The organism is Stenotrophomonas maltophilia group sp. LNF247 (assembly GCF_054083135.1).
This window is the reverse complement of record NZ_JBSRQL010000001.1, coordinates 282,462-456,719: the sequence shown is the minus strand read 5'-3', so window position 1 is coordinate 456,719 and position 174,258 is coordinate 282,462. Positions and strand designations below refer to the sequence as shown.

The 174,258-nt window shown below is 66.2% G+C and carries 182 protein-coding genes and 1 pseudogene (1 of these 183 cut by a window edge); 52 read left to right on the top strand and 131 right to left on the bottom strand.

All coding sequences use genetic code 11. The features are described from left to right. From ACTXG9_RS02155 to ACTXG9_RS01885, 55 genes are all read right to left on the bottom strand, one after another. A partial coding sequence (locus ACTXG9_RS02155) for a methyl-accepting chemotaxis protein (RefSeq protein ID WP_456115639.1) occupies positions 1-1,666 on the bottom strand: 1,666 nt, incomplete at its 3' end. Positions 1,667-2,054: 388 nt separating this feature from the next. Continuing rightward, entirely contained in the window at positions 2,055-4,043 is a 1,989-nt protein-coding gene (locus tag ACTXG9_RS02150; RefSeq protein WP_206621987.1) for a chemotaxis protein CheA, read from the bottom strand. A gap of 45 nt (positions 4,044-4,088) precedes the next feature. After that, the gene (locus ACTXG9_RS02145) at positions 4,089-4,454 is read right to left on the bottom strand and encodes a response regulator (RefSeq protein ID WP_005409521.1); all 366 of its coding nucleotides are present in this window, start codon (positions 4,452-4,454) and stop codon (positions 4,089-4,091) included. Next, on the bottom strand, positions 4,451-4,759 hold the full coding sequence (locus ACTXG9_RS02140; protein ID WP_019659587.1) for an STAS domain-containing protein: 309 nt from the start codon (positions 4,757-4,759) through the stop codon (positions 4,451-4,453). The genes ACTXG9_RS02145 and ACTXG9_RS02140 overlap by 4 nt, the downstream gene beginning before the upstream one ends. 169 nt (positions 4,760-4,928) lie before the next feature. Continuing rightward, positions 4,929-6,020 (bottom strand): chemotaxis protein CheW, encoded by a 1,092-nt coding sequence (locus ACTXG9_RS02135; protein WP_456115638.1) that lies wholly within the window; start codon positions 6,018-6,020, stop codon positions 4,929-4,931. Continuing rightward, positions 6,017-6,799: a ParA family protein gene (locus tag ACTXG9_RS02130; protein WP_019659589.1), complete on the bottom strand. Its 783-nt coding sequence runs from the start codon at positions 6,797-6,799 to the stop codon at positions 6,017-6,019. The genes ACTXG9_RS02135 and ACTXG9_RS02130 overlap by 4 nt, the downstream gene beginning before the upstream one ends. 4 nt (positions 6,800-6,803) lie before the next feature. Then, on the bottom strand, positions 6,804-7,820 hold the full coding sequence (gene motD / locus ACTXG9_RS02125; RefSeq protein ID WP_111104217.1) for a flagellar motor protein MotD: 1,017 nt from the start codon (positions 7,818-7,820) through the stop codon (positions 6,804-6,806). 1 nt (position 7,821) lies between these two features. Then, a complete protein-coding gene (locus ACTXG9_RS02120; protein WP_010482457.1) occupies positions 7,822-8,562 on the bottom strand; it encodes a flagellar motor protein in 741 nt (246 codons plus the stop codon). A gap of 103 nt (positions 8,563-8,665) precedes the next feature. Then, positions 8,666-10,495: a chemotaxis protein CheA gene (locus ACTXG9_RS02115; protein WP_031270466.1), complete on the bottom strand. Its 1,830-nt coding sequence runs from the start codon at positions 10,493-10,495 to the stop codon at positions 8,666-8,668. A gap of 2 nt (positions 10,496-10,497) precedes the next feature. Then, the gene (locus tag ACTXG9_RS02110; RefSeq protein ID WP_019659591.1) at positions 10,498-11,103 is read right to left on the bottom strand and encodes a protein phosphatase CheZ; all 606 of its coding nucleotides are present in this window, start codon (positions 11,101-11,103) and stop codon (positions 10,498-10,500) included. After that, the gene (gene cheY / locus ACTXG9_RS02105) at positions 11,103-11,495 is read right to left on the bottom strand and encodes a chemotaxis response regulator CheY (protein ID WP_019659592.1); all 393 of its coding nucleotides are present in this window, start codon (positions 11,493-11,495) and stop codon (positions 11,103-11,105) included. The genes ACTXG9_RS02110 and cheY overlap by 1 nt, the downstream gene beginning before the upstream one ends. 57 nt (positions 11,496-11,552) lie before the next feature. Further along, positions 11,553-12,296, bottom strand: coding sequence for an RNA polymerase sigma factor FliA (locus tag ACTXG9_RS02100; protein WP_019659593.1), 744 nt, complete (start codon positions 12,294-12,296; stop codon positions 11,553-11,555). Next, positions 12,293-13,180, bottom strand: a complete 888-nt coding sequence (locus tag ACTXG9_RS02095; protein WP_005409532.1) for a MinD/ParA family ATP-binding protein — start codon at positions 13,178-13,180, stop codon at positions 12,293-12,295. The genes ACTXG9_RS02100 and ACTXG9_RS02095 overlap by 4 nt, the downstream gene beginning before the upstream one ends. After that, positions 13,167-14,783: a flagellar biosynthesis protein FlhF gene (flhF, locus tag ACTXG9_RS02090; protein WP_456115637.1), complete on the bottom strand. Its 1,617-nt coding sequence runs from the start codon at positions 14,781-14,783 to the stop codon at positions 13,167-13,169. Before flhF ends, ACTXG9_RS02095 begins: the two co-directional genes overlap by 14 nt. A 145-nt stretch (positions 14,784-14,928) precedes the next feature. Then, positions 14,929-16,989: a flagellar biosynthesis protein FlhA gene (gene flhA / locus ACTXG9_RS02085; RefSeq protein ID WP_180832666.1), complete on the bottom strand. Its 2,061-nt coding sequence runs from the start codon at positions 16,987-16,989 to the stop codon at positions 14,929-14,931. Positions 16,990-17,033: 44 nt separating this feature from the next. Continuing rightward, a complete protein-coding gene (gene flhB / locus ACTXG9_RS02080; protein ID WP_021203856.1) occupies positions 17,034-18,164 on the bottom strand; it encodes a flagellar biosynthesis protein FlhB in 1,131 nt (376 codons plus the stop codon). Between the two features lie 158 nt (positions 18,165-18,322). Continuing rightward, on the bottom strand, positions 18,323-20,458 hold the full coding sequence (locus ACTXG9_RS02075) for a putative bifunctional diguanylate cyclase/phosphodiesterase (protein ID WP_456115636.1): 2,136 nt from the start codon (positions 20,456-20,458) through the stop codon (positions 18,323-18,325). A gap of 274 nt (positions 20,459-20,732) precedes the next feature. After that, the gene (gene fliR / locus ACTXG9_RS02070; protein WP_049397365.1) at positions 20,733-21,524 is read right to left on the bottom strand and encodes a flagellar biosynthetic protein FliR; all 792 of its coding nucleotides are present in this window, start codon (positions 21,522-21,524) and stop codon (positions 20,733-20,735) included. Between the two features lie 13 nt (positions 21,525-21,537). Further along, complete coding sequence (locus tag ACTXG9_RS02065) at positions 21,538-21,807, bottom strand: flagellar biosynthetic protein FliQ (RefSeq protein WP_005413254.1); 270 nt, start codon at positions 21,805-21,807, stop codon at positions 21,538-21,540. Between the two features lie 60 nt (positions 21,808-21,867). Further along, positions 21,868-22,647 (bottom strand): flagellar type III secretion system pore protein FliP, encoded by a 780-nt coding sequence (gene fliP / locus ACTXG9_RS02060; RefSeq protein WP_019659599.1) that lies wholly within the window; start codon positions 22,645-22,647, stop codon positions 21,868-21,870. A gap of 1 nt (position 22,648) precedes the next feature. Next, on the bottom strand, positions 22,649-23,068 hold the full coding sequence (fliO, locus tag ACTXG9_RS02055; RefSeq protein WP_014037105.1) for a flagellar biosynthetic protein FliO: 420 nt from the start codon (positions 23,066-23,068) through the stop codon (positions 22,649-22,651). After that, complete coding sequence (gene fliN, locus ACTXG9_RS02050; RefSeq protein ID WP_005409543.1) at positions 23,065-23,400, bottom strand: flagellar motor switch protein FliN; 336 nt, start codon at positions 23,398-23,400, stop codon at positions 23,065-23,067. The genes fliO and fliN overlap by 4 nt, the downstream gene beginning before the upstream one ends. Next, the gene (gene fliM, locus ACTXG9_RS02045; protein WP_021203860.1) at positions 23,397-24,401 is read right to left on the bottom strand and encodes a flagellar motor switch protein FliM; all 1,005 of its coding nucleotides are present in this window, start codon (positions 24,399-24,401) and stop codon (positions 23,397-23,399) included. Before fliM ends, fliN begins: the two co-directional genes overlap by 4 nt. A 10-nt stretch (positions 24,402-24,411) precedes the next feature. Then, positions 24,412-24,927 carry a flagellar basal body-associated FliL family protein gene (locus ACTXG9_RS02040; protein ID WP_019659602.1) on the bottom strand — a complete coding sequence of 172 codons (516 nt, stop codon included), beginning with the start codon at positions 24,925-24,927 and terminating at the stop codon, positions 24,412-24,414. Positions 24,928-25,064: 137 nt separating this feature from the next. Then, a complete protein-coding gene (locus tag ACTXG9_RS02035; RefSeq protein ID WP_111098345.1) occupies positions 25,065-26,210 on the bottom strand; it encodes a flagellar hook-length control protein FliK in 1,146 nt (381 codons plus the stop codon). Beyond that, entirely contained in the window at positions 26,210-26,677 is a 468-nt protein-coding gene (gene fliJ / locus ACTXG9_RS02030) for a flagellar export protein FliJ (protein ID WP_021203862.1), read from the bottom strand. The genes ACTXG9_RS02035 and fliJ overlap by 1 nt, the downstream gene beginning before the upstream one ends. Before the next feature lie 3 nt (positions 26,678-26,680). Next, entirely contained in the window at positions 26,681-28,066 is a 1,386-nt protein-coding gene (locus ACTXG9_RS02025) for a FliI/YscN family ATPase (RefSeq protein ID WP_049412701.1), read from the bottom strand. Next, complete coding sequence (locus ACTXG9_RS02020) at positions 28,063-28,704, bottom strand: FliH/SctL family protein (RefSeq protein ID WP_111098338.1); 642 nt, start codon at positions 28,702-28,704, stop codon at positions 28,063-28,065. The genes ACTXG9_RS02025 and ACTXG9_RS02020 overlap by 4 nt, the downstream gene beginning before the upstream one ends. Further along, complete coding sequence (gene fliG, locus ACTXG9_RS02015) at positions 28,701-29,687, bottom strand: flagellar motor switch protein FliG (RefSeq protein ID WP_024958226.1); 987 nt, start codon at positions 29,685-29,687, stop codon at positions 28,701-28,703. The genes ACTXG9_RS02020 and fliG overlap by 4 nt, the downstream gene beginning before the upstream one ends. A gap of 7 nt (positions 29,688-29,694) precedes the next feature. After that, positions 29,695-31,341, bottom strand: a complete 1,647-nt coding sequence (fliF, locus tag ACTXG9_RS02010; RefSeq protein WP_021203865.1) for a flagellar basal-body MS-ring/collar protein FliF — start codon at positions 31,339-31,341, stop codon at positions 29,695-29,697. Positions 31,342-31,354: 13 nt separating this feature from the next. After that, positions 31,355-31,720, bottom strand: a complete 366-nt coding sequence (gene fliE / locus ACTXG9_RS02005; RefSeq protein WP_005409552.1) for a flagellar hook-basal body complex protein FliE — start codon at positions 31,718-31,720, stop codon at positions 31,355-31,357. Positions 31,721-32,313: 593 nt separating this feature from the next. Next, positions 32,314-32,862, bottom strand: a complete 549-nt coding sequence (locus tag ACTXG9_RS02000) for an SUKH-4 family immunity protein (protein WP_111098337.1) — start codon at positions 32,860-32,862, stop codon at positions 32,314-32,316. A gap of 180 nt (positions 32,863-33,042) precedes the next feature. Continuing rightward, on the bottom strand, positions 33,043-34,548 hold the full coding sequence (locus ACTXG9_RS01995; RefSeq protein WP_111098336.1) for a sigma-54 dependent transcriptional regulator: 1,506 nt from the start codon (positions 34,546-34,548) through the stop codon (positions 33,043-33,045). Then, positions 34,545-34,922, bottom strand: a complete 378-nt coding sequence (locus ACTXG9_RS01990) for a response regulator (RefSeq protein WP_005409556.1) — start codon at positions 34,920-34,922, stop codon at positions 34,545-34,547. Before ACTXG9_RS01990 ends, ACTXG9_RS01995 begins: the two co-directional genes overlap by 4 nt. Positions 34,923-34,936: 14 nt before the next feature. Continuing rightward, positions 34,937-36,346 (bottom strand): RNA polymerase factor sigma-54, encoded by a 1,410-nt coding sequence (rpoN, locus tag ACTXG9_RS01985; protein WP_111098335.1) that lies wholly within the window; start codon positions 36,344-36,346, stop codon positions 34,937-34,939. A 438-nt stretch (positions 36,347-36,784) separates the two neighbouring features. Further along, a complete protein-coding gene (locus ACTXG9_RS01980) occupies positions 36,785-37,417 on the bottom strand; it encodes a response regulator (protein ID WP_005413261.1) in 633 nt (210 codons plus the stop codon). 92 nt (positions 37,418-37,509) lie between these two features. Then, positions 37,510-38,088, bottom strand: a complete 579-nt coding sequence (locus ACTXG9_RS01975; protein WP_019659609.1) for a PilZ domain-containing protein — start codon at positions 38,086-38,088, stop codon at positions 37,510-37,512. Beyond that, the gene (locus ACTXG9_RS01970) at positions 38,085-38,378 is read right to left on the bottom strand and encodes a hypothetical protein (protein ID WP_021201752.1); all 294 of its coding nucleotides are present in this window, start codon (positions 38,376-38,378) and stop codon (positions 38,085-38,087) included. The genes ACTXG9_RS01975 and ACTXG9_RS01970 overlap by 4 nt, the downstream gene beginning before the upstream one ends. After that, on the bottom strand, positions 38,375-38,791 hold the full coding sequence (gene fliS, locus ACTXG9_RS01965) for a flagellar export chaperone FliS (RefSeq protein WP_019336597.1): 417 nt from the start codon (positions 38,789-38,791) through the stop codon (positions 38,375-38,377). Before fliS ends, ACTXG9_RS01970 begins: the two co-directional genes overlap by 4 nt. Positions 38,792-38,919: 128 nt before the next feature. Beyond that, complete coding sequence (fliD, locus tag ACTXG9_RS01960; protein WP_111098334.1) at positions 38,920-40,338, bottom strand: flagellar filament capping protein FliD; 1,419 nt, start codon at positions 40,336-40,338, stop codon at positions 38,920-38,922. Positions 40,339-40,779: 441 nt separating this feature from the next. After that, positions 40,780-41,958, bottom strand: coding sequence for a flagellin (locus ACTXG9_RS01955; protein WP_057501107.1), 1,179 nt, complete (start codon positions 41,956-41,958; stop codon positions 40,780-40,782). A gap of 86 nt (positions 41,959-42,044) precedes the next feature. Then, a complete protein-coding gene (locus ACTXG9_RS01950) occupies positions 42,045-43,235 on the bottom strand; it encodes a flagellin (RefSeq protein ID WP_111098333.1) in 1,191 nt (396 codons plus the stop codon). 72 nt (positions 43,236-43,307) lie between these two features. Then, positions 43,308-44,525: a flagellin gene (locus ACTXG9_RS01945; RefSeq protein ID WP_111098332.1), complete on the bottom strand. Its 1,218-nt coding sequence runs from the start codon at positions 44,523-44,525 to the stop codon at positions 43,308-43,310. 395 nt (positions 44,526-44,920) lie between these two features. Next, on the bottom strand, positions 44,921-46,123 hold the full coding sequence (flgL, locus tag ACTXG9_RS01940; protein ID WP_111104201.1) for a flagellar hook-associated protein FlgL: 1,203 nt from the start codon (positions 46,121-46,123) through the stop codon (positions 44,921-44,923). After that, complete coding sequence (gene flgK, locus ACTXG9_RS01935; RefSeq protein ID WP_021201758.1) at positions 46,120-48,000, bottom strand: flagellar hook-associated protein FlgK; 1,881 nt, start codon at positions 47,998-48,000, stop codon at positions 46,120-46,122. Before flgK ends, flgL begins: the two co-directional genes overlap by 4 nt. Positions 48,001-48,008: 8 nt before the next feature. Beyond that, positions 48,009-49,208 carry a flagellar assembly peptidoglycan hydrolase FlgJ gene (flgJ, locus tag ACTXG9_RS01930; RefSeq protein WP_111104199.1) on the bottom strand — a complete coding sequence of 400 codons (1,200 nt, stop codon included), beginning with the start codon at positions 49,206-49,208 and terminating at the stop codon, positions 48,009-48,011. A 1-nt stretch (position 49,209) separates the two neighbouring features. Then, positions 49,210-50,346: a flagellar basal body P-ring protein FlgI gene (locus ACTXG9_RS01925; RefSeq protein ID WP_019659617.1), complete on the bottom strand. Its 1,137-nt coding sequence runs from the start codon at positions 50,344-50,346 to the stop codon at positions 49,210-49,212. 2 nt (positions 50,347-50,348) lie between these two features. Continuing rightward, a complete protein-coding gene (gene flgH, locus ACTXG9_RS01920; protein ID WP_019659618.1) occupies positions 50,349-51,041 on the bottom strand; it encodes a flagellar basal body L-ring protein FlgH in 693 nt (230 codons plus the stop codon). A 22-nt stretch (positions 51,042-51,063) separates the two neighbouring features. Then, positions 51,064-51,849, bottom strand: a complete 786-nt coding sequence (gene flgG, locus ACTXG9_RS01915; protein ID WP_101765416.1) for a flagellar basal-body rod protein FlgG — start codon at positions 51,847-51,849, stop codon at positions 51,064-51,066. 102 nt (positions 51,850-51,951) lie between these two features. Next, a complete protein-coding gene (locus tag ACTXG9_RS01910; protein ID WP_019659619.1) occupies positions 51,952-52,701 on the bottom strand; it encodes a flagellar basal body rod protein FlgF in 750 nt (249 codons plus the stop codon). Positions 52,702-52,733: 32 nt separating this feature from the next. Then, positions 52,734-53,957 carry a flagellar hook protein FlgE gene (gene flgE, locus ACTXG9_RS01905; RefSeq protein ID WP_019659620.1) on the bottom strand — a complete coding sequence of 408 codons (1,224 nt, stop codon included), beginning with the start codon at positions 53,955-53,957 and terminating at the stop codon, positions 52,734-52,736. A 32-nt stretch (positions 53,958-53,989) separates the two neighbouring features. Further along, positions 53,990-54,673, bottom strand: a complete 684-nt coding sequence (locus tag ACTXG9_RS01900; RefSeq protein WP_019659621.1) for a flagellar hook assembly protein FlgD — start codon at positions 54,671-54,673, stop codon at positions 53,990-53,992. 23 nt (positions 54,674-54,696) lie between these two features. Next, positions 54,697-55,104, bottom strand: a complete 408-nt coding sequence (flgC, locus tag ACTXG9_RS01895) for a flagellar basal body rod protein FlgC (protein WP_005409575.1) — start codon at positions 55,102-55,104, stop codon at positions 54,697-54,699. A gap of 3 nt (positions 55,105-55,107) precedes the next feature. Continuing rightward, complete coding sequence (flgB, locus tag ACTXG9_RS01890; RefSeq protein ID WP_206621685.1) at positions 55,108-55,503, bottom strand: flagellar basal body rod protein FlgB; 396 nt, start codon at positions 55,501-55,503, stop codon at positions 55,108-55,110. A gap of 156 nt (positions 55,504-55,659) precedes the next feature. After that, entirely contained in the window at positions 55,660-56,604 is a 945-nt protein-coding gene (locus ACTXG9_RS01885; protein WP_019659622.1) for a chemotaxis protein, read from the bottom strand. Positions 56,605-56,864: 260 nt separating this feature from the next. Here ACTXG9_RS01885 and flgA point away from each other — a divergent pair, with 260 nt between their 5' ends. The 4 genes from flgA (at position 56,865) to ACTXG9_RS01865 (ending at position 59,547) form a co-directional block, all read left to right on the top strand. Continuing rightward, complete coding sequence (gene flgA / locus ACTXG9_RS01880) at positions 56,865-57,521, top strand: flagellar basal body P-ring formation chaperone FlgA (RefSeq protein WP_019659623.1); 657 nt, start codon at positions 56,865-56,867, stop codon at positions 57,519-57,521. A 75-nt stretch (positions 57,522-57,596) separates the two neighbouring features. Beyond that, the gene (gene flgM / locus ACTXG9_RS01875; RefSeq protein ID WP_019659624.1) at positions 57,597-57,902 is read left to right on the top strand and encodes a flagellar biosynthesis anti-sigma factor FlgM; all 306 of its coding nucleotides are present in this window, start codon (positions 57,597-57,599) and stop codon (positions 57,900-57,902) included. After that, positions 57,899-58,237 carry a flagella protein gene (locus tag ACTXG9_RS01870; protein ID WP_010485882.1) on the top strand — a complete coding sequence of 113 codons (339 nt, stop codon included), beginning with the start codon at positions 57,899-57,901 and terminating at the stop codon, positions 58,235-58,237. The genes flgM and ACTXG9_RS01870 overlap by 4 nt, the downstream gene beginning before the upstream one ends. 89 nt (positions 58,238-58,326) lie before the next feature. Then, positions 58,327-59,547 (top strand): ATP-binding protein, encoded by a 1,221-nt coding sequence (locus tag ACTXG9_RS01865; protein WP_019659625.1) that lies wholly within the window; start codon positions 58,327-58,329, stop codon positions 59,545-59,547. A 230-nt stretch (positions 59,548-59,777) separates the two neighbouring features. Here ACTXG9_RS01865 and ACTXG9_RS01860 read toward each other — a convergent pair whose 3' ends face one another. Both ACTXG9_RS01860 and ACTXG9_RS01855 read right to left on the bottom strand, forming a co-directional pair. Continuing rightward, positions 59,778-61,550 (bottom strand): EAL domain-containing protein, encoded by a 1,773-nt coding sequence (locus ACTXG9_RS01860; RefSeq protein ID WP_019659626.1) that lies wholly within the window; start codon positions 61,548-61,550, stop codon positions 59,778-59,780. 4 nt (positions 61,551-61,554) lie between these two features. Further along, a complete protein-coding gene (locus ACTXG9_RS01855) occupies positions 61,555-63,657 on the bottom strand; it encodes a sensor histidine kinase (protein ID WP_021201762.1) in 2,103 nt (700 codons plus the stop codon). Positions 63,658-63,787: 130 nt separating this feature from the next. On the opposite strand from ACTXG9_RS01855, the gene ACTXG9_RS01850 reads away from it, so the two are divergent. After that, positions 63,788-66,547: a bifunctional diguanylate cyclase/phosphodiesterase gene (locus tag ACTXG9_RS01850; RefSeq protein WP_111104354.1), complete on the top strand. Its 2,760-nt coding sequence runs from the start codon at positions 63,788-63,790 to the stop codon at positions 66,545-66,547. A 78-nt stretch (positions 66,548-66,625) separates the two neighbouring features. Here ACTXG9_RS01850 and ACTXG9_RS01845 read toward each other — a convergent pair whose 3' ends face one another. From ACTXG9_RS01845 to ACTXG9_RS01810, 8 genes are all read right to left on the bottom strand, one after another. Continuing rightward, positions 66,626-67,801, bottom strand: a complete 1,176-nt coding sequence (locus ACTXG9_RS01845) for a GAD-like domain-containing protein (RefSeq protein WP_111098327.1) — start codon at positions 67,799-67,801, stop codon at positions 66,626-66,628. Between the two features lie 54 nt (positions 67,802-67,855). Then, on the bottom strand, positions 67,856-68,362 hold the full coding sequence (locus ACTXG9_RS01840; protein WP_111104361.1) for a hypothetical protein: 507 nt from the start codon (positions 68,360-68,362) through the stop codon (positions 67,856-67,858). A 67-nt stretch (positions 68,363-68,429) separates the two neighbouring features. After that, positions 68,430-68,645: a hypothetical protein gene (locus tag ACTXG9_RS01835; RefSeq protein ID WP_005416471.1), complete on the bottom strand. Its 216-nt coding sequence runs from the start codon at positions 68,643-68,645 to the stop codon at positions 68,430-68,432. 98 nt (positions 68,646-68,743) lie between these two features. Then, a complete protein-coding gene (locus ACTXG9_RS01830; RefSeq protein ID WP_005416472.1) occupies positions 68,744-69,934 on the bottom strand; it encodes a methyl-accepting chemotaxis protein in 1,191 nt (396 codons plus the stop codon). Positions 69,935-70,097: 163 nt separating this feature from the next. After that, a complete protein-coding gene (gene hflD / locus ACTXG9_RS01825) occupies positions 70,098-70,712 on the bottom strand; it encodes a high frequency lysogenization protein HflD (protein ID WP_021201771.1) in 615 nt (204 codons plus the stop codon). Next, a complete protein-coding gene (gene mnmA, locus ACTXG9_RS01820) occupies positions 70,709-71,851 on the bottom strand; it encodes a tRNA 2-thiouridine(34) synthase MnmA (RefSeq protein WP_021201772.1) in 1,143 nt (380 codons plus the stop codon). The genes hflD and mnmA overlap by 4 nt, the downstream gene beginning before the upstream one ends. After that, positions 71,848-72,309 (bottom strand): NUDIX hydrolase, encoded by a 462-nt coding sequence (locus ACTXG9_RS01815; protein WP_021201773.1) that lies wholly within the window; start codon positions 72,307-72,309, stop codon positions 71,848-71,850. Before ACTXG9_RS01815 ends, mnmA begins: the two co-directional genes overlap by 4 nt. 1 nt (position 72,310) lies before the next feature. Continuing rightward, on the bottom strand, positions 72,311-72,784 hold the full coding sequence (locus ACTXG9_RS01810; RefSeq protein WP_021201774.1) for a hypothetical protein: 474 nt from the start codon (positions 72,782-72,784) through the stop codon (positions 72,311-72,313). A gap of 112 nt (positions 72,785-72,896) precedes the next feature. On the opposite strand from ACTXG9_RS01810, the gene clpS reads away from it, so the two are divergent. Beyond that, on the top strand, positions 72,897-73,223 hold the full coding sequence (gene clpS, locus ACTXG9_RS01805) for an ATP-dependent Clp protease adapter ClpS (RefSeq protein ID WP_019659637.1): 327 nt from the start codon (positions 72,897-72,899) through the stop codon (positions 73,221-73,223). Positions 73,224-73,323: 100 nt separating this feature from the next. On the opposite strand, the gene ACTXG9_RS01800 is transcribed toward clpS, so the two are convergent. Next, on the bottom strand, positions 73,324-74,136 hold the full coding sequence (locus tag ACTXG9_RS01800; protein ID WP_456115635.1) for an APH(6) family putative aminoglycoside O-phosphotransferase: 813 nt from the start codon (positions 74,134-74,136) through the stop codon (positions 73,324-73,326). A 138-nt stretch (positions 74,137-74,274) separates the two neighbouring features. Here ACTXG9_RS01800 and clpA point away from each other — a divergent pair, with 138 nt between their 5' ends. The 3 genes from clpA to ACTXG9_RS01785 all read left to right on the top strand — a co-directional run bounded on the left by clpA (position 74,275) and on the right by ACTXG9_RS01785 (position 77,312). Then, the gene (gene clpA, locus ACTXG9_RS01795; RefSeq protein WP_456115634.1) at positions 74,275-76,560 is read left to right on the top strand and encodes an ATP-dependent Clp protease ATP-binding subunit ClpA; all 2,286 of its coding nucleotides are present in this window, start codon (positions 74,275-74,277) and stop codon (positions 76,558-76,560) included. 177 nt (positions 76,561-76,737) lie between these two features. Further along, positions 76,738-77,016, top strand: coding sequence for a type II toxin-antitoxin system RelE/ParE family toxin (locus ACTXG9_RS01790; protein ID WP_197575713.1), 279 nt, complete (start codon positions 76,738-76,740; stop codon positions 77,014-77,016). Between the two features lie 8 nt (positions 77,017-77,024). Continuing rightward, positions 77,025-77,312, top strand: coding sequence for a HigA family addiction module antitoxin (locus ACTXG9_RS01785; RefSeq protein ID WP_019659640.1), 288 nt, complete (start codon positions 77,025-77,027; stop codon positions 77,310-77,312). 48 nt (positions 77,313-77,360) lie between these two features. Here ACTXG9_RS01785 and ACTXG9_RS01780 read toward each other — a convergent pair whose 3' ends face one another. From ACTXG9_RS01780 to trxB, 6 genes are all read right to left on the bottom strand, one after another. Next, entirely contained in the window at positions 77,361-77,735 is a 375-nt protein-coding gene (locus tag ACTXG9_RS01780) for a hypothetical protein (RefSeq protein WP_111104376.1), read from the bottom strand. Positions 77,736-77,863: 128 nt separating this feature from the next. Beyond that, positions 77,864-78,136 carry a hypothetical protein gene (locus ACTXG9_RS01775; RefSeq protein WP_019659642.1) on the bottom strand — a complete coding sequence of 91 codons (273 nt, stop codon included), beginning with the start codon at positions 78,134-78,136 and terminating at the stop codon, positions 77,864-77,866. Positions 78,137-78,307: 171 nt separating this feature from the next. After that, positions 78,308-78,526, bottom strand: coding sequence for a translation initiation factor IF-1 (infA, locus tag ACTXG9_RS01770; protein ID WP_005409596.1), 219 nt, complete (start codon positions 78,524-78,526; stop codon positions 78,308-78,310). 86 nt (positions 78,527-78,612) lie between these two features. Beyond that, entirely contained in the window at positions 78,613-79,353 is a 741-nt protein-coding gene (gene aat, locus ACTXG9_RS01765; RefSeq protein WP_134731970.1) for a leucyl/phenylalanyl-tRNA--protein transferase, read from the bottom strand. 102 nt (positions 79,354-79,455) lie between these two features. Then, entirely contained in the window at positions 79,456-80,580 is a 1,125-nt protein-coding gene (locus tag ACTXG9_RS01760; protein ID WP_111104378.1) for a GNAT family N-acetyltransferase, read from the bottom strand. Between the two features lie 102 nt (positions 80,581-80,682). Then, entirely contained in the window at positions 80,683-81,654 is a 972-nt protein-coding gene (gene trxB, locus ACTXG9_RS01755) for a thioredoxin-disulfide reductase (RefSeq protein ID WP_019659647.1), read from the bottom strand. Between the two features lie 233 nt (positions 81,655-81,887). On the opposite strand from trxB, the gene ACTXG9_RS01750 reads away from it, so the two are divergent. From ACTXG9_RS01750 to lolA, 3 genes are all read left to right on the top strand, one after another. Beyond that, positions 81,888-84,248 (top strand): DNA translocase FtsK, encoded by a 2,361-nt coding sequence (locus ACTXG9_RS01750; protein WP_019659648.1) that lies wholly within the window; start codon positions 81,888-81,890, stop codon positions 84,246-84,248. Positions 84,249-84,287: 39 nt separating this feature from the next. Then, positions 84,288-86,231 carry a DUF3857 domain-containing protein gene (locus ACTXG9_RS01745; RefSeq protein WP_021201783.1) on the top strand — a complete coding sequence of 648 codons (1,944 nt, stop codon included), beginning with the start codon at positions 84,288-84,290 and terminating at the stop codon, positions 86,229-86,231. Between the two features lie 111 nt (positions 86,232-86,342). After that, positions 86,343-86,981, top strand: coding sequence for an outer membrane lipoprotein chaperone LolA (gene lolA / locus ACTXG9_RS01740; RefSeq protein ID WP_111098319.1), 639 nt, complete (start codon positions 86,343-86,345; stop codon positions 86,979-86,981). A 180-nt stretch (positions 86,982-87,161) separates the two neighbouring features. On the opposite strand, the gene ACTXG9_RS01735 is transcribed toward lolA, so the two are convergent. Next, positions 87,162-88,331 (bottom strand): hypothetical protein, encoded by a 1,170-nt coding sequence (locus ACTXG9_RS01735; RefSeq protein WP_456115633.1) that lies wholly within the window; start codon positions 88,329-88,331, stop codon positions 87,162-87,164. Between the two features lie 279 nt (positions 88,332-88,610). Next, positions 88,611-89,783, bottom strand: coding sequence for a hypothetical protein (locus tag ACTXG9_RS01730; RefSeq protein ID WP_456115632.1), 1,173 nt, complete (start codon positions 89,781-89,783; stop codon positions 88,611-88,613). A gap of 321 nt (positions 89,784-90,104) precedes the next feature. Between ACTXG9_RS01730 and ACTXG9_RS01725 the strand changes: the two genes are divergently transcribed. Together ACTXG9_RS01725 and ACTXG9_RS01720 are read left to right on the top strand one after the other, a co-directional pair. Then, positions 90,105-91,382 (top strand): replication-associated recombination protein A, encoded by a 1,278-nt coding sequence (locus ACTXG9_RS01725; RefSeq protein WP_238378447.1) that lies wholly within the window; start codon positions 90,105-90,107, stop codon positions 91,380-91,382. Between the two features lie 188 nt (positions 91,383-91,570). Then, positions 91,571-91,942, top strand: coding sequence for a DUF805 domain-containing protein (locus ACTXG9_RS01720; protein ID WP_456115631.1), 372 nt, complete (start codon positions 91,571-91,573; stop codon positions 91,940-91,942). A gap of 73 nt (positions 91,943-92,015) precedes the next feature. Here the strand turns inward: ACTXG9_RS01720 and ACTXG9_RS01715 are convergent, their stop codons facing one another. After that, positions 92,016-92,390 (bottom strand): hypothetical protein, encoded by a 375-nt coding sequence (locus ACTXG9_RS01715; RefSeq protein ID WP_111102775.1) that lies wholly within the window; start codon positions 92,388-92,390, stop codon positions 92,016-92,018. Between the two features lie 321 nt (positions 92,391-92,711). On the opposite strand from ACTXG9_RS01715, the gene ACTXG9_RS01710 reads away from it, so the two are divergent. The 9 genes from ACTXG9_RS01710 to ACTXG9_RS01670 all read left to right on the top strand — a co-directional run bounded on the left by ACTXG9_RS01710 (position 92,712) and on the right by ACTXG9_RS01670 (position 102,775). Next, the gene (locus ACTXG9_RS01710) at positions 92,712-93,740 is read left to right on the top strand and encodes an alpha/beta hydrolase-fold protein (RefSeq protein WP_206621440.1); all 1,029 of its coding nucleotides are present in this window, start codon (positions 92,712-92,714) and stop codon (positions 93,738-93,740) included. Between the two features lie 122 nt (positions 93,741-93,862). Then, on the top strand, positions 93,863-95,239 hold the full coding sequence (locus ACTXG9_RS01705) for a YncE family protein (RefSeq protein WP_329858930.1): 1,377 nt from the start codon (positions 93,863-93,865) through the stop codon (positions 95,237-95,239). 51 nt (positions 95,240-95,290) lie between these two features. Next, the gene (locus ACTXG9_RS01700) at positions 95,291-96,340 is read left to right on the top strand and encodes a heme/hemin ABC transporter substrate-binding protein (protein ID WP_111102764.1); all 1,050 of its coding nucleotides are present in this window, start codon (positions 95,291-95,293) and stop codon (positions 96,338-96,340) included. Continuing rightward, positions 96,337-97,380 (top strand): FecCD family ABC transporter permease, encoded by a 1,044-nt coding sequence (locus tag ACTXG9_RS01695; protein ID WP_019337457.1) that lies wholly within the window; start codon positions 96,337-96,339, stop codon positions 97,378-97,380. The genes ACTXG9_RS01700 and ACTXG9_RS01695 overlap by 4 nt, the downstream gene beginning before the upstream one ends. After that, complete coding sequence (locus ACTXG9_RS01690) at positions 97,377-98,138, top strand: heme ABC transporter ATP-binding protein (protein WP_111102758.1); 762 nt, start codon at positions 97,377-97,379, stop codon at positions 98,136-98,138. The genes ACTXG9_RS01695 and ACTXG9_RS01690 overlap by 4 nt, the downstream gene beginning before the upstream one ends. 63 nt (positions 98,139-98,201) lie before the next feature. Beyond that, positions 98,202-98,951, top strand: coding sequence for a hypothetical protein (locus tag ACTXG9_RS01685; RefSeq protein ID WP_456115630.1), 750 nt, complete (start codon positions 98,202-98,204; stop codon positions 98,949-98,951). 401 nt (positions 98,952-99,352) lie between these two features. Next, the gene (gene fusA, locus ACTXG9_RS01680; RefSeq protein WP_456115629.1) at positions 99,353-101,386 is read left to right on the top strand and encodes an elongation factor G; all 2,034 of its coding nucleotides are present in this window, start codon (positions 99,353-99,355) and stop codon (positions 101,384-101,386) included. A gap of 250 nt (positions 101,387-101,636) precedes the next feature. Next, on the top strand, positions 101,637-101,909 hold the full coding sequence (locus tag ACTXG9_RS01675) for a hypothetical protein (RefSeq protein WP_005409616.1): 273 nt from the start codon (positions 101,637-101,639) through the stop codon (positions 101,907-101,909). Between the two features lie 110 nt (positions 101,910-102,019). Continuing rightward, positions 102,020-102,775 (top strand): SapC family protein, encoded by a 756-nt coding sequence (locus ACTXG9_RS01670; protein WP_019659662.1) that lies wholly within the window; start codon positions 102,020-102,022, stop codon positions 102,773-102,775. Here the strand turns inward: ACTXG9_RS01670 and ACTXG9_RS01665 are convergent, their stop codons facing one another. The 11 genes from ACTXG9_RS01665 to ACTXG9_RS01615 form a co-directional block, all read right to left on the bottom strand. Continuing rightward, on the bottom strand, positions 102,776-105,100 hold the full coding sequence (locus ACTXG9_RS01665) for an ATP-binding protein (protein ID WP_111098312.1): 2,325 nt from the start codon (positions 105,098-105,100) through the stop codon (positions 102,776-102,778). After that, positions 105,097-105,765 (bottom strand): response regulator transcription factor, encoded by a 669-nt coding sequence (locus tag ACTXG9_RS01660; RefSeq protein WP_227844946.1) that lies wholly within the window; start codon positions 105,763-105,765, stop codon positions 105,097-105,099. Before ACTXG9_RS01660 ends, ACTXG9_RS01665 begins: the two co-directional genes overlap by 4 nt. A gap of 180 nt (positions 105,766-105,945) precedes the next feature. After that, positions 105,946-106,479 (bottom strand): lipocalin family protein, encoded by a 534-nt coding sequence (locus ACTXG9_RS01655; RefSeq protein WP_111098311.1) that lies wholly within the window; start codon positions 106,477-106,479, stop codon positions 105,946-105,948. A gap of 8 nt (positions 106,480-106,487) precedes the next feature. After that, complete coding sequence (locus ACTXG9_RS01650; RefSeq protein ID WP_021201796.1) at positions 106,488-107,561, bottom strand: SAM-dependent methyltransferase; 1,074 nt, start codon at positions 107,559-107,561, stop codon at positions 106,488-106,490. Beyond that, positions 107,558-108,343 carry a DUF1295 domain-containing protein gene (locus tag ACTXG9_RS01645; RefSeq protein ID WP_021201797.1) on the bottom strand — a complete coding sequence of 262 codons (786 nt, stop codon included), beginning with the start codon at positions 108,341-108,343 and terminating at the stop codon, positions 107,558-107,560. The genes ACTXG9_RS01650 and ACTXG9_RS01645 overlap by 4 nt, the downstream gene beginning before the upstream one ends. Continuing rightward, positions 108,340-108,885 carry a DUF2878 domain-containing protein gene (locus ACTXG9_RS01640; RefSeq protein ID WP_019659667.1) on the bottom strand — a complete coding sequence of 182 codons (546 nt, stop codon included), beginning with the start codon at positions 108,883-108,885 and terminating at the stop codon, positions 108,340-108,342. Before ACTXG9_RS01640 ends, ACTXG9_RS01645 begins: the two co-directional genes overlap by 4 nt. Before the next feature lies 1 nt (position 108,886). Next, positions 108,887-110,146 carry a class I SAM-dependent methyltransferase gene (locus tag ACTXG9_RS01635; RefSeq protein WP_456115628.1) on the bottom strand — a complete coding sequence of 420 codons (1,260 nt, stop codon included), beginning with the start codon at positions 110,144-110,146 and terminating at the stop codon, positions 108,887-108,889. Continuing rightward, a complete protein-coding gene (locus tag ACTXG9_RS01630; RefSeq protein ID WP_010485792.1) occupies positions 110,143-110,910 on the bottom strand; it encodes a DUF1365 domain-containing protein in 768 nt (255 codons plus the stop codon). The genes ACTXG9_RS01635 and ACTXG9_RS01630 overlap by 4 nt, the downstream gene beginning before the upstream one ends. Continuing rightward, positions 110,907-112,184, bottom strand: coding sequence for an NAD(P)/FAD-dependent oxidoreductase (locus tag ACTXG9_RS01625; protein ID WP_111098309.1), 1,278 nt, complete (start codon positions 112,182-112,184; stop codon positions 110,907-110,909). Before ACTXG9_RS01625 ends, ACTXG9_RS01630 begins: the two co-directional genes overlap by 4 nt. 1 nt (position 112,185) lies before the next feature. Then, on the bottom strand, positions 112,186-113,136 hold the full coding sequence (locus ACTXG9_RS01620; RefSeq protein WP_053496655.1) for an acyl-CoA desaturase: 951 nt from the start codon (positions 113,134-113,136) through the stop codon (positions 112,186-112,188). Between the two features lie 81 nt (positions 113,137-113,217). Then, positions 113,218-113,985: a hypothetical protein gene (locus tag ACTXG9_RS01615; protein ID WP_111098342.1), complete on the bottom strand. Its 768-nt coding sequence runs from the start codon at positions 113,983-113,985 to the stop codon at positions 113,218-113,220. 131 nt (positions 113,986-114,116) lie between these two features. Between ACTXG9_RS01615 and ACTXG9_RS01610 the strand changes: the two genes are divergently transcribed. From ACTXG9_RS01610 to ACTXG9_RS01600, 3 genes are read left to right on the top strand one after another with little or no spacing between them, the layout of a single operon-like run. Beyond that, positions 114,117-114,740 carry a sigma-70 family RNA polymerase sigma factor gene (locus ACTXG9_RS01610; protein ID WP_021201802.1) on the top strand — a complete coding sequence of 208 codons (624 nt, stop codon included), beginning with the start codon at positions 114,117-114,119 and terminating at the stop codon, positions 114,738-114,740. After that, entirely contained in the window at positions 114,737-115,411 is a 675-nt protein-coding gene (locus ACTXG9_RS01605; RefSeq protein ID WP_111098308.1) for a ChrR family anti-sigma-E factor, read from the top strand. The genes ACTXG9_RS01610 and ACTXG9_RS01605 overlap by 4 nt, the downstream gene beginning before the upstream one ends. A gap of 11 nt (positions 115,412-115,422) precedes the next feature. Further along, positions 115,423-116,115, top strand: a complete 693-nt coding sequence (locus ACTXG9_RS01600) for a Rossmann-fold NAD(P)-binding domain-containing protein (RefSeq protein ID WP_031269078.1) — start codon at positions 115,423-115,425, stop codon at positions 116,113-116,115. A 2-nt stretch (positions 116,116-116,117) separates the two neighbouring features. Here the strand turns inward: ACTXG9_RS01600 and ACTXG9_RS01595 are convergent, their stop codons facing one another. The 3 genes from ACTXG9_RS01595 to ACTXG9_RS01585 are packed head-to-tail and all read right to left on the bottom strand — an operon-like array spanning position 116,118 to position 121,211. Further along, entirely contained in the window at positions 116,118-118,517 is a 2,400-nt protein-coding gene (locus tag ACTXG9_RS01595; RefSeq protein ID WP_021201805.1) for a hybrid sensor histidine kinase/response regulator, read from the bottom strand. Next, positions 118,510-118,977, bottom strand: coding sequence for a response regulator (locus ACTXG9_RS01590; protein WP_019659676.1), 468 nt, complete (start codon positions 118,975-118,977; stop codon positions 118,510-118,512). Before ACTXG9_RS01590 ends, ACTXG9_RS01595 begins: the two co-directional genes overlap by 8 nt. Beyond that, the gene (locus ACTXG9_RS01585; protein WP_134734871.1) at positions 118,974-121,211 is read right to left on the bottom strand and encodes an ATP-binding protein; all 2,238 of its coding nucleotides are present in this window, start codon (positions 121,209-121,211) and stop codon (positions 118,974-118,976) included. The genes ACTXG9_RS01590 and ACTXG9_RS01585 overlap by 4 nt, the downstream gene beginning before the upstream one ends. Positions 121,212-121,460: 249 nt before the next feature. Between ACTXG9_RS01585 and ACTXG9_RS01580 the strand changes: the two genes are divergently transcribed. Then, positions 121,461-121,754, top strand: coding sequence for a hypothetical protein (locus ACTXG9_RS01580; RefSeq protein ID WP_031269080.1), 294 nt, complete (start codon positions 121,461-121,463; stop codon positions 121,752-121,754). 10 nt (positions 121,755-121,764) lie between these two features. On the opposite strand, the gene ACTXG9_RS01575 is transcribed toward ACTXG9_RS01580, so the two are convergent. Both ACTXG9_RS01575 and ACTXG9_RS01570 read right to left on the bottom strand, forming a co-directional pair. Continuing rightward, complete coding sequence (locus tag ACTXG9_RS01575) at positions 121,765-122,250, bottom strand: TspO/MBR family protein (protein WP_111102699.1); 486 nt, start codon at positions 122,248-122,250, stop codon at positions 121,765-121,767. Positions 122,251-122,322: 72 nt separating this feature from the next. After that, positions 122,323-124,518: an AsmA family protein gene (locus ACTXG9_RS01570; RefSeq protein WP_197575726.1), complete on the bottom strand. Its 2,196-nt coding sequence runs from the start codon at positions 124,516-124,518 to the stop codon at positions 122,323-122,325. A 133-nt stretch (positions 124,519-124,651) separates the two neighbouring features. On the opposite strand from ACTXG9_RS01570, the gene ACTXG9_RS01565 reads away from it, so the two are divergent. Then, entirely contained in the window at positions 124,652-125,131 is a 480-nt protein-coding gene (locus ACTXG9_RS01565) for a GNAT family N-acetyltransferase (RefSeq protein ID WP_180832630.1), read from the top strand. 595 nt (positions 125,132-125,726) lie between these two features. Then, the gene (locus tag ACTXG9_RS01560; RefSeq protein ID WP_456115627.1) at positions 125,727-126,107 is read left to right on the top strand and encodes a DUF3653 domain-containing protein; all 381 of its coding nucleotides are present in this window, start codon (positions 125,727-125,729) and stop codon (positions 126,105-126,107) included. Positions 126,108-126,144: 37 nt separating this feature from the next. On the opposite strand, the gene ACTXG9_RS01555 is transcribed toward ACTXG9_RS01560, so the two are convergent. Next, a complete protein-coding gene (locus ACTXG9_RS01555; protein WP_197575727.1) occupies positions 126,145-126,771 on the bottom strand; it encodes a hypothetical protein in 627 nt (208 codons plus the stop codon). 160 nt (positions 126,772-126,931) lie between these two features. Here ACTXG9_RS01555 and ACTXG9_RS01550 point away from each other — a divergent pair, with 160 nt between their 5' ends. After that, entirely contained in the window at positions 126,932-127,306 is a 375-nt protein-coding gene (locus ACTXG9_RS01550; RefSeq protein ID WP_141653549.1) for a hypothetical protein, read from the top strand. A gap of 141 nt (positions 127,307-127,447) precedes the next feature. Here ACTXG9_RS01550 and ACTXG9_RS01545 read toward each other — a convergent pair whose 3' ends face one another. The 4 genes and pseudogenes from ACTXG9_RS01545 to ACTXG9_RS01530 form a co-directional block, all read right to left on the bottom strand. Beyond that, positions 127,448-127,624 carry a DUF3606 domain-containing protein gene (locus ACTXG9_RS01545; RefSeq protein ID WP_065426569.1) on the bottom strand — a complete coding sequence of 59 codons (177 nt, stop codon included), beginning with the start codon at positions 127,622-127,624 and terminating at the stop codon, positions 127,448-127,450. An 18-nt stretch (positions 127,625-127,642) separates the two neighbouring features. Continuing rightward, positions 127,643-128,515 (bottom strand): annotated as a pseudogene (gene ku, locus ACTXG9_RS01540) (non-homologous end joining protein Ku); the annotation flags it as partial. A 50-nt stretch (positions 128,516-128,565) separates the two neighbouring features. Then, positions 128,566-129,075 carry a ferritin-like domain-containing protein gene (locus ACTXG9_RS01535; RefSeq protein ID WP_049417379.1) on the bottom strand — a complete coding sequence of 170 codons (510 nt, stop codon included), beginning with the start codon at positions 129,073-129,075 and terminating at the stop codon, positions 128,566-128,568. A 96-nt stretch (positions 129,076-129,171) separates the two neighbouring features. Next, entirely contained in the window at positions 129,172-130,089 is a 918-nt protein-coding gene (locus ACTXG9_RS01530) for an NAD(P)/FAD-dependent oxidoreductase (protein ID WP_072167142.1), read from the bottom strand. 262 nt (positions 130,090-130,351) lie between these two features. On the opposite strand from ACTXG9_RS01530, the gene ACTXG9_RS01525 reads away from it, so the two are divergent. From ACTXG9_RS01525 to ACTXG9_RS01515, 3 genes are all read left to right on the top strand, one after another. Then, positions 130,352-130,588: a hypothetical protein gene (locus tag ACTXG9_RS01525; protein ID WP_049417377.1), complete on the top strand. Its 237-nt coding sequence runs from the start codon at positions 130,352-130,354 to the stop codon at positions 130,586-130,588. Positions 130,589-130,878: 290 nt separating this feature from the next. Then, positions 130,879-132,021 carry a two-component system sensor histidine kinase NtrB gene (locus tag ACTXG9_RS01520; protein ID WP_072167028.1) on the top strand — a complete coding sequence of 381 codons (1,143 nt, stop codon included), beginning with the start codon at positions 130,879-130,881 and terminating at the stop codon, positions 132,019-132,021. Position 132,022: 1 nt separating this feature from the next. Further along, positions 132,023-132,394 carry a response regulator gene (locus ACTXG9_RS01515; RefSeq protein ID WP_072167029.1) on the top strand — a complete coding sequence of 124 codons (372 nt, stop codon included), beginning with the start codon at positions 132,023-132,025 and terminating at the stop codon, positions 132,392-132,394. On the opposite strand, the gene ACTXG9_RS01510 is transcribed toward ACTXG9_RS01515, so the two are convergent. The 3 genes from ACTXG9_RS01510 to ACTXG9_RS01500 form a co-directional block, all read right to left on the bottom strand. Then, positions 132,391-132,867 (bottom strand): BLUF domain-containing protein, encoded by a 477-nt coding sequence (locus tag ACTXG9_RS01510; RefSeq protein ID WP_072167143.1) that lies wholly within the window; start codon positions 132,865-132,867, stop codon positions 132,391-132,393. The genes ACTXG9_RS01515 and ACTXG9_RS01510 overlap by 4 nt on opposite strands. Before the next feature lie 118 nt (positions 132,868-132,985). After that, entirely contained in the window at positions 132,986-133,282 is a 297-nt protein-coding gene (locus ACTXG9_RS01505; RefSeq protein ID WP_176698766.1) for a hypothetical protein, read from the bottom strand. Positions 133,283-133,378: 96 nt separating this feature from the next. Next, entirely contained in the window at positions 133,379-134,095 is a 717-nt protein-coding gene (locus ACTXG9_RS01500; RefSeq protein WP_288040855.1) for a hypothetical protein, read from the bottom strand. A gap of 167 nt (positions 134,096-134,262) precedes the next feature. Between ACTXG9_RS01500 and ACTXG9_RS01495 the strand changes: the two genes are divergently transcribed. Next, positions 134,263-135,018 carry a tetratricopeptide repeat protein gene (locus tag ACTXG9_RS01495; protein ID WP_456115626.1) on the top strand — a complete coding sequence of 252 codons (756 nt, stop codon included), beginning with the start codon at positions 134,263-134,265 and terminating at the stop codon, positions 135,016-135,018. Positions 135,019-135,078: 60 nt separating this feature from the next. Here ACTXG9_RS01495 and ACTXG9_RS01490 read toward each other — a convergent pair whose 3' ends face one another. After that, positions 135,079-135,603: a transporter gene (locus tag ACTXG9_RS01490; RefSeq protein WP_262221737.1), complete on the bottom strand. Its 525-nt coding sequence runs from the start codon at positions 135,601-135,603 to the stop codon at positions 135,079-135,081. Between the two features lie 591 nt (positions 135,604-136,194). On the opposite strand from ACTXG9_RS01490, the gene ACTXG9_RS01485 reads away from it, so the two are divergent. Continuing rightward, entirely contained in the window at positions 136,195-136,551 is a 357-nt protein-coding gene (locus ACTXG9_RS01485) for a hypothetical protein (protein WP_005416543.1), read from the top strand. Beyond that, positions 136,552-137,022: a hypothetical protein gene (locus ACTXG9_RS01480; protein WP_375367882.1), complete on the top strand. Its 471-nt coding sequence runs from the start codon at positions 136,552-136,554 to the stop codon at positions 137,020-137,022. It begins immediately after the preceding gene. 30 nt (positions 137,023-137,052) lie between these two features. On the opposite strand, the gene ACTXG9_RS01475 is transcribed toward ACTXG9_RS01480, so the two are convergent. The 9 genes from ACTXG9_RS01475 to ACTXG9_RS01435 form a co-directional block, all read right to left on the bottom strand. Beyond that, entirely contained in the window at positions 137,053-137,688 is a 636-nt protein-coding gene (locus ACTXG9_RS01475; protein WP_456115625.1) for a nucleotidyltransferase family protein, read from the bottom strand. Next, complete coding sequence (locus ACTXG9_RS01470) at positions 137,664-138,725, bottom strand: XdhC family protein (RefSeq protein ID WP_456115624.1); 1,062 nt, start codon at positions 138,723-138,725, stop codon at positions 137,664-137,666. The genes ACTXG9_RS01475 and ACTXG9_RS01470 overlap by 25 nt, the downstream gene beginning before the upstream one ends. A 9-nt stretch (positions 138,726-138,734) precedes the next feature. Next, positions 138,735-140,939, bottom strand: coding sequence for an aldehyde oxidoreductase molybdenum-binding subunit PaoC (paoC, locus tag ACTXG9_RS01465; protein WP_456115623.1), 2,205 nt, complete (start codon positions 140,937-140,939; stop codon positions 138,735-138,737). Continuing rightward, complete coding sequence (locus tag ACTXG9_RS01460) at positions 140,939-141,889, bottom strand: FAD binding domain-containing protein (RefSeq protein ID WP_111128484.1); 951 nt, start codon at positions 141,887-141,889, stop codon at positions 140,939-140,941. The genes paoC and ACTXG9_RS01460 overlap by 1 nt, the downstream gene beginning before the upstream one ends. After that, positions 141,886-142,533: an aldehyde dehydrogenase iron-sulfur subunit PaoA gene (gene paoA, locus ACTXG9_RS01455; protein WP_019336581.1), complete on the bottom strand. Its 648-nt coding sequence runs from the start codon at positions 142,531-142,533 to the stop codon at positions 141,886-141,888. Before paoA ends, ACTXG9_RS01460 begins: the two co-directional genes overlap by 4 nt. A gap of 309 nt (positions 142,534-142,842) precedes the next feature. Continuing rightward, on the bottom strand, positions 142,843-143,358 hold the full coding sequence (locus ACTXG9_RS01450; protein WP_111128481.1) for an Ohr family peroxiredoxin: 516 nt from the start codon (positions 143,356-143,358) through the stop codon (positions 142,843-142,845). Between the two features lie 47 nt (positions 143,359-143,405). Then, on the bottom strand, positions 143,406-144,173 hold the full coding sequence (locus ACTXG9_RS01445) for an SDR family oxidoreductase (RefSeq protein ID WP_456115622.1): 768 nt from the start codon (positions 144,171-144,173) through the stop codon (positions 143,406-143,408). 126 nt (positions 144,174-144,299) lie between these two features. After that, positions 144,300-145,331: a LysR family transcriptional regulator gene (locus tag ACTXG9_RS01440; RefSeq protein WP_134729277.1), complete on the bottom strand. Its 1,032-nt coding sequence runs from the start codon at positions 145,329-145,331 to the stop codon at positions 144,300-144,302. Continuing rightward, positions 145,328-145,636, bottom strand: a complete 309-nt coding sequence (locus tag ACTXG9_RS01435) for a sigma factor-like helix-turn-helix DNA-binding protein (protein WP_456115621.1) — start codon at positions 145,634-145,636, stop codon at positions 145,328-145,330. The genes ACTXG9_RS01440 and ACTXG9_RS01435 overlap by 4 nt, the downstream gene beginning before the upstream one ends. Positions 145,637-145,725: 89 nt before the next feature. Between ACTXG9_RS01435 and ACTXG9_RS01430 the strand changes: the two genes are divergently transcribed. The 4 genes from ACTXG9_RS01430 to ACTXG9_RS01415 all read left to right on the top strand — a co-directional run bounded on the left by ACTXG9_RS01430 (position 145,726) and on the right by ACTXG9_RS01415 (position 147,620). Then, positions 145,726-146,205 carry a carboxymuconolactone decarboxylase family protein gene (locus tag ACTXG9_RS01430; protein ID WP_134729273.1) on the top strand — a complete coding sequence of 160 codons (480 nt, stop codon included), beginning with the start codon at positions 145,726-145,728 and terminating at the stop codon, positions 146,203-146,205. Between the two features lie 55 nt (positions 146,206-146,260). Next, the gene (locus ACTXG9_RS01425) at positions 146,261-146,665 is read left to right on the top strand and encodes a cupin domain-containing protein (protein WP_125436986.1); all 405 of its coding nucleotides are present in this window, start codon (positions 146,261-146,263) and stop codon (positions 146,663-146,665) included. 75 nt (positions 146,666-146,740) lie between these two features. After that, a complete protein-coding gene (locus ACTXG9_RS01420; RefSeq protein WP_456115620.1) occupies positions 146,741-147,007 on the top strand; it encodes a sigma factor in 267 nt (88 codons plus the stop codon). Continuing rightward, positions 146,976-147,620, top strand: coding sequence for a sigma factor-like helix-turn-helix DNA-binding protein (locus ACTXG9_RS01415; protein ID WP_456115619.1), 645 nt, complete (start codon positions 146,976-146,978; stop codon positions 147,618-147,620). The genes ACTXG9_RS01420 and ACTXG9_RS01415 overlap by 32 nt, the downstream gene beginning before the upstream one ends. Before the next feature lie 114 nt (positions 147,621-147,734). Here ACTXG9_RS01415 and ACTXG9_RS01410 read toward each other — a convergent pair whose 3' ends face one another. Beyond that, entirely contained in the window at positions 147,735-148,655 is a 921-nt protein-coding gene (locus tag ACTXG9_RS01410) for an MBL fold metallo-hydrolase (protein WP_164230081.1), read from the bottom strand. A 481-nt stretch (positions 148,656-149,136) separates the two neighbouring features. Here ACTXG9_RS01410 and ACTXG9_RS01405 point away from each other — a divergent pair, with 481 nt between their 5' ends. Both ACTXG9_RS01405 and ACTXG9_RS01400 read left to right on the top strand, forming a co-directional pair. Then, positions 149,137-150,090, top strand: a complete 954-nt coding sequence (locus tag ACTXG9_RS01405) for an alpha/beta fold hydrolase (RefSeq protein WP_005416558.1) — start codon at positions 149,137-149,139, stop codon at positions 150,088-150,090. Between the two features lie 237 nt (positions 150,091-150,327). Next, positions 150,328-150,639 carry a hypothetical protein gene (locus ACTXG9_RS01400; protein WP_005416559.1) on the top strand — a complete coding sequence of 104 codons (312 nt, stop codon included), beginning with the start codon at positions 150,328-150,330 and terminating at the stop codon, positions 150,637-150,639. Between the two features lie 43 nt (positions 150,640-150,682). On the opposite strand, the gene ACTXG9_RS01395 is transcribed toward ACTXG9_RS01400, so the two are convergent. From ACTXG9_RS01395 to ACTXG9_RS01380, 4 genes are all read right to left on the bottom strand, one after another. Then, positions 150,683-150,964: a hypothetical protein gene (locus ACTXG9_RS01395; RefSeq protein WP_005416560.1), complete on the bottom strand. Its 282-nt coding sequence runs from the start codon at positions 150,962-150,964 to the stop codon at positions 150,683-150,685. 281 nt (positions 150,965-151,245) lie between these two features. After that, the gene (locus ACTXG9_RS01390) at positions 151,246-151,515 is read right to left on the bottom strand and encodes a hypothetical protein (protein ID WP_065196287.1); all 270 of its coding nucleotides are present in this window, start codon (positions 151,513-151,515) and stop codon (positions 151,246-151,248) included. 56 nt (positions 151,516-151,571) lie between these two features. Then, positions 151,572-151,787 carry a hypothetical protein gene (locus ACTXG9_RS01385; RefSeq protein WP_134955596.1) on the bottom strand — a complete coding sequence of 72 codons (216 nt, stop codon included), beginning with the start codon at positions 151,785-151,787 and terminating at the stop codon, positions 151,572-151,574. Positions 151,788-152,219: 432 nt separating this feature from the next. Beyond that, on the bottom strand, positions 152,220-154,901 hold the full coding sequence (locus ACTXG9_RS01380) for an excinuclease ABC subunit A (RefSeq protein ID WP_456115618.1): 2,682 nt from the start codon (positions 154,899-154,901) through the stop codon (positions 152,220-152,222). Between the two features lie 177 nt (positions 154,902-155,078). Between ACTXG9_RS01380 and ACTXG9_RS01375 the strand changes: the two genes are divergently transcribed. The 3 genes from ACTXG9_RS01375 to ACTXG9_RS01365 all read left to right on the top strand — a co-directional run bounded on the left by ACTXG9_RS01375 (position 155,079) and on the right by ACTXG9_RS01365 (position 156,154). Next, on the top strand, positions 155,079-155,357 hold the full coding sequence (locus ACTXG9_RS01375) for a hypothetical protein (protein WP_021202427.1): 279 nt from the start codon (positions 155,079-155,081) through the stop codon (positions 155,355-155,357). A 123-nt stretch (positions 155,358-155,480) separates the two neighbouring features. Further along, positions 155,481-155,735, top strand: coding sequence for a hypothetical protein (locus tag ACTXG9_RS01370; protein ID WP_111101965.1), 255 nt, complete (start codon positions 155,481-155,483; stop codon positions 155,733-155,735). After that, entirely contained in the window at positions 155,732-156,154 is a 423-nt protein-coding gene (locus ACTXG9_RS01365; RefSeq protein ID WP_021202425.1) for a low affinity iron permease family protein, read from the top strand. The genes ACTXG9_RS01370 and ACTXG9_RS01365 overlap by 4 nt, the downstream gene beginning before the upstream one ends. 30 nt (positions 156,155-156,184) lie before the next feature. Here the strand turns inward: ACTXG9_RS01365 and ACTXG9_RS01360 are convergent, their stop codons facing one another. Beyond that, a complete protein-coding gene (locus tag ACTXG9_RS01360; protein ID WP_456115640.1) occupies positions 156,185-157,675 on the bottom strand; it encodes an FAD-dependent oxidoreductase in 1,491 nt (496 codons plus the stop codon). A gap of 224 nt (positions 157,676-157,899) precedes the next feature. Between ACTXG9_RS01360 and ACTXG9_RS01355 the strand changes: the two genes are divergently transcribed. Then, complete coding sequence (locus ACTXG9_RS01355; protein WP_021202423.1) at positions 157,900-158,148, top strand: hypothetical protein; 249 nt, start codon at positions 157,900-157,902, stop codon at positions 158,146-158,148. On the opposite strand, the gene ligD is transcribed toward ACTXG9_RS01355, so the two are convergent. Beyond that, positions 158,137-160,686 (bottom strand): DNA ligase D, encoded by a 2,550-nt coding sequence (ligD, locus tag ACTXG9_RS01350; RefSeq protein ID WP_456115617.1) that lies wholly within the window; start codon positions 160,684-160,686, stop codon positions 158,137-158,139. The two genes, ACTXG9_RS01355 and ligD, sit on opposite strands and share 12 nt — an antisense overlap. Before the next feature lie 13 nt (positions 160,687-160,699). Next, positions 160,700-160,876: a DUF3606 domain-containing protein gene (locus tag ACTXG9_RS01345; protein ID WP_456115616.1), complete on the bottom strand. Its 177-nt coding sequence runs from the start codon at positions 160,874-160,876 to the stop codon at positions 160,700-160,702. A 247-nt stretch (positions 160,877-161,123) separates the two neighbouring features. Between ACTXG9_RS01345 and ACTXG9_RS01340 the strand changes: the two genes are divergently transcribed. Then, positions 161,124-161,621: a YciE/YciF ferroxidase family protein gene (locus tag ACTXG9_RS01340; protein WP_456115615.1), complete on the top strand. Its 498-nt coding sequence runs from the start codon at positions 161,124-161,126 to the stop codon at positions 161,619-161,621. A gap of 39 nt (positions 161,622-161,660) precedes the next feature. On the opposite strand, the gene ACTXG9_RS01335 is transcribed toward ACTXG9_RS01340, so the two are convergent. The 3 genes from ACTXG9_RS01335 to ACTXG9_RS01325 are packed head-to-tail and all read right to left on the bottom strand — an operon-like array spanning position 161,661 to position 163,619. After that, positions 161,661-162,395: a DNA-formamidopyrimidine glycosylase family protein gene (locus ACTXG9_RS01335; protein ID WP_456115614.1), complete on the bottom strand. Its 735-nt coding sequence runs from the start codon at positions 162,393-162,395 to the stop codon at positions 161,661-161,663. After that, a complete protein-coding gene (locus ACTXG9_RS01330) occupies positions 162,388-163,155 on the bottom strand; it encodes a DUF72 domain-containing protein (RefSeq protein WP_456115613.1) in 768 nt (255 codons plus the stop codon). Before ACTXG9_RS01330 ends, ACTXG9_RS01335 begins: the two co-directional genes overlap by 8 nt. Next, positions 163,152-163,619 carry a BLUF domain-containing protein gene (locus tag ACTXG9_RS01325; RefSeq protein WP_227852901.1) on the bottom strand — a complete coding sequence of 156 codons (468 nt, stop codon included), beginning with the start codon at positions 163,617-163,619 and terminating at the stop codon, positions 163,152-163,154. Before ACTXG9_RS01325 ends, ACTXG9_RS01330 begins: the two co-directional genes overlap by 4 nt. Positions 163,620-163,922: 303 nt before the next feature. On the opposite strand from ACTXG9_RS01325, the gene ACTXG9_RS01320 reads away from it, so the two are divergent. Then, the gene (locus ACTXG9_RS01320; RefSeq protein WP_058982980.1) at positions 163,923-164,246 is read left to right on the top strand and encodes a KGG domain-containing protein; all 324 of its coding nucleotides are present in this window, start codon (positions 163,923-163,925) and stop codon (positions 164,244-164,246) included. Between the two features lie 121 nt (positions 164,247-164,367). Here the strand turns inward: ACTXG9_RS01320 and ACTXG9_RS01315 are convergent, their stop codons facing one another. The 3 genes from ACTXG9_RS01315 to ACTXG9_RS01305 all read right to left on the bottom strand — a co-directional run bounded on the left by ACTXG9_RS01315 (position 164,368) and on the right by ACTXG9_RS01305 (position 166,410). Then, positions 164,368-165,276, bottom strand: a complete 909-nt coding sequence (locus ACTXG9_RS01315) for a manganese catalase family protein (RefSeq protein ID WP_111101958.1) — start codon at positions 165,274-165,276, stop codon at positions 164,368-164,370. A gap of 39 nt (positions 165,277-165,315) precedes the next feature. Then, positions 165,316-165,837, bottom strand: a complete 522-nt coding sequence (locus tag ACTXG9_RS01310; protein ID WP_111098445.1) for a ferritin-like domain-containing protein — start codon at positions 165,835-165,837, stop codon at positions 165,316-165,318. Between the two features lie 156 nt (positions 165,838-165,993). Next, entirely contained in the window at positions 165,994-166,410 is a 417-nt protein-coding gene (locus ACTXG9_RS01305; RefSeq protein ID WP_227844341.1) for a hypothetical protein, read from the bottom strand. A gap of 132 nt (positions 166,411-166,542) precedes the next feature. Between ACTXG9_RS01305 and ACTXG9_RS01300 the strand changes: the two genes are divergently transcribed. Further along, complete coding sequence (locus ACTXG9_RS01300; RefSeq protein ID WP_111101957.1) at positions 166,543-166,935, top strand: response regulator; 393 nt, start codon at positions 166,543-166,545, stop codon at positions 166,933-166,935. Positions 166,936-166,948: 13 nt separating this feature from the next. Here the strand turns inward: ACTXG9_RS01300 and ACTXG9_RS01295 are convergent, their stop codons facing one another. The 3 genes from ACTXG9_RS01295 to ACTXG9_RS01285 all read right to left on the bottom strand — a co-directional run bounded on the left by ACTXG9_RS01295 (position 166,949) and on the right by ACTXG9_RS01285 (position 169,301). Further along, positions 166,949-167,347 (bottom strand): BLUF domain-containing protein, encoded by a 399-nt coding sequence (locus ACTXG9_RS01295; protein ID WP_111098447.1) that lies wholly within the window; start codon positions 167,345-167,347, stop codon positions 166,949-166,951. A gap of 282 nt (positions 167,348-167,629) precedes the next feature. After that, a complete protein-coding gene (locus tag ACTXG9_RS01290) occupies positions 167,630-168,127 on the bottom strand; it encodes a hypothetical protein (RefSeq protein WP_111101956.1) in 498 nt (165 codons plus the stop codon). Between the two features lie 10 nt (positions 168,128-168,137). Continuing rightward, positions 168,138-169,301 (bottom strand): zinc-dependent alcohol dehydrogenase, encoded by a 1,164-nt coding sequence (locus ACTXG9_RS01285; protein WP_111101955.1) that lies wholly within the window; start codon positions 169,299-169,301, stop codon positions 168,138-168,140. Positions 169,302-169,450: 149 nt separating this feature from the next. Here ACTXG9_RS01285 and ACTXG9_RS01280 point away from each other — a divergent pair, with 149 nt between their 5' ends. The 3 genes from ACTXG9_RS01280 (at position 169,451) to ACTXG9_RS01270 (ending at position 170,931) form a co-directional block, all read left to right on the top strand. Further along, positions 169,451-169,639 carry a hypothetical protein gene (locus tag ACTXG9_RS01280; protein ID WP_019337695.1) on the top strand — a complete coding sequence of 63 codons (189 nt, stop codon included), beginning with the start codon at positions 169,451-169,453 and terminating at the stop codon, positions 169,637-169,639. Between the two features lie 98 nt (positions 169,640-169,737). Continuing rightward, positions 169,738-170,376, top strand: a complete 639-nt coding sequence (locus tag ACTXG9_RS01275; protein ID WP_021202411.1) for a DUF6766 family protein — start codon at positions 169,738-169,740, stop codon at positions 170,374-170,376. Between the two features lie 3 nt (positions 170,377-170,379). Then, a complete protein-coding gene (locus tag ACTXG9_RS01270; protein WP_021202410.1) occupies positions 170,380-170,931 on the top strand; it encodes a cysteine hydrolase family protein in 552 nt (183 codons plus the stop codon). A gap of 25 nt (positions 170,932-170,956) precedes the next feature. Here the strand turns inward: ACTXG9_RS01270 and ACTXG9_RS01265 are convergent, their stop codons facing one another. The 5 genes from ACTXG9_RS01265 to ACTXG9_RS01245 all read right to left on the bottom strand — a co-directional run. Further along, entirely contained in the window at positions 170,957-171,190 is a 234-nt protein-coding gene (locus ACTXG9_RS01265; protein WP_155029555.1) for a hypothetical protein, read from the bottom strand. A gap of 260 nt (positions 171,191-171,450) precedes the next feature. Continuing rightward, on the bottom strand, positions 171,451-171,900 hold the full coding sequence (locus ACTXG9_RS01260) for a BLUF domain-containing protein (RefSeq protein WP_111101980.1): 450 nt from the start codon (positions 171,898-171,900) through the stop codon (positions 171,451-171,453). A gap of 210 nt (positions 171,901-172,110) precedes the next feature. Continuing rightward, positions 172,111-172,956, bottom strand: a complete 846-nt coding sequence (locus ACTXG9_RS01255) for an aldose epimerase family protein (protein ID WP_188249897.1) — start codon at positions 172,954-172,956, stop codon at positions 172,111-172,113. Continuing rightward, positions 172,946-173,983: a glycoside hydrolase family 43 protein gene (locus ACTXG9_RS01250; protein WP_021202407.1), complete on the bottom strand. Its 1,038-nt coding sequence runs from the start codon at positions 173,981-173,983 to the stop codon at positions 172,946-172,948. Before ACTXG9_RS01250 ends, ACTXG9_RS01255 begins: the two co-directional genes overlap by 11 nt. 16 nt (positions 173,984-173,999) lie before the next feature. Beyond that, on the bottom strand, positions 174,000-174,258 hold the final stretch of the coding sequence (locus ACTXG9_RS01245; RefSeq protein WP_456115489.1) for an MFS transporter. It continues 1,226 nt past the right edge of the window; 259 of the gene's 1,485 nt are visible here — the last part of the coding sequence; its start codon lies beyond the right edge, outside the window; its stop codon occupies positions 174,000-174,002.

The following is a 174,258-nucleotide window of genomic DNA, read 5'->3' as shown; positions in this document are numbered from 1 at the left end:
GGATGTTGGTCTGGAACGCGATGCCGTCGATGACGCTGATGATCTCGGCGATTTTCTTCGACGAGGCTTCGATGGCCGACATGGTGGTAACCACCTGGCCGACCACCTCACCGCCCTGCGAGGCGACGCCATGGGCGCCGATGGCGAGCTGGTTGGCCTGGCGGGCGTGTTCGGCGTTCTGGCGCACGGTGGAGGTCAGTTCCTCCATCGAGGCGGCGGTTTCCTCCAGGTTGGCGGCCTGCTGCTCGGTACGGCGCGACAGGTCGCTGTTGCCGGACGCGATCTCGCCAGCGGCGAGGGTGATGCTGGAGGCACTGGCCTGGATCTGGCTGACGATCTGGGTCAGCTGTGCGACGGTGGTGTTGGCGTCGTCACGCATGCGCGCGAACACGCCGTTGAACTGGCCGTCCATGCGTGCGGTCAGGTCGCCGGCAGCGATCGACTGCAGCAGCTGCGAGAGCTGGCCGAGGTTGCCGTCGGCGACCTGCATCATGCTGTTGAGCTGCTCGATCATCACGCGGAAATCGTGATCGAAGCGCTGCGCGTCACCGCGCTGGCTGAAGTCGCCCGCAGCGGCGGCCGAGGCCAGATGCTGGATCTGCGTGTTGATGGCCAGCAGGCTGGCCTTGGCGGCGTCCATCGATTCGTGCAGGATCGCGCGGCTGCCTGGCAGGCGGCGGGCGTCCGGAGCAAGGTTGCCGATGGCGTACTGGTTGAGCACTTCAATGGCATCGACGATCGCATCGAGGTGTTCGAAGATCACCGTGTTGATGCCGCTGGCCAGCTGGCCGTAGACACCCGGGAAGTCTTCCGGAATACGGTGGCTGATGTCCGGGCCGGCATGCATCTGTGCCATCAGCTGCGTCTGCTCGCTGAAACGGCGCAGCATTGCGGTCATTTCGGCCGTGGCCGTAAGCATCCTGCCGGCTTCGTCCCTGCTGGTGGCCTGGGTGCTGACGCTGAGATCGCCGCGGGCGACCGCCTGAATGGCATGCACGGCCTTGCCCAGCGGGCCGGTGACCGCGCGCGAGATGACGATGGCCAGCGCGGCGGCCACCAGCGACAGCAGGATGATGCAGCCGATGATGGCGATCATGCTGTTGCGATGGGTGGCGTTGGCGTCGGCGATCTTGCCGTCCATCTGCCCGGCGATATGGGCGCCCAGTGCCTTCATCGCAGCGAACAGGTCGCGGCGCGCCGGGCGTGACTGCTCGTCGGAGATCTGCCGCGCCAGGACGCCGTCACCGGCGGTCACGGCGTCGCGCATCGCCTTGTTGGCGGCGAAGTAGCGATCCAGTTGCGCGCTGGCTGCGCGATACAGTTCACGCTCCTTGTCCAGCGCCGGCAGCGCCGCGTACGCCGCCAGTTCGTCATGCACGGCCTTGGCGGTGTCGTCCATGCGCTTGTTGTAGTCGGCCACCTTTTCCGGCTGGTCGAGCATGCTCAGCTGGGCCAGTTCGTAGGTGCGGAACTCCCCGAGCTGCGAGCGCGCCTCGCCCAGGTGCTGGACCGAGGGGATATCGTTGCCAGCCATGTCGCGTAGCTGCGCGTTGGCTTCGCTCAGTCGCAGCAGGGCGAACGCGCCGAGGATCAGGGTCATCAACGTGGTGAGGGTGAACCCCACAGCCAGCTTGCGGGCGATGGGCAGATCTTGGAACCACTTCATGCAGGGTGCTCCAGGTGGGCAGAGTGCCGGCGTCTGTGCGCCGGTTTGGGGGTGGTTGCAGAGCGAACGGTGGTTCCCGGTGGGGTTCGGTGACGGCCGTCAATGCGAAATAGCGGCGCAGTCTCGATGGACTTTATGGACGCAGATCACATTCGGATGCGTAGGGAGGGCAGCATGGAAGCGTTGCAGCGACGCGGTTTTCGATTGGATGAAGTGGTTGCGACAGCAACTATCGTGCCGACGGAGTTCACGATTTGGTTTCGGGGTGCCGTCCCGCAGTCAGATTCCGTTCCTGCGGAAGGGAATCTGACCCCCCCCTGGCAGACCGAACACAAACGAAAACCGCCGCCCCGAGGGGCGGCGGTCCATGGTTCGCATGCAGCGTGGATCAGGCCGCCTGCGGCATCCGCAGCGAGCGCACCAACCCACCGATGTCGACGATCAGCGCGACCCGGCCGTCGCCGAGGATGGTGGCGCCGGATACTCCGCCGATGCGGCGGTAGTTGTTCTCGATGTTCTTCACCACGACCTGCTGCTGGCCGACCAGTTCGTCCACCTCCAGCGCGATCTTCTGGCCATCACCTTCGACCACCACCACCAGCGATTCGCTGCCGGGTGCGCGGTTGCCGTAGCCGTAGTACTCGCTCAGCGAGAGGATCGGCAGGTACTCGCCACGCACGCGCAGCACGCGGCCCTCGCCGGCCATGCTGCGGATGTCCTCGGCCTGCGGCTGCAGCGCCTCCAGCACGTACGCCAGGGGCAGGATCAGGGTTTCGCCGGCCACTGCTACGGTCATGCCGTCGAGGATGGCCAGGGTCAGCGGCAGGCGGATCAGCGTGCGGGTGCCGGTACCGAGGCTGCTTTCGATCTGCACCTCGCCGCCCAGTGCCTGGATGTTGCGGCGGACCACGTCCATGCCGACACCACGCCCGGACAGGTCGGTGACCGCATCGGCCGTGGAGAAGCCTGGCTGGAAGATCAGGTCCCAGACCTGCGAATCGGTCGGGTTGTCCGGCACGGCCAGGCCGCGTTCGTGAGCCTTGGCCAGGATCTTGGCGCGGTCCAGGCCACGGCCATCGTCGCTGACTTCGATGACGATATGGCCGCCCTGATGCGAGGCCGCCAGGGTGATCGTGCCGGTCTCGTCCTTGCCTGCACCGCGGCGCACGTCGGGCATTTCCAGGCCGTGGTCGATCGAGTTGCGCACCAGGTGCACCAGCGGATCGGCGATCTTCTCGATCAGGCCCTTGTCCAGCTCGGTACCTTCGCCGACGGTGCGCAGGCGCACCTGCTTGCCGAGGCGGCTGGACAGGTCGCGGACCAGGCGCGGGAAGCGACGGAACACCGCATCGACCGGCAGCATTCGCACGCCGATCACCGCTTCCTGCAGGTCGCGTGTGTTGCGTTCAAGCTGGTCCAGGCCGGCGAACAGGCTCTCGGCGTGGACCGGGTCCAGCGCGTGCGAGACCTGCTTGAGCATGGCCTGGGTGATGACCAGTTCGCCGACCAGGTTGATCAGCGCATCGACCTTGTCGACGCTGACGCGGATCGAGGTTTCCGCTTCCTGGTTGGCGCCGCCACTGGCGGCTGGCGCGGCAGGTGCCGACGGCGCCGCTGCCACCGGAGCGGGGGGCGCTGCGGCCGGGGCCTGGGTGGCCAGGCTTGGCGGCGCGGCCGGACGGATGTCCAGTTCGCAGTCGTCCAGCACCCAGGCGAAGGTGTCTTCGATCTTGCTGCGCGGCACCTTGCCGACCAGGCCCAGATCCCACGCCAGGTGGGCCTCCAGCGGGTCGAGCTGGGCGAAGCCGGGCAGGCGTTCCATGCGCGCGGCGACCTGCAGCGAGCCGAGGTGTTCCAGTTCGCGGATGATGCGCAGCGGATCGTTGCCACTCATGAACAGCGACGGCGCTGGAGTGAAACCGATCTGCCAGGCTTCAGGGGTATCGTCCACCTTGGCCGCTGCCGCGACCGGAGCGCTCGATGCGGCCTGGCCGGAGAGAACGGCTTCCAGGCGCGCCTTCACTGCGGCGACAGCGGCGGGGTCGGCAGCCTGGCCGTGTTCGGCTTCGCGCAGCAGGGCGCGAAGCACGTCCACCGAAGACAGCATGGCGTCGACGGCATGGCCTTCCAGCGCCCGCTTGCCGGCACGCAGCTCATCGAGCAGCGTTTCCAGCACGTGGGTCAGGCCGGCGATGGCATCGAAGCCGAAGGTGCCGGCGCCGCCCTTGATCGAATGGGCGGCGCGGAACACCGAATTGATGATCTCCGCGTCCTGCTGCCCCGATTCCAGGGCCAGCAGGCCAGCCTCCATCGCGTCGAGGCCTTCGCGGCTCTCCTCGAAGAAGGTGGCGTGGAAGCGTTGCAGGTCCATGCTCATGGCAGTGGCGGTCCGGAAGCGAAGAAGGGGAGCGGTGCGGGGCGATCAGCCCAGCACTTTCTGCACGGTGGCGACCAGCTGTTCCGGATTGAACGGCTTGACCAGCCAGCCGGTGGCACCGGCGGCCTTGCCTTCGGACTTCTTGTCGGCAGCCGATTCGGTGGTCAGCATCAGCAGCGGGGTGAACTTGTAGTCCGGCAGCTGGCGCAGTTCGCGGATCAGCGCGATGCCGTCCATGTTCGGCATGTTGACGTCGGTGACCACCGCGTTGAAGCGCTGGCCCTTGGCGCGACCGAGCGCGACCGCGCCGTCTTCGGCTTCTTCGACGGCAAAACCGGCCGAGGTGAGGGCGAAGGAAACCATCTGGCGCATCGACGCCGAATCGTCCACCACCAAGATACGTGCGCTCATGCAGCGTTCTCCACAGATTTCAGGTTGTCATGGGTTGCGTCCAGGCCCAGGGCCTGGGTGACGCCCAGCAGGCGCGCGGCGTCACGGAAGGTTGCGGTGCAACCGTGGAAGCCGGTGCCCAGGCCTGCCTCGCGGCGGGCCTGCACGAATGCACACAGCACCTGCACGGCGGCCGTGTGGATGCGGGCGACCTGGCTTGCATCCAGGGTCAGCTCGCCTGCCTGCGCCACCAGCGGGGCGAGGCGGTTCTTGAGCTCGGTGCTGCTCTCGATGCCGAGATCCCCACCCAGTTCGACAGTGCTCATCGTTGCTCCGGACAAACGGTTCCGTGATCCATAACGGCACCCCGGCAGGGTTCTTTAGGGGAATCGACGCGGTGCGCCGATGCGGTGTTGTTCGGGGACGGGAGATGCCAATGCTGCGCATCGGCACCTGCAGTCCCCGACAGGCACCGCGTCGGCGCAAAGCGCCGACTCAACTCAACAGCCGTGTGGCGTCGAGCAGGATCATCGGACGCTGGCTGACCCGGGCGACGCCACGGAACAGGTCGTTGGAAATCTGGCAGATGCGCGCGGTATCAGGCGGCTCGATCTGCGAGTCGGTAAGGTTGGCGACATCTTCCACCGCCGACACGCGCAGGCCGATGGTTTCGCCGTCTTCCTCCAGCACCACGATGCGGGTCTGCGAATCGTCTTCGGCAGCGGCCGCACCCAGGTGCAGGCCGAGATCCATCACCGGTACCACCTGGCCCCGAAGGTTCATGATGCCGAGCATCGCTGGTGCGGTGCCGCGCAATGGCAGCAGGGGAACTGGCAGCACCACTTCCTGCACCTTCAGCAGTTCCAGCGCATAAGCCTGGGTGCCGCAACGCAGGCGCAGCCAGCGCGAGGTGCGCTCGCCTGCGCGGCGGTTCTGCGGATGCGGGCTGCTGGCGGGCTGGAGAGCCTGTGCCTGCAGTTCCTGCCAGGTGCCGGGACGGTTGGTGGCCGGGGCATCCACGGCAACGCGGGGCGGCGGCGCGACGGCAGCGGGCGCAGCCGGGGCAGGCGCGGGTGCAGGGCGCGGCGCTGGGGGCGCTACCACGGCCGGGGGCGGCGTGGGGACATCCGCGCCGCCGGCAGCGGCCTCGAACGCAGCCTGCAGGCCGGGGCTGTCAGTGTGGGCGAGGTGATGGCTGTCGGCCGCGTCGGTCTCGTAGATCACTTCGTCGGGCAGGTCGTCCCAGGTGGGCTCCGGGCCGGCCTTGGCCGGGGCCGTCTCGTGGATCACCTCGTCAGGCAGATCATCCCAGGTCGGTTCCCGCTCGGGAGCGGCGACCGGCATTGCGGCGGCCTCGAAGGCGGCTTCGAGCGCGGCGTTGTCCGCGGCAGGCGCCGCGGCGACGGTGTCGGTCTCGTAGATCACCTCGGCCGGCAGGTCATCCCAGGTCGGCTCATGTTCCGGTTGCGATATGCTGGCCGGGGCCGGGGCGACGCTGTCCGGCGTTGGAAGCACGACGGCCGCCGGAGCGATCGCTTCGCCCAGCAGTTCGTCCAGATAGTCGTCCAGTACGCCGGTGCTGTTCATGCGGCCTGCTCCAGGGCGCGGGCATCCTCACCGAGGATCCAGTTCAGTGCGCGGCGATAGGCGGCCAGGCCGCGGCCCGGGTACTCCTCACCAACGCTGGGCAGGGTCAGGCCTGCGGCATTGCTGATGCGGGTGTCGATCGGAATGGCGTCTTCCCACACGCGGGTGCCATGACGATCCTGCATGGTGCGCAGCGACTCGTTGCCGGCGCGGGTGCGGCGGTCGAACAGGGTCGGCAGGATCGAGATCGGCAGCGGGCGGCGGCGCGAGCGCTCGACCATCTCGCCGGTGCGGACCATGCCGTCCAGGCCATGCAGGGCCAGCGGCTCGGCCTGGGTGGGGATGATCAGGCGGTCGGCAGCGGCCAGCGCGTTGATCATCAACAGGCCAAGGGTGGGGGCACAGTCCAGCAGGATGTAGTCGTGCTGGCCCTGGTGGCGCGCCAGTGCGTTCTGCAGGGCCAGGCCGAGGCCGGGCTGGTTGGCGCTGCGGCGCTCCAGCGTGGCCAGCGCCGACTGCGCGCAGACATAGTCCAGGCCTTGGATGCTGCTGGCATGGCACAGGCTGGAAAGATCGGCCGGCGGAGCGCCGAACAGTTCCAGCACACCGGCCGGCGGCGGATCCACCGGTACGCCGAAGGCGCGGCTGAGCGAGGCGTGCGGATCGAGATCGATCAGCAGCACGCGATGGCCGAGCGCGGCCAGGCCGCGGCCGAGGGCGAGGGTGGTGGTGGTCTTGCCGACTCCGCCCTTCTGGTTGGCGATTGCCCAGATGCGCATCGGTTTACTCCTTCATTGCCGGGGGAACGGCGGCGCCGACGCGGCTGCCAGCCGGCACCGGCGGCAACTTCACCGGTGCGATGGGGGAGGTGGGGGCGCTGGCCGGAGTTGCGGCGGCTTGTTCGGTGGTGCTGTTGTCGACGGCGCCGGTGGCCGCATTGAGGCGCTGGCCGAGCGGATCCACCGAATGCGAGGTGTCGGCCAGGATGATGACCATCACCCGGCGGTTGCGGTTGCGCCCCTGCGCGCTGTCGTTCTCTTCGCGCGGACGGAACTGGCCATAGCCGACCATCGCCAGCCGCGACGGCTGCAGGCCCTGGTCGGCGAACAGATGCACCACGCTGGCGGCGCGTCCGGCCGACAGTTCCCAGTTCGAAGGGAAGGTGGCGGTGGCGATCGGCACGTTGTCGGTGTGGCCTTCCACGCGCACGCTGTTGGGCACGTCACGCAGCACCTCGGCGAGGCTGGCCAGCGTCTGCCGTGCATGCACGTCCAGCGCGGCCGAGCCGGTGGGGAACAGGATGTCGCTGTTGATCTCCACTTCAATCCACAACTCGGTGCGGCGCACGCTGATCATGCCGCGGTCGATCAGCGGCGCCAATGCAGCGGTGAGGCGGTCGGCGATGCTGTTGAGCTGGCGCTCGGCACGGGCGATCTGTTCCTGGTTGTGCACGGAGACCGGCATGCGCATCTGCGAGGCCATCGACGGCAGCAGGGTCGGGTCGTGCGACGGCGCCGGCGCGGAGGGGCCGATCTTGGTGCCGGACTTGATCACCGAAGGGCTGTCCCAGCCGCCACCCTGCACCTGCTTGTTCCCCACCTGCACCGGGTTGATCGTGCGCGGTGCGCCACCGAAGGCATCGGTGAGCGCGTCGGCCATGATCCGGTACTTGCCCTCGTTGACCGAGGAGATCGCGTACATGACCACGAAAAAGGCGAGCAGCAGCGTCATCAGGTCGGCATAGGGGATCGCCCATGCTTCATGGTTGGCGTGCTCTTCGTGGTGCTTGCGGCGGGCCATGTCAGTGCAGGAAGCCGGAAAGGTTGGTTTCGATGTTGCGCGGGTTCTCGCCCTGGGCGATCGAAATCAGGCCTTCAATGACCATTTCGCGGTCGCGGGTGTTGTGCGAGATCACACTCTTGAGCTTGGCAGCCACCGGCAGGAACAGCAGGTTGGCCGAGGCGATGCCGTAGATGGTGGCGGTGAATGCTGCGGCGATGCCGTGGCCGAGCTTGCTCGGGTCGGCCAGGTTCTTCATCACCGCGATCAGGCCGAGCACGGCTCCGATGATGCCGAGGGTCGGGGCGTAGATGCCCATCGCTTCGAAGACCTTGGCGCCGGCCTGGTCCTGGTGTTCCTGGCTGCCCAGTTCGATTTCCAGCATGTGCCGCATCGATTCGGGCTCGACGCCGTCCACCAGCAGCTGCAGGCCCTTGCGCAGGAACGGGTCCTGCTGCGCTTCCACCTGCGATTCCAGGCCCAGCAGGCCCTGGCGGCGGGCGATGTTGCTCCACTCGACGATCTGCTGGATCAGTTCGCGGCGATCACTGTGTGGCGGGCGCACGACCCAGCGCACGATCTTGAACGCATGCTTGAACACCGCCGGCGAGGTATGCAGCAGGATCGCGGCGACGGTGCCGACGATGACGATCACGAACGCCGCAGGCGACCACAACGACGCCAGGCCGGCGCCCTTGAGGATGCTGCCGCCGACCAGCGAGGCCAGGGCGAGAAAGAGTCCAATGAGGCTGAGTCTATCCATGGTTCCGGTATCGGCGTGTATGAATGGGACTTGAGACACCGGTAGATCGCGTACAGACGGTAGTCACAGTTTTTCGGGTTGCCGGGCATGGCCCTGGCGGGGTTCAACGCAGCCCGTCCACGTCCAGGATCAGGGCCATGCGACCATCGCCGATCAAGGTTGCACCGGCATAACCGCGCAGGCCTCGCAGGGCCTTCGGCAGTGGCTTGATGACCACTTCCTCACGCCCGCGCACCTGGTCCACGACCAGCCCGAAGCGGGCTTCGCCGGCCTGCAGCACCACGATGGTCAGCAGGGTTGACGCGGCCGGTGTCACATCCAGCCACTGGCGCAGGTCGACCAGCGGCAGGGTGTGCGAGCGGCGATCAAGCACGGCGCGGCCATCGAACCAGCCCAGCGAGGTGCGCGGCGCGTGCAGCACTTCCATCACGCGTGCCAGGGGTAGTGCGTAGACGTCCTCGCCGGCCTGCACCAGCAGGGTCGGCAGGATCGCCAGGGTGAGCGGCACGCGGATCAGGAAGCGGCTGCCACGACCCAGTTCCGACTGGATCTGGATCTGGCCGCTCAGTTCGCGGATGCGCGACTGCACCACGTCCATGCCGACGCCACGGCCGGAGATATCGGTGACCTGCTGCTTGGTCGAGAAGCCCGGCAGGAACACCAGGTGCAGGCACTCCTCGCTGCTCAGGCGGGCAGCGGCCTCCGGATCGATCAGGCCTTTCTCACGCGCCTTCGCGCGCAGCTTCTCCGGATCGATGCCGGCGCCATCGTCCTGCACCTCGATGCTGACGTAGTCGCCTTCCTGCTGCGCCGACAGGCGTACATGGCCCATCCGCGGCTTGCCTTGTGCTTCGCGCAGGTCGGGCATTTCCACGCCATGGTCGATGGCGTTGCGGACCAGGTGCACCAGCGGGTCGGCCAGGGCCTCGACCAGGTTGCGGTCGAGCTCGGTCTCGGCACCGATCAGCTCCAGGTCCACTTCCTTCTTCAGCGAGCGGGCAACGTCGCGGGCGACCTTGGGGAACCGCGAGAACACCTTGCCCACCGGCTGCATGCGGGTGCGCATCACCGCCGATTGCAGGCGCGCGGTGGCGATATCCAGCGTCGACACGGCGCGGTCCAGCTCTTCATCGCGCAGGCGTGCACGCAGGGTCTTGAGCCGATTGCGCGACAGCACCAGTTCGCCGATCAGGTTGACGATCGCGTCCAGGCGTTTGGTATCAACGCGCACCGTGTGTTCGGCCTCGGCCAGCGGCTTGGCCGCCGGCTTGGCCACGGGTGCCGGTGCAGCGACCGGACGCGGCGCGGGCGCCGGCGCCGGTGCCAGGACTGCAGCAGGCTTGGCACCCGGTGCGGCGCCACCGTGCAACTGGTCGAGCAGGGCTTCGAACTCGTCCTCGCTGATCAGGCCGTCGTCGGCCTTCGTGGCCGGCGCGACCGCGGTCGGTGCGTTGCCGCCATGCAGCTGGTCGAGCAGGGCCTCGAATTCGTCGTCGGTGATCAGGTCGCTGCCAGCTGCCGCAGGCGCGGCCGCAGCGACCGGCGCGGCAGTGCCACCGTTCATGTCGAACTGGGCGATCAGGTCCGGCGGCGCATAGCCCGGCTCGGTGCCGGACGACACGGCGTCCAGCATCGACTGCAGGTAATCCAGTGATTGCTGGGCCGCGTCGAAGTGGTGGGCCTGCAGCACCGCCTGCCCGGCACGCGCGATGCCCAGGGCCTCTTCAGCGGCGTGGCACAGTTCGACCATCGCCGTGACGCCGAGGAAGCCGGCGCCGCCCTTGAGCGTGTGGTAGCCGCGGAACACCGCATTGAGCTGGTCGCTGTCCTGCGGTGCCTGCTCCAGCGACACCAGCTGTTCGCCGAGGCGGTCCAGGATCTCCTGCGCCTCGATGATGAAATCGGCAGTGATGTCGTCGGATACCGCGCTCATGCTTACAGCCCCAGATCCGACAACAGGTCGTCGGCGTCGTTCTGCGAGACCGCGTGGCGGTCCAGTCCCTTCAGTGCCGGCCCGGCCAGTGCCGGGTCGGTGCGATGCTGTTCCGGCGGCAGGCCGAGTGCGCCGAAGCCTTCGTGGACGCGGCGGACAATGCCGACCACGCGGCGGATGATCTGCCCGGTCAGGTCCTGGTAGCTCTGGGTCAGGGCGATCTCGGTCAGGTTGTGGCGGATGCGCTCGAGCTGCGCGTCCTGGCCTGGCTGCAGGCCTTCGGCACGCAGCTGTTCGGTCAGGCTGCGGCATTCCTCGGCCAGGTCCAGGGTACGGTGGGTGGCCTGTTCGGTCATCGCCACCACGTGGTCCAGGCGCGCGCAGGCGTCATCCAGCTCACCGGCCTCGCTGGGCACGGTCGGCAGTTCACCCAGCGCCTGTCCCAGCTCGCGGGCCAGCCGCGACAGGCCGCTCATCATCGGCTGCGTGCGCAGCGCGACCAGTCCGTCGATGCGTTGCCGCCAGGCAGCTTCGTCACCGGACTCCAGTGCGTCCAGGGCTTCCTGCAGGCGCAGGGCCAGGGCGTTCTTGTCGACCGTGGTATCCATCAGGCGCTGGCCGCCAGGCGTTCGAAGATCTTGCCGAGCTTCTCTTCCAGCGTCTGCGCGGTGAAGGGCTTGATGATGTAGCCGTTCACGCCGTTCTGGGCGGCTTCGATGATCTGTTCGCGCTTGGCTTCGGCAGTGACCATCAGCACTGGCAGGGTCTTCAGCTTGGCATCGGCGCGGATCGCCTTGAGCAGCTCAATGCCGGTCATCACCGGCATGTTCCAGTCGGTGACGACGAAATCGAACGACTGGCTCTGCAGCAGCGACAGCGCGGCATGCCCGTCCTCGGCTTCGGCGGTATTGGTGAAGCCAAGATCGCCCAGCAGGTTCTTGACGATGCGACGCATGGTCGAGAAGTCGTCGACGATCAGGATGCGCATGTTCTTGTTCAAAGCAGAGTTCCTTTGTTGTTCATTCCGGGTGGCCGGGGGCAGCCGCCTCGGGCATGTTCACTCTTCCAGGCCGGCGTCGGCCGCCTCGAAAATCTTCAATCGTCCACGCAGGCGCAGCACGGCCTGGCCGTGGATCTGGCAGACCCGCGACTCGCTCACGCCGAGCACCGCGCCGATCTCCTTCAGGTTCAGTTCCTGCTCGTAATAGAGCGAGAGCACCAGCTGTTCGCGCTCGGGCAGGTGGCCGATGGCCTTGCCCAGCTCGCGGCCGAACTCGCCGCGCTCCAGCACCTGCTGCGGGGTCGGGCCGCCCTGGGCGACGGTATCCAGCTCGCCCTGGTCCTCGATGCGTGACTCCAGGCTCAGCACCTGGCCACGCGCGGCGTCTTCCATCAGCCGCAGGTATTCGGGCAGCGGCATCTCCATCGCGGCGGCCACTTCGGTGGCGCTGGCGGCACGGCCGGTGCTCTGTTCCAGGCGGCGGATGGTGGCAGCGGCGTCGCGTGCGCGGCGATGCACCGAGCGCGGCACCCAGTCGCCACGGCGGATCTCGTCGATCATCGAACCGCGGATGCGGATCGAGGCGTAGGTCTCGAACGAGGCGCCCTGGTCGGCGTCGTAGCTGCGCGACGCTTCGATCAGCCCCATCATGCCGGCCTGGATCAGGTCGTCCACCTCCACGCTCGCCGGCAGGCGTGCGGCCAGGTGGTGGGCGATGCGCCGCACCAGGTCCGAGTGCTGGGAGATGACCTCGTTGGCCGCCGAGCGCTGGACCTCCCGGTACTGGGCTGCGCCTTTCATGCGGCCACCCCGCGCTGCTTGAGAATGCGCTCGAGGAAGAACTCGACGCCGCCACGCGGTTCGGTCGGCGCCTGCCAGCGTGCGGTGCGGCGCGCGATCTCGGTGATCGCCAGCGCGGCCGGGCTGGACGGGTAGGCCTTCACCACCGGTTGCTGGCGCTGCACCGACAGGCGCAGCCAGTCGTCCTGCGGCACGCAGCCCAGGTAGTTCAGCGAGACATCGGCGAGGAACTTCTCGCACACGCGGGTCAGCTTTTCGTACAGCACGCGGCCCTCGTTGGGGTCGCGCACCATGTTGGCCACCACCTGGATGCGGTCCACGCCGCGCTCGCGCGACAGCACCTTGATCAGTGCGTAGGCGTCGGTGATCGAGGCCGGTTCGTCACAGACCACCACCACGGTGTCCTGCGCGGCCTGGCAGAAGGTCAGCACGCCGTCGGTGATGCCGGCGGCGGTATCGACCACCATGATGTCCAGCTCGCGTTCCAGTTCGGAGAACACGTTGACCAGGCCGACATGCTCGGCCGGGGCCAGCTCGGCCATGTGGCGGCGGCCGGAAGCGGCCGGGACCACCAGCACGCCGTTCGGGCCTTCGACGATGACGTCGTCCAGCGAGCAGCGGCCGGCCACCAGGTCGGCCAGCGTAAAGGTGGGGTTCAAGCCCAGGATCACGTCGATGTTGGCCAGGCCCAGGTCGGCGTCCAGCAGCAGCGTGCGCTTGCCCATGCCCGCCAGCGCCACAGCCAGGTTGGCCGAGACGTTGGTCTTGCCCACGCCGCCCTTGCCGCCGGTCACCGCGATGGTGCGCACAGGGCCGAGCGGCTCGCTGCGGGTGGCCGACAGTGGGAAGGTCTTGGTCAGCTTGGCGTACTCACGCGACGGCATGGTTCAACTCCGGGTTGCAGGGCATATCGGCCGCTCGGCGCAAATCTTCAAGGCGAAGTACGAGATTGGCTGCACTGGCCCGGTGCAGGTCCTCCGGGACGTCCTGGCCATCGGTCACCCAGGTGATCGGCAGGGCATGGTCCACGGCCACAGACAGGGCGTTGCCGAAGCGGCCGGTCTCGTCCAGCTTGCTCAGCACCAGACCCTGCAGGTTGGCGGCGCCGAAGCGGCGGACCACATCGTCCATGTCGCCGAAGCTGGTATTGGCCGGCAGCACCAGCAGGGTGCGCACCTGGCGGGCGGCACGCAGCCACTGCAGCTGGGCGGCCAGCGCGCGGTCGCGCGGGCCCAGCCCGGCGGTGTCGATCAGCACCAGCTTGTAGTCCTTCAGGCGTTCCAGCAGCTGGTCCAGGTCGGTGCCGCTGTTGGCCTCGTGCACCGCGATGCCGAGCTGGCGGCCGTAGCCGTACAGCTGCTCGCGGGCGCCGATGCGGGCGGTATCGGTGGTGACCAGGGCGACGTCACGCGGCGCGTGCTTCTCGGCGAATCGCGAGGCCAGCTTGGCGATGGTGGTGGTCTTGCCGGCGCCGGTCGGGCCGACCAGGGCGATCACGCCGCCTTCTTCCAGCGGGTCGACCGGGGCGATCGGCAGCTTGCGCGAGATCAGCCCCAGCATCAGGCCGCGGCCACGATGGGCTTCGGTCTCCAGCGGGATCTGCATGGCCACGTCGCGGGCCAGGCCGGCATCGAAGCCATATTCGTCCATCAGGTCCAACGCGGTGGCGCGCACCGGGCAGCCGCGCAGGCGCTCGTCGGTGAAGCGGTTCATCTCGCGCTCGATCACCTGGCGCATGCCGGCCACTTCCTGGCGCAACTGGCGGATCTCGGCGTCGTCCTGGGCGACCACCGTCAGCACCGGAGCCGGAGCCAGGGTGGGGGCCGGCGCGGTTTCGACAATGGCATCGGCCAACGCCGGTTCGCTGGCGGCGCTGGCCGGCTGCGCGTCGGCGACGGTAGCGGTCGGCAGCGGCGGCGGCTGCACGGCCGGCGCCACGCTTTCGTGATGCGCCTCGTGCGGCGGATCGATCTGGAAGCGGGCGCGGTTGGCCGGCACGGCGGCGGCCGGTGCAACGATGGCCTCGGCGAACGGCGCGAAGATCTGTTCCGGCAGCGCCGGTTCGTTGACGGCGGCACGCGCGAGGGTGGCCGCAAAGCCTGTGCTGCCGCGGGTCGGCACGATCTCGTCGGCGCTGTCCAGGGTGCGGCCGGTGGCGCCGACCGCGGCGCGGGCGAGGGCGGCCACCGCCGAGGTGGTGGCGGCGACCGGCTCCGGTGCCGGGGTGGCGCTGCGACGGCGGGTGACGGCGGCGATCACCGCATCGGCGGCGGTGCGCGGTTTGGGCGCCGGCGGCGGCGCCACGTCGCGGCGCGAGGCTTCCAGCGCACGCTGCACGGCGCTTTCATCGTAGTTGGCGGCGGCGACGATCTCGATGCCTTCCTCGATCCGGCGGTTGGACAGGATCACGGCATCAGGACCATGTTCCTTGCGCACCAGGTTCATGGCCGAACGCATGTCGGCGGCGACGAATCGTTTGATTTTCATGCTGTGGTCACGAGGCGAAGACGGCGGAGTGGCGGCCGGGGAACTCGGGTGGTCGGTGGTCTGCACGGTGCGGGTTCCCCTTGGTATCTGTCTGTTGCGTTGGTTCGAAGGTGGTGTCTGTTTTCTGGCGCGTCGGCGGGCGGCGTCAGCTGATCGTTCCGACCAGCTTCAGGCGCTTGTCCTCCGGCACCTCGCTGTAGGCCAGGACCGACAGCGACGGAACGCTGTGGCGGACCAGGCGTGCCAGCGCGGCGCGCACCGGGCCAGGTACCAGCACGACCGCGGGCTCGTTGCGGGCTTCCTGCTTGCTGACACATTCGGCCAGGCTCTGGTGCAGTCGCTCAGCGAGTCCGGGTTCCAGCGCGGCGCCGTTGCCCTGCGTGGACTCCTGCAAGACACGTTCCAATTGCGGGTTGAGGGTGAACACCGGCAGCTCCGCCGACATTCCGGCGATCTCCTGCACGATGAAGCGGCCCAGGGCGGTGCGCACGGCGGCGGTCAGCACGGCCGGGTCCTGGCTGCTGGGCGCATGTTCGACCAGTGCCTCGGCGATCTTGCGCAGCTGGCGGATCGGAATGCGCTCGACCAGCAGGTTCTGCAGCACGCGCACCACCGCCGACAGCGGCAGCGCCTTCGGCGTCAGATCTTCGACGAGCTTGGGCGCGCTCTTGGCCAGGTTGGCCAGCAGGTGTTGCACTTCCTCATGGCCGAGCAACTCAGGTGCGTGCTCGCGGATCAGGTGCGAAAGGTGGGTGGCGACCACGGTGGCCGGGTCGACCACCGTGTAGCCCAGCGTTTCGGCCTGGGCACGCTGGTGCGGTTGGATCCAGGTGGCATCGAGGCCGAACGCGGGGTCCTTGCCGGCGATGCCTTCCAGCGTGCCCAGCGCGCTGCCCGGGTCCAGCGCGAGCTCGCGGTCGGGGTGGATCTCGGCGGTGGCCACCGGCACGCCGTGCACCAGCACGCGGTAGCCGTTGGCGGGCAGTTCCAGGTTGTCGCGGATGTGTACCGATGGAATCAGGAAGCCGACATCCTGGGTCAGCTTGCGGCGCACGCCCTTGATGCGCGCCATCAGTTCGCCGCCCTGGTTGCTGTCCACCAGCGGAATCAGCCGGTAGCCGACCTCCAGGCCCAGCGGATCGACCGGGCGCAGTTCGTCCCAGCTCAGTTCGGCGGTGGGCGCCGGCGCGGCCGGGCGGCCGAGGGCGCTGAGCGCCGCCGGGTCCTTGCCCGTTGCGGCGGCATCGGCGGCCGGGGCCTGGGTCTTGCGGTACAGCTTCCAGGCAATGAAGCCGAGGATCGACGCCAGCGTCAGGAAAGCGACGTTGGGCATGCCCGGCACCAGGCCCACCAGGCCGATGATGCCGGCGGTGATCGCCAGCGCCCGGTACTGGCCGAACACCTGGCCGGTCATGGCCTGGGCCATGTCCTGCGAGCGCGAGGCGCGGGTGACCAGCATCGCCACCGCACTGGAGACCAGCAGCGCCGGCAGCTGGGCCACCAGGCCGTCACCGATCGACAACAGGGTGTAGGTGGCAGCGGCTTCGCCGAAGGGCATGCCATGCTGCAGCACACCCACGGCCAGGCCGCCGAGCATGTTGATGAACAGGATCAGGATGCCGGCGATGGCGTCGCCGCGGATGAACTTGCTGGCACCGTCCATCGCACCGTAGAAGTCGGCTTCCTCGCGGACTTCTTCGCGGCGCAGCTTGGCTTCTTCACGCGTCAGCAAACCGGCGTTGAGGTCGGCGTCGATCGCCATCTGCTTGCCGGGCATCGCGTCGAGGATGAAGCGCGCGGTCACTTCCGAGACCCGGCCGGCGCCCTTGGTGATCACCACGAAGTTGATGATGGTGAGGATCGCGAACACCACGATGCCCACCGCGTAGTTGCCGCCGATCACGAATTCGCCGAAGGCGGCGATGACCTTGCCCGCGGCATCGTGGCCGTTCTGGCCGTTGAGCAGGATCACGCGGGTGGAGGCCACGTTCAGCGCCAGCCGCAGCATGGTGGTGATCAGCAGCACGATCGGGAAGATGGTGAAGTCCAGCGGGCGCTTCACGTAGACCACCGCCAGCAGCACCATCAGCGAGATGGCAATGTTGAAGGTGAACAGCGCATCGAGCACCGGCGCGGCCAGCGGCACCACGACCATGGCCAGCAGGGCCAGCACGATCAGCGGCGCGCCAAGACCCTGGCGGATCATTTCCAGGGCGCGGCGGGTGTTGAAGCCGGTGGAGGGCTGGGCGCTCACGGGCGGCCTCCCTTGCCGAATTCATCCACCTGGATGTGCGGGGCGTCCGGCATCGGGCCAGTGCGCCACGCGCGCAGCTGGTAGACGTAGGACAGGACCTGGGCGACGGCCGAATACAGTCTCACGGGGATTTCCTTTCCGAGTTGGCCCTCCCGATACAAGGCGCGTGCCAAAGGTGGGGCAGAGACGATCGCGACCTTGTTGCCGTCGGCCACTTCACGGATGCGCAGGGCGGTCTCGTCCACGCCCAGGGCGACCACGGTGGGGGCGTTCATGGCGCCGCCCTCGTACTTCAGGGCCACCGCGTAGTGGGTGGGGTTGACCACCACCACGTCGGCGGTGGGTACCGCTTCCATCATCCGGCGGTTGGCCATCTGCTGCTGCAGCTGGCGGATGCGGCCCTTGACCTCGGGGCTGCCCTCGCTTTCCTTCATTTCCCGGCGCAGCTCTTCCCGGGTCATCTTCAGCTTGCGCGTCCAGTTCCAGCGCTGGTACGGCGCGTCGATGGCGGCCAGCACCAGCATCGCGCCGGCGGTGGCCAGCAGCAGGCGCAGGGTGAAGCCGAGGCCGTCGGTGATGGCCGTCTCCAGCGGGTGGTGGATCAGGCCGCGCAGGGTGTCAAAGCCGGTCCAGACCACCAGCCCGGCGGCGACGCCGACGAAGGCCACGCGCAGCAGCGATTTGGTGAACTCGGCAATGGCCTCCGGGCCGTACAGGCGCTTGAGCCCGCTCATCGGGTTCATGCGGTTGATGTCGGGCATCAACGCCTTCTGCGACCAGCGCAGGCCGCCCATCACCAGCGGGGCGACGAAGCTGGCCAGCAGGCAGACCAGCACCAGCGGTGCGATCACCAGCATGAACTGCAGCAGCAGGTCGCCGAAGTGGCCGAACAGTTCCTTCGGGTTCTGCCGCAGGCTCTGTTCCGGGCTCAGCGCCTGCTTCATCCAGGCCGTGGCGCCGCGGCCGATCGAGCCGCTCATGGCCATCACCGCCAGCACGCCGGCGCCGAACACGGCGGCCGTGCCGAGCTCGCGCGAGCGCGGCAGGTTGCCCTGTTCGCGGGCGTCGCGCAGGCGTTTTTCGGTCGGTTGTTCGGTCTTTTCGCCGGCGGATTCGTTCTCGGACATCACGGGCACTGCGGCAGGGGTTGCCGGAGGGCGTGCAAGAACCGTGCCGTGATGGGGTGTTGCCTATCCACGCGCGGCGCGGATCTATTTGTAGAGCCGAGCCCATGCTCGGCTATGTTTGGATCGGGCGCGAAGAGCAGCCGAGCGCAGGCTCGGCTCTACAGGGGAGAGTTGTCGCTGGATGGTGGGCTCTGCGCCAGCTCCACCCGCGGCCGCGGCAGGTCGTGCAGCTGCATGAAGCGCGCCGCGTCGACCGGGCGGCCGAGCAGGTAGCCCTGCAGGTAGTCGCAGCCCAGGCGCTCCAGGTAGGCGCGCTGGGCGGTGGTTTCCACGCCTTCGGCGACGATGTCCATGTCCAGCGCATGGCCCAGCGCCACGATCGCCGAGACGATCACCACGTCCTCTGCACTGTGTTCCAGGTCGCGCACGAACGCATGGTCGATCTTGATCTCGGTGGCCGGCAGCCGCTTCAGGTACAGCAGGCTGGAATAGCCAGTGCCGAAGTCATCGATGGATATGCCTACGCCCAGCGCCGACAGCGCCTGCAGCAGGCGCAAGCTGGTGTCGGTATCGCGCATCACCGTGCTTTCGGTGATTTCCAGCACCAGGTGGCGCGGAGCGATGTTGTGGCGTTCGATCATCGCGCGCACATCCTGCAGCAGTTGCGGCGAACTGAACTGCACCGGCGACAGGTTCACCGACATCGACCAGCCTTCGTGACCGGCATCGTGCCAGCGCCGCAGTTGCAGGCAGGCCTGGTCCAGCGCCCAGCGCCCGATCTCGTTGATCGCGCCGCTGCGCTCGGCCAGGCGGATGAACCGATCGGGCGGAATCAGGCCATGCTCCGGATGGTGCCAGCGGATCAACGCTTCGGCACCGGCCACCTTCTGCGTGGCCACGCGGATCTTGGGCTGGTAGTGCAGGAACAGCTGCTCGCTGCCAATGGCCCGGCGCAGGTCGGCCAGCAGCCGGAACTGTTGTTCGGCGCTGTCATTCATCCAGTCGGCGAACAGCACGAAGGCGTTGCGTCCGGATTCCTTGGCCTGGTACATCGCCGCATCGGCAAACGCCATCAGCTGCCGTTCGCTGGCAGCGTGGTCGGGGCAGATTGCCACGCCGATGCTGGCGGTTACCTGCAGTTCGTTGTCCGGCAGCAACGGGCCGCTGCCCACCGCCTGCAGGATGCGCCGGGCGAGGGTGGGCAGGTCCTCGTCGTGTTCGATGCGTACCACCAGCACGAACTCGTCACCGCCCAGTCGTGCCAGCATATCGTTGGGCCGCAGCAGCTGGCGGGTGCGCTCGGCCACCGCCACCAGCAGTGCATCGCCGGCCTGGTGGCCGTAGGCATCGTTGACCTGCTTGAAGCCGTCCAGGTCCATGAACATCACGGCGAAACGGCTGCCGCCCTGCTCGGCCTCGGCCAGTGCCTGCACGATGCGACGCTGCAGCAGCAGGCGGTTGGGCAGGCGGGTGAGCGGATCATGCAGTGCGGCCTGGGTCAGTTCCTGCTGCGCATCGGTCAACGAGGTGCTCAGCATGGAGTTGCGCAGTCGCAGCAGCTGCGCCTCCACCCGCTGGTCCAGCCAGGACACCACCAGCACCACCGCGAGGATCGCCACGGACAGCACCACCACCAGCATGGCCAGCCATTCGCTCTGCAAGCCGTCGCCGACGGCTGCGCCGCAGATGCTGCCCTCCGGAAAGCGAGAAGCGGCCATGCCCGTGTAGTGCATGCCGACGATCGCCAGGCCGAGCAGCCCCGCCGCGGCCAAGCGGTCGCCGATACGGGTGCGCTGCCCACGCAGGCGGAACGCAACATACAGGGCTGTCCACGAGGCGGCGACCGCCACCATCAGTGATAGCAGCAGCCAGCCCGGGTCGTAGTCGATGCCTGGCTGCATGCGCATTGCGGCCATGCCGACGTAGTGCATTCCGGCGATGCCGGTGCCCATCAGCAGGGCACCGCCGGCCAGCCGTGGATGCGGCAGAGTACGCAGCGAGACCAGCCACAGTGCGAATACCGACGAAGCGATCGCCAAGGCCAGCGAGAGCAGGGTGATCGGCAGGTCGTAGCCGAGCGGAATGGGCAGATCGAAGGCGAGCATGCCGATGAAGTGCATCGACCAGATGCCCAGGCCCATGGCGAAGCCACCACCGAGACGCCACCACCAGGCCGCGGCCTTGCCGGGCGCGGTAATCGTGCGCCCGGCCATTGCCAGTGCAGTGTAGGAAGCCATCACGGCTACCAGCAGCGAGATTGCGACCAGCCACGGGTTGTACGTGCCTACCAGCATTCGTCAGTCTCCCGGACCTGCCTGTCGACGGAAACCACGGTGGGGCATGCATGAGGCAGGCCGACGCAGGGCGGCGGCCACGTGCGGCATCCCCCCGGTTGCCGCGCATTCACTCTAACGCGCAGACCCGGGGGAAGGGCAAGCAGTAAAACGTGAAATTGCGCCCCGTAGAGCCGAGCCCATGCTCGGCTGCCGCTCCTGCCGAAGACAGCCGAGCATGGGCTCGGCTCTACAGAAACAAAGGCATGGCAAGCAGTAAAACGTGATGATCAGGTCAGTGTGTGACCGCGTCCGCAGCCTGGAAGGCGGCATCGAACAGGCGCTGTACCGGCGGGCCCATTTCCCCGGCCAGCAGCGCCAGCAGGAACAGACCCAGCAGCAACGAGACCGGCAGGCCCAGCTGGATCGGATTCAGCGCCGGAGCGGCCCGGGCCAGCACGCCGAACGCCAGATTCACTGCCAGCATCGCCACCGTCAGCGGAATCGCCAGGGTCAGCGCGCCGCGTAGCACGGTCAGCAGGAAAGTCGGGGCGATGCTGAAGAACGCGTGCGGGTCCGGCAGCGGAGCGCCGATCGGCAGTGCGCGATAGCTGTCCACCAGCAGCGAGATCAGCGCCAGGTGCCCGTTGGCGGTGAAGAACAGCAGGCCGAACAGCAGATAGAACCACTGGCCGATCACGCCCGAGGTGCCGCCACGCAGTGGGTCACTCATCTGCGCGAAGGCCAGGCCGGTGCCCTGGGCAATCAGTTCGCCGGCCATCGCCCCGGCCTCGAACACCAGCCGTAGCAGGAAGCCGATGGACACGCCGATGGCCAGTTCGCGGGCGATGGTCAGGACCGTGGCGGCATCGAAGCCAGTCCAGTCCGGTACTGGCGGCAGCAGCGGCGCCAGTGCGATGGCCAGGGTGCCAGCCAGCACCACGCGCACCCGTGACGGGACGGCGCGGGTCCCGACCATCGGCATGGCCATGGCCACAGCGCCGATGCGCAGCATGGTCCACAGTACGGTGCCGATCATGCCGAAGGCCTGAAGGCCGTCGGCAGCCATCTGGGTGGCGGCGTCCATCGAAGCGCGTGTCCTAGCCGATCAGGTGTGGAATGCGCTGGAACAGCAGCGTGGTGAATTCAACCAGGTGGCCGATCAGCAGGCTGCCCAGCGCGAACAGCACCGCGGTCAGTGCCGCCGCCTTGGCGACGAAGGCGATGGTCGGTTCGTTGAGCTGGGTCGCGGCCTGCACCACGCCCACCACCACGCCCACCACCAGCACGGTGAGCAGCAGCGGGCCAGCCACCCACAACACGGTGATCAGGCCGCCACGCAGTTCAGTCAGGGCAAGTTCGGGAGACATTCGGGGGTCCATCTGCTCTTGTAGAGTCGAGCCATGCTCGACTGCGCTTTGCGCGGGATATCAAGCCGGATTGAAGCTGGCTGCCAACGTACCCACGGTCAGCACCCAGCCATCCACCAGCACGAACAGCAGGATCTTGAACGGTGCCGACACCAGCATCGGCGACAGCATCATCATGCCCATCGACATCAGCACGCTGGCCACGACCAGGTCGATGATCACGAACGGGATGAAGATCAGGAAGCCGATCTCGAAAGCGGTCTTCAGTTCGCTGGTGACGAACGATGCGACCAGTACCGGGAACGGGATCGCATCGGGGCTGGCGTAGGTGCCGTGCCCGGCGATGCCGGCGAAGGTCATCAGGTCGGTCTCGCGGATCTGCGCCAGCATGAAGGCGCGCAACGGCGTGGTGGTCAGCGTCCAGGCGGTCTGGAAGTCGATCTCGCCATTGAGGTACGGCGCCATGCCGGCGCTCCAGGCCTTGTCCCAGGTCGGCATCATTACCATCGCGGTGAGGAAGAGGGCCAGGCCCAGCAGCACCTGGTTGGACGGGGTCTGCCCGGTACCCAGCGCCTGGCGCAGCAGGCCCAGCACGATGATGATGCGGGTGAACGAGGTCAGCACCAGCAGCATCGACGGGATCAGGGTGATCGCCGTCATCAGCAGCAGGGTCTGCAGCGGCAGGCTGACCGGTGCACCGCCGATCTTGCCGACGTTGATGTCCGGCAGCGGCGTGTTCGGGGCGCCGGGCGCGGCGAACGCCAGTGCCGGCAACAGGCACAGGGCAAGCAACAGCAGCCACGGCATCAGGGTGGCAAGACGGGTACGGGTGACACGCATGTCAGGGATCCTTGCGCAGCCGCTGCTGCAGCAGCTGGGCGAAATTCGGAAGATTCTTGAAGTCCGGCACGCGCACCGGCGCCGGGGGCGGCAACGGTTCGGGCAGGGTATGCAGGGTGTTGATGCCACCGGCGGTGACGCCCAGCAGCAGTTGCTGGCCGTTGACCTCGACCACCACCACGCGCTCCTTGGCGCCCACGCTCAGGCTGGCCACCAGCTTCATGCCTTCGGCCGGGCGGAAGCCGCTGCCGGGCATGCGCTTGAGCAGCCAGCCGAGGCCGATGACCAGCGCGAGCACCGCCAGCAGCGCCAGCACCGCGCCGAACAGGCTGGGTGCGGCGGCCGCATGCTGGCCGACCTGGGGCCCGATGGGCGCGGCGGTCTTGCCGACCGCCAGCAGGGTGGAGGCCAGCAGGCTCAACGCAGTCTCCGGATCCGCTCGCTCGGGCTGACCACGTCGGTCAGGCGCACGCCGAAGCGGTCGTTGATCACCACAACCTCGCCGTGGGCGATCAGGGTACCGTTGACGAACACGTCCAGCGACTCGCCGGCACCCCGTTCCAGTTCCACCACCGAGCCCTGGTTGAGCTGCAGCAGGTTGCGGATCGGCAGGCGCGCGCGACCGACTTCCAGCGACAGGGTCACCGGTACGTCCAGGATCACGTCCAGGTTCAGGTCCGGGCCGTTCGCCTCATCGGCCTGCAGGCTGCTGAACTGGGCCGGGGTGGGTTCGAGGGCGTCGATATCGTTCATTGCGGGTCTTCCTGGATGACGGGTACGCGCGGGCGGGTGCCCGGCGGATGGGTAGCGGTGATCTTCACGGCGTTCATGCCGTTGGCGATGCCGAACTCGCCGGTGAACACCGGGATGTTCTCCACGCACAGCGGCACCTGCGGGCTGAGTTCGATCGGCAGGATGTCGCCGACCTTCAGCTGGGTCAGGTCGCGCAGGGTCATGCGCTTGCTGGCCAGTACGCTGGACAGGGTGACTTCGGCGATGTTGAGCTGCTCACGCAGGGTCTGGCCCCAGCTTTCGTCGCGATCGTTGCGGTCGCTCTGGATGCCGGCGTCGAGCAGCTCGCGGATCGGCTCCAGCATCGAATACGGCAGGGTGACGTGGATGTCGCCACCGCCGCCATCGAGTTCGACGTGCAGGCGGCACACCACCACGTATTCGCGTGGCGTCACGATGTTGGCGAAGTGCGGGTTGATCTCCGAGTTGATGTACTCGAAGTCCACGTCCATCACCGGCGCCCAGGCCTCGCGCAGGTCGGCGAAGGTCTGCTTCAGCAGCAGGTGGATCACCCGCATTTCAGTGGCGGTGAACTCGCGGCCTTCGATGCGGGTCGGGTAGCGCCCGTCGCCACCGAAGAAGTTGTCGACGATGGCGAACACCAGGGTCGGCTCGAACACGATCAGGCCGGTGCCGCGCAGCGGCTTGAAGCGGATCAGGTTCAGGTTGGTCGGTACATACAGCGAGTGCATGTAGTCGTTGAACTTGATCAGTTCGATGCCGCGCACCGACAGCTCGGCCGAGCGGCGGATCAGGTTGAACAGGCCGATCCGCCACAGGCGGGCGAAACGCTCGTGGACCATTTCCAGGGTCGGCATGCGACCGCGGATGATGCGGTCCTGGCTCGCGAAGTCGTACGAGCGCGCTTCGCCTGACGGCGGTTCCGGATCGGTTTCGACCGCGCCAGTGTCCACGCCGTGGAGCAGGGCATCGATCTCGTCCTGGGACAACAGATCATTCATCGGTGGGCCCTTACTGGGTCACGAAGCTGGTGAACAGCAGGTCGTCGGCACCATTGCTGCCGGTCTCGGCCTTGAGCACTTTCTGCACTTCGGCCAGCGACGCAGCCTGCAGCTTCTGCTTGCCGGCGACATCGGCGATCTGGTCCGGGCTGACCTGCGAGAACAGCATCAGCAGGCGTGCGCGGATGGCGGGTGCATGGGTCTTGATCGCTTCCAGCGCAGCCGGGTCACGGGTCATCAGCTGCACTTCCAGCTGCAGGTAGCGCGGACCATCGACCGGGCCATTGAGATTGACCACGAACGCCGGGTCCAGCGCGAAGTACTGCGCGGGGGCCGGGGTGGCGCTCTTCTTCGGCGCCTGCGCAGTCTTGTCTTCGTGCTTGGACTGGGTGAAGAACCATACGCCGCCACCGGCGGCAGCGGCGGCCAGCACGGCCACCAGTGCGGTGATCAGGATCGGACTGCGCGGCTTGGCGGCCTTGTCCTTCTCGGCGGTCTTCTTGGTTTTGTCAGCGGCTGCGGCCACGGGGTGAAGCTCCTGAGGGTTGCTTCACCGGGATATGCAAGGGGTGTGCCGGAGCCGGGGCAGCGGGGGGCGACGGAATTCCGTCGGGATGCCAGCCGCATCGCTCTGGTGGCTGCCAACCTTGGTTGGCACGCCTGTCAGGCGTAAGCGTCCAGCAATCCGCGCTGGCGGATCAGCTGCGCCGACGACACGCTGCCATCGCCCGGCGTCGGTTCTCCGTCGCCGGGCAGACCGCCGCCACCGGCCTGGCCCGACGCATTGCCGTCACCACCGGGCGCCTGGTGGCCGACATCGGCATGAGCCAGCTGGAAGCCCTGTTCGCCCAGCAGTTCGCGCAGGCGCGGCAGGCTGCTTTCCAGTGCCTGGCGCACGTCCACATGCGGGCTGCTGAAACTGGCATGCACCTTGTCGCCGTTCAGTTGCAGGCGCACATCCACCGGGCCCATGTCGTCCGGGCTCAGGCGGATGTGGGCGTGACCGATCTTCTGGTCGGCCAGCCAGCCCAGGCGCGCGCCGACGGCCTGGTCGAAACCATCGTCGCCGAACACGGGCCTGGGCGTCGGTTCGCCGTTGAAGACCGCAGTGCCGGTGGCGAGCGCAGCCTTGAGGTCCTGCAGGGCCGCCGGGGCCGGGGCGTGCAGGAATGGGGCAGCGCTACGGTCGCCGATCGCGGTCACGTCGTTGCTGTCGCGGTCGCCATGCTTGCTGCCCGGCAGGACCGTCTCCGGTAGTGGCAGGGTCGTGGCATCGCTGGCGCTGGCGGCCGGCGGCGTGCTGTCAGTTATGGATGCGACGGCTGCGCCCGGCGCCTGGGTCGGCGTCGGGGCAGGCAGTCCCGGTCCGGCAGTGGCCGGCAGCGCCGCGCCCGCACCCGTTGCAGCAGGAGCAGTGGCGGCAGGATCGGAGGAGGCCGGCATCGCCAGGACCAGGCCGGCCAGGCCCAGCGGCGGCCACGGCGCGTCCTCGGTGGCCACCGGCGTGTCCTTGTCCGTCGCCCGATCACCCGCAGGCGGAGTTTGCGGCGGCAAGGGCGACGTCTCGTTTCCCGTCGCCGCCGCATCCATGCTGCGTTCCTCCGGCGCCTGGCCATTTCCATCGGCGCTCGTCTGCGGCTTCGGTGCCGAGGTGGGCGGTGACGTGGCGGCGCCGGCGGGCGCGTCCGGCGCGCCGCCCTGCAACAGCTGGCTGAAATCCTTGCTGGCCTCGCTGCGTGGCGCGCGCGCTGCAGCGCCGCCGGCAGTCTGTGCCTGCGCGTTGGCGCTGCTGGCGAGCGGGGCGGGTATCACGGGCGGCCTCCCTGCTCGGTGCCATCCTGGTCTTCGGCCTGCACCAGACGCGCACGGCGCGCACCGATGTCGTCCATCTCGCGCTGGTCGCGGCGGTCGGTGACCACTTTCTCCTGCGCCCGGTAGCTGGCCGCCAGCTGTTCCAGCACGGCCTTGTCACGGCTGGCCAGGATCAGGCGGGCGCGCTCGGCCTCCACCTTCTCGCGGTTGCCATTGACCGTGGCCTGCTGCTGCTCGACCGCACTGTCGAGGCGGTCGAGAAATGCACGCCGGTTGAGCAGCTGCGCCGGGCTGGTCGCCGCCATCTGCGCGTTGGCGTACTCCTCGGCATAACGGCGCAGTTCGTCCAGTCGCGATAGATGGGTGTCGAGCACGCGCTGGCGTTCGGCCAGGTCGCGGGCGACCGCGTCCTCGTGTTCCTGGGCCCGCTTGAGCAGGGGATCGATGCGCTTGGACTGGTTCATGGCTTAACTCTCTTGTTCCACCAGGCGCTGCAGCGCCGCCTGGCTGTGCGGGAGATCTGCGGCCTTGGCAACGTCCTGGCCGAGGAACTCCATGATTTCCGGCCAGCGTTCCAGGGCTTCGTCGGTGGCCGCGTCGTTGCCGCGCTGGTAAGCGCCGATGGCGATCAGGTCACGGTTGGCCGAATACGCCGAGACCAGTCGTTTCAGTTTGCGGATGCGCAGGCGCCACGGTTCGTCGGCGATTTCCGTGACCACGCGGCTGACCGACGATTCGACGTCGATGGCCGGGTAGAGGCCACTGTCGGCCACGCGCCGCGACAGCAGGATGTGGCCGTCGAGGATCGCGCGCGCTGCATCGGCAATCGGATCCTGCGGATCATCGCCTTCGGTCAGCACCGTGTAGAACGCGGTGATCGAGCCACGTCCCTTGGCGCCGTTGCCGGCGCGTTCGACCAGTGCCGGCAGCTTGGCGAACACCGACGGCGGGTAGCCGCGGGTGGTCGGCGGCTCGCCGACCGACAGGCCGATTTCTCGCTGCGCCTGAGCGAAGCGGGTCAGCGAGTCCATCAGCAGCAGCACGTTCAGTCCCTGGTCGCGGAACCATTCGGCGATGGCGGTAGCGCGGTAGGCACCGTGCAGGCGCGCCAGCGGCGGCCGGTCGGCGGGACTGGCCACCACCACGGCGCGGCGCAGGCCTTCCTCGCCCAGCGTGGTCTCGACGAAATCGCGGACTTCGCGGCCACGTTCACCGATCAGGCCGACCACGATCACGTCGGCGGCGGTGTAGCGGGTCATCATGCCCAGCAGCGTCGACTTGCCGACGCCAGAACCAGCGAACAGGCCGACACGCTGGCCGCGGCCGATCGGCAGCAGCGCGTTGATCGCACGCACGCCCACGTCCAGCGGCTGGGTGATCGGTTCACGTGCCAGCGGATTGATCGACACGCCGGCCATGCCGACATGGCCCTCGGCGCGGATCGGGCCCTTGCCGTCCAGCGGCACGCCGTCGCTGTCGATGACGCGGCCGAGCAGGCCTTCGCCCACTTCAACGCCGCCGCGGCGTGCGGACGGCACCACCCGCGCATTGGGCAGCAGGCCGTGCAGTTCCGCGCTCGGCATCAGGTACGTGCGCTCGCCGGCGAAGCCGACCACTTCGGCATCGACCCAGCCACCATCGACCACTTCCACCTTGCAGCTGGCACCCAGCGGCGCTTCGCAGCCGACCGCTTCCAGGGTCAGTCCGACCGCGCGGCGCAGCACGCCTTCGCGGATCAGGCCACGGCCATGGGCGGTATCCACGCGCAGGCCATCGAGCCGACGCGCCAGGCGCAGGTTGCGGGCGATGGCCCAGTCGGCCGGTGGCAGCGTCGGCTGCGGATCGGGGGTCATGCATTGGCTCCGGTCTGGCGGATCACCGCGTCCAGCGCGCCGCGCAGGCGCGCTTCCAGGGTGCCGTCGATGCGCACCGCTTCGGCGTGCACGCGAAGATCGCCGCGGCTGAGACTGGTATCCGGCACCAGGCGTTGCTGTGGCGGCAGGCTCAACAGCGGGGCGAGCGCGGCGATGTCGTCCGGGTGCAGCCGCACTTCGACCTCGCGGGTGCTGCCACCCACCGCGTCGATCGCCTCACCGACCAGCTGTGCCAGCAGTGCCGGCTCAGCTTCGTAGGCACGGCCGACCAGCGCACCGGCGATGCGTACGGCCAGCTCGCCGAGCGCGCCGACCACTTCGTTTTCCAGCCGCACCAGCGGCCGGCTGAAGTTGTCGAGGATCCCTTCGATCTGCGCGGCGAGGCGGCGCACTTCGGCCTGCCCCTGGCCGTAGCCTTCGGCATGGCCGTGCTGGAAGCCTTCCTTCTCGGCGCTGTCCTGTATTGCCTGGATTTCCTCCAGCGTCGGCAGCTGCAGCGGTGGCTCGGGTTCATGCTCCGGGTCCGGCTCGGTGAGTTCGAATGCATCCTCCTGCTCCAGCACCGGTTCGGGCTGGGCCAGCAGGTCCGGGGCAAGCCAGCGCACGACGTTGCTCACAGCATGGCCTCCGCGCTGCCGCCGATGGTGACGGTGCCTTCATCGGCCATGCGCTTGACGATGGCCAGGATCTCGCGCTGTGCGCCTTCCACGTCGGACAGGCGCACCGGGCCACGAGCTTCCATGTCTTCCAGCAGGATTTCGGCCGCGCGCTGCGACATGTTGCGGGTGATCTTGTCGCGCACCTTGATGTCGGCACCGCGCAGGGCCAGGCCCAGGCGCTCGCCGCTCACTTCGCGCAGCACCAGCTGCATCTCGCGGTCATCCAGGTCGACCAGATCGTCGAACACGAACATCAGGTCCTGGATGCGGTTGCTCAGCGGCGCATCGATGCGGGCGATTTCGCCCAGGATCGCCTGGTCCTGGCCGCTGTCCATGAAGTTCAGGATGTTGGCCGCGCACTGCACGCCACCGATGTTCGACGACTTCAGGTTCTGGTTGCCGGCGAACTGGCGCTCCATGATCTCGTTGAGTTCATTGAGTGCGTTCGGCGGAATGCCGTCGAGGGTGGCGATGCGCAGCAGCACGTCCACGCGGGTACGGTCCGGCAGCAGCTTCAGCGCGTCGGCGGCCTGGTCGGTTTCCAGGTGCGCCATCACGATGGCGATGATCTGCGGGTGCTCGTTGCGCACCAGGTCGGCCACCGCACGCGGGTCCATCCATTTCAGCGCGTCCAGGCCGGTGGTGTTGCGGCCCAGCAGGATGCGGTCGATCAGGTTGCCGGCCTTCTCGCTGCCCAGCGCCTGCACCAGCATGTTGCGGATGTAGTCGTCCGAACCCACGCCCAGCGAGGTCTTCGAGCCCAGCTCCTGGCCGAACTGGTCCATTACCCGTTCCACCTGCTCGCGGGTGATGTCGGTCATGGTGGCCATGGCGATGCCGATCTTCTGCACTTCCTTGGGTTCCATGTGGCGCAGCACTTCGGCCGCGTCCAGCTCACCCAGGGACAGCAGCAGCACGGCCGCGCGCTGTACGCCGGTCAGTTGTGCCTCAGTCATTGGCCACCCATCCCTTGACCACTTGGGCCACGCGCTTGGAGTCGGTCTTTACGGCTTCACGCGCCATCCGCAGTCGTTCCTCATATGAATCCACCGGCAGGGCCAGGGCCTCCGGCCCGGCCAGGCTCGCCCGGTCGGCGCCCAGCGCCGGCAGCGGCATGCCATCGTCATCCACCAGCTGCACGTCCGCGGTGTGCGGCTCCAGTGCCTGCGGGTCGTCCTTCCTGTTCTGGCCGGTGATCGCGCGCAGCGCCGGGCGCAGTACGCCGAACAACAACGCCAGCACCACCACCGCGCCGAGCAGCATGCGGCCGGCATCGTGCACCCATGGCAGTTCCCACCAGGCCGGCCCTTCGACCGGCGTGGTGTCACGCACGAACGGGGCATTCATCACCGACACGGTGTCGCCACGCTCGGCGTTGAAGCCGACGGCCTGCTTCACCAGCGCCTCGACGCGGGTCAGTTCCGCGGCCGACAGCGGCTGCGGGCTGACCTTGCCGTTGGCACCGGCGCGCGGCACGTTGTCCACCAGTACCGCCACCGACACGCGCTTGATGCGGCCGGCCGGCTGGCGGGTGTGCTGCAGGGTGCGGTCCAGCTCGTAGTTGCGGGTGGCGTTCTTGCTGCTTTCGGTCGGGGCCTGCGCGGTGGCCGGCGTGGCCTGCTGGCCCGGCGGGCTGTTGCTGGTGGCACCCGGCACGCCCTGCGGGCCCGGGGTGCTGGTGGTGTTCTCGCTCATCTGCTCGCTGCGCAGCTTCTGCGGTTCACCGTTGTAGAGCTCACGGGCTTCCTCGGTCACCGAGAAATCCATGTCCACGCTCACTTCCGGGTTGACCCGGCCGGGGCCGGTCATCGGTTCCAGCAGCTCGCGGATGCGCTGGTTGAACGAGGTTTCCTGGCGGCGCACCTGTTCGAACTGGGCAGCGTTGACCGCCGCCTCACTGTTCGGGTCGCTGACGCTGAGCATGCGCCCGCTCTGGTCAACCACGGTCACCCGTTCCGGGGCGAGATCCGGGATGCTGGCCGCGACCATGTGCACGATGGCGTCCACTTGGCTGCGTTCCAGCTGCTGGCCGCCACGCAGTTCCAGGGTCACCGAGGCGCTGGCCACGTCACGCTGGCGGGTGAAGGCGCTGGGCTTGGGAATGGCCAGGTGCACGCGCGAATCGCGCACCGGGCGCAGCGTGTTGATGGTGCGCGACAGCTCGGTTTCCAGCGCATGCTGGTAGCGCGCGCTTTCCACGAACTGGCTGACGCCGAAGCCCGGGTCGCGCTCCATCAGCTCGAAGCCGAGCTTGCCGCTGTCGGTCAGGCCGGAGCCGGCCAGCTTCAGGCGCGCGTCGTGCAGGTTCTTTTCCGGCACGGTGATGCCACCGGTGGCCGGGTCGAGTGCGAACGGAATCTGTGCGGCGCGCAGCAGGTCGGTCGCTTCAGCGGTCGCCTTCTGGTCCAGGCCGGTGTACAGCGGGACCATGCCCGGCTTCTGCGACCAGAAGAACACGGACAGGCCTGCCGCCACCGCCACCGCGATCATCGCCATCAGGCCCAGCCGACGGGTGATCTGCAGACTCTGCAGGCGGTCGAACCATTGCCCGGCCTTTTCGGCGTTCAGGCTGTCCTTGGAGAGCGTCAGTGCCATGCGTCTCTATTCCTTACAGCGGCATGTTCATCACGTCCTGGTAAGCCTGGACGAGACGGTTGCGGACTTCCACGGTGGCGCGGAAGGCGATCTGGGACTGCTGCGAGGCGACCATCACCTTGGCCAGGTCGGCGCTTGGGTCGCCCATTTCGAAGGCCTTGGCGAGGGCGCCGGACTTCTGTTGCGCATCGTTGACGCCGGCAATCGCACCACGCAGGGTTTCGGTGAAGCTGGCCGGCTGGGCCTGCGGTGCATCGAGCACCGTGCCCGGCAGGGCGTTGCTGCGCGGCGTTTCGCCCAGCGGGTTGAGCGCCGGCTGTCCCATCTGGGTCTGATAGGAGCGGATCTGCGAAAGGATCGAAGTGACGGAGTGGGACATCTGCAACGGTTCCAGAAACAGGGATGGGGTTGTCTGCTGGAGCCAGTGCAAGTGCCGTGCCGAAACCGGTTTTCGATTCAGTGAAGTGAGGAGGTTGGGTGTGCGTGCGGGGTTGCACCCCGCTCCCCGCGGTAGTGCCGGCCGCTGGCCGGCAACCTCAGTGGCAATGACCGAAGCCGGAGCCGGAGCAACAGCAGAAGCGGGTCTACTGAGGGATGGCGGGGCGGGTCCGGTTGCGGGGGACGCTGCAAGTACGTCCATGTAAGCTCGGTCGCCGCATCCATGCGGCTCACGCCCCCACAACCGGACCCACCCCGCCTCCGACAGTTTCCTGCGATCTGATGGACGGGTATGGACTGCCCTTGGTGGGTGTCGACCTTGGTCGACACATTCTGGTCGGCACGGGGTCGGATCCCGTTGCCGTGCATCGGGCGCTGATCCCATTGGCGGCGCCATTTATCCGGCGTCGGTTTTCTGGCCTGGGGCTGCAGAGTCCAGCGGCCGGAGTTCTGGCGCTGCAAATGCGCAGCGGTCGGATCCCTTTCCGGTGGAAAGGGCTCCGACCCCTCTTGGGATCTGACCCCTGGCGCTAGCTACCAGGGATAGTGGAGATCGATCCCGAGCGAACGGTGCAGTTCCACCTTTTCGGATGAGAGAGGGAAGAACCCCTCAGAAAGCTCGTAAAGGCACGTGGGCCAGAAGTTGCTCTCGTCCAGCATTGAGCTGGGATCGGACTTGCGGAAGTCAGTCTCAAGCTCCAGGAGCGTGAACATTGACACGTCCCTGTGGGAGTTGATCGCAGCTTGAATCGCTTCCATCAACGCGGTGTGGAAGATTGCGAAACTGCGCAGGTCTGAATTGCAGTATTGGAGCGGTGTTCCATCGTCGATTGGAAGTAGCCCTACCGAGCCATTCATGAGATCGACGAAAAAGAGTCCGCCCAGTACACGTCCAAAGATCGCCAGGTTGCGATCGTCAGTCTGGTACTTCTGCAGACGTGGATGGAACATCGTGCTGTTGTTGGGATATGGCGCAAGACGGTCAGACAGCTGCCGCGCCTCACGCAGCAGGGCAGAGTTATCAATCTCTTCCTGGCGGATTGGCGTGAGATCAAGCGTTGGCGGTCTGATTGAATTCTCCATCCGGACAAGGCTACCCCTATGCTTCGCAGCTGCCTTTAGGAGAAGTTGCAAACGAGGTCCTGCGGCTCATCCCCTTGTCCAGGCACGGCGTGGATCTACTGATGTCATGCAGCGGCGCCAGAAGCACCAACGCCCGGGCGAGCCCAGGCGTTCGTGCCCCCTTCATGCTGGTGGCGCGGTTCAGCCGGCCAGTTCGGCCTGCTCGCGTTCGATGCCGTACTTGCGCAGCTTTTCCACCAGGGTGGTGCGGCGCAGGCCGAGCAGCTGGGCGGCGTGGGCAACCACGCCCTGGGTGCGTTCCAGTGCTTCGTTGATGAGGCCCAGTTCGATGTTGGCCATGTGGTTGCGCAGGTCCATGCCTTCGTCGGGCAGGGCGGCCGGTGCCGCCGGGCGATTGACGGCGATGCCGTGCTCCAGCGCCGGCTGGTTGCCGCTGCCGGGGGTGTGGAACGAGAAGCTGCGCAGGTCCAGGCGTTCTTCGTTGGCAACCGTAGCTGCCGGTGCCGGTGCAGCCACCGCTGCCAGTGCGGCATCGCCACGGTAGCGGGCCGGCAGGTCCTGCACGCGTACTGAACCGCCCGGATGCAGCACCGCCAGGCGCTCGACCAGGTTGGTCAGCTCGCGCACGTTGCCCGGCCACTCGTAGCCGGCCAGTGCCTGCAGCGCTTCGGGAGTGAAGCGCACTTCGCCACGGCCGGTGCGGGCCAGCTGCGCGGCGATGGTTTCCACCAGTGCCGGCAGGTCCTCGCGACGCTCGCGCAGCGCGGGTACTTCAATCGGGAACACGTTGAGGCGGTAGAACAGATCCTCGCGGAACTTGCCTTCGGCGATCCGCGTTTCCAGATCACGGTGGGTCGCGGCCACCACGCGCACGTTGCAGCGGATGGTCTGGTTGCCACCGACGCGCTCGAAGCTGCGTTCCTGCAGCACGCGCAGCAGCTTCACCTGCATCGGCAGGCTCATGTCGCCGATCTCGTCGAGCAGCAGGGTGCCGCCCTCGGCCATTTCGAAACGGCCCTTGCGCGCGGTCAGTGCGCCGGTGAAGGCACCCTTTTCGTGGCCGAACAGTTCGCTTTCCAGCAGGTCGGCCGGAATGGCGCCGCAGTTGATCGCCACGAACGGGCCATCACGGCGCGGCGAACGCTGGTGGATGGCGCGCGACACCACTTCCTTGCCGGTGCCGGATTCGCCCAGCACCAGCACGGTGGTGTCGAACGCGGCCACCTGTTCGATCATGGTGCGCAGCGCGGTGACCGCCGGGCCGTTGCCGGTCGGTCCCTGCTCCTGCGCGGCACCGGCCTGGTGCTCGGCATCCAGGCGCTTGAGGCTGGCGCGGCGCAGCAGCGCTTCCATCTGCGCATGGCGCAGCGGGGTTTCCAGCGGCCAGATGTTGGCTTCGTGCAGGCCATGCTGCTGCGCGAACGCAGCGGCATCACCGTCGGCCAGCAGTACCGGCGGCGGCAGGCTGCTGCCGCCCAGCCAGTGATACAGCGCGGTGCTGGCGGGGCTGTCGTCCAGGCTGCCGACGATCACCGCCATCCAGTCGTTCTGGCGCTGTCGGCCCAGGTCGAAGTCGGCTGCGTCGGACACCCAGCGCGGGTTGAAGTCCATGAATTCCAGCAGGGCAACGGTGCGCTCCGCGCGCACGGCGTCGTTGTCCAGCACCAGGATGCGCGATTCGCTCACGACTGTTCCTCCCTGAGGCCTTCCAGGATCGGCATGACTTCCTGGATGTAGGACAGCTTGCTGACAAAGTTGTCGGCGCCGGCGCGCAGCGCGTGTTCGCGGTGCTCGGCGTCGTCGAAGTGGCTGGCGATCACGATGTACGGCGCATCGTCCTGCGACTTGATCAGGCGGGTGGCCTGCAGCCCCCCCATTTCCGGCATGGCCAGATCCATCAGCACCACCTGCGGGCGCAGCGTTTCCGAGCGCTCGATCGCTTCCAGGCCGTTGCCGGCGCTGCCGACGATCTGCAGCCAGTCGATCTTGCGGAAATGGCGCATCGCCGCGTTGATGAAGCCCTCGTGGTCATCGACCAGCAGGACCGTGAGCTTGTTCATGTCCAACATCCTTTTCAGCCCACCCGGGCCAGCTGGGGTTGCCTGGCGCTGAGCCGGCGCCGTTCGCGGGCCGGGGCGATATCCAGTTGTTCTCGGTATTTTGCGACGGTTCGGCGGGCAATGTTCACCCCCTGGCGCGACAGCAGGCCGGCAATGGCCTCGTCGGCCAGCGGGCGGCCGGCCGGTTCGGCGTCGATCAGGCGGCGGACCATGGCCTTCACCGCCTGGCCGGAGACGCTGGCGCCCTCCAGGCGCACGGCGAAGAAGTGCTTCAGCTCGAAGGTGCCGCGCGGGGTCTGCAGGAACTTGCCGGTGGTGATGCGCGAGACGGTGGACTCGTGCATGCCGATTTCCTCGGCCACTTCCTTCAGGGTCAACGGCGCCATGGCCTCTTCGCCGCGCACCAGGAAGGCGGCCTGGCGCTCGACGATCACCCGCGCCGTACGCAGCAGGGTGTCGTAGCGCATCGACAGGCCACGGCTGAACCAGCGCGCCTCCTGCAGCATCTCGCGCAGCGCCGGGGCGGCGTCGCTGGTTTCGGCCAGCACCTGTTCGTACTGGCTGTTGATCGACACGCGGCGGCTGGTGGCCGGGTTCAGGGCGACCTTCCACTGCCCGTCGGCGTGCCAGGCGACGACGTCCGGCACCACCACCGCGTTGCGCTCGGGCAGCAGGCTGTCGCCGGGGCGCGGCTGCAGCGACAGGATCAGGCGCACCGCCTCGCGCACGTCGTCGATCTCGGCGTCGTGCTGGCGGGCGAGGGCGGGGTAGTCGTGGGCAGCCAGTGCATCGAGCGCGCCGTCCAGGATGCGCGCAGCCAGATGGCGGGCCGGCACCACGCCGTGCAGGCTGCGCAGCTGCGCCTGCAGGCCTTCGCGCAGGTCCTGTGCGGCCATGCCGGCCGGCTCGCCGTGCAGCAGCTGCTGGCGGATGGTTTCCACGCCAGCGGCGGCGATGTCGAACTGGGCGCTGGCCAGCAGCTGCAGCTGTGCCAGCGGCGCCTGCAGGTAGCCGGCCTCATCGCAGTGGTCGAGCCAGAACGCGGCCACCGCCAGTTCGCGGTCATCCATGTCCAGCGACAGGCGCTGCAGCACGCGCAATTGCGGGTCGGTCGATTCGCCGGCGGCGATGCGCGCCATGCGATCGTCGTCGCCGTCCTGCCAGCTGGCGCCGGCCACGTCCCACATCGAAGACTCGGGCAACTCGTCGAACGCGGCGGTTTCCAGCGTGGTCGCGCTGGCCTCGGTGGCTTCGGCGGCAGGCGCTTCGGCCTCTTCGATTTCGAGCAGCGGGTTGGAGTCCAGCAGGCGCTGGATTTCCTGTTCCAGGTGCAGGCCGTCGAGTTGCAGCAGCCGGATCGACTGCAGCAACTGCGGGGTGAGGTGAAGTTGTTGGCCCAGCTGGGTCGAGAGTGCAGCCTTCATCGTGGTTCCCCGGCGCCGCTCCCCGGCGCCTTGTGGAACGCATCTTGCTTTTGATCCGGCGGGGGCGGAATCGGGGGGTTCCTGAGGGGCTTGGTGAATGTCCTGACAGGGTGTAGGGGTATTCCCTACATCGACGCGGATTGTTGACGATGATCGCTGCTAAGTTGCGGATTTCCGGTGCAAGGCCCGGATTGATCGGGCTGCGCCGTGTACGGATTCCTGTCAGGGAGTGTCGGGGCGACGGGAATTCGTCGCTGGGTGCGGGTTGGCTGCGTCGGCTGTCGATAGAGACGATCACCGGTAGAGTCGACTGTCAGTCGACTGCTCTCCGATCAGACCAAGGAAAAGTCCCGCGCTCCGCGCGCAAGTCGACTGGCAGTCGACTCTACCAACAGCCCACTCTACCCAGCCATCGTTTCGCGCCGCCGAGGCTCGCGCTTACTCCAGCTCGTGCTGGTGGCGCGCGGCCAGCAGCAGCAGATCGTTGGCGCGGCGGCAGCCCAACGACTCCATCATGCGTGCGCGATGGGTCTCCACCGTCTTGACGCTGATGCCGAGGTCGGCGGCGATTTCCTTGTTGCTCTCACCCTTGCCGATGCGGCGCAGGATCTCGCGCTGGCGCGGCGACAGCGCGGCGATGCCGGTGGGCTTCTCGCGGCCCAGCATCGGTGCCAGCATCTTGGCGGAGATCTGCGGGCTCAGGAACACCTGGCCGGCGTGCGCGGCGCGCAGCGCCAGTTCCAACTCCTGCGGTGCTGCATCCTTGACCACGAACCCGACCGCGCCCCGATCCAGCGCATCGCGCACGTGAGCGGCATCGTCGTGCATGGTCATCATCACCACCCGGGTACCGGGCGCGCGCAGGCGGATGTCGCTGAGTGCTTCCAGGCCGGTGCGGCCCGGCAGCGAGAGGTCCATCAGCACCACATCCGGTGCGTGCTGCAGGGCCAGCTGCAGTGCCTGCTCGGCGTTGCTGGCCTCGGCAACAAGCTGCACGTCGGCAAACCCCTGCAGCAGCCGCGCCAGGCCGGCGCGGACGAGGGTGTGATCGTCGACGATGAGAACTCGCACAGGCACGCAACAGATCCGTGTAGGGGAGTCCACCTTAACTTAGCTGAACGGGCGCGCCAAGGCTTGCCCGCAAAGCGTGATGGTGGCAGGTTTCAGCGGGCGCGGCGCGCCTCGGCCACCTGGCGGCGGTGCAGGCGGAACAAGTGCCGCTCCATTGCCATCTCAAGGCCATCGCCAAGACGCTGGAAACGCAGCCACAGGTAGTGACCGCCGCCACCGTCCGCCGCTTCGGCGATCACTTCCACCGGCAGGTCGATATGGTCGGGCAGCCAATCGCTGGGCTGCAGGCGCACCACGCCGGCCTGGCCGGGGCTGGCGCCACTGCGTGGGCCCAGCTGCAGGCGGATGCCGCGGCGCGACCAGCGCACGGGGCGCAGGGTCAGTTCCTGGCCCTGCTGGCGTACCAGCCGGCCGAGCAGCACCATCGCCAGATCCAGCTTGGCCTCCAGCCGCTGCAACTGCAGGCTGGCCTCGTTGCGGTCGTCATGTTCGTCAACGCGGCTGTCTTCAACCAGCGCCAGGCTGCGCAGCAGGCCTTCGGCGCTGCTGGTGCGACCGGCCGCGCTGCCTGCCTGGAACTCGGCCGGCAGGGCCAGCTCGCAGCTGAGCGTCTCGTCGAACAGCTCGCTTTCGGCCGGATGATGCAGCGACGTGGTCGGCAATTGGGTCATGCCAGCGATTCTGCCTGCAGGTAGGCATGCGCTGCGCGAAGGGAACGCTGGCCGTCATTCATCAGTGCTGCCACCGCATCACGGCGCTGGCGCAGCAGGCCCAGCAGATTCTGCTGGCGATCGAACAGCGCAGCCAGCGGTGCGTGGTCGGTGGCGGCCAGCGGCTGGCTGAGCAGTGCATGCAGCGTGCTGTCGTGGCCGTCGAGCAGGCTGTCGGCCTGGTCGAGGGACTCTTCGCCCAAGGCCTTCTCGAAGGCATCCAGCTGGGCGTGCAGTTCGTGCAGGCTCATGGCGCCACCGCCGCCGGCCGGCGCTGCTCGTGCGGGATCGCGTTCCAGGCGCTGTCGATCTCGCCCAGCAACTGCAGCGATTCATCCAGCGCGGCACGGTCGTTGTGCAGGTTGGCCTCGGTCAGGCGCTGCAACACGTAGTCGTACAGTGCCGACAGATTGCCGGCGATCTCGCCGCCGGCTTCGTGATCCAGCGAGCCGTTGAGGTGGCCGACAATCGCGCAGACTTCGCCGATCGCCTTGCCCTTTCCGGCCTGGTCGCCACGCTCAAGACTGGCCTGGGCACGGCGTACGCGCTCCAGCGCGCCCGCCAGCAGCATCGCCACCAGCTTGTGCGGATCGGCGTCGGCAACCGCACTGGTCACTCCTACCTGGCGGTACTGCTCGGCATATTGACGGCTGGAACCGTACATTCGTGATTCTCCTTGCGCTGGGTGCCGTCGGGTGGTCGTGGGGACCGTGGCCGGCGGTGCGGCGTTGATTGCTGTTGCGTCCGTTATCGGTGCGAACCACGCCAAACTTGAGCGTTGCACGCCGTCCTTTAGCGGTTCAGCTGTGCCAGCTGCTGCTGCAGTGCGGTGTTGCTCTGCTGCAGCTTGCCCATCAGGCTGTCGAGCGCCAGGAACTGCTTCTTGTAGCGCTCCTCGACGTTCTTCATGCGCGTGTCGAGGTCCTTGCGGCGCTTGTCGATGTTGTCCAGCGTGGTGTTCAGGCCCTTGGTGCGGGCGACGAACGCCCCTTCCTTGCCGACCGTGGTGCTGACATAGCCGTCGACCATGGTGTACAGGGTGCCAGCACCGCCGGTGTCGCCGGTGATGGCCGAGCGGATCTTCTCAGGCTGGCTGGCCAGTGCGGCGGCAAACTTGGTGGTATCGAGAACGAGGCTGCCGTCGGCGTTGGGATAACCGCGGGTCTGCAGGCCCAGCACCTTCGGATCCAGGCCGTCGGCCGAGAGCTCCTTCAGCACGCCGGACATCATCGAGCGCAGCTGGCTGGAAGCACCCCGCATCTGCGCGTCGCCGGTCAGTGTGGCCGCTTCCTTGGTCTTGGCGTCGTACTTGGTTTCGGTGTTGATCGCCGCGATCGCCGCGTTGTAGGCGGTCACGAATTCCTGCATGACCTTGGTCGCGGCGGCCGTGTCGGTGCTGATCACCACGGTACTCTTGCCGGGAACCTTCAGGTTCAGGGTCAGGCCCGGTACCGCATCGGTCACCGTATTGCTGGCACTGACCACTTTGACGCCGTCGATGGTCAGTTCGGCGTCCGCAGCGGCCGTGTTTTCTTTCAGGCTGCCTACCAGTGCACCCAGCTTGGGGTCGCTGCCGGCATACTCCAGCTTGATCGCGTTGGCGGCACCGGTCTTTTCCTGGGCGATCGACAGATACTGGTTGTCGCCCGAGCTGATAAGCGTGGCCTGCACGCCTTCCTTGCGCCCGGCGGCATCGATCTTGTTGCGGATGGTGGTCAGCGTGTCGCCGTCCTCCACCGTCACGTTCATGGTCTTGGCCTTGTCGCCCACGCCAACGGTCAGCGTCAAGGTTCCGGCACCGAAGGTGTCGGTCTTGGGCACCGAGGTATCGGCGATCAGCTTGTGTGCCGTGGCGAGGGATTTCACCTCCACCTGGTGCGTGCCGTTGGAGGCCGCTGCCTTGGTCGTGCCCACGTCGTACAACGCGACCGACGCCGTCAGCACATCATCTGCATTGTTCGGACCGGCCTTGCCGGTGGCGGTGACGGTGCGGGTATCGAAGGCCGTCGTGGCCTTGAGGGCCGTCAGCGCGGTCTTCAGCTTGTCGAAGGCCGCCGTAACGGTGCCGATCGACGACAGCTGCATCTTGGCCTTGGACTGCTGCAGGTTCAGCGCATTGTCGGCGGGCTTGCGGTCAGCTGCGACCAGCTGGTTGACGATGCTGGAAATGTCCAGCCCCGAGCCAATGCCACCGTATCCAAAGTCTGCCACGTCGTTTCTCCTGGTATCCGGGCCTGGCCGTCGTGCGGCGGCCCGTCGTCAACGAAAATAGCGGCCTGCGCCGCTGGGTCTTGAGGACTTCGTTGATGCATGCGCCGTGCCAATGGTCTGGCGCAGGTTCTGGCACGCAGATTGCAGGAGGGTTGGGGCAGGGTGCGGGGACATTCACCGCAGGCTGCCGGGGGTCTGCAAAAAGCCCTCCCCCAATGCAGGGGAGGGATCAGGCTACTGACAATCGGGGGGAGACGAAGCCGCCCGGTACGTACAGTCAAAGGTACAGCGCTGAAAGAGAGGTCCGCAGGAGCGGGCGATGCCGAGCCGGTTCGGGAGGTTTCCCGGGCCGGGCATGGCCCGCGCCTTCGAGCACCATGGCTTCCAGGTTGCCGCTACCGTCGATTCACTTCGACGGTAGCGGCGCCTTCTTGCCGTGGATCAGCGCAGCAGGCTGAGCACGCCCTGCGGCACCTGGTTGGCCTGGGCCAGCATGGCCGTGCCGGCCTGCTGCAGGATCTGGGTGCGGGTCAGCTCGGCGGTTTCCTTGGCGAAGTCGGTGTCCTTGATGCGGCTGCGCGAGGAGGACAGGTTTTCCGACGAGGTCTGCAGGTTGGCCACGACCGAGGTGAAGCGGTTCTGGATCGCACCGAGGTCGGCGCGGGTGCTGTTGATCGCACCCAGGGCCTTGTCGACCACTTCCAGGGCCTGCTGCGCGCCGAGCACGGTGCTCACGTCCAGCTTCTGCACGTTGGCCGAAGTGTCAGCACCGGCGGTGTAGGCACCGGCGGCGGCCGCAGTGCCCCAGGTCTTGGCAGTGGCGTCGTAGTCGCTGCGCATCAGGGCGATGTCGGCAGTGGCAACGGCCTTGCCTTCCTTCACCGAGCTCAGCTTCAGCGTGCCGTCGGCGTTGGCTTCGGCGTAGATGCCGGCCTCGCCGATCTTGGCGTTGATGGCGGTTGCTACGGCCTTGGACGCGTCGGCGGTGGTGGCACCGGCCTTGACTTCGACGGTACCGATGTCCACGCCCATCACCGTGCCCGAGAAGCGCGCACCGTCGGTGCTGGCGGTGAGGGCAGCGGTCGCGCCGGTGGCGAAGGTCGAGGTGCCCAGCGAGCCGGCCTTGGCATCGATGGTCTTGTCGATGGCGATGGACTGACCGGCGTTTGCACCAACCTGGAACAGCTGGCTGGAGAACGAGCCGTCCAGCAGCTTGGTGCCGTTGAAGTCCGACTGCTTGGCGACGCGGTCGATTTCCGAGACCAGCTGGGTCACTTCGGCCTGCAGTGCCTTGCGGTCGCTGGCCGAGTTGGTGGCGTTGGAGGCCTGCACCGACAGCTCGCGGACGCGCTGCAGGTTGTTGCCGATTTCAGTCAGCGAACCTTCGGCGACCTGGGCCAGCGAGATGCCGTCGTTGGCGTTGCGGATGGCGACGTCGGTACCGCGGATCTGGGTGCCGAAGCGCTCGGAGATCGCCAGGCCGGCGGCGTCGTCCTTGGCGCTGTTGATGCGCGAACCGGAGGACAGGCGCTGGATGGTGGTGGCCAACGAGCTGCCGCTGGTGCTCAGGTTGCGCTGAGCATTCAGCGACATCGTGTTGGTGTTGATGACTTGTGCCATGGTGCTTTTCCTTTGGCGAAGGTGGGACGTGTTTCAGGAGCCGGGCGCCGCTTCATGCGGCGCCCGGAGGTCGAGCAGAGCGCGGATCAGCGCAGCAGGCTGAGCACGCCCTGCGGCACCTGGTTGGCCTGGGCCAGCATGGCCGTACCGGCCTGCTGCAGGATCTGGGTGCGGGTCAGCTCGGCGGTTTCCTTGGCGAAGTCGGTGTCCTTGATGCGGCTGCGCGACGAGGACAGGTTTTCCGACGAGGTCTGCAGGTTGGCCACGACCGAGGTGAAGCGGTTCTGGATCGCGCCGAGGTCGGCGCGGGTGCTGTTGATCGCACCCAGGGCCTTGTCGACGATTTCCATTGCCTGCTGGGCGCCCTTCACGGTGCTCACGTCCAGGTTGCTGGCGTACTTGGCGGCCGGCGCCGCAGCATCGGCAGTGGCCGTGAAGGTCGCCTGCGTGTTGCCTGCCCAGGTGCCGGGGGTCGCGGTGATCGCCTTGAACGAGCCATCAGCGTTGGCGCTGTCCTTGACCGAGGTCAGGGTGACGCCGGCGGTGCCGTTCACTTCGGCGTAGACACCGGTCTCGCCGATCTTGGCGTTGATCGCGGTCACCAGCGCTTCACGCGAGGCCTTGCCGGTGGCAGCGGCGTCGGCGCCCTGCTTGACCGAGACGTCAGCGATGGCCACGCCATTGATGGACAGGCCGGTGATGCTGAAGTCAGCGTTGGTGCCCGGATCGGCCAGGGCCAGCGCGTTGGTGTCGAAGCGGGCACCACCCAGGGCGTTGGCCTTGGCGTCGATGGTCTTGTCGATGGCGATGGCCTGGCCGGCGTTGGCGCCCACCTGGAACAGCTGGCTCGAGAACGAACCGTCCAGCAGCTTGGTGCCGTTGAAGTCCGACTGCTTGGCGACGCGGTCGATTTCCGAGACCAGCTGGGTCACTTCGGCCTGCAGCGCCTTGCGGTCACTGGCCGAGTTGGTGGCGTTGGAGGCCTGCACCGACAGCTCGCGGACGCGCTGCAGGTTGTTGCCGATCTCGGTCAGCGAGCCTTCGGCGACCTGGGCCAGCGAGATACCGTCGTTGGCGTTGCGGATGGCGACGTCGGTACCGCGGATCTGGGTGCCGAAGCGCTCGGAGATCGCCAGGCCGGCGGCGTCGTCCTTGGCGCTGTTGATGCGCGAACCGGAGGACAGGCGCTGGATGGTGGTGGCCAGCGAGCTGCCGCTGGTGCTCAGGTTACGCTGAGCATTCAACGACATCGTATTGGTGTTGATGACTTGTGCCATGAGGAGAGGTCCTTGAGCGGTTGCACGTGAGTTGGGTTAGACGCCCCCGACGTGCCCCGGGGGCGGCTCATGTCAGCGCTGCAACAGGCTGAGCACGTTCTGCGGTACCTGGTTGGCCTGGGCCAGCATGGCCGTACCGGCCTGCTGCAGGATCTGGGTGCGGGTCAGCTCGGCGGTTTCCTTGGCGAAGTCGGTATCGCGGATGCGGCTGCGCGAGGCCGACAGGTTCTCCGAGGAGGTCTGCAGGTTGGCCACCACCGAGGTGAAGCGGTTCTGGATGGCGCCGAGGTCGGCGCGGACGCTGTTGACCGACTCCAGGGCCTTGTCGACGATCGACATCGCCTTCTGCGCGCCCTCGGCGGTGGTGACGTTCAGGTCCTTGACGAAGCTGACCGCTGCACCGGTCAGGGTGCCGCCGTTGGTGCTGTTCTCGGTCAGGCCCAGGCCGGCGATGGTCGCGGCGGTGACGCCGGCCGGCGGGGTTGCTGCGCTGACGCCCAGGGCGAAGGTCTGGCCATCCTTGACCGACGCCAGGCTGATGACGCCGGCATTGACCGAGGCCACCACGCCGGTTTCACCCAGCTTGTTGTTGATCGCCGCAGCGGTGGCCGAGGTGATCGACTCGCCGGCCTTCACGGTGAAGTCGCTGATGGTGACCGTGGTGGCGGTGCCACCCGGCGGGGTGACCGAGACCTGCAGGCCGGAGTAGGTGGTGTCGGCCGTGGCCTTGTCCACCGCCAGCGCGGTGCCGGTGTAGCCGTTGGCGAAGGTGGCAGCCCCCAGCGAATCGGCCTTGGCGTTGACCACGCTGTTGATGGCAATGGCCTGGCCGGCGTTGGCGCCCACCTGGAACAGCTGGCTGGTGAAGCTGCCGTCCAGCAGCTTGGTACCGTTGAAGTCGGCCTGCTTGGCCACACGATCGATTTCCGAGACCAGCTGGGTCACTTCGGCCTGCAGGGCCTTGCGGTCGCTGGCCGAGTTGGTGGCGTTGGAGGCCTGCACACCCAGTTCGCGGATGCGCTGCAGGTTGTTGCCGACTTCGTTCAGCGAACCCTCGGCGACCTGGGCCAGCGAGATGCCGTCGTTGGCGTTGCGGATGGCCACGTCCAGACCGCGGATCTGGGTGGTGAAGCGCTCGCTGATGGCCAGGCCGGCCGCGTCGTCCTTCGCGCTGTTGATGCGCAGGCCGGACGAGAGGCGCTGGATGGTGGTAGCGAGCGAGCTGCCGCTGGTGCTCAGGTTGCGCTGAGCGTTGAGCGACATCGTATTGGTGTTGATTACCTGTGCCATGGGGTCGTCTCCTCTTATATGGAACCCGTTGGTGAATGAAGCGAAGCGCCGCCTGTTTTTTTGTGTGGCTGTGTGCTTCGCCGTTGCCAAATGAATAACGGCGCTTTGTCAACAACCTTTAGCCGTGAATTCCGTTGAAGTCGTAATTCGTTGCCGGAGGCTGTTTTTCCGGGGTTTTTCAACCCTGGAGGGGCATGAAGGCGCACCCGGAAGGGGCGGTTGGGCAGGCCCAACCAGCGCTGATGAAGGTATCGGCGGGGTGGGGCCGGGCTTGATGGGCAATCACGAAAAATCCGCCGAGCGCTGTCTGGAATGCTTCGCGGCGACGGGCCACGGAAACGAGAAAGGCCGCGATGCAAGCATCGCGGCCTTTCGGGGCTGAGGCGGGGGCGCTGTCAGCCGATCTTGTTGAACAGCGACATCGACTGCATCTGCGAGAAGATCGTCTGTGCCGCCTGCAGCGCGGTGCTCTGCAACTGGTACTGGCTCAGCGCATCGGCGTAGTCCAGGTCGCGCATCTGCGACAGCGTGGTTTTCAGCGTCACGCTGTTGGCTTCGCGCATGTCGGCGGCGTTGTCCAGTGCCTTCAGCTGCGCGCCACCGGCCGCACGCGAATCGATCATCCGCTCCGACGCGCGCGCCACGTCACGCAATGCACTCTGCAGTTCGTTCTGCTGGGCGCTCATCTTCGCGGTGGTGCCGGTGTCGGCATCCAGTGCGGCGATCAGCTTGTCCATGGTGTCAAAGATGTCGCGGCTGCTCGCCGGCTTCACGTTGAAGCTGTCGCCCGCTGCCGGCGCGCCGGTAATCTGCAGCCGCACGCCGTTCACTTCCACGTTGTCACCTGCCTTGAAGGTGCCCGTGCCGGTCACGTTGCCGGCGCCATCCAGCACCTCGTACTGGTCGGCAGCGGTGAAGCGGATGCTGACGGACTGCCCGTTCCAGCTGTCGCTGCCATCGCGGGTGATGTTGGTCAGCACGCCGTTACCGGTGTTGCCCGCTGCGGCACCGCCATCGACGAAGCCATCGCCGGTGGGGATGCGCATGAAGATCTCGCTGCCGGGCAGGGCATCGCGCACGTAGGTATCGGGGCCGACCTCGATCTGGCGCTGGGTCTGGTCACCGCGGTAGACCACCTTGCCATTGATCCTGGCAAACGGCGGATCGCCGTCGTTGGTGCCGCCGAATACATAGCGACCCGTGCCGTCCTCGGCGTTGGCCAGCGACAGCAGGCCGTCGCGGATCTGGTTCAGTTCGGTGATCAGCGTCTTCTTGTCGGACGCGCTCAGGGCGGGGTTGCTGGCCTGGATGGTCAGGTCGTTGACGCGCCCCATCAGATCATTGACCTGGGCCAGGGTGTTTTCCTGCACGCCCAGCCGGTTCTGCACGTTGCCGGCGTTGAGCTTCATCCGTTCCAGTGCGGCCAGGCTGCGGTCCAGTCCGACCGCTGCGCCGGCCCCGACCGGATCGTCCTTTGCGGAGACGATCTTGCTGCCGGTGGCGATCTGCTGCTCCAGGTGGCTGAGCTTGGCCTGCTTGGCCATCATCAGCGACACCGACTGGTTGTACATCATGCTGGTGGAGATGCGGCTGCTCATCGGCGGACGGCTCCCAGGATGGTCTGGAACATGCTGTCGGCGGTGGAGATCAGCTGCGAGGCGGCCTGGTAGGCCTGCTGCAGGCGCAGCATGTCGGCCGCTTCCTCGTCCAGGTTGACGCCGGACACTTCATCGCGCGCTTCCTGCGCCTTGTCGTTGATCACCAGTTGCGCTTCCAGCGAGTACTCGGCCGAACGGGCCGCAGCACCCACCTGGGTGGTGAGGCCACCCAGCGCGCCGTTCAGCGTCACCGTGCCGGCATTGAAGGCCTTGGCGCTCTCGACCTTGGCCAGCCTGGAGGCGTTGCTGTTGTCGGAGGAGCCGGCCGGCGTCGGGGTGATGTTGAAGGTGTCGCCGACCTTCGGCGCACCGTCCAGCACGAAGCTCCAGCCATTGGCGCTGATGGTCTGGCCGGGCGTGTAGGTCTGCGGCGGGCCACCATCGATGGTGTAGGTGGTGGCCGAGGTGAACACGATCGCGGCCGGATTGCGCAGGTTGGCGTTGCTCGAATCGGTCACGGTCACGCCACTCAGCTTGCCGGTGCCCGTGTTGGCCGTCGCGGCGGCGCCCTTTACCGCGGCAGCGGCTGCAATCCGGGACGGATCGGTGATGGCGATCTCCATGCTGCCGGCGACGCCTGCGGTGGGCTGCAGCAGGAATCGGTCGTTGGCAGCGGGGGTGCCGCCCACGACCAGCGTGACGCCGTTGATCACCAGCGGATCGGCGGCGGTGCCGGTGCCGGCCAGCGGAACGCTGGCGCCGGTGTCGGCCCGGCTGGCCTTCCAGTTGCTGCCATCGAACTGCAGCACCACGTTCTGCGCGTCCAGCTTGCCCAGGTCGCCATAGGTGGCGCTGAGGCTGGCGGTGCCGGTGTTGGCGTTGTTGGCGGTGACGCGCGGGTTGCCGATGTTGAAGAAGTCGCCCCCGAGCTGGCCATACATGTCCACGCCCTGGTGATGGGCCTGGTTGAAGGTCTCGGCCAGGCCGACAGCCAACTTGCCCAGTTCGGCCTGGGCCGGGGTCAGCACGGTGTCGCGGAACTCCATCAGGCCGCCGATCTGGCCGCCTACTGCCTTCGGGTCGAGGCGGATGGTGTTGCCCTGCGTTTCCAGGGCCAGCTGCAGGCGCTCGGGCTGGTACGGGTCGGCCACGGTGGTGACCTTGGTCGCGGTGGTGCCCACCACCAGCGCGTTGCCGCCGGCGGTGTAGACATTCATGATGCCGCCGTCCTGGATCACCGCGGTGCCGCCGGTGTAGCCGATCAGCTGGGTGATCAGCTGGTCGCGCCGATCGAGCAGGTCGGGCGCGGCGGTGGCGATGTTGGTGCCGATCGCACCGTTGATCTGCGCGATCTCCTGCGCCAGGCGGTTGACCTCGGTGGCACCGGCCAGCAGGCCGTTGTTGACCTCGCTGTTGAGGTTGTTCAGGTGGGTGTTGAGCTGCACAAAGCGGTTGGCCAGGGCCTTGCCGCCATCGAGCATGTTCTGGCGATCGGCCGTGCCGGAGGCATTGGAGGACAGGCCACTGACCGAGTCGAAGAAGTTCGACCACACACCAGAGACATTCGTGGCCGCATCAGAGAACAGCGCGTTGACCCGGTCGGCCATTCCCGAAAGCTGTTTCAGGCGCGCCAGTTCACCGCTGCTGTCGAGCAGGCGCGAGATGGCCAGCTGGTCGGCGGTGCGGCGGATGTCGGTGATGCGGGTACCGTTGCCGACCGTGCCGTAGCCATAGTTCTGCGGATCGGCGGTGGCGAAGTTGACCTTCTGCCGGCTGTAGCCGGGCGTATTGAGGTTGGCCACGTTGTGGCTGGTGGTCGCCAACGCACGCTGGAAGGCGAGCAGGGCACCGGTACCGGTGGAAAGTACGCTGGACATGGGATTCCTCAACGACGGGTGATACCCAGCGCCGCGGTCGCGGTGCTGGCGAAGGTCTGGCCAAGGCGCGAGCCGGCGTCTGCCACGGCGGCGACGGCGCGCTCGATGGTCGGGCCGCCGGCGATCGCGGCGATCTTGGCCGCGTAGCGCGGATCGGTGGCATAGCCGGCGCGCTGCAGGCCACGGGCGAAGCCCTGCACGTCGGTGCCGGCCTGCAGGGCCTGCTGGTAGCGCGGGCTGGTCTTCAGCAGGCGCACGTAGTCGGCAAAGCTCTCGGCCGGCGAACTGTAGGCGCGGAAGCTGGCGGTCTCGTTGCGGCGCACGCCATCGACATATTCATGGGTGCCGGCTACGGCGCGCTGGCCGCTCCAGCCATTGGCCTTGATGCCGAACAGGTTGTGCGAAGTGCTGCCGTCGGCGTGCTTGATGTGGCGCTTGCCCCAGCCGGTTTCCAGCGCGGCCTGGGCGACCAGGGCGCGGGCATCCACGCCCAGTTCCTTGGCCGCACGCTGCGCGTGCTGCCAGATGCTGGCGACGAAGCCTTCCGGGGTGTGCTCGCCGAGCTGGGCGACAGCGGTGCGGGTCGCCATCGCATCGGCCGGGCTGATCGCGGTGCCGCGGTTGCTGGCGGTGGCCGACCACTGGTCGCTGTTGGCGGCCCAGTCCTCGCCCTGCAGGCTGCCGATGTACGGATCGTCGGTGCCCAGCGAGCGGTGCATGCTGCTGCTCTCGCGCCCGGCGATCAGGTCCAGGGCCTGCTCCATCGGCGCCACTGCCGCCTGCGCACCGTGCTGCGCACCGGCGGCCATCTGCTGCAGCAGGCGCACCGCCTGGCTGCCGTCTTCCAGTGGCAGCGACGGTGCCGGCCTGGCCGGTGCATTGAGCTGGTAAGCACGGCTGGCCTTGGCCGGATCCACGCGGGTATCCAGCGCCGGGCCATCGGCGGCCTGGCCGGACAGCTGCCGGCTGATCATGCTGGACAGGCCCAGGCCTTTGCCGCGGGTCATCGCCTCGGCAATCTTCTGGTCGTACATCTCGCGGAACATCTTGTTCTCGCCGGGAAACAGCGAGTCACCGAAGCTGGCGTCACGCATGCTCTTTACCAGCATCTGCGCGAACTGGCCTTCCAGCTGGCGCGCCACCTTGTCGATCCTTGCCGGATCGTTCTGTTGCGCCGGGTGCAGGTCGAATGCGGGATTGATGCGCATGTCAGATCACCTCGAGCTCGGCACTCAATGCGCCGGCCTGCTTCAGGGCTTCCAGGATCGCGATCAGGTCGCCCGGTGCCGCACCTACGGCGTTCACCGCATGCACGATCTCGTCCAGGGTGGTGCCGCCGCTGAACTTGAACATGCGGCTGCCGTCGTTGGTGGCGGTGATGGTGGACTGCGGGCTGGCCACGGTGCGGCCGCCGGACAGGGCATTGGGCTGGCTGACGTTGGTGTTTTCCTGGATGGTCACGGTCAGCGAACCGTGCGAGATCGCCGCGGGTCCCACGCGCACCTGCTGGCCGATGACCACGGTGCCGGTGCGCGAATTGACCACCACCTTGGCCGGGGCGCTGCCCGGGGTCAGTTCCAGGTTCTCGATGCGCGCCAGCAGGCCGACGCGTGCGCCGGGGTCGGTCGGCGCGGTGACCGCGACGGTCACGCCATCGATCGCGCGTGCCGCACCTTCGCCGAAGGCGTTGTTGAGCGCGGCGACCATGCGCGAGACCGTGGTGAAATCGTTGTTGTGCAGGTTCAAGGTGATGTCGCCGCCGTTGGCCAGCGGATCGGGCAGGGCACGCTCCACGGTGGCGCCGTTGGGAATACGGCCGACGCTGGGCACGTTCACCGAGACACGGGAACCATCCTTGCCCTGCGCACCGAAGCCACCCACGATCAGGTTGCCCTGGGCGATGGCGTAGATCTGCCCGTCGGCCCCGCGCAGCGGGGCCATCAGCAGCGAGCCGCCGCGCAGCGACACCGCGTTGCCGATCGAGGACACCGTGATGTCGATCGGCTGGCCGGGCTTGGCGAACGGCGGCAGCTCGGCATGGATCGCAACGGCGGCCACGTTCTTCAGCTGCGGGTTGACGTTCGGCGGCACGTTCACGCCCAGTTCGCCGAGCAGGTTCTTCAGGCTCTGCACGGTAAAGGGCGCCTGGCTGGTGCGGTCGCCGCTGCCATCCAGGCCGACCACCAGGCCGTAGCCAACCAGTGCGTTGCCACGCACGCCGCCGACCTGTGCCAGGTCCTTGATGCGCTCGGCGCTGGCCGGGGCTGCCACGACCATCAGCATCAGCGCGACGAACGACGCCACGCGGCGCTGCCAGGAAGAAGAGGGGAGGAGTTTCATGGCCATACTCAGAACGGCGTCAGGCCGGAATTGAAGAAGCGGCTCAGCCAGCCCATCGCGTTGGACTGCGCGACCGGTCCGCGGCCGCCGTAGACGATGCGGGCCTCGGCTACGCGGCTGGAGGGAATGGTGTTGTCCTGGCTGATGTCGCCAGGGCGCACGATGCCCTGCACCTGCACCAGTTCATCGCCCTGGTTGAGCCGCAGGTTCTTCTGCCCCTGCACCACCAGGTTGCCGTTGGGCAGGCGCTGGATCACGGTGACCGTAACGCTGCCCTGCAGGCGGTTGCTCTGCGCGCTGTTGCCCTTGCCGGTGAAATCACGCTTGCCTTCCGCACTAGCGCTGAGGATGTCCTTGCCGCCCAGGGTGACCGGCGCGCCAAAGATGCTCGGGCTGCCCAGGCTCAGGTTGGACTCCTTGTTGGTGGCGGTGTTTGCACTGGTCTGCGCGGTGGTGCTTTCCAGCAGGGTGATGGTCAGCAGGTCGCCGACATCGCGTGCGCGGCGGTCTGAATACAGCTGCAGGGTCGGGCCGGCGGCATAGATCGCCCCGGCGGTGGGCGCGGCCTGCGGCGGCATGATCGGCTGGATCGGCGCCATCGCCGGGTAGGGGCGCACGTCGCCCGCGATCACGCAGCCACCGAGCAGGGCGGCCACGGTGCAGGCGAGGGCAGTGCGGGCGAAGTTGGAAATGGGCGACATGGCGGTTTCCCGGTTGGGCCGGTCAGATCTTGTTGTTGAGATAGCCGAGCATCGAGTCGGTGGTGGAGATCGCCTTGGCATTCATTTCGTAGGCGCGCTGGGTTTCGATCATCGACACCAGCTCTTCCACCACATTGACGTTGCTGCCTTCCAGCGCCCCCTGCACCACGGTGCCGAGGCCGTTCAGGCCGGGATTACCGTTCTGGGCCGGGCCCGAGGCCGTGGTTTCCAGGAACAGGTTCTCGCCGCGCGCCTGCAGGCCGGCCGGATTGACGAAGTCGGTCAGGGTCAGCGCACCGACTTCCACCGACGCGGCGTTGTCGGCCATCTTCACGCTGATGGTGCCGTCGCTGCCGATGGTGACCGACTGCGCGCCCTCGGGAATCTGGATGCCCGGCTGCACCGGGTAGCCGCTGTTGGTGACCAGCTCGCTGTCCTGGTTGATCTTGAACGAGCCATCACGGGTGTAGGCCGAGCTGCCGTCGGGCATCTGCACTTCGAAGAAGCCGCGGCCGTTGACCATCACATCCAGGGCGCGACCGGTCTGCTGCTGGCTACCCTGTTCGAAGTTCTTGGCGGTTGCTACCACGCGCACGCCGGTGCCCAGCTGCAGGCCGGTCGGCAGCTGCGTCTGCGCCGACGAAGAGCCGCCGGGCTGGCGCACCTGCTGGTACAGCAGGTCTTCAAAACTGGCACGGTCCTGCTTGAAGCCGGTGGTGTTGGTGTTGGCGAGGTTGTTGGAAACCACCGACATGCGCATCTGCTGCGCATCCAGTCCGGTTTTCGCGATCCACAATGCCTGGTTCATCTTCGATGTCCTGTCTGGTGAAACCGGCCGCGTGGTGCGGCCCTTGTATGCGGGTGTGCAAGCGGTGTGCCAGCGCCGGCATCCGCCGGCGCCGGAATTCCGTCAACTGCCCAGGCGCAGCATGCTGTTGGCGCTGCGCGCGTTTTCGTCGCCGTGTTTGATCACCTGCACCTGCATTTCGTACTGGCGCTGCAGCTGGATCATCTGCACCAGTGCCCCGGCCGCATCGACGTTGCTGCCTTCCAGCTGGCCGCTGTGCACTGCGGTGCCCTGTGCCGGTGCGAACGGCTGTTGCGGGTCGGTATTGCGGAACAGGCCATCCAGGCCGCGCTCGAGGCGCTCGTCCGGTGCCTGCACCACCTTGATCCGGCCGATCTGCGCCATGGTCTGCGGGCCTTCACCCTGCGGGATGATCGAGATCGTGCCGTCGGCACCGATCTCCATCGCCTGGTAGGGCGGAATGGCGATCGGGTTGTTGTTGTCATCCAGTACCGTGCGGCCGCCGGAGGTCACCAGCTGGCCATTGGGGGTGACCGACAAGGCCGCGCCGCGCGTATACGCCTCGCTGCCATCGCTGGCCTGCACCGCCAGCCAGGTGCCGCTCTGCAGCGCCAGGTCCAGCGGTTTGCCGGTGATGTGCTGCGCGCCGGGCGTGCGGTTGAAGCCAGCGTCGACGTGCAGCGCATCCACCCGCGAGGCAAAGCCGGGGCCGCGGATCGGGAAGGCTTCGGTGTTGGCCAGCGCTTCCTTGAAGCCGGGGGTGTCCGAGTTGGCGAGATTGTGGCTGAGCGTTCCCTGCGCCTGCAGGGAGGCGCGGGCACCGGTCATCGCCACGTAAAGGGCTTTATCCATGCGGGGAGTTCCGTGACAGGGTCAGCGGGTCATCAACGGATGTTGATGACCGTCTGGGTGATCTGGTCCTGGGTGGTGATCATCTGTGCGTTGGCCTGGAAGTTGCGCTGCGCGGTGATCATGTTGACCAGCTGCTCGGTGAGGTCGACGGTGGACGCTTCCAGCGAACCTGCCTGGATCTTGCCGAGGTTGGAGGTATCGGGCATGCCGGTGCGCGGCGTGCCCGACTCGAAGGTCTCGACCCACAGGTTGTTGCCCTTCGATTCCAGGCCCTGGGTGTTGTTGAAGGTGGTCAGTGCGACCTGGCCCAGCGGCTTGTCGTCGCCGTTGGAATAGCGGGCGTAGACCACGCCGGATTCGGACACGGTGATTTCATTGAGCTTGCCGGCGGCATAACCGTCCTGCTGGGTGTTGCGCAGCGCGAACTTCTCGCCGTACTGGGTCGAGCCGTTGATATCCAGCGTCATGTTCAGCTGGCCGGCGCCGGTGGTGGGGGTGAACGTGCCGAGGCCGACCTTGCCGTTGGCCGGGGCGGTCAGCTTGCCGCTGTTGTCGAAGGTGACCGCGGTCGGGGTGCCAGCGGGCTGGCCATCGACATAGTTGTGCACGGTCCATTCGTTGGGGTTGGCTCCCTTGACGAAGTACGAGACCTGGATGTGGCTCACGCCCAGCGAGTCGTACACGGTGATGCCGCCGCTGGAATGGTTGTAGCTGTTGGAATCGGCCGGGTCGAAGGTGGCCACCGTCGGCTGCTTGGCGTTGGCCGGCAGGGTGAAGCCGACCTTCACTTCGCTGGTCTGCTTCGGCGGGCTGTCGGTGGTCAGCAGCTGCAGGTCGACCAGGCGGCCGGCGTCGAAGTTGGTGCCATCGGCATTCGGTGCGAACACCTGCAGGCGCGCACCCTGCGGATTGACCACGTAGCCGGCCGAATCGGTCTGGAAGTTGCCGGCACGCGAATACACCCGCGAACCGTTCATGTTCATGGTGAAGAAGCCCTCACCGGAAATGGCCATGTCCAGGCTGCGCCCGGTCTGCTCGTTGTGGCCCTGGATGAACTGCTGGGCGACGTTGGAAACGCGCACACCCGAGCCGGTCTGGTTCTTCGACAGGCCATAGCTGGTGGAGGCGAACAGATCGGCGAACTCGGCGCGCGACTGCTTGAAGCCGGTGGTGTTGACGTTGGCGACGTTGTTGGCGGTGACGCTCAGGTCGGTGTTGGCGGCATTGATGCCGGACAGCGAGACATTGAAGCCCATGGGATGCTCCTGGTTGATGCGGGATGTGCGGCTCAGCTGACGCGGAGCACGTAGTCGATCGGGGCCGTGCCCAGGCCCTTGAGGTTCAGGTACAGGCCGTCGGAACCGACGGTCACGCTTTCCACCGGCGCCTGCACGTAGGTGGACAGCTTGGTGCTCTTGCCGGCGGTATCGACATGGTTGGCGACGATGGAGTACTTGCCCGGCTCCATGCGTTTGCCGTTGGCGTCCTTGCCGTCCCACTGGAAGGCGGTTTCGCCGGCGGCAGTGGCTTCCACGCTCAGCGAGGTGACCTTGGCGCCGTTGGCATCGGTGATGTCCACGGTGATGATGCCGGCCGACGGCGCGGCCACCGTGCCTTCGACGCTGCCCTCCTTCTCCAGTACCAGCTTTTCCGACGGCACCAGCACCTGGTGGCCGACCAGTGCCGCGCCACGCAGCACCTGGTCGCTGGCCATCGACTCCTGGAAGCCCTTCACCGTCTTGTTCAGATCGGTGATGCCCTGCACGGTGGACATCTGCGCCATCTGCGCGACCATCTGGGTGTTGTCCATCGGCTTCAGCGGGTCCTGGTGCTGCAGCTGCTCGGTCATCAGGCGCAGGAAATCGGCCTGGTCCAGCGTGTTCTTCTTCTTGGTGGCGTTGCTGTTCGGGGCGTTCAGACCAAGTGCGGTATAGACGTCCTGGTTGGTCTGGTTGTTGACGGCGGTGGTCATGGCGGTATCCGGTACTGCGGGCCTCAGCGGCCCATGGTCAGGGTGGCCAGGGCCAGTTCCTTGGCGGTGGTCAGCATCTCCACGCCGGCCTGGTAATTGCGCGAGGTCGAGATCAGGTTGACCATCTGCGCCACCGGGTCGACGTCGGGCTGGTAGATGTAGCCATCGCCATCGGCCAGCGGGTGGCCCGGCTCATAGCGCTTGATCGGCGCCGCATCGCTCTGGGTGATCTCCTTCACCTTCACCGAGGTGATGTTCGGATCGTTCTTGCTGGTGACAGCCTGGAAGATCGGTTCCAGCGGCTTGTACACGGCGTCGGCGGAACCGGCGACGGTGTCGGCGTTGGAGAGGTTGGAGGCGATGGTGCTCATGCGCACCGACTGCGCCTGCAGCGCGGAACCGGCGATATCGAAGATCGGCAGGTTGCTCATGGCTTATTGCCCCGTGATCGCGGTCAGCATGGAACGCACCTTGCTCTCGACGAAGCTGAGCGAGGCGCGGTACTCAAGCGCGGCGCGGCCATAGGCGGCACGCTCGGCATCGGGATCGACGGTGTTGCCGTCCAGGCTGGGTTGCACGCCTTCGCGCGCGATCTGGAACGGGTTCAGGCCGCTACTGATTTCGTAGTGCTGCTCATGGGTGGTGGCCATCAGGCCATTGGCATCCTGCCCCTGGGCATGGCGCAGCGCGGCGTCGAAGTCCAGGTCCTGGGCCTTGTAGCCGGGCGTATCGGCATTGCCGAGGTTGCTGGCGATCAGCTTCATCCGTTGTTCGCGCAACGGCATGGTCTGGGCGTGGACGCCCAGGTAGTCGGTAATCAGGTTGCGCACGGTGCACTCCCACGGGAACGTTGCCCGGGAAGCTGCAAGGGATGTGCCAAAGCACGCGCGACATCGCGTCCGCCGGGCATGGCCCGGCGCTACCCCAGGGGTCGGGGAGGTTGTGGTAGCGCCGGGCCACGCCCGGCGGAGACCCGTGACGCGGCCTTACGCCGCCATCGCGACCTTGCGCAGGCGGTCCAGCACGAAGTCAGCCAGTTCGTGCGGCGAGTACTTGGCGACGAAGGCATTGGCGCCGACGCGCTCGACCATCGCGTTGTTGAATACGCCCGACAACGAGGTATGCAGCAGCACGTACAGGCCGGCAAGGCCAGGGTGGCGCCGGATTTCCGTCGTCAGCGTATAGCCGTCCATGGCCGGCATTTCGATGTCCGAGATGACCATGGCGTAGCGCTCGGCCGGGTTCTCGCCCGAGGCGTGGATCTGCAGCAGATGGTCCAGCGCCTGCTTGCCATCGGAAAGCAGGGTGGCGCCAACGCCCAGCTGGTCCAGCACGCTGCGGATCTGCTGGCGGGCCACGCGCGAATCGTCCACCACCAGCACCTGCAGCTGCGGGCCATCGGCAGGCATTGCCATTGCCGGATCGAGTACGGCATCACCGCGTACCTGGGCGATATCGGCCAGCACGCTTTCAACGTCGATCACCTGGATCAGCTCACCCTGGAAGCGGGTCACCGCCGTCAGGTAGCTCGATTCGGCACCCAGTTCCGGCGGCGGGTGGATGTCTTCCACCGCGATGTTGACGATGCGCTCCACGCCGCTGACCAGGAAGCCCTGGATCGAACGGTTGAATTCGGTGACGACCAGGTAGCCAGGCGAGGTGTCCGCGTCAGGCTCACGCTCGGGGTGGCCGATGGCCAGGCCCAGGTCGAGCACCGGCACCGAGCGGCCGCGTACGTCGGCCACGCCGGCAAACTGGCTGGGCAACCCGGGCACCTGGAACAGCTCCGGGCGCCGCAGGACTTCCTGCACCTTGAAGACATTGACGCCAAAAAGCTGACGTCCGCCGAGACGGAACAGCAGCAGCGCCAGGCGGTTGTGGCCGGCCAGTCGGGTTCGCTGGTCGATCCGGTTGAGCAGGTCATGGGACATGGCTGCTGTATCGGCGGGGTGGGCGCCAAACTTGAGGGCGCTCTGCCGCCTGCGCGGTCCGCACCACGTTTGTAGAGTCGACTGTCAGTCGACCGCTCTTCGATCCGATCACGGAAAACCCCGTGCTTCGCGCGAAAGTCGACTGACAGTCGACTCTACCCATCCGGTCGCATCCCCATCCCGGATCCGATCAACGGGTCCCGGCGCTCTGGCACACCCCTTGCACGCACCAGGGCCAGATTCCATCGACAGGAGGCGCCATGCGCCGGGTCACACCTCTATTCGCCATCGTGCTCGCCGCAGCCGCGCCATGGGCAGCCGCTGCAGAGTGGCAGCCGGTTGCCAGCATCCGCGCGGCGGCGTTGTCGACGCTGCCTGCCGGGAGCGAGGGGGAGGCGCAGGTGGCCGATGCGCTGCGCCTGCCCAAGTGTGGCGGCGCGCTGCAGGTGCAGCCCACCGCCAACACCACGGTGGAAGTCAGCTGTCCGGATGCGGGCGGCTGGCGCCTGTTCGTGCCGGTAAAGGTGCGGCGCAACCAGACCGTGCTGGTGCTCAACCGCGGAATCGGTACTGGAGAAACCCTTACTGCTGCCGATATCACCACTGCCCAGCGTGATGCCGCCCGGATTGCCGGTGCGGTGCTGGCCGATCCCAACGCAGCGATCGGCCGCATCGCCCGCCGTCCGTTGCAGGCCGGGGCCCTGCTGTCGAGCAACGATCTGGTGGTGCAGCGTCTCATCAAGCGAGGAGACAATGTGGCGCTGGTCTCGCGTCGCGGCTCGGTCGAGGTCCGTATTGCAGGCCGTGCGATGGGTGACGCGGGTGAGAACGAGCGGGTCTCGGTCGAGAACCTGTCCTCGCGGCGGATCGTGCAGGGCACGGTCGACGCCGCCGGTGACGTAATCGTGGCGCGTTGAATTACCGCAGAATATCCCTAAAGATCACGGCCCTGCGGCCGTTATCCCATGTGAACGGCAACTCCAGGACACCCCATGAGCCAGAAAATCGACGGCAACCTGCAGGTCCCCCAGGCCCTGCGCAGCGTGACGACCCCGGCCAACAAGCCCGGTGTAAGCACCGATGCGGCGGCACGCCCGGTCGAGGCGGCCGACAGCCTGCGCCTGACCGGCGAGGCCACCAATCTGCAGGCCATCGAGCGTGAGCTGACCACCGCCCCGGCAATCGACGCCCAGCGCGTGGCCGCCGTGCGCGAGGCGCTGCAGAACGGCACCTACAAGATCAATCCGGACGCGATCGCATCGCGCATGCTCGAGCTGGACCAGCAGCTTCACGGATGACTGCGGCGATGAGCGAGCCGCTGCAGCGTCTTGCCCAGGCCCTGGACGTTGAACGCCAGGCCCTGGTCGAGCACGACGTGCACGCCCTGATCCGGGCCACCGGCGCCAAGCTGGAAGCGCTGCGTGCGCTGGAAGGCGCGCCGCCGGTCGGGGAAGGCGAGCAGCTGCAGGAACTGGCCGAACGCAACCGCGCCAACGGCGTGCTGCTGTCGCGCCGGCGCCGCGAGGTCAACTGGGCCCTGCGCCAGCTCGGGCGCACCGAAGATGCCTCGGCCTACGATGCCAAGGGGCAGGCGCACACCGTCACAGCGCGCCGCCCACTCGCCGTCGCCTGAGGCGGCGGTCGAACAACCCCATCACGCGGGCTGAAGCCCGCTGCACGAGCGCGTATATTGGGCGTCTGTTCGAATGCCCCCGAGTCGCCGTGTCCGCTGCCAACGCCCTGGTTACCGCCCCCCTTCCGCCACAGCCGGTACTGCAGGCCCTGCTTGAGCGCCTGCGCGAAGGGCTGCTGCTGTTCACCGAAGACGGGCAGGTTGCGCTGGCCAATCCAGCCGCGCAGAACCTGTTGGCAAGCGGTGAGGATGGTGCATTGCCGCCCCCGCAGCGGCTTCGCGAGTTGCTGCCCCCCGATGCGCTGGAACACGCGCGCCAGCATGGTCACTGGAACGGCAGCCTGCCGCTGGGCGAGGGCGTGGTCATCGCCCACCTGTATCACCACGGCCCGGTGGGGCAGGGGCACTTCCTGGCCTTGTTCCGCCATATCGAAGGACAGGAAGACTACGAGCGAGAACTGCAGCAGCGCCACGCCGAGCTGCGCCAGGCCTACCTGCGGCTCAACGGTACCCAGGAGAAACTGCTGCAATCTGAGAAGATGGCCTCGATCGGCCAGCTTGCTGCCGGCGTCGCGCACGAGATCAATAATCCGATCGGCTACGTGCACTCAAACCTGGGCAGCCTGCAGGAGTACCTGCGCAGCCTGTTCACCGTGATCGAAGCCTACGAACGCGCGTTGCGTGCGCCGGACCCGAAGGCGCTGATCCCGGAGATCGATGACATCCGTGACCGCCTGGACATCGATTTCATCAGCCGCGACCTGCCGCAGCTGATGGCCGAATCGCGCGAAGGCATCGAACGGGTGACGCGCATCGTGCGTGATCTGAAAGACTTCTCGTATTCCGGGCGTGACGAGTCGTGGAAGCTGGTCGACCTGCACGCGGGCCTGGAATCGACCATCAACATCATCTGGAACGAGCTCAAGTACAAGGTCACCCTGGTACGCGAGTTCGGCCAACTGCCGCTGGTGGAATGCCTGCCATCGGAGTTGAACCAGGTCTACATGAACCTGCTGCTCAACGCGGGCCATGCCATCGCCGAGCGCGGCACGATCACCGTGCGCACCGGCGTCGATGGCGACCAGGTGTGGGTCGAATTCGAGGACACCGGCGGTGGCATCTCGCCGGAACTGCGCCAACGCATCTTCGATCCGTTCTTTACCACCAAGCCGGTGGGCAGTGGCACGGGCCTGGGCCTGTCGATCTCCTACAGCATCATCAACAAGCACCATGGCCGGATCGACCTGGACAGCACCCCGGGCGTGGGCTCGCGCTTCCGCGTGGTGCTGCCGGTGAAGCAGCCGCGCTGACCGCTTCGGGTAATGCCGGCCGCTGGCCGGCAACCTCATTAACCCCGTCACGTAGCAGCCGGCCAGCGGCCGGCTCTACCAGGGCCTGTCCCGGCCTGCGTTCGCGCTGGCTCTACCAGGGCCTGTGCCGGCCTGGGTCGCGCCTCGGGTAGTGCCGGCCGCTGGCCGGCAACCTCACTAACCCCGTCACGTAGCAGCCGGCCAGCGGCCGGCTCTACCAGGCTGGATCGTTACCGCAGCGGGCGGTCCTCGCCGCCGTCTCCGCTCTCCACCGGCGCCGGCCCGGCGTTGCTGCGGCGCTGTTCCTCGTACGTGCGGAACGCCTGGTGGATATGCTTGCGCAGCTCGTCGTCGTTCCATGGCTTGGTCAGGAAGCGGTAGATCGCGCCGCGGTTGATCGCATCGGTCACCGTGTTCAGATCGGTATAGCCGGACAGCACCAACCGGATCGTGTCCGGATACAGCATCTTCACCCGGCCGAGGAACTCGGTGCCGCTCATGTCGCTCATGCGCTGGTCGGACAGGATCACCTGCACGTCGTTGATCGCCAGCAGGTCGAACGCATCACGCACGTTGCCGGCCGCCAGGATGCGGTAGCCGTCGCGACGGAACAGCCGCACCAGCGATCGCAACACGTTCTCTTCGTCGTCCAGCAAGAGCAGCGTGCGGTCGGGACGGGTCTCGGCGAAAGCTTCCGGGCGCAGGTAGCGGCGGCGCAGGGTCATGCCTGCGGCATCGGCCGACATCGGTTCGCCGAACAGGTAGCCCTGGAACACATCACAGTCGTTGCGACGCAGGAAGCCAAGCTGCGCCTGCGATTCAACGCCGTTGGCGATCACCGTCATGCCCAGCTGATGGCCCATGGCGATGATCGCGCGGGCGATGGCCGCCTCGCGGTTGCCGGCCGGCGCGCTCTTGATGAAGCTGCGGTCGATCTTCAGCTTGTCCACCGGGTAGCGCACCAGCGCACTGAGACTGGAGTCACCGGTGCCGAAGTTGTCCAGGCTCAGGCTGATGCCCTCGTTGCGCAGGTTGGCCAGCGTCTCATGCACGAAGTTGACGTTGTTGGTCAGCGCGCTTTCGTTGATTTCCAGCGTCAGCATCTGTGCCGGTATGCCCGCGGCCTGGATCAGGCCCATCACTTCGGCGAAGAAGTTCGGCCGCAGCAGCTGCAGGGTGGAGACGTTCACCGCGATGGTGAAATCGTCGAAGCCTTGGTCGCGCCACAGGCGGGCCTGCTTGAGTGCACCTTCCAGCACCCAGGTGCCGATCTGCACGATGATGCCCAGCCGCTCGGCGGTGCGCATGAAGCGCTCCGGCACCAGCATGCCCAGCGTCGGTGACTGCCAGCGCAGCAGCGCTTCCATGCCGACCACGTGGCCATCGCGGGCGCTGACCAACGGCTGGTAGCGCAGTTTCAGTTCGCCGTTGGGAATGGCATCGACGATCTGCCGCGCGATGATGCTCTCGCTGTGCGCGCTCGGCGGCGTGTCCACGGCGTGGATGCGCACCGCGTTGCCGCCCTCGCGGGCGGCCTGGTACAGCGCATCTTCGGCGTGGTCCAGCAGGCGTGAAACGTTGCTGGCATGCTCCGGGCACAGGCTCACGCCCAGCTTGCCGGTCATGAACAGCGTGTACGGCAGGACCGACAGCGGCAGTTCCATCTGCTGCCGGATTTCCTCGGCGAAATCCTCCGGCAGTGGCACCTCGGCTGTGCGTGGCACCGCGATCAGGAACTCGTCGCTGCCGTGGCGCCACAGTTTGCCGCGCCCTCGCAGGTAGGACTGCAACCGCTGCGCAACCAGCACCAGGGCCTGGTCACCTACCTCGGCGCTCATGTTTTCGTTGACAGAGGCGAAGTGGTCGATGTCCACATGCATCAGCATGAGTGCGGTACCGCCCGAGGCCGCCTCGGCGACCATCACCTGCAACTCGGGGTTGCCGGCACCGAGGCGATCAGGCGCATCATCGATGCTGACCGGGGGCTGGTTGGGATTCCACATAGGCTCAGTAGTCCGGTGACTCGGCGGCGGCCATGCTGGCTGCCTGGTAGGGGAGATGAACGTCGATCAGGGTGCCTTCACCGTGCGCGGATTCGATCCGTACATGGCCACCGACGCTCTGCGCACGCTCGCGCATCACGATCAGGCCCAGTCCGCGCGGGCCGTCGGGGTCGAAACCCTCGCCGTCGTCGCGGATCTGCAGGTGCAGGCCGCGCTGGCCGACGTCGCGCAGCTGCAGCTGTACCTGGCTGGCACGGGCGTGGCGCAGCACGTTGGTCAGGCTTTCCTGGGCAATACGGAAGCAGGCCTGCTCGATGCTGTTGTCGGGACGGTGCGGCAGCGGCTCGATCTCGGCCAGCAGCTCCACCGGCGAGGAACGGAACAGTACCCGTGCCTGCCAGCTCAGCGCCGCTTCCAGGCCCAGTGCGTCCAGCTGCGGCGGCCGCAGCAGGGTAGAGATGTCGCGCAGCTTGGCCACCGTGGTATCGGCCAGGCTGACGATCTGTGCCAGGTCCTCACCGCGGCGTTGCGGATCGTCCTCGTCCTGCGCGGCATAGGCAGACAGCTTGATCGCCGTGATCGCCTGGCCGATATCGTCGTGCAGGTCGCGCGAGATCGCGCGGCGCTCATCCTCCTGCAGCGAGAACAGGCGGCCGGCCATGGCCTGCAGTTCGCGGTTGCTGGTTTCCAGTGCGCTGCGGATGCGTTCGGAATCACTGAGATCGCGCACGATCAGCAGCTTGCAGTCGCGGCCGCCATAGCGCACCTCGCCCACTGCCAGGCCGGCATGGAAGCTGCGGCCATCTGCGCGCTGCATCGCCACCACGCTGCTGTGGCCCGGCCCCAGGTGCAGCTGGCCCGCACGCAGCTGGCTGCGCACGCGGGCCAGATCGGCGCTGTCCACCAGTGCCGAAAGCGGTTCGCCCAGCAAGGTGTGGCTGCCATAGCCGAACAGGCTGGCGGCCCAGGCGTTGGCGTACAACACGTGTTCGTCGGCGAGGATCACCACACCGTCGGGCAGCACCCGCACCAGCTCGCGGAACTGTTCCTCGCGCTCGCGCAGCAGGCGACGCGACTGCTCGCGCTCGGTCACGTCCTGCAGGGTGCCCAGCACGCGGCTGCGGCCAGCTTCATCGATACCGCTGGCGGCGCGCAGGTGCACCATCAACGCGCGCCCGTCCATCGACAGGACGGGCAGCAGCACGTCCACCTGCACCGGCTCGCCGGAGCATAGTTCGGCCAGCAGCTGTTCGGTCTGGGTGGCAGTGGCCGGATCGGCCGGCACCAGCAGTTCGTCGAAGCGGTGCCAGCGGCGGGCCTCGGGCGGGCGGCGGCCAAGCAGCCGGTAGACCTGGTTGGAGTAGCGACCCAGCCCGGTGGACGGGTCCAGCTCCCAGGCGCCGATACGGGCCAGCTCGTGGGCTTCCTCGACCCGGGCCAGCGCCTGGTCGCGGCGCAGCTGGGCCAGGTCTTCGGCGGTGCGGTCGATGGCAATCAGCAAGCGGGCGTTGTGGCCGTCATAGCTGATGGCGTTGGACCGCAGCTCCATCTGCCGTAGCGAGCCATCACGCAGTTGCAGCTGGGCACGCAGGATGCAGAGCTCCTGCGGCGCCTCGCGGATCGCCTCCAGCTTGGTCTGCAGTGCCTGGTCCTGGCCGGGCGGCCACAGCACGTCGATGGTCTTCTCCAGAAGGTCACCGCGCTCCCAGCCGAACGCGGTGCAGGCAGCCGGATTCGCGTCGAGGATCGCCAGCGTGTCCAGGTCGTAGACCAGGATCGGGCCGGGATTGCCCTCGAACATCTGCCGCAGGCGCAGCTCGGAGGCCTGTTGGCGCGCGTGGGTGTGCAGCACGTGCTCGGCCAGCGGGCGCAGCAGCAGATACAGCAGGCCTGCGCTGGCCAGGGCGAAGAACGAGCCCTTCAGGCCCTGCCACAGTGCCGCCTGCTGCGGATCGGGCACCAGCGCCTGCACCACGCTGTCGGTAGAGATCATCCAGGCCAGCGCCATCACCAGGTAGCTCAACACCACCCGGCGCCGGTCACGGCTCAGCGCCTGAGCCATCCGCGGGTCGGGAACAGGGGCGTTGCCGGTCGGTTCTGCAGGCATGGACGAGGCGGGTGACAGGGGCGCTGGTCATCTTACCCCGCAGCGCGCCGTGACCACTCAATTATCCGCCGCAGGCGCCGTTAACCACTGCGTGCCCCGCTGACGGGCGTGTCATCCGGAGCAAGATCGCGTGGACCAAGGGATCATCGCCAGCCTGCTGCAGCACCCGCTTGCGTCGGCGCTGGTCATCGTCGACCGTACCGGGCGTCCGCTGGCGGCCAATCCGGCCGCGCGCGAGCATGGCCTGCCAGCCACCGTGGCGGCCTATGCGCCGATGCTGGAAGATCTGCGCCTGATGGCCGCCGATGGCGGCATCGTGGCCTGCACGCTGCCGGGCGGCCCGCGCGGCCACTACGACGGCCACCTGCGTGCGGTGCACGACGGCGCCGGCAACCTGCTGGCCTTCACCCTGAGCATCCCCGAGCCGGTGCCGGTGGACGGGGGAGGGCGCTGGGAGCTGGCGCTGGACAGTGCCGGCCACAGCCTGTGGGACTGGGACATCCCCAGTGACCGCGTGATGCGGACGCCGGCGCTGGGCGACGAGACCGCCACCGAGCTGCTGGCTCGGGTGCACAGCGAGGACATCGCCCTGGTGCGCGCAGCGCTCGACGAGCACCTGCATGGGCACAGCGAGCAGTACAGCGCACAGTTCCGTTTCCGCCAGGCTGATGGCCAGTGGCGCTGGGTGCTGGACCGGGGCCGCGTGGTCGCGCGCACCGCCGATGGCCAGCCCCTGCGCATGGTCGGCACGCATACCGATATCGAGCAGCAGAAGCAGCTCGAATCGCTGCTGCAGGAACAGCAGCTGCACCTGAGCGAGGCCCAGCGCATCGCCAGCATGGGCAGCTGGTCGTTTGATCCCAACAGCGGCCATTTCTGGTGGTCGCCGGAACTGCGCTCGCTGCTGGCGCTGGAGCAGGGCGCCGTGCCCGGCCAGCGGCGCTGGTTGAAGCAGCTTCACCCCCGCTCGCGGGGTGCGTTGCGTGCGGCCTGGCGGCGCTTGTGGCGCGATGGCCGCGCTGCCAACCTGGAGCTGGAACTGACCCGCGGCCATGAGCCTTCGCAGCATCTTCGCCTGTGGATGCAGCCGCTGCTGGACATGGACGGCCAGCCCAAGCGCCTGCTCGGCCAGGTGCAGAACATCACCGAGCAGCACCAGACCGATGCGCTGATCCGCTGGCGCACCGAACTGCTGAACCGGGTTTCCGCGCTGGGCCGCATCGGCGGCTGCGAGATCGAAGTGCAGACTCGCAGCATGCAGTGGACCGAGGAGTGCTACCGCATCCATGGCCTGCGCAAGGAACCGATCACCCTCGACCAGGCGTTGGCGCTGTACACGGAGGACTCGCGCAACGCGTTCGAGGCGGCACTCGCCCGTATCGCCAACGGCGGCCTGCCCGAGCAGCTGGACCTGTGCTTCTACCGCCAGTCCGGCCTGCGCGTGTGGGTGCAGGTGCTGATTGAACTGGACCGCCGTGATGGCCTGCCGCCGCGCTTCGTGGTGCTGTTCCGTGACATCACCCGCGAACGCGAGGCCAACGAGCGCATTGAACTGCTGGCCCACTACGATCTGCTGACCGGCCTGCCCAATCGTGTGCTGCTCGGCGAGCAGACCGCCGAGGCCATCGAGGAAGCACGCGACCGCGGAACCTCGCTGGCGATGCTGTTCATCGATCTGGATGGCTTCAAGACCATCAACGACAGCTTCGGCCATGCCACCGGCGATGCGCTGCTGAAGGCGGCGGCCACCCGCCTGCACCAGAACCTGCGCAACAATGACCTGTTCGGCCGCTTCAGTGGCGACGAGTTCATTGTGGTGCTGCGCGACCTGGCCGAGCCGGAAGACGCCGGCCACGTGGCGCGCAAGCTGATCGCCTCGCTGGCCGAGCCGCTGCGCCGTGGCGAGACCACGTTGAAGGTCGGCGCCAGCGTCGGCATCGCGATGCTGGGCGATGCGCAGACCGACTTTGATTCCCTGCTGCGTGCTGCCGACGCCGCGATGTACGCGGCCAAGGAAGCCGGGCGCAATACCTACCAGTACTACAGCCAGGACGCATTGGCCCGCATCCAGCGCCGGCTGGACGTCGAGCATGCCCTGCATGGGGCCATCGAGCGCGACGAGTTCAGCCTGGCCTACCAGCCGTTGCTGCACGCTCACCACGGTGAGCCACCGGCGATCGAGGCACTGTTGCGCTGGCACCGGCCCGGGATTGGCTACTGCAGCCCGGCCGAGTTCATTCCCATTGCCGAAAAGTGCGGCGAGATCGTGCGCATCGGCGACTGGGTGCTGAACGAGGCCTGCCGCCAGGCCACCGCCTGGGACCGCGCCGGACTGCAGTTTGATCGCATCGCGGTCAATGTGTCGGCGGTGCAGCTGCGTGATCGTGGCTTCGCCGAACGCGTGATCGAGATCTGCCATGCCCATGGCTGGCCGCCGCAACGGCTGGAACTGGAGCTGACCGAGTCGGCGTTGATCCGTGACACCGACATCCTGCGCCATTGCTTCGACGTGCTCGAACGGCACGGCGTGCCGCTGGCGGTGGACGACTTCGGCACCGGCTTCTCCAACCTCAATTATCTCAACCGCTTCCCGGTGGGGCGCCTGAAGATCGACCGCAGTTTCGTGCAGGGCATGCTGCACGACTCCGGTACGGCCGAAGTGACCCAGGCCATCGTGCACCTGGGCCATGCGCTGGGCATGAAGGTGGTGGCGGAGGGCGTGGAAACGCACCAGGAAGAAGACATGCTGCGCCGGCAGGGCTGCGACGAGATCCAGGGCTACCTGTACTCGCGCCCGCTCAGCCCGCGCGACCTGGCACAGTGGCTGCGCCAGCCGCAGCCGGTTTCGCTGCGCACCGATGCCAGCGGGGAAGTGGTGCTGGTGCGCTGACAGCCATACTTTGGTAGGTGCCGACCGTTGGTCGGCACGAATGCATGTACCTCGCGATCACCCACGCTCGGCGTGCAACTACTTACCGCGGGTATCCAGTTTGGTTGGTCGCGCCTTGGCCACTGTCGCAGCAAGGGCTTCCAGCTCAGCGAGACGATCTGTCTTCACCAGATGCGCCGCATTCCAGCCACCTTCGGAAACCGCGGGCGAAAAGCTGTACATCTCATTCGGAGCCAATGGCCCAAGTCGGTCAAGTGCATGCGCATGCAGGGGCCGCTCATCGTCGTCGGTGACGTCAAGATAGGGCCCATCCAGGGCCTCCAGCAGGAACGCCAGTTTCCAGTTGCGTTCCGCCGCATCGGCGGGGTCTGGCACATCCGATTCTGTCGTGACGTGTCCACTGTGTGGATCGATGCTGATCTGCGTGGAGGTGTTCTCCCCACACAGCAGAATCTGGCCGAAAGCTGTTACCGCGTAGACATGGAGAGTATCGGCACCCTCCATGGGATTGCCTTGCAGGAACGCAGTAGCAACCTCCGCATACAGGTGCGGATCGACCAAGGCGAGCTTGTCGTCCCGATAGCGTGCGAACCCGTCGCGTTGCCACAGCGCCAGCAGCAATCCTGGCAGCTTGCCTTCCCACGCTGCAAAGGCCGCTTCGGAAGCAGGTTCACCTTCGCTGCTCATAGCGAAATTCTGCATGAAACCGTCGGAATCGATCTCTGCCGCCGTCACGTCAGGGTTCGGCCCGGCCAGGGAGTTCGAACCCAGGTTGATGGGCAGGTAGTCCAGGAAATTCAACATTGACTCCGCCTGTGCGGTTTCCTTGTTTGCCTCCTGGGTTGAAATGACGGTCGCTGTGCTTCCAGAGACAAGCAACAACGTTCCCGCCGGAAGGCTTTGCCATGGCTCGTTCAGTACAAGATAGCGCTCGGATGAGTCGTCAACATCAGCGTCCAGGATGATGACCTGTGGACCATCCTTCACACACCCGGCGGAGATCTCGACAGTTGCATCGGTCACACCTGCATCAGGATCGGTCACATCTACAGGTGCGGAGTAGGGCTGTTGAAATTCGCCGAAGGACTGGAGCGCTTGGTGAAGGGCGAGCAGGGAGTCGGGATCTACGGCAAGCGGTTCTGAAGCAACCGGGAGCTGCAAAGCGAGTGAAAGGCAGAGGGCGGCGCTGGTCATCGGGCTGATCTGAACCGGAATCGGCCCTTTACGATGAAGGGCCGAGCGCTCACGATCCATGCAAACAATCCGAAAATCGTGAGTCGCGGGGCATCATCCACGCATGGCGTGGATCTACCTCGAAAATTCCGCCTTCAACTGCATGCGCAGGGCCTCGACGACGGCCGCATAGCGCCGCTTCTGGACCAGATAGCTGGCCAGGAACAGCGGCAGTACCAGCAGCATCGGCGCCACCATCGGGCGCATCGCCACCAGCGGCAACAGCAGCAGCGACAGGATCGCCACGAACCAGCTGCACAGGCCCGTCACCCGCACCTCGTGCCGTCGCGCGTTGAGTACGATGCGACCGCGCATCACCGGGAAGTAGCGCAGGCCGAAGCTCGGCGCAAAGCTCTCACGGAACGCCATGCTGCCGTCAGGCAGCGCATGGAAGGCCAGTTGCAGCCACTTGTCCTGCGGCAGGTCACGTTCCAGGCTGCCCAGCGAGAGGCGGGCCTGCATGGCCGGTGACGCCGCAATGCGTTCGTTGAACAGGGTGATGCCCCAGCTGAAATAGCCGGCCACCCAGGCCATCATAAGGACGGTCTCGATCAGCAGAAGTGCGATCAGAGCGATGGCCATCGGTCTTCCATGAAGGGTACCGGTGGATCATGCCATGCGCGACGGCCCATCCACGCATGGCGTGGATCTACTTAAGCGCATCCCCATCCAGCCCGAGATCCCAGGCCAGGCCCAGCAGCGCCTCGTCCGCCCGCGACGGGGCCGGGCGCGCGTCCGCCAGTTGCTGCAGCTCGCGGATCTCCTCGCGTGCCACATCCTCCAGCTGTTGCAGCTGCTCACGCACGCTCGCGTTGCGCGGGCGTTCGGTGTCGGTGAGGGCGGGCAAGGCGCGGATCAGGGTCATGGTGCGCGTACAGGATGCATCCAATGGCGGGTTACAGGCAAAGGCCCCGGACGAACCGGGGCCTTGCGGGCTGCTGGCGAGGGCAGCGGACATCAGGATCAGAACAGCTCGACGGTGCCGGCGCCCATGCTCTGCTGGGCAACCGGCTTGTGCGGCGGGCGTTCCCATTCGCTGCGCAGTTCGCGCAGGCGGTTGCCGGTGCGCTGCAGGGCGGTGGCGATCTCTTCGTCGAACACGCCGCCATTGCGGTGCAGCAGCTCCTGCAGGGCCACCGCTTCGCGGTTGATCGCGGTCAGGCGGTCCAGGTGGGTGTGCACGCCGCCCAGGGCCTGGGTGGCGATGTCCTCGAACTGCAGGGCGCGCACGGCCTCGGCCACGCTGCCATCGATCGCACGGGCGCACTCGGACACTTCACGCATGCCGTCGCCCAGCGACGCGTTGATCTGCGCGACGTTGTCGAGCATCGCCGCCGCTTCCTGGCGTGCTTCGCGGGAGCGGTCCATGTCGCGCGAGGCCATGTGCGAGACCGTCTCGCGCACCTTGGCAATGGCGTCCTTGGAGCTGTGTGCCAGCTTGCGGATCTGCTCGTTGAAGGTGGTCGAGCGCTCGGACAGGTTGCGCACTTCGTCGGCGACCACGGCGAAGCCACGACCGGCTTCACCGGCACGCGCCGCTTCGATGGCCGCGTTCAGCGCCAGCAGATTGGTCTGGTCGGCGATCGACTTGACGTCTTCCAGCAGCGCGAAGATGCCATCCAGGTGCTGCGCCATCTGGTCGATGTGCTGCACGGTGGTGCTGCTCTGGCCGCTGACCTGTTCCAGCGCTTCCACCAGCTGCTCCATGCGGTGGCTGGCGTGCTGGGCGAAACGGGCAACGTCGAGGCCGGCGTTGCCTTCATCACCGGCGCGGTCGACGATGCGCGACAGGGCCTGGCTCTGCTGGCGCGACTTGCGGTTCATCGCATCGAAGCTGCCACCGAGGCTGGAGACGGCCTGGCGGATCAGGTCACGGGCGCGTTCCACTTCGCCGCGCGAACCGTCGATCTCGTTGCCGACGAAATTGCGCAGTTCGGTCAGCAGCTGGTCCTGCTCACGCAGGACACGGGCATGTTCCGGGGAACGGTGCGCCTGGGCGCGGGTGGTCCACCACGCAAAGCCGAGCCAGCTCAGCGTCATCGTGGTCAGGATCGCCCAGCGCAGGGCGGCCGGCCATTCGAAACCGATGGCGAAGGGGAGCAGCAGGGTCAGAGCCAGGGGGGCGGCCAGACGGATGAAAATGCGTGAGTACATGGACGTTCTCGGGAGGTGCACGGAGGATGTATCGGCCGTACCCCCTTTCTCTTTAACGTCGATGTGCCCCGAAGTGCATTCTGAATGCACCGGTTTTCCGGCGCTGGCGGTGATTCGGTGTCCGATTCCCTTTTCCATGGAAAAGCGCCCGGACCCCATGCGCTTACGCCAGCTGGCGGTCCACCGCCTCGATCATCGCCTTGCGGCCGAACAGGAAGTCCCAGTAGCTGCCGCCCAGCTGCCGCCACAGCACCGCCGAGCGCACCGCTGCCAGCAGCAGGGCGCGGATCTCGGCCACCACGCCAGCCTGGCCCAGGTAGTGCGGGTTGCCCTGCACCATCACCCGCGGCTTGAGGTGGCTGATGGTGTCCGCGTACAGGCTGCCCAGGCTGGCCAGCACATCCGGGTGGCCGCTGTCGCCCAGCTCGGCGGCCTGGCGCTGGGCGCGCTCGATGCCCGAGGCGACCTTGTTCACCGTGGCGCCATCCTGAACGAAGCGGCGCTCCAGCTGCAGCACCGACAGGGCCAGCTTGGGCAGGATCGGATCCTGGCCCTGGTTGCGGAAGTAGTTGTGCAGCAGGCGCAGCCCGGCCTTCAGTGCATGGCGGTCTCCGAACACCGCCTGCGGCGAGGACGCATCCACGCGGAACACGCTGTCCACGGCGGTGCGCACGGCGGCGGCGTCGGAATGGCCGGTATCGGCGATGCGGCGGACCTGCTGCAGGGCCTGGGCAATGCCGGCCAGGGCCAGGACGCGGTCGTCGACAGTGAAACTCATGCAGCGGATACCTCAAAAGGGGAAGGGGTGGTGCGCAGGCGCTGTTCCAGCGGCGCATCGGTGGCGGCGATCACCGCGCCACCCAGGCACACATCACCGTCATACAGCACCAGCGATTGACCGGGGGTAACGGCACGCTGCGGGCGCGCGAAGGTGACCAGCACGCTGCCATCGTCCAGCACCTGGACCGTACACGGCTCGTCAGGTTGGCGGTAGCGGGTCTGGGCGGTGCATTCGAAGCGCCGTGCCGGCGGCGAGCCGGCGATCCAGTGCGCGGTTTCCGAACGCAGCCGGTTGGAAAGCATCCACTTGCTGTCGCGGTCCTGGTCGACGTACAGCACGTTGCTGGCCACATCCTTGCCGACCACGTACCACGGTGCGGCCGGGCGGCCGCGTACGCCGCCGATGTTCAGGCCCTCGCGCTGACCCAGCGTGAAATAGAACACGCCCGGGTGTTCGGCGATCACGGTGCCATCGGCCGGGTCCACGATCTGCCCAGGCTTGGCCGGCAGGTAGCGACCGAGGAAGTCGCGGAAGTCGCGCTCGCCGATGAAGCAGATGCCGGTGGAATCCTTCTTGGCGTGGGTCGGCAGGCCGACGTCGCGCGCAATCCGGCGCAGGTCGGTCTTTTCCAGGTCGCCGATCGGGAACAGGGTCGCTGCCAGCTGCGCCTGGCCCAGCTGGTGCAGGAAGTAGCTCTGGTCCTTGGAGCGGTCGGCGCCACGCAGCAGCAGCCATTGGCCACCGCGCTGGGCTACGCGCGCGTAATGGCCGGTGGCGATGCGCTCGGCGCCCAGCTCGCGGGCGGCATCCAGGAAATGCTTGAACTTCACCTCGCGGTTGCACAGCACGTCCGGGTTCGGCGTGCGGCCAGCGGCGTACTCGGCCAGGAAGTGCTCGAACACACCCTGCCAGTACTCGCTGGAGAAGTCCCGGAAGTGGAACGGGATACCGAGCAGGCCGCATACGGCGACCGCATCGCGGCGGTCATCCTCAGCGCGGCAGTCACCGCTGCCGTCGTCGGCCCAGTTCTGCATGAACAGGCCTGCCACGGCCTCGCCCTGCTGTACCAGGCGCCAGGCCGCGACGGAAGAGTCTACGCCACCGGAGACGCCCACCATCACGCGCGGCGTGCTCATGCGACCTCCCGGACCAGCGAAAGCGGATGGCGCTGGCCACCCAGGTAATCAGCCACCACCTGCCAGACCAGCGGGCTGCGCTGGCGCTCGCCGGCGGCCTGCAGCTCGGCCGGGGTCAGCCACAGCGCGCGGTCGATGCCGGTGTCCAGCGGCTGCGCCGGGTCGTGCGAGAGCGGGCGCGCTGCGTAGCAGAAGCGCAGGAACGCGGTGCCGTCGCTGGCAGTCCACTGGTAGCAGCCGATGAAATGGGTCAGCTGCACCGTCCAGCCGGTTTCCTCGCGGGTCTCGCGCAGGGCTGCCTCGGCCAGGCTTTCGCCCGGCTCGAGGTGGCCGGCAGGCTGGTTCAGCACCTGGCGGCCGTCGATGGTCTCTTCAACCAGCAGCACGCGGCCGCCGTCGACCACCACCGTGGCGACGGTGGCGTGCGGTGCCCAGCGCGGGTCCGGCGTGGCGTTCAACTCAGAACTCGTCCTTCTTGGTCAGCTCCAGCTCCATCGCGTCGGCGGTGCGGATGGCCGCATCGATGGCGTCGCTGAGCTGGTCCGGGGTGGCATCGGCATCGATCTTCACCACGAACATGGCGGTGGTGTCCTGCTTGACCCAGCCGCCCATCTTGGCGTCCTGCGAATCTTCCAGCAGGCGGTTGGCCACGGCCACCGGGAACTGCTTGGTCTTGGCGTTGTACGCCGGCGACCAGATCTCGCGGATGTTGTGGCTGCCGAAATCTTCCACCGCCGAGCGCACGTAGACCATCTGGGTGCGGTCACCCTCGACGTCGAAGACCATGCGGTAGTCTCCGTCCTCGTCGACTTCATAGGTATAGCCCAGCTTGTCCAGGTGGCGGCCCACGGACTTGTCGGCGGTGGTTGCGGCGGTGGCGGCGCCGGCAGGAGCCAGGGCGATCAACAGGGCGGTAAGAAGGGTCCTTTTCATGAAGATCCTGTGAAACAGTGTTGAGAGAGGATGCAATTGTGACGGCGGCCGTGCGTGCCGTCCAATCTGCGGCGGGCCGACGCAGGCTTCTCCGAGCCTCTATAATGGACGGATGCCCCATGAGTCCTCCCCCGATTCCCAGCACGAGCACGGCGTTGCCGTAGAACCTGCGCGCCCGGAAGTGGCGCCGCCGCCGTTCTACCAGGTGATGCTGCTCAATGACGACTACACCCCGATGGATTTCGTGGTGGACGTGCTCCAGCAGTTCTTCAACATGGACCTGGACAAGGCCACGCAGGTGATGCTGCACGTCCATACCCGCGGCCGTGGCGTGTGCGGGGTGTTCACCCGCGAAGTGGCCGAGACCAAGGTGGCCCAGGTCAACGAGTATTCGCGGATGAACCAGCATCCGCTGCTGTGCACGATGGAGAAGGCCTGACCGGCCTTTTGTAGAGCCGAGCCCATGCTCGGCTGCTGTTCGTGCAGGTATCCAGATCGCTGGCAGAGCAGCCGAGCGCAGGCTCGGCTCTACAGCCGGATCACGCTTCCGCCAGCGCCTGCAACGCCATCCTCGCGACCGATTCGTCCACAACCGCTGGGTCGCCATCATCGCGGAACCACACCGCCGACAGCCCTGCGCTGGCAGCAACCCAACGCAGCAGGCGGGTGCGCTCGAGGCCGGCCAGCGCGGTCACCTGTTCTACGCGCGCGGCAAACCGCTCGGGCCGGGTGGCCACATGGATGCCCGGGCCGCAGAGATCCGGGTTGCTGAACAGCGTCGTGTAATCGAACGCGCGATCGCCCAGCAGCCGCTTCGGGTCGATCGCCAGCCAGCCGCGCGCGCCGAAGTCGAGCACGTTGTCGTGGTGCAGGTCGCCGTGCAGCGGCCGGATCTCCTGTTCGTCACGCAGCACCCCCTCCGCCAGTGATCTGCACTGTTCCAGCAGTGGCGGCAGCGCAGCCCTTGGCTGCAGCAGGTCGGCGAACCATCTACGCAGGCAGACCAGTTCCGCTGGCGGCGCGCTCCGTGGCCCGTGCAGCCGCTGCAGGACCTGGCACAGGACCGTGGTGCAGGCGTCATCGTCGCCCGCGATCGAGCGTTGCCGCAGCGAATCGCCTTCGGCGCGCTCGATCAGGATCGCCGGCCCCTCGTGGGCCAGCAAGCGGGCAGCGCCATCACCTTCCCACCAGCGCAGCAGGCGGTGGCTGTTCTGCTCCTCCGCTTCGCTGCTGATCTTCAGCATCGCCGGCGCGCCGGCAGCGGTCAGCACCGGCCAAAGCCGGGCGTGGGGCGTGCAGATGGCCGGGCCATCACGCCGCAATCGCCAGCGGCTCAGGTAGGGTTCGCTCATGCCGGTTGAGGTCTTCTGGAGTGAATGAAGATCAAGCGTTCTGCAGTGCTAACGCCATCTGAACGCAGCAATCCGCTAGGGTGATGGAAATCGCGTAGTCAGGCCGCATATTGTTCCCATCTGCCGCCGGAGTAATCCATGTTCAGCAAAGACCTCGAACACACCATCGGCCAGTGCTACAAGCGCGCCCGTGAGGCCCGGCATGAGTTCATGACGGTCGAACACCTGCTGTTGGCACTGCTCGACAACCCGTCCGCCCAGGCCGTACTGAAGGCCTGCGGTGCCGACGCCGAACGCCTGCGCCAGGAGCTGGAGCAGGCCATCGAGGCCTCGGTGTCCCGCCTGGCCGAAGATGACGGCCGTGACACCCAGCCGACCCTGGGCTTCCAGCGGGTGCTGCAGCGGGCCGTGTACCACGTGCAGTCCTCGGGCAAGAAGGAGGTCACCGGCGCCAACGTGCTGGTCGCCATCTTCGGCGAAAAGGACTCCCACGCTGTCTACTACCTCAACCAGCAGGATGTCACCCGGCTGGATGTGGTCAATTACCTGTCCCACGGCATCGCCAAGCTGGGCGAGGAAGGCGAGCAGCCGTCCTCTTCCTCCGAGGGTGAGGGCCGCATGGAAGGCGGGGATGGCGAGCCGAAGGGCGATGCCCTGACCGAATTCGCCAGCAACCTCAACGAACAGGCCCGGTCCGGCCGCATCGATCCGCTGGTCGGTCGTGGCGATGAGATCGAGCGCACCATCCAGGTCCTGTGCCGGCGCCGCAAGAACAATCCGCTGTACGTGGGCGAGGCTGGCGTGGGCAAGACCGCCATCGCCGAGGGCCTGGCCCGCCGCATCGTCGAGGGCTCGGTGCCCGACGTGCTGGCCGACGCGGTGATCTACTCGCTCGACCTGGGCGCGCTGGTGGCCGGCACCAAGTACCGCGGCGACTTCGAGAAGCGGCTGAAGGGTGTGTTGACCGCGCTGAAGAAGGTGCCCAACGCCGTGCTGTTCATCGACGAGATCCACACCATCATCGGCGCCGGCTCGGCGTCGGGTGGCACCATGGATGCGTCCAACCTGATCAAGCCGGCGCTGGCCTCCGGCGAGCTGCGCTGCATCGGCTCGACCACCTTCCAGGAATATCGCGGCATCTTCGAGAAGGACCGGGCGCTGGCCCGCCGCTTCCAGAAGATTGATATCGTAGAGCCGACCGTGGGCGAGGCCTACGAGATCCTGCAGGGCCTGAAGTCCAAATACGAGCTGCACCACAGCGTGACCTATTCGGACGAAGCGCTGCAGGCGGCGGTGGACCTGTCGGTGAAGCACATCGGCGACCGCCTGCTGCCGGACAAGGCCATCGACGTGATCGACGAGGCCGGTGCCCGCCAGCGCCTGCTGCCGGAAGGCCAGCGCAAGGAGCTGATCGACGTCGAGGAGGTCGAGGCGATCGTGGCCAAGATGGCGCGGATCCCGGCCAAGCAGGTCAGTGCCACCGACAAGGATGTGCTGCAGCACCTGGAGCGCAACCTGAAGATGGTGATCTTCGGCCAGGACCCGGCCATCGAGACGCTGTCCTCGGCGATCAAGCTGGCCCGTTCGGGCCTGGGCAACCCGGAAAAGCCGATCGGCAACTTCCTGTTCGCCGGGCCGACCGGTGTCGGCAAGACCGAAGTGACCAAGCAGCTGGCGTTGCAGCTGGGCATCGAGCTGGTCCGCTTCGACATGTCCGAGTACATGGAGCCGCATTCGATCAGCCGCCTGATCGGCGCGCCTCCGGGCTACGTCGGTTTCGACCAGGGCGGCCTGCTGACCGAGAAGATCGTAAAAACGCCGCATTGCGTGCTGCTGCTGGATGAGATCGAGAAGGCGCATCCGGACATCTTCAACATCCTGTTGCAGGTGATGGACCGCGGTGTGCTGACCGATACCAACGGTCGCGAAGCGAACTTCAAGAACGTGGTGCTGGTGATGACCACCAATGCCGGCGCCGCGCAGGCCTCGCGGCGGTCGATCGGCTTCACCAAGCAGGACCATGCCACCGACGCGATGGAGACCATCCGCCGCAGCTTCACCCCGGAATTCCGCAACCGTCTTGACGCGGTGGTGCAGTTCCAGGCGCTGGGCTTCGAGCACATCCTGCGCGTGGTCGACAAGTTCCTGATCGAGCTGGAGATGCTGCTGCAGGACAAGCACGTCAGCCTGTCGGCCACCCCGACCGCGCGCGACTGGCTGGCCCATCATGGTTTCGACCCGCTGATGGGTGCCCGTCCGATGGCCCGCGTGATCCAGGACAAGATCAAGCGTCCGCTGGCCGACGAGCTGCTGTTCGGCAAGCTGGTCAACGGCGGCAAGGTCAGCATCGACGTGCGCGACGACGAGCTGGTGGTCGAGACCCAGGCCGAGCCGGAGCGGCTGCTGCCGGTCACGGTGGAGTGAGCTGAAGACTTGGCGTGAAAGACTGGGAATGACAAGGGCGGCTTCGGCCGCCCTTGTTGTTTCCAGTGGGCCTGTCGTCTGCGGCCTTGCTTGAACGGAATGCAGGTGCCAATGCTGTCTTCTGGTCGCGATGGGGTGCTGCCCTGTTTGTATCGCGTAACGATACAGGATACAGTAATGATCATCGGTTCTCGTCACAAGGGCCTTGAGCGGTTCTACCGTTCCGGCAGCAGTAGTGGAATCCGCCACAGTCATGCCAGCAAGGTGTTGATGATCCTGACGATCCTGGATGTGGCTTCGGGTCCTGAGGATCTGGCCATGCCCGGACTGCGCCTGCATAAGCTCCGGGGCGGCCTGAAAGGACATTGGTCTGTATGGGTCAACGGAAACTGGCGGATTACCTTCCGTTTCACCGGCAGCGACGTGGAGCTGCTGGATTACCTGGACTATCACTGAGGTCGCGCATGATTCATCACCATCCGCATCCGGGGCAGACGATCAAGGCAATGGTCTTTGATCCAATGGATCTGTCTGTGACCGAGGCGGCCGAGCGCCTGGCAATGTCACGGGTGGCCCTTTCGCGGGTCCTGAACGGCAAGGCGGGCATCAGTCCCGACCTGGCTATCCGCCTGGAGATGGCGGGAGTGAGTACCGCGGTTTTCTGGATGGGGCTGCAATCCAGCTACGATCTTTGGTTGGCGCGGCAGCGCGCGCAACCGAGAGTGTTGTCGCTGGTTGCCGCGACGCGTTGACGTATCTCGCGACAAGGGCGGCTTCGGCCGCCCTTGTCCTCTCCGGGGTCAGCGGCTGCGGCGGCGCGCTTCGCGCTTGAACCGCCCGGCATCGATCGGCTCGATGCGCGCAACCTCGCAGCTGCCGCGACCGGTGTCCAGAGCGCTTCGGCCCTCGCTGCACAGCTGGTCAGCCTCCTTGCCGTCGGTCTTGAAGCCGAGGCGGGTGGCCAGCACGGCAGAAGGGCAGCTGTTGCGGAAATGCACCACATAGTGGTCTTCACCGGCGCGAAGCAGGACGTTCCTGTCAGCGCCGGCGCGAACGATCTGCTGTTCGCCGGTCAGTGGTACGCATTGCGCCGGCGGGGTGCCAGCGGCATGGGCGGGCGGCGCCAGGGTGATGGCAGACAAAGCCAGGGGGACCAGCAGGGAAGACAGGTTCATGGCGGGGCAGGGGCGGCGATCCGGACTGGATCGGATTCCAGGTTGCCGCAGCCGCTGCAAATGCGAATCTGCCGCAAGCAAGGCTGACCGACGTCACGGTGAGATCGGTCACGATGACCTTTGGCGCGTCAGGCGGCGATTGAGCGGAATCCTTGCTGGCGCCCTTGGTCGCCGCCATCCTCGATGACGAATGCGACTGCCTCATGTGGAATATGCAGGCGCTGCTTGAGTGTGCTGCCCATGTGTGGGACCTCGCGCTGCACGGCCAGATACAGTGGGTGGGATGCGTCCATGCTGGTACAGACCAGGCAGGGCTGGCCGAACCAGGTGCCGTCCGGCCCCTTGCTGGCGTAGCAGCGGCTGGTGACGGACTGCGGGTCCAGGACGATCAGGTAGGTCATGCGCGCAGCGCCCTCTGTGAAGAACGCGTTGAGTCTAGAGTTCCGGCGCGATGCTGGATTTCAGACAAGGACGAAAATCGAACGGCCCCGGAGACTTTGACTTTATTCCGTGCACGACAAAGGGCCGGAAGCGAGGCCGGCCCTGTCGGAGTGGCGCAATGCGCCGACCGCTTACTTCATGCGGTAGGTGATACGGCCCTTGGTCAGGTCGTACGGGGTCATTTCAACCTTGACCCGGTCACCGGTGAGGATGCGGATGTAGTTCTTGCGCATGCGGCCGGAGATGTGGGCGATGATTTCGTGCCCATTTTCCAGACGAACGCGGAAAGTGGTGTTCGGCAGCGTCTCGCTGACGGTGCCCTCGAACTCGATGGAATCGTCTTTCGACATGTAGTCCTGTGCGGTTCAGAAAACGGCCACGCTGGGCCTAAGGCGCGGTATTTTACGCGTGATGGGCCCGGCTTGCAAAGTTTGTGTTAACCCCCGGCCAAACGCCGTGCTGGCAAGCGTCCGACCGCCTGGGTCCAGGGGCCTTCACGGCCGTCACGGTGTACGGCCTGACGGACGTGCTCCAGAAAGTCCGCGCGCGGCAGGTGCTCGGCGCCCATCCGCAGCAGGTGCGGGTTCTCCACCTGGGCATCGATCAGTTCCCAGCCCCAGTCACGCAGGGTGGATGCGAGGGCGGCCAGGGCGATCTTGGAGCCGCCGCTGGCGCCACTGAACATGCTTTCGCCGAAAAACATCGATCCGATCGCCACCCCATAGATGCCGCCGACCAGCGTCTGCCGGTCCCAGACCTCGAAGGAATGGGCAAAGCCGAGGTCGTGCAGCTGGCCATAAGCCTCGACCATCGCCGGGCTGATCCACGTACCGTCCTGGCCCGGTCGCGGTGCTGCGGCGCAGGCACGCATCACACGACTGAAAGCGGTGTCGGCGGTGATCTCCCACGTGCTGCCGCGCAACTGGCGGCGGAAGCGGCTGGACAGGTGCACGCCCTCGGTACGGAACACCATGCGCGGGTCTGGCGACCACCACAGGATTGGCTCGCCCTCGCTGAACCAAGGAAAGATACCGCCGGCGTAGGCATTGAGCAGGCGCACCGGATGCAGGTCGCCGCCCACCGCGAGCAGGCCGTCGGGCTGGTGCAGGGCGGTCTCGGCTGGAGGGAAGGGCGCGTCCGGCGCATCGGCCAGGCGCCAGGGCAGCTGGCGGGTCATGCCGTCATTGTATTCGCCGTGGTGATGCGACTGGGATGCGCACGCGCTGCCGGTGCCAATCTTGGTTGGCACACCTTTCCGGGTGCCTCATCCGGCCCGATTCTACGGCTCTACGCGGAACGGACCATGCCCCTGCAATTCCTGCTGGTACCGCCGCACACTCTGCCGCTCCTGCCGGCACCAGTCCTGCAGTGCTTCTGCGAACTCCGGATCGGCCACCCAGTGTCGGCTGCGCACCAGTGTCGGCAGGAATCCCCGCGCCAGCTTGTGCTCGCCCTGAGCGCCGGGCTCGAAACGGCTCAGGCCTTCGCGCAGGCAGTACTCGATGCCCTGGTAGTAACAGGCCTCGAAATGCAGGCCGGGCAGGGTAGCGCCACCCCAGTAGCGGCCGTACAGCGTGTCGCCACCGCGCAGGCACAGCGCGCCGGCAATCGGCTCGCCGTCCTGTTCGGCCAGGAACAGCACCAGCCCGCGTCCCAATGAAATGGCCAGATGGCGCAGGAAGGCCTCGGTCAGTGCCGGGGCGTTGCCGTACTCGAGGAAGGTCTGCAGGTAGAAGCGGTACATCGCCTGCAGGTCGGCACGGTTGGCTTCATCGCCGTGTACCACGCGGAAGCTGATGCCCTGGCGGGTGACCTTGGCCCGTTCCTGGCGGATGTTCTTCCGATGCTTGTGGTTCATCGCACCGAGGAACTGCTCGAATGTCGCCCAGTCACCCGGGTTCTGCCACTGGAACTGCACGTCCTCGCGCAGCAGCCAGTCATCGCCGAACAGGGCCTCGTCCACTGCGGTGTGGAAGTTGATATGGGCCGAGGATACCTCCAGCGCGGGCAGGGCCTCGCGCAATGCCGAAAGCAGGGCGGCGCGCCCTGAATCGTGACGTGCCAACAACCGCGGGCCAGTGACCGGCGAGTAAGGTACTGCGCCCAGCCACTTCGGATAGTAGTCGCGGCCATGCCGCGCATACGCGTTGGCCCAGGCATGGTCGAACACGAACTCGCCGTGCGAATTGGTCTTCAGGTAGCCCGGAATGGCGCCGACCAGGGTGTTGCCTTCCCAGAGCGTGAAGTGCCGGGCCTGCCAGCCCCAGTCCTCGCGCAGGCAACCGTGCTGTTCAAGCCCGGAAAGGAAGGCATGGGTGACGAAGGGGTTGCGGCCGTCGTGCAGGGCATCCCAGTCGGTCGCGGCAATGGACTGCAGGGAGTCGAGGAAGCGGGGGGAAGGCATGGGGGAAGGATAGGGCAGATGAAACAGAAAGGCCGACGCACTGGCGTCGGCCTATCATCCGGAGTCGGGTGTGGCGCGACCCTGCAGGAGCGGGTCAGCCTCTCAGCTGGCCTTGCCCTGGGCGTCCAGGTAGCGCTCGGCGTCCAAGGCGGCCATGCAGCCGAAGCCGGCCGAAGTGATCGCCTGGCGGTAGTGCTGGTCGGCCACGTCGCCGGCAGCAAATACGCCTTCCACCGAGGTCTGGGTGGCGTTGCCGCCCAGGCCCGAGCGGATCTCCAGGTAGCCGTTGTTCATCGCCAGCTGGCCGTCGAACAGCTGGGTATTCGGATGGTGGCCGATGGCCACGAAGAAGCCGTGGGCGTCGATGTCACGGGTACTGCCGTCCAGCGTCGACTTCACGCGCACGCCGGTCACGCCGGCGTCGTTGCCCAGCACTTCCTCCACCTGGTGGTGCCAGACGGTCTCGATCTTGCCGGCAGCAACCTTGGCAAACAGCTTGTCCTGCATGATCTTTTCCGCCTTCAGGGTGTCGCGGCGGTGGACCAGATAGACCTTGCGGGCGATGTTGGACAGGTAAAGGGCCTCTTCCACGGCGGTGTTGCCACCGCCGACCACGACCACGTCCTGGTCGCGGTAGAAGAAGCCGTCACAGGTGGCGCAGGCGGACACACCGCGGCCCTTGAAGGTCTCTTCGGTCGGGATGCCCAGGTATTTGGCGGTCGCGCCGGTGGCGATGATCAGCGCATCGCAGGTGTACTCGTGGCTGTCGCCGATCAGCTTGAACGGGCGCTGCGACAGGTCGGCGGTGTGGATGTGGTCGAAGATGACCTCGGTCTCGAAGCGCTCGGCGTGCGCCTGCATGCGCGCCATCAGGTCCGGGCCCATCAGGCCGTGGGCGTCACCCGGCCAGTTGTCCACCTCGGTGGTGGTCATCAGCTGGCCACCCTGCTGCAGGCCGGTGATGACGACCGGCTTCAGGTTGGCACGGGCGGCGTAGACGGCGGCGGTCCAACCGGCCGGTCCGGAACCGAGGATGACGAGGCGCTGGTGGCGGGAGGGCAGGCTGGTGCTCATGTAGACTCGCGAAAAGGTAGATGGGACAAGGCGCTGGCGATGTTTGCGCAGCATCCGTGGCTGGTCATAGAGTGGCGGCTGGGGCAGGGCGATTCAAGCCGATGAACGGAACGCCGTCATCCAGCAGTGGTTTCGGCCCTCGGATTGCCCTGTCGGACGTCGCATAACTGAAAACTGACGCCGTCTCATTTATTATCAATCACTAACAGCGCATTCCAAAGGTATGGTCTAAGGTGGCGAAGCAGGTCCCCGAACGCTCCAAGTCCGACGACAGCAAGGCGTCACGTCGCACGGCCGCGGCGGCGACGACCGACAATCCACGCCGCCAGCGCCTCTGGCGCGACCTGGGCCTGATCGCCATCGCGCCGGCCCTGCTGTATCTGGCGGCCAGTCTTTTCACCTATTCAGCGACTGATCCGGGCTGGTCGCACACCGGCAGCGTGGTTGCGCCGGTGCACAACCTGGGCGGCCGCGCCGGCGCCTGGATCGCCGACGTGCTGCTGCAGCTGTTCGGCTACATCGCCTTCCTGCTGCCGGTGGTGCTCGGCGCGCTGGCATGGATCGCCATGTTCGGCCTCAAGCGCGAGAGCAAGGGCGAGAACGACCTGGATCCGGCACTGCGCCTGGTCGGTCTGGTCGGTTTCCTGATCGCCGGCACCGGCTTCCTGCATGTGCGCCTGTTCAGTGGCGATGTCGCCAGTGCCGGCGGCATCCTCGGCAAGCTGGTCGGCAATTCGCTCACGGTGGGCTTCGGCGCGTTGGGGGCGAACCTGTTCGTGCTGGTGCTGCTGCTGGCCTCGATCACCCTGGCCACCGGGCTGTCCTGGTTCACGGTGATGGAGAAGATCGGCCGCGGCGTGATGTCGCTGGCGCCGTTGCTGGAACGCAAGAAGGAAGAAGTCACCGAGTGGAAGCAGACCCGGGTGATGCGCGAGGAACGCCAGGAAGTACGCAAGGCCGACGCCGAGGTGCGCGCCAAGCGCGAGCCGGTGAAGATCGAGCCGCGTCCGGAGCCGGTGATCGAGAAGAGTGATCGGGCCAAGCGCGATACCCAGATTCCGATGTTCCGCGGCGTCAACGGCGATGGTTCCGACCTGCCGCCGCTGGCGCTGCTGGATGATCCCAAGCCGCAGCCGAAGGGCTACGACGAAGAAACACTGGAAACCCTGTCGCGGCAGATCGAGTTCAAGCTGAAGGACTTCCGCATCGATGCGCAGGTGGTCGGCGCCAATCCCGGCCCGGTCATCACCCGCTTCGAGATCGAGCCAGCACCGGGTATCAAGGTCAGCCAGATCAGTTCGCTGGACAAGGACATCGCGCGTGGCCTGTCGGTGAAGTCGGTGCGCGTGGTCGATGTCATTCCGGGCAAGTCGGTGATCGGCCTGGAAATCCCCAATGTCACCCGCGAGATGATCTTCCTGTCCGAACTGCTGCGCTCGAAGGAATATGACAAGTCGGCCAGTGTGCTGACCCTGGCGCTGGGCAAGGATATCGCCGGTCGCCCGACCGTGGCCGACCTGGCACGCATGCCGCATCTGCTGGTGGCCGGTACCACCGGTTCGGGCAAGTCGGTGGCGGTCAACGCGATGGTGCTGAGCCTGTTGTTCAAGGCCTCGCCGAAAGACCTGCGGATGCTGATGATCGACCCGAAGATGCTCGAACTGAGCGTCTACCAGGGCATCCCGCACCTGCTGGCGCCGGTGGTCACCGACATGAAGGAGGCCGCCAACGGCTTGCGCTGGTGCGTGGCCGAGATGGAGCGCCGCTACAAGCTGATGAGCGCGGTGGGCGTGCGCAACCTGGCTGGCTTCAACAAGAAGGTGAAGGAAGCCCAGGACGCGGGCCAGCCGCTGATGGATCCGCTGTTCAAGCCGAACCCGGAGCTCGGCGAGGCACCGCGTCCGCTGGAAACGCTGCCGTTCATCGTCATCTTCATCGACGAATTCGCCGACATGATGATGATCGTCGGCAAGAAGGTGGAAGAGCTGATCGCGCGCCTGGCGCAGAAGGCGCGTGCGGCCGGCATCCACCTGATCCTGGCCACGCAGCGCCCGTCGGTGGACGTGATCACCGGCCTGATCAAGGCCAACATCCCGACCCGTATCGCCTTCCAGGTCAGCTCCAAGATCGACTCGCGCACCATCCTCGACCAGTCCGGCGCGGAAACCCTTCTCGGCCATGGCGACATGCTGTACCTGCCGCCGGGCACCGCGCTGCCCGAGCGTGTGCACGGTGCGTTCGTGTCCGACGATGAAGTGCACCGCGTGGTCGAGCACCTCAAGGCGATGGGCCCGGCCGACTATGTCGACGGGGTGCTGGACGAGGTGCAGACGATGGGCGACGGCGTGGTCGTCGGTGCCACCGGCCTGCCCGAGACCAGTGCAGCCGGCGACGAGTCCGACCCGCTGTATGACGAAGCGCTGCGGGTGGTCACCGAGACCCGCCGCGCCTCGATTTCCGGCGTGCAGCGCCGGCTGAAGATCGGCTACAACCGTGCAGCGCGACTGATCGAGGCCATGGAAGCGGCCGGCGTGGTCAGCCCGCCCGAGCACAACGGCGACCGCACGGTGCTGGCACCGCCGCCGCCGAAGTAAGACCCGACGTATCCCCCACGACGTCCAAGGAACCGACGCATGCTTCACCCCGTACCAAGCGCGCTGGCGCTGGCGCTGGTAGCCCTGATGGCTGCCGGCCCGGCACTGGCAGACACCGCCACCTCCGCGCCCGCCACGGCGCCGCCTTCCACCAGCGGCGATACCGAAGCCAGCAATAATTTCAGCATTGTCCGTTACCGCGCCGACTACCAGGTGCGGCCCGATGCGGGCAATGTGCAGACCGAAACCTACGAAGTCCTTCTCAAGACCAAGGCCTCCGTCGAGCAGTTCAGCCAGGTGCGGCTGAGCTACAGCGAAAAGATGGAGACGCTGGAAGTGCTCGGTGCCTACACCATCACCGCCGATGGCCAGCGCCGCGACGTGCCGGCCGACCGCATCTACACCCAGGAGAGCTACTCCAGCGCCTCGGCGGCGATGTATGCCGACCGCAAGGTGCGGGTGATCGTGTTCCCGAACCTGGCCCCGGGCACGCGCCTGTACTACCAGGTGCGCCGCACCCAGGCTACGCCGTACTTCCCGGGCTATTTCGGCCTGTGGGAGACCTTCAACGTCTTCACCGAGTACGAGGACGCCGAGGTCACCCTGAGTGCGCCGGCCAACCTGCCGATGTTCGTCGACAGCCGCGGCGTGCAGGGTAGTGACCGGCCGACGGTGAAGAACGGCCAGGCGCAATGGCGCTGGCGCTACCAGCGTCGTGAGGCGATGCCGGCGCAGAACTGGTCGGCGGCGGGCTGGGAGTTCGGCCCGAACATCATGGCCAGCACGTATCGTGACTGGTCGCAGATGGGGCGCGCCTACCAGCTCAAGGCGGGCCCGGCGGCCGAGGTGACCCCGGCGCTGCAGGCGCTGGCTGATGAGATCACCGCCGGCATCAGTGACCGCCGCGAGCAGGCTGATGCGCTGTATCGCTGGGTCGCGCAGAACATCCGCTATGTGGCGGTGTACCTGGGCAACGGCGGCCTGGAGCCGAACAGCGCGCAGAGCATCCTCGACAACCACTACGGCGACTGCAAGGACCATGTGACGATCCTGGAGGCGCTGCTGGCGGCCAAGGGCATCGCCAGCTCGCCGGTGCTGATCGGTGCGGGCGGTGGCCCGACGCTGCCGAAGATTCCGGTGCTGGGCCGCTTCAACCACGCCATCACCTACATCCCCGAATTCGATCTGTACCTCGATTCGACCACCGCGTGGGCGCGCTTCGGTCAGCTGCCAGAGGGTGACCTGGGTGCACCGGTGATGCGTACCCGTGACGCTACGCTGGCGCGTACCCCGGCCAATACGCCGGAGCGCAATGCGACGTCGATGGAGGTGCGTTTCACGTTTGATGCCAACGGCAACCTGCGCGGCGAGACGATTCCGAAGCTGGGCGAGAACGCCGAGATCGGCATGCGCGCCCAGTTCTCCCAGCTCAACGCGCAGAACCGTGCGCGCGCCGAGGAGCAGATCATGGCCGCGTCCGGTTTCGACGGGCGAGGGCAGCTGCAGATCCAGGGCGTGCCGGTCGACCTGACCCGGCCGTTTGGCTATCGCATGGCGTTCCAGGCCGAGGACTACGCCGACTTCAGCGTGGCCGGCGGCATGGCCGTGCCGGACCCGCCAGGTGGCGAGTCGGTGCGTGGCCTGTACGCTACCGCCTCGGCGCCGGCCAACGAGACGCCGTTCTACTGCAATGCCAGCCTGCGCGAGGAAACCTATCGCCTGCAGTTCCCGGCCAACGCGCCGATCATCGCCATTCCGGCCAGCCAGCGTTTCGCCAATGCCGCCGGCGAGTACCGCGTGGACTGGAGTCGCGAGGGCCAGGAGGTGATCGTGCACCACCGCTTGCAGCAGAATGCGGTGCGCGGCCCGGAGGCATTGTGCCAGCCGCAGGACTATCCGGCGTTCCGCGCGCTGTATCGCGAAGTGCGGCGTGGCTTCCGTGGCCAGGTGCTGTACGGCAAGCTGCCGGGATCCGGTGGCTGAATCGCCGATGGACGTTCAGGGCGGCATAATGTCGCCCTGATCGCCCATTCATCTTTCCCCGGGCACACTGGCAACCACCTTTCCTGGCGCCCGCGCCCACAGGATTCCCGCATGAACTTCCGCTTCCGCCGTTTCCTTGCCACCACCACCCTGGCCGTGGCCTGCGCCGCCGCTGGCAGCGCCTGGGCTGGCGCCCGCGATGACCTGAAGATCTTCACCAGTGGCCTGAAGGGGCTGGATGGCCAGTTCAGCCAGCAGGTGTTCGACAGCCGTGGCAAGGTGAAGGAATCGACCAGTGGCCGTGTGGCGCTGTCGGCGCCGCGCCTGTTCCGCTGGGAATACGTGCGCCCGCACGAACAGCTGATCGTGGCTGATGGCAAGAAGGTCTGGATGTACGAGCCGGACCTGGAGCAGGCCACCGTGCGCGAGCAGGGCAAGGAAGAGCAGAACAGCCCGCTGACCGCACTGATCAACCCGGCGCTGCTGGAGCAGCAGTACGACGTCAGTGAAGAGGCCGCGCAGCGCGACGGCCTGCAGTGGCTGTCGCTGTCGCCGAAGCGCGAGACCGAAGCCAGCTTCCAGTACGCCGCGCTGGGCTTCAACGCCCAGGGCCTGGCCAAGATGGAAATCACCGATGCGGTTGGCCAGCGTACCGTGATCAGCTTCAGCGGCTGGAAGCGCAACCCGGGCTTCGCGGCTGGCACCTTCAGCTTTACGCCGCCCAAGGGCACCGACGTTATCGGTAATTGATCTCTGGGCGGAAACGCCGTGGTGGGTGTCAACCTTGGTTGACACGCTGTTGATCTGCCGGCCAGCGGCCGGCACTACCGAACCTGTGGCCTGATCCTGCGGGCAGGGTTCGGTGCTGCCGTGATCCGACCTGACCCGCTCTGTTAAGTGCCAACCTTGGTTGGCACGCGCTCGGCCAGCTCATCCGTTGTCCGGGTGAACGATGACCTGCCAGTTGAGGCCATCAAATCGCACCAGATCCCACTGCGTCAACACCCACAGCACCCCATCGGCGCAACTGATGTCGTTAATGGCGGCGTCCACCAGTTCTTCAGGAATGCCCGCATCCAAGCGTTCAACCACTCCAGAGGTGGGGCTGTAGAGATAGAGTCCATTCTCCGAGCCGATGTAGATGGACTGCCCGTACTGGCAGGAGCAGTAGAACGGTACGTCAGGGCTGATCTGATGCGGGATGGGCGTGAATCCCGTATTGATCTGACCCGTTACGATTGTTGCCTCTGTACCGACCAGGAACAGTTCGCCCCAATCCGTTTTGGATGCATGCAGCAGTTCAGCGAACGTGATCTGCTCTGGAATGGTCCAGGTCGCGCCATCCCAGTGCGCAATCAGGCCGTCAGAACCGATCGCATAGAGATCGGTAAAGCCGGTTCCGCAGAGGTCATTCACACTGGCCAGGTCAAAGTCAGCCAGCAGTTGGTCGAGCGCATGATCCTTCCCGATTCGAGCCAGATCAGCGCGTGATTCTTCGAATCTTCGCCGAAGCTCTGCGTCGCGCTCCGCCGGGTCAGCTGGTAGCGGTGGCACACCGTCCAGTTCGAACAGGTGGCCAACGCAGTCAAGCCAGTTGTCGAAATCATCCAGATCAGGATCGTCTTCGCAGATCTGATGTTCGGCAGCAGGGAAGTGAGTAGGAAGCTGCTCCCAACCTGCTTCGCTGCGGTGATAGATCATGCCGTGCACTCCGCAGCAGAAAAGATCCTCACCCAGCTGCCGGATCCGGGTCAGGCCACCGGAAAAGTCGTCACCTTCATGTGAAATGTACTCGCATGTCGTGCCTGCTCGAGCGAGATCCTCAAGCTGGCCGTAGTAGTCAAGAGCCAATACTCGACGAGCGCGTCCGTCCTGTTGTTCAGGGACGAAGATGGTGGACTCGACCTGCCAGTCGGACAGGTCGTGATAGAACCATTTCTCATCCGTTTGATGTTGATAAAAGAACATCCGGGAGGGCGGGCCCGGATCCGGGTCGTAGCATTCGTGCCCCGGACCAATCCTTGCAGCCAAGTAGTAAATGTTCGCATCGACAGCGCAGCCGGCAACGAACTCAAGGACATTGGATTCGGGATCGCGCACGAGTGGGGCCTGGATGGTTGAGTTGCAAATTCTCGGCTACTGATGAGGATGCACGGCCCCCGAGAAAGGGCGTTCCATGTGAATCAGTGGCTTACCGATGAATTGGCTGCGGCGGCTTCGGCTCATTTCCGACACATTGCCAGGCTGCCGGCCAGCGGCCGGCACTATCGATCCCTGCGGCCTGATCCGCCGGGTATGGCCCGGCGCTACCTGCTCTGGTGGGTGCCAACCGTTGGCTGGCACGCTTGGGATCTGCCGGCCGGCCGGCCGGCGGCCGGCTCATCCGTTGTCCGGATGAACGATCACCTGCCACGCGGTGCCATCAAATCGAATCAGGTCCCAGGGCGCCAGCACCCACAGCACGCTACCGGCGGAACTGATATCAACAATCGTTGCATCTCTCAGTTCTTCGGGGATGCTTTCCAGCAACGGTTCAACTACGCCGGTTTCTAGACTGTAGACGTAGAGGCCGCCATTCTCCGAGCCGATGTAAACCTGTTGCTTGTACTGGCAAGCAGAGTTGAAGCTGATGGCTTCGCCGACCTCGTGGTGCAGGCACTCGAATCCAGTGGAGATGTCGCCCGTAACGATGGTGCCGTCCATGCCTACAAAGACGAGGCGGCCTTGGTCAGTCCTGCAAGCATGAAACAGCTCCGCAGTAGTGACTTGTTCGGGCACGGTCCAGCTCGAGCCATCCCAGTGCGCAATCAAGCCATGGGAGCCGATTGCGTAGAGGTCGGCAAAGCCCGTTCCGCAGAGGTCGTTCACGCTGCCCACGTGGAACTCAGCGAGTAGCTGGTTGAATCCTCCATCCTCCCGTACACCGGTCATGTGAGCGCGCCAATCGGCGAATCTCCGGCGAAGCTCTGCGTCGCATTCCATCGGATCTTGAGGAAGTGCGGGAAAATCGCCCAGTTCGAGCAGATGGCCGAAATCGTCGAGCCAACTGTCGAAGTCATCCAGGTCCGAGTCGTCTTCGTCCTCCTCGCAGAAGACAGTCGCGAATTGGGTTGGAAGCTGCTGCCATCCGGCTTCACCCCGATGATGGATCTGTCCTCTTGTGCCCGCGCAGAAAAGGTCGTCGCCCAGCAATCGCAAACAGGTAAGACCTCCGGGGAAGTCGGCGCCTTCCGCCGAGACGTACTCGATCGTGGCCCCAGCACGGGAGTAATCTTCCAGCTGCCCATGGAAATCCAGGGCAAGCACACGACGGGGGCGGCCGCCTTCCTCCTCTGGAACAAACTGTGTGGACATGACCTGGAAGTCCTGCAGGTCATGGTAGAACCACTCCTCTTTGGGGGTGCGGCCAAAGACGAACATGCGGGTGGGTGGGCCGGGATCCGGGTCGTAGTAGTCATGCCCGGGGCCAAGGGCGGCAGCCAGATAGTAGATGTCCTCGTCGACCGCGCAGCCAGCAATGAACTCAAGGAGATTGGATTCGGGATCTCGCACGCTTGGGTCCTGAAGGGTTGAGTTCCAAATTCTCGGCTACTGACGAGGGTGCACGACCCCCGGGAAAGTACACTCCATGTGAATCAGTGGCTTACCGAAGAATTGGCTGCGGCGGCTTCGGCTCATTTCCGACACATTGCCAAGCTGCCGGCCAGCGGCCGGCACTACTGATCCCTGCGGCCTGATCCGCCGGGCATGGCCCGGCGCTACCGTTGGGCGGCGCGGTACAATAGCCGCGTGCCAAGACATCGCTCCACTTCCTTCCCTGGCCCCGATCTACTGAGCGTCGATCGGGATCACCTGCGCCCGCTGGCCGAGCGCATGCGCCCGCGCACCCTGGACGAAATGGTCGGGCAGAAGCGCCTGCTGGCGCCGGACAGCGCACTGCGCCGTGCAGTCGAATCCGGTCGCGTGCATTCGATGATCCTGTGGGGGCCGCCCGGCTGCGGCAAGACCACGCTGGCGCTGCTGCTGGCCGAGTACGCCGATGCGGAATTCCGCGCCATCTCTGCCGTGCTGTCCGGGCTGCCGGAGGTGCGCCAGGTGCTGGCCGAGGCCGCGCAACGCTTCGCCGAAGGCCGCCGCACCGTGCTGTTCGTGGATGAGGTACATCGCTTCAACAAGGCGCAGCAGGATGCGTTCCTGCCGCATATCGAGCGCGGCACCATCCTGTTCGTCGGTGCCACCACCGAGAATCCATCGTTCGAGCTGAATTCGGCGCTGCTGTCGCGTTGCCGCGTGCATGTGCTGGAAGCGGTATCACCAACCGATATCGTCGAAGCGCTGGAACGTGCGCTGGGGGATCGCGAGCGCGGCCTGGGCGAGGAGGGTATCGAGGTCGCTCCCGAGCTGCTGCTGGAAATCGCCACCGCTGCCGATGGTGACGTGCGCCGTGCGCTGACCCTGTTGGAAATTGCCGCAGAACTGGCGGGCGGGGAGGGTGGTCGCATCACCCCGCAGACCCTGACCCAGGTGCTGGCCGACCGTACCCGCCGCTTCGACAAGGGCGGCGAGCAGTTCTACGACCAGATTTCGGCGCTGCACAAGTCCGTGCGCAGCTCCAACCCCGATGCTGCGCTGTACTGGCTGACCCGCATGCTCGATGGCGGCTGCGATCCGTCGTATCTCGCGCGCCGGCTGACCCGCATGGCCATCGAGGACATCGGCCTGGCCGATCCGCGCGCGCAGAGCATGGCGCTGGAAGCCTGGGACATCTACGAGCGGCTGGGCAGCCCGGAAGGCGAGCTCGCGTTCGCCCAGTTGGTGCTGTACCTGGCCAGCACCGCCAAGTCGAACGCGGGCTACGCCGCGTTCAACCAGGCCAAGGCCGACGTGCGCCAGAGCGGTACCGAAGAGGTGCCGCTGCACCTGCGCAATGCGCCGACCAAGCTGATGAAGGAACTGGGCTACGGCGCCGAATACCAGTACGACCACGATGCCGAAGGAGGCATCGCGCTGGACCAGACCGGTTTTCCGGACGCGATGGGCGAACGGGTGTACTACAACCCGGTGCCGCGCGGCCTGGAGATCAAGCTGAAGGAAAAGCTGGATCGGCTGCGCGCCGAGCGCGAGGCGGCGCGGGCCGCAAAGGGCCGTTGAGTCGGCTCATGTAGCGTCGAGCCACGCTCGACTCCACTCTGGACCGAGCCAGCAGCACCTGCGGAAACAGCAGCCGAGCATGGCTCGGCTCTACAGGGCTAATGGCGGTCGAGTGTGGTTCGTCATCACATTGTCCTGCGGGCGTTCCTTTGGCAGACTGCGCGGCTACTTTTTCAAGGATCGATGCCGTGCAGGAAATGATTCTGCCGTTGAAGCGTTATGCCCAGTTCGAGGGCCGCGCCAGCCGTCGCGAGTACTGGATGTTCCAGCTGTTCCTGTTGATCGTCTCGGCCGTCCTGATGGTGCCGCTCATCGCCGGGCTGGTGATGCAGTCCGACATGCTGGGCATCGCGTCGATCATCCTGTTCGTCGTGTTCTGGCTGGCCACGTTCGTGCCGGTCATCGCCGTCACCGTGCGCCGCCTGCATGACTGCAACCAGTCGGGCTGGCTGTACCTGCTGGCCTTTGTTCCGTTCGGTGGCCTGGTGATCTTCGTGTTCGCGCTGCTGCCGGGTACACCGCAGGAGAACGTCTACGGCCCGGTGCCTGCGGGGCCGTGAGACTGCGTGAGTCGAGCATGGCTCGACTTCTACAGGACGGGAAAACGAAGCCGGCGTTTCGCCGGCTTCCTTCTTACTTGATGCTGCAATCGCCGAAGGACAGGTAATCCGTTCCCGAGCTGAACTGCAGCGTGCAGCTGGCGGTGAAGGTCGCGCCTTCTTCCAGCGCGCCCAGCTTGGCCGCCTGCTGCTCATCGTCGCTGGTCAGCCGGGCCAGGACATTGCCCTGGTCATCGCCGGCCTCGATCAGCGGTTCGCCCGCCAGGTTGCTGGAAACGCTCAGTGCCACGGCAGTGAATGTCACCGTCTGGTTGAGTTCGTCCATACCCAGTGACGAATTGCCGGCTTCTTCAAAGGCCTGGTAGAGCGTTGGCAGGTCCTGTGCGGCATGGGCGGCCAGCGGTGCGAGCAGGCCCAGGGAAAGGGCGATCAGGGTGGTGCGCTTCAAGGTGTTCTCGCAGTCACGGGATCCATTCCCGTGGGTGGTGGTGAGCAGATCCACGCCATGCGTGGATGGGTTTGGCAAGGGACAGGGCGCGGCCGATGGCTCGATCGCCCATCCATCCGCAGCCCTGCGAGGGAAGGGCGCTCCTGCGCCCCGCTGCCCGGCAAAATAGTGGATTCGGTGTTTCCGGCGCAACCGGGAAAATGAATGCATCGCGCGCGTGATACACAGTGTGACATTTGATCGATGTGATAATCATTCGCGTTTAAGGTAGACTGCGGTCCCCTGTGAACCGGCGGCCATCGGCCGCTCGTGCCGCCGCTGATGAAGCATTTCGTCCCGCCTTTGCGCCGTGGTCCACTGGCCCGCGGCATGGCCGCCTTGATGATGGGTCTGCTCCTGGCCACCCCGTACGCCCATGCGCAGCAGCGCAATCCGCTGCAGAAGATCGGCCACACCGTGCTCGACGAGCCGGCGACCAGCTATCGCTTTCAACAGTTCGTGGTGAGCAGCCCGGACCAGCAGCGCCGCTGGCGTGTGAACCTGGCAATCCCGGCCAACGCCGGCAAGACGCCCTCGCCGGTGCTGTACGCGCTGGATGGCAACGCCGTCGCTATGGTCCTGGACCAGCCGCTGCTTGCCGAACTGGCCGCGCGCAAGGCGCCACCGGTGCTGGTGCTGATCGGCTACGACAACGACCTGCGCATCGATTCCAAGGCGCGCACCCGCGACTACACCGCGTGGATCGACCGCGCGGACGCTGAGAGCGGTACGACCCAGGCGGTCGGCGGTGGTGCTGCGGCCTTCCTGGATGTGATCGAACGCCGCATCAAGCCGGAAGTCGAGCGTCGCGCACGCATCGATACGCAGCAGCAAGCGCTGTGGGGCCACTCGCTGGGCGGTTTGTTCGTGCTCAATGCGCTGTACACCCGTCCCGCCGCCTTCCAGTCCTATCTGGCCGCCAGCCCGTCGCTGTGGTGGAGCCAGGGCGCGGCGCTGGGTGATCCGGAGCAGCAGTTCGTGCAGAACGTGCACGGCCAGCGGGCAAAGCTCTGGCTGATGCTGGGCGGTGCCGAGCGTGTTGGCGATCGTGGCAAGCGCGACCTGAGCAACCCACGGGTGGTCGCGCACCTGCGCCGCATTGGCGGTGCCACGCCGGATGCGGCGATGCAGTTGTCCGAGCGGCTGGCCAAGGTGCCGGGCCTGAGCGTGCAGTACCGCGAGTTCCCGGGGCTGGGACACGGCCCGATGCTGCCGGCCTCGTTCCATGCCGCGCTGCATGAACTGTACGGCGTGACCGACCGCAGCGCCGGCGATGGCGCGCCCAGTGGCGGGGACAACGCCGCCGAATGAATGCCTTCGCACGCGATGCCGTGCGACCCCACTACCCAGGCGAGGCTGCCGACGTGCAGCGGCCCAGGCAACCGATGACTCCCGCGCCACGTGGCGCGGCCTACGTGTGCAAGGAGCCTTCCATGTCGTTCCGTCCGTCTTTCCATCTCACCTTTCTCGCCGCCGGCCTGTTGCTTGCGGTGACCGCCACCGCGCAGCCGGTGTTCGACCAGCCGGCCAACGCCACCTTCAAGGGTGAGGTTGTCTCGCGCGGTGAGAATGTGGTTCCCGGCAGCACCGCCGACGTGGTCGGTCGTGGCTTCGTGCCGGGCCAGAAGGTCAGCCTGCTGCGTGGCGACAGCGTGCTCAACGCCCAGCCGGTGGTGGTCGATGCCGATGGCAACTTCAAGACCCAGTTGAGCATTCCGACCGACGCCGTGCCGGGCACCCATCCGGTGGTGGTGCGCGCCAGCCAGCCGGCTGCGGCCACGGTGCTGAAGCTGCGCGTCTCGCCGCAGCTGCCGCTGTCCGGCCAGGCGCAGTTCGCCACCCAGTCCAACAAGCTGGTGCCGGGCCTGTACCAGTCCGCCTACAGCGCCGCCAGCAACGCCGTGTTCGTCACTTCGGCCGTGGGCCGCCCGCCGGTGACCCAGTCGCAGCTGTTGAAGCTGGACCCGAAGTCGCTGAAGGTGACCAAGGCGATCACCCCGGCGCAGGTGCCGGGCAGCACCAATGGTTCGGTGTATGCGGTCTACGGCGTGGGTGTGGATGACACCAACGGCAATGTGTGGGTGACCAATACCCGCCAGAACTCGATCGCCGTCTATCGCCAGAAGGACCTGTCGCTGGTCCACCAGTTCCCCGTCGACACCGTGCCGCATGCGCGCGACGTGGTGGTAGACGGTACGCACGGCAAAGTGTTCGCTTCTGCCACCGGCGAGGACCACCTGACGGTGTTTGATGCGAAGACCCTCAAGGAACTGCCGCAGGTGACGCTGGAATCCGGCGTGGACGACGGCAAGTTCACCCCGATGAGCCTGGTGCTGGACGAGAAGGGCGGCAAGCTGTTCACCGTCAGCATCGGCACCCCGGAGGCGGCAGTGATCGATGTGGCCAGCGGCAAGGTCGAGAAGGTCATCGATCTGGGCAATTCGATCAGTGCCTCGGGCGTGGCCTTCGACGCGGCGCGCAACCGCCTGTACGTGGCCTCGCAGGGCACCGACAACCTGCTGATCGTCGACGTGGCCGCCGGCAAGGTGCTGCACGATGTGCCGGTCGGCGCCGGCGCGCTGAACGTCGCCTTCGATGATGCCTCCGGCCTGGCCTACGTCAGCAACCGTGGCGCTGGCACGGTCACCGTGGTGAACGGTGACGGCAAGGTGGTCGCCAATCTTGATGGCGGCACGCTGCCGAACCACGTCCGCGCCGATGGCAAGGGCAACGTGTTCGCGGTGAACAAGTCGCGCGGCGCTGAAGACCCGAAGGGTGACCGCATCACCCGCATCACCCCGAAGCAGTAAGTCACGCGGTGGGGCGGCGTGCGCGTCGCCCTGCCAGCAAGGAGATTGTGCATGAACATCGCGTCCCGTCTGCGCCTGTGTGCGCTTCCGTTGGCTGTTTCGCTGGCGCTGGCTGCCTGTGGTGGCTCGTCGGCTCCCTCTGATGCCAATACGCCTGCCGAGTCGCCCGCAGCAACGGCGCCCGCTGCGGAAACCGCGCTGCCGGCAGGCTGGCAGCGCGTGGCAGGTGCCGAGATGCCGGCCGTGCACGGCCGGAAGGCGGTGCTGCCGGCCAAGGTGCATTCCGATGATGGTGCCGACGTCGAAGTGGCCGACACCCGCCGGATCATTGCCGGTGGTGACGATGTCATCGCGGTGATCGAGGCGCTGGGTCTGGGCACGCAGGTGTTCGCGGCACCGACCAACACCACCACCCAGGCCGGCCTGGCCGCACCGCACCAGTTCCTGTTCAACCGAACCACTGGCGTGGAGGGCGTGCTGAGCCTGCAGGGCTCGCTGTTCCTCGGCAACAGCCTGCGCCGCCACACCGAGCTGGCCAGGAAGCTGCGCGAAGTGGGCGAGCCGGCCGTGGTCATCGATGACCTGCAGCCGGCCCCGGATAAGGTGCGCAAGGTCGCCGCCGCACTAGGGCTGGCCGAGGCAGGGCAGGCGCTTGCCACGCAGGTGCAGCGCCAGCTCGACGAGGCTGCAGCGATTGGCAAGGGCCTGGGCCATGCACCACGACTGATCCACGTATCGGCCACCGGTGCCGGTGGCTCGCCGACTGTTGCCGGTGCCGACAGCGCGTCGGCGCAGCTGATCGCACTGGCTGGCGGCGTCAACATCGGCACCGAGGCCGGGGTGAAGAACTACTCGCAGCTGAGCAATGAAGGCGTGGTTGCCGCGGCACCGGAGGTGATCCTGGTGACCGAGCATGACCTGCAGTTGTTCGGTGGTGCCGAAGGCCTGTGGAAGGCGTACCCGACGCTGAGGCAGACCCCGGCCGGGCAGGCCAACCGGGTCTGGGTGATGCCGGATGTGCAGCTGAAGTACACCAGTGTCGGTTCCGGTGCTGGCGCGCTGGCGCTGGCCAAGGCCCTGGCGGCGTTGCCGAAGGCATGAGTCCGGCGGATCGGCGCCGCCGTCGCGGGCGGACAATGTTGCTGGTGGCGTTGCTGGCACTGCTGGGGGCAGTGCTGGCGTCGTTCGCCGTGGGCCCGCTGCGGCTGCCGCCGCTGGAGGTGATGCAGGCATTGGCGGTTAAGCTGGGCCTGCTGGATCCGCAGGCAGTCAGCAGCCGCGATCTGGCCGTGGTCTGGCAACTGCGCATTCCGCGTGCCCTGCTGGGCGCGATGGTCGGCGCGTCGTTGGCGATGGCCGGTGCCAGCCTGCAGGGCCTGTTCGGTAACCCGCTGGCCGACCCCGGCATCGTCGGTGTCAGCCAGGGTGCTGCACTGGGTGCGGTGGCCGCCATCGTGCTGGGCGCCGCCGGTGCGGCGGGCTGGCTGGTGCCGGTGGCCGCGTTCGTCGGCGGTGCGCTGGCGATCGGCCTGACGTATGCGTTGGCCCGGCCTGGCAAGGGCACGGGTAACGCCACGCTGCTGCTGGTCGGTATCGCGATGGCCGCGTTCTGCTCGGCGCTGATTGGTTTCCTCACTTACATCGCCAGCGAAAGCGAACTGCAGTCGCTGGTGTTCTGGCAGATGGGCTCGCTCGCGCGCGCCAACTGGGCCGACGTGGCTGCGGTGGTGCCGTTGTTTGCCATCGGCGTGTTCGCATTGCAGCGACTGGCCACGCCGCTGGACATGCTGGCGCTGGGGGAGCGCCAGGCACAGCACCTCGGGCTGGATGTCACCCGCACGCGGCGTCGCCTGGTGGCGTTCAGTGCGCTGCTGGTGGGCGCGGCGGTGGCCTTTGCCGGCTCGATCAGCTTCGTTGGCCTGGTGGTGCCGCACGTGGCGCGCCTGTTGGTCGGCCCCGGGCATCGCTGGCTGCTGCCGTTGTCCGGCCTGCTCGGTGCGCTGCTGATCGTGGTGGCCGACACCGCCGCACGCACGCTCGATCCGCCCGCGGAGATTCCGCTGGGCTTGTTCTCGGCCGCGCTGGGCGCACCGTTCTTCCTCTGGCTGGTGCTGCAGCAGCGCCGCAAGGCGGCCCCATGAGCGTGCTGCTGAAACTGCACGAGGTGGTGGTGCGCCGCCAGCAGCGCGAGATCCTGCATGGCATCTCGCTGGCGTTCGAGCCGGGTACGGTGACCGCCCTGGTTGGACCGAATGGCGCGGGCAAATCCACGCTGTTGGCGGTGGCTGCCGGTGACCTGCGCGCCGATGCGGGCGAGGTGAGCCTGTTGGGCAATCCGCTGGCCAGCTACAAGGCCGGACCACTGGCGCGCGAGCGCGCGGTGATGCCACAGGAGCACGGCGTGCGCTTTGCCTTCAGCGTGGAAGAAGTGGTGGCGATGGGGCGTTTGCCGCATCCGCCGGATCCAGTGGTGGATGACGCCCAGGTGGAAGCGGCAATCGATGCCGCGGAACTGCAGGCGCTGCGCCTGCGCGAGGTGCAGCAGCTGTCCGGTGGTGAATCGGCCCGCACCACGTTCGCGCGCGTGCTGGCGCAGGACACGCCGCTGTTGTTGCTTGATGAGCCGACGGCCGCGCTGGATCTGCGCCACCAGGAGCGCACGCTGCGCAGTGTGCGTGCCTGTGCCGAAGCCGGTGCGTGCGTGATCGTGGTGCTGCACGATCTGAACCTGGCGGCTGGCTATGCCGACCGCATCGTGCTGCTGGAGCAGGGCAGGGTGGCCGCTGATGGTACGCCGCCGCAGGTGCTGACCGAAGATAACCTGCAGCGGGTCTACCAGCAGGATGTGGTGGTGCTGGAGCATCCGCGGCGCGGGGTGCCGCTGGTTGTGGTGACCTGAACGAAGGCCGCCGGGTTGCTCCGGGTATCATGGTTGCTTCGTTTTCTTCAATGGACTGATGCCATGTTCCGTACCGTCACGCGCAGCGTGCTGCTTGCCACGATGATTGCTTCCGTTTGCGCAGCCCATGCAGCTTCGACCTCCCAGGTTTCGCTGACCGACGCGGCCGAGAACGCCTCGCTGATAGAGACCTGGCATTCCAGTGGCGAGGGCGCCGCTGTGACGTCGATGAAGACGCAGTACTTCGCCAACGAGGAAATGTCGGTGAGTTGGGACGACCAGCAGGTGCTGGTGCTGTGCAGGGAGACGGCGTATCTGAAGATTCCTGCGGCCAAGCTCAAGGCCGGAGCGTTGACCACCGAGCAGCGGCAGATGATCGTCTATCAGGCATTGATGTCCGGCCTGGCGGCTGTCGCGGGCGTTGTCGGGCCGGCAGGGGAGAGGGTGACCGTGGCTGATGATGGCAGCGAGACCCGCAGCGTTGGCGAAAACAGCTGGGCATATGGTGTTGAGCGATACGAAGTGATCACCCAGCGGCTGCCGGACGGTGCACTTCGGGTCCGGACCCGCAAGACGGAAACCGTGAATGCCACGCCGCCGGCGGGCCCGGACGACATGTTCAGCACCGAGGACGACCAGGCGGCGCGCTTGTCCGAACTGGCGCCGGTGGGCAGCTGGACCGAAGTGGTGGTCCACGGTGGCGCACGGCAGCCGCATGTGGATCCGGCGATGTCGTTGAAGGGGTGGATTTCGATGGGGGATGACCAGGCAGCGACCGTGGCGGATGCCCGCACGCTGCATGGGTGCAAGTAAGGCGTCAGGCACTCATCACAGCCACCCGCGGGGTGGTTCTACCGTGGTGTGCATCGTTCCATTTATGCGTTCAATATTCACTTGCGCGCCAGATTGGCAGGTCTAGAATGCGCCCCATGAACCGGATGCCGCTCCTGAAGTTTTTCACCCTGACCCGCGCAAGCGCGGAACGGGCGTGTCTGCCTGGAGCTCCACAGGGCCGCTGAAGCGGCTATCGCTGGATCATCCACAGAGCGCCCTTCGGGGCGCTCTTTTCGTTTCTGCAGTTTCATTTCCCTAGCCCGACGTACCGCAAGGAGAACGTGCCATGCACCAGATCGCCGAGACCGAACGCTAGCCGCGCACCCTGTCGCCAACCGGGGTGCGCGGCCCCCGTAGTTGGCTTTGCAGGAACCTATCTCATGAACACCCAAGTCCTTTCCCGTCGTCGCAACCTTGGCATCATTGCCCACATCGACGCCGGCAAAACCACGTTGACCGAACGCCTGCTGTGGAAAAGCGGCGAAATCCATCGCGTCGGCGAAGTGCACGACGGCAATGCGACCACCGATTTCTCGGCAATCGAGCGCGAACGGGGCATCACCATCGGCGCGGCCGCCGTGCAGGCGCAGTGGGCACCGCGTGACCTGCCGCCGCATCGGCTGACCCTGATCGATACCCCTGGCCACATCGACTTCGCCATCGAAGTCGAACGTTCGCTGCGCGTGCTCGACGGCGCCGTGGCCGTGTTCTCGGCCGTGGATGGCGTGCAGCCGCAGTCCGAGACGGTGTGGCGCCAGGCGCGCCGTCATCGCGTGCCGCTGATCGCCTTCGTCAACAAGATGGACCGCGTCGGCGCGTCGTTCGAGCGCGTACTGGAGCAGCTTCAGGACAAGCTTCAGGCGCGACCGTGGGCGCTGGGCGTGCCGTTGGGCAGCGAGAGCGACTTCAACGGCTGGGTCGACCTGGTCGATGAGCGCGTGCTGCAGTGGCGCGACGGCGCGACGACCATCAGCCCGTGGGACGACGCGGCACGTATCCAGTGGCGAGCCCAGCGCGATGCTCTGGTCGAAGCCGTGGCCGATCATGACGAAGAACTGGCCGATGCCTGGCTGGAAGGTCGGGTGGTCGATGCCGGGGCGCTGCGCGCGGCGATCCGCCGGGCGACGCTGGCGGGTGCGGGCGTGCCCGTGCTGGCCGGTGCTGCGTTCAAGGACAAGGGCATCGAGACGCTGCTGGATGCCGTGGTCGATTACCTGCCGTCGCCGCTGGATCGCCCTGCCGTCAGCGCCGAAAGCGATGAGGGTGAGGTGGTCTTGCCGCCCGATCCTGATGGCCCGCTGGCGGGGCTGCTGTTCAAGATTACCCACCAGCAGCACGGTGCACTCAGCTTCGTGCGGCTGTACTCGGGCACCTTGAAGGTGGGCGACGCGGTGGCCAGTTCGCAGCATCCGCAGGGACGGCGGGTCAGCCGGCTGGTGCGGGTGCAGGCCGACCAGACCCACGACATTGAACAGGCCGTGGCCGGTGACATCGTCGCGGTGCTGGGCTGGAAGGATGCGGTCAGCGGTGAAACGCTGAGCGGCCGTGCGCTGCCGTTGCGCCTGGAGAACATACAGGCACAGGCGCCGGTGCTGGCCTGGCGGTTGGAACCGGCGCGTGCGGCCGACCTGATCCGGATGGCGCAGGGACTGGCGAGCCTGGCCCAGGAAGATCCGTCGTTCCGCGTTGAAACCGATCGCGATACGGCGGAGACCCTGGTCTGGGGTATGGGCGAGCTGCACCTGGAAGTGATGGTCGAGCGCCTGCGCAGCGAGTGGAACGTCGACGTGGGCGTAGGTGCGCCGCGCGTGGCCTACCAGGAGACGCCGATGCGCGCGATGACGGGTGTCGTTGGGCGGCTGGTCAAGCAGACCGGTGGCCAGGGCCAGTTCGCGCACGTGGTGCTGGACGTGGCGCCGCGTGAGGACGACCAGGTGGTGTTCAACGACCGCATCGTCGGTGGCGTGGTGCCGCGCAGCTTCATCGCGGCGGTGGAGAAGGGCGTGCGTGCCGCACTGTCGGAAGGGCCGCAGGGTCATCCGGTGGTCGGTATCGAGGTCAGTCTTGTCGATGGCCAGACCCATGCCAAGGACTCGTCGGAGATGGCGTTCCATCGCGCAGGCGCCGAGGCGATCAAGGCGGCGCTGGCCGAGGGTGGCACGCAGCTGCTGGAGCCGGTGATGGCGGTGACGGTGCATTCGCCGTCGACATCGGTGGGTGACGTGGTGGGCGACCTCAACCGGCGCCATGGCCGCATCGCCCGCATCGACGATCAGGACGGTCGGGCCGAGGTCAGTGGCTTTGCGCCGCTGGCGCAGCTGGTGGGGTACACCACCGCGCTGCGGTCGCTCAGCCAGGGACGGGCCAGCAGCGAAGCGCACCTGCACGGCTATGAACCGGTACGCGCTGCATGAGGAAGGCGAGGGGAGCCCGTTCGCGGGCTCCCACTTCTTTGTTCGGGTTTCCGCATCCACGCATGGCGTGGATCTAGCGGGTGACCGGGTCGCGAGCTCTGCAGTAGATCCACGCCATGCGTGGATGGATCCGCACCGACACGGCAACATTGGCGCTGCATCGCAACAAAAGTGCAGAAAAAGCTGGATTAAAGTGATGCCTCACGATAAATTGCGCCCCCCGTTGCTCGCCGCCGCCCGCACCCCTCTCATGCGTGATGACAAAGACCCCGGAACCCTGGAGCTGACCCTGCCGCGCAAGCGCGGCCGTCCGCCCAAGTTCGGGTACGCGATGAGCGATGCGCAGCGCGCCGCGCGTTATCGCGCGCGCCGGGCAGGGCAGGCCAACCATGCCGACGTGCGTTCCTGCAGCGATATGGTGCTGCTGGACAAGATCCGTGCCGCGGTGAGCGCGCGCGACACCGAGCTGGCCGGGTTCCTGGTGCACGTGCTCTGGCAGCGCTACCCCTTGCAGCTGAAATAGGCCGTCGGTGGGGTGGCCGTTGTCATCGAGCTTGTTGATAATGCGGGATTCAGGTTGTTCCCGCTGGCGCGCCCGGGATGGCAGGCGCGCATGATTGAACGGTTCCCAAGATGACCACCACCAGCGACACCACCACCGAAGCGGCGCCGAGCGGCGCTCCCCTGTTCTATACCCGTCCGGTGCCGCTGCAGGCCGATGTGCACGCCGATCTGCGCATCCTGCCGGGCAGGCTCGAGTTTGCGGCCGGCAACAACGCCATTCCGCTGGTGCTGGGCGAGTTCTCGCTGGCCCTGCACCACTTCCCGATTCTGTTCGCTGGCCCGACCGCCGTGCCGATGGCGGCCGTCGGTGTGTCCGACCAGAACCTGTTCATCAAGGACGGCCTGTGGGAAGACGAGGCCTACATTCCGGCCTACCTGCGTCGCCACCCCTTCATTTTCATCGACACCGGTGCGGACAACGACTTCCTGCTGGGCATCGACGAAGAGAGCTCGCGCGTGGTCAAGGGGGGTGACGAAGGCCAGCCGCTGTTCGTGGACGGCAAGGCCACCGACATGGTGCAGCAGGCGCTGGAGTTCTGCGGCCAGTACACCCGCGAGCACGAACAGACCCAGGCCTTCTCCAAGGCCCTGATCGACAACGGCCTGCTGGTCGAGCGCAACGCCACCGTGCGCACTCCGGATGGCCGCGAGTTCAACCTCAATGGCTTCCTGGTGGTGGACGTTGAGAAGTTCGTGGCGTTGCCGGAAGCGACCGTGGTCGAGTGGCACCGCAGCGGCTGGTTGGCGCTGATCCACCAGCACCTGATGTCGCTGGGGCGATTCAACGACCTGACCCGTCGCCAGGTCGAGCGCCTGGCGGCCTGATCAGCTTGAAGGCACGGCTTCCGCCTTGCGGGAGCCGTGCCACTGCTGCAATCCCTGCAGCAGTCGCCATGCCTCGACCCAGTCGGGCGTGGCCTGCTGCCCCAACTCCCACAGGGCGGCCGCGGTGCCGGCCTGATCGATTGCCCGGCACATCTGCAACGTGCCCTGCAGGCGGTGCGCATGATGGCGCAATGTCGCGGCATCGGCGTCCTGCAGGGACTGTTCGATCCCGGCCAGCTCATGGGCGATATCCGCAGCGAAATCCGGGTCGGCGCCCCGCGCGCTACAAGGCGCGGCAGCGTGCGCCGAAGGCGGAAGGCCCAGCGCCTGCAGCAAGTCTGCCACCTGCAGCGGCTTGACCAGGACGGCGTCGAATCCGGCCCGGCGACAGCGCGCCACGTGCCGGCGCCCCATGCGGGCGGACAGGGCAATCACTCGCAGGGGCGCGTTTGCCCGCGCGCGCAGCTGCTGTGCCAAGCCGTAGCCGTCCCGGCCGTGGAGCCCGATATCCAGCACCACCGTGCCGCGCGGTCGCAGCGCCTGTTCGGCCAACGCGGTTTCCGCATCGGCAACCGCGCACACATCGGCACCCAGCCGACGCAGTTGCTCTGCCACGACGCGCCGGCTGAGTGCGTGGTCCTCGACCAGGAGCAGCTCTGTGCCCGTCAACGGCGCCTGCTGCGGGCGCTCGATGGTGGGCGGATCGCGAGGGACAGCGCGGACCGGCAGTCGCAGGGTGAAGCGACTGCCGCGCCCATGTACGCTGTACGCGGCCAGGTTGCCGCCCATGGCAATGGCCAGCTCGCGCGCAATCGTCAGGCCCAGGCCAGTGCCGCCGCGCTTCTGGCCATCCTCTCCCTGCTGGAACGGGCGGAACAGTAGCGGCAGTTGCGCGGGGGCGATACCGATGCCGCTGTCGATTACATCCAGCAACAGCTCCCTGGCAGACGGGATGGGTGACAGCTGCAGGCGCACTTCGATGCCACCGGCATCAGTGAACTTCAACGCGTTGCCCAGCAGGTTGTCGACAATCTGGCGCAGCCCGTCAGCATCGAGTGCGACCGTCGGCGCGGGGTCGGGCGTGCAATCAAGCTTGAGGGACAATCCCCTGCGCAGTGCCTCCGGCCGGATCGCGTCCAGTGCATGGGCACAGAGCTGGCCGACGTCGCAAGGTACGACGTGGGGCCTGAAGCTGCCGCTGGCCAGACGCGAGAACGCGAGCGAGCGGTCGAGCAGCCTGCGCAGCGCGTGGCCGGCGGCACGCGCGGCCGCGAGCAGGTCGTGCTCTCTCCTGGACAGGCGCGACTGGCTCAGCAGGTCGATCGAAGCCAGTATCGTCTGCGCGGAATTGCGCACTTCGTGGCTGATCATTCCTGCCGCGCGCCCAAGGCGTTGTTCCGTGCGACCGATTCGCCAACGTAGTGCCTGCCAGAACATGGTCAGGCCGATGAGTATTGCGGCCACATACAGCAGCCAGGGCAGGTGCAGGGCGCGCACCCGGTCAAGCGCGTTCTCGACGGGGGCGGGCAGCATCTGCTGCGCCCACAATGCCAGCAGGCCCGCGTGCTCTTCGAGCGTGATGTCGTGCAGTGCCTGGTCGATGCGCCTCAGCAGCTGCTGGTCCTCGCGGCGCACGAGCAGGTGCAGATCGGTGGAGAAGTCGCTCTCGAACGGATGAAGCTGCAGTTTGCCCGCGAAGTGCCGCCGGATCATCGCGTGCAGTGTAGCTTCCAGGCCGATCGCAGCATCGGCGATGCCGTTGTCCACGGCGGCCAGGGCTGCATGCCGATCGGGCAAGTGCAGCAGGCGGACCTGCGGATGGTGGGTTGCCAGCCAGCTGGCATAAGGGCCGCCGCGAATCACGGCCAGCACCTGCGCCTTCACGCTGCCGACGTCACGTGGCGCGTGCTCGCCTTTGCGCACGGCCAGGACCGTCTTGCCGCCATCGAAGGCGCCGGATGCCATCAGGCCGGGGCAGGGCCGTGGGCGATGCGCTGGGCCGCCCATCACCAGCACCAGATCGGCCTCGTGCCGGCAGACGGCAGTGACCGCTGCCCTCGTGCTGGTGTAGGCGATGTCACGGAAGCGCAGTCCGGAATGGTCAGCCACGAGCTGCGCATAGCCGTGGGCGAGGGTCGGGAGCGGGATCGAGTCCGCCAGTGGTGCAGGCAGCGGGCGCAATGATGGCGCGGTGGCGACCCGTACTTCGCGACCCGCCGGCCACGCCTGCAGATGTGCATCCTCGGCCGAGGCTGCTGGCAGCAGGATCAGGACCATCAACGAGGTGACAAAGGTATGCAACCGGAGGCGAACACGGCGCCTCATCGGAGGTTCCGCTGCTCTCGCAGTGCATAGATCTCCACGTCATTGCGCAGCCCGAGCTTGCGCAGGGCGGCCACCTTCTGGGTGCTGACCGTCTTGACGCTGCGGTGGCGGCGCAATGCGATCTCCGACACGGTCAGGCCGGACAGGAGCAGGTCCAGCACTTCGCGTTCATTGCGACTGAGTTCGTCGCGGCAGGCCGGGACCAGGCAATCGGCCGGCAGGCGGCACAATCCCTGCGATACACGCACGATGGCCTCGGACAGCATCTCCAGCGGCTCGGATTTGCTGACAATGCCGCTGATGCCGGCCGCCAGAAGGTGGTCCACGCGGGTTGTTGGCGTCAGCGTGGCGAAGGCCAGCAGGGGCACATGAGGAAAGCGCTCCCGCAGCAAGGGAACCAGCTCATCACTGCTGCGGTCGCCAGGCGCCAGGGTGAGATCGATGATGGCGACATCCACTGCCAGCTTGCGCAGGCAGCCGATGAACGCGTCGCTGTGGGTGTGGCTGGCGACAATGTTGAAGCGGACGTCGCGGCACAGGTGCAAGGCGGTGCCGCGGCGGACGACTTCGTGATCGTCTAGCAGTGCGAGCCGCAGACGGCGCGGTGCAGGGTATCCATTCATGCGCTGGGAGGTGATCGGCGCCCGGGAGGGCGTGGCGACCATTCTGGCGCTGCTGCCGCGCCGGGCACCGAATTTGCTGGATTTTTGCGATTATTCCTAAGAGTCAATGTGCGCGAACCATCAATCCAGGGGTGTTAATTGATGTAATGGATCGCCACGCCCGAATCCAGGCCCTTCAGAAGTTGGCGGGCGATGCCGCCCAGCGCAAAGGGTCGTGGCGTGTCATCGGACCGACTGCGGCACGCGTCTGAGCTTGCGGGTGTCATAACCCATGGCCGCAATCCGTGCGACCGCCTGCTCATAGTCATGCTCGGACACCTGTGGTGTGCGGGCCATGTACCAGACGTAGTCGCGCTTGCTGCGCGCCACGATGGTCTGGTGGTAGCTCTCGTCGAGCCAGGCAATCACGTACTCGGCCTGGATTGGCCAGATGAACTGCATGCCCCAGATCGCGCCATTGCCTTCCTGCTCCACACGACCGATGGGATGCATCGACTTCTGCGGCGCATCGAAGCTGCCCTTGCGGTAGGTGAAGGTGGTCTGGATGCGCCCGTCGGGACGAAGTGCGTAACTCTCCACCGCGTCGAAGGCCTCGCGTTCGGGGCGCGACGGGATATGCGCGATCACGTACCAATCGCCCATGAAGCGCGGCACATCCACGGATGGCGGGCGCGGCAGCGGGCGGGTGTCGCTGGAACTGCAGCCGGAACCGAACAGGCCGACCGCGATCAGGGGAAGCAGCGAGAACATGCGCATGTTGCACCTCAGCGGGGTCGGAACAGATAGTGGGCCACCAGCCACTGCTGGCCGTCGTCATAGCCAAACAACTCGGCACAGGCCATCCAGAACATCCGCCAGCGCTGCCACCAGACCTTCGCTGCAGCCTGGCCATAGGTTGCGATCAACACCGGCATCACCTGCTGGCGGGCCGCATCCTGGTTGGCCAGCCAGTGGTCGGCGGTGCGCTGGTAGTGGGTGCCGTCCAGCAGCCAGCGCTGGTCGAGCCGCAGGTCGCGCTGGAAATGCAGCAGGGTGTCAGCTGCCGGCATCAGCCCGCCGGTGAAGAAGTGCCGCCCCATCCAGTTGTCGCCGCCGTCTGTCTCGAACGGATACATCAATGTGCGATGGGCGAAGATGTGCACGAACAGCGCGCCGTCCGGCTTCAACCACCGAGCGATGCCCGCCAGCAGGCGCTCGTAGTTGCGCACGTGTTCGAACATCTCCACCGACACGCAGCGGTCGAAGCGTGCCGCAGGCAGCTCAAGCTGGTTGACATCGCGGGTGATCACCTCGACGTTGTGCAGCCCCCTGGCTTCACACTGCGCCATGATGTGCTGGCGTTGGCTGTGCGAATTGGAAACGGCGGTGATGCTGGCCTGCGGGTAGCGTTCGGCCATCCACAGGGTCAGTGAGCCCCAGCCGCATCCCAGTTCGAGAATCTGCTGGCCATCGGCCAGGCCTGCGCGCTGGCCGTATAGTTCCAGCATCGCGTCCTCGGCCTGGTCCAGCGTTTCGCGCCCGGTGGGGTAGTAGCAGCTGCTGTACTTCAGTCGCTTGCCCAGGCAGGCCTGGAAAAAGGCAGCTGGCACTTCATAGTGCTGTCGGTTGGCTGCGTCGGTGTGCAATGCGAGTGGGCTGTCGGCCAGCTCGGCGATGCGCCGGCTGAAGCGCGCCGACTGGCCTTCGATGCCACCCTCGCTTTCCTCATGCAGGCGTTGCGCGCACAAGCGGCGGATGCCCGCACGCAGCGCCGCATCGGGGACCAGCCCGCGTTCGGCCCAGGCGATCAGCCCGGTTTCCGCATCTTCGGCTGGGTTCAGTGACGGGATCGCGCTCATGCGGAATGCTCCTTGGAAGAACGGGGAAACCAGGGAAAGAACATCGGTGTACTGCGCTGGTAGGCGCGATAGTCGTCGCCGCGGCTGCGCAGCGCCTGTTTCTCGGTGAATGGGATGCCGCTGAGGTAGCGCAGGAACACGTACATCAGCAATGGGCCGGCCCACGCCAGCCACCACAGTGGCGAACCGACGGCGAGCAGCACATAAGTGAACCAGTGCAGCCACTCGAAGAAGTAGTTGGGGTGGCGGGAATAGCGCCAGAGCCCTTCGCGGCAGGTGCGGCCCTTGTTTGCCGGGTCGGCGCGGAACCGGGCCAGCTGCCGGTCGGCCAGTGCTTCGCCGCCGACGCTCAGCAGCCACACCAGCGCGGCGGCCACGGCCCACCACGTCATGCGGCTGCTCGGGTTGGCAGCCACTGCGACAAAGGGCAGGGCAAACAGCAGCACCAGCAATGCCTGCGCCATGAAGAAGCCAAAGATCTTGCCCTGGTGGCCCTGCCAGTGTTCGCGCAGATAGCGGTAGCGCCCGTCTTCCGGTTCGCTACGGACCCGATGCCAGAGGTGCAGGGCCAAACGGCTGCCCCAGAGGCCGCCGAGCACGCCCAGCGCGATCCGCGGCACCGTCGCGCCGTCGCCGAGCAGCGCCAGCAACAGGGCCGATGCACCGACGCCCTTGGCCCAGAGCACATCGACCACGCCGATGTTCTGGTGGCGGCGCTGCCAGGCCCAGCCCCAACTCATCATCAGCAAGGTGTACAGCAGGACCCACAGGAGATGATTCATGAAGGAACTCCAGCCAGGGGCGGCGAGCTGGCTCGTGAGCCGCGACGGGCGCAGTGGCACAGCAGTGAAAGCGCGATGCACCAGCCCGCACCCAGTACCAGCAGGCCCTGCCATGCCGGCACAGCGAACCGCACTGCATCAAAGCCACGTGCCGCGGACAGATAGGCCAGCGGTGCCAGCAGCAGGCCGAACAGCGCCGGCAGGGCACGGTGGCGCAGCAGGAAGCGCATCGAGGTCGTCAGCGTCATCGCGAACGCGGCCCACAGCGCCATGATCCACGGCGGAGGCGCCCAGGCGAGCGGGGCGGCGGCGTAACGAACGGTGCCGGTCGCAGCGGCGCTGGCATCGACCAGCCAGGCGCAGGCCAGCGCCAGCACCATCAACCGAAGGTCCAGCCGTGGTTGCGGCGACGTCAGAAGCTGGCTGCCGATGTAGAGAGAGGCTGCCAGCAACGCCGGCCACTGCCAGCCGCGCCCGGCGCCGGCCACGGCGCACAGCCAGACCAGCTGGTTGCCAAGCAGATTGGCCCAGAACCGGCGCATCTCAACTGCCTTGGCCCGATGAGGCGCCCGGGCGATGCCCCGGGCGCGCCATCAGCAGATGGGAGACCCCGATCGAGCGCTCCAGGAAGCCGCCCTCGCAATAGGCCAGGTAGAACTCCCACAGGCGGCAGAAGCGCGTATCGAAGCCCTGCGCCTGCACGTCGGGCAACCGGACGAGGAAGCGCTGGCGCCAGGCGCGCAGGGTCAGCGCGTAGGAGTGGCCGAAGTCCTGCTGGGCGATCAGCTGCAGGTCGCTGGACCGCGTTTTGGCGGCCATGATCGCGTTGATCGACGGAATGAAGCTGCCGGGGAACACGTAGCGCTTGATGTAGTCGACGCTGCGCCGGGCCTGCTCGTAGCGATGGTCCTCGATGGTGATGGCCTGCAGCAGGGCAACGCCATCAGGCTTCAACAGGCGCTGCAACGTCGCCATGTAGGTGTCCAGGTATTCGGCGCCGATGGCCTCGATCATCTCGATCGACACCAGCTTGTCGAACTGGCCCTGCAGGTCGCGGTAGTCCTGCATCAGCAGCGTGACCTGGCCTTGCAGGCCTGCGGCGCGCACGCGCTCTGCCGCCAGCGCATGCTGTTCTGCGGAGATGGTGGTGGTGGTGACGTGGCAGCCGTAGTGCTGGGCGGCGTGCAGCGCAAAACCACCCCAGCCGGTGCCGATCTCCACCACGCGGTCGCCCGGTTTGAGCTTCAGCTGCTGGCAGATGCGGTCCAGCTTGCGCCGGGAGGCGGATTCCAGCGACTCGTCTTCTTTGTCGAACAGGGCTGAGGAATACATCAGGTCCTGCGACAGGAACAGGGCAAAGAAGTTGTTGCCCAGGTCATAGTGCGCGGCTATGTTGCGGCGGCTGCCCTCGCGGCTGTTGCGGCGCAGGCGGTTCCAGCCCCGCAACAGCCAGCCGCCCAGGCGGGCCGGGCCACGCTCCATGCCGTCGAGCAGGTCGCGATTGCGTACCAGCAGCCGAATCAGCGCCACCAGGTCATCGCAGTGCCATTCGCCCTGTATGTAGCTTTCACCTGCACCCACACTGCCTTGCGCTGCAACCTTGCGGTAGAACGCCGGGTCATCGATGGTGACGGTGACATGCAGTTCGCCATGCGCATCGCCCAGCCAGACTTCGCCGAGTGCATCACGCACGCACAGGCGGCCGTCGCGCATGGGGGCAAGCTGGGCCAGCAGGCGGCGGCGCAGGAATGCATCCAGGGCGCGGGGACGTGGCAAGGCGACCAGGGGAGTCATCGAATTCATCGTGGTTTCTCGGCAAGAGCAGGGTGGTCGTGCACGGGGTTGCGCTTCAGCCACAGCCGCAGCGCGTGCCAGTGGATGGCGGCCACCACCTGCGTGGTCATCAGGGGGTAGCAGGCCAGTACCCGGGCCAGCCCAGGGCCGTCCAGCACCCTTCGCTGCATGGACTGGGTGGCGTCGAACTGCCGAACGCCGTCGCGCCAGACCTGCATGTGCACGCGAAGATCATCACCAGGTGCGTTGAACCGCCAGTCGTAGCGGCAGTCCATCGGCATGAAGGGTGAGACGTGAAAGGATTTGTCGAATGTCCAGCGCAGTGATGCCCCGTCGCCGGTGGCCGCAGCTACCGGCAGCACATAGGCGTGCCGCTCCTTCCACGGGGTATTGGTGATCTCGGCGACGATGCAGTCCAAGGTGTTGCCATCGGCCCGGTAGCAGTAGTAGAAGCTGACCGGATTGAATACGTGCCCGGCGAAGCGAAGATGGGTGAGCAGGCGCACCGGGCCGGTGGGCCGATAGCCCAGGGTAGCCGCGGCATGGTCGCGCACCGCATCGGCCAGTGGTTGCGCAGGGTTGCCGAAGTAGTCACTGCGGCGGAACTCGGCCAGGTTGCGGCGATTGACCGACCACAGCCAGCGCCCGGCGAACACGGTCTCCAGCTCGTCCAGATCGAGCAGCAGCTGCGCGATCGGATAGCGGAACGCGTGGGGCTGCGGATGATGCCGTCGGTGCATCACCTGCCCGAAGTAGAGTGCGCTGGCACTCACGCTGCCACCTCGCCGGGTGCGATGGTGTCGCGGTGCGGGGTGCACTCGCGCATCGCGTCCACCACGCGGCGGGCGCTGCGGATGCCGTCTTCGTGGAAACCCCAGCCCCAGTAAGCGCCCGCGAACCAGGTGCGGCGGCGGCCCTGCAGCTCAGCCCAGCGCTGTTGCGCGCGTACCGCCGCGTGGTCGTGGACCGGATGGGCATAGTGCAGCCTGCGCAGCACCTTGGCCGGATCGATCGCCTCGCTGCGGTTGAGGGTCACGACCAGCGGGGTGTCACCGGGCAGGCCCTGCAGAAGGTTCATGCAATAGCTGACCGTACAGGGCGCGCCTGGCTCCTTGGGAACGTGTGCATTCCATGCGGCCCATGCCTTGCGGTTGCGCGGCAGCAGCGATGCGTCGGTATGCAGTACTGCTTCGTTGGCCTGGTAGCGGATGGCGCCGAGCACGTCGCGTTCGACCGGATCGGCGTCACGGAGCAGGGCCAGCGCCTGGTCGCTGTGGCACGCCATGATGACCTCGTCAAAGCCCTCCACGCCGGCCGCGCTGTGCACGCGCGCGCCCCACGGCATGCGCTCGACCGAATGGACCGGACATTCCAGCCGCTCGCGTACCCGCCAGCGGGCACGCAGGGCATCGACATAGCGTGCCGAGCCACCGCTGACTACCCGCCAAGGTGCGCGCCCGGTCATCTGCAGCATCTGGTGGTTGGCCATGAACTGGGCCAGGTAGCGGGCCGGGAACTGCATGACCGTGTCGGTCGGTGACGACCACAGCGCTGAAGCCATCGGCAGCAGGTGCTCGTCGATGAACGCAGCACCGTAGCGCTGGCTGTGCAGGTACTGGCCCAGTGTCGGGCCTTCGCCTTCGGCAAGCAGCAGCGGTGCATCCCGGTAGAACCGGCGCAGGTCGGCCAGCATTCCCCAGAAGCGTGGCGAAACCAGGTTGCGACGCTGGCAGAACAGGCCATCCAGCGACGTGGCGTTGTACTCGACGCCACTGCGCTCGCTGTGCATTGAGAAGCTCATGGTGGTCGGCTGCGAGGCCACACCCAGTTCTTCGAACAGTGCCGTCAGCAGTGGGTAGTGCAGGGGATTGAACACGATGAAACCGGTATCCACCGCCATGCGCGTGCCGTCCACCTGCACGTCATGGGTGTGGGTATGTCCGCCCAGGTAATCGTTGGCCTCGAACAGCGTCACTTCGTGTTCGCCGTCCAGCCACCAGGCACTGGCCAGGCCAGCGATGCCGGAGCCGATGATCGCGATGCGCATGTCAGTACCTCGCCTTGGCCAGTACCCACTCGGGGATGGGCTTGAGCCCCTTCACCAGGCCCATGGCCGCCATTGCGCGCAGCCCGTACCAGGTCAGGTCGATCTCCCACCAGCGGAACCCCTGGCGGACGGTGCCGGGGAAGAAATGGTGGTTGTTGTGCCAGCCCTCGCCGAAGGTAAGCAGCGCCAGCCAGAGGTTGTTGCGGCTGTCGTCACGGGTCTCGAAGCGCCGCCGGCCAAAACGATGGGCCAGCGAGTTGATGGTGACGGTGGCGTGGAACAGCACCACGGTGGAGATGAAGAAGCCCCACACCAGCAACTGCGGGCCAGAGGTGTGCAGCCCGGGCGCCCAGCGCTCCAGGCCGGCGCCGAGTGCGTACAGCGCAGCGGCCAGCAGTACCGGCACCGCCGTATCGAAGCGGTCCAGCCAGCGCAGCTCCGGGAAGCGCGCCAGGTCAGGCACGCGCGATAGATCCGTGGCGAATGCCTCGCGGGTGAGGAACCAGCCCATGTGGCTGCGCCAGAAGCCGCCTTCGCGCGGCGAGTGCGGGTCCAGTGGCTGGTCGGCATGCCGATGGTGATGGCGATGGTGGGCAGCCCACCACAGTGGCCCGCGTTGCACGCTGGACGCGCCGATCACTGCGAACACGAACTGCACCGTTCGCGATGCCTGGAACGTCCGGTGCGAGAAGTAGCGGTGGTAAAAGGCGGTGATCGCAAACATGCGCACTGCGTAGAGGGCTGCGGCGACGATCACTGCCGTCCACGAGATACCTACCCAGATCACCGCGATGCAGGCCAGGTGCATCAACGCGAACGGTACGGCGCGCAGCCAGTCGATGCGTCCGGGCTCGCCAGCGGCGTGGTCCGCAGCGCTGCCGGTGTCGACCCAGCGCTTCAGGGTGCGCAGCAGGCGCCAGCGTCGGCGGGGAAGGGGCGCTACAGAGGCCATGGCGGATCTCGGCGGGTGTCGTGTCTTCCTCTACGCAGCAGTGCGCGCAATGGATGCGGCCGACTGTGGAAAATTCCGGCTTCACTTGGGCATCACGCTGCAGCGTTCGACCAGCGGTTGCGCCCAGGCCTGTTGCCATTCGCTGGCGGGCCGCTCGGCCACCGGCGAGCTGAAGCGCACCGTGACCTGTGGGTAGGTGCCGCGGGTATCGCGCAGGTTGCTGGTTCCGCGGAATTCCAGCAGGCGGCGGTCGGCGCTGGCATAGACCAGCGACAGGCGCGGCGCGATGCCGCCGTACCACGTGTCCAGACTGACCTCGATGGCCTGGGCGTCGATGCCCTGCCAGCGAACAGGGCCGGTACGCCGCACCTGCACCGGGAAGAAGCGCTGCCGCCCCGGCACCAGGAAGGGCAGGCTGATGCGTTCACCTCGCAGCAGCGCTGGCCAATGCTGGCGCACCGCGGCGTCGAAGCCCGTGTCGATCACCGCATCCGGTGCCAGCTCAAGCCGACGCTGACGCAGTTCGCTGGCGGCATCTTCTTTCCAGGCGATCGACACCGACTCGCCACTCGCGTCGACTTCAGCGGTTTGCCCACTACGGCTGTCCTGCAGCGAATAACCCCGGGCCTGCGGGCGGGCGCTGGCCGGCAGATGCTTGCGGGCGAAGGGGCGGCCATCCGGGCACTGATAGAGCACCCAGCGCTCGGCACCCTCCGATGGGCCGCGCCGCCAGTGCACTTCACGATAGAGCAGATCGCCCTGCGCCGAGGTGGCCACGCCCTCGTTGCGCAGCCAGGGCGCCGCCAGCACGGCATGGGGCAGGCACAGCAGCAGCCAGGCAGTGCGCATGGTGTTCATCCGGTAGGGAGGCTCAGGTCATACGGTGGCCGTGGCTGCTTGGATGCGCAGTGCCTGCTGCATCCAATGGCCACCCCTGCGCGTAGAGAGGACAGACCTTCACCTGCCCGCCGCTCACGCAGATGTACCCTGACGCCGCCAGCACCCTCCTCAACTTCGATACCGCACGCACCGTGTCCAGTTCCCAGCAGCCGAGCAGCGAGCCGACGAACTGGGCCGATGACATGGACAGTGTGGCGCGGCTGCGCGACCGCGACTGCTTCATGCGGATCTATGACTACTTCATGCCGCGGCTGTGCGTGTATCTGCGTGGCCTGGGGGCACCCGACGCCGTGGCCGAGGAAATGGCGCAGGAGTGCCTGCTGCGCCTGTGGTTGCGGGCGGCCGAGTATGATGCTGCCCAGGGCGCGCTGAGTACCTGGCTGTACCGGATCGCGCGAAACCTGCAGATCGACCGCATCCGTCGCGAGCGCAGCTGGATGCAGGTGCAGGCAGCGGTGGAAGACGCCGCGGCCGTGGACGTGATCGAGCGCAGCAGTGCCGAGCAGTTCGCCGACCAGGCGCGCCTTCGCCAGCGCATCAACGAGCTGCCCGCCGTGCAGGCGAGGCTGGTGCGGATGTCCTATTTCGAGGCGAAGAGCCACAGTGAGATTGCCCAGGCGCTGGGCATGCCGCTGGGGACGGTAAAGTCACACCTGCGACGTGCGTTCCTGCAACTGCAGGCCAAAGTGGGAGGTGCCCCGTGAATCCGCACCACCACCTGCACGAATCCACGCTGATGAGCTATGCCGCCGGCGCGCTGCCGGCGCCGTTGAGCATCGTGGCCGGTGCCCACCTCGAGCAGTGCCCCCACTGCCGCCAGCGCCTGCGCGATGCCGAGGCAATCGGCTCGGTGTTGCTGGAGCAGACCCAACCGCCCGCTGCCGACGGGCGTCGCGAGCAGTTGCGCGAGGCCATGCTGATGCAGCTGGCCTCGGAGGCGCCGAGCGCCATCGCCGGAACCAGGCGCCCTGTGCCGAGGGAGCGGCCCGAGGCCGACCCCGACCACCTTCCTGCATCACTGCACCCGTACTTCGGCGCATCGCTCAGCGAGCTGCGTTGGCGCTGGATGGCGCCCGGCGTGCATTGCATCCGTGCCGAGCAGATGCCCTCGCTGATCATGCTGAAGATTGCCCCGGGCAAGTGCCTGCCCATGCACAGCCATGGCCGCAGCGAACTGACCCAGATCCTGCGGGGTTCGTACAATGATGCGCTGGGGTTGTTCGCATCGGGTGACGTGGCAGATCTGGACGAAGACGTGGAGCATCAACCGGTGACCGCGCCCGGTGTCCCCTGCATCTGCGTGTCAGCGCTGGATGCGCCGCTGGTGTTCAGTGGCTGGCTGGCGCGGAAGATCCAGCGTTTCGTGAAACTCTAGCGGGGATGACGATGGCCGGGACGGGCGCATTACGGATTCTGTTGACCGGTGCCGCAGGCCTGGTCGGGCAAGGTGTGGCGCTGGCCTGCCACCGCTCACCACAGGTGTCCGGCCTGACAGCGCTGGTCCGCCATCCGGGAAGTCTGAGCGGCGCCGGCAGCGAACTGATCGTTCCGGACTTCCTGCGTATCCAGGACCGGTCGGATGAACTGGCCGGGTTCGATGCCTGCTTCTACTGTGCCGGGGCGCCACCGGTTGGCACGGCAGAGGCCGAGTACCGACGCGTGACCCTGGACACCACTCTGGCGGTGGCCCTTGCCTGGGCGGCTGCGAATCCCGAAGGGTGCTTTCTGTATGTATCCGGTGCCGGCGCGGACCCTCGGAGCCGGCTGATGCCGTTGAGGATCAAGGGCGAGACCGAAGTCGCATTGCAGAGCCTGCCGGTGCGCACCGTGATGCTGCGCCCGGGCGGTGTCAGGCCGGTCCCGGGCACCGGCACCCGTCATGCCCTGTTGAAGCCCCTTTACTGGGGCGGTGCGCCATTGATGAAACTGGCCGGTGCGGTTGCACCTTCGTTGGTGACGAGCAACCTGGCACTGGGCCAGGCGATGATTGCCTTGGCCGTCAGGGAGCATCCACCGGCGACGGTGGAGTGCGCGGACATCAACCGGATCGCGGCCGGCGGGCGCGATCCGGCGTCCTGACCTCAGTGTGGCGCTGCCTCCAGCGCGGTGCGCACGGCCGTCGCCAGATCACTTCGGGTGAACGGCTTTGGCAGCAGCGCAACGGCCCGCCCTTGGCTGCCCACCTGGTCGTGGTCACGGGGATAGCCCGACGTGAACAGCACGGCGACCTCCGGCCAGCGTTCACGGACTTCCCGCACCAGCTCCCAGCCCGACATGCCGGGCATCACCACGTCCGAGAACAGCAGGTCCACCCTGGTATCCGGGCGTTCCAGCAGCCGCAGTGCGGAAGGGCCGTCGTGGGCTTCCAATACCCGGTAGCCCAGCAGCCGCAGTGCATCCACCGTGTGGGCGCGGACATCGTCGTTGTCCTCGGTCACCAGGATGGTTTCCTCGCGCGGCGAATAGCCTGCCAGGCCGGTCTGCGGAGTGCGCGCCTCGCTGGGCAACGGCAGCAGTGAACGCGGGAACATCATGGTGATGCTGGTGCCGCCGCCTTCCACCGAATCGATCAGCACGTGGCCGCCTGACTGCTTGACGAACCCGTGCACCATCGACAGGCCCAGGCCGGTGCCACGGCCAACCTGCTTGGTGGTGAAGAAGGGTTCGAAGACCCGGGCGAGCGTCGCCGCATCCATGCCGTGGCCGTTGTCGCGCACCCGCAGCATCACGTACTCGCCCGGCGTTGCATCCGGGAACAGCGCGGCATAGTCGTGGTCCAGATGGCTGTTGTCGACTTCAATCACCAGCCGCCCGCCATGCGGCATCGCATCGCGGGCGTTGACCGCCAGGTTTAGTACGGAGGCCTCCAGTTGGCTGATGTCGATCTCCACGCACCAGATGTCCTCCGCGCTGCGGATCTCCAGCTGCACCAGTTCACCCAGTGCACGCTGCAGCATGTCGTGCATGTCCAGCAGGCGGACATTGAGGTCAGCGGCCTGGCTGCGCAGCGGCTGGCGGCGGGCAAACGCCAGCAGGCGCTGGGTCAGGCTGGCGGCACGGCCCACCCCCTTCAGCGCATTGTCCAGCGCACGGCCCACCAGCGCACCGGCCTCGCCAGCCCTTTCACTGAGCAGCATGGCGTGCTCGACATTGCCGGAAATGACGGTCAGGATGTTGTTGAAATCATGCGCGATGCCGCCGGTGAGCTGACCGACCGCCTCGATCTTCTGTGACTGGCGCAGCGCGTGCTCGGCCTGCAGGCGTGCGGTGGTTTCGACGGCCTCGGAGACAACGGCGGTGACCGCCCCTTCGGCGTCGAGCAGCGGACGGAACGAGAAGTCGAAGCTGCGGCGGCCGGTCGGGAGCTCCAGCTCCAGCGCATGCAGTGAACTGCGGCCCTGCGCTGCGTCTCCGACGGCGCGGTCGATCGCTGCGCCCATGCCCTCGGTGGTGGCGAACCAGACCGATTCGGCGAAGTGCTGGCCAACAATGTCCTTCTTGTCTGCAAGTACAGCGGCCAAGGAAGCGTCATTGGCATCGACCACGCATCCGCGCAGATCCAGCAGCACCTGATGCTGGAAGCTGGACTCGAAGATCGCCTGCAGGCGCCGCTTGCTGGCGCGCAGCTCGGCCGTGCGCGCCTGCACCTGCTGCTCGAGCAGCTGGTTGTCCTCACGCAGGGCCAGCTCGGCCTGCTTCAGCAGCGAGATGTCGCTGCCCAGGCAGATGTAGCCGGCCACGCTGCCATCGGCGGCATGCTCCGGCACGCATTCCATCTGTACGAAACGCGACTCGCCACTGCGATGGACGAGCTCGACCTGGAAGCTCGTGCGTTCGCCCTGCAGTACCCGTTCAAGGCTGGGCAAGGCGTGTTCGAAAGCGGAGATGCCGCTGACATCGCGCGCGGTCCGGCCCAGCAGCTCGGCCAGGCTGACTCCATGCCAGTCCAGGAACGCCTTGTTGGCGAACCGGTAGCGATGCGCGTTGTCGAGCTGGGCGATCAGCGCGGGTACGGCATCGGTGACCTGCTGCAGCTGCGCCTGGCTCTCGTTCAGCGCCGCCTGGGCATGCATCAGCTGGGCGCGTTCATGGGCTTCCTGGCGAGCGCGGCGGATCGCATCCGGCAGGCGTTGCAGGCGCTGCTTGACGACGTAATCGCGCGCGCCACGGGTCAGCGCCTGTACGGCCAGCTCTTCCGTCAGTGTGCCGGAGACGAAGATGAAAGGGGTCTGTGGAATCCGCTCGCGCGCCAGCGCGAGGGCCGCATCGCCATCGAATCCGGGCAGCACATGGTCGGCCAGGATCACGTCGAACGCACGGTTGTCGATGGCCTCGATGAACGCATTGCGCGTCCACAGGCGCTCGACCTCGAACTCCAGGCCGGCACGCCGCAGCTGTGCGGTGATCAGCTCCGCATCAAGCGCGCTGTCCTCCAGCATGAGGATGCGCAGGCGCTCGCTGCGGCGCGATCCATCACGCATTGTGCTGCCCCGAGCCGCTGGGCCGGTGCGGTGGTGGCTGGTTGGTGATGCCCCAGAACATGCCCAGTCCTTGGATGGCGTCAAAGAACTCCTTGAAGTCGACCGGCTTGACCACGAATGCGTTGACGCCCAGTTCGTAACTGCGCACCAGATCCTGCTCCTCGCGCGAAGAGGTCAGCATCACAACCGGGGTGCTGCTCAGGTACGGGTCGCCACGGACCTGCTCCAGTACCTCCAAGCCATTGACTTTGGGCAGCTTCAGGTCCAGCAGCACGACCACCGGACCGCCGTGCATGGCACCGGCGAACTTGCCTTCGCAGCGCAGGTAATCCAGCGCTTCGGCGCCGTCGCGTACATGGATGACATCGTTCAACAGCTGGCAGCGCTCAAGCGCGGCCATCGTCAGCTCTGCATCCTTGGGGCTGTCCTCTACGAGGAGGATCGGCCGCAGGTCCCTCATGGGTGTTCTCCTGTGGAGCGGGGTAGGGTGAAGTGAATGGTCGCGCCCTTGCCGGGCTCGCCCTCGGCCCAGGTGCGGCCGCCATGGCGGCCGATGATGCGGCGGACATTGGCCAGGCCGATGCCGGTGCCTTCGAACTCTTCGACGTGGTGCAGGCGCTGGAACACGCCGAACAGCTTGTCCACGTAGCGCATGTCGAAGCCGCAGCCGTTGTCGCGCACGAAGAAGTGGTCTTCCTCGTCGTTTCGCTCGTGACCAACCTCGATCACTGCATGTTCGCGCTCGCGGGTGAACTTGATCGCGTTGGCCAGCAGGTTCTGCCAGACCAGGCGCAGCATCGTCGGATCGGCTTCAACCTCCGGCAGCGGTGCGAGCGTCCACTGCACGTCGCGGCCGGTGTAGTCCAGGGCCAGGCTCCGGCGCACATCCTCGGCCAGCGCGGTCATGTCCAGCCGCACACGCCCCAGCGTGGAGCGTCCCATCTGCGAGAAGCTGAGCAGGTCATCCACCAGCGTGCCGGCGGACTTGGCCGATTCCACGATCGTGTCCAGGAAGCGGCGCTCGGTATCGTTCAGGCGTTCGCCCGCCGAGCTGCCCAGCAGCTCGGAATAGCCGACAATGTGACGGAAGGGAGCGCGCAGGTCGTGGCTGACCGAATACGAGAAGGCTTCCAGTTCCTTGTTACTGCGGAGCAGCTGCTCGTTCAGTTCGGCCATTTCCTCGGCCTTGCGCAACACGATATCGACGATGGCCGTGCGCATTTCGTGTGCCGCTTCGCAGTCAGCGTCGCTCCACGGCAGGCTGCGCTGCTGCACGGTCTCCTTCCAGGCCTCGAACGAGTTGCGCGGGGACAGCGCAACGCCCGGTGCGGCTTCCTTGCGGGGATCGCCACCCCAGCGCACGGTACGCACCACTTCCGGCCGGAACCACATCAAATAACTGTCATGCAACTGCGAAATGGACACCGCCAGCAGGCCGCTGGCCACATCGGCCAGGTGCGCGGCAGGCGACCAGTCGGCTGCCAGGTGATCGGTGCAGTAGGTTTCCTGACCGGCCTGCTGCGCGGCCAACCAGTTCGCCAGGGCCAGCACGTCGCTGGCGGAAGGGCACTGGCCAACACGCAGGCAATCGCCTTTGTGAACGATCGCCGCGCCGGCCGCGCCGGTCAGCGACAGAAGGCTGGCCTCGTCCTGGCGCAGGGCCGCCATGAAGTCCTCGTCGCCGGCCATGCGACCCAGCAGCTTGACCAGTATCGAGCGCCGCGCGACGCGCTCTTCGATCGCACGCGCCCGCTCCTTCAACGCGATCTGCAGCGACAGGATCTGGCCCATGAGCTCGCAGGCGGTACGCACGTGGTAGGGCAGGCGCCGTGGCTGCACGGTGTGGCAAGACACCAGCCCCCACAAGCGGCCTTCATGCACCAGCGATACCGACATCGATGCGCCGGTCCCCATGTTGCGCATGTACTGCAGGTGGACCGGCGAGACGCTGCGCAGCACGGCCAGGCTCAGGTCGGTGGCTGGTGCGTCGCGATGGTCGTCGGCCCGCATCAACGGCGCGGGGGTGTAGTTGTTGTCCGCGATCAGGCGCACCCGGTTGCGGCGGTAGAGTTCGCGGGCCTGCGCAGGAATGTCCGATTCGGGGAAGCGCAGGTCAAGGTAGGACGGCAACAGGCCGTTGCCATCCTCGGCCACCACGATGCCATTCCAGCCGGCATCGAACTGATAGACCAGGGTGCGGTCAAAGCCGGTCAGCCGGCGCATGTGCGCGGCAGCCAGCTGGCAGAGGTCTTCCACGGTGCCGGCCGACTCGATCCCGGCCATCAGCTCGCGGATGGCCGGATACAGTTCTTCCAGCGAGCCGGGCTGGCCGGGAACCGGCGCTTCCAGCTCGACCAGCAGATCGGTGGCGGAGCGGTGCACCAGCAGTTGATGGCGGCCATGGCCATCCAGATGCACGGCACCGACATGCGCGCTGCTGCCGACCGTCGCCTGCTGGAACAACGGCTGGAACGGCGCCAGCGCACCGCCAAGCACCTTGCTGACATGCTGCGCCAACGGCTCGCCGAACTGCTGCAGCAGCCCCGGATGGCTGATGGCGCGCTCGAGCACCTGCAGGGACTGCGGCTCAACGACCAGAAGCACACCGTACGGCTGGATCGCGCCGGGGGTATGGATCGGTTCGCGCGCGCAGCTGGACGAGGCGGTGTCGTGCGCGGATTCAGCAGAAGGCATCAAGGGCAGGGCTCATGGTTCGTGGATGGCTGGATAGCCCAGTGATACATCCGTATCCATCAATGGTGAAGCAAAATCGTGCATCCGCCTACCAGTGTGTGCGTGTGAAGCGTGTTTCTGTCCAAGCTGAATTCTTCATGTAAAGACCAGGTCGAACACTTGCAGTTTTCGCGAAGAGTACATCTGCGCTGCACATCAGCTCGACAGGTCATTGCCTAGGGTGGGTCCACTTCCCTGAGCGACCGCCCCGTGAATCTGCAGACCGTGCCCTTGCCCCCGTATCGCATGCTGCCTGACAGCTGCCAGTTCGAACTGCTGGATGTGGATGCGCTGCAGGACCCTGCCAGTGGCCGGTTGCTGCATCTGTACTCGCTGGTGGCCCGTTGCCTGTCCTGCGAGACGATCTTCAAGGCAGAGGAAGGGCAGGGCCTGGTCAGCCATACTGCGGCGCGGGTGGTGCGATGCCCCACTGGCTGCGGACAGCAGGCCTTCAAGCCGGCCCTGCTGCGGAGCTGGCACCGGCAGGCCGCGGCCCAGGCGTGACCGGCAGAGGTCACAGCAGCCCGGGATTGGCTCGCCATACCGCGAAGTTGAGCGCTGAAGCGAACGAGATCCAGGCCAGATAGGGAAGCAGCAGCGCCGCCGCAATCGGACGGACGCGCGCAAACGCGACGGTTGTTGCGCATACCAGCGCAACCAACACAAGAATGTCGGCGAAGGCCAAGGCGCCCAGCTTCCAGCCGAAGAACAGCCAGCTCCACAGCGCATTGACGGCAAGCTGCACCAGGTAGAGCATCAGCGCCGGTCGTGCTCCACGCCAGCCGCGTTCGCGCCAGACCAGCCAGGCGGCAATGGCCATCATGGCGTAGAGCAAGGTCCACACCGGACCGAAGACACTGGCCGGTGGTGCCCACGGGGGAAGGGCGAGGGTGGTGTAGAAGCTTGCCGCGGATGCCGACGCCCACGCCCCCAGAGTGGCCGCGATGAAGGTGATCGCCATCCATCCCAGAAGCCCGAAAACCTGTGAACTCCGCTTCATACCGTGCAGCTCCATGATGCGCTTGATTGCGTCTACGCACTGAGGCCGCAAATGGATGCAGGCCGCCAGCCTTCAGTCCGATGAACCTGCGGCGCCCGTTCCCTGGCTCGCTGGCAGCAGGGAAGGCCGCTGATCAAACCACTCGCGTGCCTTGGCCAGGTGCCACTGGCGCTGGTCACCGTCCAGCTCGATGCCCGCACCCAGCAGCCCCCAGCGCAGATACAGGTCCCCGCGCTTGCGCTGGTCGAGCAGATCCAGCCGCGCGCGTACCGACAGGCGATCGTTCTCGGCCTGCAATCCATCGATGACCAGATGGCCTGGGCGCCAGCGCAGCGTTGCCTGTGCCTGTACCTGTCCGGAATCCAGCAGCGACAAAGTCCAGCGCGGGTAGTCGGTGCGCTCTGCGAACAGTGCAAGCAACGGACGGGCGTCGCTGAGATCCAGATCCGTGGTGGCATCGACCTGGAAGGGCGACTGCGCATCGATGCGGCCACGCTTGAAGGCCACGCGGCCCTTCCATGCACTTGGGCGCTCTGTACCGGCCACCTGCACATTGCGCAGCTCCACGGTGGTGCCGGAGAGATCGAAATGACGTTCATTGAAGTCACCGCGGCGCAGGGTCGCGTTCACGCCGATATCGCCGCCCATTTCCAGTCCCGCCACCTTGGCACTGGCGTTGCGCGCAAACAGCCGGGCCGTGCCATGACCGACGCGTCCATCGGTGTCGAGCGTGGCATCGCCGCTCAGGCTGCCGGTGCCTTGAAGCAGCCGCACCTGCGGCGAGCCGAGGTAGCGGTTGTAGGCCGTCAGATCAGGGATGGTGGCTTCACTGAAGCGCAGCTGCGCGCGCACCCCTTTGCGCAACTCCTGCAGGCGGCCATCGCCGGCCAGGTCCAGGGCCAGGTCACGGCCGTCGAACAGGCGCACGCCCTTGGCATCGGTTGGCTGCGCAGTGAATCGTGGCAGTCGGACAGCCAGCTGTGCCTGGCTGGGGCTGCCGGCCTTCAATACGCCATGGGCACTGGCCGTGCCCGCCAAGCGGACGCCGGCGACCTCGGCCACGGCCGCGGCCGCCGGGATGTCCACGGTGCTGCCTTCGATCAGTTCGCCGTTGCGCAGGCGCAGATCGGCTTTCAGCGTGCCGCCTCCGTCCAGTTGCAGCCACGGCTTGCGGACGAACAGGGCAGGGATCCAGTTGAGCGAAGTGAACGTCCATTCGCCGCGCACGGTACCAGAGCTGCGCTCCAGCAGCTGGGCGGGCTGCTGGAAGGGGATGTCGCGGCCACTGACGTGCAGTTCGGCATCCACTTCGCTGCCTGAGCCGGGTTTGGGCGGCAGGCGGGCCTGCAGGCGCAGGTCGTTGGCCACATTGAGCTGCAGGGCCAGCACGCCGCGGTCGGGGGCGCCGTCACCCAGGTAGAGCGGCACCTGCCAGATTGCGCGGTCCCCGGGCTGCAGCTGGCCGTCGATCAGGTGCAGCGCCAGTTGCAGGCGTCCGGGTATGGGCGCGCTGGAGATCTTCGGCGTTGTGGCATCCGTGTCCATGCGCAGGCCCTGGCTGCGGGCGTGGACCTCGAGCTGGGCATGCAGCAGCTTCAGCTTGGCCAGACCAGGCGCCTGGTCCCGATAGTGGCGCGGATAGCTGAAGCGTGCGCTGAGATTCATGTCACCCAGCAACTGCACACCGTCATAGCTGGTGTCCGCGTCGGCGAACGCAACTTCGGACTCGAAGAGCTCCGAAGGCCCGCCGCGTAGCTGCTTGAGGAAGCCCACCGTGCCGTGGCCCTTGCCGATGATCAGCAGCTTGCCAAAGCGTGCGCTGCGGATGCTGTCGCTGTGGATGGCGTCGAAACGCAGGGTCCAGCCGCGGTCACTGCGCGGCGGTGGCGGGATGGCTTCTTCGACGCGGCTGATCTCGGCGGAAACCCCCGTCGCCTGCAAGCGCGGAACCCGCACCTCGCGCTGGAACAGGGGCAGCACCGCCAACCGGGCGCTGGCGCGCTCGGCATGCAGCGCGTAGACCGTGTGGTTCACGTGGCCGCGCATGTGCACGTTCCAGGCGATGACATGGCCGGGCAGCAGCGTGATGGCCGGGCCGGTGGTCATCACGAACTTGTGCGGCTTGCGGTTGGTGACCTGATCGAACAACGGGGTATTGAGGAAGATGTTGCCGGCCAGCAGGTACAGCAGGTAGACGCCCAGCAGGACGTAGGCAGGAACGCGCCACCGTCGAAGCCGGTGCGGGATGTGCACGGAAACAGGAGGCATCTACTGCTCTGAGGGCCGGAATTTCCACAACTATTGCGTAGCCGACGGCGGTGGCGCGTGAAGCGGCTACGGGGCGGAAGCTTGATTCTGGTAGTGTCCGGCCTGGTCACCACCACAGATCTGCAGGAGACGCATGGAGATCCGGCCCGCCCGTGCAGGCGATTTCGGCGCGATGTGGGGCATGTTCAAGACGGCCATTGCGGCGCAGGATGCGCTGCCTTTTGCCTCCTCTTTTGAGGTCGAAACCTTTCGCGCGCATTGGTTCCTGTCGCAGACACCTTATGTGGCCGTTCTGCAGGGCCGAGTGGTGGGCATGTACAAGATGGGCCCGAACTTCCCTGATCTGGGGGCGCATGTGGCCAGCGCCACGTATGTGGTGGATGCGCCGGCACAAGGGCAAGGTGTGGGCCGGGCCCTGGTGGAACACAGCCTGGAGCGGGCGAGGGCGGAAGGGTTCCTGGCCATGCAGTTCAATTACGTGGTCAGTACCAATGGCCCGGCCGTGGCGTTGTATCGGAAGCTGGGGTTTGCGGTAGTGGGGACGCTGCCACAGGCGTTTCGGCACCGGGAATTGGGGCTGGTGGACGTCTTTGTGATGCACCGGTTCCTGTGATGCGATGCGTTGGTCGCACGTGGCCGGCGATATCCAGCCGAGGCTGGCTGCACAGTTCCTGAGGATGTCCCTCATTCTCAGCGCATCGACGCGGGCCCGCGCCTAGATGGCATGGAGCTCGCCGGCATGGAACGAGCCGAATAGCGTGACGCGTCACGGCCAGTGAGCGGCTACGGCTGGGGTGCCAGAACGCGCTCCTGAGGCCTCGGTCGTTGGTGCCGAATCGGCGAAAGCGCTCTTGCCAGGCTGGCGTGCAGCCACGGCAAGATCAGCGGCAAAACTACGCCCGCAAAGCCGTCTTTACCGGCCACTGTCAGATCCGCAAGATCCTTTGCCATTCCTGCAGAGGTTGAGGGAAGTCCAAAGGGCGGTTGGCAGTGATCGAATCACTGACAATCAGGCCGGCGCCTGGAGTGGATCAGGGGCGTGACTGGTGGAGCCTGGATCGGGCAGTGGCGTAATGAACATAATATACATTATGCGAAATGCTGTATCGGGCTACGGCCGCGTTCGTGTCCTCGGCGTGGCAATGGCTGTGCCTCTGGCTCGGCTCTTGCCTGCGCCCTCAGTCCCCGGCCAAGGATGAGATCGCGGCATGATTGAGTTTGACCCGCACCACCGTATTGACCTGACCGGCCCTTGGGCCGGTTTTTCTTTCCTCGGTGACCGCCTGATCACGCCTGAAGGTCGCGAGCTGCTGCCTGAAGACCTGGCGTGGCTGTCGCTCACCGCCTGCCAAGCGCAGGAATGGCGCCGCATGATGGAAGCTGCACGCTCGGTACCGTCGATCGACAGTTCCAAAAATGTGAGCAATCCCGACGCCGGCATTCGCCATCATCCTGCCACTGTCGTCAATCTGCGGGACGTGGTGTGCCGGCGCAAACAGCGTTCCGCGGTGGCGATGGCTGGCCCTGACGCCGAGCCACCAGCGGCAGTCCTGCCTGTATCGGGGCCGAGGCCTCGCCAGCGCGTGTGAGGCGCTTCCGTAGGGGCGCTGCCCCTACACCCCGACATCAAGTCTTAAGGCTCTTCAGCGCGGCGCCTACGGACGCTACCGCCTTATCGTAATTCTGGATCAACGGCGGACCATACCTGCGCAATTGATCTTCGATGCTCTCTATGTGCTCGACTACCCACGAACTGTCCGTCGACGCTCCAAGCTTAAGCCGAGCCTGTTCGAATTCCTCAAGAAGACGGTTGTTGTAGAGAAAACTGTCCACCGAACCCTTGAGGTCAATGTATCCCTGGATAACGAGGGTCGCCGTGCGCTCATCAACCAAGCCCAACTGGTCCGCATTCTTCGCAAACAAAGTGAAGTAGTCGCTTTGAAGGGGAAAAATGGACCCAAACCCCCCGCGCCCACCCGCTGCCTTCCATTTGGCGATTTCAGGGCCTAGTGATTGCTCCGCCATCTTCAGGACCGCTTCCATTTCTACGCGAAGACCCAGTTTCAGCCGAGCGATAGCTGCCTCGTCCGATTTCGCTTCAGCGACCCTGTCAGCAGATATCTGGCGATCGACGGCCTTTGTAGCCGCGACCGCACCGATCAAGCCACCTGCAATTGTCTGTACCAACGGGCTGCCGATGATGGCCTCCAGCCCTGCCCACATTGCTCCAAAAATCATGGATACGTCGTCCATTACGCCCCCCTCTTGCGGTCCATTTCGTCCGATTCTATCCCGTCATCCATTGGCCTGCCGGTGCCAGGACCGAGGCCTCGCCAGCGCGTGTGAGGCGCTGCCGTAGGGGCGCTGCCCCTACACCCCGGCTAGAATGCGCGCAGGACGCCTTGGGGGCCGTATGGAACGCGAACGACCGGAGTACCTGCAACCCATCCCACGCTCGCGCTGGGAATTTCCGTGGCTCGGCCTGTGGGCCGTGATCCTATTGGGTATGGCCGGTGCTGGAATCTGGCTGCATCTGCGGACCGGCGACGCTTGGAATGCGCGCTTCCAAGCCGAACCTATGCCAGCTCAGTCAGCCAGCGCCAACCCGGCTCCCCAGCTCGAGCCAGTCACGGACCGAAAAGCAGCGTTGGCGGAGATCCGCGCACGCCGAGAACAGGCAGAACGAGAGGTCAAGCAGCGCCGGGAAGAGATCCGCTGCATAGGAGGTGTTGCGTTCCGGCGCATTCCGGGCGGCTGGGAGAACATCCCGGCCGAAACCTGCCCGTGAGCGTTTAGTTCTTCTGGCGCGCCTGCTGGCGCGCGAACGCCCGATCCATCCATCGGGCAACCCAGATCGGTCGCGTGGTTCCTTGGTCTGATCAAAGTGGCGCTTGCGGCGGTATTCGACCAAGGACATGACGGCTCCCCGTTACTTGCCCAGGTGCTTGCGAACCGCTGCGGAGGTAGGACCCACGGCTTTGACTGCGGCCCGGAGCTCGTCGGCGGACACACCCAATGCCTTGGTCCAATACTGCAGCTCGTAATCCTCGTTGACATTGATGCGGTCGCGGTCCGGGCTGCCAGTGTTCTTCTTGTCGTCGCTCATGAGATTCTCCTAGTCTGATCAGGCGCTCTTTCGAGCCCTCTTGGTGGGAGTCTTCTTGGCCGCTTTTTCTGCTGGGGCCTTTTTTGCGGCGGCCTTCTTGGCAGACTTGCTGTCTTTGGCAGACGGCTTGGAGGCGGTCTTCACCGGGGTTGCCTTCGCCGGGGGGCGCTTGTTGGTTTCCAGGCTCTTCTGGAGCAAGGCCACGAAGTCCACCACGTTGGTCGCCGAATCCTCGCGGCGCTCGGGCTCCTCAAAGGTGGTCGTGGCGCCGGCCTGCTTCACCCGCTTTTTGATGATGTCCGATAGGCGCTCGCGGAACTCGTCCTGGTAGCTGTCCGGTTGCCATTCCGACGTCATGCTCTCAATGAGCTGCTTGGCCATCTCAAGTTCTTTGGGAGCCACCCGGTAGTCGGATGCTTGGCCTTGAGGCAACTTGTATTCGTCCGGCGACACCAACTCCTGCGGATAGCGCAGCAGGATCATCACCAGCGCATCGTCCTCGGGCATCACCGCACAGATGTATTCGCGGGTGCGGATGACTACCCTGGCGATGCCAACCTTACCCGTTTCCTTCAGGGTCTCTCGCAGAAGCACATAACCCTTCTCGGCCTTCTTGCCGGGCACCAGGATGTAGGGCTTTTCGAAAAACCGCAGACCAATGCTCTCGGCGTTGACAAACGCCTCTACGTCGATGGATTCGTGCGTCTCGGGTGCGGCTGCAGCGATGTCTTCCTTTTCTATGACGACGTAGCTTCCCTTGTCATACTCGAAGGCTTTGACGATGTCCTTCCACGGCACCTCTTCGCCGGTCTCAGCATTGACGCGCTCGTATCGGATGGACTTCTTGTTGCGAGCGTCCAACATTCGGAAACTGAGGTCCATGCGTCGCTCGGCACGGCCCCGTCGGCCGGGCGTGAACCCAGCCAACGAGAGTCAATGACTCACTTCTTTGCTTCAACGCCAGGGGTGGCGTCGCGGACCATGAATTCTTCGGTGACCTCGGGCAGATGGGCCGCCAGCCAGTCGGCCATGGCCTCTTCCTGAACCAGAATCTCTTCACAGACTCTCACGGTTTCGGCATCACCGGCGGTCTTGGCAGCAGCGATAAGCGCCGTGTAGGACGCGATTTCGAAGTGCTCGAAGACGTAGCCGGCCATGGCGCCTTTGACGATCTCATCAGAAGCCGTCATGCCGCCGACGGCCTGACCGAAGGCCGCCATCTTGCCCATCACATCCTTCAGGGTCGACGGGGAGCCGCCCAGCCGCTTGATGCAACCTTCCAGCAGTTCGCGCTGGCCGATGGTCTCCTGGATGTGTTCTTCAATGCGTGCCTTCAGCACCGGGTAGTGCTCGATCCGGGACGCCTGGCCCTTGAGCATGGTTTCCGCCTGCTGCTCCATCGCGTGTGCGTCGCGCAGCCAATCCAACAGGTTCTCTTTGAGCTCTGCCATGGTGATCTCCGTCAGGGAATGGACCTCCACCCTAACGAGGCGCCCATGGCAGCAAGGCGACGCCACCGTGAAGGCATGGCGAACGCCCGTGCTTGCTTAGTCAAGCAGCCCCAACAACGAGCGATGCGCCGCCACGCCAGCGAGCGCGCCTTCTCCGATGGCCAGGGCGATGTTGCCTGCGAACCGGGCTGCGTCCCCGCAGGCGAACACTCCTTCCACGGTGGTCTGCTTCGCCGAGTCCGTTGAAATGCAGCCAACAGATTCGGTTTCACACCCCAGTTGGTGTGCGATCGGGGAGCATAGTTTCGTTTCGGGGTGTAAAAAGAGGGCCCGTAGCTTTAGCCGGCGTCCGTCGACCAGGTCCGCCGTGGCTTCTCCAGAAACGCCGACCAACGGTGTTCGCTCCAAGGCCGCATCAATGCCGTTAAGCTGATTCTCCAGAGCGTTCAATGCCTGCTCCGTCCGATCTCCCCGGTGGAAGATCATGATTTTCCCCCATTGCTGCAATGCCTTGGCATGCGCCAACGCATCGTCGTCTGCGGCGACCAGAAGCCCAAGCGACCCTCCGCAGATCTCGTAGCCGTGGCAGTAAGGGCAATGGAGGACGCTCTTTCCCCAGCGCTCTTCCAAGCCGGGGATTTCCGGGAGCTGGTCCACGACCCCGTGGGCCAGCACCAATCGATGTGCGGACACTGTTCTCCCAGAGGCACAGGTGACCTTGAATCCGGTCCGGGCAGAGCCCTGCGCACCCACCGCCTCGGCGGCGATCCAGCGCACGCGGCTGTAGGCTTGAAGTTGCCGCCGAGCGGTTGTCAAAAGATCGGCCGGGGCGCATCCATCCCAACCGAGGCAGCCATGGGCTCGGCTGGCGGCGCGGTTCCTTGGCAGCCCATGATCAATGATCACCACTGATCGACAGGCCCGAGCAAGCTGAAGCGCGGCGGACATCCCAGCGAAACTTCCACCGATCACGACGGCGTCTACAGGATTGGGAGCAACGGCGTCGTTTGTCATGGGCATCCATCTGAGGGAAAGAGTCGTTCCAGGTGCCCCTATCTGACGCCTACACCGTCGGCCGCCCGTGTAGAACGAGTGGCGACGGAGCGAAAAGGGATTTCACGGCGTCGGACGCGCAGCTCACCTTCGCTCCCTCTCCCACTGGGTTCGCAGAAAACTGGTGAGCGCAGAGTAGAGCCGGCGTGAGAACGGGACCCCAACTTGGAGACCAGACGCAATGCGATGGCTCTTAGTGTGGGATGCAGGAGGGCAACCCCACATGAGTACCCGTCTCGAAATTGATTTGATGATCGCTCAGCTTGAGGAGAAGCTACCGGAATGGGCAGCGCTCTACTCCGAGGAGCAGTTTCTCCGGATGCTCGCTGAAGCATTGAGCTACATCGCGGTCAGCGCAGACCCCGACGCTCGGACGCACTGCGTGATGCGCACGGGGTGCTTGGACCCAAGCAGTAGCGAAGCATACTGGGGACGGCAATACGGTCGACACGAGTCCTGACCCCACATTCGGCACATTCGCTTGTCCTTGATCCGGCGTGGCTCGTCCTGAATGCTCTCCAGCGCTACGCCAACTTGATACCCCAGCGTCATCAATCTTTGTTCCATGACCTGCATCGCTCGCGTCCCGCCCACCATCACCCCATCCTTGCTGAACAAGCCACATCGTCTGCATTAGCGAGTCTCGACGGCTCAACGCAGCGGATGTGAAGGTTTCGTAACGCCCAAACGGTGGGCCCTTCCTACACTGCCCCACCTGTCGCCTCCGGTGGCTAGCCACGAGGATGACCCATGATCAGCCAGCAACGCTCTACAGATGCTCTTAGCGATGAGTCCAGGCAGTTCAGCCTTCTGGTGAACTCGGTCACGGACTACGCGATTTATATGCTGGACACCGCCGGCTTCATCCGGACGTGGAACACCGGAGGGCAGCGGATCAAGGGCTATACCGCAGCTGATGTTGTAGGGTCCCACTTCTCTAGGTTCTATCTTCCAGAGGAGGCGGAAGCGGGGTTTCCACAACGCAATTTGCGCGTTGCCGCTGAAGAAGGACGATACGTCTGCGAAGGCTGGCGCTTGCGCCAAGATGGAACGCCGTTCCGCGCGAGCGTGGTCATTGACCCTATTTGGGTCGACGGTGATCTCGTCGGATTCGCCAAGATCACGCGTGACATTACCGAACTCCATCAGGCTCAAGAGCAACTGCTTGATGCGCAGCGCGAACTGTTTCAAGCGCAAAAGATGGAAGCGATTGGCAAGTTCACGCTGGGGTTGGCGCACGACTTCAACAACCTACTCACGATCATCGCCAACTGTCTGGACATGGTCAGTATCCACGTGGATAACCCTGCAGCCGCGGCGCTCATTGACACCGCCCAGCGTGCGGGCGAACGGGGAACACTATTGACGCGTCAGCTGCTGACCTTTGGCAAGGGGCAGACCCTGGTCCCGGAGAAGGTCCGGCTGGGAAGGCTTCTGCATGAGTTCGAGGGCATGCTTAAACGCGCGGCTGGCGACCACGTTGACGTGGCCATCCAATTGCCCGACGAAGATGTGGAGATTGAGCTTGATAAGGCCCAGCTGGAGGCCGCCATCCTGAACTTGGTATGCAACAGCCGCGATGCCATGCCTCAGGGTGGACAGATCACTGTGTCAGCGGCAATTCGCTCTCTGCAGAGCCCATCCACCCCCATGAATGGCCCGCTAGATTACGCCTGCATCACGGTCTGCGACGATGGCGAGGGCATTCCCAAGGAAGTGCAGGAACGGGTTTTCGAGCCGTTCTTCACCACCAAGTCCATCGGCAAAGGAAGTGGATTGGGGCTAAGCCAAGTATTTGGGTTCACGAGCCAGTCGGGGGGCTACACCGAATTGATCAGCGAAGTCGGGAAAGGAACCCGGGTTAGTCTTTTTTTCCCTATTCGAGTCCATTGAAATGCCGATCCATGTTCTTTTCGTAGAAGATGAAGAAGATCTCCGCGCAGTGGTTGCCGACGCCCTCAGTGCCCAGGGTTTCGATGTCACCACCGCCAGCACGGGAATTGAGGCAATTGCACACCTTCGCGGCGAGGGGAAGTTCACCATCGTTGTGACGGACTACAGCATGCCAGGCTCTGCGACCGGCTTGGACGTGGCGGTTGAAGCGGCTTTGTCCCAACCGCTGGCGAAGGTAGTGATTTCGTCAGGGCTTCAGCGGTCTCAGTTGCCAGTGCTTCCTGAAAACGTCCGTTTTCTTCCCAAGCCCTACCGATTTCGCCAGCTCACCACGGCCATTCATGAGCAAGTGGATTGCCGCCGGGGGACCTAGGATGAGTGCCGCACGCCGTAGCTTCCGTCAAGCGCAGCGCCTCGGGAGACCAACAGGAGCAACCGATCCATCGCTGTCGCGTTCATGGCCTCGCCGTCGCCTCGCCTCTTGAATCCGGCCCAATCGCCGAGCGCGGTTGAAGTCAGCTCGCTTGGCTCTACGGGGAGCCATTTCATCGGCCAGAACGGAAGCCGGCGATCGGAGACCGCGCTTCTCTGCAGCTCCAGGACATGATGGTGGCTAGAGGCTCCAAGGACGCGCGAATATGCAACATCTAGCCCGTCTGACGGCCCTTCCAAGTATTGAAGGAAGCGCTCGCCGTCAAAAAGAAGAATGCCGCTGACGCCGGCGTCTCGATTGAAGCGGGCTGCGTCGTCCACGAGATCGTCCAGCTTGCTCCCCCGCAACCCTAGCTTGTCTCCCATCAGAGCATTCGAAGCTTCGCTGACATACACCACCGCCCTAATGGGCATCGCGCGCTCCCTCTCCATATGGTCGATGCACGTTAGCAAATATGAATGATGTAGCTCTCTCGATTGTTCCAAAGTGAGATGCCGATCCTGACATGTTCAGGAATGTGCGCGCCAGTCGCTACGCCACGTCACGCTCTGAAGCCAGCAAATGCAGCAACGATGGCGTCGTCAACGCTATCGAACCACGGACATGCCCAACACCGGTCAGTTTTATGTGCTTGCGCTGGTCCCTGTCCGGGATGAGCACGGCAACATCGTCCATGTGCGACAAATCTCTATGCGTTGCACAGCCTGCGGCGGGATTACCGACCTCAGCGGGGATGTCCTGGGAAAGATACCCGGCGGCACAGTTCTGACTTGCAATCATTGCGGCGCGCGCCAAGCCGTCAGCAATGCTCGGCTCGATGAATGTCATCACGTGTTGCCGAACGAGCCGGCTCGCCGCAATGACCAGTGAGAGCCGATGATCGGGGCAAACAGCGGCATTGCGGCTGTCAGCGATAACGAGCCCTTATCGCGACTGAACTGGTTTGGCAGGCAGAACGGATTTTTGCGCAATCTCCAGCCTACTCACGTCGTCCACTGGCATAAGAACTGCAGCTTTCTGTACCGGGTCCCAAAGTACATAGCTATCACCCAAACGCCCCACTAGGCCCAGGCCGCCTTGCACCTTCTCATCAATAGTCACATTGACCGTGTACTTGCTGCCGCCAGAAGTAATCGCCTTGGCGCGCTCGAAGCCAAGCCAGTTTGACGAGATCGGGACATAGACAATCATCACGAGCGCATAGACCAGCCACGGCGAGTCCTTCACGGTGGCCGGCAACACTGGGGACAGGCGTACTGCCACTGCACATATGCCCGTCAGCGCCACACCTATCAAAACGGGCCAGGCATTGGTCCACCAAAGCAAGGCACCCATTCCAACAAGACAAAGAGCCAGGGTCAGCCACATCAGCAGATTGGCTTGGGACGGCGTCGCTGTCACCTTCCCCTCAACCCACCCTCCAAACAGCAGCGCAATCAGAATAAGGAACAACACCATGCCGATCCCCTCAAGCCCTGCCAGTGCAAGCTCACTCACCGCAACAAACTGAAAAGGATCCAGGCCGAAGTGACCCCAGTAAGCCTTCAGATAGAAAGCCCCTTGCACCAAGCCAAACGTAACCAGCGCCGAACCCCACCCAGCAACATCGGCCATGGTTAGCGTCTTCTGCGTACGTTCCATGTATCCCCTTCCGTCAATGCAGCCCCGCCACATAGTGGCATGCAGCGCTCGACCCTGCAGAACTCATCCTATTAACGTGACGCGTCACGCTCGATCGCTGCCACTCCATTGGCGCCCTACCCCTCCCCGACTATAGTTCCACCCCTCACAAGGACGAGGCGGCACACATGCCCTATATCGGAATCGGACTCCACGTACTGGCGGCCATCTACTTCGCGGTGCACGCCATCCGCTCGGGGCAGAGCCTCTACTGGCTCATCCTGCTCTTCTCGTTCCCGCTGCTCGGCAGCGTCGTCTACTTCCTGGCGATCTATTTTCCGGAAGTCCGCCACTCGCGCGGCGCCCGACAGGTCGTCCGTTCCGCCAAGCAGCTCATGGACCCGGGCCAGGACCTTCGCAACGCCCGTACCGAACTGGCGCGCACGCCGACCGTGCAGAATCGGGTTCGCCTGGGCATGACGCTGCTGGATGCCGGCCAGGCCGAGGAAGCCAGAACCCTGCTTGAGCAGGCAGCCAGCTCGCCGCTGGGCGACGATCCCTACATCTTGACCGGCCTTGCCCGTGCCCGCCTCGAGTCCGGGCACGCTGCGCTTGCGGTGGAGACGCTGGACGGCCTGTTCGCCCGCCACCCGGATGTGCGCCGCAAGCCGGAACAGACCCTGCTGTACGCGCGGGCACTGGCAGCTACCCAGGCGCCCGGCACTCGCGCCGCGTTCGAGCGCGCCGTGGAATGCGGAAACGACGCGGCCGCCCGCTGCCTCTACGCCGAATGGCTGATGGCGCAGCCGCAACCCGACGATCGCGAGCAAGCCCGCAGCCTGTTCGCCAGCATCATCGACGATGCCCAGCACTGGTCGCGCCACGCGCGCAGCCACAATGCCACCTGGTTGGAACGGACCAAGGCGGCGTTGAAGGGCTACTGACGACCTGGAAGCAGGTGACAGGCTCGAATATCGGGACTTCCAGGAAGCTATGGCAGGGGCCTAGCGCGAGCCCAGCTTGGGGAAGAGCAGCTTGGGGGTTCCGATAAACAGCAGCCATGCACCCAGGGCCGCTCCGTAGGCGAGCACCGTTCCCACAAGGAATGTGCCGAAGAGGCTGCCGGTGAACAGCTGATACAGCCCTTTGCCGCGACCTGCAGCGCTGCCTCCAACAGTCAGCACGATGACCGGCAGCATGATCATTCCGCTGCAGAGGATCAGGGAGAACGCGCCCAGCAACCAGCGCTTGAGTGGCGGGTTCCATGGCATGGGGTAGCCTGCGAGCAGTCGCCTCATCCAAAGAAACAGTACTGGAAAGGCGATCAGGTACATCAATGCCACATACAACCAGGTTCGAGCATCAGCGCTGCCCGCCTCGAAGATGGCTCGCGGGTATACCCCTGTGCGATAGAGCGTTTCTGCGCTTGCCGCCAGCGTCGCGCTAATGATCATCGCAGGCTTGAACAGGCGCGACACCTTGCCCCATTGCGCGTTGCGTAGTTGCTGCCCGTCAGTCATGCCAGACATGAAAACCTTCTTGGGCGGATGCGTCCATGAGGTACCAAGGGGCATTGTGCAGATGATTCGCCCCGCCACATGATGACATGCAGCGCCTTGCTTCGCAGATTTCACCTATTAACGTGACGCGTCACACGCAGTCGGCAGCGCATTGCTGGACAGGCATGTCGCATCTGCCTTGCTCACAGCCCCGCCGGGCGGATGCCGACAGCGCGCAGAGCTGCACCACCGACATGGTCGATAGCGTTGCAGCGCAACGCTCCAGCTTCATTGCGCCATATGCAACGATTCTGAAAATGTTGAAAGTGGTGTCGGCATCGGCCTTACTGCATTGGCATCACGCATAGGTCCGCGTATTCCTTGCTGTGCCACCGTGCATCGGTGGTCGGGATTCGAAACCCCGGTTCTACGCTGAAGTAAACGCTTGCCAGCCGGCATCACCCATCAGGTGGTGCCGGCTGGCAATCCGTCGGCCGGCTATGGCGGGCGGTGCGCGGAGGCTTTGTGCCTGCCGGTTTTAGCGTAGACCGGGTTTCGAACCTCGCACCGTCCGCCACCTTTATCGGTGGCGGCTTCTGCATGCACGCAAGGAGCCCAGCCATGACCCAGCCCCACTCCCCTGCCCCGCACCCGATCAATGACGCGCCCGCAAATGGCTCTGCGCTTGATCAGAACACCCTCATCGCCCTGCTGCACAGCATCGGCTCCGGCGCCGCCTCCGATGGTCAGCCGTGGCCTGAACGCCATCAGATGCCCGGCCGACGCATCGCCTTGGCGGATACCGATTGCTCGCTGGCCGGGCTTCGCGTGGTCCTGGAGATTCTGCTGGCCGCGCAGCGCGCCCGCGAAAATGGCGAGCTGGAGCAGTACGTTGGCCCGCGCGTGATGGAGGGGCTGATCATGGCCGGAATCGGCCTTACCGCACACGCCAGTACCCGACTGCATCCGGAGGGTTGAGTGGCCTGGTGGCGCTGGGCGGCCACCGCGCTCTGTCTTGTGGTGGTGGTTGCGGCACAGACGCAGTGGCTGGCACCGCCCAAGCCCTCGCCTATCGGTTTCCACAGCATCCCCGGCGATCGCTTTCTGCAGTTGCGCCGCCAAGCCATGCAGTTCGTGGAGGCTCGGCCACGACAGGGCTTCCAGTTCGTTGAGCGGCATCGAGATGCCGAGTTCCAGGTTCATTGCCGAGGCATACCCGTGCTGTGGCTGGAGAGGCGCTCGCACCATCTGCTGTTGCAGGTCTCACTAGACGCGAAGCAGCGGGCGCCTGCCGTTGTGCGGTTGCGGGCGCTCCTCGAATGGCAGTTGGAGCCGTTGGATTACCTGGAGCAGGTACTGGCTGACGTGCCGGAACCTGTTCTGTTGGATCGGGTGCTGCAGATGTTCGGGGGCGAGGTACCTGAGGGCGCGCGATGTGGCCCACACTAGTCACCTGCGCGACAGGCATTGGCCCAGCGATCATGCGGGCCACCCCTCGGCATCGATCCAGCCCGCATCGCGCACGCGCGCAAGATCTTCTGGCGTATCGATATCCAGGCCCAGTTCCGGTGCCTGTAGGACATGCACCGTATCGACGGGAAGTTGCCGCAGGCGCGCTCCAAAGCCGCGGTCACCGGTTGCACGCGCAGAGTTGAACCATGCACGCGGCACTACTGCGGGAATGCCAAGCAAATTTCCGTGGCGGGTACCCGCGCACCCTGACGCCGAAGCGCGGGCACCCGAAAGCAGCGCCTGCAGATGGGAGCGCTCGATTGCGGGCTGGTCGCATGCCACGACCATCACCGCAGTCAACGTGGGCAGCAGGTGTGCGCCGGCAACCTGCAGGCTGCTCGCCAGGCCGCGTTCCCAGTGGTTGTTGGTTACCGGAGTGGCGTCCAGCCCGGCAATGCTGGATGTCACGGCCTGTGCGTTCGCGCCCACCACGACCAGCACCTGCGCTGGCGCGAGCTCGCGCGCCAACCGCACCACGCGATGTACCAGGGTCTCGCCCTGCCGGGTCAGAAGCTGCTTGGGCTGGCCAAGTCGGGTGCTCCCGCCGGCAGCCAGCACGACGACCGCATGCGCGTCAGTCACCTGCCGTGCGCGCTTCGCCATTGCTGCAGCTGCGCGGCGATGCTGAGCGAAATCGCCTCTGGCCCTCGGCCGCCGATGTCCAGGCCGACAGGTGATCGAAGTCTCGGGGAAAGGCGGTGGCGCTGATCCGGTGTCAGCAACTTGAACAGGTCCTCGCGCCTTCGCCGCGGACCCAGCAGTCCAATGAACATAACTTTGGTATCAGCCAGGGCCACCAGCGCCTCCCGGTCCAGTTCGAAATCGTGATGCATCACCAGTGCCGCGTCGCACGGGTCGCCATGAAGGGCCTCGGCCGGGCTGGTCTGAAGATGCGCATCCGCGCACTGCCCGGCTGAGGCCCAGCGCGCTCGCCGTTCGGCCACGCTGACCCGCCACCCCAGGCCCCGCAGTAACGGAACCAGCAAGGGCGTTTCCGGACCGCCCCCCAACACCAGGGCCCGCGGAAGCCGGGGCAACGGCAGACGCCACGCACCCTCGCCAAAGGGCTGCGTACCATCCATCGTATGCAGCTGCCACGCCTGCTCGTGATGGCCGGCACGGAAAATGACCTGCCCCGACGTGCGAAGGTCGCGCTGGAGTGACACACCCTCGCGCAACCAAGCCTCGATGACGTCGTCGATGCCGGCCATGGCACGCAATGGCAGGAGCGCAATCCGCAGCCGGCCGCGGCACCCGAGCGCGGACCCACTCAACAGGTCGTCGTCACTGCGGGTGTCGATCTCGATCCAGTCGACCCGCCCTGCCGCGCTCACCTGCTCCGCGCGTCGCGCGAGCTCGGGCTCCAGGCATCCGCCGCTCAGCCAGCCGACCTGGCTGCCGTTGCAGAACAGCACCATGTCGCCGGCACCGGCGTAAGTGGAGCCATCGGTTTCCAGCACCAGCGCGAGCACGGCGTGCTCCCCCGCGCGCACGCGCGTCAAGGCCGTCTCGAGTACGCCGCGCGGGCTGCCTTCGGCGAGGAAGCCCGGCGCTGCCGACAGGTGCTCGGCAAGATCGCAGGGCTCCCCTCCGCCTGCGGCGGAGGCCTCCAGAGTGGGCGAGGCTGCGGGTCGGTCCATGCGCAAGGGTCAGCCCACGTCGGGCAAGCCGGGCAGCAGCTTGTCCAGGGTAATGGGATAGTTGCGCACGCGCACGCCGGTTGCGTTGTAGACCGCATTGGCGATCGCGGCGCCGACCCCGCAGATGCCCAGTTCACCCACACCCTTGGCCTTCATCGGCGAGATCACCGGATCCAGCGTGTCGAGGAAGACCACTTCCTGGTACGGGATGTCGGCGTGCACGGGAACCTCGTAGCCGGCCAGGTCATGGTTGATGAACAAGCCCAGCCGTTTGTCGACCACCAGCTCCTCCATCAGGGTCGCGCCCGCACCCATCACCATCCCGCCGATGACCTGGCTGCGTGCGGACAGCGGATTGAGGATCCGGCCGCCATCGCATACGGCAAGCATGCGGCGGATGCGCGTCTCTCCCGTGTAGGCATGCACGGCAACCTCGCAGAAGTGCCCTGCATAGGTGCCGACGTCGTAGCCTTGCTTGAATTCGCCGAAGGCAATGCCGTCCTCCGCCGACAGTGTCCCCGCCTCCGCCAGCTTGATCGTCCGCCCACCCGCCTGGATGCGGCCATTGGCGAAGTCTGCGGTGTCGCCGTCGAAGCCCAGTTTCTCGCCCACCTTGCGGCGCAGGCTGACGCACGCCGCGTACACGCCTGCGGTGGAGCTTGCCGCGCCCCACTGGCCGCCGGAACCAGCGGAGGCGGGATGACGGGAGTCGCCGAGGGTCACCTGGACCCGCTCCAGCGGCACGCCCATGGTCTCGGCTGCCGTCTGCGCGATGATCGTGTAGGAGCCGGTGCCGATGTCGGTCATGTCGGTCTCGACAATCACCCCGCCCTGGCCGTCAAGCCGGACCCGCGCCGCCGACTTCATTGTCGGTGCGCCGCGATAGCCCGCAGACACGCCCATGCCGACCAGCCAGTCCCCTTCCCTGACCTGCGCCGGCCTGGGGTTGCGCTTGTTCCAGTTGAAGCGCTCCGCGCCTTCGCGCAGGCAGCGCACCAGGTTGCGGTCGGAGAACTTCTTGGACGGATCGCCGGGCACGACCTCGGGCTCGTTGAGGATGCGGAACGCGATCGGGTCGAGGCCCAGCTTCTCGGCCATTTCGTCCATCGCTACTTCCAGCGCCATGTGGCCCGGTGCTTCGCCCGGTGCGCGCATCGCATTGCCTTCGGGCATGTCGAGCGTGGCGATGTAGTTGGCGACCAGGCGGTTGGCGCCTGCATAGAGCTTGGGCGTCTGCAGGGTGCCGTTTTCGCCATCCTCGCCGTTGATGTTGCCCGACCAGTTCTCATGGGCGATGGCGGAGATCCGGCCGTCCTTTCCGCAGCCGATCCGGATGCGTTGAATTGTCGCGTGCCGGTGGGTGGTGTTGTTGGGCATCAACGGGCGTTGCAGCGCGATCTTCACCGGCCGCCCGATCTGCTTGGCCGCCAGCGCGGCCAGCACCGCGTCGGCACGGATGAACAGCTTGCCGCCGAAGCCGCCGCCGATATAGGGCGAGTCCACACGCACCTTGGCAGGATCGATGCCGAGGATCGCCGCCATGCCCTGCCTGGCCCAGTCGATCATCTGGTTCGCCGTCCACAGCGTGAGCGTGTCACCCTCCCAGGCGGCGATGGTGGCGTGCGGCTCCATCATCGAATGACTTTCGTCGGAGGTGTGGTACGTCTCGTCGAGCTTGACCGCGGCGCTCGCGTAGGCGGTGTCGAAATCGCCGAGCGTCTGCCGGTCGGGCTTGCCACCGCGCCCCTTTGCCAGCGGCGCGGACGGTGCCAGAGCCGGGAAATCGAAGCGGCCCTTGCTGCGCTCGTAGCGGGTGCGGATCAGCGCCGCGGCGGCGCGGGCCTGCTCGAAGGTCTCTGCCACCACGCAGGCGATGGCCTGATGGTAGTGGGCCACCTCGGCTCCGCCGAACAACGGTGCATTGTTCCAGTTCGATTTGCCGACCGGCTTGGTTTCCGGTGCGGTGATGACCGCCAGTACGCCGGGCGCGGCACGTGCGCGGGAGGCATCCATCGAAATGATGCGCCCCTTGCCGATGCCCGCACCGACGATGTAGCCGTAGGCCTGGTTCGGCGCCACGTCATGGCGCTCGTAGGCATAGGGGGCGGTGCCGGTGGTCTTGCGTGGGCCGTCGATGCGCGGCGTCGACTTGCCGACGACCTTGGCCTTGTCGAACAGGTTGTCGCCGGCGGGGGCGTTGAATTCAAGGGGCATCAGCGCTCTCCTTCCACCAGCACCGCTGCGAGGGTGCGCTCGGCGAGCGCGATCTTGAACGCGTTCTCCGGCGTCGGACGGGCACCGGCGAACACCTGCCGGGTCGCGGCCTTTACGCCGTCGCGCAGCAGCGGTTCGGCTGCCTCGACGCGCCACGGCTTCGGCGCGACCCCACCGAAGGCGAACCGCGCCGAGCCGTCACGCTGCACGACCGCGGCGACCGACACCAGTGCGAACGCATAGGACGCGCGGTCACGTACCTTGTGGTACACGTGCCGACCGCCCAGGGGTTGTGGCAGCGTGACGTGGGTGATCAGCTCACCGCGCTGCAGCACGTTGTCCTGCTGCGGCTTGTCGCCGGGGGAACGATGGAAATCGGCAATCGGGATGCTGCGCGTACTGCCGTCACCCCTGACGGTCTGGATCGAGGCGTCCAGCACCCGCAGGGCCACCGCCATGTCGCCCGGATAGGTCGCGATGCAGCTGTCCGAGGTGCCGATCACGCCCATCTGCCGGGAGAACCCCTCGAGTGCGCCGCAGCCGGATCCGGGCAGGCGCTTGTTGCAGGGCAGATTGGGATCGTAGAAATACGGGCAGCGCGTGCGCTGCAGCAGGTTGCCGCCGGTGGTGGCTTTGTTGCGCAGCTGCCCGGAAGCACCTGCCACGATCGCGCGGGTCAGCACCGCGTAGTCGCGGCGCACGCGCTCATGCGACGCCAGTGCGGTATTGGTGACCAGCGTGCCGATGCGCAGGCCGCCTTCGTCGGTGGGTTCGATCCTGTCCAGGCCGATGTCCTGCACGTCGACCAGGTGCGCTGGCGTCTCGACCTCAAGCTTCATCAGGTCGAGCAGATTGGTCCCTCCAGCCAGGAATTTCGCGCCCTCGGTACCGGCGACGGCCCTGGCGGCCTCGGCCGGGGATTTGGCGCGTTCGTAACTGAAGGCCCTCATGAGCGCCTCCCTGCAGAGGTCACGCCAGCGACCTCTGCCATCGCCTCGGCAATATTGGAATAGGCGCCGCAGCGGCAGAGGTTGCCGCTCATGCGTTCGCGCATTTCCATGTTGGTGGCCTGGGGCCGTGCGCTGACATCCGCCTGCACATGGCTGGGGACACCCCGCTTGATCTCGTCCAGTACCGCCACCGCCGAACAGATCTGCCCCGGCGTGCAATACCCGCACTGGTAGCCATCATGCTTGATGAAGGCGGCCTGCATCGGATGCAGGTCATCGGGGGTGCCGAGGCCTTCGATGGTGGTGATGGCATCGCCCTGGTGCTGTACCGCCAGGCTGAGGCAGGCATTGATGCGCTCACCATTGACCAGCACGGTACAGGCACCGCATTGACCGTGGTCGCAGCCCTTTTTCGTTCCAGTCAGCTTCAGATGTTCGCGCAGGGCATCGAGCAGCGTGGTCCGGGTGTCGAGCTCAAGCTCCCGCCGCTCGCCGTTGACGGTCAAGGCCACCGTGCTGATGACCGGCGGCCTGGGCGGCGGGGGCGCGGCCAGTTCGGCGGCGAGCGATGATGCCCCCGGTGCGGCGGACATCGCCACGGTCGTGACGCCGCCGGCGATCACCTGGCGACGCGTCAACTTCATTCCTTCATCACAACTTGGCACAGGGACCTCCTGGCGTTCGGGGAAACCCCGTGGCTGGATGGACGCGCTCACACTACCGAAGGGCCACTATGCCCATCTGCGGGGTACAGATCTGTGAAGTCGGCGAAATGTACGACCCTACCGAGGCAGGCAACCAGCCTGAGTGCCAGAAGAACATGTTGTAGCAAGTCCGAAGAAATCGACTGCATCCAGCCCTTTCAAAGGCACCCGGACTCATTCCCAGCCTGCAGGCCAACTACGGCGGGCTTGTCTGAGTTGCCACTTCCCATGGTCGAGCATGGCTCGACTCTACAGAGGCGGAGCCTGCGGGCCGACCCGAACATGCACCGCATGGCTGATGCCACGATGGAACATCTTGGCGTATGGGCAGACGCGTTCGGTGTTGCGCACCAGTTCGCAGGCGAGGTTCTCATCCATGCCGGGAAGATGTACCACGATCTCGGCCGACAGCAGGTACAGCCCATCTGCCGGATCACGGGCGAAGGTGACCGCCACCTCGATGCTGGGGTTGTGCAGCAGCAGGCCGGCACGCGCGGCCACCAGCACCATGGCGCCGTGGAAGCAGCCGGCATAGCCCGCAGCCAGCAGCTGCTCGGGATTGGCGCCGCCGCCAGGCCCGCCGAGCTCCGGCGGCAGGCGCAGGTCCACCGCCAGTGCACCGTCGTCCGATCGCACGACGCCGGACGCCCGCCCATGCTGGGCCTGGCCTCCGCTCACCCGCACGCGGCCGGTGTACAGCGGCTTCACGTCGTCGCCCTGGTAGCGGTCCAGCATGGCAGGCGAAGGCGGCTTCAGCTCGGTCATTGCACGGCTCCATCAAACGCAGCTGCGGCAGGCGATCGATTCGCCGCTCAGGCAGGCTGCCGCTGCAACAGACCGGACTGCTGCAGCCAGGCTTCGAAATCGACCTGCCCCAGCCACGCGTGGCCCGCGGGCACCAGCGTCTCGGTCTGCAGCGGCGCGCCGAAGTACAGTGCATCGGCGTCCGCCACCACCTGCCGGGAATCACCCGTCAGTTGCAGATAGCGCCTGGCCAGATCCGCCATCGCGCTGCGCTGCGGCCCGGCGATCTCCAGCACGCCATTGGCTGGCGCCTGCTGCGCGATGCGTGCCACCGCTTCGGCAACATCCTCGGCGGCAATCGGCTGCACGTCGGCGGCCGGCAGCCGCACGGCCGTCCCGTCGCCGGCGGACTGGATGATGCCCGGCAGGAACTCGAAGAACTGCGTGGAATGGATGATGGTGTACGGCAGGCCCGAGTCGCGGATCAGCCGCTCCTGGGCGATCTTGCCGCGGAAGTAGCCACTGGCGGCAAGCTTGTCGGTGCCCACAACAGAAAGCGCGACATGGTGGCGCACGCCGGCACGGGTGGCGGCCGCAAGTATGTTGTGGCCGGCGGTCACGAAGAACGAAAGCACTGCTGCGTCTTCGAACGAGGGCGAGTTGGCCAGGTCCACCACCACGTCGACGCCGTCCATGGCGGCATCCAAGCCCTTGCCGGTCAGTACATCCACCCCGGTGGAGGGCGCTGCCACCACGACCGCATGCCCGGCGACACGCAGGCGCTCCACCACCTTGCTGCCGATGCGGCCGGTACCACCGATGACGAGGAACTTCATTGCGTGTCTCCTGGTATGTAGAGGGGCTGCCGGGTGTGGCCGGGCGCAGGCATCGTAGGTGGCGCGGGCGCGAGGCAGTAGGTCCGTGACCGGCCGCGCACTGTTGCCCGGCACGCACCAGTACGCTCAGGCCAAGGCAGGCTGTGCGCCTGGCTTCAGAGGGGTGGCCTGCTGGCGTGCTTCCCAGTGCGAGATCACATCCAGTTCGAGCGCGCGCACCCGCTGCGTGCTGAAGTCGATGAAGGCACGCACGCGCTTGGGCAGCTGGCGGCGGCTGAGGTAGCACAGGTAGTGGCCGCGATCGAGCGGCGCATGCCGATCCAGGCAGGTCACCACCCTGCCCGCCCACAGCGCTTCACGCACCTGATAGCTGGGCAGCTGGGCGATGCCCAGCCCGTCGATGACGGCCTGCAGGGCCAGGTCGGCATCGTTGAACACCAGTGCAGCAGGCGGCTGAAGGTGTACTTCGGCACCGTCGACACGGAATTCCCAGGGCTGCATGCGTCCGCCCGGCAGGCGCCGCCCGATGCAGGCATGCGTGGGCAGCGTGTCCACCGACGCGGGAAGGCCGTGCACCTGCGCGTACGCCGGTGATGCACATACGACCAGCTGCATCGGCACCAGCTGCTTGGCAATCACTTGGCTGTCTTCCAGTAGGCCGTCGCGAAACGCCACGTCGATGCGATCACCGGCCAGGTCGGGGGCCTGCTCGTCCAGCAGCAGCTCCACGGATACCTGCGGGTACTCGGCACGGAAGGCTGCCAGCAAGGGCGCAATCACCCGACGGCCGAAGCCGTGGCTGGCACTGATGCGCAGGTGCCCGCGCGGCGGGCCCTCGCGCAGGTCGCGCATTTCCTCCAGCGCCTGCAGGATGCAGGTCACGCCCGGGTTGCAGCCCTCCAGGAACAGCTCGCCTTCGCGGGTGAGCGTGGTCGAGCGCGTGGTGCGCAGGAACAACCGCACGCCCAGCTGGCTTTCCAGCTTCTGCACGCTGCGGCTGACGGCCGAGCGGCCGATGCCGAGGCGGTCGGCCGCGCGCGCGAAGCTGCCCTCGGACGCCACTGCAATGAAGGCCAGCACGCCGGCGTAGCTGGTGGAGAAGGACGCATTGAGCGCATCGTGGCCGTCGCTGGCCAGGCGGGGCGTTGCGGCGTTCATGGGTGGCCTGGCTCCGGGCGGGCACGTTGTGCGTGCAGGTGGCTCCGCGCCAGCTTCAACCGTTGCCTGCACGCGGCAAGATCGAGCCCCAGCAGGGGCACGATGTCCTCGAATCCGGCACCCAGCACGTCGTGCAGCAACAGTACCGCACGTGCATCGGGCGGCAGTTCGCGCAATGCGGTGAGGAAGGCCTGCCAGACCTGTTCGCTGGCAGGGCGCGATGCGGTGCGCAGGTGCGATGAGGTGTCCATGCCCGGCAGACGGCCGAGCATCGGCCGCTGTGACAGGACATTGGTGTTTTTCATGCAACAGCGTGCGGCCCGGCCCCCGCCTACCGGCATTGCGAATGCGGGCCTAGCCTCGCTGTGCCCTTCACACGCTACAGGAACACACCATGACCGCACGCCTGGATTACGCCGCGCAATCCCCCGAACTGTTCAAGAAGCTCGGCCTGTACTCGCATGCCGCCCACACCGCCTCGATCGAAGCGGCCATCATCGATCTGGTCAACATCCGTGCATCGCAGCTCAACGGCTGTGGCTTCTGCCTGGACATGCACGTGAAGGAGGCCACCCTGCGTGGTGAGCGCCCCCTGCGCCTGCATCACCTGGCGGCATGGCGTGAATCGACGCTGTTCAGCCCGCGCGAGCGCGCCTGCCTGGCCTGGACCGAAGTACTGACCCAGCTGCCGGCGCAAGGCGTGCCCGACGAGCTGTACGCGCGCGTGCGCGGCCAGCTGTCCGATCAGGAAATGGTCGACCTGACCCACGCGGTGATGGCGATCAACGCATGGAACCGCGCCAACGTTGCCTTCCGTACCACGCCCGGCACCCTGGACGCGGCCTTCGGCCTGGACAAGGCCGGTCTGGCCTGACCCTCCCGCCGCTGCCCCATGCTGCGGCCCTCCTCTACCGCTTTGGAGACCTGCCATGCGTCGCTCTGTTCTGGTCCTGTTTGCGCTGCTGCCACTGTGCGGCGCTGCCGCCACCCCGCCCTCTCCTGCGCCCCAGCCCCTGGTGCGCGAGGTGATGACCCGCGCCCTGCCGGAGCAGCCCGGCAAGGAGGCGCTGATCCTTACCGTGGAGTACCCGCCGGGTGGCGCCGATCCTGTCCACCGCCACGATGCCCATGGCTTCGTCTATGTCCTGGAAGGGCGGATCGTGATGGGTGTGGCCGGCGGCAAGGAAGTCACCCTTGGCCCGGGTGAGGCCTTCCATGAAGGCCCGGCCGATCTGCACACCGTAGGCCGCAACGCCAGCGCCACCGAGCCGGCGAAGTTCGTGGTGTTCCTGATCAAGGACATCGGCAAGCCGGCGGTGCTGCCGCCGCACTGATCGCACGTCCGGCGCTGGCACCAACGACAGGTTCCCGGGTGTCACAATCCGGGGACCTGTCCCGTCTACGCTGGCATGGACGAATCCACTGCGCTGTTCTCACGCCTCCGCCCACGCCTGTTCGGCGTGGCCTACCGCATGCTTGGGTCTTCGCACGAAGCCGAAGACGTGGTGCAGGATGTCTGGCTGCGCTGGCATGGCACCGACCAGTCACAGATCGAGAATCCGGAAGCCTGGCTGGTGGCGACCACCACCCGTCGCGCCATTGATGGCCTGCGCCTGGCCCGGCACGCGCGCGAACAATGTGGGCATGTGGTTGCCCGAGCCGCTGCTGACCGATGACACCGCCACGCCCGAGTACGTGCTGGAAACCGCCAGCGATCTGTCGGTCGCCTTCCTCAGTGTGCTGGAACGGTTGGCCCCGGATGCGCGTGCGGCTTTCCTGCTGCACGACGTGTTCGATCAGGATTACGCCGTGGTCGCGCGCACCCTGGACAAGACGCAAGCCGCCTGCCGGCAGATCGTGCATCGTGCGCGCCAGCAGCTCCGGCAGGAACGCCCGCGCTACAACGTCCCGCAGGACGTGCACCAGAAACTGCTGCGCCGCTTCGCCGAGGCCGCGTCCAGCGGGGATTTCCGCACGATGAAGGCCTTGATGGCCGAATCGGCCGAGCTGGTGGGTGACGGCGGCGGTATCGTCACCAGCTTCCCCGGGCCGATGGTCGGGGGTGCACGCATTGCCCAGCTGCTGTATGCCCCGCACCTGCGGCGCAGCGCGCAGTTGCGGATGGTGCCGGCCATGCTCAACGGACGGTTGGGACTGCTGCGCTATTTCGATGGCGAGCTGGAGGCGGCGATGGCCTTCGAGACCGATGGCGAGCGGATCACGCAGATCCTGGTGCAGCGCAATCCGCACAAGCTGCAACGTTTGGCCCACCCCACCGCCATCCAGTAGATCCACGCCAGGCGTGGATGGCGTCCGTTGTTGGCCTCGCCCTTGCGGGTTTCGAGCGGGGCGCCGACGCGCCCCGTCGAAAACTCGTGCTTGCGCTGTATCCGCAGGATCCGATCAGAAGTCCCAGAACACCGGCACCCAGCGGAACGTCTCGCCGTCCAGCGACACCCGGCCCACTGACGGGAACGGAAGATGCGTGGCCACCAGCAGTTCGCCGGTGCCGGCCAGGTCCTTCAGCAGAGCGACGCGAACGCGTGCGGATTCCTCCGGATCGTGCTCAAAACCGTTGTGCCAGTTCGGCTGGTCGAAGCCGACCGCGAACACCGCGTCACCGGCAAAGGTCAGGGCCTGCCCCGCGGACGCTACGCGCACCACGCAGTGGCCCGGGGTATGCCCACCGGTACGGCGGGCCGTCACGCCCGGCGCGATCTGCTGTTCGTCCTGGAAGGTGTGCACATAGCTGCTGTACTCGGCCCAGAAGTGCTTGGCCGTGGCGCGCAGTGCATCGGGGAAGCCCTGCGGCATGTTGGTACGGCTGAAGTCCGGCGACTTCCAGAACTCCACTTCCGCGGCTGCGACGTGGATTTTCAGGTCCGGGCGCAGCCGTTCCTTTACGCCTTCAACCAGCAGGCCGCCGACGTGGTCCATGTGCATGTGGGTAATCACCACGTCGGTGATTTCGCCCAGGTTGATACCGGCAGCACCGAGGCGGCGGATCAGCTGGCCGGCGCGCGGCAGCTGCAGGTCCGGGTCCATGCCCAGACCGGCATCGATGAGGATGGTGCGATCACCGCTGTGCACCACCATCACGTTCAATGCCCAGTCGAAGGCATCCTGGGGCAGGTACATCTCTTCGAACCATTCGGCACGGTCGGCGGCCGGCACGTTGTGGCCGAGCATCTGGGTGGGCAACGGCAGGACGCCATCGCTGATCACCAGCACTTCGACGTCGCCCACTTTCAGGGCGTAGCGCGAGGGCACCAGTTCATCGAGGGCGGGAGCAATGGGCGCGGCGGTGTTTTCCATACTGAACATGAGGGATCTCCACGAAGAGCCATTTGGCGGGCAGCAATGCAAGGCTGGCGCGAACGAATCCGGGCGCTTGCCCATGGCGCAGGCCGTGACATTGCCAGGGCACGGTTGCCTGGCAGGCCAGCGCTGCGGAGTTCATGGGAAGACGGGCCACTGCGCGGGCAATGGGCCCGGAACACGGCAGGTGCCGTGTGGGATCAGCCTAGGCAGCACGCCGCAGGTGCGGTAGCGCCGTGAAGGGGTACGTCATGTTGCGTTCCGGGAAGCAATGCGGAACCGGCTGCAATGCCACCATTGCAAGCGCCTCTGGCTCGTTCGGTAGTGCGCAGGCCCAGGTCGGGCAGCTTCGGATGATCATCCAGTCGACCCCACTGTGGGTCCGCGCAATCAGGACGATCTATCAAGAAATTCGGACTTGTCATATCCCAGATGCCTGATTGCTGGCGCAAAGTACGTCTCACCACCCACCCATGAGAGTTCCCGCATGAACACCTTCGCCCGTACCCTGGCCGTTGCCACCCTCGCCCTCTCGGTCCAGGCCGGCCTGTCCGCGCAGGCCGCCGAACCGGCCACGCCGGCGGCAGTCACCAGCATCGCGCGCACCGCCAGCTACATCACCACCGCCGATGGCGTGCAGCTGTACTACAAGGACTGGGGCCCGAAGAACGGCCCGGTCGTGACCTTCAGCCACGGCTGGCCGTTGAACTCGGACAGCTGGGAATCGCAGATGATCTTCCTGGCCAACCACGGCTACCGCGTCATTGCCCATGACCGTCGCGGCCACGGCCGTTCCAGCCAGCCGTGGGATGGCAACGACATGGATCACTACGCTGATGACCTGGCCACGGTGATCAATACGCTGGACCTGCACGATGTGACCCTGGTGGGCTTCTCCACCGGTGGCGGCGAAGTGGCGCGCTACATCGGCCGGCATGGCACCGGGCGGGTGAAGAAGGCCGTGCTGATCAGCTCGGTACCGCCGTTCATGCTGAAGACCGCCGACAACCCGAACGGCCTGCCGATCGAAGTGTTCGATGGCATCCGCAAGGCACAGATGGATAACCGCGCGCAGCTGTACAAGGACATTCCGTCGGGCCCGTTCTATGGCTTCAACCGCCCGGGCGCGAAGGTGTCGCAGGGGCTGATCGATGCGTGGTGGGCACAGGGCATGCAGGGCGGCCACAAGAACACCTACGACTCGATCGCTGCGTTCTCGGCCACCGATTTCCGCGCAGACCTGAAGAAATTCGATGTGCCCACCCTGGTCATCCACGGTGACGACGACCAGATCGTGCCGATCGACATCTCGGGCCGCCAATCGGCGAAGCTCATCAAGGGCGCAAAGCTGATTGTCTACCCGGGTGCGCCGCACGGCCTGACCGACACCCACAAGGACAAGGTCAACCAGGATCTGCTGGCGTTCCTGCAGGAAAAGTGAGTGTACGGGGCTCCGTCGTGATGGCGGAGCCCTTCCTGCCCAGAGGCAGGGCCGGCACCGGACGAGCGCCGGCTGCCACGTCAGTGCACGATTGCGGCCGTGGGATTTCAAGCCAGTCATGGCGCGCGGTGTGCACCTTGATGAAGGGTTAACCTCCAACAAAGCACACTGCGCTCTCACGGCTCTTCTCCGGCGCAGAATCCTTTGCTCCCGTGTCCAGCCCCAGACGACACGGCCATGCATCCTCCCAATGCCTTCCGGATCCACGCGATCCAGCCCCTTCTTGCGCGCAATGGCGCCATCGTTCGCCTCGATCAGTTGCGATCGACCTGCAAGAGCTGCGGCTTGCGCTCCTCAATGACCCAGGACGCCGGCATCAAGACGAGTCCATTGGGCACGACGCTCACGTGCCCCGCGTGCGGTGCCACGGGGCTGATGGACGAGGTGGAGATATGGCACCACTGGCTCGAACAGTGCCGGCGGGAACGGATGCTGGCGCTCTTCGATCCCGCACCTGACGAACCTCTGGAGCCTGATGGCCCCGAATGAGAGCGACGCATGGGCTGTCCGGCCGGCGCCTCAGCGCCGCGCCTCAACCGTCGCCGGGGTGACGCCCTGCCAGGCTACCCATCGTGAAGGCGTAGCCCGCCTCCTCCAGCAGCGCTCTCATGCGCAGCTCCACACGCCGGGGGGAAAGCAGGCTGTTGGGCGCGTACAGGGCATAGACGTAGCCTGCGCCGTCGATGATCTCGCGGCGCACGGCGCACTCATTGGATTCGGCAGCCTCGGACCAGACGGACATCAACCTGGCGGGACTGATGGATTGGCCGTTGCGAAGACGGAAGAACAGCCAGCGCACTCCCAGGGAACGCACCGGATTCAACCTAGCCACTGCGAACCCCCGATGCGCCGGAAAAGGTCCCTCAGGACCTCTGGATCCAAGCGTGGATGCTCGTCTTTCGAAGAGCGCGGAAGGTCGATACGTGCGGCGCCGTTCACCAGCGCGGGCAGATCGGACTGAAGGTCGATCCACCACCCCGTGGGCAGCCGGAGCCCCGTGCCCGTTCTATCGTAGATGCAGATCGGAAAAGTCATGGCGTTGCTCCTGGATGACCCGAGCATACGCCTGCGCGATGTCAGGTCTGGATGCGACGCCTAGGAAGATGCCGCATCGACGCGCTTTGCGCATTCGAATACGTGTGCTTCGTCCTGCTGGACCCTGCGGAACGACTCCAGCCAGCCGAACGCTGCGCCACGATTGTGAATCGTTTCGCCAAGCCTTCCGGTCAGGCACCGTGCGCACTCCATCCCGCCAGGACTGGGCGCATCGCAGCAACGGCATTGCGCCATCGTCGTCGTTCTCTCCGGGCGGCACTGGTACATGATCTTGGTCATCAGGCTGATCGCCTGGCTTTGCGAGGACATGCGCGCTCCCTGTCTGCTGCGGAAGCAGCCGCTCGGTGCGCGGCTCCTCCTGTTCCTCAGCGGCGGGTATCGCCGCCGAGACCGCCCTTCTTTTCATCCGCTGGCTTCGGGCTCTCGCTATCCTTGTTGTCCTGCTGCTGTTGCTGTCCTTGCTTGCCGGGCTCCTCCCCGCCGGGTTCGCCCCCCTCGCCCTGCCCCTGCTGTGCAGGCTGTTCTGCTTCAGCGGACGCGTTGGAGCGGTCATTCCTGTTCTGTTCGGGGACGCTGTTCATTTCGATTCTCCGCCGCAGCAAGTCTGCTGCCGATTGACTGTGGGCCTGTTGCCGTTACGGGAACGTGCCGGCAAGCGCGTTGTATGAACGGTTGTGATGAACAGGCTCCCGGCAGCGAGCGTGTAAAGTGAGGTTTCGAACAGGGGTAGGCGCCGTGAGCCACGGAAGAAGCAAGCACGTTGTCGATGTGGAGCGCGAGCTGGCCCACTGGGAAACCGCCTTCAATCTGGGTGCGCTGCCCGCGATGAGTTTCCGGCACGAAGTGGCGCCGGTCATCCGGCTTGCCTGCGATATCTATGTGAGATATCCGCACGGTACCCGGTCAGCCTGGATGGACGATCTGCAGTGCCGCCTTGCGAAACGATCAAGCCTACGCGGCCACCCTGGCGCGGCAGAGATTGCCGATCGTTGCTGGACGCTGCTGTCCTGCGGCTAGGCGCCTCCTGCCGGATGATTCCGCTCGCGCACACCCTGCCCCAGCTCGGATGCCAGGAACGGTGCCGTCCTGCTGCCCTTGGCGTGGGCCACCTGATGCGGCGTCCCAGCCGCCACGATGGTGCCGCCCGCGCCGCCTGCGCCCGGACCGACGTCGATCACCCAGTCGGCCTGTGCGACAGAACGCATGTCGTGCTCGATCATCACCACCGTGTTGCCTGCGTCCACCAGCCGCTGAAGCTGCACCAGCAGCCTGTCGGCGTCTGATGCATGCAGGCCGGTGGTGGGTTCGTCCAGCACGTACAGCGTGCGCCCGCGCTGGCTGCGCTGCAGCTCTGTGGCCAGCTTGATGCGTTGCGCCTCACCCCCTGAAAGCTCCGTGGCCGGCTGGCCCAGCCGCAGGTAGCCCAGGCCGATCTCCTGCAGCAACTGCAGCGGGCGGGCGATGGCCTCTTCTTCGGCGAAGAACGCATGGGCCTGGTCCACCGTCATCTGCAGGACCTCGGCAATGTTGCGGCCGTTCCACTGCACCTTCAGCGTGGCCTCGTTGTAGCGGGCGCCATGACAGGTGGGGCACGGCGCATAGACGCTGGGCATGAACAGCAGTTCGACGCTGACGAAACCCTCGCCTTCGCAGGTCTCGCATCGCCCCTTGGCTACGTTGAACGAAAAGCGGCCCGCATCGAATCGGCGACGGCGCGCGTCGGGTGTCGCGGCGAACAGCTTGCGCACGTGGTCGAACAGGCCCGTGTAGGTAGCCAGGTTGGAGCGTGGCGTGCGGCCGATGGGCTTCTGGTCCACCTGCACCACGCGCTGGATGGCGTCCACGTCGCCGGCCAGCTGGCCCCGCGTTGCTTCGATTACGGTGGGTCCTTCGGCAGGTGCGCTGTCGGCGCCGTCGTCTGCCGTCTCATGCCCGAGGTGCAGCAGCATCAGCTCGGGCAGCGCCTGCGCCATCAGGCTGGATTTGCCCGATCCGGAAATGCCGGTCACTGCAGTCAGCAACCCCAACGGCACCTGCGCATCCACACCGTGCAGGTTGTGGCGGTGGATGCCTTTCAGCGCCAGCCAGCTGTTGGCACTGCGCTGCCGGCTGGCCGGCGCGGGCACCCGGTCGAACAGGTACTGCGCCGTGCGCGAATCCTGAACGTTGCGCAGGCCGTCGGGCTCGCCACTGTAGAGAACGCGTCCGCCATGTTCCCCTGCCTGCGGGCCCACATCCACCAGCCACTGCGCGCGGCGCATCAGCTCCAGATCATGTTCAACAACGAACACCGAGTTACCGCCGTCGCGTAGGCGTTCCAGCGCGTCGTACAGCGCCTGGCTGTCGGCCGGATGCAGGCCGGCCGACGGTTCGTCGAGCACGTACAGCACGCCGAACAGCAGCGAGCTGAGCTGCGTGGCCAGGCGCAGGCGCTGCAGTTCGCCGGCCGACAGTGTGGGCGTGGCGCGGTCCAGCGAGAGATAGCCCAGGCCGAGCTCGCGAAGTTGCCGTACCCGCGCCATGACCCCGCCCGCGAGCCGTTGCGCCGCCAGGCGCTTTTCCTCTGACAGGGCTGAGGTCAGGCGCACGTCAGGGGCGCCTTCGTGGGTCGCGCGGCCGCTTGCTGCCCGCTTGGCGCGATCGCTGGGCGTTGCACGCCTGCTGGTACGCGCGCCGTGGCTGTGTGCACTGAAATCGCCCTGCGCGATGGGCTCGAGCAACGCCGCCAGCTGGTCCAGCGGCAGCCGCATGAACTCGCCGATGTCCACGCCGGCGAAGGTGACCGAGAGCGCTTCCGGCTTCAGGCGCTTTCCCTGGCAAGCGGGGCACAGCCGGCCTTCCATGTAGCGGGAAACACGCTTGCGCATCAGCGCGCTCTGGGTGTTGGCAAAGGTGTGCAGCACGTAGCGGCGTGCGCCGGTGTACGTACCCATGTAGCTGGGCTCCAGCTTGCGCTTGAGCGCGGCGCGGGTCTCGGCCGGCGTGAAGCCGGCATAGACCGGCACCGTGGGCGTTTCCTCGGTGAACAGGATCCAGTCGCGGTCCTTCTTCGGCAGCTTCTTCCACGGCACATCGATGTCGTAGCCCAGCGTGACCAGAATGTCGCGCAGGTTCTGGCCATGCCATGCCGGTGGCCAGGAGGCGATGGCGCGCTCGCGGATGCTCAGCGATGGGTCCGGCACCATCAGCGCTTCGGTCACCTCGTAGACGTGCCCCAGGCCGTGGCAGGTGCTGCAGGCACCCTGTGGGGTGTTGGGCGAGAAGTCTTCGGCGTACAGCATGGGCTGGTGGGCCGGGTAGGCCCCTGCCCGCGAATACATCATGCGCACCAGGCTGGACAACGTCGTCACGCTGCCCACCGATGAGCGCGCATTGCTGGCACCGCGTTGCTGCTGCAGGGCGACCGCCGGTGGCAGCCCGTCAATGGCATCCACGTCGGGCACGCCGGCCTGATCGATCAGGCGTCGCGCGTAGGGCGCGACGGATTCGAAGTAGCGCCGCTGCGCCTCGGCGAAGACCGTGCCGAAGGCCAGCGAGGACTTGCCGGACCCCGACACGCCGGAGAACACCACCAGTGCATTGCGTGGAATGGAGACATCGACATTCTTCAGGTTGTGCTCGCGCGCACCGCGGACCTCGATGCAGCCGCTGGCTGCGGCAGCACATGACGATTCGCCAAAGGGGGTGTTGGACATCTCAGCATTCCTGCATTCGGTGGGCGGATCGCGCATGGTGCGCCCGAGCGGCCATTGTCGCCGCTGTGGAGTGAATGGCGCGAGGGCGCCGGAGGCGGGATGTTGTCTTCACCTCCCCTTCGTACGGCGTTGCCCAGCCAGGGGCTAGCGTGGGGTGCCCACACATCGGAGGCCCTCATGCATCCCGACGTACTTGGCTGGGCCGCCACGGCGGTGCTGATGGCAACCCTGATCCGGCAGATGGTGAAGCAGTGGCAGTCGTCCCACCCGGAAGCCGTATCCAGGTGGCTGTTCGCGGGCCAGATGACCGCTTCTGCGCTGTTCACGGTGTACAGCGCGATGCTGGGGAGCGTGGTCTTCGTGGTGACCAATGCGATGCTGCTGTTGACGGCGGTGGTGGGCCAGGTGATGGCGTGGCGCCGCCGCGGCCGACGCCGGGCTCCTCCACCCTGCTGATTGTTAACGCGTGTTGCCTGAAGGTTTGACATCACGTTGCCCCACTCTTGATGGGGCCGCTCACACCGCACTCCTATGCTGGGCCCGCCACCTGAGGGGTGGTGATCAGCCTGGAGATGCACCATGCAACGCGACCAGAAAGACCTTCCCCATCCGGACCAGGAGGCACAGCGCCCCGATCCTGTCAGTCCGCTGCAGGCGAGGCTGCACAACCGCCGCAATCATGACGAGGCGCTGCAGGAAACCTTCCCCGCCAGTGACCCGATCTCCCCCTTCGTCGCTGCGCCAACGCCGGAAGAGCAGGACAAGCGCCTCGAGGAGCGGGTCAAACTGCCAGACCGACACATGGATGAGGAGGCCGCGGGAGGTGACCAGTGATCCGGCGCGGTTTCGCCCGTGTCGCGGCCGCGACGGCGCGATTGTCCGGCAGCCTGGGGGCATTCGTCGCAGCGCTGGGGGTGATCATCGCCTGGGCTGCCAGCGGGCCGGCCTTCCACTTCAATGACACGTGGCAGCTGGTGGTGAATACGGGAACGACCATCGTGACCTTCCTGATGGTGTTCCTGATCCAGCATACGCAGAACGCCGATACCGCTGCGCTGCACATCAAGCTGGACGAACTGATCCGCGTGAGCAAGGACGCCAACCAGGAGTTGTTGAACCTGGAGTCGATGGAGCCGGCCCATCTTGAAGAGATACGCCAGCGTTACGAGGCACTGGCCAGGACCGCTGCAGACATCAAGTCCAAGAAGGAGCGCTGCATGCCCAGCGATGCGGACGCGGCCGCCGAAGCCTGAGGTCGCGGCTCCGGCGGCTACCTGCGCCCATCACGGCTCTGGTGTGAGGCCCTGCCTGGCAGGGCCTTCCAGCAGCGCTCCGGTGGCCGAAAAGCGGCTGCCGTGGCAAGGGCAGTCCCATGTGCGCTCATGGCCGTTCCATTGAACAACGCACTTCAGGTGCGGGCAGAGCGCCGACATGGTGTGCAGGCGCCCGCCCTCGTCGCGGTAGACCGCAGTGCGCTTTCCATCCACGTCCAGCAGTGCGCCGCAACCACGGGCCAGCTCACTGGGCGAGCGCGAGGGCGCCGTGGCAAGCCGATCTCCCACCATGTGCCGCGCCACCGTGGCGTTGGTGCGGGCCCAACCAGAGGCCGAGCGCACCGGGGTGAAACGCATGGGGCTGAGCAGCTGCTCGATCTCGCTGGTCGTGCCGAGGATTCCCTCGGTAATCGCACGCGCGGCCACGCCCGCCCAGGTCAAGCCGTCCGGCCCATAGCCGGTAGCCACCCAAACATTGTCGTGCGCGCTGCTGCCGATGTAGGGCAGCTGGTCGGCTGCACGGAACTGCTGCGCGGACCAGCACAGCGGCTCTCCCTGCACGGTGAAATTGCGATGCGCGTCGGCGACCAGATGCTGGGCTGGATCCATCGGCGGCGTTTCGCCGGTGCGGTGGGTCTCGCCGACCAGCACCAGCCAGTCACGGCCATCAGTACCGCGCACCCCGCGCAGCGATCGGTGCCGATCGGCAATCCAATGAATGCCTGCCGCGGGCGGCGTGGCAACCGGTACCGCCACGCCGTATTCGCGGTAGACCTCCATCTCGGCCTGCACCAGGTTGAAACCTGCTGGCGAATGGGTGGCCAGCACGAAGTGCCTGGCGTGGATGCGGGCGCCGTCGGCCGTCGCAACGCCGGCGGATGCCTCGATGCTGTTGATCCGGGTCCAGTCGTGGATGCGCACCCGGCCCGCCAGATGTCGCGCCAGCTCAATGCAGAACGCCGCCGGATCCAATTGCGCCTGATCTGCAACGCGGAAGGCGTGGCCCAAGGTGAACGGCAACCCGAACTGGTGGTGTTCGCACTGAAGGCCGACGCGCTGATAGGCCTGCAGCTCACGCTCGAATCGCGCAGTGACCTCGCGGGTGCGTTCCTGCATGCCGTACTGCATGGCCACGCGCTCGAAGCCACAGCGCAGATCGTAGCGGTGAACCAGTGTTTCGATGGACCGCAGCGCCTGCTGCCGCCACTGCACGACACGGCTGGCCGTGTCGCCGCCCCAACGGGAGATCAGATCGGCCAGCCGGGAGACGGGCGCGTAAAGATTGCCGGTGGACATCACCGTATTGCGCCCGCCGATGGGCCCCGCATCAACCACCAGCACATCCAGGCCGCTATCGGCCAGGCGGGCCGCTGTCAGCAGGCCGGTCATGCCGGCGCCCACCACCAGCACGTCCGCCTGCGTGGTTCCGGCAAGTGGACGGAAGCTGTTCGAATCGCTATCACGGGACCATAGGCTGGCGCGCAGTAACGGGTCGGTCATGAAATGCACCCTTGCAGAGTCAGCTGGAAGCCTTCCCTGATACGCCGCCGGGGGTGAAACAGCCGTGGTGCGACCGTGCAGAAAATCCTCACACACGTAGCCGTAGCGATGCCGAGCAGGGGGTGGCTGAACATCGCGTAGACGGCACGCCTGCGTCCGCTGTGCGGCCCACAACACCCTCCTTGCGGTGCGGTTGCCAGCTTGCCCGGAAGGAGGAACCCGCAGTGAGCACGCACCTGGGGCTCGACCTGATCATCGCGCAACTGGAGGAAATGCTGCCGGAATGGGCGGCGTTCTACCCCGAGCAGCAGTTCATGCGCATGCTCGCCGAAGCGCTGGACTACATTGCTGCCAGTGCGGACCCGGAGGCCCGGCTGTACTGCGTGATGCGCACCGGGCACCTCCATCTGTGCAGCGGAGAGATTCCGTGGCCGGCGGGCCATGGAGGCCCTGGCCGTTTGCTACGGGTCTGACTGCGCCCATCGCGCGAGATTCTGTTTCACTTGCCCGATGCCGGCCCACGGGTCCTTGCGGCGTCGTTTGAGCTTTGCCGGCACATCCTTGATCGTGAACCCGTCGGCGCGCTTGAGTTTTGACAGATCACTCCATGCAATCGGCAGCGCCACCGGCGCCCCCGGCCTGGCCCGCAGCGAGTAGGACGCGACCGCCGTTGCACCGCGCCCATTGCGCAGGTAGTCGACGAAGATCCGCTTGTTGCGCAGGCTTTTGGTGGCCGTTGCCACGAACCGCTGGGGCTCGGATTGCGCCAGCGCTTCGGCGAAGCCTCTGGCGAAGCGCTTGGTCAGGTCCCAATCACATCCCGGATCGAGCGGCACGACCACGTGCAGGCCCTTGCCGCCGGATACCCGCAGGAACGACTCCAGTTCCAGCTGCGCCAGTAGTTTTCGGATGTCGGTGGTCGCTTTCCTGACCTCGGCAAAGGGAACGCCGGGTCCTGGATCCAGATCGAACACCACCCGGTCGGCCTTGTCGGGCGTTTCGGCGTGGGTGCCCCACGGGTGGAATTCCAATGCGTTGAACTGCACCAGTTCCAGCAGGCTGGCCGGGTCACGCACCACCAGGTAATGCGCGTTTACCCCGCTTTCTTCCTTGAGCTTTACTGCGTCGACCAGCTCCAGCCCGGCCGTATGGTGTTTCTGGAAGAAGCAGGGCTTTGTGGCGCCACTGGGGCATCGGATGATCGAGAGCGGGCGGTCAATCACCTCGGGAAGCAGGTGCTCCATCACTGCCGTGTAGTAATCCCACACGTCCTGCTTGGTGTAACCGTCGCCGGGGAACAGGATCTTGCCCGGCGAGGACAGCGATGGCGGCGCGCGATCCGCCACCGGTGCCAGCCTGGTCTTGCGCGCAGGCCGCGGGGGTGCCGGTGTGCGCGCCGCCGCCAGGGCCGTTCCAGCGCGATCGGAATCGGCGAGGTCGCCGATATCCTTGTCCGCGCGCACCGCCTTCAGCGACGCCTGGCGCAACAGCTTCTGCCCGCCGATCCCGCGGTAGAAGACCTCCACCACGAATCGCGGCTCGAACCAGGTCGCAGCGCGCAGGTCGGTGTCCTGGGTGGGCACGTACGCGGTTGGCTTGCGGCCGCCACCGCCCTTGATGCGCTTGCTGATGTCGCCGATCAGCTCGTCCGAGAACCCGGACCCCACCCGGCCGACGTAAAGCCAGCCGTGCTCCGCATCTGGACGGGCCAGCAGCAGCGCGCCGAAGCCGGCACGGCTGCCTTTGGGTGCGGTGTAGCCCACCACCGCAAACTCGTCACTGGCCAGCTGTTTGGTCTTGCGCCAGTCATCACTGCGGCCGCTGTGGTAGCTGCCGTCGGCGCGCTTGGAAATGATGCCTTCGAAATGCTGCTCACCGGCCAGGCGATAGGCCTCGTCGCCGTCGCCCTGCACATGGGAACTGAACGCCAACGGGCTGCCCTGCCCTTCCAGCAAGGACTGCAGCAAGGCCTTGCGCTCCAGGAGCGGCGCATCGGCGACGTCCACGCCATCAAGATGCAGCAGATCAAACAGGGCATACGTCAGCACGCCCTGGCGCTCGCCGGAGAGCGTGGCCTGCAGCAGGTTGAAGTCCTCCTTGGTGCCGGCGCCGGCGATGAGCTCACCGTCCAGTGCGGCTGAAGTCAGGCCCAGCGCCGCCACCGCGTCACGTATCTCGGGGATCTTGCCGGTCCATTCCAGTGCATTCCGGGACCACAGCTGCACCTTGCCCTTGGCGACCGTGGCAAGGATGCGGTACCCGTCCCACTTGATCTCGTGGACCCACTGCTCGCCCTGGGGCGGCGCGTCTCCCAGCTTGGCCAACTGCGGTTCGAATGGACCGGACGGCGCTGCGGCCTTTCTTGCCTTGCTGAGCGCCAGCGCCTTCTTCGCCCAGTTCGTTCGTCGGATGCGCTTGACGGGTACCGCGGTGAGCCGCTTCTTCGCGCTCTTGCCGGCCCCGGCCCGCTTCAGATCCTCCGCTGGCGCTTCAGCGACATCCGCCAGCAGATCGTCTGCCTCGATGTCGCCGGCGAATTCGTCGTCATCCTTGAACAGCAGCCACTGCGGTTGGCGCGCCGGCTTCCCGGAGCGGACCAGATGCCATCCGCCCTTCAGTTTGGCGCCGAACAGTTCGAAGCGCAGATGGCCCTTGGCGAGCTGGGCTTCCGGGTCGCCCTGCGTCGCCCACACGCCATGGTCGAACTGGGCCACATGGCCACCGCCGTACTGGCCTTTGGGGATTTCGCCTTCGAAGGCCGCATAGTCGACAGGATGATCTTCCACCTCCACCGCCATGCGCTTGACCTTCGGGTCGTAACTGGGCCCCTTGGGCACGGCCCAACTCTTCAGCGCGTCCCCTACCTGAAGGCGGAAGTCATAGTGCCTCCGGCTGGCATGGTGCAGCTGCACCACGAAAATGGCGCGTTGCCCTTTCGGCAGCGCCTTGCCCGGCTCGGGCTCCTTGGTCTTGTCAAAACTGCGCTTGCGGCGGTACTCGACCAGAGACATGGGCAACTCCGCGCTATTTTCCCAGATGCTTGCGGACAGCAACGGCGGTGGGTCCTACCGCCGCCACAGCAGCACGAAGTTCCTCGGCGGACACGCCCAGCGTGGTGGTCCAGTACTGCAGCTCGTAATCTTCGTTGACGTTAATGCGATCCCGGTCCGGGCGACCGGTCTTCTGCTTGTCATTGCTCATGGGCGTCTCCACGCGTGGTCGGGCGTGAAGTGACCGTACCGGCCGGTACATGGGCACGAGGCGATGCCATTGTGAAGCCATGGCGAAGGCCTGGCGGCACCGGCGCCAATTCGAGTGGCGGATCCCGCATCGTGAAGAGCACGCGCACGGTTCGCGTGGACCTTCACATGCCGCCTTCACCTGGCACCTGCCTGATCGCAACCGGGAAGACCCTACGCTGATCGCTCCACTCACTGCGGAGCCCAGTATGGCTATCAAGACGGCGGAAGACCTGTTCATCCACGAACTCTCGGATATCTACAGCGCCGAGAAGCAGCTGACCAAGGCCCTCCCACGCCTGGCCCGTGCGGCCGAGAATCCGGACCTGGCCACGGCGTTTGAGACGCACCTGGAAGAGACCCAGGGCCAGATCGAACGCATCGACCAGGTTGTCGAGATCCTGGGCATTCGCCTGAAGCGCATCAAGTGCGCGGCGATGGAGGGCCTGGTGGAGGAAGGCAAGGAAGTGATCGACAGCATCGACAAGGGCCCGGTGCGGGATGCTGCGCTGATCGGCGGCGCGCAGAAGGTCGAGCATTACGAGATTGCGTCCTACGGGACCATTGCCGCGCTGGCCAAGCAGCTGGGCTACAAGGACGCCCTGCCGCTGCTGCTGGAGACGCTTGAGGAAGAGAAGGCCACCGACGAAAAGCTGACCCTGCTGGCCAAGAGCGGCGGCAACGCCAAGGCCGCGCAGGCCGCCTGATCGGCGCGCCTTGGAACCCGGCTGCCACGGACGGCGGCCTCAGTGCCCGTAGAGCACCTGATCATTGGGGCAGAAGAACGTGCGCCGCCGCGTGGTCCCCATGTAGAGCTTGCTGATTGGGCCACCGCACAGGGGACAGACCTTCTTCGTGTGCACCTGCCAATGCTTTTTCAGCTCGAAGCGCCGCTTCCATTCCAGGAAGTCGAAGCTGTAGGCGCGCGCCTGTTCGATCAGCGCGGTAAGCTTGCGTGGCGGCAGGTCGCCCAAGCGGGTGGCGGGGTGCACGCCTGTACGGAACAGCACCTCGTTCTTGATGATGTTGCCCACGCCGGCAAAGACCGTCTGGTCCAGAAGCGCATCGCAGACCATGACGTCCGGCATTGCCTTCAGCTTGCGCCGTGCCAGCTTCGGATCCCAGGCATCGTTCATCACGTCCGCGCGCCAGTCGTAGACGTCGTCCAACGGCTCGTCGATCAGCCGCGCGGAACACGCATAGAAGTTCAGCTCGCCATTGTCGAACAGCAGGGATACACGCGCCGGGGTTGGCTTCCGTTCGTCGATGCGCCAGCTGCCGAACATCATCAGATGGATGCGCAGTGTGTGGCGGCTGAATTCCAGCAGGAAGTGCTTGCCCCAACTGCGGACCGCCTTGACCCTTCGGCCCTGCAGCGGCGACAGGTCGATGCGGCTGTTTCCGGAGACGGTGCGGACCACGTGCCCTTTGAAATGGCTAGTGGCTTCGCGCAGCAGTACGATGGAAGGACCTTCAGGCATGGGCGTTCTCCTGCAGCAGCGCCTGCAGGCGCAGTGCGTTGCCGGTGGCATGGCCCAGTGCTGTATTGTCCAGTACGAACCAGGCCGGCCGTTGCGCATCAGCTTCGCGCCGCAGCCCTTGCGCCAGTTCCGCCAGGGCCTGTTCGCTGTACGCACTGCGATAGATCTGCGGCTGGCCGTGCCAGCGCCAGTAGCTCCACGCTCGATCACCGCCGGGAACCGCTGCCGCCGGCACACGTGCCGGATCTGCGGCTACCCGTGCAACACCATGCGCGCTCAGCAGCGCATCCGCGTCCGCCGTGAACCAACTCGGATGCCGCGGCTCGCACGCTACATCGGCCTGCGTGCGCGCGCGCAGGCCCCGCAGGAAGGCTTCGGCCGTGGCCGTGTCGTACACCAGGCTGGGCGGCAGCTGCAGCAGCAACGGACCGAGCTTTCCACCCAGCTCCAGCACGCCCTCAAGGAACTGTTCGAGCGGCTGTATTGCATCGCGCAGCCGACGCTCATGGCTGATCTCGCGCGGGAGTTTCACCGCAAACCGGAAGCCCTCCGGAACGCTCGCCGCCCATCGCGCGTAAGTCCTGGGCTGGTGCGGTCGATAGAAGGAAGAGTTGATCTCCACCATCGACAGGCGTGTGGCATAGCGCTGCAGTAGGCTGTCGCCCGCGCCGAACGCTTCCTGATCCGCCCGCGGCAGCGACCATCCCGCACAACCGACGCGTGGTGGGCCGGACGCAACCGGGGCGGCTGTGGCCTTCATCGTGCCAGCTGCCCGTCTGGTTCGATGATGCCACCCGCGCTTGCTTCCGTCTGCGATTGCGAAACCGACAGTAGTTGATCCAGGGCACTGGTGCCCGACTGCAGCGCCGACGCGCTGCGCACGAATCCGGTCCAGTCGGAAATGGCGATCTTTCCCAGCGCGAGCTCATCTACCCGCACGCTGCGCATCCGCCAGCGCGGAAACTGTCGGCGACCCACCCTGCCCCGGTTCAGTTCGACGATTCCGCTGTGGCTGCTTGCAGCCAGAATGCGCGTGTACACCGCCTTGACCCCTGCCTCCGGGCCTTCCAGGTACTGCAGGAAGCGCGAGCCATCGAACAGCAATGTGCCGGTGACATCGGCGGACTCGTTGAACTGCACCGCCTCCGCCACGAGTTGCTGCAGCCGATGTTCCGTCAGGTTGCGGGAGGCTTCACTTACATAGGCAATCGCTCTGAAGGGCATGGCACCACCGGTTGTTGCAGACCGCTCTACCTTAGCCACACCGATCGTACGCGCGGTGAGACCGGTGTGGAGGCTGCGTCGAACTGTGGCGTGTACCTTCCGCATCGCGTTGACGCACGGTTGGGCCGCGGAACGTGTGTCTGCCACTGTGCGCACGCGTGCAGGGATGTTCGTGGAGGCCGGATGAGGAATCAGAGCCTTCCGGATGACGCGACGTTGGCGGTCGTGCCACCGCCGTCTAGCGCCGGATCTGGAAGATGGTCGCTGCCGCCAATGAGGCGGCTGAACCCAAGGAGACTTTCCATGGCCAACCAGAACCAGAACCAGGGCACCAGCAACCGCGGTTTCGCTTCGATGGACGAGGACAAGCAGCGCGAGATCGCCGCCAAGGGTGGACGTGCCGCGCACGAGTCAGGCAACGCCCATGAATTCAGCTCGGAAGAAGCACGCGAAGCCGGCCGCAAGGGCGGCGAAGCAGTGAGCCAGGACCGCCAGCACATGGCTGACATCGGCCGCGAAGGCGGCCAGAACAGTCGCGGTGGTGGCAACCAGGGCGGCAACCAGGGCGGCGGGCAGCAACAGCAGGAACGCGGCGGCGGCAACAACCGCGGTGGCCAGCAGCGCTGATCGGCGCTGAAACCCGTTGCATCCCTTCGTGGGCGGACGTGATGTCCGCCCACTTTTGTACGCCCCACGCGGCTCAGGGGCGTTGCAACCGGAGCGCCGCGAACGGGCGCCCCGGCTTCTTTCACGGCTCGCGTGGCGGCAGGTCCAGTGCACCTGCACCCGGGCCTGCCCCCAGCTCGGCCCCGGTGGCCGGCCGCGCTTCCGGGTCGGAGAGCGTGCGCAGGGTCATGGCCTGCACCGCCGCTTGTTCGCGCGGGTCCAGGTCCACCGTGCCGCCGCCGTCGCCACCATCCACAGCGGCCTGTGCGTCGCGGTCGCTGACCCGCTCCCAGAGCTCGCCGCTGTTCCAGCTGCCCTGCAGATCGTCGGCGCCGCCACCCTGCGACATGTCCATGTACAGGTCGGTGAACGCCGGATCCCCCGGCAGCTTGCCCGGTGGGAAGTTGGGCTGGATGCTGTGCAGCGCTTTCTCGAACGACTTCATGTGCGCGATCTCGCGGGTCATCAGGAAGCGCAGCGCATCCTTGATGCCCGGGTCGTCGGTAACGTTGATCAGGCGCTCATACACCAGCTTGGCGCGCGCTTCGGCCGCGATGTTCGAGCGCAGGTCGGCGGTGGGGTCGCCGATCGAGTCGATGTAGGCGGCTGTCCACGGCACCCCGCTGGAATTGACCAGCGCGGGGCCGCCGCCGTACAGGATCTGTTCGGTGTGGCTGGTGCTGTTCTGGCCCAGCAGCCGCATGTCCTCGGCCTCGGCAAGCCCTTCGGACTGGATCGCCTTGGGCCCGCGGTTGAGCATGGCGATGATGGTGCCGATGATCTCCAGATGACTGATCTCCTCGGTGGCGATGTCCATCAACAGGTCCTTGCGCCCGGGATCGCATTCGCCAAGTCCCTGGGTGAAGTAGCGCATCGCGGCGGCCAACTCGCCCTGTGGGCCGCCGAACTGTTCAAGCATGAGGCTGGCGAGCTGCGGGTTGGATTCGCGGACGCGCACGGTATACATCAGTTTCTTGTGATGAAAGAACATGAGGGCTTCTCCGGTGGCTGGTGTGGGCTGGCTTAGGAGTCAACGCTTGGCTTGGGCGCCGGGCGTTTCGTCACGGTTGAGGAACGCTCCGACCAGCCCGTCCTGGTGGTCCTCCAGCCAGCGCGCCATGGCAACCTCTTCCTGCAGGATCTGGCCGCACACCGCCGCAATGTCGGGCGCGCCGGCGCGCTCGGCAGCGATCACCAGCGCCCTGTACGTGGCGATCTCGGTGTTCTCGAAGCCAAATGAAAGGCCCACGCTCTTGACCACCTCGTCCTCCATCAGCGTGTTGCCGGCGGCGTGGATGGCGGCGGTCATGCTCGCGAACAATCCCTTCGCGGTGGGCACGCTTCCTCCCAGCGCCTCAATGCACTGCCGCAGTGAGGCAGCCTGCCCCTGCGTCTCCTGGACGTGCTGGCTGATGCGTGCGGCAAGCTGGGGATAGTTCTCGATCCGCGAAGCCATGGCCTTCATCATGGTCTCCGCTTCCTGTTCCATGGCGTAGGCGTCCTGCAGCCACTTCAGCAGGCGCTCGCTTCGGGCGGTGTTCTGGTCTGCCATCTCGATCTCCGGTGCGGGGCGACATGCCTCCGGAGACCATCGTGGAGCGAGCGCAATCACCGCGTTGTCGGGCGATGTGAGCCGCCGCAGGTTGGCGTTGCACGCGGCGCTGATGCAGCGATAACATCCGCACCCCGGACTGGACCCGGGGCGCCCTCAGGTCGCCAGGGCGCTCGATGCGACCGCGCCCGCCCTGGGGCCCCGGGGGCGGGTGTTCGAAGCGCCCCCGCCGTCCGCCGCCATCACGGCCTGCATCACGCGGTGTTGAGCGCGGTGCCCACCCCCGTCCACGCCCACGACATAGACAAATCGGCCATCAAATTTGGCCTGTGCGCCTTCAAGGGCATCGTCGGCCTGCAATGCCCGCTTCAGCGACTTCATCCATGTCCGTTCAGGCGTACGGTCCAGTTCCACGACAATGGCGGCGCCGCCACAATCGAGCGGCATGCACTCGATACGCAGCACGCCTGGAGAGGCCGCTTCGTTTCCGGATAGAGGCATGACAGAAACTCCGATACAGGGGTCGGCGGCAGTATCCACAGCGCATGCCAAGAAGCCGTCAACGAGATCCATAAGGCCCTCCACGCCTCCTCCACGAGGTTGGTCACGCGCGCAAGGCTTCGCGCCGGACTGACAATGTGCACGCAGGATCTTGATGCAGCACAGCAGAAACTCGTGTTCCCAGGACAACACAGGCATGTACGCATGCAATCCGCAATGAGCCAGCGCAGGTGCAACCTGCTGCTGGTGGAAGACCAACTCGACCTGGCCACACTCATGGAGCACGCCCTTGAGGACGTCGGTGATCAGGTGACGCATGCCTACAGCGTGTTCGACGCTCTCGGGCTGCTGGACACCCAGCGATTCGACGGCGCCGTGCTCGATGTCGAACTTCGCGACGGTGTGGTCTTTCCCGTCGCTGATCGCCTGGCAGAACTCGGCATCCCCTACCTGTTCGTCACTGCGGTCTACGACCAGCTGGTGCCGCAGCGCCACCGGCGCGCAGCCTTCGTTGCCAAACCGTTCCATGTGAGTCAATTGCAGGACACGGTTCGGCGCGTGCTGGGCGATACCTGCGCGCAGCCGCCCCCGCATTGAATCCATGCAACCGTCACCCCAGGTGCGGGGCTACCACCAGGCCCAGCTGGCGCAGCGCGCCACCACGGGAGAGGCCATCCCAGTTGCCGTGCGCGACGCTGCGGATCTCGGAGGCCTCAACCCACAGCAACCGCATCGACCAATAGGGAAAGAACCTGCCGGAAACCCTGCCGCGGCCCAGTTCGATCAGCTCGCGATGGCTGCGGGCACTGAGAATGCGGCTGTACACCACGTTGATGCTGTCTTCCGGCCCCTCGATGTACTGCAGGAAGCGGAGCCCGTCATAAAGAAGCACACCCGTAACGCCGGCTTCAAGGTTGAAGCGGGCGGCGGCCCTGGCGAGGTCATCCACATGGTCCATGGAAAGCCCCGATGTCGCCTCACTTGCGTAGGCGACTGCACGGAGGGGCACATTCGTTCCTTCTGGCGCAGGAAATTTCCTGCACTTCAATGATCGCCGCGCTGATGTAGGCAGAGATGAGGTGTTCAATCGCCGCGCTACCAGTGCCCTCCCCCGAGCTGCACGCTGCGATAACGCGTCGGCAGGCGGGAGCTTCTGCGCTCCCGGCCGAGCGGTTCAGCGCCAACAGCGATCACGGCTGTTGATGGTAATGGGCGCAGGCGCCGGCGGCCACATCACTCGGCTGGAAGCGTGGCGTGCCTATGAATACCCTGTGCGGTGATCCTCACCCGGTCAGCGCGGGCGCCTCGCTCTCGCCCTCACGCACTGGAGAAGCTCCCACAGCCAAGGCAGCACCACCAGGCCAGACGCCGGCAGCAGGACCCACCACCAGATCCCGGGTGCTGCCGGTTCCACACTGAGCGACCATCGAGGATGGGCCTGCCAGGCCACCCAGGCCAACAGGACCCACGGCGCGGCATCCAGCACACTGTGCACATGCTGCTCCGCCGGACTGATGCGTCTGCGGCCGTCTGCGCTGACGGTGTCCAGATAGCCGGCGATTGCGTGAGCAATGACCAGAAGCGCCAGGAGCGTGACCAGCGACAACGTGTTTTCCAGCAGCAGCCACGCCAGCACGCCGCTGCCGATCAGAAGCAGCTGCACCGCATGCAACAGGCTTTCGCGCATCGCGGAGGTGTGTGGAAGGTCGGTCCGGCGGTGAAAATGGAAGTCCAGCGAACCGGCCACCAACCACAGTGCGTACACACAGCCCACGACAATCGCACTCATGGCGCCACGCTCACGGTGTCAGAACGATCTTGCGGCAGTCGTCATCCTTGGCATCAAACATCGCATAGCCCTGCGCTGCATCGGCCAGGCGCATCCGGTGCGAGATGATGTCACCCGGGTCCAGCTTTCCTTCCAAGATGGCGCCGAGCAGCTCCGGCATCAGTCCCTGCACGTGGGTCTGCCCCATCTTGAACGTCAAGCCCTTGTCGAACGCGTCACCCAGCAGGAAACCGTGGATGAAGCCGGCATAGACACCAGGGATGCTGACAACGCCGCCGCGGCGGGCCGCGGCGATGCACTGCCGGATCGCCACCCCGCTGCTGCCTTCCAGTTTCACGGCGGTCAGCGCTGACTCCAGCGCACTCCCTTCGGCCTCGAAGCCTACGGCCTCGATGCAGGCGTCTGCGCCCCGCCCGCTGGTCTGGGTCAGGATGTAATCGGCCGGGTCCTCGATCTCCCTGAAGTCGATGGGGGTCACCCCGTAGGCGCGACGCGCGTAGTCAAGGCGGTAGCGAAGATGGTCCACCATGAAGATGGTCTCGGCCCCCAGCAGCCGGCAGCAGGCTGCGCTCATCAGCCCCACCGGCCCGGCACCGAAGATGGCCACCGTCGAGCCGGGCTTGACCCCAGCGTTCAGCGCGGCCTGGTAGCCGGTGGGCAGGATGTCCGAAAGGAACAGAACCTGCTCGTCGGCCACGCCTTCCGGGATGCGCAGCGGGCCTACATTCGCCTTCGGCACGCGTACGAATTCGGCCTGCCCGCCGGCCACGCCGCCATACAGATGGCTGTAGCCGAACAATGCGGCCGGAGGCAGTATGCCCTTCTGGTTCAGTGCGGCGCCCTTGCCCGGATTGGTGGTCTCGCAGGCGGCATACTCGGCCAGCCGGCAGTGGAAGCACTCGCCACAGGCAATCACAAACGGGATCACCACGCGATCACCGGGTTTCACCTGGGTCACGCCGCTGCCGACCTCTTCCACCACGCCCATGAATTCGTGGCCCAGCACATCGCCATCGTGTAGGTCAGGAATCTTGCCCCGGTACAGGTGCAGGTCCGAACCACAGATGGCGGTGGCGGTCACCCTCAGGATCAGATCATCCTCGGCCGCCAGCACCGGGTCCGGCACGGTCTCGACGCGCACATCCCTGCGGCCGTGATAGGTCAATGCCTGCATCGCGGTTCTCCAGAAAGATCGGAACATCAGCATCGCAGGGCAGTCCCCCTGCTGCGGTGACATCCGGGTGTGCGCGGCGTTCATTCCGCGGCGTCGTGGCGTTAACCCGGCGCGGTGCAGGCTTCAGGTTCTCGCCGCAGGAGCTGCTCATGAACGACAAGTTGCCTTTCAATCCAACCACGGACGTGGACGATCAGTCGAAGGCCCACACGCCGGACAAGCGTCGCAATGACCAGGCCAGGTGGAAGGACCACGACATGCCCGACGATGGGGACGGCCCCAAGGCGGTACCTGAAGACTACGAGCGGCCGGATCCTGACCCGACAGGCAAGCGTTGAGCCCGCCTCACATCCTCGATGCGCAGTGATCACGAGCCCTGCCCTCTTGCCCGCGCATGCTTCCGCACGGTCTCTGGAACAGCTGATCGAGGTGTTGCATGTGGAAACGCAACGGTCTCTCGCTGGTGCTGCTTGCACTCACCGTCGTGTTCATCGTTGGGCAGGCAGTTGCGGGGCACCATGTCCACAACCAGGAGTTGACGCAGCACGGGCGCGCGCCGATCGATCTATGGCACTACCTGGCGACCGGCCACTTCGTCAGCGCCACATTCGAGAACTGGGAGAGCGAATTCCTGCAGATGGGCATGTATGTTCTCCTGACCGTCACCCTTCGCCAGCGTGGCTCGGCTGAATCGCGGCCGTTGGATCCTGCACAGGAGCAGAGCCGCGTCGAGCCAGGACCTACGCCCTGGCCGGTGAGGCGTGGCGGCGTCTGGAAGGTGCTGTACGGTCATTCGCTTGCAATCGCCTTCGGGCTGTTGTTCCTGTTGAGCTTCACGCTGCATGCGTTGGGAAGCTGGCGAGCCGAGCAGGCCGAGCAGCTGTTGCGGGGCCTGCCCGCACCCGGCTTCCTGCAGCACCTGGCCAGCAGCACATTCTGGTTTGAATCGATGCAGAACTGGCAGAGCGAATTTCTCGCCGTGCTGTCCCTGGTTGTACTGACGATCTTCCTGCGCCAGAAGGATTCACCGCAGTCCAAGCCGGTCGAGGCCCCGCACGCACAGACAGGTGATTGAGCCATGGGACAGGATCCATCGACGGCCTTGCTGATCATCGACATGTTCAGCCGTTTCGACTTCCCCGGCGCGCAGGATCTTGCGCCCGTTGCGGAGCGGGCGGCCAGACAGATCCGGCGTTTGAGAGACCACTTCGATGACCGCAGGTGGCCGGTCATCTATGCCAATGACAATTTCTCCGACTGGAAGCGTGACTTCCGACAACAGGTTGCGCAGTGCAGGCGGGACGGGGGCGCAGCCGGGCGGATAGCCGACCTGCTCTCGCCCCTGCCCGATCACTACTTTGTACTCAAGCCCAAGCACTCGGCGTTCCTCGCCACCCCGCTGCCGGTCCTGCTGGCCAAGTTGGGCGTGCGCCGACTTTGGCTCAGCGGGATGACAGCCGATTCGTGTGTGCTGGCAACCGCGTTGGACGCCAACGCCAGGGAGTTCGACGTCGTCCTGGCAAGGGAGGCCGTGGCGGGGATGCCGTCACAGAAACAGCGGGCAATGGCGCTGCTCGCCGATTCAGGAGCAGCGCGGGTGGCACGAATTGCTTCTCTGGTGCCGGCATGACCAGCGGGATGGAGCAGCATTCGGTTCAAGCCCGGTCTGCGACACCCTTTACACCGGCATGACCGGCGCAATGTGCGCAGCAGAAAATCCGGCCATTTCCCTCGACACCGTGTCCGATGACGGCGCAATCGCAGTGGGCGCAGCGCGGGGCGAACGCATGGATCGCGCATTCGAACGAATCGAACGTGCCGCTACGCCCGCCTTGCTGTACGGTGAAGCTCTTGTCGTAGTCGTTGCCGCAGACATCACAGGTAGCCATCGGGCACCTCCTGCTCTGGAAGGAGCCTGCAGTGTGGCCATCACGGATGTCGGCGGCAGTGAAAGCACCGTGTCACGACTGTGCAGGATCTTCACGCGGAGAGCGGCATGGCACCTGCCCTGCATCGTCCGTCCGGACCCGTCCAATGAACCGGCACGCCAGCATGATCTGCACGATGCAGTGAGCGCGGGCAGTGCGGGTTGACTGGAACTGCAGGAGATGACTGCTCGCCCGTAGCGTACGTTGGCAATCCCCTTGCGTTATGCGGCAAGGGCGTACGGCTCCACCAGTCCCACCAGCAGATCCATTGCTGATTGCCCACCGGCCGACGTATCGCCACGCTGCACGAAGCCGATCCAGTCCGCGTGGGCCAGCGACTTCAACTGCCCGGGATCTACCGGAAGCCAGCGCATCGGCCAGAACGGCAGGCGCCGGTTGCCCACCCTGCCCCGCTGCAGCTCCACCAGCCCTGCGTGGCTGGTTGCGCCCAGCACACGCGCGTACGCCACCCGCAACCCGTCCTCCGGTCCCTCCATGTACTGGAGAAACCGCCCGCCATCGAAGAGAAGCACGCCGGTAACGCCGGCGTCCCGGTTGAAACGTGCGGCGTCGTCGACCAGCTGGTCCAGCCTGTTGCCCTCCTTGCGCCCGTTGTCGCCCACAACAGTGGGGCTGGCTTCGCTGACGTATACCACTGCCCTGATAGGCATCGGTTGCTCCTGTGACGAATCCCCCCAGATTCCGATGGCCTCACCGTAGCCCATCCGAGGACCTGGGAAGTTCCCATCGTGTGTATTCCGTGATCCGATCGCCACTATCCGACCAGCGGTGCACCTTTCCTCGGCGTGTTCAGGATCCGCAGCCGGTCGTCCTCCTGTGCCGGCACCGCAGGTTCGGGGAGACGCATGCCAGTGCCAGGCTCACGCCCTGTCCGCTGCCCACGCCAGGTCGAACGTCAACGCGAGGCGCTGGCCGGGCTCCAGCCGGTGCGGCGCCAGCGTGAAGCCGTCCGGCGGACCGCTCTGGGGCTCCACACAGGTGGCGTGCGGCGTGCCGTCGTAGACCACCCAATGGTCGTGGTCCGAGCGCAGCCGCAGGCGCTGGCCTCCGCGTATCAGCGTGATGTCGCTGTCGGCGATGAAGCAGTCATCCCAGGGACCGGTAGTGGGAGCCACACAGGGCAGCGTGGCAATACCTTCCCCGTCCCGCGGGTACATCGCACGAGGCGTGAACAGCAGCCCGTCAGGCTTCCGGAACCAGGGATGCCAGCCCAGCACCGCCGGCATCGCCTGCTCGCCGGCCTGGACCGAAAGGCGCATCTGCAGGGCGTGAGCCTCCAGCTGCAGGTCCAGCATGGCGATGCCACCGAAGGGCCAGTAGCCGTCGTGCGGCAACGCCAGCGCCAACCTGGCTGCCGCCGCATCCAGCCGGTCGATCTGCCACGGTCGCGAGAAGCCCAACCCATGAATGGCATGCCCGTCGAAGTTGAGCGGCAGCCGATGCGGCCTGCCATCAAAGCGGAACGTTCCATGGCGGATGCGCCCGGCCCAGGGCACCATCGGGTAGCAGCCCCAGGCGATCGCAGCCGCCCCGCCCGCCTGCGCATCCACCAGCCACTCCACGCCCTGGTAACGCAGGTGCGCCACGCGCCCGCCCGCCCCTGCGGCGAGCGCAACCTCCAGTTCGCCGCATCTCAGCCAGTGCAGTTCACCGGCCGGCAGCGGGGCCAGCGCATCATCCACCGGCAGCATGCGCTCAGGCCCCATACGGATTGATCGTGCGGATGCTTCCGTCCGGCTCCATGTGCAGCGGTGTGCACTTGGCCGAGCGCAGGTGGGTGATGCCGCCGGACATCAGTGCATCGTGATAGAACAGGTACCACTGCCCTTCGAACTGGCAGATGGAGTGGTGGGTGGTCCAACCGACCACGGGGGTGAGGATCACGCCAGCGTAGGTGAACGGGCCATACGGGCTGTCGCCGATGGCGTAGCACAGCTGGTGGGTGTTGCCAGTGGAGTACGACAGATAGTAGCGACCCTGGTACCTGTGCAGCCACGGGCCTTCGAAGAAGCGGCGCGCATGGTCGTCCGCACGCAGCGGCTGGCCATGCTCATCCAGGATCTGCACTTCGCGGGTGGGTTCGGCCAGCTCGGTCATGCACGCGTCCAGGCGGCCCACGCGCGGCCCCAGGGCCGGCGCGCTGCCCTCGGGTTCCTCGTGGGCCTCGCTGTACTGGTTGTCACGATACTTCTGCAGCTGCCCGCCCCAGATGCCGCCGAAGTACAGGTAGTGGCTGCCATCCTCGTCTTCGAACACGGCAGGGTCGATCGAGTACGCGCCCTTGATCGGCTCCGGCTGGGGCACGAACGGGCCCTCCGGCCGCGTGCCGATCGCCGCGCCGATGCGGAACCGGCCCTCGGCGTCCTTGGCCGGGAAGTACAGGTAGTAGCGGCCATCGCGGCAGGCGGCATCGGGGGCCCACATCTGTTTCCGCGCCCAGGGCACGTCGCGCACGTGCAGCGCCATGCCGCAATCCACGGCCGTGCTGTCGGGCGTATCCATCTTCAGCACATGATAATCCTGCATGCCGAAGTGGCCACCTTCGTCGTCGAACGGCTGGCCACCGTCGATGTCGTGCGACGGATAGATGTACAGGCGCCCCTCGAACACGTGCGCCGAAGGGTCGGCGGTGTAGATGTGGGTCACCAGCGGTTGCGAAATGGCGTGTGCGGTGAGCTGCGCAAGACGGGCTTCGCTGGCCTGGCCGTCTTCGCCGGCATGGAGGTCGATCATGGTTGTCATCTTGGCCTTACGCGGAAGCGTCGGCGGAACGGCGACGCAGGTGGAGGTCCTGCTCGATGCGGGTCTCGGTGCGCTTGTCGATCCTGTAGAAGAACAGCAGCGCCACGGCGAGCAGGAAAGGAAGGGAGCAGTAGACGCTTACGGTCAAGCGGATGCCCTGCACCACGCCCTCAGGCTGCTGCGCCAGTCCTGCCTGGTAGCCGTAGTGCGCAAGGATGGCCGCGACCAGCGCGCCTCCGACGCTGAGGCCGATCTTCAGCCCGCAC

Excerpts from the sequence above, each read along its gene's own strand:
- ACTXG9_RS02150 (WP_206621987.1), bottom strand. The coding sequence starts at position 4,043 with ATGAGCATGGACCTGCAACGCTTCCACGCCACCTTCTTCGAGGAGAGC.
- ACTXG9_RS02145 (WP_005409521.1), bottom strand. The coding sequence starts at position 4,454 with ATGAGCGCACGTATCTTGGTGGTGGACGATTCGGCGTCGATGCGCCAG.
- ACTXG9_RS02140 (WP_019659587.1), bottom strand. The coding sequence starts at position 4,759 with ATGAGCACTGTCGAACTGGGTGGGGATCTCGGCATCGAGAGCAGCACC.
- ACTXG9_RS02135 (WP_456115638.1), bottom strand. The coding sequence starts at position 6,020 with ATGAACAGCACCGGCGTACTGGACGACTATCTGGACGAACTGCTGGGC.
- ACTXG9_RS02130 (WP_019659589.1), bottom strand. The coding sequence starts at position 6,799 with ATGCGCATCTGGGCAATCGCCAACCAGAAGGGCGGAGTCGGCAAGACC.
- motD (WP_111104217.1), bottom strand. The coding sequence starts at position 7,820 with ATGGCCCGCCGCAAGCACCACGAAGAGCACGCCAACCATGAAGCATGG.
- ACTXG9_RS02120 (WP_010482457.1), bottom strand. The coding sequence starts at position 8,562 with ATGGATAGACTCAGCCTCATTGGACTCTTTCTCGCCCTGGCCTCGCTG.
- ACTXG9_RS02115 (WP_031270466.1), bottom strand. The coding sequence starts at position 10,495 with ATGAGCGCGGTATCCGACGACATCACTGCCGATTTCATCATCGAGGCG.
- ACTXG9_RS02110 (WP_019659591.1), bottom strand. The coding sequence starts at position 11,103 with ATGGATACCACGGTCGACAAGAACGCCCTGGCCCTGCGCCTGCAGGAA.
- ACTXG9_RS02100 (WP_019659593.1), bottom strand. The coding sequence starts at position 12,296 with ATGAAAGGCGCAGCCCAGTACCGGGAGGTCCAGCGCTCGGCGGCCAAC.
- ACTXG9_RS02095 (WP_005409532.1), bottom strand. The coding sequence starts at position 13,180 with ATGCCGTCGCGTGAGTACGCCAAGCTGACCAAGACCTTCCCACTGTCG.
- flhF (WP_456115637.1), bottom strand. The coding sequence starts at position 14,783 with ATGAAAATCAAACGATTCGTCGCCGCCGACATGCGTTCGGCCATGAAC.
- flhA (WP_180832666.1), bottom strand. The coding sequence starts at position 16,989 with ATGATCCGCCAGGGTCTTGGCGCGCCGCTGATCGTGCTGGCCCTGCTG.
- flhB (WP_021203856.1), bottom strand. The coding sequence starts at position 18,164 with ATGTCCGAGAACGAATCCGCCGGCGAAAAGACCGAACAACCGACCGAA.
- ACTXG9_RS02075 (WP_456115636.1), bottom strand. The coding sequence starts at position 20,458 with ATGCTGGTAGGCACGTACAACCCGTGGCTGGTCGCAATCTCGCTGCTG.
- fliR (WP_049397365.1), bottom strand. The coding sequence starts at position 21,524 with ATGGACGCCGCCACCCAGATGGCTGCCGACGGCCTTCAGGCCTTCGGC.
- ACTXG9_RS02065 (WP_005413254.1), bottom strand. The coding sequence starts at position 21,807 with ATGTCTCCCGAACTTGCCCTGACTGAACTGCGTGGCGGCCTGATCACC.
- fliP (WP_019659599.1), bottom strand. The coding sequence starts at position 22,647 with ATGCGTGTCACCCGTACCCGTCTTGCCACCCTGATGCCGTGGCTGCTG.
- fliN (WP_005409543.1), bottom strand. The coding sequence starts at position 23,400 with ATGAACGATATCGACGCCCTCGAACCCACCCCGGCCCAGTTCAGCAGC.
- fliM (WP_021203860.1), bottom strand. The coding sequence starts at position 24,401 with ATGAATGATCTGTTGTCCCAGGACGAGATCGATGCCCTGCTCCACGGC.
- fliJ (WP_021203862.1), bottom strand. The coding sequence starts at position 26,677 with ATGAACCAGTCCAAGCGCATCGATCCCCTGCTCAAGCGGGCCCAGGAA.
- ACTXG9_RS02025 (WP_049412701.1), bottom strand. The coding sequence starts at position 28,066 with ATGACCCCCGATCCGCAGCCGACGCTGCCACCGGCCGACTGGGCCATC.
- fliF (WP_021203865.1), bottom strand. The coding sequence starts at position 31,341 with ATGGCACTGACGCTCTCCAAGGACAGCCTGAACGCCGAAAAGGCCGGG.
- fliE (WP_005409552.1), bottom strand. The coding sequence starts at position 31,720 with ATGTCCCACTCCGTCACTTCGATCCTTTCGCAGATCCGCTCCTATCAG.
- ACTXG9_RS02000 (WP_111098337.1), bottom strand. The coding sequence starts at position 32,862 with ATGGAGAATTCAATCAGACCGCCAACGCTTGATCTCACGCCAATCCGC.
- ACTXG9_RS01990 (WP_005409556.1), bottom strand. The coding sequence starts at position 34,922 with ATGAACAAGCTCACGGTCCTGCTGGTCGATGACCACGAGGGCTTCATC.
- rpoN (WP_111098335.1), bottom strand. The coding sequence starts at position 36,346 with ATGAAGGCTGCACTCTCGACCCAGCTGGGCCAACAACTTCACCTCACC.
- ACTXG9_RS01975 (WP_019659609.1), bottom strand. The coding sequence starts at position 38,088 with ATGACCCAATTGCCGACCACGTCGCTGCATCATCCGGCCGAAAGCGAG.
- ACTXG9_RS01970 (WP_021201752.1), bottom strand. The coding sequence starts at position 38,378 with ATGAGCCTGCACGAACTGCACGCCCAGCTGGATGCCTTCGAGAAGGCC.
- fliS (WP_019336597.1), bottom strand. The coding sequence starts at position 38,791 with ATGTACGGTTCCAGCCGTCAATATGCCGAGCAGTACCGCCAGGTAGGA.
- ACTXG9_RS01955 (WP_057501107.1), bottom strand. The coding sequence starts at position 41,958 with ATGGCACAAGTCATCAACACCAACACGATGTCGCTGAATGCTCAGCGC.
- ACTXG9_RS01950 (WP_111098333.1), bottom strand. The coding sequence starts at position 43,235 with ATGGCACAAGTCATCAACACCAATACGATGTCGTTGAATGCTCAGCGT.
- ACTXG9_RS01945 (WP_111098332.1), bottom strand. The coding sequence starts at position 44,525 with ATGGCACAGGTAATCAACACCAATACGATGTCGCTCAACGCTCAGCGC.
- flgL (WP_111104201.1), bottom strand. The coding sequence starts at position 46,123 with ATGAGCAGCCGCATCTCCACCAGCATGATGTACAACCAGTCGGTGTCG.
- flgK (WP_021201758.1), bottom strand. The coding sequence starts at position 48,000 with ATGTCCAGCGTACTTTCCACCGGTACCGGTGCCCTGCTCGCCTTCCAG.
- flgJ (WP_111104199.1), bottom strand. The coding sequence starts at position 49,208 with ATGCGCATCAATCCCGCATTCGACCTGCACCCGGCGCAACAGAACGAT.
- ACTXG9_RS01925 (WP_019659617.1), bottom strand. The coding sequence starts at position 50,346 with ATGGCCATGAAACTCCTCCCCTCTTCTTCCTGGCAGCGCCGCGTGGCG.
- flgH (WP_019659618.1), bottom strand. The coding sequence starts at position 51,041 with ATGTCGCCCATTTCCAACTTCGCCCGCACTGCCCTCGCCTGCACCGTG.
- flgG (WP_101765416.1), bottom strand. The coding sequence starts at position 51,849 with ATGAACCAGGCATTGTGGATCGCGAAAACCGGACTGGATGCGCAGCAG.
- ACTXG9_RS01910 (WP_019659619.1), bottom strand. The coding sequence starts at position 52,701 with ATGGATAAAGCCCTTTACGTGGCGATGACCGGTGCCCGCGCCTCCCTG.
- flgE (WP_019659620.1), bottom strand. The coding sequence starts at position 53,957 with ATGGGCTTCAATGTCTCGCTGTCCGGCATCAATGCCGCCAACACCGAC.
- ACTXG9_RS01900 (WP_019659621.1), bottom strand. The coding sequence starts at position 54,673 with ATGACCACCGCCGTCAACAACCAGACCAACCAGGACGTCTATACCGCA.
- flgC (WP_005409575.1), bottom strand. The coding sequence starts at position 55,104 with ATGAGCAACCTGCCGATCTTCGATATCGCCGGTTCCGCGCTGCAGGCG.
- ACTXG9_RS01885 (WP_019659622.1), bottom strand. The coding sequence starts at position 56,604 with ATGTCCCATGACCTGCTCAACCGGATCGACCAGCGAACCCGACTGGCC.
- flgA (WP_019659623.1), top strand. The coding sequence starts at position 56,865 with ATGCGCCGGGTCACACCTCTATTCGCCATCGTGCTCGCCGCAGCCGCG.
- flgM (WP_019659624.1), top strand. The coding sequence starts at position 57,597 with ATGAGCCAGAAAATCGACGGCAACCTGCAGGTCCCCCAGGCCCTGCGC.
- ACTXG9_RS01870 (WP_010485882.1), top strand. The coding sequence starts at position 57,899 with ATGACTGCGGCGATGAGCGAGCCGCTGCAGCGTCTTGCCCAGGCCCTG.
- ACTXG9_RS01860 (WP_019659626.1), bottom strand. The coding sequence starts at position 61,550 with ATGTGGAATCCCAACCAGCCCCCGGTCAGCATCGATGATGCGCCTGAT.
- ACTXG9_RS01855 (WP_021201762.1), bottom strand. The coding sequence starts at position 63,657 with ATGCCTGCAGAACCGACCGGCAACGCCCCTGTTCCCGACCCGCGGATG.
- ACTXG9_RS01845 (WP_111098327.1), bottom strand. The coding sequence starts at position 67,801 with ATGGATCGTGAGCGCTCGGCCCTTCATCGTAAAGGGCCGATTCCGGTT.
- ACTXG9_RS01840 (WP_111104361.1), bottom strand. The coding sequence starts at position 68,362 with ATGGCCATCGCTCTGATCGCACTTCTGCTGATCGAGACCGTCCTTATG.
- ACTXG9_RS01835 (WP_005416471.1), bottom strand. The coding sequence starts at position 68,645 with ATGACCCTGATCCGCGCCTTGCCCGCCCTCACCGACACCGAACGCCCG.
- ACTXG9_RS01830 (WP_005416472.1), bottom strand. The coding sequence starts at position 69,934 with ATGTACTCACGCATTTTCATCCGTCTGGCCGCCCCCCTGGCTCTGACC.
- hflD (WP_021201771.1), bottom strand. The coding sequence starts at position 70,712 with ATGAGTTTCACTGTCGACGACCGCGTCCTGGCCCTGGCCGGCATTGCC.
- mnmA (WP_021201772.1), bottom strand. The coding sequence starts at position 71,851 with ATGAGCACGCCGCGCGTGATGGTGGGCGTCTCCGGTGGCGTAGACTCT.
- ACTXG9_RS01810 (WP_021201774.1), bottom strand. The coding sequence starts at position 72,784 with ATGAAAAGGACCCTTCTTACCGCCCTGTTGATCGCCCTGGCTCCTGCC.
- clpS (WP_019659637.1), top strand. The coding sequence starts at position 72,897 with ATGCCCCATGAGTCCTCCCCCGATTCCCAGCACGAGCACGGCGTTGCC.
- ACTXG9_RS01800 (WP_456115635.1), bottom strand. The coding sequence starts at position 74,136 with ATGAGCGAACCCTACCTGAGCCGCTGGCGATTGCGGCGTGATGGCCCG.
- clpA (WP_456115634.1), top strand. The coding sequence starts at position 74,275 with ATGTTCAGCAAAGACCTCGAACACACCATCGGCCAGTGCTACAAGCGC.
- ACTXG9_RS01790 (WP_197575713.1), top strand. The coding sequence starts at position 76,738 with ATGATCATCGGTTCTCGTCACAAGGGCCTTGAGCGGTTCTACCGTTCC.
- ACTXG9_RS01785 (WP_019659640.1), top strand. The coding sequence starts at position 77,025 with ATGATTCATCACCATCCGCATCCGGGGCAGACGATCAAGGCAATGGTC.
- ACTXG9_RS01780 (WP_111104376.1), bottom strand. The coding sequence starts at position 77,735 with ATGAACCTGTCTTCCCTGCTGGTCCCCCTGGCTTTGTCTGCCATCACC.
- ACTXG9_RS01775 (WP_019659642.1), bottom strand. The coding sequence starts at position 78,136 with ATGACCTACCTGATCGTCCTGGACCCGCAGTCCGTCACCAGCCGCTGC.
- infA (WP_005409596.1), bottom strand. The coding sequence starts at position 78,526 with ATGTCGAAAGACGATTCCATCGAGTTCGAGGGCACCGTCAGCGAGACG.
- aat (WP_134731970.1), bottom strand. The coding sequence starts at position 79,353 with ATGACCCGCCAGCTGCCCTGGCGCCTGGCCGATGCGCCGGACGCGCCC.
- ACTXG9_RS01760 (WP_111104378.1), bottom strand. The coding sequence starts at position 80,580 with ATGCCTTCCCCCCGCTTCCTCGACTCCCTGCAGTCCATTGCCGCGACC.
- trxB (WP_019659647.1), bottom strand. The coding sequence starts at position 81,654 with ATGAGCACCAGCCTGCCCTCCCGCCACCAGCGCCTCGTCATCCTCGGT.
- ACTXG9_RS01745 (WP_021201783.1), top strand. The coding sequence starts at position 84,288 with ATGCTTCACCCCGTACCAAGCGCGCTGGCGCTGGCGCTGGTAGCCCTG.
- lolA (WP_111098319.1), top strand. The coding sequence starts at position 86,343 with ATGAACTTCCGCTTCCGCCGTTTCCTTGCCACCACCACCCTGGCCGTG.
- ACTXG9_RS01725 (WP_238378447.1), top strand. The coding sequence starts at position 90,105 with ATGCGCCCGCGCACCCTGGACGAAATGGTCGGGCAGAAGCGCCTGCTG.
- ACTXG9_RS01710 (WP_206621440.1), top strand. The coding sequence starts at position 92,712 with ATGAAGCATTTCGTCCCGCCTTTGCGCCGTGGTCCACTGGCCCGCGGC.
- ACTXG9_RS01705 (WP_329858930.1), top strand. The coding sequence starts at position 93,863 with ATGTCGTTCCGTCCGTCTTTCCATCTCACCTTTCTCGCCGCCGGCCTG.
- ACTXG9_RS01700 (WP_111102764.1), top strand. The coding sequence starts at position 95,291 with ATGAACATCGCGTCCCGTCTGCGCCTGTGTGCGCTTCCGTTGGCTGTT.
- ACTXG9_RS01695 (WP_019337457.1), top strand. The coding sequence starts at position 96,337 with ATGAGTCCGGCGGATCGGCGCCGCCGTCGCGGGCGGACAATGTTGCTG.
- ACTXG9_RS01690 (WP_111102758.1), top strand. The coding sequence starts at position 97,377 with ATGAGCGTGCTGCTGAAACTGCACGAGGTGGTGGTGCGCCGCCAGCAG.
- ACTXG9_RS01685 (WP_456115630.1), top strand. The coding sequence starts at position 98,202 with ATGTTCCGTACCGTCACGCGCAGCGTGCTGCTTGCCACGATGATTGCT.
- fusA (WP_456115629.1), top strand. The coding sequence starts at position 99,353 with ATGAACACCCAAGTCCTTTCCCGTCGTCGCAACCTTGGCATCATTGCC.
- ACTXG9_RS01675 (WP_005409616.1), top strand. The coding sequence starts at position 101,637 with ATGCGTGATGACAAAGACCCCGGAACCCTGGAGCTGACCCTGCCGCGC.
- ACTXG9_RS01670 (WP_019659662.1), top strand. The coding sequence starts at position 102,020 with ATGACCACCACCAGCGACACCACCACCGAAGCGGCGCCGAGCGGCGCT.
- ACTXG9_RS01665 (WP_111098312.1), bottom strand. The coding sequence starts at position 105,100 with ATGAGGCGCCGTGTTCGCCTCCGGTTGCATACCTTTGTCACCTCGTTG.
- ACTXG9_RS01660 (WP_227844946.1), bottom strand. The coding sequence starts at position 105,765 with ATGGTCGCCACGCCCTCCCGGGCGCCGATCACCTCCCAGCGCATGAAT.
- ACTXG9_RS01655 (WP_111098311.1), bottom strand. The coding sequence starts at position 106,479 with ATGCGCATGTTCTCGCTGCTTCCCCTGATCGCGGTCGGCCTGTTCGGT.
- ACTXG9_RS01650 (WP_021201796.1), bottom strand. The coding sequence starts at position 107,561 with ATGAGCGCGATCCCGTCACTGAACCCAGCCGAAGATGCGGAAACCGGG.
- ACTXG9_RS01645 (WP_021201797.1), bottom strand. The coding sequence starts at position 108,343 with ATGAATCATCTCCTGTGGGTCCTGCTGTACACCTTGCTGATGATGAGT.
- ACTXG9_RS01640 (WP_019659667.1), bottom strand. The coding sequence starts at position 108,885 with ATGCGCCGGTTCTGGGCCAATCTGCTTGGCAACCAGCTGGTCTGGCTG.
- ACTXG9_RS01635 (WP_456115628.1), bottom strand. The coding sequence starts at position 110,146 with ATGAATTCGATGACTCCCCTGGTCGCCTTGCCACGTCCCCGCGCCCTG.
- ACTXG9_RS01625 (WP_111098309.1), bottom strand. The coding sequence starts at position 112,184 with ATGCGCATCGCGATCATCGGCTCCGGCATCGCTGGCCTGGCCAGTGCC.
- ACTXG9_RS01620 (WP_053496655.1), bottom strand. The coding sequence starts at position 113,136 with ATGGCCTCTGTAGCGCCCCTTCCCCGCCGACGCTGGCGCCTGCTGCGC.
- ACTXG9_RS01615 (WP_111098342.1), bottom strand. The coding sequence starts at position 113,985 with ATGCGCACTGCCTGGCTGCTGCTGTGCCTGCCCCATGCCGTGCTGGCG.
- ACTXG9_RS01610 (WP_021201802.1), top strand. The coding sequence starts at position 114,117 with ATGTACCCTGACGCCGCCAGCACCCTCCTCAACTTCGATACCGCACGC.
- ACTXG9_RS01600 (WP_031269078.1), top strand. The coding sequence starts at position 115,423 with ATGGCCGGGACGGGCGCATTACGGATTCTGTTGACCGGTGCCGCAGGC.
- ACTXG9_RS01595 (WP_021201805.1), bottom strand. The coding sequence starts at position 118,517 with ATGCGTGATGGATCGCGCCGCAGCGAGCGCCTGCGCATCCTCATGCTG.
- ACTXG9_RS01590 (WP_019659676.1), bottom strand. The coding sequence starts at position 118,977 with ATGAGGGACCTGCGGCCGATCCTCCTCGTAGAGGACAGCCCCAAGGAT.
- ACTXG9_RS01585 (WP_134734871.1), bottom strand. The coding sequence starts at position 121,211 with ATGCCTTCTGCTGAATCCGCGCACGACACCGCCTCGTCCAGCTGCGCG.
- ACTXG9_RS01575 (WP_111102699.1), bottom strand. The coding sequence starts at position 122,250 with ATGAAGCGGAGTTCACAGGTTTTCGGGCTTCTGGGATGGATGGCGATC.
- ACTXG9_RS01570 (WP_197575726.1), bottom strand. The coding sequence starts at position 124,518 with ATGCCTCCTGTTTCCGTGCACATCCCGCACCGGCTTCGACGGTGGCGC.
- ACTXG9_RS01565 (WP_180832630.1), top strand. The coding sequence starts at position 124,652 with ATGGAGATCCGGCCCGCCCGTGCAGGCGATTTCGGCGCGATGTGGGGC.
- ACTXG9_RS01560 (WP_456115627.1), top strand. The coding sequence starts at position 125,727 with ATGATTGAGTTTGACCCGCACCACCGTATTGACCTGACCGGCCCTTGG.
- ACTXG9_RS01555 (WP_197575727.1), bottom strand. The coding sequence starts at position 126,771 with ATGGACGACGTATCCATGATTTTTGGAGCAATGTGGGCAGGGCTGGAG.
- ACTXG9_RS01550 (WP_141653549.1), top strand. The coding sequence starts at position 126,932 with ATGGAACGCGAACGACCGGAGTACCTGCAACCCATCCCACGCTCGCGC.
- ACTXG9_RS01545 (WP_065426569.1), bottom strand. The coding sequence starts at position 127,624 with ATGAGCGACGACAAGAAGAACACTGGCAGCCCGGACCGCGACCGCATC.
- ACTXG9_RS01535 (WP_049417379.1), bottom strand. The coding sequence starts at position 129,075 with ATGGCAGAGCTCAAAGAGAACCTGTTGGATTGGCTGCGCGACGCACAC.
- ACTXG9_RS01530 (WP_072167142.1), bottom strand. The coding sequence starts at position 130,089 with ATGACAAACGACGCCGTTGCTCCCAATCCTGTAGACGCCGTCGTGATC.
- ACTXG9_RS01525 (WP_049417377.1), top strand. The coding sequence starts at position 130,352 with ATGAGTACCCGTCTCGAAATTGATTTGATGATCGCTCAGCTTGAGGAG.
- ACTXG9_RS01520 (WP_072167028.1), top strand. The coding sequence starts at position 130,879 with ATGATCAGCCAGCAACGCTCTACAGATGCTCTTAGCGATGAGTCCAGG.
- ACTXG9_RS01515 (WP_072167029.1), top strand. The coding sequence starts at position 132,023 with ATGCCGATCCATGTTCTTTTCGTAGAAGATGAAGAAGATCTCCGCGCA.
- ACTXG9_RS01510 (WP_072167143.1), bottom strand. The coding sequence starts at position 132,867 with ATGCCCATTAGGGCGGTGGTGTATGTCAGCGAAGCTTCGAATGCTCTG.
- ACTXG9_RS01505 (WP_176698766.1), bottom strand. The coding sequence starts at position 133,282 with ATGACATTCATCGAGCCGAGCATTGCTGACGGCTTGGCGCGCGCCGCA.
- ACTXG9_RS01500 (WP_288040855.1), bottom strand. The coding sequence starts at position 134,095 with ATGGAACGTACGCAGAAGACGCTAACCATGGCCGATGTTGCTGGGTGG.
- ACTXG9_RS01495 (WP_456115626.1), top strand. The coding sequence starts at position 134,263 with ATGCCCTATATCGGAATCGGACTCCACGTACTGGCGGCCATCTACTTC.
- ACTXG9_RS01490 (WP_262221737.1), bottom strand. The coding sequence starts at position 135,603 with ATGTCTGGCATGACTGACGGGCAGCAACTACGCAACGCGCAATGGGGC.
- ACTXG9_RS01485 (WP_005416543.1), top strand. The coding sequence starts at position 136,195 with ATGACCCAGCCCCACTCCCCTGCCCCGCACCCGATCAATGACGCGCCC.
- ACTXG9_RS01475 (WP_456115625.1), bottom strand. The coding sequence starts at position 137,688 with ATGGCGAAGCGCGCACGGCAGGTGACTGACGCGCATGCGGTCGTCGTG.
- ACTXG9_RS01470 (WP_456115624.1), bottom strand. The coding sequence starts at position 138,725 with ATGGACCGACCCGCAGCCTCGCCCACTCTGGAGGCCTCCGCCGCAGGC.
- paoC (WP_456115623.1), bottom strand. The coding sequence starts at position 140,939 with ATGCCCCTTGAATTCAACGCCCCCGCCGGCGACAACCTGTTCGACAAG.
- ACTXG9_RS01460 (WP_111128484.1), bottom strand. The coding sequence starts at position 141,889 with ATGAGGGCCTTCAGTTACGAACGCGCCAAATCCCCGGCCGAGGCCGCC.
- paoA (WP_019336581.1), bottom strand. The coding sequence starts at position 142,533 with ATGAAGTTGACGCGTCGCCAGGTGATCGCCGGCGGCGTCACGACCGTG.
- ACTXG9_RS01450 (WP_111128481.1), bottom strand. The coding sequence starts at position 143,358 with ATGACCGAGCTGAAGCCGCCTTCGCCTGCCATGCTGGACCGCTACCAG.
- ACTXG9_RS01445 (WP_456115622.1), bottom strand. The coding sequence starts at position 144,173 with ATGAAGTTCCTCGTCATCGGTGGTACCGGCCGCATCGGCAGCAAGGTG.
- ACTXG9_RS01440 (WP_134729277.1), bottom strand. The coding sequence starts at position 145,331 with ATGAACGCCGCAACGCCCCGCCTGGCCAGCGACGGCCACGATGCGCTC.
- ACTXG9_RS01435 (WP_456115621.1), bottom strand. The coding sequence starts at position 145,636 with ATGAAAAACACCAATGTCCTGTCACAGCGGCCGATGCTCGGCCGTCTG.
- ACTXG9_RS01430 (WP_134729273.1), top strand. The coding sequence starts at position 145,726 with ATGACCGCACGCCTGGATTACGCCGCGCAATCCCCCGAACTGTTCAAG.
- ACTXG9_RS01425 (WP_125436986.1), top strand. The coding sequence starts at position 146,261 with ATGCGTCGCTCTGTTCTGGTCCTGTTTGCGCTGCTGCCACTGTGCGGC.
- ACTXG9_RS01420 (WP_456115620.1), top strand. The coding sequence starts at position 146,741 with ATGGACGAATCCACTGCGCTGTTCTCACGCCTCCGCCCACGCCTGTTC.
- ACTXG9_RS01415 (WP_456115619.1), top strand. The coding sequence starts at position 146,976 with ATGTGGTTGCCCGAGCCGCTGCTGACCGATGACACCGCCACGCCCGAG.
- ACTXG9_RS01410 (WP_164230081.1), bottom strand. The coding sequence starts at position 148,655 with ATGTTCAGTATGGAAAACACCGCCGCGCCCATTGCTCCCGCCCTCGAT.
- ACTXG9_RS01405 (WP_005416558.1), top strand. The coding sequence starts at position 149,137 with ATGAACACCTTCGCCCGTACCCTGGCCGTTGCCACCCTCGCCCTCTCG.
- ACTXG9_RS01400 (WP_005416559.1), top strand. The coding sequence starts at position 150,328 with ATGCATCCTCCCAATGCCTTCCGGATCCACGCGATCCAGCCCCTTCTT.
- ACTXG9_RS01390 (WP_065196287.1), bottom strand. The coding sequence starts at position 151,515 with ATGTCCTCGCAAAGCCAGGCGATCAGCCTGATGACCAAGATCATGTAC.
- ACTXG9_RS01385 (WP_134955596.1), bottom strand. The coding sequence starts at position 151,787 with ATGAACAGCGTCCCCGAACAGAACAGGAATGACCGCTCCAACGCGTCC.
- ACTXG9_RS01380 (WP_456115618.1), bottom strand. The coding sequence starts at position 154,901 with ATGTCCAACACCCCCTTTGGCGAATCGTCATGTGCTGCCGCAGCCAGC.
- ACTXG9_RS01375 (WP_021202427.1), top strand. The coding sequence starts at position 155,079 with ATGCATCCCGACGTACTTGGCTGGGCCGCCACGGCGGTGCTGATGGCA.
- ACTXG9_RS01370 (WP_111101965.1), top strand. The coding sequence starts at position 155,481 with ATGCAACGCGACCAGAAAGACCTTCCCCATCCGGACCAGGAGGCACAG.
- ACTXG9_RS01360 (WP_456115640.1), bottom strand. The coding sequence starts at position 157,675 with ATGACCGACCCGTTACTGCGCGCCAGCCTATGGTCCCGTGATAGCGAT.
- ligD (WP_456115617.1), bottom strand. The coding sequence starts at position 160,686 with ATGTCTCTGGTCGAGTACCGCCGCAAGCGCAGTTTTGACAAGACCAAG.
- ACTXG9_RS01345 (WP_456115616.1), bottom strand. The coding sequence starts at position 160,876 with ATGAGCAATGACAAGCAGAAGACCGGTCGCCCGGACCGGGATCGCATT.
- ACTXG9_RS01340 (WP_456115615.1), top strand. The coding sequence starts at position 161,124 with ATGGCTATCAAGACGGCGGAAGACCTGTTCATCCACGAACTCTCGGAT.
- ACTXG9_RS01335 (WP_456115614.1), bottom strand. The coding sequence starts at position 162,395 with ATGCCTGAAGGTCCTTCCATCGTACTGCTGCGCGAAGCCACTAGCCAT.
- ACTXG9_RS01330 (WP_456115613.1), bottom strand. The coding sequence starts at position 163,155 with ATGAAGGCCACAGCCGCCCCGGTTGCGTCCGGCCCACCACGCGTCGGT.
- ACTXG9_RS01325 (WP_227852901.1), bottom strand. The coding sequence starts at position 163,619 with ATGCCCTTCAGAGCGATTGCCTATGTAAGTGAAGCCTCCCGCAACCTG.
- ACTXG9_RS01320 (WP_058982980.1), top strand. The coding sequence starts at position 163,923 with ATGGCCAACCAGAACCAGAACCAGGGCACCAGCAACCGCGGTTTCGCT.
- ACTXG9_RS01315 (WP_111101958.1), bottom strand. The coding sequence starts at position 165,276 with ATGTTCTTTCATCACAAGAAACTGATGTATACCGTGCGCGTCCGCGAA.
- ACTXG9_RS01310 (WP_111098445.1), bottom strand. The coding sequence starts at position 165,837 with ATGGCAGACCAGAACACCGCCCGAAGCGAGCGCCTGCTGAAGTGGCTG.
- ACTXG9_RS01305 (WP_227844341.1), bottom strand. The coding sequence starts at position 166,410 with ATGGATCTCGTTGACGGCTTCTTGGCATGCGCTGTGGATACTGCCGCC.
- ACTXG9_RS01300 (WP_111101957.1), top strand. The coding sequence starts at position 166,543 with ATGCAATCCGCAATGAGCCAGCGCAGGTGCAACCTGCTGCTGGTGGAA.
- ACTXG9_RS01290 (WP_111101956.1), bottom strand. The coding sequence starts at position 168,127 with ATGAGTGCGATTGTCGTGGGCTGTGTGTACGCACTGTGGTTGGTGGCC.
- ACTXG9_RS01285 (WP_111101955.1), bottom strand. The coding sequence starts at position 169,301 with ATGCAGGCATTGACCTATCACGGCCGCAGGGATGTGCGCGTCGAGACC.
- ACTXG9_RS01280 (WP_019337695.1), top strand. The coding sequence starts at position 169,451 with ATGAACGACAAGTTGCCTTTCAATCCAACCACGGACGTGGACGATCAG.
- ACTXG9_RS01275 (WP_021202411.1), top strand. The coding sequence starts at position 169,738 with ATGTGGAAACGCAACGGTCTCTCGCTGGTGCTGCTTGCACTCACCGTC.
- ACTXG9_RS01270 (WP_021202410.1), top strand. The coding sequence starts at position 170,380 with ATGGGACAGGATCCATCGACGGCCTTGCTGATCATCGACATGTTCAGC.
- ACTXG9_RS01265 (WP_155029555.1), bottom strand. The coding sequence starts at position 171,190 with ATGGCTACCTGTGATGTCTGCGGCAACGACTACGACAAGAGCTTCACC.
- ACTXG9_RS01260 (WP_111101980.1), bottom strand. The coding sequence starts at position 171,900 with ATGCCTATCAGGGCAGTGGTATACGTCAGCGAAGCCAGCCCCACTGTT.
- ACTXG9_RS01255 (WP_188249897.1), bottom strand. The coding sequence starts at position 172,956 with ATGGGGCCTGAGCGCATGCTGCCGGTGGATGATGCGCTGGCCCCGCTG.
- ACTXG9_RS01250 (WP_021202407.1), bottom strand. The coding sequence starts at position 173,983 with ATGATCGACCTCCATGCCGGCGAAGACGGCCAGGCCAGCGAAGCCCGT.